156 protein-coding genes, 2 tRNA genes, 1 pseudogene and 2 riboswitches (1 of these 161 cut by a window edge) are annotated in these 192,002 nt (G+C 34.2%); of the genes and pseudogenes, 62 read left to right on the top strand and 97 right to left on the bottom strand.

What is annotated here, in order from left to right; translation table 11 throughout:
• Window positions 1-2,463: 2,463 nt before the first annotated feature.
• From ASD98_RS24615 to ASD98_RS20600, 13 genes are all read right to left on the bottom strand, one after another.
• Window positions 2,464-5,192, bottom strand: a 2,729-nt coding sequence (locus tag ASD98_RS24615; protein WP_369814794.1) for a hypothetical protein, incomplete at its 3' end; no start/stop codon positions are given.
• A gap of 1,939 nt (window positions 5,193-7,131) precedes the next feature.
• Entirely contained in the window at window positions 7,132-8,058 is a 927-nt protein-coding gene (gene queG / locus ASD98_RS20655; protein WP_056208212.1) for a tRNA epoxyqueuosine(34) reductase QueG, read from the bottom strand.
• Window positions 8,055-9,401 (bottom strand): cytochrome P450, encoded by a 1,347-nt coding sequence (locus tag ASD98_RS20650; protein WP_056208209.1) that lies wholly within the window; start codon window positions 9,399-9,401, stop codon window positions 8,055-8,057. The genes queG and ASD98_RS20650 overlap by 4 nt, the downstream gene beginning before the upstream one ends.
• A gap of 62 nt (window positions 9,402-9,463) precedes the next feature.
• Window positions 9,464-10,279 (bottom strand): alpha/beta hydrolase, encoded by an 816-nt coding sequence (locus ASD98_RS20645; protein WP_056208206.1) that lies wholly within the window; start codon window positions 10,277-10,279, stop codon window positions 9,464-9,466.
• Window positions 10,280-10,288: 9 nt separating this feature from the next.
• On the bottom strand, window positions 10,289-11,311 hold the full coding sequence (gene ruvB / locus ASD98_RS20640; protein ID WP_056208203.1) for a Holliday junction branch migration DNA helicase RuvB: 1,023 nt from the start codon (window positions 11,309-11,311) through the stop codon (window positions 10,289-10,291).
• 106 nt (window positions 11,312-11,417) lie between these two features.
• The gene (locus tag ASD98_RS20635; protein ID WP_056208200.1) at window positions 11,418-13,220 is read right to left on the bottom strand and encodes a cbb3-type cytochrome c oxidase subunit I; all 1,803 of its coding nucleotides are present in this window, start codon (window positions 13,218-13,220) and stop codon (window positions 11,418-11,420) included.
• Window positions 13,221-13,250: 30 nt separating this feature from the next.
• On the bottom strand, window positions 13,251-14,444 hold the full coding sequence (locus tag ASD98_RS20630; RefSeq protein ID WP_056208197.1) for a cytochrome c oxidase subunit II: 1,194 nt from the start codon (window positions 14,442-14,444) through the stop codon (window positions 13,251-13,253).
• 19 nt (window positions 14,445-14,463) lie between these two features.
• Window positions 14,464-15,861: a hypothetical protein gene (locus tag ASD98_RS20625; RefSeq protein WP_056208194.1), complete on the bottom strand. Its 1,398-nt coding sequence runs from the start codon at window positions 15,859-15,861 to the stop codon at window positions 14,464-14,466.
• Window positions 15,862-15,888: 27 nt separating this feature from the next.
• On the bottom strand, window positions 15,889-16,434 hold the full coding sequence (locus tag ASD98_RS20620) for a cytochrome c (RefSeq protein ID WP_056208192.1): 546 nt from the start codon (window positions 16,432-16,434) through the stop codon (window positions 15,889-15,891).
• An 8-nt stretch (window positions 16,435-16,442) separates the two neighbouring features.
• Window positions 16,443-16,967, bottom strand: coding sequence for a DUF3341 domain-containing protein (locus ASD98_RS20615; protein WP_017498155.1), 525 nt, complete (start codon window positions 16,965-16,967; stop codon window positions 16,443-16,445).
• Window positions 16,960-18,360 carry an NrfD/PsrC family molybdoenzyme membrane anchor subunit gene (gene nrfD / locus ASD98_RS20610; RefSeq protein ID WP_042566279.1) on the bottom strand — a complete coding sequence of 467 codons (1,401 nt, stop codon included), beginning with the start codon at window positions 18,358-18,360 and terminating at the stop codon, window positions 16,960-16,962. Before nrfD ends, ASD98_RS20615 begins: the two co-directional genes overlap by 8 nt.
• A 33-nt stretch (window positions 18,361-18,393) precedes the next feature.
• Window positions 18,394-21,453: a TAT-variant-translocated molybdopterin oxidoreductase gene (locus ASD98_RS20605; RefSeq protein WP_056208189.1), complete on the bottom strand. Its 3,060-nt coding sequence runs from the start codon at window positions 21,451-21,453 to the stop codon at window positions 18,394-18,396.
• 32 nt (window positions 21,454-21,485) lie between these two features.
• On the bottom strand, window positions 21,486-22,817 hold the full coding sequence (locus ASD98_RS20600; protein ID WP_056208187.1) for a c-type cytochrome: 1,332 nt from the start codon (window positions 22,815-22,817) through the stop codon (window positions 21,486-21,488).
• Between the two features lie 219 nt (window positions 22,818-23,036).
• Here ASD98_RS20600 and ASD98_RS20595 point away from each other — a divergent pair, with 219 nt between their 5' ends.
• A complete protein-coding gene (locus tag ASD98_RS20595; protein WP_056208184.1) occupies window positions 23,037-23,426 on the top strand; it encodes an SPOR domain-containing protein in 390 nt (129 codons plus the stop codon).
• A 144-nt stretch (window positions 23,427-23,570) separates the two neighbouring features.
• On the opposite strand, the gene ASD98_RS20590 is transcribed toward ASD98_RS20595, so the two are convergent.
• From ASD98_RS20590 to rimP, 4 genes are all read right to left on the bottom strand, one after another.
• Window positions 23,571-24,080 (bottom strand): DUF4920 domain-containing protein, encoded by a 510-nt coding sequence (locus ASD98_RS20590; protein WP_056208180.1) that lies wholly within the window; start codon window positions 24,078-24,080, stop codon window positions 23,571-23,573.
• A gap of 153 nt (window positions 24,081-24,233) precedes the next feature.
• The gene (gene infB / locus ASD98_RS20585; RefSeq protein ID WP_056208175.1) at window positions 24,234-27,116 is read right to left on the bottom strand and encodes a translation initiation factor IF-2; all 2,883 of its coding nucleotides are present in this window, start codon (window positions 27,114-27,116) and stop codon (window positions 24,234-24,236) included.
• Window positions 27,117-27,164: 48 nt separating this feature from the next.
• Window positions 27,165-28,418, bottom strand: coding sequence for a transcription termination factor NusA (nusA, locus tag ASD98_RS20580; protein WP_053474392.1), 1,254 nt, complete (start codon window positions 28,416-28,418; stop codon window positions 27,165-27,167).
• A gap of 13 nt (window positions 28,419-28,431) precedes the next feature.
• Complete coding sequence (rimP, locus tag ASD98_RS20575; RefSeq protein ID WP_056208246.1) at window positions 28,432-28,896, bottom strand: ribosome assembly cofactor RimP; 465 nt, start codon at window positions 28,894-28,896, stop codon at window positions 28,432-28,434.
• Between the two features lie 172 nt (window positions 28,897-29,068).
• Between rimP and ASD98_RS20570 the strand changes: the two genes are divergently transcribed.
• Window positions 29,069-29,893, top strand: a complete 825-nt coding sequence (locus ASD98_RS20570) for a universal stress protein (RefSeq protein WP_056208172.1) — start codon at window positions 29,069-29,071, stop codon at window positions 29,891-29,893.
• Window positions 29,894-30,152: 259 nt separating this feature from the next.
• Here the strand turns inward: ASD98_RS20570 and ASD98_RS20565 are convergent, their stop codons facing one another.
• The 4 genes from ASD98_RS20565 to ASD98_RS20550 form a co-directional block, all read right to left on the bottom strand.
• Window positions 30,153-30,395: a helix-turn-helix transcriptional regulator gene (locus ASD98_RS20565; protein WP_056208169.1), complete on the bottom strand. Its 243-nt coding sequence runs from the start codon at window positions 30,393-30,395 to the stop codon at window positions 30,153-30,155.
• 3 nt (window positions 30,396-30,398) lie between these two features.
• Entirely contained in the window at window positions 30,399-30,935 is a 537-nt protein-coding gene (locus ASD98_RS20560) for a DUF2975 domain-containing protein (RefSeq protein ID WP_242412145.1), read from the bottom strand.
• 231 nt (window positions 30,936-31,166) lie between these two features.
• Window positions 31,167-31,237: transfer RNA gene (locus ASD98_RS20555), tRNA-Gln, on the bottom strand.
• Between the two features lie 107 nt (window positions 31,238-31,344).
• Window positions 31,345-31,415 (bottom strand) — tRNA-Gln (locus ASD98_RS20550).
• Between the two features lie 248 nt (window positions 31,416-31,663).
• On the opposite strand from ASD98_RS20550, the gene ASD98_RS20545 reads away from it, so the two are divergent.
• Both ASD98_RS20545 and ASD98_RS20540 read left to right on the top strand, forming a co-directional pair.
• Window positions 31,664-35,296, top strand: a complete 3,633-nt coding sequence (locus ASD98_RS20545; RefSeq protein WP_056208163.1) for a protein O-mannosyl-transferase family — start codon at window positions 31,664-31,666, stop codon at window positions 35,294-35,296.
• Between the two features lie 95 nt (window positions 35,297-35,391).
• Entirely contained in the window at window positions 35,392-36,030 is a 639-nt protein-coding gene (locus ASD98_RS20540) for a polysaccharide deacetylase family protein (RefSeq protein ID WP_056208160.1), read from the top strand.
• Between the two features lie 33 nt (window positions 36,031-36,063).
• Here the strand turns inward: ASD98_RS20540 and ASD98_RS20535 are convergent, their stop codons facing one another.
• The 7 genes from ASD98_RS20535 to ASD98_RS20505 form a co-directional block, all read right to left on the bottom strand.
• A complete protein-coding gene (locus ASD98_RS20535; protein WP_053474396.1) occupies window positions 36,064-36,366 on the bottom strand; it encodes a co-chaperone YbbN in 303 nt (100 codons plus the stop codon).
• Between the two features lie 71 nt (window positions 36,367-36,437).
• On the bottom strand, window positions 36,438-37,673 hold the full coding sequence (locus ASD98_RS20530) for a metallophosphoesterase (RefSeq protein ID WP_056208156.1): 1,236 nt from the start codon (window positions 37,671-37,673) through the stop codon (window positions 36,438-36,440).
• A 173-nt stretch (window positions 37,674-37,846) separates the two neighbouring features.
• On the bottom strand, window positions 37,847-38,029 hold the full coding sequence (locus ASD98_RS20525; protein WP_056208152.1) for a hypothetical protein: 183 nt from the start codon (window positions 38,027-38,029) through the stop codon (window positions 37,847-37,849).
• Between the two features lie 96 nt (window positions 38,030-38,125).
• Entirely contained in the window at window positions 38,126-39,469 is a 1,344-nt protein-coding gene (locus ASD98_RS20520; RefSeq protein ID WP_242412144.1) for a cell wall metabolism sensor histidine kinase WalK, read from the bottom strand.
• 10 nt (window positions 39,470-39,479) lie between these two features.
• The gene (locus tag ASD98_RS20515; RefSeq protein ID WP_053474400.1) at window positions 39,480-40,154 is read right to left on the bottom strand and encodes a response regulator transcription factor; all 675 of its coding nucleotides are present in this window, start codon (window positions 40,152-40,154) and stop codon (window positions 39,480-39,482) included.
• A gap of 187 nt (window positions 40,155-40,341) precedes the next feature.
• On the bottom strand, window positions 40,342-40,524 hold the full coding sequence (locus ASD98_RS20510; protein WP_053474401.1) for a hypothetical protein: 183 nt from the start codon (window positions 40,522-40,524) through the stop codon (window positions 40,342-40,344).
• 51 nt (window positions 40,525-40,575) lie between these two features.
• Window positions 40,576-40,773: a hypothetical protein gene (locus ASD98_RS20505; RefSeq protein WP_056208149.1), complete on the bottom strand. Its 198-nt coding sequence runs from the start codon at window positions 40,771-40,773 to the stop codon at window positions 40,576-40,578.
• Window positions 40,774-41,106: 333 nt separating this feature from the next.
• Between ASD98_RS20505 and polA the strand changes: the two genes are divergently transcribed.
• A complete protein-coding gene (gene polA, locus ASD98_RS20500; RefSeq protein WP_056208145.1) occupies window positions 41,107-43,959 on the top strand; it encodes a DNA polymerase I in 2,853 nt (950 codons plus the stop codon).
• A 195-nt stretch (window positions 43,960-44,154) separates the two neighbouring features.
• On the opposite strand, the gene ASD98_RS20495 is transcribed toward polA, so the two are convergent.
• A complete protein-coding gene (locus ASD98_RS20495; RefSeq protein WP_053472630.1) occupies window positions 44,155-45,180 on the bottom strand; it encodes a LacI family DNA-binding transcriptional regulator in 1,026 nt (341 codons plus the stop codon).
• A gap of 194 nt (window positions 45,181-45,374) precedes the next feature.
• Between ASD98_RS20495 and ASD98_RS20490 the strand changes: the two genes are divergently transcribed.
• From ASD98_RS20490 to tsf, 6 genes are all read left to right on the top strand, one after another.
• Complete coding sequence (locus ASD98_RS20490) at window positions 45,375-46,121, top strand: ferritin-like domain-containing protein (RefSeq protein WP_056208142.1); 747 nt, start codon at window positions 45,375-45,377, stop codon at window positions 46,119-46,121.
• A 26-nt stretch (window positions 46,122-46,147) separates the two neighbouring features.
• A complete protein-coding gene (locus ASD98_RS20485; RefSeq protein WP_056208139.1) occupies window positions 46,148-46,960 on the top strand; it encodes a ferritin-like domain-containing protein in 813 nt (270 codons plus the stop codon).
• 193 nt (window positions 46,961-47,153) lie between these two features.
• Entirely contained in the window at window positions 47,154-47,609 is a 456-nt protein-coding gene (gene rplM, locus ASD98_RS20480) for a 50S ribosomal protein L13 (RefSeq protein ID WP_026983738.1), read from the top strand.
• Window positions 47,609-47,995, top strand: a complete 387-nt coding sequence (gene rpsI / locus ASD98_RS20475; RefSeq protein ID WP_017497947.1) for a 30S ribosomal protein S9 — start codon at window positions 47,609-47,611, stop codon at window positions 47,993-47,995. Before rplM ends, rpsI begins: the two co-directional genes overlap by 1 nt.
• Window positions 47,996-48,171: 176 nt before the next feature.
• Window positions 48,172-48,966, top strand: coding sequence for a 30S ribosomal protein S2 (gene rpsB, locus ASD98_RS20470; RefSeq protein WP_056208136.1), 795 nt, complete (start codon window positions 48,172-48,174; stop codon window positions 48,964-48,966).
• A gap of 139 nt (window positions 48,967-49,105) precedes the next feature.
• Complete coding sequence (tsf, locus tag ASD98_RS20465; protein ID WP_056208133.1) at window positions 49,106-50,068, top strand: translation elongation factor Ts; 963 nt, start codon at window positions 49,106-49,108, stop codon at window positions 50,066-50,068.
• Between the two features lie 63 nt (window positions 50,069-50,131).
• On the opposite strand, the gene ASD98_RS20460 is transcribed toward tsf, so the two are convergent.
• Complete coding sequence (locus ASD98_RS20460; RefSeq protein ID WP_056208242.1) at window positions 50,132-52,195, bottom strand: M3 family metallopeptidase; 2,064 nt, start codon at window positions 52,193-52,195, stop codon at window positions 50,132-50,134.
• 160 nt (window positions 52,196-52,355) lie between these two features.
• Here ASD98_RS20460 and ASD98_RS20455 point away from each other — a divergent pair, with 160 nt between their 5' ends.
• The 12 genes and pseudogenes from ASD98_RS20455 to ASD98_RS20400 all read left to right on the top strand — a co-directional run bounded on the left by ASD98_RS20455 (window position 52,356) and on the right by ASD98_RS20400 (window position 61,930).
• Window positions 52,356-53,027, top strand: coding sequence for a queuosine precursor transporter (locus tag ASD98_RS20455; RefSeq protein WP_056208130.1), 672 nt, complete (start codon window positions 52,356-52,358; stop codon window positions 53,025-53,027).
• Window positions 53,028-53,126: 99 nt separating this feature from the next.
• Window positions 53,127-53,576 carry a lipocalin family protein gene (locus ASD98_RS20450; protein ID WP_056208127.1) on the top strand — a complete coding sequence of 150 codons (450 nt, stop codon included), beginning with the start codon at window positions 53,127-53,129 and terminating at the stop codon, window positions 53,574-53,576.
• A gap of 67 nt (window positions 53,577-53,643) precedes the next feature.
• Entirely contained in the window at window positions 53,644-54,204 is a 561-nt protein-coding gene (locus tag ASD98_RS20445) for a DNA-3-methyladenine glycosylase I (protein ID WP_056208124.1), read from the top strand.
• Between the two features lie 89 nt (window positions 54,205-54,293).
• Window positions 54,294-54,390: riboswitch (TPP riboswitch) on the top strand.
• A 65-nt stretch (window positions 54,391-54,455) separates the two neighbouring features.
• Entirely contained in the window at window positions 54,456-54,662 is a 207-nt protein-coding gene (gene thiS / locus ASD98_RS20440; protein WP_056208122.1) for a sulfur carrier protein ThiS, read from the top strand.
• Between the two features lie 110 nt (window positions 54,663-54,772).
• Entirely contained in the window at window positions 54,773-56,596 is a 1,824-nt protein-coding gene (thiC, locus tag ASD98_RS20435) for a phosphomethylpyrimidine synthase ThiC (protein WP_056208119.1), read from the top strand.
• Between the two features lie 109 nt (window positions 56,597-56,705).
• The gene (locus ASD98_RS20430; RefSeq protein WP_056208117.1) at window positions 56,706-57,305 is read left to right on the top strand and encodes a thiamine phosphate synthase; all 600 of its coding nucleotides are present in this window, start codon (window positions 56,706-56,708) and stop codon (window positions 57,303-57,305) included.
• Window positions 57,278-58,030, top strand: coding sequence for a hydroxymethylpyrimidine/phosphomethylpyrimidine kinase (locus ASD98_RS20425; protein WP_056208115.1), 753 nt, complete (start codon window positions 57,278-57,280; stop codon window positions 58,028-58,030). The genes ASD98_RS20430 and ASD98_RS20425 overlap by 28 nt, the downstream gene beginning before the upstream one ends.
• Window positions 58,023-58,661, top strand: coding sequence for a thiamine phosphate synthase (locus tag ASD98_RS20420; RefSeq protein ID WP_056208112.1), 639 nt, complete (start codon window positions 58,023-58,025; stop codon window positions 58,659-58,661). The genes ASD98_RS20425 and ASD98_RS20420 overlap by 8 nt, the downstream gene beginning before the upstream one ends.
• A complete protein-coding gene (locus ASD98_RS20415; protein WP_056208109.1) occupies window positions 58,642-59,418 on the top strand; it encodes a thiazole synthase in 777 nt (258 codons plus the stop codon). Before ASD98_RS20420 ends, ASD98_RS20415 begins: the two co-directional genes overlap by 20 nt.
• Before the next feature lie 145 nt (window positions 59,419-59,563).
• Window positions 59,564-59,939: pseudogene (locus ASD98_RS20410) on the top strand (GxxExxY protein).
• Between the two features lie 80 nt (window positions 59,940-60,019).
• The gene (gene thiH / locus ASD98_RS20405) at window positions 60,020-61,156 is read left to right on the top strand and encodes a 2-iminoacetate synthase ThiH (protein WP_056208106.1); all 1,137 of its coding nucleotides are present in this window, start codon (window positions 60,020-60,022) and stop codon (window positions 61,154-61,156) included.
• Between the two features lie 63 nt (window positions 61,157-61,219).
• A complete protein-coding gene (locus ASD98_RS20400; protein ID WP_056208103.1) occupies window positions 61,220-61,930 on the top strand; it encodes a HesA/MoeB/ThiF family protein in 711 nt (236 codons plus the stop codon).
• On the opposite strand, the gene ASD98_RS20395 is transcribed toward ASD98_RS20400, so the two are convergent.
• From ASD98_RS20395 to ASD98_RS20380, 4 genes are all read right to left on the bottom strand, one after another.
• A complete protein-coding gene (locus ASD98_RS20395) occupies window positions 61,927-62,721 on the bottom strand; it encodes an MOSC domain-containing protein (protein WP_056208100.1) in 795 nt (264 codons plus the stop codon). The two genes, ASD98_RS20400 and ASD98_RS20395, sit on opposite strands and share 4 nt — an antisense overlap.
• Before the next feature lie 2 nt (window positions 62,722-62,723).
• Window positions 62,724-63,362 (bottom strand): leucyl/phenylalanyl-tRNA--protein transferase, encoded by a 639-nt coding sequence (aat, locus tag ASD98_RS20390; RefSeq protein WP_056208097.1) that lies wholly within the window; start codon window positions 63,360-63,362, stop codon window positions 62,724-62,726.
• A gap of 140 nt (window positions 63,363-63,502) precedes the next feature.
• Complete coding sequence (locus ASD98_RS20385) at window positions 63,503-63,874, bottom strand: DUF3127 domain-containing protein (RefSeq protein ID WP_012023670.1); 372 nt, start codon at window positions 63,872-63,874, stop codon at window positions 63,503-63,505.
• 31 nt (window positions 63,875-63,905) lie between these two features.
• Window positions 63,906-64,781 carry a flavin reductase family protein gene (locus ASD98_RS20380; RefSeq protein WP_056208093.1) on the bottom strand — a complete coding sequence of 292 codons (876 nt, stop codon included), beginning with the start codon at window positions 64,779-64,781 and terminating at the stop codon, window positions 63,906-63,908.
• 160 nt (window positions 64,782-64,941) lie between these two features.
• On the opposite strand from ASD98_RS20380, the gene ASD98_RS20375 reads away from it, so the two are divergent.
• Window positions 64,942-66,096 (top strand): PAS domain-containing sensor histidine kinase, encoded by a 1,155-nt coding sequence (locus tag ASD98_RS20375; RefSeq protein ID WP_056208089.1) that lies wholly within the window; start codon window positions 64,942-64,944, stop codon window positions 66,094-66,096.
• 80 nt (window positions 66,097-66,176) lie between these two features.
• Here the strand turns inward: ASD98_RS20375 and ASD98_RS20370 are convergent, their stop codons facing one another.
• Both ASD98_RS20370 and greA read right to left on the bottom strand, forming a co-directional pair.
• A complete protein-coding gene (locus ASD98_RS20370; protein WP_056208086.1) occupies window positions 66,177-66,566 on the bottom strand; it encodes an HIT family protein in 390 nt (129 codons plus the stop codon).
• A 52-nt stretch (window positions 66,567-66,618) separates the two neighbouring features.
• Window positions 66,619-67,095, bottom strand: coding sequence for a transcription elongation factor GreA (gene greA, locus ASD98_RS20365; protein WP_056208083.1), 477 nt, complete (start codon window positions 67,093-67,095; stop codon window positions 66,619-66,621).
• 155 nt (window positions 67,096-67,250) lie between these two features.
• Here greA and ASD98_RS20360 point away from each other — a divergent pair, with 155 nt between their 5' ends.
• Window positions 67,251-67,664, top strand: a complete 414-nt coding sequence (locus ASD98_RS20360; RefSeq protein WP_056208078.1) for a hypothetical protein — start codon at window positions 67,251-67,253, stop codon at window positions 67,662-67,664.
• 46 nt (window positions 67,665-67,710) lie between these two features.
• On the opposite strand, the gene ASD98_RS20355 is transcribed toward ASD98_RS20360, so the two are convergent.
• From ASD98_RS20355 to ASD98_RS20335, 5 genes are all read right to left on the bottom strand, one after another.
• Window positions 67,711-69,873: a TonB-dependent receptor gene (locus ASD98_RS20355; protein WP_056208074.1), complete on the bottom strand. Its 2,163-nt coding sequence runs from the start codon at window positions 69,871-69,873 to the stop codon at window positions 67,711-67,713.
• Window positions 69,874-70,151: 278 nt separating this feature from the next.
• Entirely contained in the window at window positions 70,152-70,556 is a 405-nt protein-coding gene (gene arfB, locus ASD98_RS20350; protein ID WP_056208071.1) for an alternative ribosome rescue aminoacyl-tRNA hydrolase ArfB, read from the bottom strand.
• Window positions 70,556-72,670, bottom strand: a complete 2,115-nt coding sequence (locus ASD98_RS20345) for a DUF4301 family protein (RefSeq protein WP_056208069.1) — start codon at window positions 72,668-72,670, stop codon at window positions 70,556-70,558. Before ASD98_RS20345 ends, arfB begins: the two co-directional genes overlap by 1 nt.
• A complete protein-coding gene (gene pnuC, locus ASD98_RS20340) occupies window positions 72,634-73,254 on the bottom strand; it encodes a nicotinamide riboside transporter PnuC (RefSeq protein WP_056208067.1) in 621 nt (206 codons plus the stop codon). The genes ASD98_RS20345 and pnuC overlap by 37 nt, the downstream gene beginning before the upstream one ends.
• 31 nt (window positions 73,255-73,285) lie before the next feature.
• The gene (locus tag ASD98_RS20335) at window positions 73,286-74,014 is read right to left on the bottom strand and encodes a geranylgeranylglyceryl/heptaprenylglyceryl phosphate synthase (protein WP_056208062.1); all 729 of its coding nucleotides are present in this window, start codon (window positions 74,012-74,014) and stop codon (window positions 73,286-73,288) included.
• Between the two features lie 94 nt (window positions 74,015-74,108).
• Between ASD98_RS20335 and ASD98_RS20330 the strand changes: the two genes are divergently transcribed.
• The 3 genes from ASD98_RS20330 (at window position 74,109) to ASD98_RS20320 (ending at window position 75,469) form a co-directional block, all read left to right on the top strand.
• Entirely contained in the window at window positions 74,109-74,705 is a 597-nt protein-coding gene (locus tag ASD98_RS20330; protein WP_056208060.1) for a Crp/Fnr family transcriptional regulator, read from the top strand.
• A gap of 81 nt (window positions 74,706-74,786) precedes the next feature.
• Window positions 74,787-75,074, top strand: coding sequence for a hypothetical protein (locus tag ASD98_RS20325; protein WP_056208058.1), 288 nt, complete (start codon window positions 74,787-74,789; stop codon window positions 75,072-75,074).
• A complete protein-coding gene (locus ASD98_RS20320; RefSeq protein ID WP_056208054.1) occupies window positions 75,071-75,469 on the top strand; it encodes a group III truncated hemoglobin in 399 nt (132 codons plus the stop codon). Before ASD98_RS20325 ends, ASD98_RS20320 begins: the two co-directional genes overlap by 4 nt.
• 37 nt (window positions 75,470-75,506) lie before the next feature.
• Here the strand turns inward: ASD98_RS20320 and ASD98_RS20315 are convergent, their stop codons facing one another.
• Window positions 75,507-76,157, bottom strand: coding sequence for a 4'-phosphopantetheinyl transferase superfamily protein (locus ASD98_RS20315; protein WP_056208051.1), 651 nt, complete (start codon window positions 76,155-76,157; stop codon window positions 75,507-75,509).
• Window positions 76,158-76,450: 293 nt separating this feature from the next.
• Here ASD98_RS20315 and ahcY point away from each other — a divergent pair, with 293 nt between their 5' ends.
• The 9 genes from ahcY to ASD98_RS20270 all read left to right on the top strand — a co-directional run bounded on the left by ahcY (window position 76,451) and on the right by ASD98_RS20270 (window position 83,169).
• A complete protein-coding gene (gene ahcY / locus ASD98_RS20310) occupies window positions 76,451-77,767 on the top strand; it encodes an adenosylhomocysteinase (protein ID WP_056208048.1) in 1,317 nt (438 codons plus the stop codon).
• A gap of 125 nt (window positions 77,768-77,892) precedes the next feature.
• The gene (locus ASD98_RS20305) at window positions 77,893-78,369 is read left to right on the top strand and encodes a hypothetical protein (protein ID WP_056208045.1); all 477 of its coding nucleotides are present in this window, start codon (window positions 77,893-77,895) and stop codon (window positions 78,367-78,369) included.
• A 129-nt stretch (window positions 78,370-78,498) separates the two neighbouring features.
• Window positions 78,499-78,783: a hypothetical protein gene (locus ASD98_RS20300; RefSeq protein ID WP_056208041.1), complete on the top strand. Its 285-nt coding sequence runs from the start codon at window positions 78,499-78,501 to the stop codon at window positions 78,781-78,783.
• Between the two features lie 9 nt (window positions 78,784-78,792).
• Window positions 78,793-79,875, top strand: coding sequence for a hypothetical protein (locus ASD98_RS20295; RefSeq protein ID WP_056208038.1), 1,083 nt, complete (start codon window positions 78,793-78,795; stop codon window positions 79,873-79,875).
• Between the two features lie 47 nt (window positions 79,876-79,922).
• Window positions 79,923-80,255, top strand: coding sequence for a multidrug efflux SMR transporter (locus ASD98_RS20290; protein ID WP_056208035.1), 333 nt, complete (start codon window positions 79,923-79,925; stop codon window positions 80,253-80,255).
• Between the two features lie 268 nt (window positions 80,256-80,523).
• Window positions 80,524-81,366 (top strand): methylated-DNA--[protein]-cysteine S-methyltransferase, encoded by an 843-nt coding sequence (locus ASD98_RS20285; protein WP_056208238.1) that lies wholly within the window; start codon window positions 80,524-80,526, stop codon window positions 81,364-81,366.
• Window positions 81,367-81,541: 175 nt separating this feature from the next.
• Complete coding sequence (locus ASD98_RS20280; RefSeq protein ID WP_056208032.1) at window positions 81,542-82,255, top strand: 2OG-Fe(II) oxygenase; 714 nt, start codon at window positions 81,542-81,544, stop codon at window positions 82,253-82,255.
• A 73-nt stretch (window positions 82,256-82,328) separates the two neighbouring features.
• Window positions 82,329-82,574: an Ada metal-binding domain-containing protein gene (locus tag ASD98_RS20275; RefSeq protein WP_056208235.1), complete on the top strand. Its 246-nt coding sequence runs from the start codon at window positions 82,329-82,331 to the stop codon at window positions 82,572-82,574.
• Entirely contained in the window at window positions 82,561-83,169 is a 609-nt protein-coding gene (locus ASD98_RS20270) for an alpha-ketoglutarate-dependent dioxygenase AlkB (protein WP_056208029.1), read from the top strand. Before ASD98_RS20275 ends, ASD98_RS20270 begins: the two co-directional genes overlap by 14 nt.
• 2 nt (window positions 83,170-83,171) lie before the next feature.
• On the opposite strand, the gene ASD98_RS20265 is transcribed toward ASD98_RS20270, so the two are convergent.
• Window positions 83,172-83,495, bottom strand: coding sequence for an MmcQ/YjbR family DNA-binding protein (locus ASD98_RS20265; RefSeq protein ID WP_056208026.1), 324 nt, complete (start codon window positions 83,493-83,495; stop codon window positions 83,172-83,174).
• A gap of 29 nt (window positions 83,496-83,524) precedes the next feature.
• The gene (locus ASD98_RS20260; protein WP_056208022.1) at window positions 83,525-84,280 is read right to left on the bottom strand and encodes an NUDIX domain-containing protein; all 756 of its coding nucleotides are present in this window, start codon (window positions 84,278-84,280) and stop codon (window positions 83,525-83,527) included.
• A gap of 287 nt (window positions 84,281-84,567) precedes the next feature.
• On the opposite strand from ASD98_RS20260, the gene ASD98_RS20255 reads away from it, so the two are divergent.
• Window positions 84,568-84,825, top strand: a complete 258-nt coding sequence (locus ASD98_RS20255; RefSeq protein ID WP_056208019.1) for a hypothetical protein — start codon at window positions 84,568-84,570, stop codon at window positions 84,823-84,825.
• 49 nt (window positions 84,826-84,874) lie between these two features.
• Here ASD98_RS20255 and ASD98_RS20250 read toward each other — a convergent pair whose 3' ends face one another.
• The 11 genes from ASD98_RS20250 to ASD98_RS20200 form a co-directional block, all read right to left on the bottom strand.
• Window positions 84,875-87,103 carry a glycoside hydrolase family 3 N-terminal domain-containing protein gene (locus ASD98_RS20250; protein ID WP_056208233.1) on the bottom strand — a complete coding sequence of 743 codons (2,229 nt, stop codon included), beginning with the start codon at window positions 87,101-87,103 and terminating at the stop codon, window positions 84,875-84,877.
• Between the two features lie 14 nt (window positions 87,104-87,117).
• The gene (locus tag ASD98_RS20245) at window positions 87,118-88,542 is read right to left on the bottom strand and encodes a glycoside hydrolase family 30 beta sandwich domain-containing protein (RefSeq protein ID WP_056208016.1); all 1,425 of its coding nucleotides are present in this window, start codon (window positions 88,540-88,542) and stop codon (window positions 87,118-87,120) included.
• A gap of 1 nt (window position 88,543) precedes the next feature.
• Window positions 88,544-89,383 (bottom strand): endonuclease/exonuclease/phosphatase family protein, encoded by an 840-nt coding sequence (locus tag ASD98_RS20240; protein ID WP_056208012.1) that lies wholly within the window; start codon window positions 89,381-89,383, stop codon window positions 88,544-88,546.
• A gap of 73 nt (window positions 89,384-89,456) precedes the next feature.
• Complete coding sequence (locus tag ASD98_RS20235) at window positions 89,457-90,539, bottom strand: glycoside hydrolase family 16 protein (protein WP_056208010.1); 1,083 nt, start codon at window positions 90,537-90,539, stop codon at window positions 89,457-89,459.
• 6 nt (window positions 90,540-90,545) lie between these two features.
• Window positions 90,546-92,303, bottom strand: a complete 1,758-nt coding sequence (locus ASD98_RS20230; protein WP_056208007.1) for a cellulase family glycosylhydrolase — start codon at window positions 92,301-92,303, stop codon at window positions 90,546-90,548.
• Window positions 92,304-92,332: 29 nt separating this feature from the next.
• Entirely contained in the window at window positions 92,333-93,805 is a 1,473-nt protein-coding gene (locus tag ASD98_RS20225) for a glycoside hydrolase family 30 beta sandwich domain-containing protein (protein WP_056208004.1), read from the bottom strand.
• 26 nt (window positions 93,806-93,831) lie between these two features.
• A complete protein-coding gene (locus tag ASD98_RS20220; RefSeq protein WP_056208231.1) occupies window positions 93,832-95,301 on the bottom strand; it encodes a glycoside hydrolase family 30 beta sandwich domain-containing protein in 1,470 nt (489 codons plus the stop codon).
• 91 nt (window positions 95,302-95,392) lie between these two features.
• Window positions 95,393-96,847, bottom strand: a complete 1,455-nt coding sequence (locus ASD98_RS20215; protein ID WP_053472577.1) for a glycoside hydrolase family 30 beta sandwich domain-containing protein — start codon at window positions 96,845-96,847, stop codon at window positions 95,393-95,395.
• A 133-nt stretch (window positions 96,848-96,980) separates the two neighbouring features.
• Window positions 96,981-97,856 carry a hypothetical protein gene (locus ASD98_RS20210; protein ID WP_128414864.1) on the bottom strand — a complete coding sequence of 292 codons (876 nt, stop codon included), beginning with the start codon at window positions 97,854-97,856 and terminating at the stop codon, window positions 96,981-96,983.
• Window positions 97,857-97,890: 34 nt separating this feature from the next.
• A complete protein-coding gene (locus ASD98_RS20205; protein ID WP_056207999.1) occupies window positions 97,891-99,405 on the bottom strand; it encodes a RagB/SusD family nutrient uptake outer membrane protein in 1,515 nt (504 codons plus the stop codon).
• Window positions 99,406-99,415: 10 nt separating this feature from the next.
• A complete protein-coding gene (locus tag ASD98_RS20200; RefSeq protein ID WP_056207997.1) occupies window positions 99,416-102,526 on the bottom strand; it encodes a TonB-dependent receptor in 3,111 nt (1,036 codons plus the stop codon).
• A 345-nt stretch (window positions 102,527-102,871) separates the two neighbouring features.
• Here ASD98_RS20200 and ASD98_RS20195 point away from each other — a divergent pair, with 345 nt between their 5' ends.
• Entirely contained in the window at window positions 102,872-105,742 is a 2,871-nt protein-coding gene (locus ASD98_RS20195) for a triple tyrosine motif-containing protein (RefSeq protein WP_056207993.1), read from the top strand.
• A 35-nt stretch (window positions 105,743-105,777) separates the two neighbouring features.
• Here ASD98_RS20195 and murF read toward each other — a convergent pair whose 3' ends face one another.
• Together murF and gldJ are read right to left on the bottom strand one after the other, a co-directional pair.
• Entirely contained in the window at window positions 105,778-107,064 is a 1,287-nt protein-coding gene (gene murF, locus ASD98_RS20190) for a UDP-N-acetylmuramoyl-tripeptide--D-alanyl-D-alanine ligase (RefSeq protein WP_056207990.1), read from the bottom strand.
• 99 nt (window positions 107,065-107,163) lie between these two features.
• Window positions 107,164-108,849, bottom strand: coding sequence for a gliding motility lipoprotein GldJ (gldJ, locus tag ASD98_RS20185; RefSeq protein ID WP_056207988.1), 1,686 nt, complete (start codon window positions 108,847-108,849; stop codon window positions 107,164-107,166).
• Window positions 108,850-109,062: 213 nt separating this feature from the next.
• Between gldJ and porU the strand changes: the two genes are divergently transcribed.
• The 8 genes from porU to ASD98_RS20145 all read left to right on the top strand — a co-directional run bounded on the left by porU (window position 109,063) and on the right by ASD98_RS20145 (window position 121,323).
• Window positions 109,063-112,899 (top strand): type IX secretion system sortase PorU, encoded by a 3,837-nt coding sequence (porU, locus tag ASD98_RS20180; RefSeq protein ID WP_056207985.1) that lies wholly within the window; start codon window positions 109,063-109,065, stop codon window positions 112,897-112,899.
• 41 nt (window positions 112,900-112,940) lie between these two features.
• Complete coding sequence (gene porV, locus ASD98_RS20175) at window positions 112,941-114,146, top strand: type IX secretion system outer membrane channel protein PorV (RefSeq protein ID WP_056207982.1); 1,206 nt, start codon at window positions 112,941-112,943, stop codon at window positions 114,144-114,146.
• A 76-nt stretch (window positions 114,147-114,222) separates the two neighbouring features.
• Complete coding sequence (gene cdd / locus ASD98_RS20170; protein WP_056207979.1) at window positions 114,223-114,705, top strand: cytidine deaminase; 483 nt, start codon at window positions 114,223-114,225, stop codon at window positions 114,703-114,705.
• 157 nt (window positions 114,706-114,862) lie between these two features.
• The gene (pdhA, locus tag ASD98_RS20165) at window positions 114,863-115,861 is read left to right on the top strand and encodes a pyruvate dehydrogenase (acetyl-transferring) E1 component subunit alpha (RefSeq protein ID WP_053472631.1); all 999 of its coding nucleotides are present in this window, start codon (window positions 114,863-114,865) and stop codon (window positions 115,859-115,861) included.
• Window positions 115,862-115,865: 4 nt separating this feature from the next.
• Entirely contained in the window at window positions 115,866-117,506 is a 1,641-nt protein-coding gene (locus ASD98_RS20160; protein ID WP_056207975.1) for a pyruvate dehydrogenase complex dihydrolipoamide acetyltransferase, read from the top strand.
• 95 nt (window positions 117,507-117,601) lie between these two features.
• Window positions 117,602-119,449: a hydrolase/aminopeptidase gene (locus ASD98_RS20155; protein ID WP_056207972.1), complete on the top strand. Its 1,848-nt coding sequence runs from the start codon at window positions 117,602-117,604 to the stop codon at window positions 119,447-119,449.
• A 367-nt stretch (window positions 119,450-119,816) separates the two neighbouring features.
• Window positions 119,817-120,356, top strand: coding sequence for a carboxymuconolactone decarboxylase family protein (locus ASD98_RS20150; RefSeq protein WP_056207970.1), 540 nt, complete (start codon window positions 119,817-119,819; stop codon window positions 120,354-120,356).
• Window positions 120,357-120,447: 91 nt separating this feature from the next.
• Window positions 120,448-121,323, top strand: coding sequence for a helix-turn-helix domain-containing protein (locus ASD98_RS20145; RefSeq protein WP_082577903.1), 876 nt, complete (start codon window positions 120,448-120,450; stop codon window positions 121,321-121,323).
• Here the strand turns inward: ASD98_RS20145 and ASD98_RS20140 are convergent.
• Complete coding sequence (locus tag ASD98_RS20140) at window positions 121,320-122,564, bottom strand: glycosyltransferase (RefSeq protein WP_056207963.1); 1,245 nt, start codon at window positions 122,562-122,564, stop codon at window positions 121,320-121,322. The genes ASD98_RS20145 and ASD98_RS20140 overlap by 4 nt on opposite strands.
• Before the next feature lie 114 nt (window positions 122,565-122,678).
• Here ASD98_RS20140 and ASD98_RS20135 point away from each other — a divergent pair, with 114 nt between their 5' ends.
• Together ASD98_RS20135 and ASD98_RS20130 are read left to right on the top strand one after the other, a co-directional pair.
• Window positions 122,679-123,260 (top strand): tRNA-(ms[2]io[6]A)-hydroxylase, encoded by a 582-nt coding sequence (locus ASD98_RS20135; RefSeq protein ID WP_053472563.1) that lies wholly within the window; start codon window positions 122,679-122,681, stop codon window positions 123,258-123,260.
• 51 nt (window positions 123,261-123,311) lie between these two features.
• A complete protein-coding gene (locus tag ASD98_RS20130; RefSeq protein ID WP_056207961.1) occupies window positions 123,312-126,068 on the top strand; it encodes an AsmA-like C-terminal region-containing protein in 2,757 nt (918 codons plus the stop codon).
• 331 nt (window positions 126,069-126,399) lie between these two features.
• Here ASD98_RS20130 and rpmA read toward each other — a convergent pair whose 3' ends face one another.
• A complete protein-coding gene (gene rpmA, locus ASD98_RS20125) occupies window positions 126,400-126,660 on the bottom strand; it encodes a 50S ribosomal protein L27 (protein WP_012023622.1) in 261 nt (86 codons plus the stop codon).
• A 24-nt stretch (window positions 126,661-126,684) separates the two neighbouring features.
• Entirely contained in the window at window positions 126,685-127,125 is a 441-nt protein-coding gene (gene rplU / locus ASD98_RS20120; protein WP_056207958.1) for a 50S ribosomal protein L21, read from the bottom strand.
• Between the two features lie 276 nt (window positions 127,126-127,401).
• Between rplU and ASD98_RS20115 the strand changes: the two genes are divergently transcribed.
• Window positions 127,402-128,724, top strand: a complete 1,323-nt coding sequence (locus tag ASD98_RS20115; RefSeq protein ID WP_056207955.1) for a pitrilysin family protein — start codon at window positions 127,402-127,404, stop codon at window positions 128,722-128,724.
• Between the two features lie 12 nt (window positions 128,725-128,736).
• Window positions 128,737-130,785: a pitrilysin family protein gene (locus ASD98_RS20110; RefSeq protein WP_056207952.1), complete on the top strand. Its 2,049-nt coding sequence runs from the start codon at window positions 128,737-128,739 to the stop codon at window positions 130,783-130,785.
• A 249-nt stretch (window positions 130,786-131,034) separates the two neighbouring features.
• On the opposite strand, the gene ASD98_RS20105 is transcribed toward ASD98_RS20110, so the two are convergent.
• Complete coding sequence (locus ASD98_RS20105) at window positions 131,035-131,901, bottom strand: DMT family transporter (protein ID WP_056207949.1); 867 nt, start codon at window positions 131,899-131,901, stop codon at window positions 131,035-131,037.
• A gap of 101 nt (window positions 131,902-132,002) precedes the next feature.
• On the opposite strand from ASD98_RS20105, the gene ASD98_RS20100 reads away from it, so the two are divergent.
• The gene (locus tag ASD98_RS20100; protein WP_056207946.1) at window positions 132,003-132,380 is read left to right on the top strand and encodes a heavy-metal-associated domain-containing protein; all 378 of its coding nucleotides are present in this window, start codon (window positions 132,003-132,005) and stop codon (window positions 132,378-132,380) included.
• A 53-nt stretch (window positions 132,381-132,433) separates the two neighbouring features.
• Here ASD98_RS20100 and gldD read toward each other — a convergent pair whose 3' ends face one another.
• Genes gldD through mutY form a run of 4 tightly spaced genes read right to left on the bottom strand, consistent with a single transcriptional unit; the run spans window position 132,434 to window position 135,837 of the window.
• On the bottom strand, window positions 132,434-132,994 hold the full coding sequence (gene gldD / locus ASD98_RS20095; protein WP_056207944.1) for a gliding motility lipoprotein GldD: 561 nt from the start codon (window positions 132,992-132,994) through the stop codon (window positions 132,434-132,436).
• Window positions 132,995-134,290 (bottom strand): gliding motility-associated protein GldE, encoded by a 1,296-nt coding sequence (locus ASD98_RS20090; protein WP_056207941.1) that lies wholly within the window; start codon window positions 134,288-134,290, stop codon window positions 132,995-132,997.
• 23 nt (window positions 134,291-134,313) lie between these two features.
• Window positions 134,314-134,754, bottom strand: a complete 441-nt coding sequence (locus ASD98_RS20085; RefSeq protein WP_056207939.1) for a single-stranded DNA-binding protein — start codon at window positions 134,752-134,754, stop codon at window positions 134,314-134,316.
• A gap of 36 nt (window positions 134,755-134,790) precedes the next feature.
• A complete protein-coding gene (gene mutY, locus ASD98_RS20080; protein WP_056207936.1) occupies window positions 134,791-135,837 on the bottom strand; it encodes an A/G-specific adenine glycosylase in 1,047 nt (348 codons plus the stop codon).
• Between the two features lie 139 nt (window positions 135,838-135,976).
• Here mutY and ASD98_RS20075 point away from each other — a divergent pair, with 139 nt between their 5' ends.
• Window positions 135,977-136,267, top strand: coding sequence for an HU family DNA-binding protein (locus tag ASD98_RS20075; protein WP_007805026.1), 291 nt, complete (start codon window positions 135,977-135,979; stop codon window positions 136,265-136,267).
• 389 nt (window positions 136,268-136,656) lie between these two features.
• Window positions 136,657-138,201, top strand: a complete 1,545-nt coding sequence (locus tag ASD98_RS20070) for a ribonuclease E/G (RefSeq protein ID WP_056207934.1) — start codon at window positions 136,657-136,659, stop codon at window positions 138,199-138,201.
• Between the two features lie 217 nt (window positions 138,202-138,418).
• Here ASD98_RS20070 and pbpC read toward each other — a convergent pair whose 3' ends face one another.
• The 3 genes from pbpC to ASD98_RS20055 all read right to left on the bottom strand — a co-directional run bounded on the left by pbpC (window position 138,419) and on the right by ASD98_RS20055 (window position 147,342).
• Entirely contained in the window at window positions 138,419-140,794 is a 2,376-nt protein-coding gene (gene pbpC, locus ASD98_RS20065; RefSeq protein WP_056207932.1) for a penicillin-binding protein 1C, read from the bottom strand.
• A gap of 155 nt (window positions 140,795-140,949) precedes the next feature.
• Window positions 140,950-146,628 carry an alpha-2-macroglobulin gene (locus ASD98_RS20060; protein ID WP_056207929.1) on the bottom strand — a complete coding sequence of 1,893 codons (5,679 nt, stop codon included), beginning with the start codon at window positions 146,626-146,628 and terminating at the stop codon, window positions 140,950-140,952.
• 270 nt (window positions 146,629-146,898) lie between these two features.
• The gene (locus tag ASD98_RS20055) at window positions 146,899-147,342 is read right to left on the bottom strand and encodes a nucleoside deaminase (RefSeq protein WP_056207927.1); all 444 of its coding nucleotides are present in this window, start codon (window positions 147,340-147,342) and stop codon (window positions 146,899-146,901) included.
• A gap of 61 nt (window positions 147,343-147,403) precedes the next feature.
• Between ASD98_RS20055 and ASD98_RS20050 the strand changes: the two genes are divergently transcribed.
• Genes ASD98_RS20050 through ASD98_RS20035 form a run of 4 tightly spaced genes read left to right on the top strand, consistent with a single transcriptional unit; the run spans window position 147,404 to window position 151,723 of the window.
• Window positions 147,404-148,240: an energy transducer TonB gene (locus ASD98_RS20050; RefSeq protein ID WP_056207924.1), complete on the top strand. Its 837-nt coding sequence runs from the start codon at window positions 147,404-147,406 to the stop codon at window positions 148,238-148,240.
• The gene (locus tag ASD98_RS20045) at window positions 148,240-148,845 is read left to right on the top strand and encodes a hypothetical protein (protein WP_056207921.1); all 606 of its coding nucleotides are present in this window, start codon (window positions 148,240-148,242) and stop codon (window positions 148,843-148,845) included. The genes ASD98_RS20050 and ASD98_RS20045 overlap by 1 nt, the downstream gene beginning before the upstream one ends.
• A 52-nt stretch (window positions 148,846-148,897) precedes the next feature.
• A complete protein-coding gene (locus ASD98_RS20040) occupies window positions 148,898-150,685 on the top strand; it encodes a 1-deoxy-D-xylulose-5-phosphate synthase (RefSeq protein ID WP_056207919.1) in 1,788 nt (595 codons plus the stop codon).
• Window positions 150,686-150,721: 36 nt separating this feature from the next.
• On the top strand, window positions 150,722-151,723 hold the full coding sequence (locus ASD98_RS20035; protein WP_056207917.1) for a DUF3078 domain-containing protein: 1,002 nt from the start codon (window positions 150,722-150,724) through the stop codon (window positions 151,721-151,723).
• 70 nt (window positions 151,724-151,793) lie between these two features.
• Here the strand turns inward: ASD98_RS20035 and ASD98_RS20030 are convergent, their stop codons facing one another.
• Together ASD98_RS20030 and ASD98_RS20025 are read right to left on the bottom strand one after the other, a co-directional pair.
• Window positions 151,794-153,140: a deoxyguanosinetriphosphate triphosphohydrolase gene (locus ASD98_RS20030; protein WP_056207913.1), complete on the bottom strand. Its 1,347-nt coding sequence runs from the start codon at window positions 153,138-153,140 to the stop codon at window positions 151,794-151,796.
• Between the two features lie 207 nt (window positions 153,141-153,347).
• Window positions 153,348-153,809, bottom strand: coding sequence for an Lrp/AsnC family transcriptional regulator (locus ASD98_RS20025; protein ID WP_056190279.1), 462 nt, complete (start codon window positions 153,807-153,809; stop codon window positions 153,348-153,350).
• 157 nt (window positions 153,810-153,966) lie between these two features.
• On the opposite strand from ASD98_RS20025, the gene metE reads away from it, so the two are divergent.
• On the top strand, window positions 153,967-156,288 hold the full coding sequence (metE, locus tag ASD98_RS20020) for a 5-methyltetrahydropteroyltriglutamate--homocysteine S-methyltransferase (RefSeq protein ID WP_056207909.1): 2,322 nt from the start codon (window positions 153,967-153,969) through the stop codon (window positions 156,286-156,288).
• 297 nt (window positions 156,289-156,585) lie between these two features.
• Here the strand turns inward: metE and ASD98_RS20015 are convergent, their stop codons facing one another.
• Window positions 156,586-157,167, bottom strand: a complete 582-nt coding sequence (locus ASD98_RS20015; protein WP_056207907.1) for an outer membrane beta-barrel protein — start codon at window positions 157,165-157,167, stop codon at window positions 156,586-156,588.
• Between the two features lie 148 nt (window positions 157,168-157,315).
• Between ASD98_RS20015 and gldA the strand changes: the two genes are divergently transcribed.
• Entirely contained in the window at window positions 157,316-158,212 is an 897-nt protein-coding gene (gene gldA / locus ASD98_RS20010) for a gliding motility-associated ABC transporter ATP-binding subunit GldA (RefSeq protein ID WP_056207904.1), read from the top strand.
• Between the two features lie 393 nt (window positions 158,213-158,605).
• Complete coding sequence (locus ASD98_RS20005; RefSeq protein WP_056207901.1) at window positions 158,606-160,723, top strand: TonB-dependent receptor domain-containing protein; 2,118 nt, start codon at window positions 158,606-158,608, stop codon at window positions 160,721-160,723.
• A gap of 100 nt (window positions 160,724-160,823) precedes the next feature.
• Here the strand turns inward: ASD98_RS20005 and ASD98_RS20000 are convergent, their stop codons facing one another.
• The 20 genes from ASD98_RS20000 to ASD98_RS19905 form a co-directional block, all read right to left on the bottom strand.
• Window positions 160,824-161,966 carry a PepSY domain-containing protein gene (locus ASD98_RS20000; RefSeq protein WP_056207897.1) on the bottom strand — a complete coding sequence of 381 codons (1,143 nt, stop codon included), beginning with the start codon at window positions 161,964-161,966 and terminating at the stop codon, window positions 160,824-160,826.
• 111 nt (window positions 161,967-162,077) lie between these two features.
• Window positions 162,078-163,307 (bottom strand): DUF4374 domain-containing protein, encoded by a 1,230-nt coding sequence (locus tag ASD98_RS19995; protein ID WP_056207894.1) that lies wholly within the window; start codon window positions 163,305-163,307, stop codon window positions 162,078-162,080.
• An 82-nt stretch (window positions 163,308-163,389) separates the two neighbouring features.
• Complete coding sequence (locus ASD98_RS19990; RefSeq protein ID WP_056207892.1) at window positions 163,390-165,744, bottom strand: TonB-dependent receptor; 2,355 nt, start codon at window positions 165,742-165,744, stop codon at window positions 163,390-163,392.
• A 292-nt stretch (window positions 165,745-166,036) separates the two neighbouring features.
• Window positions 166,037-167,431 (bottom strand): pyridoxal-dependent decarboxylase, encoded by a 1,395-nt coding sequence (locus ASD98_RS19985; protein WP_056207890.1) that lies wholly within the window; start codon window positions 167,429-167,431, stop codon window positions 166,037-166,039.
• A gap of 115 nt (window positions 167,432-167,546) precedes the next feature.
• Complete coding sequence (locus ASD98_RS19980) at window positions 167,547-168,770, bottom strand: dicarboxylate/amino acid:cation symporter (protein WP_056207888.1); 1,224 nt, start codon at window positions 168,768-168,770, stop codon at window positions 167,547-167,549.
• A gap of 142 nt (window positions 168,771-168,912) precedes the next feature.
• Complete coding sequence (locus ASD98_RS19975) at window positions 168,913-169,566, bottom strand: class I SAM-dependent methyltransferase (protein WP_056207885.1); 654 nt, start codon at window positions 169,564-169,566, stop codon at window positions 168,913-168,915.
• A 131-nt stretch (window positions 169,567-169,697) separates the two neighbouring features.
• Entirely contained in the window at window positions 169,698-170,654 is a 957-nt protein-coding gene (gene metF / locus ASD98_RS19970; RefSeq protein ID WP_056207881.1) for a methylenetetrahydrofolate reductase [NAD(P)H], read from the bottom strand.
• A gap of 163 nt (window positions 170,655-170,817) precedes the next feature.
• Window positions 170,818-173,493, bottom strand: a complete 2,676-nt coding sequence (metH, locus tag ASD98_RS19965; protein ID WP_082577901.1) for a methionine synthase — start codon at window positions 173,491-173,493, stop codon at window positions 170,818-170,820.
• Window positions 173,494-173,760: 267 nt separating this feature from the next.
• Window positions 173,761-174,264: a hypothetical protein gene (locus tag ASD98_RS19960; RefSeq protein WP_056207877.1), complete on the bottom strand. Its 504-nt coding sequence runs from the start codon at window positions 174,262-174,264 to the stop codon at window positions 173,761-173,763.
• A 60-nt stretch (window positions 174,265-174,324) separates the two neighbouring features.
• A complete protein-coding gene (locus ASD98_RS19955) occupies window positions 174,325-175,329 on the bottom strand; it encodes a homocysteine S-methyltransferase family protein (protein ID WP_056207875.1) in 1,005 nt (334 codons plus the stop codon).
• A gap of 330 nt (window positions 175,330-175,659) precedes the next feature.
• Window positions 175,660-175,774: riboswitch (SAM riboswitch) on the bottom strand.
• Between the two features lie 110 nt (window positions 175,775-175,884).
• Entirely contained in the window at window positions 175,885-176,178 is a 294-nt protein-coding gene (locus ASD98_RS19950; RefSeq protein ID WP_056207871.1) for a type II toxin-antitoxin system RelE/ParE family toxin, read from the bottom strand.
• Window positions 176,169-176,396 (bottom strand): hypothetical protein, encoded by a 228-nt coding sequence (locus ASD98_RS19945; RefSeq protein ID WP_056207868.1) that lies wholly within the window; start codon window positions 176,394-176,396, stop codon window positions 176,169-176,171. Before ASD98_RS19945 ends, ASD98_RS19950 begins: the two co-directional genes overlap by 10 nt.
• A gap of 158 nt (window positions 176,397-176,554) precedes the next feature.
• Complete coding sequence (locus tag ASD98_RS19940) at window positions 176,555-177,607, bottom strand: NAD(P)/FAD-dependent oxidoreductase (RefSeq protein ID WP_056207865.1); 1,053 nt, start codon at window positions 177,605-177,607, stop codon at window positions 176,555-176,557.
• 183 nt (window positions 177,608-177,790) lie between these two features.
• On the bottom strand, window positions 177,791-178,372 hold the full coding sequence (locus ASD98_RS19935; protein ID WP_056207863.1) for a bifunctional precorrin-2 dehydrogenase/sirohydrochlorin ferrochelatase: 582 nt from the start codon (window positions 178,370-178,372) through the stop codon (window positions 177,791-177,793).
• Window positions 178,373-178,551: 179 nt separating this feature from the next.
• On the bottom strand, window positions 178,552-179,325 hold the full coding sequence (cobA, locus tag ASD98_RS19930) for a uroporphyrinogen-III C-methyltransferase (RefSeq protein WP_056207860.1): 774 nt from the start codon (window positions 179,323-179,325) through the stop codon (window positions 178,552-178,554).
• Window positions 179,318-181,408: a HEPN domain-containing protein gene (locus ASD98_RS19925; RefSeq protein ID WP_056207858.1), complete on the bottom strand. Its 2,091-nt coding sequence runs from the start codon at window positions 181,406-181,408 to the stop codon at window positions 179,318-179,320. Before ASD98_RS19925 ends, cobA begins: the two co-directional genes overlap by 8 nt.
• Before the next feature lie 114 nt (window positions 181,409-181,522).
• Complete coding sequence (locus ASD98_RS19920; protein ID WP_056207855.1) at window positions 181,523-182,767, bottom strand: sulfate adenylyltransferase subunit 1; 1,245 nt, start codon at window positions 182,765-182,767, stop codon at window positions 181,523-181,525.
• A gap of 142 nt (window positions 182,768-182,909) precedes the next feature.
• Window positions 182,910-183,809, bottom strand: a complete 900-nt coding sequence (cysD, locus tag ASD98_RS19915; protein ID WP_056207852.1) for a sulfate adenylyltransferase subunit CysD — start codon at window positions 183,807-183,809, stop codon at window positions 182,910-182,912.
• 119 nt (window positions 183,810-183,928) lie between these two features.
• Window positions 183,929-184,639, bottom strand: coding sequence for a phosphoadenylyl-sulfate reductase (locus tag ASD98_RS19910; RefSeq protein ID WP_056207849.1), 711 nt, complete (start codon window positions 184,637-184,639; stop codon window positions 183,929-183,931).
• A gap of 28 nt (window positions 184,640-184,667) precedes the next feature.
• Window positions 184,668-185,555 carry a sulfite exporter TauE/SafE family protein gene (locus ASD98_RS19905; protein ID WP_056207846.1) on the bottom strand — a complete coding sequence of 296 codons (888 nt, stop codon included), beginning with the start codon at window positions 185,553-185,555 and terminating at the stop codon, window positions 184,668-184,670.
• A 299-nt stretch (window positions 185,556-185,854) separates the two neighbouring features.
• On the opposite strand from ASD98_RS19905, the gene ASD98_RS19900 reads away from it, so the two are divergent.
• Window positions 185,855-186,637 (top strand): sulfite exporter TauE/SafE family protein, encoded by a 783-nt coding sequence (locus ASD98_RS19900; RefSeq protein ID WP_056207843.1) that lies wholly within the window; start codon window positions 185,855-185,857, stop codon window positions 186,635-186,637.
• Window positions 186,638-186,723: 86 nt separating this feature from the next.
• On the opposite strand, the gene ASD98_RS19895 is transcribed toward ASD98_RS19900, so the two are convergent.
• The 6 genes from ASD98_RS19895 to thrA all read right to left on the bottom strand — a co-directional run.
• Window positions 186,724-187,134: an Rrf2 family transcriptional regulator gene (locus ASD98_RS19895; protein ID WP_012023576.1), complete on the bottom strand. Its 411-nt coding sequence runs from the start codon at window positions 187,132-187,134 to the stop codon at window positions 186,724-186,726.
• Window positions 187,135-187,268: 134 nt separating this feature from the next.
• On the bottom strand, window positions 187,269-187,784 hold the full coding sequence (locus ASD98_RS19890) for an RDD family protein (RefSeq protein WP_056207839.1): 516 nt from the start codon (window positions 187,782-187,784) through the stop codon (window positions 187,269-187,271).
• A gap of 38 nt (window positions 187,785-187,822) precedes the next feature.
• A complete protein-coding gene (locus tag ASD98_RS19885) occupies window positions 187,823-188,323 on the bottom strand; it encodes an RDD family protein (RefSeq protein WP_056207836.1) in 501 nt (166 codons plus the stop codon).
• A 186-nt stretch (window positions 188,324-188,509) separates the two neighbouring features.
• Window positions 188,510-189,682 (bottom strand): PLP-dependent aspartate aminotransferase family protein, encoded by a 1,173-nt coding sequence (locus ASD98_RS19880; protein ID WP_056207833.1) that lies wholly within the window; start codon window positions 189,680-189,682, stop codon window positions 188,510-188,512.
• A gap of 110 nt (window positions 189,683-189,792) precedes the next feature.
• A complete protein-coding gene (locus tag ASD98_RS19875; RefSeq protein WP_056207831.1) occupies window positions 189,793-190,224 on the bottom strand; it encodes an OsmC family protein in 432 nt (143 codons plus the stop codon).
• Between the two features lie 76 nt (window positions 190,225-190,300).
• Window positions 190,301-192,002, bottom strand: the 3' portion of a protein-coding gene (thrA, locus tag ASD98_RS19870; protein ID WP_056207828.1) for a bifunctional aspartate kinase/homoserine dehydrogenase I. 713 nt of this gene lie beyond the right edge of the window; 1,702 of the gene's 2,415 nt are visible here — the last part of the coding sequence; the start codon falls outside the window, past its right edge — the gene reads right to left on this strand; the stop codon is at window positions 190,301-190,303.

Below are 192,002 nucleotides of genomic sequence, written 5' to 3'. Positions count from 1 at the left end.
TGTAGTTTCTGTAACCGCATCAATTACTGCTGCTCCAACTACTATTTTTGAAATTACTGCATCACAATTTGCTGTGTTGGTAACTTCGCAGATACGGTATTCAACATCATAAGTTCCTGCCGCYGTGTTTGGTGCTACATTTACTGTTCCGTCTGCATTTAAAGTCAATCCTGTTGGAACACTGATTGGTGTTAATGTTACCTGTCCAGCTGAAGTTCCTATTACTACCGGGTTTCCGTTTAAGGTATCGTTAGYGGTTAAGSCTGCGGTTGTGCCTCCTGTGTTTCCGTTTACTGATGYTGTAGTTTCTGTAACCGCATCAATTACTGCTGCTCCAACTACTATTTTTGAAATTACTGCATCACAATTTGCCGTGTTGGTAACTTCGCAGATACGGTATTCAACATCATAAGTTCCTGCCGCCGTRTTTGGTGCTACAGTTACTGTTCCGTCTGCATTTAATGTTAAGCCTGTCGGAACACTGATTGGTGTTAATGTTACCTGTCCAGCTGAACTGCCGATTACTACCGGGTTTCCGTTTAAGGTATCGTTAGYGGTTAAGSCTGCGGTTGTGCCTCCTGTGTTTCCGTTTACTGATGTGTTAATGTTACCTGTCCAGCTGAACTGCCGATTACTACCGGGTTTCCGTTTAAGGTATCGTTAGTGGTTAAGGCTGCGGTTGTGCCTCCTGTGTTTCCGTTTACTGATGCCGTAGTTTCTGTAACCGCATCAATTACAGGAGCAGTTATTATTATAGTAACAATAGCCGAATCACAAATACTAGAATTTGTAGTTTCACAAATAGTATAAGTTATGTTGTGTGTTCCTGTTGCTGTATTTGGCGCTACATTAATAGTTCCATTAGAATTAAAAGTAATTCCTGTAGGAAGTGTAGCTGTTGTTAAAGTTACATCACCTGGTAAAAAAGAAACACCATTAATTTTATCATTTGCAAAAATAGTTGAAATCGATCCTCCAACTAAGCCATTAACCGATAAAGGTGTATCATCTTCAGCACAAATATAATCTGAAATTACCGAAGCTGATGAAGTAGCCGAAGTACATCCGTTAGCTGTTGCTGTTACCGTATAGCTTCCTGCCGGAGCTGTAATCGTGTTTCCGGACTGGGTAACCCCTGTTGACGGGCTTACCGCATAAGTGTTAGAAGCACTGTAGTTTGAAATGGTAAAACTTCCTGCTGCTGTTGAACAGGTCGGCTGGGTTACAGCGCTTAATGTCGGAACTGCAGGTGTTGCAGGCTGTGCGTTGATAACCGCAGCTGTTGAAGCAGCCGAAGTACATCCGTTAGCYGTYGCTGTTACCGTATAGCTTCCTGCCGGAGCTGTAATCGTGTTTCCGGACTGGGTAACCCCTGTTGACGGGCTTACCGCATAAGTGTTAGAAGCACTGTAGTTTGAAATGGTAAAACTTCCTGCTGCTGTTGAACAGGTCGGCTGGGTTACAGCGCTTAATGTCGGAACTGCAGGTGTTGCTGGCTGTGCGTTGATAACCGCAGCTGATGAAGCAGCCGAAATACATCCGTTAGCTGTCGCTGTTACCGTATAGCTTCCTGCCGGAGCTGTAATCGTGTTTCCGGACTGGGTAACCCCTGTTGAAGGGCTGATTGTATAAGTGTTAGAAGCACTGTAGTTTGATATTGTAAAACTTCCTGTTGCTGTTGAACAGGTCGGCTGGGTTACAGCACTTAATGTCGGAACTGCAGGTGTTGTAGGCTGNACAGTATAGCTTCCTGCCAGAGCTGTAATCGTGTTTCCTGACTGGGTAACACCTGTTGAAGGACTTACCGCATAAGTGTTAGAAGCACTGTAGTTTGATATTGTAAAACTTCCTGTTGCTGTTGAACAGGTCGGCTGGGTTACAGCACTTAATGTCGGAACTGCAGGTGTTGTAGGCTGAGCGTTGATAACCGCAGCTGATGAAGCAGCCGAAGTACATCCGTTTGCCGAAGCTGTAACTGTATAGCTTCCTGCAGGAGCTGTAATCGTGTTTCCTGACTGGGTAACACCTGTTGAAGGACTTACCGCATAAGTGTTAGAAGCACTGTAGTTTGATATTGTAAAACTTCCTGTTGCTGTTGAACAGGTCGGCTGNTTTCCTGACTGGGTAACACCTGTTGAAGGACTTACCGCATAAGTGTTAGAAGCACTGTAGTTTGATATTGTAAAACTTCCTGTTGCTGTTGAACAGGTCGGCTGGGTTACAGCATTTAATGTAGGAACTGCAGGTGTTGTAGGCTGAGCGTTGATAACCGCAGCTGATGAAGCAGCCGAAGTACATCCGTTTGCCGAAGCTGTTACAGTATAGCTTCCTGCCAGAGCTGTAATCGTGTTTCCKGACTGGGTAACACCTGTTGAAGGACTTACCGCATAAGTGTTAGAAGCACTGTAGTTTGATATTGTAAAACTTCCTGTTGCTGTTGAACAGGTCGGCTGGGTTACAGCNGACTGGGTAACACCTGTTGAAGGACTTACCGCATAAGTGTTAGAAGCACTGTAGTTTGATATTGTAAAACTTCCTGTTGCTGTTGAACAGGTCGGCTGGGTTACAGCACTTAATGTCGGAACTGCAGGTGTTGTATTTATTGTTACACTTACAGAAGTTCTTGTGCTTTCACATCCAGTTACAGTCTGACTTACATAGTAAGTTCCTGTTGCTAAAGTTTCTGTTCCCGTATATAATGTTCCTGCTGTTGAAGCGTTGTACCATTTTAAATTTGTTCCTGTCGCTGTAAGATCGCTTACCTTTTTAGCGTCAGCTGAACAGAAATTCTGTAATGAAGCTGTCGGGGCTGAAGGTATAGCATTTACTGTTACTATCGTAGCAGTTGAAGAAGGACTTTGACATCCTGAAGCATTCGCTATTCTTACGCTATAAGTTCCAGAAGCAGATACAGTAATCGACTGAGTAGTAGCTCCAGTTGACCATAAATAACTGTTTCCTCCAGTAGAAGTCAAAGTTACACTTCCACCAAAACAAAATGTCGTTGGGCCGTCTGCTGTAATACTTGGTGCAGCGGGTGTTGGATTTACTATAACTGACACCAATGTTCTCGCACTTTCACAACCGCTTATAGTCTGGCTTACATAATAGTTACCTGATGTTAATGTTTCTGTTCCCGCATAAAGTATCCCTCCTGTGTTTGCATTATACCATTTCAAATTGGTACCTGTTGCCACTAAATCACTTACTTTTTTAGCATCAATTTCACAAAATGTTTGTGACGATGCTGTTGGTGCAGCTGTATTATTTACTGTAACCACTACTAAAGTTCTTGTACTCTCACAACTGTTTAGAGTCTGACTTACATAATAATTACCTGATGTTAATGTTTCTGTACCTGTGTATGATGTTCCACCTGTTGAAGCACTATACCATTTTAAGCTAGTTCCGGTCGCTGCCAGATCACTTACTTTTTTAGCATCAATTGCACAAAATGTTTGTGAAGATGATGTTGGCGCAGCTGTATTATTTACTGTAACAGCCACTAACCTTCTTGCACTCTCTCCACAACTATTAGTAGTCTGACTTACATAATAATTCCCTGTCGTTAATGTTTCTGTTCCATTATAAAGTGTACCTCCGCTGCTTGCGCTATACCATTTTAAATTTGTTCCTGTTGCCACTAAATCACTAACTTTTTTAGCATCAGTTGCACAAAATGTTTGTGAAGATGCTGTTGGTGCAGAAGGCGCAGTATCTATTGTTATCACTACTAATGTTCTTGCACTTTCTCCACAAGTATTGGCAGTTTGGCTTACATAATAATTTCCTGACGTTAATGTTTCTGTTCCATTATAAAGTGTACCTCCGCTGCTTGCGCTATACCATTTTAAATTTGATCCTGTTGCTACTAAATTACTCACCTTTTTATTATCAGAAGCACAAAAAGTCTGAGAGGAAGCAACCGGAGCCGAAGAAACAGTATTAATAGTTACAGCTATTTGAGTTCTTGAACTTTCACATCCATTTACAGTCTGGCTTCCATAATAATTCCCTGTTGCCAAAGTTAAAGTCGATGAAAGAGCTGTTCCTCCATTTGCCCCACTATACCATTTTAAATTAGTTCCCGAGGCAACTAAATCACTAACTTTTTTATTTTCAGATGAACAAAATGTTTGAGCAGAAGCTGTAGGAGCAACTGGTGTAAAAGTTACTACTGTTGCCGCAGAACTATTACCAGGACAACCAGCAGCATTTATTCTTTTAACAGTATAACTTCCATTTGAAGTAACTGTAATGCTTTTTGTGGTTTCTCCTGTTGACCATAAAAAAGTACCCGAATTACCAGATGATGTTAACACAACACTTCCTGTTATACAAGTAGTTCCACCACTTGCTGAAATTGTAGGTGTATTTGCCTGCCCATTAATTGTTACCACAACCGGCTTTATAAACTGACATCCGTCGACAGAAACCGCTTTTATATAATAAGTTCCTGAAGCAATAACAGCACTTGGTGTCGTATAAGCAGTTGATGCATTTGAATCTGTCCAATATGAAAGTGTCATATTTGGAGTACTTCCTGCTGTAACTGCCGGAGCTGTTAAATCAACCGTAGCTGGTGCGCAAATTGCTGCAGGGTTAGTAACAACAAGAGTTGATGTCTTTGGTGTTACCGCAGCACTAGCTGAATTGTTTGCAGTATTAGTATCTATTGATGCTGGTAATGAAGCTGTATTTGTATAATTACCTGTTGCATTTATTGTTGCAGTTATTTTTAATGTCATAGATGTTTGAGCCTCTACATCACCAATACTCCAAATACCGGTCGCCGAATCATAAACACCTACTGATGGTGTTGAACTTACATAAGTGTAGCCTGATGGAAGCAAATCATTTACAGAAACTCCTGAAACATTATTCCCTCCTAAATTGCTTACTTTAACAGTAAATTCTACAGTAGATCCTAAACATGGTGCTGCATTATCAACTGTTTTTGTAATTCCTAAATCAGTACATAAAGTAACACTAACAGGTTTTGACTGTGTTTGAGCTCCACAAGTTAAAGTTGATGCTACTGAATATGCACCAGTTTTTGTAGCAGTATAAGTTGACGAATTAGCTCCTGTTATTGCTGTCCCGTTATAATACCATTGATAAGGCGCAAAACCAGCTGGTGTTGTTAATTCTGCTTTATTATTAGTACATCCGCCACCAGAAATATAAGTCATGGTTGGATCTTCTGGCTGAACCGCAAAATTAGAGAAAAATCCTGCCATTGAGAATCCCCCTCCTTGCTGTACAATTGAAACCGTTAGTTTAGCAGCACTCGAAATAGAAAGAACATTTGGACTACCTATTTGAGTGTCTTCAAAGTTTATCAAATACCAGCCTGTAGTGCCTAATTGATGACGGGCTGTAATACCACTTATAGTCTCAATATTAGTTCCATTTACAGTTACTACATCTGTAGCACTTCTTAAAAGTATATACCCAAAATATGGTAACGTTCCCGTACCATAATTTCTAAACTTTGCTGTCTCTATAAAATTAGATCCTCCACATTCTGATACTGGGGCAATTGTAGAAATATCTACCTCACAAGATTGTGCTGTACCAGAATAAACAACAATTTTCTTGTCTGCAGAAACACGTGATGCCGAAAAGCTTGTATTCGACACACCATTACGAAAAGTATAAAAACTTCCAGCTGTTGCTAAAGTCACACTGTTCGTAGCTGTTAATGCACCAGTTGTTGAGTAAGTATCTATTGTTATAACCGTATTGTCTTTTGTTGCAACTACAGTTGTTTGTTCTGCAGTATCATTTCCTTTTCCTCTTTCAATAAAGTACTCCGTTCCTAAAACTGATTCAGGCGGAACCTGATTAAAAGCTCCATCTCCACAGCCATCAGGCATATCTATCGCCGCTGAAGTATTCATTACAGAAGGATTTGAAGACTCTACCAATGTTCCTATAGCCGCTTTAAACAAATAACTTTGCCCTGCATTTAATGTAGCTGCAATAGCGTTGTTAATTTTTACTGTTGTATTATTAGCGGTTGCCATAATACTATAAATCGGACGTTGATCTCCTAAGCCACTAAAATTTCCTAAAGTGCCATCTCTATAATATCCTACTCTAAAACGTACCCCTACACCAGCATCACCAAAACTGGTCAATGCTGCATTCCCCTTCAGGTTTGCATCAACATTTTCCCCACCAGTATAGTCATCAGAAGCAACATTTCGCATGTTTACAGAGGTTGGTCCATCACTTGTCACTATTAATCCTGCCCCTGAGATTACCGTATTTAGGGCATTCATTGGAAGATCTTTCGCAAGAAGTTTAAATCTATAGACCGCTGGAGCTCCTTTTATAGCGGTTAAAGTTGTTTCTAAAGTACCATCACTCTTGGTTAGCGTAATATTTACAGTACTTGTTGAATTTGTTGCTATAACAATTTCATTTGCTTTACTAAAATATTGCCAGGGAGCCGGCGCGATATAATGTTTCGTATAAAACTGAGCTGAAGCACTATAGCCAATTAATAAAAAAAATAAAATAAGAAAATTTGGTTTGGAGAACTTAAACCAGTTAAAAGTAAAGTTACGCATAGACAAACTCGGTATTAATTTGAGTAATAGATAGTATAGAACCTGAATACCAAAAATTGATTTTCAGATTATTTAGCAGATACGAAAAATTGAAAGGGTTGGTTTTTTGATTTTTGAAAAAAGTTTTTTCAAAATCAAAAAAATAATTGGAAAGCGTTTGGACCATAATTATTTTAGGTTCAAGACACATAGTCGTCTTTGGATTAAATTAGTAGATTTGGTGCTGCGAAAGTATATAAACACCTCAATACTAGCTACATTACTCGACAAACTACCTAGAAAAACGTTGAAATACACATTTCGTCGTGATAGATTAACTTTAACAAGTCAATAAACATGGTAATTTAACAATTAAACAACAGAAATTTCTTAATTTTTTAATGAAAAATCAATATTTTATAATTTAATCGAAAAATACGCAACATTATCCTACAAATATAAAAAAATTAAATCGACTATAAACAACATAAACAACTCATTAACAATTAGTTAATTATTTATATAAAAAAAATTGAAAATTGAAAAAATGTATTAAAATATTCCCATTTAGACTTTACTCAAGAAATTTAATATTTCGTTTAAGTCCATCAAATTTTGTTCTTTTAATAGGTGAATTTTTAAAAACTTTTTGGAAAGTTTCTTCCGTAATTTCTGTCCAATCTTTTTTTGAGAAGGAAATTAAATCCGGATTTGGATTAAAAAGAGGTTCAGAATGCGGCTTTGAAAATCGATTCCATGGACAAACATCCTGACAGGTATCACAGCCAAACATCCAATCATCAAATTTGCCCTGCATTTCATTTGGTATATTTTCTTTTAGTTCTATGGTGTAATAAGAAATGCACTTACTTCCATCTACAATATATGGTGCAAGAATCGCCTGTGTTGGACAAGCATCTATACACGCAGTACAAGAACCACAATGATCTGTAACTGCATGGTCATATTCTAAATCAAGATCAAGAATTAGTTCTGCTATGAAGTAAAAAGAACCTACTTTTTGAGTTATTAAGTTGCTGTTTTTTCCAATCCATCCTAAACCGCTTTTTGCGGCCCAGGCTTTATCTAAAACCGGAGCAGAATCAACAAACGCACGACCGGAAACCTCACCTATATTTTCTTGAATTGAATGAAGAAGTTCTTTTAATTTTTCTTTTATAACGAAGTGATAATCCTGACCATAGGCATATTTAGAAATCTTAAAACTTTGATCATTTTGAGATTCTGATGGAAAATAATTCAGCAAAAGAGAAACCACACTTTTGCCATCTTCAACCAATAAAGTTGGATTTAAACGCTTATCAAAATGGTTCTCCATGTAAGCCATTTGCCCATTATGATTGTTATTCAGCCATTTCTCAAGTCGGGGGGCTTCTTGTTCCAGAAAACCAGCTTTAGATATACCACAAGAAATAAACCCTAACCTTTTGGCCTCCTCTTTTATAAATTTTGAATATGTTTCTTTTGAATTGATACTCATCGTTTAAAAAATGAAACTTGAACATTAACAGGTTTTAAAGTAATTAGCGGATTAAATTGAATGACATCATTATTTGATTGAATGACATATTTTTTTACAATTTGAGATATCGTTAAACACATTTCGTAAATAGCAAAGCCGGTTCCAATACACATTCTTGGCCCAGCACCAAAGGGATAAAAATATTGCATTGATTCCTTTTTTTGCTCACCAAGAAATCTTTCCGGAATAAATTCATCCGGATTATTCCAATATTTAGGATTTCGATGCAATTCATAAAAAGAAATTCCAATTAATGTACCCTTTTTAATTTTGAATTGAGCCAGGGAATCATCCTCTATATTCTGCCTGTCAGTAATCCAGGCTGGCGGGTATAATCGCATAGATTCATTCAAAACGGCATTAGTATATGTCATTTTTTGAAGCTGTTCAATAATGTTCTCTGTTTGCGACTCAATCTCGGTGATTTCATCAAATACTTTTTGCTGTACATCTGGGTTTCTGCCTAAAAGATGAAGTGTAAAAGTTAAAGCATTTGCAGTTGTTTCATGTCCTGCAATAAACAGAACTTTAATTTCATCAATCAATTGTTCAACAGACATACTTTCACCAGTATCTTCATATCTGGTTTCCAAAAGCATGTTCAATAAATCATTTATTTCTTCTTTTGAAGCTTTTCTTTCCTCAATGATTTCCTGAATAATTCTATTATTTTCTTCAGCCAGACTAAGATGTTTCTTTACCTGACCACTTAATGAAAACCACCATGCTTTATGCGGAAGTCTAATTTCTTTAATTAAAAAATTCTGAACCTCTTCAATGATAAATTTGATTCGATGAAATTTATTTTCGGCGGTTGAAAGCTGAAATAAGGATTTGGCTACGACATTAAATGCCAGATTACTCATTACAGGAAAAAGATCAATAGCTTTATCTTCAATTAAATTATGTAATTCTGCACTAATGGTTTTGTTCATATTATCTACCAGCTGATTCATCTTTTGCTTATGAAAAGCCGGTTGAATAAGGCGTCTTTGTTTCAGCCAAAAATCACCGTCACTGGTTAAAAGTCCTTTTCCTAAATATTTAGAAAGGTATACGGATTGAAATTTAGACTTATGATAATTCTTCTGGTTTTTAACTAAAATATACTGAGCAATTTCATTATCTCTGGACAAGATTATATACTTTGAAAAACCAATTCTAATAGAAAAAGAATCACCGAATCTCTCAAAATATCTTTTATGAAAAGGAATCGGATTTCTACGAACACCTTCGGCATCTTTAAAAAATCTGATTATCGATAATTTATTAGGGTAAGTATATTTTATATTTTCGGACATTTTGAATAGAATTAAAACAGTTCATCTTGAATATTTATGTTTATTCTTTCTTGATAATTAAATTACTTATTGTGCAGCATAATCCATGCAGTAATATCATCTATATTCTGAATCTCAGTTTCAAGTGTATTCATCCCCACATCATGTCCTTTGCCTTTCCTTATTATCAATTTTGTCTCTACATCTTTTCTTTTTAATTCATTATAGAGGTTTTGCGATTGACTGACATTAACCAAATTATCTGCATCACCATGAATCAGTAATGTTGGAATATTCGAAATATTATTAAACGGACTTATTTTAATTAATGCATCATTGGTTCCATTTACATCTATTTTGGCTCCAGCCAATTTTTCGATGATATCCAGATGTCCATTTTTTCTCATAAATTCTACCGCTTCAGAAGAATCTAATCTTGAAGGTGCACAAAGTGCTGTTATAGATATCATATTTTTTTTGGTGTAACCATATAATAATGCCAAATGCGCGCCTGCACTAATTCCAACAATATGATACTTTTCTTTTGCATAGCCATATTTATTAGAAGCTTCTGAAACGTAACCAACAGCTGCATCGATATCTGCTAATAAATCTTTAGCAGAAATATTGTCACTTACATAACGATAATCGACATTGGCAACAACAAATCCTTTATCAGCAATATCTTGAGCATGCTTACTTGTATATTCAAGTCCTCCCATTGACCAGGCTCCTCCATGAAGAAGTATAACAACAGGCAAATCTTTTAAATTTTCATTAGGAATATAAAGATCTAAAATCTGTTGGGGAGATTTTCCATAAGCAAGATTGGTAATATGCTTACTTTGTCCAAAAGAAATAGAATATGCAAATAGTAAAAATAAAACGAAATGTTTCATAGTATATATTTAAAATAATCCGCCTTGGATATTTATATTTATTTTTCCCAAATGCTTATAAGCTTTATCGGTAACTTCTCTACCTCTCGGAGTTCTCATAATAAATCCTTCCTGAATTAAAAAAGGTTCATAAACTTCTTCAATAGTTTCACTGCTTTCAGATACGGCTGTAGCCAAAGTAGAAAGTCCAACAGGGCCTCCCTTGAATTTATTGATAATGGTTAATAATATCTTATTATCCATTTCGTCAAGTCCATGAGCATCTACATTCAATGCCTTTAGTGCATATCTGGCAATTTCAATATCAATAGTTCCATTACCTTTTATCTGTGCGAAATCACGAACTCTTCGTAATAATGCATTTGCAATACGAGGTGTACCGCGGCTGCGTCCAGCTATTTCAATAGCAGCTTCGAGATCAATTGGCATTTTTAATATACCGGCACTTCTCTCCACAATAGTGGTTAAAAGTTCTGTAGAATAATATTGTAAACGAGATGAAATTCCAAAACGAGCTCTCATTGGAGCTGTTAATAATCCGGAACGGGTAGTCGCCCCAATTAAAGTGAAGGGATTTAAATTGATTTGGACTGTTCTTGCATTTGGACCAGATTCAATCATGATATCAATTTTGAAATCTTCCATTGCAGAATATAAATATTCTTCCACAATAGGACTCAAACGATGAATTTCATCTATAAACAAAACATCTCTCTCATCAAGATTAGTCAATAAACCGGCTAAATCTCCTGGTTTATCCAGAACAGGCCCCGAAGTAATTTTGATTCCAACTTCCAGCTCATTGGCCAGAATATTAGCCAAAGTTGTTTTACCAAGCCCAGGAGGTCCATGAAACAAAGCATGATCAAGCGCCTCACCACGCTGGTTTGCAGCTGCGACAAAAACTTTTAAGTTCTCTAAAACTTGGTCCTGACCGGCAAAATCATCAAATGACAGTGGACGCAATCTTTTTTCAAGATCTAATTCTTCTGGGTTATATCCTTTTGCAGTAGGATCTAGGTTTTCATTCATTCTACAAAGATATAGAAACTAATCAGTTTGTAAAACAGTAAACATGAACGATTAAAACTTTAACTAAACAAAAAAGACCGTCATTTCTGACGGTCTTTTGAAATTTTTAGTGGTGTAAAACTTCTTCACCTTCTTTCATTGGTACATTTTGAGGAACAAAATCTACATCGTGATTTGGGTTACTATAGTCATACGGCCAACGGTATACATGAGGAATTTCTCCTGGCCAGTTTCCGTGAATATGTTCAACCGGAGTTGTCCACTCTAAAGTTGTAGATTTCCATGGATTCTGAACCGCTTTTTTACCGTAGAAAATACTGCTAAAGAAGTTGTATAAAAATACCAATTGGAATGCACCTCCAACAAGAGCAAATGTTGTAATTAAAACATTCACATTTTGCAAATCGTCAAATAATGGGAAGTTTGTATTTGTATAATAACGTCTAGGTAAACCAGCTAATCCGATAAAGTGCATTGGGAAGAAAACTCCATAAGCACAAACTGCTGTAACCCAAAAGTGGATATAACCTAAGTTTTTGTTTAGCATTCTTCCGTACATTTTAGGGAACCAGTGGTAAATACCAGCAAACATTCCGTAAAGTGCAGAGATACCCATTACTAAGTGAAAGTGAGCAATTACAAAGTACGTATCGTGAACGTTAATATCTAAAGTACTATCTCCTAAAATGATTCCAGTTAAACCTCCAGTGATAAAAGTAGAAACCATTCCAATAGAGAATAACATTGCAGGGTTAAACTGTAAATTACCTTTCCATAAAGTTGTTATCCAGTTAAAAGCTTTTACAGCAGATGGGATTGCAATCAATAAAGTTGTAAAAGTAAATACAGATCCTAAGAAAGGATTCATACCAGAGATAAACATATGGTGACCCCATACAATAGTTGATAAGAATGCAATTGCAAGAACTGACATAATCATCGCTCTATATCCGAAGATTGGTTTACGAGAATTCGTAGCCATAATTTCAGAAACAAGACCCATTGCTGGTAAGATTACAATATAAACCTCAGGGTGACCTAAGAACCAAAATAAGTGCTCAAACAATACTGGAGAACCTCCTTGGTAGTGTAAAACCTCTCCTGCAATATAGATATCAGATAAGAAGAATGAAGTACCAAAACTTCTATCAAAAATTAATAATAAAGCAGCTGATAACAATACGGGGAATGAAATAACACCAATAATAGCTGTTACAAAAAATGTCCAGATTGTAAGTGGAAGTCTAGTCATAGACATTCCTTTAGTTCTCAAGTTAATAACAGTTACAATGTAATTTAATGATCCCATTAATGAAGATGCAATAAAGATAGCCATTGAAACTAACCATAAAGTCATACCTGCTCCTGATCCTGGGATCGCTTGTGGTAAAGCACTTAATGGAGGATAAATTGTCCAACCTGCAGAAGCTGGTCCAGCTTCAACAAATAAAGAACATAACATTACTACAGCAGATATAAAAAACAACCAGTATGAAATCATATTCATAAATCCAGAAGCCATATCTCGCGCTCCAATTTGAAGTGGAATAAGTAAATTACTAAAAGTTCCACTCAAACCAGCTGTCAGTACAAAGAATACCATGATGGTACCGTGAATTGTAACTAAAGCTAAATAAATATCATTTGCCATTACACCATCTGGTGCAAATTTATCTCCTAATAAAACATTGAATATTTTAAAAGACTCTTCTGGCCACGCTAATTGCATTCTGAAAAGCAAGGACATTGCAATACCAATTACTCCCATAACAATACCTGTAATCAAGTATTGCTTAGCAATCATTTTGTGATCAATACTAAAAATATATTTAGTAATGAACGTGTCTTTATGATGATGTTCGTGCTCGTGATCGTGTCCGTGATCGTGACCGTGCGCTTCTGCTGACATATATGTGTACTTTAAATTTTCTTAATAATATTATTTCATAGCTACTTTAGCTACTGCAGCTTTTACAGTATCTATAACCGCTTTTACAGTATCTTTTACTTTAGCAGCAGTATCTACAGCAGTTCCTTCAACTCCTTCAGCTGGTTTTTCAGCAGCTGCTGCCGCTTTAATATCCTGAGCTAAAGTTGTTTTTTCACTTAACCATTTTTTATAATCTTCCGGAGTATCAACAACAACTTTCATTTGCATGTTATAGTGTGAAGCTCCACAGATTTTATTACATAATAATAAATAATCAAAAGTATAAGGATCTAAAGCTGTTCCTCCTTTTCCAACTAACTCAACACTTTTTTCAGCTCTAAGTTTATTGATATTTGCCACTTTTTCAATCATGAATGGCAACTCTCTGTACTCTGCAGTAGTGTAAGTTGGAATGAAAGCAAATTCAGTAACCATTCCAGGTACACAGTTCATTTGCGCTCTAAAGTGAGGCATGTAAGCTGAGTGTAAAACGTCTTGAGAACGCATTTTAAAATGTACTTTTTTTCCTTTAGGAATATGTAATTCAGTAACTACAATATCATCTTGAGAATTAGGATCCGACATATCAACTCCTAATGTGTTTATGCCTTCAATTAAACGTACGTTAGCTTTTCCTAAAACATTATCATTTCCTGCGTATCTAGCTGTCCATTTAAATTGCTGCGCATATAGTTCAATTTCAACTACATCTTCATCTTTGTCAACAAACATAATGTTATTCCAAGCATACAATCCATAAAGAATTAAACAAGCCAAAACTACAGATGGAATAATACTCCAGATAGCTTCTAATTTATTGCTATCAGCAAAGAATAATGCTTTTTTATCTTTATGTCCTCTATTTTTAAAAGAAAACCAGTATAATAAACCTTGTGTAATAAATTGAACTACAAAAATTAAAACCCAAGTAATATTCATTAAATTATCTACTAAAAGTCCATGCTCTGAAGCAGGAGTATGAAGTGCTAAACCACCCCATTTTAGTAAACCGTAAATAGTAAATATATAGATGAAAGCCAAAAAGCCAAACATAATATATCCCTGAATATTATTATCATTATCTGATGCAACTTGAGAATCGTCCGAAGAAGATCCTACCTGAGTAAGATCAAATATCTTGGTCAATTGCCATAATGCAACTGCTAATAAAACTAAAACTATAATTACCAACAAACTTGTCATCTGTTTACTACTTTAAATATTAATAATGAAAATGTTTACTTTCTTCGATGAAAGGATTTCTTTTTGCTAACAGAGGAGATTTAGTTAATGCTGTAAATACAACGAAAATAAATAAACCTAAGAAGAAAAGAATAGACGAAATTTCAGGAACACCAATAAACCATTTGTCTCCAACTGTACCAGGCATAATCATATTAAAGAAATCAACATAGTGACCTAATAATATTACAACACCCGCCATAACAATAACCCAGCTAAGACGTTTAAAATCAGTATTGATTAATATTAATAATGGAAAAACAAAGTTCATAACAACCGCACCAAAGAAAGGCAGGTTATATAATTGAATTCTTGTTACAAAATAAGTTACCTCTTCTGGAATATTAGCATACCAGATCAACATGAATTGAGAAAACCATAAATAAGTCCAGAAAACACTAATACCAAACATGAATTTAGCTAAATCGTGAATGTGGCTGGTATTTACATATTCTAAATATCCTTTAGATTTTAAATATATTGTAACTAAAGCTATCGAAGTAATTCCACTTACAAAGAAAGAAGCAAAAACATACCATCCAAACAAAGTACTGAACCAATGAGGATCAAATGACATAATCCAGTCCCAAGACATAATTGACTCAGAAACAATAAAGAAAACTAAGAATCCAGCAGATAACTTAAAGTTCTTTTTGTAGTAAAGATCATCATTAGCTTCATCTTGAGCTAAACAGTTTTTTCTTGAAAAATGACGGTATAAGTTCCATCCTAGTAAAAAGATACCAGCTCTAACGATCCAGAAAGGAAAGTTTAAGTAACCAGCTTTACCAGCAATAATTTCATCATAGTTAGGGCTTTTTGGATCAGTAACTCCTTCTCCTAACCATACAAAAATATGATTGAAATGTAATCCGCATAAAACTAAAATTATAAAAAAGATGATAGAACCAGCAGGCAAATATGCTGTAATACCTTGCATAACTCTAAATAGAACCGGAGACCAACCTGCCTGAGCAACTTGTTGAATAGCGTAAAAAGCTAAAACCCCCATAGAAAGCAGCAAAAAGAAAATACAAGCAACATATAATGCAGACCAAGGCTTGTTTTGCAATTGGTGCAATACGTGATTTAAATGTTCTGTGTGTTCATCAGCAGCTCCAACTTTTGCATGCTCCCCACCTTTGTGTTCTTCGTGAGAAGCTTCAGCAGCCGCTTCATGATGTACCGCTTCTTTATGAGAAACTTCTGCAGATTCTGCATGAGCAGCGCCATGTTCTCCATGAGCCTCAGCAGCTAGTATTTTTTCAACTTCTTGAATATCTTTAGGTGCACTTAAAAAACCATACCCAATTCCTAATAGTCCTAGAACCATTAAGATGATAGAAAAAGTTTTTAATTTACTTGAAAATGTATACATATCTATTACGATCAGTTTGTTCAACAATTATAATTGGCTTTTTAGTTTTAGAACATAGTCAGCAACTAACCAACGTTCGTGGGCACTTAATTGATTTGCGTGTGAACCCATTGCATTTAAACCATAAGTTTCAACGTGAAATATACTTCCTTCAGTAATATCTCTGTCTTTATAGCTAGGTACTCCAAGAAATTTTTCTCTTTCAACCAATTTACCTTTACCGTTACCAGCAGCACCATGGCAGCTAATACAATAAATTTCGAAAAGTTCTTTACCTTTTCCTGAATTTTTTTCTTCTTCAGTCAAAGGAGATTTTAAATTAGCTTTTGCCAATTCATAACCTGCCGTTGAATTTTCATATTCATAAGGTTCAAAACCTCTATTAATAGTTCCTTCTACAGGAAGCTGTCCTTCTTTATCTCCTTTAAATATTTTTGCCTCTGTATATGGCTCATAAGCTACAGACTCATACATATTCGGGAAATACTGATAGTTTGGTGCCGAATTATTGTGGCAAGATGAAACTAAAATAGTTATACCAACTAAAAGTGTTATTTTATATATCCTTTTCATAGCTACAATTAATTCTTTTCAATTACTTTAACTTCAACAGCTCCTGTACCTTCGAAAAAAGAAACAAGTTCTGCTTCGTTATCGTTTACAGCAACTTCCATTAAAAAATGGTCATCTGTTGTTCTTACATCAGGATTCTCAGCTTGCTTAAATGGCCATAATCTACTTCTCATATAAAAAGTGATTACCATTAAATGCGCAGCGAAAAATACAGTCATCTCAAACATAATTGGCACAAAAGAAGGCATATTCTGAATGAAACTAAAACTTGGTTTTCCACCAATATCCTGCGGCCAGTCATGAATCATAATATAACTCATCATGAATGTTGCAACAGAAATACCAACACATCCATATAGGAAAGCACAAATTGCTAATCTTGTTGGTGCTAAGCCCATGGCCTTATCCAATCCGTGAACTGGGAATGGAGTAAAAACCTCTTCAATATGATGATGAGCAGCTCTGGTTTTCTTTACTGCATCCATCAAAATATCATCGTCATTATAAATGGCGTATATTACTTTATTACTCATGATGTGAATCTTTATTTGCTCTTTCTCTAATGTAATTATCTCCTGTTCCTTTCAAAATTGTTTTTACCTCTGCCTGAGCAATTACAGGGAATGTTCTAGAGTATAATAAAAACAATACGAAGAAGAAACCAATTGTTCCGATGAAAATTCCAATATCAACAAATGTTGGTGAGAACATTGTCCAAGAAGATGGAAGGTAATCTCTATGCAAAGAAGTAACAATAATTACAAATCTCTCAAACCACATTCCGATGTTAACAACGATCGAAATAATAAATGAAAACATGATACTTGTTCTTAATTTTTTGAACCACATAAATTGTGGAGAGAAAACGTTACAAGTCATCATTGACCAATATGCCCACCAGTAAGGTCCGGTAGCTCTGTTTAAGAACGCATATTGCTCATACTCTACACCTGAATACCAAGCTACGAATAACTCAGTGATGTAAGCTACACCTACGATAGAACCAGTAATCATGATAATGATATTCATTAACTCTATATGCTGTAATGTGATGTATGCTTCAAGGTTAGAAACTTTTCTCATAACGATCAACAATGTGTTTACCATCGCAAATCCTGAGAATACCGCTCCAGCAACGAAGTATGGAGGGAAAATTGTTGTATGCCATCCTGGAATAACAGAAGTAGCAAAGTCCATAGATACAATCGTGTGTACAGAAAGTACAAGAGGTGTAGCTAAACCAGCTAATACTAAAGATACTTCTTCAAAACGCTGCCAGTCTTTAGCTCTTCCACTCCATCCAAAACTTAGGATAGAATAAACTCTTTTATTAAATGGAGTTATAGCTCTGTCACGAAGCATTGCAAAGTCAGGTAATAAACCAGTCCACCAGAAAACTAATGATACTGAAAGATAAGTTGAGATTGCGAATACGTCCCAAAGCAATGGTGAGTTAAAGTTTACCCATAAAGATCCAAATTGATTTGGAATAGGTAAAACCCAGTATGCTAACCATGGACGTCCCATGTGAATAATTGGAAATAAACCTGCTTGAACTACTGAGAAGATAGTCATTGCTTCCGCAGAACGGTTAATAGCCATTCTCCAACGCTGACGGAAAAGTAATAGTACTGCAGAAATCAAAGTTCCAGCGTGACCAATACCAACCCACCAAACGAAGTTAGTAATATCCCAAGCCCAACCAACTGTTTTATTTAATCCCCATGTTCCAATTCCGGTAGATACGGTGTAAATAATACAGCCTAATCCCCAAAGGAAGGCTATTAATGCGATTGAAAATACAATCCACCATTGTTTATTTGCAGGTCCTTCAACAGGCGCTGCCACATCTACAGTTACATCGTGATATGATTTATCACCTATAACTAAAGGTTTTCTAATGGGTGCTTCGTAGTGAGACGACATAATCCTTTATATGTTTCTTAATTAATAATTTTACTAAGTGTTTCTAACTTTTACGTGGTAGAAAACATTTGGCTTTGTACCAACATGTTCTAATAAATGATACATTCTTTCGCTTTCTGCTAATTTAGCAACTTCGCTTTCTTTATCATTTACGTCTCCAAATACCATCGCACCAGAAGAACAAGCTGCAGAACATGCACAAGCATTGTTGAACTCGTCTTTAGCTACTACTCTACCTTGACGCTTAGCTTCAAGAATAACAGCTTGAGTGCTTTGGATACAGAATGAACATTTTTCCATAACTCCACGAGAACGAACGTTTACGTCTGGGTTTAATACCATACGACCTAAATCATCATTCATGTGATAATCGAATTCACTATTTTTGTTATACAAGAACCAGTTGAAACGACGAACTTTATATGGACAGTTATTAGCACAGTAACGAGTACCAACACATCTGTTATATGCCATGTGGTTTTGGCCTTGACGACCGTGAGAAGTTGCAGCAACCGGACAAACTGTTTCACATGGTGCGTGATTACAATGTTGACACATTACAGGCTGGAATGCTACTTGTGGGTTATCTCCAGGTTTTTCCATTTCATTAAATGTAGATAATGAACTAGATAAACCAGCAATACTTTCTTTTCTTTCGTTATCACCTTCAAAAGTACTTTCAGAAGAATAATACCTGTCAATACGCAGCCAGTGCATATCACGGCTTCTTCTTACCTCTGCTTTACCAACAACTGGTACGTTATTTTCAGCGTGACAAGCGATAACACATGCTCCACATCCTGTACAAGCATTCAAGTCGATCGAAAGATTGAAGTGATGTCCTGTAGAACGATCAAATGATTCCCATAAATCAACAGTAGTAGCTTCTACTTCTTGGTGATCTAAAGATACCATTGGCTGTTCGTTCCAATGTTTAGCATCTTGAGTATTGAAAATCTCTAAAGTAGTTTCTTTAATGATATCTCCTCTACCCATTAATGTTTTCTGTCCTTGAACACAAGCAAACTCATGCTCTCCATTTGCCTTAGCAATAGAAACAGATTGAACACTATTGAAATTTTTATATAAAGCGTAAGCGTTTAAACCTACTTGCATTTCTTCTTTTAAAGAAGCTTTACGACCATAACCAATAGCTAAACCAACTGTTCCAACAGCTTGTCCTGGTTGAACAATTACCGGAACGTTTTCTAACTTAGAACCATCAGCTATAGTAATAGTAGCATAACTACCATTCAAACCTCCATTTGCAACAATTTCATTTGATAATCCTAATTTCTTAGCATCTGCATTTGAAACTGTAACATAGTTATCCCAAGCAACTCTTGTAATTGGATCTGGAAACTCTTGCAACCAAGGGTTGTTTGCATGCTGTCCATCACCCATACCTGTTTTAGTATACAATACTAATTCAAAGTCTCCTGTTGATTTTGATTTTGAAAGTGCACTTGCAGCACCTGCGAAATCATAAGAACCAACAGCTAAAGCAGTAGAACCAACAACAAAAACACCATCATGTAAAACTTTATTCCAAGAAGAACCTGCAATAATTGCAGCTGAATTAACTTTCAAATAATCATAGAAAGTTCCACCAGTTCCATTTAAAGATAATAAAACGTCTTGAAATTGTTTTGTATTGAAAATTGGGCGAATAGTTGGTTGTGTCAAACTATAAGTTCCTTTTGTAATAACAACATCACCCCAAGATTCTAAGTAATGAGGAGCCGGAGCTGCAACTTTAACAATAGAAGTAGTTTCATCATCTCTTAAAGAAAAAGCAACTGATGTATCTACTTTTTTCAATCCAGAAACAAAAGAAGCTGAATCAGCTAAAGTGTAAACCGGATTAACACCACTCATAATTAAAGTATGAACACTTCCAGCATTCATATCTTTTATTAATTGAGCAATAACAGCATTAGATCCTTTTCTAATTTGTCTTGTTCCTGCAGTATTAAAAGCTTCACTAGCCAATACATGATTAATAGCTAAAACTAATAATTGTGCATTTTTATCTTCAATTCCTGATACTAAAATTCCTTTTGTACCAGATGCTTTTAATTGCTGCGCTGCTTTTACAACTTCTGCTTTAAATTTAGCATCTAAAGTAACAGGAACAGAAGCACCAACAACAATATTATAAATTTGAACCAGAGCTTGTTTTTGATCAGCCGTACTCATTGGCACACGCTTATCAGCAGCAGCTCCAGATAAAGTCATATTTGATTCAAACTGAAAATGACGAGACATTTTTCCGTTTTGAGGAATACGTCCTTTTGCATATCCAGCATCATATCCACCACCTTGCCAGTCTCCTAAGAAATCAGCACCAACAGATACAATTAATGAAGCTTTTGAAAAATCATAATCAACCAAAGCTCTTTCACCATATACAGTTTCGAATGCATCTAATGCATCAGAAGAAGAAACTGCATCATAAACAACATGTTTAGCATTTGGATTTTTAGCAATAAACTCTCCAATCAACTTTTCAGTTGACGGACTTGCTAATGTATTTGTTAACAATACAACCTGTCCGCCTTTAGTTTTTGCTTTTGCCAAAGCTGATTTAATTTCTAAATCAACAGTAGACCAGCTAATATTTTTACCATCTTTTTTTGGTTCTTTCAAACGTCCGCTATCATATAAAGATAATATAGACGCATGAATTCTAGCATTAGCTGAAAACTTAGCTCCAGAGACAGTATTGTTTTCAATTTTAATTGGACGACCCTCACGAGTTTTTACCAAAAGGTTAGCAAAATCAAAACCATCAAAAACAGTAGTTGCATAGTAATCTGCAACACCAGGAATGATTTGCTCTGGTTGTAATACATAAGGGATAGACTTGTGCACAGGACCTTCACAAGCAGCAAGTGTAACCGCTGCAGTACTAAATCCTACGTACTTTAAAAAGTCACGACGTGAAGTTCCAGATGAAGCTAAAGCATCTGCATTTCCTAAGAATTCATCCGTAGGAATTTCTTCAACAAATTCGTTATTTCTAAGCGCCTCAACAATAGAACTATTTTCTAGTTCTTCAACACTTTTCCAGTATTTTTTGTTTGATGACATTGTATATAAATATTAAAATCTTAATAATTCGATTAATAGTGGCATTTACCGCATTCTAAACCTCCCATTTGCGCTGCAGTTAATTTCTCTACACCGTATTTTTTAGAAAGTTCAGCATGAATTTTATCATAATATGCATTTCCTTCCATCTTAACATCAGTTTTTCTATGGCAGTCAATACACCATCCCATTGTTAATTTAGAGTATTGCTTCATGATTTCAAATTCCTGCACTGGACCGTGACAAGTTTGACATTCAACTCCTGCAACAGAAACGTGTTGTGAGTGATTGAAATAAACAAAATCAGGAAGATTATGAATACGAACCCATTTTACAGGCTGTGTTTTTCCAGTATAAACCTGTTTAGTCTTATCCCATCCAACAGCATCATATAATTTTTGAATTTGAGCATCGTAAAATGCTTTGCTGTACTCAGCAGTAGCAGTAGTTTCTGCAACTTCAGAAATATTTTTATGACAGTTCATACAAACATTTAAAGAAGGAATACCAGCAGTTTTACTCACACGAGCAGCAGAGTGACAATATTTACAATTGATCTCGTTATCTCCAGCGTGAATTTTGTGAGAATAGTGAATTGGCTGAATTGGCTCATAATTCTGATCAACACCAACCTGCATCAAGTATCCGTAAACAAAGTAACCACTAGCTAAAAGCAAGAATATAGAAGTAACTAATACCAAAAATTGATTTTTAGCAAATGCTTTCCAAATTGGAGTTCTAGCTTCTTTAGGCCCAACTACAATTCCATTATTACTTGCAACTTTAGTTAATACTTTGTTCACCATGAACAACATAACAACTAAAATAGCCATTACTAAAGCAAGAGCTCCTAAAATAATATTATTAGAAATCCCACCGCCATCAACTTTTTCTCCAGGAGGAACAGTTCCAGGAACTATAGCTGGCTCGGCTTTCACTTCAGAAGTATAAGCGATAATATTATCAATATCACCTTCAGATAATTGAGGAAACGAAGTCATTACTGACTTATTATTTTCTTCAAAAAGTTTAACTGCAACAGCGTCTCCTGATTTAATCATATCAGAACTGTTGTGTACCCATTTGTAAATCCATGCCATATCGTGCTTAGAGGCAACACCTCTTAAAGCAGGACCAGTTGATTTAGCATCTAATTTGTGACATGCAGCGCAATTTGCATTAAAAAGTTCTTTCCCTTTTACCGGATCACCACCAGATGCAGCAGCAGGAGCCGCAGCAGCTTCAGTCGCCGCAGGAGCTGCAGCCGGATCTTGAGCAAATGAAGTTAGGGAGAAAATTAACGTTAGCGATAAACTAAGTAATAATTTTCTTGAGATCGAATTATGGTTACCCACCTTTTTCATATAGTATAATAATTATCTACTAATTTTTGGTATGATTTTTTCTGTAATAAGTCAGACAAAAACGAATACCTTCTTTTAAAACTTGCACAAAAATACGACTTATGAACTATTCTCAAAACCTTAAAATAGTCTTAAATATCAATTTATATCAATTCTAAATAATATTAAAATTTTACATACAAACTTTAAATAGTATTTTTGCATAAAAACCATCACATTATGAGAATTTTAACCTCTTCAAAAAACGTTTTCTTAACATTCACAATGTTGACATTAGCATATAATATTCATGCTCAAAGCCAAAATTTAACACTAAATCAAGACCCTAAATTTGAGCAATTATTGAACGACAAACGTAAATTTAACACATCAATAAGTACAAACGATTCTTATCGAATCCAAATTTTTAGTGGCAAAAGCGAAGACGCAAAAAAGACGTTGTCTGACTTCAAAAGAGAATATACAAATATTGACGGCACCATAATTTTCAACACCCCAAATTACAAGGTTATTGTTGGGAATTTTAAATCAAGAATCGAAGCTGAAAGAAATTTAGCTGACATCAGAAAAAAATACAAAAGTGTCTTTTTAATGAAGCCGGGCAAATAATTAAAAACTAAATAAAAAGAAAAAGCGAGATAGTTATCTCGCTTTTTCTTTTTACAAATCTAATTCTGCTTCTTTTTAACATCTAAGCTCTTTAACTTTCTTAGATTCATCAGTAATATCAAATTCAACTTTGTGAATTTTGTTTTAGTTTACCACTTTTATTCCATCAGCCAAAAATCTAATTTCTTCTTTTGGCGTAGTAATAGCATCTATTTCAGCTTTTGTCTTTTTAGCATCTTTTGCATAATGCCTAAGCTCATCAACAGATGTCACTTTTCGCTCAGCATTACCTTCTAAAACCACTATTTTTCCTTTCAATGCTGTTGGAACAAAAAATGCATAATCTTTCATTTTTACGAAGAAAGACGAGCCGCCCTCTGTCTTAAGAGTTATCCAGCATCCTCTTTTTTCACAAACGTTCGTTACCTCACCTTTTACAGCAATTCCTTCTGCTTTTTTCACATCCTTCAATTTGCTTTCCAGCTTTTCAACAGAAACTGCTTTATCAATTGAAACATTAGAAATATCCGCACCATAGAAATCCCCAATTAGTGCATTACCCGCTGGCGGAGCAGGTTTTTCTACGGCTTCCTGACAAAAAGACAAAGTAGAAAAACATAAAAACAAAACGAATGAATATATTATTAGTTTCATATTGTATACTATTAAATTGATTCTCCCAAAAATAATACTAAATTTTGAGTTAGTTACATATATTTATAAACCACATCAAACAGAAAAATCTACACCAAGAGCGCATAAAAAAAGTCCCAATTTTCATTGGGACTTTACATATAAATTTGAATATTATTTCAATTTCTTTTTAATTGCTACTTCATGGTAAGCTTCAATAACATCGCTTATTTCGATATCATTAAATCCTTTAATTTGAATACCACAATCATAACCTTTACTTACTTCTTTAACATCATCTTTGAATCGTTTTAAAGCAACAAGGTCACCTGTATGAACTACAACCCCATCTCTAATAACTCTAATTTTAGAAGTTCTTAAGATTTTACCATCTGTTACCATACAACCAGCGATTGAACCTACTTTAGAAATTTTGAAAATCTCACGGATTTCTGCAGTTCCTAAAACTTCTTCTTTCATTTCAGGAGCTAACATTCCTTCCATCGCATCTTTCAAGTCATCGATTGCCGCGTAAATGATAGAATAGTAACGGATATCGATTTCTTCCTTATCAGCAAGTTGTCTTGCATTTCCAGCAGGACGAACGTTAAATCCGATAATAATCGCATCTGATGCAGAAGCCAGCATAACGTCAGTTTCTGTAATTGCACCAACTCCTTTATGTATGATATTAATTTGAATTTCTTCCGTAGAAAGTTTAGAGAACGAATCTGATAATGCTTCAACAGATCCGTCAACGTCTCCTTTAAGGATTACGTTCAATTCTTTAAACTGACCAAGAGCGATACGACGTCCAATTTCATCAAGTGTAATATGACGTTGAGTACGTACAGATTGTTCACGCATTAATTGAGAACGTTTAGATGCAATTTGTTTTGCTTCTTTTTCGTCTTCAAATACATTAAACTTATCACCTGCTGTAGCAGCTCCATCTAAACCTAAAACAGATACCGGAGTCGAAGGGCCAGCTTCTAAAACAATATGCCCTCTTTCATCATGCATCGCCTTAACTTTACCATGGTGTTTCCCAGCCAGCATATAATCTCCAACCTTAAGGGTTCCATGCTGAACTAAAATTGTTGACACATATCCTTTTCCTTTATCCAAGAAAGCCTCAACAACAGTTCCTTGAGCCGCTTTATTTGGATTGGATTTTAAATCTAAGATTTCAGCTTCTAATAAAACTTTCTCTAATAATTCTTTTACACCCGTTCCAACTTTTGCAGAAATATCATGTGACTGAATTTTTCCACCCCAATCTTCAACAAGTAAATTCATACTAGCCAGACGCTCTTTGATTTTCTCAACATTAGCATTTGGTTTATCAATTTTATTGATTGCAAATATAATTGGCACTCCCGCAGCTTGTGCGTGAGAAATTGCTTCTTTTGTTTGTGGCATGATATCATCATCCGCAGCTACTACGATAATAGCAATATCGGTAACCTGAGCTCCACGTGCACGCATTGCGGTAAACGCCTCGTGACCCGGTGTATCTAAGAATGCGATTTTTTGACCATTATCAAGAGTTACTCCGTAAGCTCCAATGTGCTGTGTAATACCTCCAGACTCACCAGCGATAACATTTTCTTTACGAATATAATCCAGTAAAGAGGTCTTACCGTGATCGACGTGACCCATTACAGTAACAATAGGCGCTCTTGTAACTAAATCTTCTTCTTTATCTTCAACTACCTCAATAGCTTCTTCGATATCGACAGTAATAAATTCAACTTCATAACCAAATTCATCCGCAACAATAGTTAATGTTTCAGCATCTAAACGCTGATTCATTGTCACCATGATTCCAAGAGACATACAAGTTCCAATTACTTTAGTAATCGGCACATCCATCATTATTGCGATTTCACCAACTGTAACGAATTCTGTAACTTTAATAGTTTTACTTCCTTCGTCAAGAGCTCTTTGCTCATCATCAGATTTCTGACGGTGCGTTTCTCTTTTATCTCTTCTGTATTTAGCAGCTTTAGATTTACCTCCTTTACCTTGAAGTTTTTCAAGAGTTTCTCTAATTTGGTTTTTTACTTCTTCTTCAGTAGGCTCTACTTTTGCCACAATTGCAGGACGGTTTCCTTTTACAAAACCAGGTCTTGCACTTCTGTTAGCATTAAAGCCTCCACCTCCAGTATTTGGAGTAATTTTATTAGGATTTGGTGTTCCCGGCGCATTTCCTGTCGCAGGCTTTGGCGCACCCGCCGCACCAGGTTTAGGAGCGATTCTTTTACGCTTATTTTTATTAGCGTTATTATTATTATTATTATTTCCGGCTCCCGGAGCTCCAGGTTTATTTGGAGTAATTTTCGGCTCTTCCTTCTTTTTCTTAGGCTTGTTAAATTGAGATAAGTCAATTGTCTGCCCAGTAAGAGTAGTTCCTGATAATTTTTGATATTGAGTAGTGATCGTTTCTTCAGCAGTTGCAGGATCAGTTGAAACAACTGGTTCTTGTGCTGTTTTAGAAACAACTTCAGCTTTTACTTCTTTTTTCTCTGTAATAATTGGTTTTTCCACCTTTTTCTCTTCAGATACTACAGGAGCAACAGGCTCTGACTGTGTAGTTTCTTTTTGAACAGGTTTTTCTGTTTGAGATGGAGTAACAGTTTTAGGCTCTTCAGCCTTAACTGGTTCTTCTGGAGAAACTGCAGGTTTTTTGGGATTTAAATCAATTTTACCAACCTGAACAGGTCCAGTAACAACAGCTCTCGCTTTAATGATTTCTTGTTGTTTCTGACGCTCTTCGTCTTGTCTGCGTTTGTCCTCAATTTCTTTCTCGCGCTCAACACGCAATGCTTCTTTTTCTTTTCTTTTCTCTTCTCCAACTTCTTTAGAAGCTTCCTTATTCCCCTTATCGCCCGCAAATTGGCTTTGCAGGATATTAAATTCGCTGTCAGAAATTTTAGCATTTGGATTTGCATCAATAGCAATTCCCTTATCTTTTAGATAATCAACAGCTCTTTCTAACGAGATATTTAATTCCCTTAAAACCTTGTTTATTCTTATTACTCTCTCTTCAGACATATAACCTTTTTATTATTACCTTTTTCGTTGTGTTGTTAGAGCAGATAATTAGTTATCAAACTCTTCTTTTAGTATTTTCATAACGTCAAGAATAGTTTCCTCTTCTAAATCCGTTCTTCTTACTAAATCTTCTACTTCTTGTTTTAAGATACTTTTCGCAGTATCTAAACCTATTTTAGCAAATTCTTCAATTACCCAGTCTTCGATTTCATCTGAGAACTCTGTTAATTCAACATCGTCTTCATCAGCAGTTGCCCCTGCAACATCTCCCTCACGAATAACATCTAATTCGTAACCTGTTAGCTGACCTGCTAATTTAATATTGTGACCCCCTCTACCAATTGCTTTCGAAACTTCTTCTAATTTCAAGAAAACTTCAGCTCTTTTGTTCTCTTCATCAATTTTGATAGAAGAAACCTTAGCAGGGCTTAATGCTCTTGTAATAAACAATTGAATATTATTTGTATAGTTGATTACGTCAATATTTTCATTTCCTAATTCACGAACAATTCCGTGAATACGAGACCCTTTCATACCAACACAAGCTCCAACAGGATCAATTCTGTCATCATAAGAATCTACCGCTACTTTTGCTTTTTCACCAGGAATACGCACTACATTTTTAACTGTAATCAATCCGTCGAATACTTCAGGAATTTCTTGTTCAAATAATTTCTCTAAGAACTTTTCAGAAGTTCTTGACATAATAATTTGAGGTTTATTTCCTTTTAATTCAACGCTTTCAATAATTCCACGAACGTTATCTCCTTTACGGAAAAAATCAGATGGAATTTGTTTTTCTTTTGGAAGCACAATTTCGTTTCCTTCATCATCAACTAAGATAACCACTCTAGGACGAACGTGGTGCACTTCGGCAGTATAAATATCACCGATAATATCTTTAAATTGCTTGTAAAGATTTGTATTATCGTGTTCGTGAATTTTAGATATTAAGTTTTGACGCAAAGCCAAAATAGCTCTTCTTCCTAAATCAATTAATTTTACCTCTTCAGAAACCTCTTCACCAATTTCAAAATCCGCTTCGATCATTCTTGCTTCAGTCAAAGTAATTTCTTCATTTTCAAAATCAAGATCTTCGTCAGCAACGATAACTCTTCTTCTCCAAATCTCCATATCTCCTTTGTCAGGATTTATAATGATGTCGAAATTATCATCAGAACCGTATTTTTTCTTCAATGCATTTCTAAACACGTCCTCTAAAATTGCCATAAGCGTTACACGATCAATAAGTTTATTATCTTTAAACTCCGAGAATGAATCGATTAATGCTAAATTTTCCATGCGAATTCTTTAATTAAAATGTTACTGTAACAACTGCCTCTTTAATTTCTGTATAAGGTATTTGTTGTTCTTTTTGAACTGTTTCTTTTCCTTTTCCTACTTTTTTCGGTTCTCTCGCCTCCCAAGACAAAATTATAAAAACATCGTTAGCTTCTACTAATTCTGCTTCAATTTTTTCATTATTTGTAGTAACAATCAACGCTCTACCAATATTTTTCTTGTATTGTCTTATCAATTTCAAGGGAGAACCTACTCCAACTGATGCCACTTCAAGTGAAAAATCCTGCTCTTCACGATCCAAATTATTCTCGATTGCACGACTAATGTCAATACAATCCTGAAGCGCCACTCCATTATCTCCGTCTAAACCAACACTAATTTTAAAAGAATCCGAAACTGCAAGATCAATCAAAAAGATCGATGGCTTTTCCAGAAGAGCTTCTGTAATTAATTCGTTTACTTTTTCCTTAAATGTCATAATTTTATAAAAAGAGGGGACAATTAGTCCCCTCATTATTTAGATTTTAATAAATAACGGTGCAAATATAGTGATTTTTTTATAAATCAAATAAATAGATTGCTCTAAAAATATTTCTTATCTTTATAGTAGCGTTCAAAACATATTATTCTAATAATTTAACCCGAAAATTATGAAACGAATTTTAGTACCTACTGATTTTTCAGAACATGCAGAACACGCCTTAAAAATCGCAGCTCAAATCGCCAAAAAAAACGATTCTGAAATCATTATTTTACATATGCTCGAATTCCCGCATCAAACAAACGATGCAATATTTGGAGGTGTAAGCATTCCCGAAACTATGCTTTTTATGCAAAAAGCAAACGAAACTCTTGACATAATCTCACAAAGTTCTTTTCTTGACGGAATTCAGGTCACAGAAGTTGTAAAAATGGATAAACCAATTCACGGCATTACTCAAGTAAGCAAAGATTACAATATTGATTTAATCATTATGGGCTCACATGGCTCTTCTGGGTTTGAAGGATTATTAATTGGCTCAAATACTGAAAAAGTCGTAAGAAATTCAGAAATTCCTATTTTAGTCATCAAAAAAGATATTTCAGATTTTAATGTTCAAAATATTGTTTTTGCTTCTGATTTCACAGAAGAAACAAAAAAACCCTTTGAAAAACTTTTAAACTTTAATAAATCATTTGACGCAAAACTACATCTAGTTACAATTTGCACACCCAACAGCTTTAAACCCACACATGTAATCGAAAAAGCAATTAATGATTTTACCAATCATTTCAATCTTACAAATTACGACACACATATTTACAACGACACCAATATTGAAAAAGGAATTATCAATTTCTCTAACAGCATAAATGCCGATATTATTGGAATGTGTACTCATGGAAGAACCGGCTTTGCACACTTTTTTAACGGAAGCATAAGCGAAGGCTTAGTAAATCACGCGATAAAACCCGTTATTACCTTAAAAATTTAAACCAAAATCCTAATGAAGAAATAATGGCTCAAATAATTTATCAAACGCACTCCATTATCTTTGTTTAAATTTTAGAGCACAAAGATGAGCAATGCGATAATGAGAAAAGCATCCTAATTGAGGGAAAAAGCAGCCAAAACAAAGAATAATAAAGCACTTAAACATCAACAGCTTCAGCTCATAGATTGCCTGAAGCTGAGGCATTCAAGGCAAATATTGATTAGAATTCTAAAGCTCAAATATCGCACTTCACCTTCCATTACACCAAACTTTTGTATCGGGTCGTTGTTTCTTGTTCATCATTAACGTACTCCAAAATGTCACCTGGCTGGCATTCTAATACATTACAAATTGTCTCCAAAGTGCTAAATCTAATTGCCTTTGCTTTTCCTGTCTTTAATATGGAAAGGTTCGATAAAGTCAATCCAACTTTATCAGAAAGTTCATTAAGTGACATTTTTCGTTTAGCCATTACAACGTCTAAATTTATTACAATTGCCATAGCTTAAACAGTTAAATCATTTTCGTTTTGAATATCTACTCCTTTTTTAAAAATAGTCGCAATAATATAGATTACAGCTCCCATTAAAATAAATGCTTGACTGTCTGCCCAAAATTGGTTTAGATTGTCGGTAACAAAATCGTGATGCATTAAATTTTTAGCGAACTGTCTGGCAATGTAACTTAATAGTCCGATTGAAAAGGTGTAATAACTAATTTGCAAAATTTGTCTCGCAACAAAAGTGCTGAACGGTTTTGACAAATCCATTGCGTGCATTAGCCTGATAACTATATAAAACAGGCAAGCTTTTAAAATTGAAATGGTTAGAATAAAGCTATAGGTACCAAAAAAAGCTAATCTACTGCCATACATTTCAGTTAAGTCCAACTTTTGATAAAGATTTTGGACAAATTCAGGATTATACAGACTGAAAAAGAAATTTACTATTAAGCCTCCTGCTTCAATGCTCAAGCCGACAAAAATAAGCCAGGCTACAATATATAAGCCCCAAAATACGAAGTTGTTTGTTTTTGACATCATTGCTCAAATTTAAGTTGATACACCAAAAATAATAAAATTTTATTGACAAACAATAAAAATGTATTTTTATTCAAAAAATATTCATCGAATTTAAAAAGGGCTTTGCAATAATTTGATGAATATTTACGTTTTGTCATTATATTTGAGAAGCAGTATCATTTATTTATTTCAATACTATAATCTTTAAATTTATTCCATAAAAAAAGCCTCTCGATTGAGAGGCTTTTTATGTTGGTCTACTAGGACTCGAACCTAGAAAGACTGCACCAAAAACAGTTGTGTTACCATTACACCATAGACCAGCAATGCTGTTAAGCGGGTGCAAAATTAAACCTTTATTTAAATTGTGCAAATTTTTAAGCCAATTTTTTTGCATAAAAAAAGCCTCTCGATTGAGAGGCTTTTTACGTTGGTCTACTAGGACTCGAACCTAGAAAGACTGCACCAAAAACAGTTGTGTTACCATTACACCATAGACCAGCAGTGCTGTTAAGCGAGTGCAAATTTAAGGTTTTATTTAGTTTGCGCAAACTTTTTTGTCAAAAAAAATATTTTTTTTTCATTCTTTTTCATTTTAAAGTCTCGCACTTTTTCCAAAGAGCCTTATACACAATACATTAATATTTACAAATAGTTATTATAGAATTTTTTGTTAATGCTCGTTTCTTTACACAAAAAAACATTTTCTTTGTAGGATAGAAAAACACACAAAATTTTAACACCTAAATATGGCACAATTCAATTTCAATAAATGGAATACAATTATTGGTTGGTTTGCATTTGCAATCGCTTTAATTACCTACACATTAACTGTCGAACCTACAATGAGCTTTTGGGATTGTGGCGAATATATTGCCACTGCAGCTAAACTAGAAGTTGGCCACCCGCCGGGAGCACCTTTATTCCAAATGATGGGAGCATTCTTTGCCATGTTTGCGATAGATGCCCAGCATGTAGCCGTAATGGTAAATATGATGTCTGTTTTTTCTAGTGCATTTACAATTTTATTTATGTTTTGGTCTTCTTCTATGATTTTAAAGAAAATCGTAGCACGTTTTGCCGAAATCGATCAAAATAATTCTATTGTTATTTTAGGAAGTTCTTTTGTTGGAGCTTTAGCCTATACTTTCTCTGACAGTTTTTGGTTTAATGCTGTCGAAGCAGAAGTTTACGCAATGGCTTCTTTATTGATTGCATTGCTTTTTTGGCTGGGATTACGCTGGGAACAAGATATGGAAAAACCAAAAGGTGACAAATGGTTATTAATGATTTCTTTGGTTGTCGGTCTTTCTTTTGGAGTTCACTTTATGGCGCTATTAACGATTCCGTCAATTGGATTTCTTTATTACTTTAAGCATTACGAAAAAGTTACGATTAAAAATTTCCTTATTGCCAACGTAGTTGTAATTGGAATTTTGTTGTTTATCTTTAAATTACTTTTGCCTTTAACGATGGCTTTCTTTGGTAAAACCGAAATTTTTATGGTAAACAATTTAGGGTTACCTTTTAACTCAGGTACTATCTTTGTTACCACACTTCTTATTGCATTCTTTTATTTTGGACTAAAATACACAAGAATTAATAACGAATTTCTACAAACTATTTTCAAAAAACCTTTTACTTATATTGGTAGAATATCTAGAACTGAATATATTTTTAGTTTAATAATATCTATATTATATACTCTCTTTGTTGAAATTAATTTTTCAGACTCTAGTTTCTTTTTGAGATTTTTAATTAGATTACCAGTAATCATCTTTTTTATACTTCAAACCACCAAAAGATTACACGATACTGAGAAAAGCGGAATCTCTCAATTCATCCCTGGTTATAATATATATTTGATTTTTGGAAGTCTAATCTTTGAAAAAGGAACTTACGGCAAAAATAAGTACGGGGAAGATCCTTTAAAAATTGAAGCAAATAAATCAAACTTTAAAATAAACTACAATACTATTGTCCTTTGTATCTTATTTATATTAATTGGTTTTTCTACCTGGATTATGCTTCCTGTTCGTGCAAATGCCAATACCGTAATCAACGAAAACAAACCATCTGATGCTGCCGAGGTTTTAGCCTATTACAATCGTGAACAATATGGTGTAAACCCATTATTTTATGGCCCTCAATATACTGAGGTTTTCTCTGGGCTTGATGCTGATGTCCCATATTTAGACAAAAAACCTAACTACGAGAGAGATTATAAAACCGGTAAATATGTTATTACCAACAATTATAAAAACGCAGAGCAAAACAGTGATGACAATCAAAAAACGATTCTGCCAAGAATGTGGAGTACAGAAACCGGGCACATTCAAAACTATATCAGTTTCACACATCCTCCTAAATTCAGAATCAATCCAGAATATAATTATGAGGAAGATTTAGGAAAATATGGAATTGATCCAAGTCAATTAACAGAAGAAGAATATAACAAAGCAACAAGTCAGCTTCGTAATGAAGTAGAAAAAACAATTTCTGAATTCAGAAATGCTTACGCTCAAAAGCAAATTGACAATGAAGGCTATGTTAAATTCTTAAATAGTTATAAAGATTATTTAATCATAGAAAAACCAACTACTGGTGACAATTTCAGTTTTATGTTCGAATACCAATTTGGATATATGTACTGGAGATATTTGATGTGGAATTTTGTTGGACGCCAAAGTGATGTTCAAGGGAAATATGACAACTTAGACGGAAACTGGATTAGTGGAATCAAGGCTCTTGATTCTGTTCATTTGGGTTCTCAGGATAAATTACCATCTGATGTTTTAAACAACAAAGGCCGTAATGTTTACTATTTCCTTCCTTTCATTTTAGGGGTAATTGGAATAATGTATCATGCTAATAAAGACCTTAAAAGTTTTTATGTTCTTTTAGCCTTATTCTTATTTACCGGAATTGCCTTAAAAATCTATTTGAATGAAAGACCTTTTGAACCTCGTGAAAGGGATTATGCACTGGTTGGATCTTTTTATGTCTTTGCCATCTGGATTGGCTTTGGAGTTTATTCTTTATATGAAAGTATTCAGAAATATATTGCTCCAAAAATTGCCGGGCCAATTATTATTGCAGGAAGTTTATTAGCAGCGCCGGTTTTAATGGCTTCTCAAAACTGGGACGATCACGACAGATCAAACAGATATACTGCGGTTGCAATGGCAAAAGCTTATCTGAGTTCGTGTGATAAGGATGCTATTTTATTTACTATTGGAGACAACGATACGTTCCCGCTTTGGTATGCACAGGAAATCGAACATTTTAGAACCGATGTTAAGATCGTAAATACAAGTCTTTTCATGACGGATTGGTATATTGATCAAATGAAAGCAAAATCATATGAATCTGATCCTTTACCGATATCATTTACACATGATCAATATGTTGGAGATAAATTAGATTATGTAGCTCATATTCCTAAGATAGAAACACGCTGGAACATCAAAGATTTCCTTGATTTTATCAAAAACCCAAAATCAACCGTAGGTTTACAAAACGGACAAACGATTCACTTTTATCCAACAAATAAAATTAGAGTGAATGTTGACAAAAACATCATTCTTAAAAATAAAGTTGTAAATCCTAAATATAATGACTCAATTGTTCCTTATATGGATATTGACATTAAAGGAAGTGCACTTTACAAAAACAGATTAATGATGCTGGATATCCTTGCTAATAACAACTGGAAACGTCCAATTTATTTTAGCGGAGGCGCTTTTGACGATGAAGATTATTTATGGCTAAAAGACTATCTGCAGTTAGACGGCATGGTTTATAAATTAGTTCCTGTTAGAAACGTACCTTCTAAAGACGGCGGGCCAATGGATATGGGACAGATTGATGCCGACAAAATGTATGATATTGTTATGAAATGGGATTGGGGCAACAGCGAAAGCGAAAAAATCTATCACGATCCTGAAACCAGAAGAAACAGTATTACATATCGTACTAATTTGTCTCGTTTAGTAGACGAACTTATTGCCGAAGGTAAAATAGACAAAGCTAAAAACATTATCAATTTAGCAATGACTAAAATGCCATTGGACAAATTTGGTTATTACTCTTTAGTGGAGCCATTTGCCAGTGGGTATTATAAAGTTGGAGAAACAGCTAAAGCGCATGATTTATTAGATAAACTGGTAAATAAATACAAAGAAAATCTAAACTATTACGCTACTCTTCCTCCAGGTGACCAAACTGATTTAGCAATGGATATTATTACAGACATTGAACGCTACAGAAGTTTGCTTCATGTTATGAGAGAAAATAAAGACAAAGCTTTCTACGAAAAGCACAAAACAGTATTTAATACGTATGTAAATGTCTTTGAACGTTTTGGACGTGAAAAAGAATAATAATATACGAAAAATATATTGATTAAAAAAATGCAGTGCTTCTTGATAAAAAGCGCTGCATTTTTTATTTTTACGTAGATATAAATAAAATCAAAATGGGCTTTTATTGGGTAAAAACTAATTCATTTATTAAAAAGGTGTTTTCTAAATATTGTTGGGATATTCCAAACAACGAAAAGAAAATATACTTAACGTTTGATGACGGCCCAACTCCAGAGATTACAGACTGGGTTTTATCTGAACTAAAAAAGTTTGATGCAAAAGCTACTTTCTTCTGTATTGGAAAAAACATTAAAGCCAATTTATCCTTATTCGAAAAATTAATCACAGATGGCCATTCCATTGGAAACCATACTATGAATCACGTAAACGGGTGGAAAATACACACGAATGATTATATCGAAAATGTAAACAACTGTGCTAAGATTTTAGAAGAAGAAATAAACCCTAACAATTTAATATTTCGTCCGCCTTACGGGAAAATTAAAAAAGCGCAATCTAAGATTTTACGAAAACTAGGCTATAAAATAATTATGTGGGATGTTTTAAGTGCCGATTTCGACCAAAGTATAACTCCTGAAAAATGCCTTGAAAATGTTACTAAAAATGTAAAATCAGGAAGTGTGATTGTGTTTCATGACAGCATAAAAGCGTCACCAAATTTAAAATTTGCCTTACCAAAAACGCTGCATTTTTTAAAAGAGAATGGATATAAGTTTGATATTATTCATTAGAAAATCTGAACAATATCTTATTTCGGAAGTTTTTTATACGTCGAATTGATCCTGAACAATTCCGATAAGTGTATTTGCATCAAGTTCTCCAGATTGTCTCCAGATCATTTGTCCTTCTTTGTAAATCATTAAAGTCGGAAGTCCTTTAATTCGTAATGCCTCGGCCAGTTCCTGATTTTTATCAACATCAATTTTAATTACCTTCGCTTTGTCTCCAAGCGCAGCCGCAACATCCTTTATTACCGGATGCATCAATACTGATGATTCGTTCCAATCTGTGTAGAAGTCAATTAACACCGGAACCTGAGCATTTATAAGTTCTCCAAATTTTGACATAAAACCAAAAATTTAATTCTTTTAATCTATTAAAAAGATATAATTAATACAAATGTAGCATTTTTAACGAATTAAGCCACATTCTTACCTTTTTTTAGTTCAATAACCGTGATTTCAGGCATAATTCCAACTCGTCCAGGATAAGCATGAAAACCAAATCCGCGGTTCACATAAACATATCTTCCGGCTTCTTCATAAAGACCGGCCCATTGTTTATAAATGTATTGCGCCAGACTCCATTTAAAATACCCGGGAATTTCAATTCCAAACTGCATTCCGTGCGTATGACCTGATAACGTTAGATGAAAGTTTCTAGGATCTTTTTTTACTTCATATTCCCAATGACTTGGATCGTGACTCATTAAAACTTTAAAATCAGTTTGCTGAAGTCCCTGTGAAGCTTTATTTAAATCTCCTGCTTTCTTAAAATTCTGTCCCCAGTTTTCAACGCCGACCAAGGCAATTTTATCTGCCCCCTTTTGAATATATCTATTTTCATTCAGCATCAAATCAAAACCTATTTTGCCATAAAGATTTTTGATTTCTGCAAAGTTCTCCTCTTTTTCTTTTTCAGAAGGCCACGTTACATATTCGCCGTAATCATGGTTTCCTAAAACTGCAAATTTTCCGTATTTATAATCTTTAATTCTATTAAAAGTTTCCAGCCACGGATGCATTTCTTTTGCATGTGTATTTACAATATCTCCTGTAAACAAAATCATGTCTGATTCCTGCTCATTAATTAAATCAACTGCGTAATTAATTTTCTCAGGATTATCAAAACTTCCACTGTGAACATCAGAAATCTGCGTTATTTTAAAACCATCAAATTCATCTGGAAGATCCGGAAAAAATATAGTCTGCTTGAATACTTTAAAATTATATTTTCCTTCGAAAATTCCATAAATCAAAGATAAAAATGGAACCGCTGCTAATCCTAAAGCTATTTGACTGATGAACTTTCGTCTATCCGGCATCATTTCTTTACGCGGCGTATTGTAAATAAAATAATTTAAGATACTCGCTCCAATTCTAATAATATCTTCTCCAAACATTATTAAGGTAAGAACAATTTTTGGTACATAAACCAAAAGCATCAGCCCTGTAGTAAACATAAACTGTTTAGTCTGCCCTACCGAACGATCAACTTGAGAAAATGAATAGATAATAAATAGCAGAATAAGTAAGCTTATAACTTGATAGCTAACCAAAACCCATCTAATTTTAATTAAAGTACGAAAGGCTTGATACGAATAGAACTCAATAAATAGAAAAAGAGCACATAGAATTACAAAACGAAGGATCATTTATTTACAGTTTTAAGCAAAGTAACAAAGAATGAATATTCTATCGCTTTTTATTATCAAAAATTTAACTCAAATAATAGCAAAAGCCGATAGATTTCTCTATCAGCTTTTGCAGCCAAATTATTTAAAACCTTTAGTCTACAACAAAGTTTATTCAATAAACTTATATCGTGTTATTTTTGAGCTTTTGATGCTTCCGGCTTAGCTTCTGCTTTTTTAGCTTTTTTATCAGCTTTTTTCTCTTTTTTAGCCGCTTTTGCTTCTTTTGCCGGAGTTTCTTTTACTGGAGTTGTTTGAGCATTTACCATTGCAGTTGTTCCTAAAACTGCTACCGCTAATAAAATTAATTTTTTCATGATTGTTGATTTTTGTGATTACTATTTCTTTATTTATACCTCAAAGATAGAATCAGTAAATGAAGACAAAATGAAGATTAAACCAATCTGAAAAAATTAACTTTTAATTGTGTTTTGCGTCTCCGGAAACAATAAAGTAAATGTTGTTCCTTCGCTTATAAGAGAATTAACTTTAATTTCTATATGATGAAAAACAGCAATACTCTTAGCAATTGCAAGGCCTAACCCCTGTCCTTCCTGATCAGAACTTACTCTGGCAAATCGGTTAAAGATATTTTCGATTTGAGATTCACTTAAACCAATACCCAAATCTGTAATTGAAATAAAATATTGATTTTGCAAAAAGCCATCAGAAACAATAATACTTCCGTCCGGTTTATTATATTTTATGGCATTCGTTACTAAATTATAAATCAAAATATGAATTAAAGTTTTGTTCCCTCTAAAAGCAAAATCATGTTCCATTTTATTAACAAAGACAATTCCTTTATCATCAATACGATCCTGAAGATCTTCCTGCAGATCGTTTATTATTTCCTGAAAACTAATGTTTTCGTTGGCTTCATATTGATTGTTTTCAATTCGTGAAATGAGCAGTAAATTATTAATGATCTTTTTCAGCATATCGAGCGTTTTCAATGAACCTGCGATTTTATCCACCGCATTATCATCTAAAGAATCATTTTGCAATAAATTTTCCAGTTTGTTTTTCAATAAAGCAATTGGAGTTAAAAGCTCATGAGAAACATTAGAAATAAACTGTTTTTCTTTTTTAAAAAGTTCTGCAATACGATTCATCATTTGGTTTAAAACCAAATCTAACTCTCTAAAATCTCTCGATTTTGCATTTATGGGCGTATGATCAAAAAACTCAGGTTCATTAACTCGCCTTATTTTAGTATCAATAATTTTATAAAAAGGTTTCAGTAAATATTCGATATAAAAAGTATCTGCCAAAAAAGTCACCAGAAGAATAACTACCAAAACAACAATTATAAAAAGCTTTATAATAAAAGTAAGATCTTTTACTTCGCTTAAACTACTCCCAATTTCGAGTTGATACTCTTCTTTTTGATAACTAAAATGATGCTGCAGAATTCGATATTCATTTTCTTCACCTTCAATAATTCGATATTCATTACTAAAAGTTGTTCTTTTTTGATGTGGTTTTATGGGAACTCTGGAAAGAACTAAAAATTCGCTGTGAAGTGTAGAAAACTGCGAATAGGTTTCGGTCGAATCATCTGAATTTTCGATAAAATCATTAATTTCCTGCTGATTTAAATGATCAATGAATTTCTTTTTCTTTTCAATTAACCCATTATTAATGTGTCTGTAAACCACATTTTCGACCAAAATAGGAAGCATAAGCCATAAAACCAAAATCACCAACAATCTTGTTAGTGCATTAAAAATGGCCAATTGATGTTTTATCTTCACAAAAATCTATTTATTCATTAATACGGTAACCCACATTTCGAACAGTTTCAAACCAATCAATCGAAGTATGTTTGTCTAATTTTTTTCGAAGATTACGAACGTGTACATCTATAAAGTTAGAATCGGAGTTTACCTCCAGAATATCGCCCCAAATATGTTCTGTTAATTGCAGTCTTGTAATTACCCTGTTTTTATTCAAAACCAAATATTGAAAAATATCAAATTCCTTTTTGGTCAAACTTAAAGGCACATCATTAAAACTCACTTTATAATCCTGAAGCTGCAGTAAAAATCCATGAATGCTTAAATTGTTTAAAGTAAAACCATGAATACGTCGGATTACAGCAAATAATCTGGCTGCCAATTCGGTCAACGCAAAAGGCTTCGTCAAATAATCATCGGCACCAAGATGAAGTCCGTTAATCCTGTCATCTAATTCTCCGCGCGCGGTTAACACAATTACTGCAATTTTTGATTTTGTTTTTCGAATCGTCTGCAAAACCTCAAAACCATCTCCGTCTGGCAAACCAAGATCAAGCAGCATCGCATCATAATCATTACTTGCAAATTCTTCAAGAGCATCGGCGCAGTTATTGGCTATTTTACAAATATAACCCGCATTGCACAAAAAGTCATAAACCTCTACCGCAAGCTCTTTATTATCTTCAACAATTAAAACATTCATAAAAAAGGCATTTAAGCGCAACTAAAATTAATCAATTATCAAAAGTCCAGTTACGTGTTATTAAAAAATTAACGAATAAAAAAAGCTGACAAATTTCTTCATCAGCTTTCTTCAATCGCATTCATCATAATCATTATTCCTGTTTTGCCTCCGTTACAATGCTTCGAAAACAAAACGAGAGTAATTCTTATTTTTTCACGGTTGCAGCCTCGTCTTTTGGAGCTTCAGCTTTTGCCTTTTTGTTTCCTTTATGATGGTGTTTTGTAGCTTTGACCTCTTTTGCAGGCGCTGCCTGAGCTGGAGTTGTTTGAGCATTTACCATTGCAGTTGTTCCTAAAACTGCTACCGCCAATAAAATTAATTTTTTCATAACTTTTAATTTTTAAATTAACCAACCTTTTATTCTAAATTATTTTTTTGTTTATTTTTTCGCTTTTACTGTTTCTGCTTTTGGAGCTTCACTTTTTACTGATTTTGCCTTTTTATCAGATTTGCTTTTTGGGTGTTTTGCTGCTTTTACTTCTTTTGCAGGAACTGTTTTTCCATCTTTTGCAGGAAACGCATGAACCATTGCACTTGTTCCTAAAACTGCTGCTAATAACATAAATAAATTTCTCATGATTTCTAAGATTTAAATTAAATACCTTATATTTTACAGATCAAAATTACCCTCGCAACATGAAGACAAAATGAAGAAATCCCTGAATAAAAAAAATTAACTTGACATTAACGCTTTGTCGGTTTTTGAAGCATAAGTTATATAAGTTCATTTAATATATAGGACGCAACTAATCGTTATATATTAAAATGCGGAGACGCACTGCAGTGCACCTCTACTAAAATGAACTTATATAACTTATATGGTGGAAAAAAATCTATGGTGGAAAAAAAATCTTGTTAGTCTAATTTTTGAGAACCCAATTGTTTATTTTTACAGACTAATATTTTTTATATGTCAACTCAAAAACGCCTTTTTCTTCTAGATGCTTATGCATTAATTTTTCGCGGCTATTATGCCTTTATAAAAAACCCGAGAATAAACTCAAAAGGAATGGACACATCTGCAATTATGGGTTTTATGAACTCACTTTTGGATGTTATTAAAAGAGAAAAACCAGATCATTTGGCCGTAGCTTTTGACAAAGGAGGAAGTCATGTAAGAACAGAAATGTTTGTAGAATATAAAGCCAATCGTGATGCAACGCCAGAAGCGATTAAAATTGCAGTTCCGTATATTCAGGAATTATTAAGAGCCATGCATATTCCGATTATTGAAATTGAAGGCTGTGAAGCCGATGATTTAATTGGGACTATTGCCAAACAAGCCGAAAAACAAAATTATAAGGTTTTTATGGTAACGCCCGATAAGGATTTTGCTCAATTGGTTTCTGAAAATATTTTCATGTACAAACCTGCCCGTATGGGTAACGGAATCGAAATTTGGGGAATCCCTGAGGTTTTGGCAAAATTTGAAATCGAAAGACCCGAACAAGTAATTGATTTTCTTGGAATGATGGGCGACGCCGTAGATAATATTCCGGGACTGCCTGGAGTTGGTGAAGTTACCGCTAAAAAGTTCCTGAAAGAATTTGGCACAATGGAAAACCTTTTAGATAATACTCATTTACTAAAAGGAAAAATGAAGGAAAATATCGAAGCGAATAAAGATAAAGGTATTTTGTCTAAAAAACTGGCAACGATTATCTGCGACTGCGATGTTGTTTTTAATGAAGACGACTACGAACTTTCACGTCCTGATATCGAAAAAACAGATGCTATTTTTCAGGAATTAGAATTTAGAAGAATGGCCGAACAGTTTGATAACTTGTTTAAAGTTGGAGGCGGAAATGAATTAGCAAATAATGCTCCTGCTACAGACGCTAAATTATACAAAAAGCCACAGCCAAAGAACGAAGACCAATTTGATCTTTTTGGCGGAGGCGGCACTACTCTTGATGAAAGTGCAGAAGCAGCAAGAAATTCATTTTATAATACTTTAGAAAATACTGAGCATTCTTATCAGACCGTTCAGGGTGACTTAGGAATTAAATTGCTTTTGCAGAATTTACAAAAGCAGACTTCGGTTTGTTTTGATACGGAAACAACGGGAATCGATGCTTTACATGCAGAACTTGTGGGAATGTCTTTCTCATATGAAAAAGGAAAAGCTTTTTATGTTCCGTTTCCGGAAAGTCAGGAAGAAGCAAAAGTTTTAGTTGACAAGTTTGTTCCTTTTTTTGAAAATGAAAACATCGAAAAAATTGGGCAGAATTTAAAATATGATTTAAAAATCCTTGCTAATTACGGCGTTACAGTAAAAGGAAAACTTTTTGACACCATGATTGCGCATTATTTGATTAATCCGGATATGCGTCACAATATGGATATTTTGGCCGAAACGTATTTGAAATATTCTCCAAAATCTATTGAAACTTTAATTGGTAAAAAAGGAAAAAATCAGCTTTCGATGCGCGATGTTCCTTTAGAAGATATTAAAGAATATGCTGCCGAAGATGCTGATGTTACTTTACAACTAAAAGAAATCTTTACTGCAGAATTAGATAAAACCGAGACTAAAAAGCTGTTTGATGAAATCGAGATTCCGTTGGTAAGCGTTTTGGCTGCAATGGAAACAGAAGGAATTCGTCTGGATGTTGATTTCTTAAAACAAATGTCTGGAGAGATGGAAATTGAAATCAAATCTTTAGAAGAGCAAATTTACGAAACAGCGGGCGAGAAATTCAACCTTGCCTCTCCAAAACAATTAGGAGATGTCTTATTTGATAAACTTAAAATTGGCGGAGCAAAGCAAAAGAAAACCAAAACCGGTCAATACGCAACAGGAGAAGAAGTTTTGACTTATTTGGCAAACGATAATCCTATTGTAAAACAAATTTTGGACTGGCGTCAAATGGTGAAATTACAAAGCACCTATATTTTGGCTTTACCGGAACAAGTTGACAAAACAACGTTGCGCGTTCATACCGATTATATGCAGACCGTTGCGGCAACTGGACGTTTGAGTTCTAATAATCCGAACTTGCAAAACATTCCGATTCGTACTGAAAGAGGCCGTCAGATTCGTAAAGCTTTCGTAGCGCGCGATGAAAATCACACTTTAATTTCTGCCGATTACTCGCAAATTGAATTACGAATTATTGCTGCCTTGAGTGGTGAAGAAAACATGATTGCAGCGTTCCAAAACGGAGAAGATATTCACAGAGCTACTGCAGCAAAAGTTTTTGATGTAGCGCTTGAAGAAGTTTCGCGCGAGCAAAGAAGCAACGCCAAAACCGTAAACTTCGGAATTATATATGGCGTTTCTGCTTTTGGATTAAGTAATCAGACTTCATTATCCCGCGGCGAAAGTGCTGCTTTGATTGATGCTTATTACAAAACGTATCCGAGATTAAAATCATACATGCAGGATCAGGTTGATTTTGCTCGTGAAAATGGATATGTACAAACTATTTTAGGTCGTCGTCGTTATTTAAAAGATATTAATTCTGCCAATGCCGTTGTAAGAAGTGCCGCCGAACGAAATGCCGTAAATGCACCAATTCAGGGAAGTGCTGCCGATGTAATTAAAATCGCGATGATTAACATTCATAAAAAATTACAAGACGAAAACTGGAAATCAAGAATGTTACTTCAGGTTCATGATGAGCTTGTGTTTGATGTGCACAACGACGAATTAGAAAAAATCCAGCCAATGATTAAACACGAAATGGAAAATGCTTTTAAAATGGCGGTTCCTTTAGAAGTTGAACTTGGTTTGGGTAAAGATTGGTTAGAAGCGCATTAATTATAATTTTAGATTTCTGAATCAAAAATCAACACAATCTTGTCCTTGCGAGGAACGAAGCACTCTCATTTGCTAGATCAAGTTTTGCGTCTTATTGTAGTGAGGTTGCTTCGTTCCTCGCAATGACCTTAAATTATGTATAAAAAAAGGACTGTTCATTCGAACAGCCCTTTTTTTATTGATTATATTTTTCATTTAAGCTTTTCTTGTCGATTCTCTTTCTTTCAGCTTAGTTTTGATGATGATCGTTTCGTAATCAGAAGTTTCCCCTTCTGGTTCTTCCAGTCTTTCAATTAGTTTTTTTGCAGCAACTTCACCAATTTCAATTCCGTGCTGGCTTACTGTTGTTAAACTTGGAGATAAACGTCTTGAAGCCAAAATTCCATCGGCAAAACCAATTATTGAAATATCTTCAGGAACTTTATATCCTTTTTTCAAACTTACTCTTAAAGCTGCAACCGAATCATTTTCATCTAAAGCAAAAATCGCATCAATTTTGTGATCAAAAATCGAATCGATTTTAGCTTTCATATCATCCTCAGAATCAGTACGAAGAATAATTTTTTCGTTTACCGGAATATTATTGTCTTTTAAAGCTTTTAAATATCCATCAGCTCTTAATTTTCCAACACTTAAATTATCTACAGAAGAAATTAAGGCAATATTTTTACAACCCAAATTAATTAAATGCTGCGTTGAGTTTAAAGCAGAATCAAAATCATCCACAACAACTTTGTCGCATTCTACTTCATCAGCAATTCTATCAAACATTACAATTGGTGTTCCATCGTTAATAATAGCCGAAAAGTGATTGTAATCTTGTAGTTTTTGTGCTTCTTCAGAAACCGAAAGAATAAATCCATCGATAGTTCCGTTGCTCAGCATTTCAAGCGTATGAACTTCTTTCTCTAAAGATTCGTTCGAAATACACGTAATTACATTATATCCTTTTTTATCGGCTACCTTTTCGATTCCGCTAAAAACCTTAGCAAAAAAGGAGTTTAATATATTAGGTATAATTACACCAATTGTTTTGGTTTTTCGATTCTTCAAGTTCAGACCAATAACATTCGGTTTATAATTTTTGAGTTTGGCATACTCTTTAATCTTCACCTTCGTCTGCTCACTTATTTCCGGGCTGTCATTTAATGCCTTAGACACTGTTGACACAGAAACACCTAGTTCCTTCGCAATTTGTTTTAGAGTTGCTTTAGCTTTCATCTAATAAAAGTTTATGTAATTAATACAAATATAGTAGAATTACCGAAAATAAAACAAAAAACCCCTACCACTATTTGAAATTATAAGATCTTTTCGAAATAATATCAAAAAAGAGGAATTTTCTGAAACCGCATGTCTAAAAATTTCGTTAATAAACTTAATACAATGTTATTAACTTAATAAAAGCCTAGATTATGAAAAACGAAGTTAAAATTCAGGAAGTCAACCCTTCCCTGGATAGCAGAAGGAGCTTTCTGAAGCTCAGTGGACTAACATTAGTTACCGCAGGTTTGGTTTTAGCTGGCTGCAGCGATAATGACAATGATGACAATATGGAGGATAATTCCTTACCCGGAGTCAAAAATGGTGTTTTTGACTTAGGTTCAGGAGACTTTGGCGTTCTGACTTATGCTTACGCTTTAGAGCAGTTAGAAGCCGATTTTTACACTAAAGTGGTAAACGCCTCAAACTTTAATACTGTATTTAATGATACAGAGCGTCAGGTTCTAACCGATCTTTACCATCACGAAGTAGTGCACAGAGATTTTTTTAAAGCCGCTTTAACCGGAGCGCTTCCAGATCCTGGTTCACAATTACTTCCTTCTTTAGCCTTTAGTTATGGTTCTTTAAATTTTAATAGTCGTACCGAAGTTTTAGCTACCGCAAAAGCACTTGAAGATACTGGTGTTGCTGCTTATAATGGAGCAGGCAGACTTATTAAAAGCCCTGATTATTTATTATTAGCCGGAAAAATTGTTTCTGTAGAGGCCAGACACGCTTCTGCCATTAGAAGTTTAATCAACCCGAATTCAAAAGATTTTGCTGGAGACGATATTATAAGCACTTCTACCGGATTAGATGTCGCCAAAGATCCGTCAAAAATCCTACCAGTTGCAGCAGGATTTATTACAACGAAATTCACGGCCAATTATTTACCTTAATCTTAACTAGCTAAAAATTAGAAATTATGAATATTTTAAAATTTATAGAATCCTTTACTGATGACAGCTTAATGAAAAGCACTGGTTCAAGAAGAGACAGTTTTACGCAGTTTGGGAATATCGGAAAAAACCTGGCAATGGCATCAATCCCTTTTGGATTAGCTGCTTTTACAAATAAAGCTTTTGCACAAGACATAACGGCAACTCCGGCGACACCAATTGGAGCTTTACAGTTTGCATTGACTTTAGAATATCTTGAAAACGAATTTTATGCCATGGCATTAGATTCTGGAGTTATTCCCGCTTCTGAAAATGGCGGACGCGATTTAAAAGTTTTTCAACAAATAGCTGCACACGAAGCAGATCACGTTTCGTTTTTAATTGCCGGACTTGGCGGAACAATGAGTGCTAATTTTGTTCCAAAGCCTACTTTTGACTTTACCGTAGGCGGAGCATTTGATCCTTTTAATGACTATCCTACCTTTCTGGCATTGGCACAAGCTTTTGAAGATACCGGCGTTAGAGCTTATAAAGGTCAGGCCGCTAACTTAATATCTACACCAGATTTGCTGACAGCAGCATTACAAATTCACTCCGTTGAAGCTCGACATGCTTCTGAAGTTAGAAGACTGCGAGGTTTAAAAGGCTGGATCTCTAATGCTGAAAGAGGTGCGGGAATGCCGACAGCAACACAGGCCGTTTACGATGGTGAAGGAGTAACGATGCAAGCAGGATTCAATACAGCTACAGCGTTTGGTGCCGCCGCAGGATCAGAAGCTTATGATGAACCGTTAACAACACAACAAGTAGTCGATATTGCCAATATCTTTATTGTTTAAGTTAAAAATAAACTTAATTTTGAACCGCCCTAGCGTTATTGTGAAGGCGGTTTTTTTATGGTTTTAAAAATAAAAACTGAAAGCCTGATTTTCAGGATATAAAATATTCTTTTCAGGTATTTGGTTTTAAAATAATTAATTGTACTTTTGCATCCCCTTTATTGGGGATGGAATGTTTAATTAAAATAATATTATGGACGCATTAAGCTACAAGACAATTTCAGCTAGCAAAGCCACTGTAACTAAAGAGTGGATTGTTGTTGATGCAGAAGGTCACAACTTAGGTCGTCTTGCTTCAAAGGTTGCGATGATCTTAAGAGGTAAGTACAAGCCAAGTTACACACCGCACGTTGACTGTGGAGATAACGTAATTGTTATCAACTCAGAAAAAATTAACCTTACAGGTACAAAAATGAATGACAAAATTTACATGCGTCATACAGGTTACCCAGGAGGACAAAGAACTTTAACTGCTAAAGTATTGCAATCTAAAAACCCTGCATTATTAGTAGAAAAAGCTGTAAAAGGAATGTTACCTAAAAATAAATTAGGTGCTGAACTTTTTAGAAATCTAAATGTTGTTGTAGGTGCTGAGCATACTCACGGAGCTCAAAAACCTAGAACTGTTAACCTAAACGATCTTAAGTAATGGGAGTTATTCACAAAATCGGTAGAAGAAAAACCGCTGTTGCACGTGTATATGTTTCTGAAGGAACAGGAAAAATCACTGTAAACAAAAAAGAATTCGCAACTTACTTTCCAACTGCAACTTTACAATACAAAGTTTTACAACCATTATCTATGACAGAAAATGCTAGTAACTTTGATGTAAAAGTAAACGTTTACGGAGGTGGTTCAACTGGTCAGGCAGAAGCTGTAAGAATGGCATTAGCACGTGTAATGTGTGAAGTGAACATCGAAAACAGAGCTATCTTAAAACCAGAAGGTTTATTAACAAGAGACCCTAGAATGGTTGAACGTAAGAAATTCGGTCAGAAGAAAGCTCGTAAGAGATTCCAATTCTCTAAACGTTAATATTACCTGTCTTGTTCAAATGGGACAAGACATTATCAATTATTTATTGAAATTAAAAAACACAGTTATTGTTGCTCTCCTATCGAGGTAGGACATAGTTTAGCATCTAAATGTATGAAGCCAGGGAAACCGCCATTCACACATTGCTAATCAACAGAACGTAAACTAGTACAAAAATGGCAAACAAAATAGAAGTAAAAGACTTACTAGAAGCAGGTGTTCACTTTGGACACATGACTAGAAAATGGGATCCAAACATGGCCCCTTACATTTATATGGAGCGTAATGGTATTCACATTATCAATCTATATAAAACTGCAGCTAAAATTGAAGAAGCTAACGAAGCTTTGAAAAAAATCGCTGCATCAGGTAGAAAAATCTTATTCGTAGCTACCAAAAAACAAGCAAAAGACATCGTTGCTGATAAAGCAAAGGCTGCAAACATGCCTTATATCACTGAAAGATGGCCAGGTGGAATGCTAACTAACTTCGTAACTATCAGAAAGGCAGTTAAAAAAATGTCTTCTATTGATAAAATGAAGAAAGATGGTACTTTCATGACGTTATCTAAAAAAGAGCGTTTGCAAGTTGATCGTCTACGTGCTAAATTAGAGAAAAACTTAGGTTCAATCGCTGATATGTCTAGACTACCTGCAGCATTGTTCGTAGTAGATATCAAAGCTGAACACATCGCAATAAAAGAAGCACAAAAATTAAACATTCCAGTTTTCGCAATGGTTGATACGAATTCTGACCCAAGAGAGGTTGATTACGTTATTCCTGCAAATGATGATGCTTCTAAATCAATTGACAAAATTTTATCTTTAGTTACTGCTGCTGTAATCGAAGGTCTTTCTGACAGAGGTTCTGAGAAAGAAACTGAAGTATTTACAGAAGAAGCTGCTGACGCTGCTCCTGCTGCAGAGGCTGCACCAGCTGTTGAAGCTGCTGCTCCTGCAACTGAAGAATAAATAAACTTTTAAATTCCAAATTTTAAATTCCAAAATCCAAACAGAAAAATTAAAAACGTTATGTTGATAATTTATTAAAATTGGAGTTTGGGATTTAAAAGATGGAATTTTTACTTTTAACATTAAAATTCAAAATATTATGGCAACAATTACTGCTGCAGACGTAAATAAATTAAGACAAACTACAGGTGCCGGTATGATGGACTGTAAAAAAGCTTTAGTTGAAGCTGATGGAGATTTCGATAAAGCTATACAAAACCTTAGAGAAAAAGGACAAAAAGTTGCTGCTAACCGTTCTGACCGTGAGTCTTCTGAAGGAGCTGCTGTTTCTTTTGTTAATGCTGACAAAACTAAAGGAGCTATCATCACTTTAAACTGCGAAACAGATTTCGTAGGTAAAAATGAGGCTTTCGTAACTTTGGCTAAAGAATTAGTAGAAAGAGCTATTAACTTCTCTTCTAAAGAAGAATTCTTAGCTTCAGATTTCAACGGAATTACTGTTGCTGAAAAATTAATCGAGCAAACTGGTGTTATCGGTGAAAAAATCGAAATCGGTGGTTTTGAAATTTTAGAAGGTGCTTTCGTTGGATCTTATGTTCACGTTAACAAAATTGCTGCATTAACTGCAATTTCTGCTGCAATTCCTAACGCTGACGTTTTAACTAAAGATGTTTCTATGCAAGTTGCTTCTATGGGAGCTGATACATTATCTTACAAAGATTTTGATCCTGCTTTCGTTGAATCTGAACTTGCTGCTCGTATTGCTGTAATCGAAAAGGATAATGAAGAAGCAAAACGTTTAGGAAAAACTTTAAAAAATGTTCCTAAATACATTTCTTTCTCTCAATTAACTGAAGAAGTTTTAAAACAAGCTGAAGAAGATGCTAAAGCTGAATTAAAAGCTGAAGGTAAACCAGAGCAAATTTGGGACAAAATTATCCCAGGAAAAGTGCAGCGTTTCATCTCTGACAACACTACTTTAGATCAAGAGAAAGCTCTATTAGATCAAAACTTCATCAAAGATGACAGTAAAAAAGTTGGTGATTATGTTAAAGGATACAACGTTGAAATTACAGGTTTCAAAAGAGTTACTTTAGGTTAATATATTATTTCAATATAAAAAGCCCGAATATTAATTTATTCGGGCTTTTTTTATTTTCAGTTTTTAATTTTCAATTGGAAAATTTCTCGCACGCATCAAAGCGTCAGATTTTGGAGCATGGCCTCTAAAATTCTCATACATATTTTCATTATCTACACTATTCCCAACACTTAAAACAATCTCGTAAAGACGTTCTGCCACTTTTTTATCATAAGGTCCCTCTCCTTCCAGAAAAGCTTCATAAGCGTCTGCATTTATTACATCTGCCCACAAATAGCTGTAATATCCGGCTGCGTAGCCATCACTTGAAAAGATATGAGCAAATTGCGGAATTCTATGGCGCATCACAATCTCTGACGGCATATTAATTTCCTCCAAAACATCTTTTTCAAATTGATGCGGATCAACCGTTTCAGTCGTTAAGTGTAGTTTCATATCCACAAAAGAACTCGAAATTGTTTCTACGGTTGCAAAACCTTCATTAAAATTCGCCGCTTTTTCTATTCTTTCTACCAGAGATTCTGACAATGGCAGATTTGTTTTATAATGAAGGGCAAACTTATTTAACACTTCCGGAGTTGCCAGCCAATGCTCTAGTAATTGCGAAGGAAATTCAACATAATCTCTCGCAACCGAAGTTCCCGATAAACTCGGATAAGTAACATTTGAACATAATCCGTGCAAAGCGTGTCCAAATTCATGAAATAAAGTTGTAGCATCATCCCACGAAATCAATACCGGATCATCACTATTTCCTTTTATAAAATTGCAGTTATTCGATACTATAGGCAGTACGTTTTGTTTTATTTTTTGTTGATCTCTATGGGAATTCATCCACGCTCCAGAACGTTTGCCAACACGTGCGTAAGGATCAAAATACCACAATCCGATTAATTTACCCGTATTTCTATGATTCACTTCCCAAACTCGAACATCAGGATGATAAACCGGAACATCAAATAATTGTTTAAATCCTAAATTAAATAATTCGCCTGCAACCCAAAACATCGCTTCACGCAAATTTTCTAACTGAAGATATTGCTTTATCTCGTTTTGGTCTAAATCATATTTTTCTTTACGGACTTTTTCTGCATAATAACGATAATCCCAAGGCTGGATTTTAAAATTCCCACCTTCGTTATTTACCATTTCCTGCATTGCCACTACATCATTTTTTACTTTTTCGACAGCTGGTTTCCAGACAGATTCCATTAAATCCAAAGTTTTCTTTGGATCTTTAGCCATTTTATTAGACAAACTCCACTCTGCAAAATTCTTAAAGCCTAATATTTTGGCTTTCTTCGCACGTAGCTGTAAAATTGAAACTAACGTTTCATTGGTATCATTTTGATTCCTGTTATCACCACGTTTAACAAAAATATCAAATGCTTTTTCTCTTAAATCTCTTCGATTCGAGAAAGTTAGAAATGGTTCTATCGAAGATCTTGTATTACCAATACTAGCCAAAATATTCAGATTTCTTTCTTTAGCTTCAGCAATTGCGGCGTTTTTAAACTCCTCAGGCAAACCATGCAAATCATTTTCAGATTCTAATTCTAAAAACTGATCGTTTTCTTCTGTCAATAGTTTTTGACTGAAAAGAGTAAAAAGTCCGGCAAGTTCCTGATTAATTTTGGCTACTTCCTTTTTATCTTCTTCATTTAATTCAGCTCCTTCTCGTACAAAATCAGTATAATAAAGCCATAGCAAACGTTGTTGTTCATCATTTAACTTTTTACTTTCGGCAGCATTATACAGTTTTTCAATTCTCAGGAACAATTTATCGTTTTGATACAGTTTATCACTAATTTCTGCCAGTTTTGGAGACATTTCTGTATCAACTACGTTAAATTCAGGACTGCTTAAATTTGATCTGTAAATTCCGTAAACGGCATGAATTCTATCTAGTTTTTCGCCAGAAAGCTCTAAAGCAACTATTGTATTATCAAAAGTAGGTTCTTCAGTGCTGTTTGCAATTGCTTCAATTTCATCTAATTTTTCCTGAATAGCAAACTCAATTGCAGGTTTAAAATCTGAGATTTTATATTTTGTAAAATCCGGAACTCCGCCATAAGCACCAGACCACTCCTGAAGCAAGGGATTATTTAAATCAATTTGTGTTTTCATAATAAAATGCATTAATAATTTTCTGTCTAAACTATTCCAAAAGAAAATATCGCAGAATCTCAAAATTAACCAATCAGAACCAAACTTCAAACGAACTTATTAATCCATTTTAAACATTTGAAGAAATAGTTTAAATTTGAATCATCATAACCAAAATAACATGTTTAAAACCCGAAAAGAAATTGTTTTTGTAATTCTTGCAGGAATATTTATAACGAATGCCGTTGTGGCTGAACTTATTGGAGGAAAATTAATTCAGATTGGCCCTTTTGTAATGAGTATAGGAATTTTGCCCTGGCCGATTGTTTTTTTAACTACCGATTTAATAAATGAATACTTTGGAGAAAAAGGAGTAAAAAAACTCTCTTTTATAACCGCTTGTCTAATTGCATATGCTTTTTTGATTTTATTTATGGCCATTGTAATCCCGGCAGCAAAAGGAATAAGCCCGGTGAATGATCAACAATTTGAAGCTGTTTTTGGGCAGAGTATGTGGATTATTTTCGGAAGCATAATTGCTTTTATGGTATCGCAATTAATTGATGTATGGATTTTTTGGTTTTTCAAAAACAGAACAGGAGAAAAGAAAATATGGTTAAGAGCAACCGGTTCTACCGTAATTTCTCAGTTATTTGATTCCTTTATTGTACTTGGAATTGCTTTCTGGCTTCCGGGAAAAATTGATTTTGACACCTTTATTTCGTCTGGGCTCATTGGCTATACATTTAAATTATCAATCGCTATTTTATTAACGCCTGCCATTTATTTAGGGCATCATTTGATTAAAAAATATTTAGACCAAGATCCTTCATATAAAGAAACAAACACGTAAAACATATTTTTTGTAAGAAAAATAATAAAACTATAACTTGTTTTTAAAGAAATAACTTATATTTGTTGCTTAATAAATTTTAAACTAAATTAAGTAACAATGAAAAAATTAGCAGTTTTATTAATGTCTATTGGACTTTTTGTATCATCATGCAGCAGTAATGATAATAATGACAATGATAACGGGGGTGGTAAGCAAGATGTTTCAATTATCGGTAAATGGGAGCTTACAAAAAGAGGAAACATTTTAAATGGTACTGAACTTCTACTACCAATCACACCGGAAGGCGGATGCAGCAATGATCAGATTGATTTTTTAGAAAATGGAAATTATAAAGAAATACAATATGAGTATGTTAATTCAAAATGTAAAGAATATAATAATGATGGAACATGGTCAAAATCAAATAACATCTTAAAAAACAAAGACGTCTTAAACAACGAATTTATTTATGAGATTTTACGATTAGATGAAACAACATTAAGATTAAAGATTACTAATGGTAATGACAATACTATATATGCTTTAACTGAATACACGAGAAAATAAAGTTCTTACAATTAAAAACCTCATTTCATTCTGAAATGAGGTTTTTTTATACTTTTGAAATAAAAAAATGGAACCAATAAGATGCGGCTGGTGCACTTCCAGCGATTTATATAAAAAATATCATGATGAAGAATGGGGCGTTCCGGTTTATGATGACCCTACTTTATTCGAATTTTTAATTTTAGAAACTTTTCAGGCTGGCTTAAGCTGGATTACTATTTTGAACAAAAGAGAGAATTTTAGAAATGCTTTCGATCATTTTGATTATAAAAAAATAGCCGTTTATTCAGAAGATAAAATCGAAGAATTAATGCAAAATTCAGGAATCATCCGCAATAAACTGAAAATAAAAGCGGCTGTTTCCAACGCTCATGCTTTTATGAAAATACAGGAAGAATTTGGCAGTTTCTCTGATTATATTTGGAAATTCACTAATGGAAAACCAATTATAAACAATCTCAAAACTTCAAAAGACGCCCCTGCCACTACTCCACTTTCTGACGAAATCAGTAAAGATTTAAAAAAAAGAGGTTTTAAATTTGTTGGTTCGACTGTTATTTATGCTCACATGCAGGCCACTGGAATGGTCAATGATCACGCTGAAGATTGCTGGAAAAGGAACCGGTAAGCAGTCTCAGTTTTCAGTTTCCAAAGATGACTTGAAACCTGAAACTTAAAACTTTTTCAAACAACCAAACAAAATTTTATTACATTTGCTTCACACTTTAGGGGTGTCTACAACTTGTAGGCTGAGATTTTACCCTCTGAACCTGATCTAGTTCATACTAGCGTAGGGAAAAGTAAGATGACTTCTGAACGCATTTATGTGCGCAATTGTAGCCATTCCTAAAGTATAACTCTATACTAATTCAAGAAGGAATGGAACTAAAAATCAATCAACAAACCAAACATTTCAATGCTGAATCGCTAAGCGTTCAATCATTGCTCGATCTCGAAATTCCGCACAAACAAAACGGAATCGCCGTTGCTATCAACAACACCGTTGTTCCAAAAATCAAATGGAACGAATTCCTCGTACAAGAAACTGACGAAATTTTGATTATTTCTGCCACACAAGGAGGCTAAAATCCCAATATAAAAATTCCAAATTCCAATTTCATATTGGACGTAGACGCACTGCTGTGCGTCTCTACAACTCATAATCCATAACTTATAACTCATAACTTCTTTTCCTTATGACTACAGAAGAACAAATATCCAGAACCCCTTTTCCTAATTCTAAAAAAGTTTACATTGATGGAGAAATTCATCCCATAAAAGTTGCGATGCGCGAGATTCATCTTAGCGATACCAAACTTTCAAATGGTGGAGTTGAAAAAAATCCGCCAGTAACCGTTTATGATACTTCTGGTTCATACACAGATCCAAATATTAAAATTGATATTAGAAAAGGATTACCACGCTTACGCGAAAGTTGGATTCTAGATCGAAATGATGTTGAAATTTTAAGCGAAATAACGTCAGATTACGGTCAAAGCCGACTGAAAGATGAAACTCTGAATCACCTTCGTTTTGAATATTTGCATCAGCCAAAAAGAGCTAAAAAAGGCGCAAACGTAACGCAATTGTATTATGCCAAACAAGGAATCATTACGCCGGAAATGGAGTATATAGCGATTCGAGAAAATCAGCGTATTGAACTTTTAAACGAACAAACCAAAGCTATGCAATGCCAGCACGGCGGTCATAGTTTTGGGGCAAATACACCAAAAAGCAAAATCACTCCGGAATTCGTTCGTTCTGAAGTTGCCTGCGGAAGAGCCATAATCCCAAACAACATCAACCATCCAGAAAGCGAACCTATGATTGTTGGGCGTAATTTCCTGGTAAAAATAAATGCCAATATTGGAAACAGTGCTGTGACTTCAACTATCGAAGAAGAAGTTGAAAAAGCCGTTTGGGCTTGTCGCTGGGGCGCTGACACCATTATGGATTTATCTACTGGAAAAAACATTCACGAAACCCGAGAATGGATTATTCGTAATTCCCCAGTTCCAATTGGGACCGTTCCCATTTATCAAGCATTAGAAAAAGTAAAAGGAATTGCTGAAGATTTAACTTGGGAAATTTTCCGCGATACTTTAATAGAGCAGGCAGAACAAGGCGTTTCTTATTTCACAATTCACGCCGGAGTTTTACTTCGATACATTCATTTAACTGCAAATCGTGTAACGGGAATCGTTTCACGTGGTGGTTCAATTATGGCTAAATGGTGTTTATTTCACCATAAAGAAAATTTCTTATATACCCATTTTGAAGAAATCTGCGAAATCATGAAACAATACGATGTTGCTTTTTCTTTGGGAGATGGTTTGCGTCCCGGTTCAATTGCTGATGCTAACGATGCTGCACAATTTGCAGAATTAGAAACTTTAGGCGAATTGACCAAAATTGCCTGGAAACATGATGTACAAGTTTTCATTGAAGGCCCGGGACACGTACCAATGCACATGATTAAAGAAAACATGGACAAACAATTAGAACATTGCCATGAAGCTCCATTTTACACTTTAGGTCCTTTAACTACAGATATTGCACCGGGTTACGATCATATTACGTCTGCAATTGGGGCTGCAATGATTGGCTGGTATGGCTGTGCTATGTTATGTTATGTAACACCAAAAGAGCATCTTGGTTTGCCGAATAAAAAAGATGTAAAAGATGGCGTGATTACTTATAAAATTTCGGCTCATGCCGCAGATTTAGCAAAAGGTCACCCGGGAGCGCAATATCGTGATAATGCTTTGAGTAAAGCTCGTTTTGAATTCCGCTGGGAAGATCAGTTTAATCTAGCTTTAGACCCTGATACTGCAAGAGAATTTCATGATGAAACGCTTCCTGCAGATGGAGCGAAAGTCGCTCATTTCTGTTCTATGTGTGGACCGAAATTCTGCTCTATGAAAATATCTCAGGAAATTAGAGATGTCGCTGCTGCAGAAAAAGGAATGCAGGAGAAATCAGAGGAGTTTATTGAGCAGGGGAAAGAGATTTATATTTAATCTAGAATCAAGGTTTTTGTATTAAGTATTAAGATTTTTTCTAATCAGAACTCAAATCGTCAAAACAACTGTCTTAATACTTAATACAAAAACCTTAATACTACCAAATATGATCGTATTCTCTAATCCTTTTCCTTTCGCAGATGAAATCAGGATAATTCATTCTTTATTTGAAGAAGGACTGCCCTTGTTTCATATTCGGAAACCTGATTTTTCTGAGTTGGAAATGGCGCAGTTTATTCATCAAATTAAATTAGAATTTAGAGATCAAATTGTTTTGCACAGTTATCATTTATTAGCAGAAGATTTTGGAATTAACAGAATTCATTTTTCAGAAAAAGAAAGAAAAGAGTCTTTTGGATTTCCGGCAAGGTTTCCAAAACCTTGTAGGTATAATTTTTCCACATCAACACATTCTATTGAAGAGTTTAATTCTCTGGGAAATAATTTTGATTATGCATTCTTGAGTCCTGTTTTTAAAAGTATTTCAAAAGAAAATTATCTCCCAAAAAATGATCTTTTTGAAGCATTAAAATCAAGAACAAATCACAAAACAAAAGCGATTGCTTTAGGTGGAATCGATTCAAAAAACATTCAAAAAACAATTGAAAATGGATTTGATGATATCGCACTTTTAGGAACAATTTGGAATAACGAAAACCCGATAAAACAATTTAAATTATGTCAGAAAATCGTCCTTTCGTACTAACAATAGCAGGTTTAGATCCTTCGGGCGGCGCTGGTATTTTAGCTGATATCAAAACATTTGAACAGCATAAAGTTTCTGGTTTTGCCATTTCAACAGCCAATACAATTCAGACCGAAAATACATTTTATGAAGTTCAATGGACAGATTTGAGTTTTGTTATTCGTTCTATTGAAACGTTCTTTTTAAATTATAAAATCAGTGCAGTTAAAATAGGAATTGTCTCTTCTTTACATGATTTAAGCCGAATTGTTTCAACTATAAAACTATTGTCTCCTTCAACTAAAATCGTCTGGGACCCTGTTTTAAAATCAACAACAAAATTTGAATTTACGGTTATTAAAGATTATTCTGATTTACATAAAATCCTGTCTAAAATTGATTTGATTACACCGAATTACAATGAAATTGAAGTTTTATTTCCGGGGTTTATTTCAAAGAATCTTCGGCCTCAAAATGAGATTTCAACCCATATTTTATTAAAAGGCGGACATAACAAATCAGCAATAGGAACTGATCTTTTATTTTTTAAAAATGAAATTTTTGATTTACTTCCAACCCATAAAAAATGCTTTGAAAAACACGGTTCAGGCTGTGTACTTTCGGCTGCAATAGCTTCCAATTTAGCTTTAAATCACAATATAACAGAAGCCTGCAAAAATGCTAAAACATATATCGAAAACTACCTTAGCTCAAGTTCAACATTAATTGGATATCACTATGTATAACAAATTGCAATACATTTCACAAGGCGAAACCGGCAAAGAGCAATTGTACAATATTCATCAGGCTCTTGATGCCGGATGTAAATGGGTACAAATGCGTTTTAAAAATCAAACCAGCAAAGAAACATTTGCTTTAGCGGAGAAGGTAAAACCTTTATGCGAAGAGTATTTGGCTAATTTTATTATAAATGATGATCTGCATCTCGCTGAGCAGATTGATGCAGATGGCGTTCATTTAGGATTAACCGATATGAAAATCGATGAGGCGAGAGCTATTTTAGGGCCAACAAAAATTATTGGAGGAACAGCCAATACTTTTGAAGACATTCAAAATCATGTCAAAAATGGCTGTGACTATATTGGTTTAGGGCCTTTTCGATTTACCATTACAAAAGAAAAACTAAGTCCGATTTTAGGGTTGTCAGGGTATTTCGAGATTCTTCAAAAAATGAAAAAAGATAAAATCGAAATTCCTGTTTATGCTATTGGCGGCATTACATTGAAAGATGTAAATCCGTTAATAGAAACCGGAATTCATGGCATTGCCGTTTCCGGAATTATCACAGAAAGTTCCGAAAAGAAAATACTAATTCAACAATTAAACGAAAAATTATATGCAAACGTCATTGTTTAATATTGGAGATAAAAGCTTCAAATCCCGTTTGTTTTTAGGAACAGGAAAATTTGGTTCAAACAAAGAAATGGAAGAAGCGATTTTAGCTTCGGAAAGCGAATTGGTTACTGTTGCTTTAAAACGTATCGATTTAGAAACTGAAACTGATGCTATTCTTTCGCATTTACAACATCCAAATATTAATTTATTACCAAATACTTCTGGAGCAAGAAATGCAAAAGAAGCTGTTTTTGCTGCTCAATTGGCTCGTGAAGCACTTGAAACAAACTGGGTAAAACTGGAAATTCACCCAGATCCAAAGTACTTAATGCCAGATCCAATTGAAACTTTAAAGGCAACTGAAGAATTAGCCAAACTCGGTTTTTTTGTCCTGCCTTACATACACGCTGATCCTGTTTTATGTAAATATTTAGAAAATGCCGGAACAACTGCCGTAATGCCTTTGGGATCTCCAATTGGAAGTAATAAAGGTTTAAAAACCATTGATTTTTTAGAGATAATAATCGAACAAAGTACTGTTCCCGTTATCGTCGATGCCGGGATTGGCGCTCCGTCTGACGCTGCAAAAGCGATGGAAATTGGTGCCGACGCTGTTTTGGTTAATACTGCAATTGCCGTTGCCGGAAATCCAAAATTAATGGCTGAGGCTTTTAGAGAAGCTGTTATAGCAGGAAGAAAAGCTTTTGAAGCTAAAGTTGCTAATCAACAAAATTATGCTGTGGCTTCAAGCCCTTTGACATCGTTTTTATATGACTAAAATTTTGTTTCACGCAGATTTTGCAGATTTAAGCAGATTTAATATTGATTAATTTATTTTTTATCAGTAAAATCTTCGCAGAAATGGCTTCTAAAAAAGAAAGAAAATTCTTTAATTTCGAATTAGTTTTAAAATTAAAGAATTAATGACTGAAAATGAAATGTCGTATCTAGTAAGAGGAGCAATTTTTAAAGTATATAATAATTTAAGACCCGGATTATTTGAGTCTGTCTACGAAAGTGCTTTGCTTTATGAATTAGAAAAATTAGATCTAAGTCAAAAAGCAAGTAGAAATTATTATTAATTATGAAGAAATAATATTAGATGCCGCTTTTAGACTCGATTTGCTAGTTGAAGACAAAGTAATAATTGAATTAAAATCTGTCGAAGAATTAGCCCCGATACATTACAAACAAATTGCAACCTATCTTAGACTTTCTAATAAAAAATTAGGCTTGCTCGTAAATTTTAATACTCTTAATATTTTAAATGATATTAAAAGAGTTGCCAATAAAATATAAAAAATAAGTATGCCAATAAATAAAAAATCACTTTTAATCTGTTTAAATCTGCAAAATCTGCGTGAAATAAAAACAATCCAATGAGTACATTCAAATCAATTTTTGAGCAATATAATTGGGATACTATTCAATCCAAGATATACCAAACTACATCAAAAGATGTTGAGCTAGCTTTGTCAAAAACAAAACGAAATCTTGATGATTTTTTGGTTTTGATTTCTCCTGTTGGCCAAAACTATTTGGAGGAAATGGCGCAGAAATGTCATGAACTAACCAAGAAACGTTTCGGAAAAACAATCCAAATGTACGCGCCGTTATATTTGAGCAACGAATGCCAAAATATCTGTACATATTGTGGATTTAGTTTAGACAATAAAATCAAACGAAAAACACTTTCAGATGCTGAAATTAAACTGGAAGTTGAAGCCTTAAAAAAAACAGGTTTTGATCACGTTTTATTGGTTACTGGTGAAGCAAATTACACTGTCAACATCAATTATTTTTTGAATGCCATTGCTTTAATTCGGGAAGAGTTTTCTATTATTTCTGTTGAAGTACAGCCGCTTTCTACCGAAGATTATGAGCGCTTACATGATGCTGGAGTATATTCAGTTTTAGTTTATCAGGAAACCTATCATCAGGAAGTTTACAAAAAGTATCATACAAAAGGGAAGAAATCAAATTTTGATTATAGGCTTGAAACTCCTGATAGAATTGGAACTGCCGGAATTCACAAAATTGGTTTAGGCGTTTTATTAGGCTTAGAAGACTGGAGAACAGACAGTTTTTTCAACGCTTTGCATTTAGATTATCTTCAAAAAAAATATTGGCAGACGAAATATTCTGTTTCCTTTCCCCGTCTCCGTCCTGCTGAAGGAATTATTGAACCCAACTTTATTATGGATGATAAAGATCTGACACAATTAATCTGCGCTTATCGTTTATGGAATGAAGATCTTGAAATTTCGATTTCTACACGAGAAAATGAAAAATTCAGAAACAATATAATTCCAATTGGCGTTACCAGTATGAGTGCAGGATCTAAGACGAATCCGGGTGGTTATGTTGTTGACCCGCAATCTTTAGAACAATTCGAAATCAGCGATGAACGCTCGGCTGATGAAATTTCAAAAATCATAAAAGATGCCGGATATGAAACGGTTTGGAAGGATTGGGACAAAGCTTACGGTCGAAAGTTTGAAAGTCTAAAATCATAAAGCCAAAAACTTAACTTAATCTTTCACTTACAACTTTCGACTTTCGACTTTAAAACTAAAATAATGAGCATTATCAAAGAATTCCTCCGTTACAACAGACAAACTATTCTTCCTGAAATTGGCGATGAAGGCCAGGAAAAATTAAAAAAAGCAAAAGTTTTAGTAATTGGTGCCGGCGGATTAGGCTGCCCAATTTTACAATATATTGCAACTGCCGGAGTTGGCTTTATCGGAATCATGGATTTTGATACAATCGAAATTCATAATCTGCACAGGCAGATTTTATACACCGAAAATGAAATTGGACAATTTAAAGCAATTGTGGCTAAAGATGTCGTTTCAACGCTAAATCCGTTAATTGAAGTCGAGGCAATTCAGGAAAAACTAACTTCTCAAAATGCATCAAAAATTATACAGCAATATGATATTATTGTGGATGGTTCAGATAATTTTGCAACGCGCTATTTGGTAAACGACACTTGTGTTGAATTTAATAAACCTTTAGTTTACGGAAGTATTTTAAAATTTGAAGGACAAATTGCTCTTTTCAATCATAACGGAAGTAAAAACCTGCGGGATTTATTTCCAGAAATGCCTGATCCAAAAGATGTTCCGAATTGTGATTTAAATGGTGTTTTGGGAACTTTACCCGGAATTATTGGAAATATGATGGCGCACGAAACACTTAAATTAATTTTAGAATTACCTACTTTAAAAAATGAATTAGTTCTTTTTAATACGCTAAACTGGAATTTTACAAAACTGAATTTCTAGAAAATAAGCGCATCTCCAACCTTAATATTTCCAGAATTTAAACTCACAATATTAGTTCCAAATAAAACGGAATTATTTACATTTCTATATTTACTTAAGGTTTTTAAAGGTTCTTTTTTTAAACGTCCGTTTTCCGGATCATTATTAACCATAATGCATCTTCCGCAAGGTTTTACATTTTTAAATTGAACTTCTCCAATCTTAAAAGTCTGAAAATCATCTTCTTCATGTTCGCTTTGACTGCTAATTACAATATTAGGGCGAAACCTTTTTATGGTAATTTTTTCATCGAGTTTATCATTCAAGAAATCCAGACTTTTTGATCCAATTAATAAATAAGGATAACCATCGGCCAAACTTACATTGAAAGTTTCTTTTAATCTGGAACTTTCATGTTTGCGATCTCCATTTTTTATGATTTTGACCAATTTACATTCAAAACCCAAATGCTGGCTGAACCATTTTGAAGTTGCATGATTTACCTCAACAACTTCACTTTTATCATCCCAAACATTCACTTTCATGCAGTTTTCCAAATTTTCGTTTATAGAAAATTCATGTTTTTGATCCTGAAAAGTAATACTGATTTTTCCATCTGAAATTTGTGGATAAAACTGACTCATAATGCGGTGTTCTCTTTGCGTTATCATTTGATTATCTGCATCAATTAACATCCATCTACGGTCATTTTCAAATCCCATTTCTTCGGCCAGAGCTGATTGAAGACTAATTCCTGCCAGGCTTTTTATCGGATAAATATAAATTTCTTTTACAACATGAACTGCACTCATTTTTATTTACTTTTTAAAATGGACATAAATTCGTCACGGTCAATTTCGCGACATCCTAAACTATCTAAATGCGGATTATAAACCTGACAATCTAATAATTTATAATTCTCTTTTTTTAAATGATTTACCAAATATATAAATCCAACTTTTGAGGCATTTGATACTTTAGAAAACATACTTTCGCCACAAAATACATGACCCAAATCTATTCCGTACAAACCGCCTACTAGAACCTCATCCTGCCAAACCTCAACCGATTTTGCAATTCCTTGTTTATGAAGTTCGCCATAAGCTTCGATCATTTCATCAGAAATCCATGTTCCGTCCTGACCGTCACGCAATATTTTTTGGCAATTCAAAATTACATCTTTAAAAGATGTATTAAAAGTAACAGTGAAAACATTTCTATTCAGAATGTTACGCATACTTTTGGAGACAATTAATTCATCCAAAAACAAAACCATACGTGGATCTGGAGCCCACCAAAGAATCGATTCACCTTCATTAAACCACGGAAAGATTCCGTTGCTGTAAGCAAGTTTTAATCGTTCCGGGCTCAAATCACCGCCAACGGCCAGAATGCCTTCTTCATCGGCTTCTGAAACGGGTGGAAAATATAAATTATCAAATAGAAAATACATCTTAAATTACAATGTTTTAAATTCCAATTTATTCACAATCTTGGCATTTTGACGAAATGAACTCAAAAATAAAATTCCAAATCCCAAATTCATGCGAATGAATTGGAATTTGGAATTTATGTTTTGAAATTTAAACTTTCTTAGAAAGGTAAATCGTCTGGTTCGTCTTCGTTTAAATTTGTAGCTGGTGCAAAAGCTTCTGCAGCAGGAACTGACGGAGTTTGTGCAGGACCTTCTGGCGCCATTCTTTCGATTCTCCAACCTTGAATACTATTGAAATATCTAGTTTCTCCTTGTGGATTAACCCATTCTCTTCCTCTTAAATTGATAGAAACTTTTACTGCCTCTCCTTGTTTATAGCTGCTCAATAAATCGCATTTATCTTGTGTAAATTCGATTAAAATGTGTTGTGGATACTGCTCATCTGTAGTAACTACTAATTCTCTTTTTTTGAATGAAGCACTAACTTGCTGTTCAGGATTAACCACTTTTACTTTTCCTATAACTTCCATCTTCGTCTATAATTAATTATTGTTTCTATTCTTATTTTTTAGCTAAAAGCACTTTCCACGCCGATTGTATATCATCATTATTCAGATATTTTTTGGCCTCTAAGTGTATTTTTTCCTGATCATCTGAGCTTAAAACTCCTTTTACAGAAAAATTTTCTTTCACAAATATACTAACTTCTTCCGTTGTAGGCAAGGCTTCTATATTTCCTAATTTTCCGAGGTCATTCCCATTAAAAACAGGGCTTTCTTTAATAAAATTAGGAATTACATCAACACCAACACCTAAAGTTGTCAGCGGTTTTGGTACTTCAAAAAGTCCCTGATTCGATCTTGAATACCAATTTCCCCCAAGTCTTGAAACCAAATCTATTTTATGCTGATCGATTGCTCCATTTTCATCTAAAATTGATTCGTGAATATGAATTTTTACTACTTCACACAAAATTAAGTTTCCTGCCCCTCCTTCTGTTCCTAACGGAATAATCTGCGTTATCTTGCATTCAAATTGAACTGGAGATTCTTTTACGCGATAGGGTTTTACTAAATCTGACGGAATTTGTGTTAAACCTGCTTTGATAAATTCGTTTACACCTTCTCCATATTCTGTACTTGCTAACGAAGTCTGCTGTACCAAATCATAATTAACAACATTTATAACAACTTCTTTTGTTGCTTCAGCATTAATTAAAGTATGTTTTATCGTATTGTCGCGCACACGTCTTGATGGCGAAAAAACCAGAATTGGCGGATTAGCACTAAATACATTAAAGAAACTAAATGGCGACAAATTTGGAATTCCTTTCTCGCTTATTGTACTTGCAAAAGCAATTGGTCTCGGCCCTACCGAACTTTGCAGATAAGCATGCAGCTGCGGCGTTGATATTTCTTTTGGATTGATGCTAATCATAATTTTCTAGTTTAACCGAACCTCATTTCGGTCATACAAAAGTAGAGAAATCGTTCAATTCAAAGAAATAGTTTTAGAAGATAAAACCAAAAAACTTTTAAAGCCCTGCAAAATATAAAATGTGTTAATTTCGTTATATTTATACCTCAAAAATTAATTTATGCGTTTTTCTGAAAGTAGAAATAAAACTCGCTGGGTCATAATTCTTATTTCCTTTTCAATCATTACTTTGATTCTCTGGAATACTTATACATTTTTTCAAATTTTTAAAAATGAAGAACGCCTGAAAATGAACCTTTTTGCGAATGCGCAAATTACAATTGTTAATGCGGACGAAAATACTGATGTAGATCTTCCGCTTCAAATTTTCAGTAACAACACTTCAATTCCTGCTGTAGTAATGCTTTATGGTAACGTTGTGAGTTCTAAAAACGTTCCTGATGATATTCTTAATGACAAGAAAAAATTAAAAAAATTCCTGACAAATTTAAAAAATGAAAATGAACCCATAACGTTTGAATATGCTCCGGGAAAATATCAACATTTGTATTATGGTAATTCAGAATTGCTGAATAAACTAAAATACTACCCCATTGCCTTACTGCTGATTATCTTTTTATTTGTTGCTTTAATTTATAATTTTTACAAAAGCACCAAAATGGCAACACAGAATAAATTGTGGGCAGGAATGGCAAAAGAAACAGCACATCAGATCGGGACGCCGCTTTCCTCATTAATTGGCTGGGTTGAGATTTTGAAAACCGAAGAAATTGATCAATCTATAACATTGGAAATAGAAAAAGATATTGATCGATTACAAACGATTACAGACCGTTTTTCTAAAATTGGTTCTATTCCTGTTTTGGAGCCATACGATATTGTCAGCGAAACTTTAAATACTTACGAATATTTACAATCTCGTTTTTCTAAACAAGTTTCATTCTCTTATCAGGCTCCTGAGAAACTTATTTTTACTTTAATTAATCCAACGCTTCACAGCTGGACGATTGAAAACCTGATCAAAAATGCGATTGACGCCATGAAAGGAAAAGGAAGCTTGGAACTGGCGATTGAACAGGATTCTCATCATGTAAAAATAAATGTGAAAGATTCGGGAAGCGGAATTTTAAAAAAACAATTCAAAACTATTTTTGAGCCTGGTTTTACAACAAAAAAACGCGGCTGGGGTTTGGGACTTTCTTTGACTAAAAGAATTGTCGAAGAATATCACAACGGAAATATTAAGGTTTTACATTCTGAAATTGGAAAAGGAACCACTTTTCAAATCAGTTATAAAATAGTTGATCCTCTTTAACAGAAATAAAAAAACACCAACTCATACTGAATTGGTGTTTTTTTATGTCAGGTTGCGCGAAGTCGAAACCTTCGTATGTTTTACAAGTTTGCCTGAATATCTTTTGCTAAAGCTTCAAATTCTTCTTTCGAAAGAGAAACTTTATTTTGAAAACGCATTTCGTCCATATGGTTTAACGGAATCAAATGCACGTGTGCATGAGGAACTTCTAAACCTACAACCGCAATTCCGATTCTTTTGCAAGGAACCGTTTTTTCAAGCGCCGCTGCAACTTTTTTAGAAAATTTCATCAAACCTAAATACAATTCTTCATCCATATCAAAAATCTTATCGATTTCTTGTTTCGGAATACAAAGTGTGTGTCCTTTAGCATTTGGATTTACATCTAAAAAAGCTAAAAAATTATCCTCTTCAGCAATTTTATATGCAGGAATTTCTCCGTTTACTATTTTAGTGAAAATGCTGCTCATTTTTTTATTTTTAAAATCTTAATAATGGGATTGCTTCGTTACTCGCAATGACTTAGTCTCTTGAGATTTCCAGAATTTCAAATTTCAAAACACCGTTTGGCACTGTAATTTCAGCTACTTCGCCAACAGATTTTCCTAGTAAACCTTTTCCAATAGGAGAAGTTACAGAAATTTTCCCTGTCTTTAAATCGGCTTCACTTTCTGCCACAAGTGTATATTTCATTTCCATTCCGTTGCCTTGGTTTTTAATTTTTACATTAGAAAGCACCAAAACTTTCGAAACATCTAATTGTGATTCGTCGATTAATCTTGCGTTAGAATATACTTCTTCTAATTTAGCAATTCTCATTTCTAATAAACCCTGCGCTTCTTTTGCAGCATCATATTCGGCGTTTTCAGATAAATCGCCTTTGTCTCTTGCCTCTGCTATATCTTGAGATGCCTTAGGACGCATTACACTTTTTAAATGCTCTAATTCATCTTTCAATTTTTTTAACCCCTCTGCGGTATAATAAGATACTTTACTCATAACTTCATCGTTTACATAAATAGAAAAAATCCCATCGGGACGGGATTTTGTATTACAAATATACTATTATTTTTAATAGTACATAATTATATGTTAATCATATAAAAATCAAATCTAAATAAATTATTTTTGTTTAACTAATTCTTATTAAAATAATGAAAAAAATCTGGCTCTTAATTCTTTTCGTTTCTGTGCTTTTCGCATGCAGCGACAATGATCGCAGTAATAAAAACCCTTACATACCTAATTACACCGTTAATTTGTCTGTAGACATGAACCTGCCTGCTTATTCAAATCTTAAATTTGTGAGTAACGGCGTTATAGTTCCTAATTACGGTGCAAAAGGAATTATTATTTTTAATGCAGGAAGCGGTTATAATGCATTTGATGCAGCATGCCCTAATCAGGAAATAACTTCTTGCGTTGCAATGACAATTGATGGTATAAATGCCGTGTGTTCGTGTGATAAAACTTCTTACAGTTTGTTTACCGGACTTGGAGGGAAAGAATATCCGCTAAAACAATATAAAGTTCAGGTCACCGGAACTGTGATTCACGTTTACAATTAAAAATAAAAAAAGCCTGAAAGTTTAAATTTTCAGGCTTTTTTATTTTTTAGAATTTCAGTGTTAATCCGGCTAAGAAATTAATTCCTGCCTGCGGATAGTAGTATGGATAAATATCCCACATTGCTCCGTTTGAAACATATTTTTTATCTAAAATATTGTTTACCAAGCCTGTAATTGTAATTGATTTAAAGACTGCTCTTGGTTTTATTTCATAAGAAACATTTAAATCATTTACAAAATAATCAGCCAATTTAGCTTCTGGCAATTCGATATTATTCATGTATTGTTCTCCAACATACTTTTGCAATAAAGAAATATGCAAACTTTTTATTGGGCTGTACACAATTATATTTCCGGCGATAACTTCTGGCGAATAGGCGATTTTTGTTGTTCCGTAATATTGTCCTTCGACCGCAAGATCAACATTTTTATTACTGCTAAGCGTAAAATTTGGTCTAAGAATAAATTTGTCCGAAAGCGAAATTGTTGCATCCAATTCAAATCCTAATCTATAACTTTTTTCAGTATTGGCACGAATTGGTGCTCCAACATCGTCTAATCTTCCGGTTAAAATCAACTGATCTTTGTAACCCATGTAGTAGAAATTTGAATTCAGCTGGAATTTCTCTGAATTAAATCTCCAGCCTAATTCAAAATCATTAAGTTTTTCTGGTTTTACATTGCCACCTTCGTAATCTGTTCTGTTTGGTTCACGATTCGCACGTGCGTATGAAAAATACAGTGTGTTTTTTTCATTGATTTCGTAGTTCAAACCAGCTTTCGGGTTAAAGAAATTGAAAGTATCATTAACTAAACCAGTTTCAGGACTATCTGCTTTATATTGTACTCTTCTATATTGTAAATCGCCATAAAAGCTTAATTTTTCTGTAAACTGGTAATTTGCTTTTGCAAAAATATTCCCATCTGTTTTTGTAGAAAAATCATCGTAATAATGATCTCCCAATTCTGATTGTGAAGCATTTCTTGCCCAAATTACTTTTCCATAATGATCTCCTTCGTATTTATTCCAGCCGCCGCCAAGAATAACATCCAGTTTTTCATCTTTATATTTTGCTGAAAAAGTAGTTCCGTAAAAATCATTATCTAACCATTTCTGACGAACTAGATCTGTTGTTGTAATTGCTCCAACAGGATTTAAATTATAATCAGCCATATCAGCGTCTTCTTTATAATTTTCATAGTAACCCTGCCCTTTTGTATAATGTAAAGCTAAATTAGTGCTCCATTTATCAGAGAAAGATTCGCTCCAGTGTAACTGATAATGATCTTGTTTATAATTGTCAGTTTCATTGTCATAAAAACGAACATTTCCTGCTTCATCAGTATACATTCCTGCAGAGTTAAATGTACGATCTGAATTTAAAGTTTCAGCATCGATTCCATTCCAGGATTGGTATGTTTTTTCTGTTCCGCCAAAAACCAAAGCTTTAATTAAAGTTGTTTTTCCAACATAAGTTCCCTGCAAAAAATAAGATTTCAAATCAGAACTAGCACGATCAACATAACCATCAGATTTAATTCTGGACAAACGTCCTGCCAATTCAAAATGATCATTTAGCAGACCAGTGCTGAATTTTACTGTCTCTTTTTGAGAATTAAAACTTCCAAATGAGCCAGAGATCTCTCCAGTTGGTTTAGATGCATAACTATCTGTCAGCATATTTAAACTTGCTCCAAAAGCTCCAGAACCATTTGTAGAAGTTCCTACTCCGCGCTGTAATTGTAAGCTTTCTACAGAAGAAGCAAAATCGGGCATATTTACCCAAAAAGTTCCCTGACTTTCGGCGTCGTTATATGGAATTCCGTTTATGGTTACGTTTACCCTTGTAGCATCGCTTCCGCGGACTCTGATTCCGGTATAACCAATTCCTCCTCCAGCATCCGAAGTTGTAACAACAGATGGAAGATAATTCATTAAAACGGGAATATCCTGTCCGAGATTTCTAAATTTAATTTCCTTTTTATCCATATTACTAAACGTAACCGGAGTTTTAGTCGTAACACGAACTGCAGAAACCAAAACGTTATCAAGCTGATTTACCTGAGTTGAGTCTTGTTCCTGTCCGTAAGAGAATAGAGTAAAGAAAATAGAGAATAGAATAAAAAAAATAGATTTGGTTCTGATTACATTTTGAATCTTAGAACCTTTGTACCTCTGTGCCTTAGCACCTAAAAAAAAAGTTTTCATTCGTAAAGAATTACGAATAAAAGGGGGAATTATTCTTTGGTTAAATTAATAAATGTGTTTCACGACAAAACAAAGTATTGACACTCGAAATTGTCGTTTTTTCCCTTAGCAACATTACTCGCTCAGGTTCTTTGGGTATGATCTCAGCTCGTTATTTAGAGCACCCCTTTGAGACAGTGCAAATGTAATGTGTTAAATCCCAAAAAACAAATTCCAAATTCCAAAACTCACTTTTCAAATTAGTGTCTTTGGAATTTGGAGTTTAAAAAATTGGCATTTTACTCCAAATTAGGTTTTCTCCTTGATTGTTTTATTTCAGAAATATTCTTTTTGTCTTTAATCCTTTTTTTGATTACGGATTTTGGAATTTTTGTAGCTTTTCGAATCTTCGGAACATACAATCCTTTTTTAATTATTTCCAGAAATCGTTTTGTAACAATATCTTTGTTTTTAAGCTGACTTCTGTCTTCGTCACAATTTAAAACAAGTATATTTTCGGTTGTTAAACGAGCTGCAATATTAGTTTGTAAAAGCAGTTTTTCATCTTCAGACAAAGCTTGCGATGCATTTAAATCAAAAGTTAAAACCACTTTTGATGAAACTTTATTTACATTTTGTCCGCCCGCTCCACTGCTTCTAACGGCTTTGAAACTTAATTCTGATATGATTTTCTCGCTATCCATTATTGTGGTTGATGTGCCGGTTTTAATAAATCGTTTACGGTTTTCACCGGATTAAAAGTAATTAAAGGAACTGCTACAAAAACGGTTAACCAATTTGCCATTGATCCATTCCATAATCCCGGAAGTTCGTAACTTTTTACTGGTTTTCCTTCAACGCTTTTTTCTACGATAAAACCAGATTTTTGATCTACAAATTGTTTCAGATCAAATTTTTCGCCTTTATAGTTTTTGATTCCGCAAACTAAATCAACTGGATTAAAATGTGTTGCTTCTTCTAAAATTTCAAGTTGTTTTTTATTCGCAAGATCAACTTGTGATGTCTCTACAATTTGCAGAGAAGTTTCTCCTTTTTCATTCATTACCCAAAACGGTCCGCCGCCTGGTTCTCCTTCATTACGAACCATTCCGCAAACTCTAATAGGTCTGTCTAATAGATCTTTAATTTTCGCAATTTTATTTTCAAAAGTGAATTTATTAAAATCTTTAGTCATTTTAACATTCAGTTTTTGAATTAAAAACTCCACAATTTCAGAAAGGTCATTTTCGCTTATTTGCTGTTTATCAATAGATTTCAAATAACCAAATACCTTTTGCTGTACAGCAATTAAAATACCTCCTAATGCTTTTTTGTATAATGTTATTTGATCAATATGATTTTGAATTACATTATCGATATTTTTAATGAAAATGATATCTGAATCAAGATTATTTAGATTTTCAATTAAAGCACCATGTCCGCCTGGTCTAAAAATTAGATTGCCATCTGCGTTTCTAACAATTTTGTTTTTAGCATCAACATTAATAGAATCTGTGCTTTTGTTTTGATAAGAATAGCCAATATTAATTTTTATATCAGAAGGTTTTTCTATTTTCTCTCTAACCTCATCAACTGCTTTTTCAAATAAATCCTGATGGATTTCTGAAACTGTAAAATGCAAATTTGAAACACTTTTTGATGTAGCATAATGCACACATTCATTCAAATGTTCTTCAATTGGGTTTGCAATATGTGTTTTATATAAATGGAAAGGTAAAACTGCTTTTGGCTTATTCGCAGAATTATAATAATCAGGGGACAACAGTAATTTTATAAAATAATAATTTTTATAATCTCTTTCTAAGGTTTCAAAATCAGGATAAATTTCTTTTAGCTTTTGATGAACTGTTTCAAAAAAAGGAAACTTATCCATCCCGATGATAAAAATAGCAAGTTCTTTATCTTTCTTTCTGTTGATATAAGCGTTTATTGTTTCTTTTTCAATATTAAAATCGTTCAGAAAAGCACTTAAAAATTTGAACATTCTTGTTGCTGCGCCAGATGCGGGAACAAATTTTTTAATTTTTAATTTTTCTTTCTGATGATCAAAAAAAGAAGCTTTTTCTGCAAAATCAGCTTCTGACAGACTTAAGATTCCGTTGTTTACAGTTGCGGGACTAATCAGGTTGCTTTTTGCTATTCCTTTCTTAAATATTTTTAATTGCTTTAAGATATTTTCGAAAGGAATTCCGTGATTATAAATTTCAACAAAATCTTGAGATGAAAGTCCTTTTTCCTTAAAAGCATTTAAAGCATCAACAATAGCAGTTGCTTTTACCAAACGGCTTTCTTTGTTTCCTGATAGTGTTATAAATGGCTTTTTGTTATCAACTAAGGTTTGCTTAAATACAGAAAACACTGTTTCTCTTCCTTCCGGAGTATCTCTTATATCATCTTTCTCCCAAGGAACATCAATATCCGTTAAGAAGAATAAATCGTAATCATGTTCCAGTGCCGCTTCATTTAAGAGTGGATCGCAAAAACCATAATATACTTCAGAAAAAACTTTGGTAACCATTAAATTGGTATCGCAAAACAAGTATTTATTTGCTAAAGAAAGTTTTTCGTTTTCTAATGCTGTTTGCCCATAAGCAATAGGCATCATGTCATCAGCGGTACAAATATGCTGATTTTCTTCCCATTTTTCCTGCAGGTAATCGCGTGCAAATTCCGGAACCCATTCGGTTTCATAATAATCTGCAAGTTGTTTTGCTAAAGTTGTCTTACCTGTGCTTTCAGGCCCAAATAAAGCAATTTTTATTATTGTTGTTTTTTGCTGTCTAAGATCTTTTTCCATTCTAAATAAGCTGAAATAGCCAAAATTGTAAAAATTAAATACTGAAGTGACAGCATCCCTAAGCCGCGATAAGCATAAAGAGGCACTACAATAATATCGCCGATAATCCAAAGTGTCCAGTTTTCGATTTTTTTCCTTGCCATATACCACATTCCGGCAAAAAAGATTCCAGACGATATCATATCAACATAATTGTCATTGTGTATTTCGTAATCGAAATATTTATAAATTCCGAAAACTACGAAAATGGTCACGAAAAACAATAAAACCCCGATTATTTTTTCATTAAAATTTGTTCTTGTAATTGGAAGATTATCTTCAACTGTTCCGCCTTTTGCCCAAACATACCAGCCATAAATACTCATAATCGAGAAATAGGCGTTGATAATCATGTCACCAATATAACCGGCAACATATAAAAGATATACTGAAATTACGGTGGCTATTAAACCTGTTGGATAAACCCAGATGTTTTCTTTTTTAGCAAACCACACACTTAAGATTCCAAAAACAAAGACCAAAAACTCCAAAGCAATATGCCATAAAGGAGCATTTTTATAACTATTAAGAAAAAAGTCAATCATTATTGTGGTATTTCTGGCTGTTAAATTTCATTTATGAATCAAAAAAATGACTGTCGTTTTCAAAAGCAGTTCCAATAACCACTAAATCTGCACCGGCATTATATGCCTTTTTAATTCCGTGCAAATCTACAATTCCTCCTCCAACAATTACAGGAATTTCTATGTTTTGAGCAATTAATGAAATCATTTCCAGCGGCACCGCTTTTTTTGCACCGCTCCCTGCTTCTAAATAAATTAATTTGTTTCCGAGCATTTCACCAGCTTGGGCTGTTGCTAAAGCTAAATCAAAATTTTCGCGGTTAAGCGGTTCTGTTTTACTAACGCGGGCAACTGCTGTTTCATTGCCGCTTTCAATTAAAATATATCCTGTTGAAATAACTTCAAGCTTTGTTTTCTTCAAAATTGGTGCAGCCTGAACTTGATATTCTATTAAATAATCCGGATTTCGGCCAGATAGAAGAGAAAGAAACAAAATAGCATCGGCTTGCGGGGAAATTTGCGACGGATCGCCCGGAAAAATTATAACAGGCAGATTTGTCTTTTGTTTTAACTTCGCAATTAAATCTTCTAAAATTGTACTTTGAACAATACTCCCGCCCACAAAAATATGTGTTGCAGGGGATTGGTTTATTTTAAGTAATAAATGATCTAATTTTTCCCAAACAATTTTATCAGGATCCAGAAGGATGGCCAATAGTTTTTGTCCATTTTTCTTAGCATCTAAAATTTGTTGGTGAATCGTGAGTATTTTTTGCTCCATAACGGCAGTAAAAGTAAAAAGTTTTTAACGTAGAAGAACTATTTTGAATGAATTATATTTGTAAAGTCTCTGTTAACATCCAAAGAAAACAAATATGATCGCGACTGAATTATTAGAAAAATATGGCGCTTTGAAAAAGTCTTTTGAAAAAAGTGAAATCATTTTTGAAGAAGGAAATCTGCCAACACATTATTATCAGATAATTTCAGGTGAAATTAAAATGAGTAATTACAATGATGACGGACGCGAATTTATTCAGGGCATCTTTTATAAAGATCAATCTTTTGGTGAGCCTCCATTATTTTTAAACCAAAAATATCCCGCCAATGCTATTGCGGTCGAAGACAGTGAAATTCTTCTTCTTCCCAAATCAATTTTTTTGAAACTACTCGAAGAAAATCCTTCTATAAGCATTAAAATAATTGAAAACCTCGCGCAGCGTTTGTATTATAAATCGGTTATGGCTGCCGAAATTTCTACTCATGAACCTGAACATCGCGTATTAAAGCTAATTGATCACGGAATCGCTTATTTCAATTTTAAAAAAGATGCAAACGGCTATTTAATTAATTTTACCAGACAGCAAATTGGCGACTTAACAGGTTTACGGGTTGAGACCGTTATTCGAGCTATTAAAGCTTTGGAAAAAAAAGGCGAATTGAAGATTATTAACCGAAAAGTATACCGATAAAATAATTCCTGTTTTATGATTTTAATCATAAAACGCAGCAGTAAAGTGCATGTACCTTTGTAGTGTAAAAATCTCAATATCATGACACTATATCAAACAACATTCGAAAATTTCAATAAAAACTACATGGGTTCTGCAGCAATGGCTGTAATTGCCCAAAGCTGTTTAGGCGGTGCTGCAGCAATGTACGTTTTAACAAACGGAACTTCTATTCCTCAAATGGTTCAGCTTGCCATTATTGTATTGGCTTGTATCTTTGTAAACACTTCAATTTTAGCACAAATGAAACATAGGGTTGTATTTAACCTTTTAATTCTTAGTACATTTTTAAGTGTGTTATTTATTTTTTTAAATACCTTTATTCTGTGAAAAAGCAAATAGAAAATAGAGCCGATATTTCTTTCTTAGTACATCAGTTCTATGCTAAAATAAGAGCCGACAAAGAAATCGGCTTTTATTTTAATATGATTATAGAAGATTGGGACGCCCATTTGGAAAAACTAACTGATTTTTGGGAAACTAATTTGTTTGCCGTAAAAAAATACAAAGGAAATCCACATGCTGTACACAATGAAGTTGATGCACATTTTGACAGTAAAATAACAGCTAATGAATTCGGAATCTGGCTTAATCATTGGGCTCAGACATTAGACGAGCATTTTGAAGGCGAAAATGTAGAAACACTAAAAAGACGCGCCCGTAAAATGAGCACTTTTTTATATGTTAGTATGTTTGAGCATCGAAAAAAAGAAAGTGAAGTTTAATCTTCTTTGCTTCTTTGTTCCTTACAAAACTTTGAAATTATTTTTCAAAAGCATATACCAAAGTAAAAATCCCTTCAAAATTATCCGATTTGATTTCTTCGTAATGCACACCGAAATCTTTTATTAAATCATCAAAATGGAGGCTTGCCTGGGCTTGAGATTCATTTAAAGAAAAATCTCCAACTTTGATGTGATCTTTAAAACTAATTCCTTTTTCATTTCTGATTTTAAAGATCGCTTCTTTAGCACCCCAGATTACAGTAAGTTTTTTAACGTATTCTCCTAAAACATTTGGATTTAAATATTCAAATTCAGTATCGACAAATTTATCGGCGATGCGAAGTATTTTTTCGCGTTGCAATTCCATGTCAATTCCTACGGTTTCATGACTTATAATTATGGCTGCAAAATGATACGAATGGGTAATTGAGATATAGTTATGACAATCAAAATATGGTTTTCCGAATTCATCATAATGTAAATCCTTATCTGTAAATCCCATTTCCTGAATCAGCATGCGAACACTTAAAAAAGCACGCTGGTGCATCTGCGATTTCATTCCGTCCAGTCTCTTTTGTGTTTTTTCTTTTAACACAACTTTGCTCAATAATTCCTCCAAGGATTCAGTTATTTCCCAAATTAAGATTTTAGTCGTTTCGTTAAACTGTATGGTCTGAAATAAAGGCATTGCTTTTTAATTGTAAATTATGAATGGTTAATTATAAAATATTTTTCTTTTGAAAATGAAACTTCTTTGAGAATGTCTGGTCTTTCTAGCCCTGATGGGAGCGGCATCCTTTTATGGCGGGGTTCGCCATAAAAGATATAGCGGACAGCAGGATTAGCTTCTAAAAACCTTTATAACTAACATTCTAGAGATTAAGAAATTAAAGATTTCACAAATCTGACAGAAAGTAGTAAAATTCAAAAGGTATTATGTAAATTTGCAAAAATTTTACAATATACAAATATACACTATAAATGAGTACTACAACTACGCCTTATGTGGCTTTCAAAGTAAAAGACATTTCTCTAGCGGCTTGGGGAAGAAAAGAAATTGAATTAGCTGAAGCTGAAATGCCAGGTTTAATGGCGCTTCGTGCTGAATATAAAGACGAACAACCTCTTAAAGGTGCTCGTATTGCTGGATGTTTACACATGACGATTCAAACTGCTGTTTTGATCGAAACTTTAATTGCTCTTGGCGCTGAAGTTACTTGGTCTTCTTGTAACATTTTCTCTACTCAGGATCAGGCTGCTGCGGCTATTGCTGCTGCGGGAATTCAGGTTTATGCCTGGAAAGGTCTTGACGAAGAATCATTTGACTGGTGTATTGAGCAAACTTTATTCTTTGGTGAAGACAGAAAACCATTGAACATGATTTTGGATGATGGTGGAGATTTAACTAATATGGTTATTGACCGTTTCCCAGAATTGGTTCCTGGAATTAAAGGTCTTTCTGAAGAAACTACAACTGGAGTTCACAGACTTTACGAAAGAGTAAAAGCCGGAACTTTACCAATGCCTGCAATTAACATTAATGACTCTGTTACTAAATCTAAATTTGATAACAAATACGGTTGTAAAGAATCTGCTGTAGATGCTGTACGTCGTGCAACTGACTTAATGTTAGCTGGAAAAAGAGTTATCGTTTGTGGATACGGTGATGTTGGAAAAGGAACTGCTGCTTCTTTCAGAGGTGCTGGATCTATTGTAACAGTTACTGAAATCGATCCAATTTGTGCTTTACAAGCTGCAATGGACGGTTATGAAGTTAAAAAATTAAACACTGTAATTGCTAATGCTGATATCATCATTACAACTACAGGAAATAAAGATATCGTTCTTGGAGAGCACTTCGAGCAAATGAAAGACAAAACTGTTGTTTGTAACATCGGACACTTTGATAACGAAATTGATATGGCTTGGTTAAACAAAAACCACGGTGCATCTAAAATCGAAATCAAACCTCAGGTTGACAAATATACAATCGCTGGAAAAGATATCATCATTCTTGCTGAAGGTCGTTTAGTAAACCTTGGTTGTGCTACAGGTCACCCAAGTTTTGTAATGAGTAACTCATTTACAAACCAAACTTTGGCACAAATCGAATTATGGAAAAACAGCGCTGCTTACAACAATGACGTTTATATGTTACCAAAACATTTAGATGAAAAAGTTGCTGCTTTACACTTAGCTAAATTAGGCGTTGAACTTGAAGTTTTACGTGACGATCAAGCTGCTTATATTGGTGTTCCAGTTGAAGGTCCATTCAAACCAGAATACTACAGATATTAATCTATTTTAGATTTCTGAGTTTAGATTTTAGATTATATAAACCCTTGCAGGAATGTGAGGGTTTTTTATTTTGGTATACTGTGGTTTCAAAATATAAGTATATTTTTGAAAACCAAAATCAAATTATGAGAACACTTCTAATTGCCTTAACAATCATACTATTGCCTCTTTTTACAGCCGCGCAAAATTTTGATCCTTCAAAATATGGACCTCAAACACAAAACTTATTATTTCCTGGAGCGAATCAGAATCCAAAACTCCCACAACTGGAAACCGTAAAACCTCTTTCAAGAAATGAGATAGAAAAAACAAAAGCCAAATTAGCAAGAGAAGAGCAAAAACTAATCAAGCTTGCAGAAAAAACATGGCAAATAGAACTTGACTTAAGGGCAAAACGGGAAAGTTTAAAAAATCTTGAAAATACTTCGAAAGATAATAATGATCCTGATTATCAAAAAAATATTGAAAAATTAAAAAAGGAAATCGCCGTATCTCAAAATAAACTAGATGATGCGAAAAGTAAGCAGGATTTTAGAGCTGAAAAAGTACTGGAATTAGAAATAATGCTGGAAGAATCCAAATTTACAAGAAAAGGTTCTTAAAAACATTTCAAACCCGACAAGGCTTTAAAAACCTCTCGGGTTTTTGTTTAAAACACAAATTTCAAAATCCGAAATTTTAAGTTTAAATTTGATACTCAAAGCCCATCAAAAAGAGAGGAAAAGAAAGATATGATCGAAAAAGTTTTATGTGAAATACATGGTTCAAAAGAAATGACTTTCAGCTGTATTCACATTGCAATGGCAATAGACTCAAAAGAAAAAGTTGGTTTCTTCTATTCAGAAGCCGAAGAAGATCTTCCGCAAATTGCATGGTGTGGAGAATGTGAACAATATCTTTTAGATAATGGTGAAGAATGGACCGATTTCTTTCAAACCAAAGCTGATTTTAAAATGTTGTGTATTGACTGCTTTGATGAAGCAAAAAATAATGAAACAGAAATTCATCTTCGATAAATAAATTTCATGAAAAAGAGTATTGTACTTTATATATTTCTCGTTCTAAATTTTACAGCATTCGCTCAAAATAACGATATCTGGGTTTCATTTTGGAACAAAGACACTACACTTATCGGATTTAAAGATAAAAACAGCATCATCAAAATAGAACCAAAGTTTACTACTGGTTTTACAACTGCCCGTAAATTTGAAAGTATTATTGCCGCTAGTGAAGAAAAAGATCAAAAATGGGAAAGTTATTATTTAACCAAACAAGGAAAAATAGTTGGTCGTGACAGTTTATATAGTTTTGATAATGGCCCCGATTGTGAAAATGAAGGTTTAATAAGATTTACAGATCGCAAAACTGATAAAATGGGAATGTTCAATGGCAACGGAAAAATTGTAATTCCTGCGGAATATAGCAATTTAACCAAAGCCATAAATGGAATGTTCATAGGATTAAAAGACGCTAAGAAAGTAATGGATGGCGAACATTTTTTCTGGAATGGCGGAAAAGAATTCTTAATAGATACAAGCAATAAAATCTTAATCGAAAATTTTGCTTACAATGATGATTTAAACTTTTATTCTGTAGAGAAATCAAAAGATCCAAGCAAAGACCCAATAAGAGAAAATTTCCTTGGAGTTGACGGACAATATTATTCGTTTGTAAATTTTGATAAGGAATTTAAATATTGGCTCCAGAACACATTACTTTCTGATTTATCCAAAAACAATTTAGAAAAACATTCTTTTGATAAAATCTCGTATTGGAAAGAACCAGATGGTTGGATAAACTCATCAAAAACTAAATTCATCAATCAAAATTATATCTATTTAAAATCTAAACTTCAGGAACTCAAAAATCCAAAAACAGATTACTTTGTTTCTACTGACGGATTAAATCAGTTTATTTTTGAATCAAGCGAATACGAAATGTACTTCAATAACTGTAATGAATCAAAAAAATGGATATATCCAGTTAAAAATATCGTAATCAATCCAAAAAACAAACTTGATCACGGACAAGATCACCTTGAATTCCTACGAACTGAAAACGGATATAAATTGATAAGTGTTTCTTCAAGAAAAGATAATCTCAAATAATTCTTTCTCGTTTCATACAAAGCTTAACTTTGTAAAAAACCGGAACTATGAAGAATTTTTTATTTTTATTCATTGCCATTATCTTCGAAATCATTGCAACTTCGGCATTAAAAAAGTCTGAGCAGTTTACACAACTTTTGCCAAGTATTATAACCATTATTGGCTATTTTGCTGCGTTTTATTTTTTAAGTTTTGCCATCAGAACAATTCCAGTTGGTTTTGCTTGTGCAATTTGGTCGGGAGTTGGAATAGTTTTAATTACAATTATTGGTGCTATTTTTTTCAAAGAAATTCCAGACTTACCTGCAATAATTGGATTGAGTTTAATTATAGTTGGCGTTGTAGTTATTAATGTTTTTTCGAAAACTACGGTGCATTAATACGTTCTTTACAATCTCGCAAAGACGCAGAGTCGCAAAGTTTTTGTTTTAAGTTTCAATCTTTGTAGAGTTTCTTTGCGGCCTTCGACTTCGCTCAGGATAACATACTTTGAGAAAATCTTTGCGACTCTGCGTCTTTGCGAGATTAAAAAAACTTAGTGTCCTTTGCGAAAACCTTAGCGCTCTTTGCGGTTAAAAAAACAAAGCAAGTTTCGGATTTTATATCTGCAAAAACCAATCGATATTTGCCTTATAAAATTGAATGAAAATGAACACACAGGAAAACATCAATTATAATCGTATTGCAGATGCCATCGATTATATTAAAGCAAATTTTAAGGAACAGCCCAATCTTGATGAGGTTGCAGAGAAAGTGCATTTGAGTCCGTTTCACTTTCAGAGGCTTTTTAGCGATTGGGCAGGAACAAGTCCGAAGAAGTTTTTGCAGTATACAAGTTTAGAGCACGCCAAAAAATTACTCAAAGAAAATCAGGCAACTATTTCTGAAACAGCTTACGAAACGGGGCTTTCTGGCACCAGCCGGCTTCACGATTTATTTGTAAATATTGAAGGAATGACCCCGGCCGAATACAAAAATGGCGGAAAAAATCTGGAAATAAACTACAGTTTCGCCGAAAGTCCGTTTGGGAATATTATTGTAGCTTCAACTCAAAAAGGTGTTTGTTTTATGGCTTTCGCCGAAGATGAAGCTAGCGGGTTTAATGATTTAAAAAATAAATTTCCAAATGCAGCTTTTACCAGAAAACTGGATTTAGCACAACAAAATGCACTTTTTATTTTTCAAAATGACTGGAGTAAATTATCTGAAATAAAACTGCACTTAAAAGGAACTGATTTTCAACTAAAAGTTTGGGAAGCTTTATTAAAAATTCCGATGGGGCAGCTTTCTACTTATGGAACTATTGCACATCAAATTCAAAAACCAAATGCTTCCCGCGCTGTTGGAACTGCAATTGGCAGTAATCCTGTCGCGTTTTTAATTCCGTGTCACCGCGTCATTCAATCTTCTGGAATCTTTGGCGGTTATATGTGGGGAAATACTAGAAAAACAGCAATCATTGGCTGGGAAGGCGCTCAAATAAATCCATAATTATAATTTACACCTAATATAATACACCCAATATATATGTACAGACGCACAGCAGTGTGTCTAACGTTATGTATTTCGTCCCGAATTAACGATGTCGACAATCTTTGTGTAGACGCACTGTTGTGCGTCTCTCCGGATACGCTTTGCCAAAAAATCAATCTTTATTTAAACATTTATGCAAAATATACAATCAAAAATTGCTTCTCAAAATTGGGAAAGCATCACCGAATCTATGCACGAAAATGGCTTTGCTATTATTCCGAATGTACTCAATGATGAACAATGTGAAGATTTAAAATTCGATTATGATAATCCAAATTTATACCGAAAAACGGTCGTTATGGAACGTTATCGGTTTGGTTTGGGCGAATATAAATATTTCAATTATCCCCTGCCCGATTTAATTCAAAACATACGTTCTTCGATTTATCCAAAATTAGCTCCTATTGCAAATTCGTGGATTAAAGCATTGAATATCAACACTGTTTTTCCTGATAAACACGATGAATTATTAAAACAATGTCATGATAACAACCAATTTAAAGCGACTGTTTTAATTTTAAAATACGGCAAGAGCGGCTTTAATACTTTACATCAGGATTTATATGGCGATATTTATTTTCCCATTCAAATTGTACTTTTTCTCTCTGAACCTGATGAAGATTTTACAGGAGGCGAATTTGTATTGACACAACTAACGCCCAGAGCGCAGTCAAAAGCTATTGTTTTGAAACCTAGAAAAGGTGATATTTTGGTTTTTACAACCAATTTTAGACCTGTAAAAGGGACAAAAGGATATTATCGGGTGAATATGAAACATGGGGTTAGCGAAGTTCATTCGGGCGAAAGATATACATTAGGAATTATTTTCCATGATGCTTTATCGTAAAATTTATAGACATGCAATATCTGTAGAGACGCACAGCAGTGCGTCTCTACAGAAAAAAAATCTTAAAAATAAAATGGTAAAACATTGTGAAATTTCAGATTCAGATCTTCGAAATAAAATTAAAAATGCGGAGATTTGCTTTGGTGGAAACCAGAAGTTAAAAATTTATGGAACGCTGAAATGTTCTTCCGGAAAAAGAATGAAACGTGAAAATCGGGTTTTCTTTTCTTCTGAAAATGAAGCAAAACAAAACGGTTTCAGACCTTGCGGACATTGTATGAAACCCGAATATTTAAATTGGAAAAATGGACTTATTTAATCCTGAAATAAACGAAACAACGAACTTACTTCCAAAAAATGGGACTGTAAATTATTACGGAAAATTATTTTCGAGGGAAGATTCTAATCGTTATTTAGATATTTTATTGAATACAATTGAATGGAAAAATGATGAAGCTGTAATCTTTGGAAAATTAATTTTGACTAAAAGAAAAGTGGCTTGGTACGGCAATCAGGAATTTGAATATACGTATTCGAATACCACCAAAAAAGCACTTCCGTGGACGAAAGAATTATTGCAATTAAAGAAAATAATTGAAACTGAAACTGGAGAAACCTTCAATTCCTGCCTATTAAACTTATATCATTCTGGCGACGAAGGAATGGCTTGGCACAGCGATGCTGAAAAAGATTTGAAAAAGAATGGCGCCATTGGTTCAGTAAGCTTTGGAGCTGAACGCAAATTTGCTTTCAAACATAAAGAGACGAAAGAAACGGTTTCTTTAATTTTAGAACATGGCAGTTTATTGGTTATGAAAGACGAAACTCAGACGTATTGGCTACATCGTCTGCCGCCAACCAAAACCACTCAAAAACCAAGAGTAAATTTGACTTTTAGAACTATTGTAAGGTAGATTTATTTCTTCTTTTTTAGAGCAACATTTTGGTAGGAAAGTTTTAATGCATCTTCAAACATTTCGGGCCGAACTTTCGAAAGTTCTACAATGGTCCAGCCTTGTTTTCCCCATTTATTTGGAATTGGATAAAAAATCATTTCGCTTGAAGCACAAAAAACAGATTGATCAATTTCGTTTAATTTCAAAACTGCTCGATTGTTTTTTTCATCAAAAGTGGCAAATATCTTTTTATTTACCCTAAAAGAGGTTTTCTCAAAATGTGGTTCTTCAACTGCATTTTCAAAGGATAAAGCTGCTTTTCTAAAATCTTCAAAAGAAACCATAATTGTAAATTTTAAAGTTAGACCTTTATTTACCAGCCTTGATTCAATCCATTTTTTAAAACTTCATCGTATTTCTCTTTATCAAAAGAATATAAGTTTGGCGCTTTATGTGCTACATTATTTTTCTTTTCATCCAATTTCGTCAGAATTCCTATGTTGGTTATTTTTCGCATAAAATTTCTTCTGTCTAGTTTTTTGTCCAGAATCGTTTCATACAATTTTTGCAGTTCGGGCATTGTAAATTTTTCCGGCAATAAATTATATCCAACAGGCATTAAATTTAATTCTGTTCTTAATGTATCAAGAGCTTTATCAAGGATTTCTTTGTGATCTAAAATGAGTTCAGGAACCTCTTTATGATCAATCCATTCAATTATTTCGTTAGAATTTATTCGGTTTGGGACAATTTTCAAAAAATCGACCAAAGCATAATAACCAATTGTTACAAAACGACGTGTTAGCCATTTACCTTTTTCGGGATCGATATCTAAATATTTTAGAACCTCTTTTCCAAAATGGTCATCATTTCGTTTAATTTTTCCAAATGCTGCAAACTGTCTTAAAAAAACACCTTCTACTCCGGTCCTTTCATTTAAAACAGTAACTGCTGCTGTATCAATATCCTGATCTACCGGAATAAACCCACCCGGTAAAGACCACTTTTCACTGTGCGGAACTTTAATCAGCAAAACTTTTAATTGATTATCATGAAACCCAAAAATAACGCAATCAATGGAAAGTCCCGGCTGGTAATTCTCGTTATTTTCTATAATAAATTTCAGCATTTGAGTTCTTATTAAACTTGCAATTTACTTTTATTTTTCAAAACTGTTACATTTTTATAAAAAGCACGTCTTTATAAAATAAATAAGTATTGAAAAAATCAAAAGTGTACAAATCACAATTTTAGTTAAAATTACGAAATGGATTGAAAAAATAAGTACATTGCGTCATAATAACACATTTGAACAACAAATTGTTAAAACAGAAATATTAAGAAAGAAAAAGATTACAAATTATTAACTTTGTATTCTGTAGATAAATAGAGAATTGAAATTTAATAAACGAGATTATGAGTGTCAATCCGCTAAAAAATATAAACAAAAAAATTAGATCGAAAATCTGGACTTCCTTCGGATTTGTTTCTAAGACTTATCTTTTAGAAGCTTCGCTAAAATACAGTGAAGAACAGGAAAGAATTTTTAACGAAATGATCGTTAAAACGGAAGCAAAGGATAAAAAAGCAAAACGCGAAGCTTTTGATAAAGCTTTGTATGCATCTTATAAAGGAATTGGCGCTATGGATTTTATACATACTGTTTTGAAATAATTCAAAACTTTATAAAATCCATAACGCCAATTTTAATTGACATTCTATATTACTGTACTAATTCAAAATCTGATTTTAGTTTAATATCTGCTGACGAAGCTCCAATCATTACTTCAAAATCTCCCGGCTCAGCAGTCCACTCTAATTTATCATTGTAGAAAGAAAGTTTTTCTTTGTCGATTGTAAATTCGATTGTTTTAGTTTCTCCTGCATTCAATTTCACTTTTTGGAAATCTCTTAGTTCTAAAACCGGACGAACTACTGATCCAAATTTATCTTTTAAATATAGCTGAACTACTTCTTCTCCAGCAACTTTTCCAACATTTGACAATTGAAATGAAACTTTAATTGTTTCGCTGCTTTTGATTTTTGTCGAAGAAAGTTTCAAACCAGAATAATCAAATTTTGTATAACTCAAACCGTATCCGAAAGGAAATTTAGGAGAGTTTTTTAAATCGATATAAGCTGAAACATAGTTTGTAGCATTTTCGTCTTTAGCTGGCCTTCCTGTACTAAAATGATTGTAATAAATTGGAATTTGACCAACTTCTCTTGGGAAAGTTATTGGCAGTTTTCCTGACGGATTGTAATCTCCAAATAAAACATTGGCAATTGCGTTTCCTGCTTCAGTTCCTAACCACCAAGTGTACACAATTGCAGGAACGTTATCTGCTGTCCAATTGAAAACAAGTGGTCTTCCTGCATTTATTAAAACTACAACTGGTTTTCCGGTTGCCTGAATTGCTTTTACCAAATCTTCCTGAACGCCTGGTAAATGAAGATCGCTTCGGCTTTTTGCTTCACCACTCATGTCACGTCTTTCACCAATACTCAAGATTACAACATCTGCTTGTTTAGCGGTTTCAACTGCTTCGGCAAAACCATCTTTATTATCGCCGTCAACTTCACAGCCTTTTGCATAAAGTAATTTTGTGTTTTTGCCCACTTTATTTTGTACCCCATCCCATTGTGAAACTACCCATTTATCATAATTTACATCTGGAAGTTCTACAGACCAGAATCCCATATTGGCTTTGTATTCTTTTACCATTGGGCCAATAAAAGCAATTGTTTTTACACTTTTAGAAATTGGCAAAGTCTGGTTTTCATTTTTCAATAAAACGATACTTTTTTCAGCTACTTCAAGTGCTGCTTTTCTATTTGCCGGATTAGCCAAAACTTTCTCTGCTCTTTTATCATCAGAATATCTGTAAGGATCATCAAATAAACCTAATTCGAATTTTTTGCGAAGAATACGTTTTACAGCATCGTCAACCAAATCGATAGAAACTCTGCCTTCTTTTACTAATTGTGCTAAATTATATCTGTATGCATTACTTTCCATATCCATGTCACTTCCTGCTGTAATTGCTGAATATGCGGCTTCTTTAAGGTCTTTTGAATAACCGTGAGCCACCATTTCTCCTATTGAACCCCAGTCTGAAACTACGAATCCCTGAAAGTTCCATTTTCCTTTTAAGATATCTCTTTGTAAATGTGCATTTCCAGTTGCAGGAATTCCATTTAAATCATTAAAAGAATTCATAAATGTTGCTGCTCCAGCGTCTAAAGCAGCTTTAAAAGGTGGTAAATAGGTTTCAAGAAGCATTCTTTCGCTCATATCAACTGAGTTATAATCCCTGCCTCCAACTCCAGCTCCATATGCTGCAAAGTGTTTTACGCAAGCCATAACAGAGTTTAAATCTCCTAATTTATTTCCCTGAAAACCTTTTACTCTTGCATAGGCAATTTTAGATCCTAAGTAAGTATCTTCTCCTGCACCTTCCATTACACGACCCCAGCGCGGGTCACGGCTAATGTCTACCATTGGTGCAAATGTCCAGTGAATTCCATTTGCAGCAGCTTCTTCAGCTGCAACTCTAGCCGCTAATTCAATCGCTTGTAAATCCCAGCTTGCTGCTTCGGCTAACGGAAGCGGGAATGTTGTTTTGTATCCGTGAATAACGTCCTGACCAAATAACAACGGAATTTTAAGTCTTGACTGCATTGCCAATTCCTGATATTGTCTGGTATATTTTGTTCCGATGATGTTTAGCATCGAACCTATTAAACCTTGTTTGATTTCGGCTTGTTTGTTAGGGTTTATTGTAATTGGCCCTGTTGCCTGATTATCTCCCGTGTATTGATTAAGCTGACCAATTTTTTCTTCAATTGTCATTTTCTTCAACAGATCATTTACTTTTTGATCTATTGTCTGCTGCTGGGCCGCCGCAAAAAACGAGACCATCAACAAGGCAAATGTGGTTATTTTTTTCATGTATTTAATTTTGGTTACCAAACGTAAGTTGCAACTGCACCAGCGTTTAAAGTAGTTGAAATTTGTTTTTGATTGTATTTGATATTGAATGTTTCTGCCGAAGTTCCGTCGTTTTCTACAATTAAAACGGTTTGTCCAGATGGCGTTTTGAAAGCTGCATTGTATAAGTTTCCAACAATATTACTTCCAATTCTTACTGAACCTTCGGGAACAAATTTAGAAGCATGTCCAATAATGTAATAACCGACTTCACGCTTAATGTTTTGATTTTGATCAATCATTAAAGCTCCTTTACAAGTCGAACATCCGCCTGGTGTAAATGGTTTGTAATATTCATCGTTTGCTAATCCCCACGAAAGTGCATTTTTACTCCAGTTACGCATTGAACCAATTACGACATTTTTTACAGTCCATTTTAAATCATTTTCAAAACTGCTTTTTGATCCTGTATATTGTTCTGTAAAATATAAATCTTTGTTTGGAAATGCATCATGAACTGTGGTCAAAGCACTAATATCTCCTTCATATAAGTGAAATGCTGAACCTGCAACAAATGGGTTTGCTTTTGCATCTTTTAAAATAGTTAAAGGATATTCTGGTTTATTACAATTGTGATCGTAAACTATAATTTTGGTTTTAATTCCTGCTGCTTTGAAAGCTGGCCCTAAATGATTTCCAATAAAATCTGCCTGTTGTTCTGCAAGCATTAATAAACTTGGATTATTTCCAGGATGCAGCGGCTCATTTTGCGGTGTAATGGCATCAATAACAATTCCGTGAGATTTCATTGCCTGAATATATTTTACAAAATACTGGGCATAAACCTGATAATATTTTGGCTGAAGGCTTCCTCCTTTTGAGCTTCCGTTGTCTTTCATCCAAACTGGAGGAGACCAAGGTGAACCCATAATTTTTATTTTTGGATTTATTGCTAAAATTTCTTTTAGCACTGGTACCACATCATTTAAATCCGGACCAAGATTAAAGTGCTCCAGTTTTAAATCTGTTTGTCCTTCTGGCATATCATCATACGAAAAAACTTTCTCATTCAAATCTGAAGCTCCAATACTAATACGCAGGTAACTTATACCAATGGCATCATTTTTTCTGGAAAACAATTCCTGAAGCAATGCTTCTCTTTTTGCTTTATCCAGTTTTAAAATGGTCTGAGCGCTTCCTCCGGTTAACGAAAATCCAAAACCTTCGATAGTTTGAAATTTTTCAGAAGGATTTACTTCAATGGTTTGGTTTGGATTAGTTTCGGTACTAAAAACTAAATCATCCTGTTTTTTAAGTTTAGAAGATTCATCGGTAGTTGTAATCCATGATTCTGCTTTTCCAGAATTGGCAACTACACTTTTTGAAGATCCGCATTTTATCTGCATCGCAATAAGCGGCAGTAAAAGTAAGATTTGAAGTTTTTTGTTAATGTTTTTCATTTTAATCTATTTCTATTAAAACAGGTAAATGATCTGACGGATATTTTAAATCTTTAGAATCACTTAAAACTGCATGTTTTTGAATTTTTAATCCGCTATTTTTTGAAATAAAAATATAGTCTATCAATAATGTAACTGGTTCGTTATGTTTGAAATCATTAAACGTTCCTGATGGTCCAAAAGGTTTTTCTATTGAAACATCTTTCGTATCATCCATTACTTTTTTTATTTCTGCAATTTGCGGCGTGTTTGGTTCTGAGTTGAAATCTCCCATTAAAAATGCCGGGTATTTCTTTGTGTTTAACTCACTTATTTTTTTCAAAACAAGCTGAACTCCTTTTACTCTTGCTTCTTCGCCCATGTGATCCAGATGCAGGTTAAAAACCCAGAACGTCTTTTTTGTTTTTAAATCTGTAAAAAGTGCATACGTACAAACTCTGTTACAAGCTGCGTCCCAGCCTCTTGAAACTACGTTTGGTGTTTCTGAAAGCCAAAACGTGTTGGAATTCTGCACCTTAAAACGATCTTTTTTGTAATAAATAGTACAAGCTTCTCCCGTTCCGTTTTCTTCTCTTCCTATTCCAAATCTGTTATAATTTGGAAAAGCTCCTGCGATATCTATTACCTGATTTGGGGTTGCTTCCTGAACTCCAAAAATTTCCGGACCATAAAATTGTATTTGAGAAGTAAAATAATCTTTTCGTTTTGGCCATGCATTTTCTCCGTCTGATGCTACATCTAAACGAATGTTATAGGTCATAATTTTTAAATTTTGACCATAAAATGAAACACTTACAAAAAGTAAGAATACTACTAAAATAAATTTACTTGTCTTTTTCATAATTTTTAAAATTTTAATCCGTAAAGCTAGTGTTTCTCTATCCTTAAAGAAAAAAACTTATTTAAAACTTATGTTAATTATATACTCTCACATAATCAACTTCGAAAGTTGCATTAGTGAAATTTGGATCAACCGTTCCTCCAAAATTTCCTCCCATTGCTAAATTTAAAATCAGGAAGAAATTAGCATTAAATGGTGTTGAAGCAGAATTTGCATAGGTATAAAACAAATTATCATCTACATAAAACTTAATGCTTTCAGCACTCCATTCTGCAGCGTAAATATGAAATTCTGTCGCTGAATTTGGAACTGTTGTCGTTTTAGTATCAGGCGTGTTTCCTGAACGTCCAGGCGAATGCAATGAAGAGTGGTTCACGTTTGGATTATTTCCAACTGATTCCAGAATATCAACTTCACCACAAGCAGGCCAAGGCGCAGTATCGATATTATCTCCTAACATCCAGAATGCCGGCCATGTTCCGCCGCCCACTGGTAATTTTGCACGAACTTCTGCCCTTCCGTATTTAAATGAAAATTTACCTTTTGTAAGCATTCTTGTCGATGTATAATGGCTTCCCATATACTCTTCTTTAATGGCTTTAATTTTTAGGGTTCCATTTGAAATAATTACGTTTTCTGGACGAGTTGTGTAATATTCTAATTCGTTATTTCCCCATCCGTCTCCTGTTCCTGTGTTGTAACCCCATTTCGAAGTGTTTGGCGCACCATCTACATCAAATTCATCTGCCCAAAGTATTTTTCTGGCAACATATACATTTACTGAAGAAGTTGAACTGATAAATTGCCCAGAACCATTGTAAGCCGAAACAATTATAGAATATGTTTTTGTCCCTGAACCTGTAAATGTGTATGTAAGTTCTCCGTTTGTAATTTCTTTAAGCTGATTGTCTATTAAAACTTTATACGAAACTGCATTTGCAGCATTAATTTTTAAGTTCACTTTACCGCTTCCGTCCCCATCAGGATTTGCTGCATTTTTACCCACAACTTCAACCTGAATAGTTAAGTTTGAAGGGGCTGGATTATCTGAACCTCCGTCTGAGCTATCGTTACTGCTGCTGCAAGATTGAAATATCAGCAATAAAATAGCGGTTAGAAAACCTGCTTTGTCCATTATATTTTTAAATTTTTTCATTTGCTTTTATTTTTTAGAAACACTTTTTTTACCGTCCAAAAAATCCAGATAATTCAAATTGAATCCTCCTTTTTCAAAAACTACTTTTATTTTATTTTCACCTGCGTTTAATTCTACATCAGATAAAATAATGGTTTTCCATTTTTCATTTCCACCAGTTACAGGCAATGTTATGGTTTTTGATTTTGCGCCATTTGCTGTTTCTAAATGAAGCTGTCCTTCCATATTTTCGCTTGAATAACGTATGGCAACATTGTATTTATTTTGTTTTTTAACCTGTGCAGTAAATTGTAACCACTCTCCATCTTCAATAAATGAAACCTGATAACCGTTTGATCCAGCATCTTTACAGGGCAAAATATCAACGCCATCGTTACGCATTGTGTTTCCTTTATTCCACATATCAAAATTTCCTGTTGCCACTCTGTAATTGATAAAATCTTTATCAGAATAAGCAAATCCATTTGTTCCTAAATCATATTGCGTTGCAATGATTTTTCCAGGAATTGTATTCTTTTTATAAGGCTTTGTATCATTGGTCTGCACTTGTCTGAACATTGCATCGATTACATCTGGTTTAACCGTTACGTTTTCCATTTTGTAGTTATCGGCCATTTTCATCAATGCTTTTTTCGAAAATTCTGCTGATGGTTTTTGACCGCCATCTCGCCAGTATTTTAGTAAAACATCGTATTCCGGAATTTTGGTTACCGAAGTTACTCCTGCAATGTTTTCGATTTTTTTCATTGGCCAAAAAGCCCATCCAATATTATTGGTTTCCACCAATGTCAAAGCGTCTTTAAACCAAACATTTGAGTTTTCACCACTTTCTCCTAACCAGATAGGAACATTATATTGGGTTCTGTAATCCAGCATTTTCTGGATCGATTCCTTGTCATTGTAGTTCCAGTATTTGTGGAAACTCAACGCCATGTTATCATCCCATAAAGGGAAAACTCCGTTGTAATTATTCCCCCAGCAATTTCCTTCGATAATTACTAAGTGGTTTGTGTCGACTTCGCGAATTGCTTTTGTAACGGCAACCATTAAATCTCTTAAAGGTCCGTTTGAGTTCTCGTCGCAGCCATTTTTATTTGATCCGGTAAAATTCCAGTTTGGTTCGTTGATAATATCATAAGCTCCAAGCCACTGACTGTCTCTGTAGCGAGAGGCCAGTTTTTTCCATAAAGCAATCATTTTTTTCTGATTAGCTTCACTTTGCCATAATGATTGTTTTGTGGTGTCGTAATCAGAAATTGCAGCATCATTCCCTTGCCCGCCTGGTGCCGCGTGTAAATCTAAAATCAAATGGATTTTGTTTGCTTCGCACCATTTCAATAAATTATCTGTCATGGTGAAGCCTTCTTCTATCCAGGTGATTTCTCCATTTTTTTCCTGCTCAATGGGCAGCGTATATAAGTTATAATGCATTGGAAGACGGATCGAATTGAAACCCCAAGCTGCCAGCGAATCGATATCACGTTTTGTGATTCCGTTTGCTTTGTAGGCTGCGTAAAATTCCTTTGTTCCCTGTTCTCCAATAACTTCTTCAATTTTTTGTTTGATTTGGTATTGCGGACTTGCAAAAGGCTGTGTTTGTAACATATAACCTTCCTGAACCATCCATCCACCAAGGCCTAAGCCTCTTAGAATGATGTTCTTTCCGTTTCCGTCAACAATTTTTTGTCCGTCTCTGTGCAGAAAACCTTGTCCAAAAACTGTAATAGAAAACAAAAGCTGTAATGTTATTATTGTTTTTTTCATTTGAAAACCAATTTTACTTTGCCTTTAATTTACTTCCAAGTGTATGTTCCAACAGCTCCTGCCTCAAGAGAAGTTGTAATCCATTTATCATTGAACTTAACATTGAAAATTTCACTTACTGACGAATCATTTACTACTACTAAAACTTTTGATCCAGATGGTGTTATAAAAGCAACGTTTTGTAAACTTCCGCTTGAGTTACTTGCAATTCTGATAGATCCTGCAGGAACAAATTTTGATGCGTGAGCAATAATATAATAGGCAACGTTACGTTGAAAACTTTCTGATGAAGTTACTGTCAACGCACCTTTACACATAGAACAGCCGCCGTTTGTATGAGGTTGGAAAGATCCATCATTAGCTAAGTTCCATTCTAATGCGTTTTTACTGTAATTTCTCATCGAGCCAATAACCACGTTTCGAACATGCCATTTTAAATCTCCGGCAAAATCCCCTGCTGAAGATGTCCATTGTTCTGTGAAATACACATTTTTTGTTGGATAAGAATTGTAAACATTACTTAATGCACTAATATCTCCGGCATATAAATGGAATGCTGATCCGTCTACAAAAGGAAATGCATCTGCATCTGCCAAAATTGATTTTGGATAATTTGGATTATCACAATTATGATCGTAAGCAATAATTTTTACACTAAGGTTTGCCGCTTTTAAAGCCGGTCCTAAATTGTTTTTTATGAAATTACCTTGTTCTACTGCAGACATATACATACTCGGATTATTTCCGTCATGTAAAGGTTCGTTTTGCGGAGTTATTGCATCAATTGTAATTCCTTCCGCTTTCATTTGCTGAATGTATTTTACAAAGTATTTTGCATAAACATCATAATATTGTGTTTGCAATTTTCCTCCAATAAAACTGTCTTTGTCTTTCATCCAAAGCGGAGCTGACCAAGGTGTTGCTAAAATTAAAATCTTTGGATTAATTACCAGAATTTCTTTTAAAAGTGCAATTACTCCCGCTTTGTCTTTGTCTAAACTAAATTTTGCCAAAGTCAAATCAGTTTCTCCTGCTGCAAGGTCGTCATATGTAAATGGCGCAGCATTTAAATCTGATGCTCCAATACTGATTCTTAAATAACTAATTCCAATTGAATTAGCTCCGGTACCAAATAATTCTTGTAAAAGTGCGCTTTTTTTAGCTGCCGTTAACTGATTAATTACATCAGCACTTCCACCAGTTAATGTATAACCAAAACCATCAACAGTTTGATATTTTTGCGCTGCGTTAACTTCAATATTTGTATATGAATTTGGTACTGTACCAAATCCTAATGTTCCGTTTTGTTTTGCTAACAATACGCTTTGGTCTCCTTTTGTTAACCAGAAATCAACATCGTTTGTTACCACAACTGGCGGGTTTACAACAGGTGGATTTACTACAGGATCAACTGCATCGTTTGATGTAGAACATTTTACCTGAGAAAATACTGCCATTGAGAAGAACAGTATTTTTATAGTGTTTTTAAAATTTAGTTTCATTTTTGATCGTTTTTTAGTGCAGCAGCTTAGTATACAATAGTTTGTATTGCGTGTGCCGGGATAGTTATAGTATTTTGTGAATTGTGGTTTATTAGGGTGTAAATAATCTCATTATCTGATTGATTCATGACAATGGTTACTATTTTATCATCAGAATTTTTAAAAGATGTGCTTATTAATTTTTTATCGCTTATTGTCTGTATTATTCTTTTCGCATTTGGGCGAATAAATTTTGAAAGATGCCCTATGTAATAATACATCGGCGTATAGATTAATTCATCTTTTGTAATATCAGCATGAATTGGTGCAAAACAGAAATTCCCAACATGATTTGGACCTCCGTTTTGATCCAGAAGAATATTCCAGTCTGTCCATCCAACGGTTCCATTATTAAAATCGTTGATCATATTAAGTCCGTATCGTTCTGCATTTCCCCAAAACTGAAATCTTGAAGCGTCAAATTTTTCGATACAACCTTCTGTAAAAAGTAAATTTTTATTTGGAAAAGCTTCGTGTACTTCACCTACTGATTCAAATTTAGGTGTACCGCCGTTCCATGTTTCGTACCAATGAAATCCAATTCCCCATGCATATTTTGAAACTGCAGGATCTGAGAAAACAAGATTGGCTCTTTTGGTTAACATATCTCCACGATTGTGATCCCAGATTATTACGTTTTTAGAATTTAATCCTTCTTTCTCTAAAGTTGGTCCCAGAAAGTTTTTCAGGAAATCTCTTTCTGCTTCTGGAGTATAGATACAAGATTCCCATCTTTGTTTTGCCATTGGCTCATTTTGAATGGTTAATCCCCAAACAGGAATTCCTTCTTTTTCGTAAGCTCTTATAAATTTAACATAATAATTTGCCCATGATTGTGCAAACTCTGGCAACAAAACGCCGCCGTGCAAAATATCATTATTGTCTTTCATGAAAGCTGGGGGACTCCATGGACTAACAAATAACGTTAATTTCCCGCCGGCAGTTTCGATTGCACTTTTTATTAATGGAATTCTATATTTTCGATCGTGATCAATGTTGAAGGTTTTTAAATCTTTATCACCCTCTGCAACATATGTATAACTGTCACTGCTAAAATCGCAGCTATGAATATTTGTTCTGGCTAAAGTATATCCTATTCCTTTATTTTTATCGTAATAAGCGGTTAGGAATTCTTGTTGTTTTTTTGGAGATAGTTTGGCAAAGACTTCAGCACTTGCGTCTGTAATGGCACCGCCAATTCCTAGGAAAGTCTGATCTGTCTTATCGGCATCTAAAGAAATTGACACCGTTGATTTTGTTTGTTGTGCAGTAGATTTTGAAATTAAATTATCTGATAATGATAATCTCAAATTGGTGTTTTCGGCTGTAGTGTAAACCGTAATTTTTTTATTTGTTTTGGATGCAGAAACAGCTGATCCGTTTGCAGTTTTTGATGTTGAACAACTTACTTGCAAAATTATTATTAAAACTAATAAGATTCTATTGATGGTTTTCATTGTTACTTCAAAAAACATTTTATTTCAAGTTAAAAATTGAGGGCTGAATTGGATGATTCAAATCAGCCCTCTTCTGTTAACTCAAAAAATATTAATAAACAAGCGTTTGTATAGCGTGGGCAGGAATTTTAACTACTGATTTTTCTGCTGCTATTATCAAATTATATGTAATTTCTTTATCTGTTTTGTTCATTACAATTGTTGCCATTGTACCATCTGTATTTAAAAATGATGTACTTAACAAACCGCTTCTGCTAACTGCAGAACTAACTCTTTTTGCATTTAGTCGAATGAATTTTGAAAAATGCCCTATGTAATAATAAGAAGGTGTGTAAATTAACTCACCTGTTGTTGTGTCTGCATGAATTGGTGCAAAACAGAAATTTCCAACATGATTAGGCCCTCCGTTTTGATCTAAAAGAATGTTCCAGTCTGTCCATCCAACGGTTCCGTTATTGAAATCGTTAATCATAGAGATTCCGTAACGTTCTCCATTACCCCAAAACTGATATTTTGCAGCATCGAATTTTTCTACACATCCTTCTGTAAATAATAGTTTTTTATCTGGATAAGCTTCGTTTACTTTTGCAACATTGTCAAACATAGAGTCTCCTCCTGACCAGTTTTCATACCAGTGAAAACCCATTCCCCAAACATATTTTGCTGCTTCAGGATCAGAGTAAATTACGTTTGCTCTGTAATTCATCAGGTCACGATTGTGATCCCAAACGATGATTTTTTTATCTCCAAGTTTTTCTTTTTTCAAAGTTGGCCCTAGGAAGTTTTTAATGAAATCTCTTTCGGCTTCAGCTGTGTAAATGCAAGATTCCCAAGTTTGAACGGCCATTGGCTCATTTTGAGTTGAAGTTCCCCAAATTGGAATTCCTTCTTTTTCATATTCTTTTATAAACTTGACATAAAAGTTTGCCCAGGTTTGATAATATTCTGGTAATAATGTTCCTCCTTTTAATACGTTTCCGTTGCTTTTCATGAAAGCGTTTGGAGACCAAGGGGCAACATAAGTCAATAATTTTCCTCCTGCAGTCTGGATTGCCTGTTTGATTAAAGGAATACGAAATTGTCTATCGTGTTCAATAGTAAACGTTTTTAAATCTTTATCTCCTTCTGTGATATAAGAGTAGCTTCCACTGCTAAAATCAGAACTTTGGATCGTGGTTCTTAGCAAAGAATAGCCAATTCCTTTTTGTTTATCGTAATAGGCATTTAAGAATTCTGTTTGTTTCTCTTTTGAAAGTTTAGCAAAAATTTCGGCACTTGCGTCAGTAATGGCACCTCCAATTCCCATAAATGTTTGAAACTTTTTAGACGGTTCTACAAAAACAGAGATCTCCGTTTCAAGAGGCTGTTTTGATGCTGAAAAAGTCAAATTATCTGTTGATGTTAATCTCAGTTTTGAATTTTCGGCAGTAGTGTAAACCGTTATCTTTTTCCCGTTGGTTGTAAATTCTTTCTTTGCTTTTGTCTGCTGTGCAAGAGCGGTGACTGTAAACAAAAAGCACAGAAACTTTAAAGTATTTTTTTTCATTCTTTTCTTTGATTTTTTAATTCTAAAAGAAGTTTTCAGAAACTCGTTCTCTGATTGCTGAGGATTTAAAAATAGCCCATACTCATAATGATTATGGGCTATTTACAACCAAACTTAAACTTAACTTAAACTTTTATTTTCCTCTCATTTCGATTCTACTCACAGTAATTCCATCTTTTGTGAAAGTATTACCACCAGAACGAATTAGTAGATAGATTTTACCTGTAGTACCAAATTTTACAACATTTGAAACAGAAGCTGTTCCGTCATTTTTAACACAGCCAACTGAAGAAAGCCTTCCTGTAAAAGCTCCTTTTGCGCAGCCATCCCAAGTGCTCAGACCCATTACTTTGTTGTCTTTATATTCGACACCATCTTTAGGTACAGATTTCCCGGCATATACTTCAAACCATGTTTCATCAGATCCACTTGGACAAGAAACAAGCATATCAATTGTATATTCTTTATCTTTTACAACATCAATTGCTTGATAAATTCCTTCTTGCGCCCATCCTCCTGGAGAATGAATTGTTGCAGTTCCCGAATTAAATGACCAAAATGCAGCACCAGTAGCGCTTAATTTTGCTGATGACCATTGAGCTATATCAGCTGCGTTATTAAAGAATCCTCCTCTAACTAAATTAGGTTTAGCAGGATCTGAAGCTGCAACTACAATATCATGAGAAACTTTAGATGTAGCACCTCCAGCAGCAATAGCTGTATGAGTTACAGTATAAGTACCGGCATCTGGTAAAACAACTTCTTCTTCCATTTTACCCATATAAGGTCCATATCCAATATCCCATTTTGATGAAATTACTCCATTTTCCTGAGCAGTTAAAAGATAAGTATTTACTTTTCCCGCAACAGGAGCAATTGTAAAAGCAGCATCAACATTTGTAGCTGTTAAACCGTTATTAGCCGGATCATCATCACAGCCTGTAAGCGAACCTAATGCTATCGCAAGCATTAGGTAAGCACTTCTTTTTAAAATTATACTTAGGTTCATTTTCTTTTTGGTTTTTGGTTAGATAGTTTTTTTGTTATTCGTAGTTAGGGTTTTGTTTTAATTTAGTCCCTGTTAATTCTACGTAAGGAATTGGGAAAATTTCATCTGTCCCAGCATTGAATCCTCTGTCAGATAAAGCAGTAGCAGCATCACCCCATCTTACTAAGTCGAAGAATCTGTGTCCTTCACCTGCAAGCTCCATTCTTCTTTCATTTTTGATAGCAGCTAATGTTACCGGAATTGAAGCAAGGCCAACTCTCGCTCTTACTGCATCAAGTAAAGCTTGTGCTCTAGCACCTGTAGCACCTAATGCTTCAGCTTCTAATAAATAAGTATCTGCTAATCTGATAACATAAGAGTTTTGTTTGTAGTTCAACTCAGCAGCTCCACCACCCGTACGAACGTCAGTTTTTCTTGGTAAAAATTTGTTCAAGAAATAACCTGTGTCTTGGTAACCTGGAATATAATCCGCTTTACCAGCAGCTTTTAATGCTTTTAAGTCAAAAATAGTTGCGTCAAATCTAGGATCAGTTTTCATTGCATCGTATAGTTTTTGTGTTGGAACACTAAAACTCCATCCAGAAGGAAGGTCTGCTGCATTAGAATTTGCTGGTCTAGAATAACCTCTAGGTCCAACCATTACGTTTAATGAGTTTCCTTCGTCTCTTCCAGACCCCCAGAATCCCCAATCAGAGTTTCCAGCACTAGTATGAGATACTTCAAGAAGTGATTCTGAATTAAATTTGTTAGCTACAACCCATAAATCACTAAACTTAGCAAGTAATTTATTTCCATATTGGTTAGCTTGTCCTGGTGTACCATTTACTTGAGCAAGAATTGCAGCAGCTTCTGCATTTTTCCCATCATATAAATAAACTTTTCCAAGTAATGCCTGAGCAGCTCCTCTTGTTAAACGACCTGATCCTGTAGCAGCATCTACACTAGTAGGTAAAGCTGGAATAGCTTCCACTAAATCTTTTTCAATTTGAGCATAAACAGCAGTTGGAGCTGATTGCTCAACATTTAACATAGTTGATGTTGTAAGCGGTTCCAAGATTAATGGAATATTCTTAAACATTCTAACTAAATTGAAATAGTATAATGCTCTTAAAGCTTTAGCTTCACCTGTGAATCTAACTTTTAATGCATCTGACATATTAACTCCAGACATTTTTGATAACAAAACGTTTGCTCTGTAAACACCTTGATAATGATCATTCCAGAAACTTCCAGGAATAATTAATGAAGTTAATGAGTGAGTTGAAAAATTTTGAATTCCCTGACCATCTGAAGCTCCACCACCACCAGCATAGAAATCATCTGAACCGGCATTTAGCATAGCAACCAAGTTTTCAAAACCTCCAGTATTTTTTCTTAATGGATCGTAAACCCCAACAAGAGCAGCAGTAGCTTGCTGTTCGTCTTTGTAGTAACTAGTTGATAGGAAAGATCCCTTTGGGTCAACGCTCACGAAATCTTCTGAACAAGATCCTGCTAAAGCTGCCAAAGCTACAACAGCGTATATATATTTAAATTTATTTTTCATCATTCTTTAATTATTAAAATTGTACGTTCGCTCCAAGCATAAAAGTTCTTGCTTGTGGATAAACACCTCTATCTACACCAAATACCTGACCTCCAATTTCTGGATCATATCCTGTATATTTTGTAATAGTGTATAAGTTCTCACCTGTTAAATAGAAACGAATTCTGTCTGCTCCAATTTTAGAAGAAAGATCAACTGGAAGAGTATATCCTACCTGAACTATTTTCAAACGAGCATAATCACCGCTTTCTAAATAAAAATCAGACATTTTGCTGAAGTTACCATTACCATCATTATTAGCAAGTCTTGGGTAATCATTTGAAGTTCCTTCTCCTGTCCAACGACCTAATGCTTCTGTTTGATAGTTAGCATTCAAGATATCTAATCTGCGTAATCCTTGGAAGATTTTGCTTCCAGCAGCACCTTGAACGAATGTCATAAAATCAAATCCTTTGTAATCTAAGTTTAATGTTAAACCGAAAGTGTATTTAGGAATACTTGTTCCTAAGAATTGTTTATCTGCATCAGAAATAGATCCGTCACCATTGTTATCAACCCAACGGAAATCCCCTGGTTTTGCATTTGGCTGGATTAAACCACCCGCACCATTTTTATAAGCGTTAATCTCTGCTTGGTTTTGGAAAATACCTGCAGTTTTGTATCCATAGAATTCATTGTATGAATGACCAACTTGAGTTCTTGTAACAGGTCCCATAGATTGGAAAGAAGCATCTCCAATAATAAAGTCATTATCTTTTCCTACGTAAGTAATTTCATTTTTCAAGTAAGCCACGTTTCCGTTAACACCTAAATTAAAATCACCAAGTTTTTTCTTCCAACCTAATTCAAATTCAATACCGCTGTTGTTCATATCAGCAACGTTAGCCCATGGCTGCTCAGCAACTCCAACATATCCAGGAATTACAACTGGTCTTAAGATACCTGTTGTTTTCTTTTTGTAGAAATCTAATGTTACTGTGAAATCATTAAATACTCTTGCATCAAGACCAATACTTGCCTGAGAAGTCTCTTCCCATTTCAAATCAGGGTTATCAAGAGTTACGTTAGCATAACCTGTTGTGATTGAACCAGCATTTCCAAAAGAATAGTTATAACCTCCAGATACTAATGAAATATATCTAAAATCAGCAACCTGGTCATTACCTACAATTCCATAACCTCCTCTAAGTTTTAATGAATTTACAGCATTATTTTCTTTCCAGAAACCTTCTTTTGAAACAACCCATCCTAAAGAGAATGATGGGAAAACTCCAAATTTATGATTTTCTCCAAAACGAGTAGATCCATCACGACGAATAACTCCGGTAAAAAGATATTTCTCCATATAATCGTAGTTTATACGACCAAATAAAGAGGTTACTTTGTGTTGAATAAAATCATCTGTAGCACTGTTTCTGTCAGCTTGTGGGATATCAAATTTGAAAGATGCATCTTTATAGCTTGTAACAGGTAAACCAAACATTGTAGCTCCAACATATCCACCAATATTATCAACATAAGATCCTTGTCCAGCTAAAACGCTTAAGTTATGATCTCCAAATTTGTTAGAGTAAGTAAGAACGTTTTCAATATTCCAGTTGAATGATTTATTGTTATTTTGATAATAACTGTTTTTAAGAACATTCACGTTTGAACTTAAGAAGTATACAGGAGTAAATCCTTGGTCTCCCCAATAAGAAAGTTTACCACCAAGTGTAGATCTAACTTTTAAATGTGGAGTAATAGCAGCTTCTAAATAAGCATTTCCAACGAAATCATCAGACCATCCATATCTTCCTAATCTTGTTTGGATGTATCCAAGTGGGTTTGTCATCTCTTGACCAACTACACTTGAAATTCCATAAGGATTTCCGTTAGCATCACGAACTACAGGGTTTGTAGAATATGGAGCTGAATTTGCAACAGTTGGATCAGTAACTACAAGTGGAGTTAATGGATCTAAGTTGATAGCAGAGCTTAAAGGCCCCCCAAACTCACTGTTTGTATTTCCAATTCCAACAGTCTTTTGTCTTGTATAACCAAAAGTTTGTCCAAATGTGAAATATTTAGAAATCTTGTGAGTAGAGTTTAAACGGAAATTCTTTTTAGTATAATTAGAAATTTCTGTAGCAACAATACCTTCTTGATCCTGAATACCAAATGAAGCATAGAAAGTAGAAAATTCTCCACCACCACTAATACTTAATTCGTGTGTGTATCTGAAAGCACTGTCATTAAAAATAGCATCTTGCCAGTTTGTTCCTTTTCCAAATGCAGCTGGATTAGAGTAAAGAATCCCTCCGCCATCAGCAACTGATTTTTCGTTCATTATTGTAGCATACTCTGTAGCATTCAATAAATCTAATTTTTTTGCTGGAGAAGATACACCAGCAAAACCATTATAGTTTACTGTAATTTTACCTGCCTTACCTTTTTTAGTAGTAACTAAAATAACCCCTGTTGCAGCACGTGTACCATAGATTGCAGCAGAAGCAGCATCTTTAAGCACCTCGATAGACTCGATGTCTGATTGATTTAGGTAACCAATTCCACCAGCATCAACAACGTTACCGTCAACAACCCAAAGTGGGTTATTTCCACCGTCTCCAAACGTTGTAATACCACGTACACGGATTGTAGATCCTGAACCCGGCTGACCTGAACTGGAAGCGATTGTTACACCCGCAACACGACCTTGTAAAGCCTGTTCAACTCTACCATTTGGTACTTTCTCTAAATCTGCAGCTTTTACACTTGAAATTGCACCTGTAACTACTGCTTTCTTTTGAGTACCGTAACCAACTACCACAACCTCATTTAATGTTTGTGATTCTGGTTTTAATTGAATTGTAATTTTTGTTCTTCCGTTTACAGCTTCAGTTACTGTAGTGTATCCTATAAAAGTAACTGTCAAAACTCCGTTTGAAGGTACTTGTATTTGGAATTTCCCATCAAAATCTGATGCGGTCGACTTTGTTGTACCTTTTAGGACAACTGTTGCGCCCGGAACCGGCATTCCACTTTCATCGTTTATCATTCCATTTACTGTGACATCCTGAGCCACAGCTATAACCGAGAATAATAAAGACGAAACACAAAAAATAAGTAATTTTGTTAATTTCATTTTTCTAAAAATTTTGGTTAATTAATTAGTAATTTGATGCAATAATAATGTTATTTTTTTACTATCAACATTTAAATTTCATTACAAAAACACATCAAACTAAAATTTTATACATTACAAAAACACATCATTTTTTTTATAAATATCTAATATAGTGATATTTAAAAACAAAAAATAAGATGTTATGAAAATGTTAATTGAAAAAATAAACACTACAATTATATAAGATTGCTTATTTTTATGAAAGAAATGCTTTTCTACAACGTGATAGTAAAGAAAAAACATTTATAAATACCTTAAAACAAACAACTTAGCACCTTAAAAACAAATTAAATCGAATAATTAATGAAATTAACGATATCATATTTTTATATTACTTTTTTTACATTATTCACAATTGCCTTTTTTGGGCAGGTTAAAAACATCGGATTGCCGGATGTAAGAAATTACAAGCGTAATGAATATAAAGGAGGAACCCAAAACTGGAATATTGATCAGGATAAGAATGGAAATTTATATTTTGCCAATAATAATGGCCTTTTACAATTTGACGGCTCTTCATGGAAAAAATATCCACTGCCAAATCTAACTTCTGTACGATGCTTGAAGATTGATAACTCAGGAAAAATATATGTAGGTGGTTATAATGAATTTGGATATTTTCAGCCAGATAATAAAGGAAAACTTCAATACACCTCACTTTCGAAAAAGGTTGACAATACTAAAATTAAAATCATTGATTTTATATGGAAAATTCATTCCATAGATAATCAAACTGTTTTTCAATCTTTTGCCAGGGCATATATTTTTAAAAATGGAAAATTATCAATATTAAAAGCTCCAAAACGCTTTCAATTCTCATTTGTAGTAAACAACAAGCTTTATTTCCAAGATGAAGAAAAAGGAATTTTAGAATATAAAAATGGGAAGCTCTATGCTCTGCCAAACACCACCAGCTTAAATAATACTGAGGTTTGGGCTATGTATTCAATAGGTAAAAACAAAATCTTAATTATTACATTAGAAAAAGGATTGTTTATTTACGAGAATAACACCTTAACCCAATGGAATACTGAAGCTAATAATTTTGTAAAAAGAAATAATTCACTGGGAGGCGTTATCATAAACAATAAATTTATTGTTTTGAATTCTGTTTTGGACGGAATTGCTATTTGTGATTTTGATGGCAAAATCATTCAGCATATTAATAGAAAAAAAGGACTGCAAAACAACACGGTTTTAACTTCGTTTATTGATAATAAAAATAACCTTTGGCTTGGACTAGATAACGGTATCACTTTCGTTAACGAAAGTTCTCCTTTTACTTATTTTGGATTTAGTTATGACATTAGTACTGTTTATGCATCTGTAGTTCATCAGGGCAATTTATATGTAGCAACCAATCAGGGTGTGTTTTATCATGCATGGAATAACAATTTTAAGGAAGACGTTTTTAAACTTGTTGAAGGAACAACTGCCCAATCATGGAACGTTCAAGTTGTCGACAATGAACTAATTTGTGCCAACAACAGAGGAGCTTTAATAATTAAAGGAGGAAGAGTTACTAATATTATAGATTCGAAAGGGTATTTTGGGTTTAAGAAAATTCCAAATCACCCCGGCTTTTTCATTGGATCAAATTATGACGGATTTGCCGTTTTTCAAAAAACAGCAAACGGGCTTTCATTTAAAAATCAAGTTGCAGGATTTGATAAATCATCAAATAGTTTTGAACTTGATCAGTCTTATTTATGGCTTAAAAAAGATGAGTCTATATATAAGATGTCTTTAAGCAATGATCTGACAAGGTTCTCGAGTATTAAAAAAATTGACCGGTTAACTTCTCAGTTTAAAAACATAGGCAGCCTTCAAAAAATTGACGGTAAAATATATTTTCAAACGAATAATCATTTTTATAAATATTCTTCGGAACAGGAAATATTTTATGAAGACAAAAAACTAACCAGTCTTTTTAAAAATATTCCGGTTATAAATGCATTAAGTGAAGATTCACAATCAAATCTTTGGTATGCCTATGATGAGTCTTTAGGGGTTTTAATGAAACAAAACAATGGTTATAAAAATATCGTTGCACCATTTTCTAACCTAACGGGTAACTTGGTTACTAATTATCTTTCGGTAAATACGATTGATTCTAAAAATATTTTTATCGGATTAACAGATGGTTTAGCACATTACGATTCTGAACTTTTAAACAATTTTGTAACAAAGCCAAAAGCATTCGTTCGCAGTTTTTCATTTCCTGGCGACACAATAATCCTTGGAAACAATCAAAATAAAAGCGAAAACATACGAATTCCTTATTCGTCTAATCATGTTCGTTTTACTTTTTCATCTCCAACCTATGAAAACCTCGAAAACGTACAGTTTTCTTATCAATTAGAGCCTTTTGACGAAAAATGGAGTAACTGGTCAACAATTTCAATTAAAGAGTACACAAACCTTCGTGAAGGTGATTATGTAATGAATGTAAAAGTGCGAAATAGCTATGGGGTTCAATCTGAACCATCCACAATTTCATTTACCGTTTCTCCTCCTTGGTACAGACACTTTCTGGCTTTTATGCTTTATTTTATAGTTTTAATCATTGCTATTTATGTAATTTCTAGTCGAATTAAAATGAAAATTAGAAAGAATAAATATTATGAAACGATCGAGCAGCGAAGACTTTATCTTGAAAAGGAATCAAGAATTAGACAAGAACAATATGATCTTGAAAAAGAAATCGAAAAATTAAAAAACGACAAACTGCAAATTAAAATTTTAGCAAAGGATAAAGAACTCGTTAATAATTCATTGCAGGTCGTAAAGAAGAATAAAATCCTAAACGGAATTATTCATAAATTGAAAGAAATTGATGTCGAAGCACTGGACGATTCCACTAAGTTTCAAGTCAGTAAACTAAACAAAAGTATTGTAAAAGAGGTAAATACAGATAAAAGCTGGAAAGATTTAGAAAAACACATTAAGAATGTTCATTTTGAATTTTTAAAACGTTTAAAGGAAAAATATCCAACAATCTCTCCTCGCGAACTCGATTTATCTACTTATTTATTAATGAATATGTCTACCAAAGAAATTGCCGAAATTATGAATATTTCAACCGGAGGAGTAGAATTAGCCCGCTATCGTTTGAGAAAAAAACTCGGATTAAATAAAAAGGAAAACCTTATTGGTTTTTTAATGAGTATATAAAAAAATGCCTTCTGTTGCAGAAGGCATTTTTTTATTTACGAAATATATTCTAAAGTTCTCTCGAGAGCCATTCCTCTCGACCCTTTTATTAAAATAGTATTGTCTTTAAATTGAATAGTTTTTAAATAATCAGCGAAAGCATCAAAAGTTTCGAAAAATTTAATCGTATCACTCGAAATTTTATTTTCATAAAATGATTTTCCAATCAAGTAACACAATGATTCTTTTTGACTTACTAAAGAATCTACAATTAGCTTATGTTCCTGCGGACTTTCATCTCCTAACTCAAACATATCTCCCAGAATCATGATTTTATTTTGATTCTCCAATTGCAGAAAATTTGCGATTGCAACTGCCATACTGCTCGGGTTTGCATTATAAGCATCCAAAATAATTTGATTAGAACCTTTATTCAGTAATTGAGATCTGTTATTTTCCGGAATATAATTTTCTATGCCATGTTTTATCGCAGCATCATCTACTTTAAAATATCTTCCAATTGCCGCTGCCGCATTAATATTATTAGCATTGTAAAGTCCAATTAAATGCGATTCAACCGTAAAATTATTATAGTCAATAACCACGAAAGGATTTGCCTTTATGTCTTTAATTTTTAGATCTGCGTTTTCCTTATTTATTCCAAAAGTGAAAGATTTTATGCCATTTGATTTTTCAATTTGAATAGCATCTTCAAGATTAACAAAAGCAGTTTTATTGTTTTTTGCCAGGTATTGATACATTTCGCTTTTTCCTTCAATAACCCCCTGAACACCACCAAAACCTTCTAAATGTGCTTTTCCAAAATTGGTTATATAACCAAAATCAGGCTGCGCGATTTCACACAAAAATTCAATTTCCTTTTTGTGATTTGCTCCCATCTCGACAATTCCAATTTCTGTTTCTTTTGTAAAAGAAAGCAGTGTTAAAGGAACTCCAATATGATTATTTAAATTCCCAATAGTAGCTTTGGTTTTAAACTTTTGAGACAAAACAACATTTATTAACTCTTTTGTCGTCGTTTTTCCATTGCTTCCTGTAAGTGCAATAATAGGGAGTTTCAAATAGGTACGATGGAATTTTGCAAGTTCCTGAAGCGTTTCTAAACTATTATTTACCAAGATCGTTCTCTCATCAATAAAATAAGATTCGTTATCAATAACAACATATAAAGCTCCTAAATCAAGGGCTTCTTTAGCAAAGGTATTTGCATCAAAATTCTCGCCTTTTATAGCAAAAAACATAGAACCTTTTTCAATTTTACGAGTATCAATTGAAAGAGATTTACATTGTAAAAACAAGTTATGAATTTCCTGAATATTCATTTATAACACTTTAAAATTATAAAAATAAAAAAATTCCAAATTCCAAAATCTGAATATTTCAGTATGGAATTTGGAATTTTTTTATTGAGTTTTTTAACTTTAGTTTCTTGGTGATTTTCTTCTTTCAGTTTTAGCACCTACTCTAGACATTGCACATCTAAATCCAATGTAGTCAGTTGCCATATCCTGAGGAAAATATCTTCTTTGAGCTGGATCTAACCAATAAGCTCTATCTCTCCAAGAACCTCCTTTGTAAACTCTTACTTTATCATCGATTAAAGTAGTACGTTTACTAGAGTTATCATATTTTCTAATCATTTTACCTAAACTATCAACTGTAACGTTATGCTTAGGAGAATTGTACATTGCCTGATCAGCTTTAGGTCCAGACTCAGAATCTCCAAAGTCAAAGAATCTTGAAGATTGTTTATCTCCGTCTCTATAGTTGATGTTATCGCTTGTACTGAAATTTTGTCTTAAGTAAGTTTCTTGCTCATCAACCGGTACCTGAGCAATTTCTCCAGGAAGGTTTCTTGCAATAACTTTACCATTACTTAAAGTATCGTATTTAATTGAAGTAGTCGAAACGATTTCAATTTTACCATCTTTACCAATTTTGTTTTTAGCATATTGATTTCCTCTGTAGTAGTTAAAATCATTTGCTTCATTATCAATAATAGGTCTGTAAACATCGGCAACCCATTCTGCTACGTTTCCAGCCATGTCGTATAATCCGAAATCGTTTGGAGCATAGCTTTTTACAGAGTTTGTAATATCTGCACCATCATCTGACCAACCAGCAATTCCACCGTAATCACCGTTTCCTTGTTTAAAGTTAGCCAATTGATCACCTTTATTTTTACGTTTAGCCGAACGTGTATAATCACCAGACCAAGGATATTTCTTTTGTCCTTTGTAGATATTATATTCTCTTTGTCCAACATCAGCAGCAGCAGCATATTCCCATTCTGCCTCAGTAGGAAGTCTGTATTCTGGCAAAATTACACCAGAAGAACGTTGTGCGTAAACATTATGCTCTTCAGGCACAACACCATCTTTTCCAGCTTTTGGTCTTTTTCCAGCTGGATTTTTCTTTAAAACTAACTCTTCGTTTCCACCATAAGTAGTAGTTGGAGAAGCTAAGTAAGTTTCTGTATTAAATAAGCTTTCTGCACTAACCTCTTGTGTTTTAGCTCCTTTTTTAAGATATCCGTTTTTTTCCAAAACAGCTTCGTTTACACGGTCTGTTCTCCATTTACTAAATTCAACAGCCTGAATCCAGTTAACACCAACTACAGGATAGTTAGCATAAGAAGGATGTCTTAAATAGTTATTAGTCATCGTTTCGTTGTAACCTAAACGATTTCTCCAAACTAAAGTATCTGGCGATGCCCCTTCGTAAATATTTTTGTAATTTTCTTCTGTTGGAGGAAAAACTTTCTTCAACCACTCAAGGTATTCTAAGTACATACCATTCGTAACTTCAGTTTCATCCATGTAGAATGATTGAACGTGTTGTTGAGTTGGCGTGTTATTCCAATCGTGCATAACATCATCCTGTACTTTACCCATAGTAAACGTACCTCCTTCAACAAAAACTAAACCAGGTCCAGCTTGTTGTTTTTTTCCAGCATTTCTAGCAGCTGTTCCATTCTGACTATCTACATCCCAGCCAGTTGCTCTAGAAGCGTGACTCGAACTCGATTTTTTGCTACAACTAGCCGTGCCCAACATCAATACCATTGACATCATTAATTGCAAGACTACAATTTTGTTTACTTTCATACTCATTCTTAGGTGATAAATTTAGGTGCTGCAATATAATAATTAACATTTAATTAGCAACATCTGTTCTAATAATTTTATTTAGCTGTTTTTTACCAGAAAATAACCTATAGTTACGAACGCAAAAATATACTTTTTATTATTTACTGTAACATGAAATACTATATTTTTACTTACTAATTTTATTTTAATTAAATTTCGGTTTTTAAGCTAATGAAACAAGCCATAATCCTATACATTTTTCTACTACCTATCTTATCATTTTCCCAGATAAATGGGAGCTTAACGCTCGATTGGCAAAGTAAAAAAGAGATGAATTACGGCGATAACAAAGTTATTATCCCCTACTTTTCCGGAAACGCTTTTCGCTTCGACATTACAAAAAAAAGCATAACACTGCTGCTTAATCTCAATCAGTCAAACGTCGCAAACAATAGTTCTGTAGAAATTACAAATATAAATTTTGAATCAATTTCGAGAACTGATTTAGGAGATTTAGCTATAGAAAATATTCCAAATAAGATAACTGAAACAATAAAAATTACTTATTCAAGAGATACAAAACAAGCTTTTTTATCTCTCTATCCTATTATAAAAGAAGGAAATAGCTACAAAAGAATCAGGTCATTTTCTTACATTATAAATAATTCTTCATCAAAAAGCAGCAATTCATCGGTATTTCAAAAAGCGGCAGTCATTTCAAATTCTGTTTTAGCTTCTGGAGACTGGTATCGATTTTATGTAGAAAAGTCGGGAGTTTATAAAATTACACGGGCATTTTTGCAAAGCTTAGGTTTTGATCCGAGCAAGACTGACCCTAGGAGAATTAAAATTTATGGAAATGGCGGAAGAATGATTCCATTAGCCAACAACACATATTATCCGGAAGATTTAACCGAAAATGCCATTCAAATTATTGGCGAAGGCGACGGTACTTTTAACAATGAAGATTATATCTTATTTTATGCCGAAGGTGTAGAAAACTGGAACGATGAAAGTCAGACTAATTTAAATCTTTACAGCAATAGGGCTTATTATTACGTTACCGCATCAGGAAATGACGGAAAAAGAATCGCAAACCTGACCCAGCCAACAGCAAACAGCACATTAGAGCTGAATACGTTTGATGACTATCAATATCACGAAATCGACCAAACCAACATTGTTCATCTGGGACGTCAATGGCTGGGAGAATCGTTCGATATCAATCAGGAACAGGAATTTACTTTTAATTTCCCTAATCTTGATACGACTACGCCTGTAAAAATTGAATTAAACGCAGCTTCGGCCGCATTTACCCCAACTTCATTTGTTGTTGCTGCAAACGAACAAAATATTGCAACACTAAATTTTGCAAGTTTAACCGCTAGTTCAGAAATTAAGTATTTAACCAACAAAACTCCCACAAATACTACATTTACAGGTGCCGAAACTATAAAAATCAAACTTACTTATAATAATAATGGTGTACCGGGCTCAAAAGGCTATTTAGATTACATTAATCTAATTGCAAAAAGAAAACTTTTAGGAATAGGCAAACAATTTAAGTTTCAATACAATTTAGCTGGTTCAACCGCAGGAATTGTAAATTATACTATTGGAAGCGCTTCGGGAATTTCTCAAATTTGGGATATTACAGACCTATATAATGTATCAAAAGTTGAAAATGCAAATCAAGCCTCTTTTAGTTTTAAAGCTAATTTAGGCGAAATTAGAAATTACATCGCCATTGATCCTGCCGATTATTATACTCCTTTAAAAGAAAGCCAGTCAAAAATTGCAAATCAAAATTTAAAAGGAACGCTTTTAAAAAACAATCAAAACAGTTTTCAGGATATTGATTACGTCATTATGACACCGAAATCTTTAGCTTCGCAAGCCGAGAAACTGGCCAATTTTCATCGAAACAATTCAAATCTAGTTGTAAAAGTTATTTCATTAGAAGATATCTATCAAGAATTTTCATCGGGAAAACAAGATATTGCTGCTATTAGAAATTGTGTACGATATATTTACGACAATGCATCTTCTCCAGAAAAAAGAATAAAATTTTTGAACTTATTTGGTGACGCATCTTATGATTATAAAGATCGTATTTCTAACAACACTAATATTGTACCTATATATCAATCCTTAAGCAGCAACACAACCGGTGAAGCCTCTTTTGCCTCTGATGACTTTTTTGGACTTATGGATTCTAATGAAGGGATTGTTGCTTATCCTTTTGGTGGAATTGACATTGCCGTTGGCAGAATGTTAGTATCAGACAATGCGCAAGCTCAGGAAATGGTTAATAAAGTTCTGGAATACCACGACACGAAATCATACGGGAATTGGAGAAATAATTTTGTTTTAATCAGCGATGATGCCGATCAAAGTTCTGACGCTTCATTACAATCGCGTCAAAATAGTCTTGCCGATTTGATTGCAACTGAAAAACCATTTTTAAATATCGACAAGATACTTTTAGATTCTTATACACAAGAAGCTTCTGCCGGCGGATCAAGATACCCAAAAGCAAGAACTGATATTTTTAATGCTTTTGAAAAAGGCGCTTTAGTCTTTAATTATTTAGGCCACGGAGGTGAAGACGGATTAGCAGGTGAAAGAATCTGGGAAAAGTCAGATGGACAAAATCTGAACAATCAATATAAATATCCATTGTTTATAACAATTACCTGCGAATTTTCACGATTTGACGACCCTACCCGACCTACTGCAGGCGAATATACTTTTTGGAATCCAAAGGGGGGAGCAATTTCTATGCTGACAACAATTCGAACTATTGGACAGTTTAATGCTGAAAATTTCAATGATAGTTTAAGCAAAAACCTGCTTTCATATGGCTCAAATCAATACAATAGTATTGCAGAATCGCTGCGAATTTCAAAGAATGAGAACCCAAGTTCTTCGAGTAATGTTGTGGTATATATAGGAGATCCGGCTTTAATGTTAGCCATTCCTAAACCACGCATTAATTTAACGAAAGTAAACGATATTGTGATTTCGCAGCCAATCCCCGATTTTAAATCCTTATCAAAAATTAAAATTTCGGGCGAAATTACAGATGAAAACAATATTCTTTTAAGCAATTATAACGGAGAACTAGCCACAGCTATTTTTGACAAAATGATTACTTCTTCGACCTTAAATAATGATGGATATAGCCCTGCAATGTCATTTAAAACTCTTGGAGAAACCATATTTAGAGGAAATGCCTCTGTAACCAACGGCCAGTTTGAGTTTAGCTTTGTTGTACCAAGAGATATTCGTATTCCTGTTGATAATGGCCGAATCAGTTTTTATTCTAAAAGAAATCAAGCACTTGAGAATCAATCAGGCTATAACAATATGATAAAAATTGGAGGAATAAATGAAAATGCACCTCAGGACAATATAAGTCCAAAAGTTAAGTTATATATGAACGACGAAACTTTTGTATCTGGCGGAATTACAAATGCATCACCTTTTCTTTTAGCGTTTTTAGAAGATGAAAATGGTATAAATACAGCTAGCGGAATTGGTCATGACATCATAGCGGTTCTGGATGGAGACGTAAGTAATCCGTATATTTTGAACGATTATTATCAAACAAAATTAGACGATTATACAAATGGAAATTTACGTTTTCCATTAAGAGATTTATCGGCAGGATTACATACAATTAGTTTTACAGCATGGGATGTTTATAATAATCCCGTAACAAGCGAAATACAATTTGTTGTGGTTGGTGATGAAGAATTAAAATTGACACACGTGCTCAATTATCCTAATCCTTTTTCAACTTACACACAATTTTGGTTTTCACATAACAGACCATATGAACCTTTAGATGTACAGGTTCAGGTCATGACAATTACAGGTAAAGTGGTTTGGACAAAAAATCAAATCATTACAACTGAAGGCTTTTTATCAAGGGAAATAACATGGGACGGAAAAGATGATTTTGGCGACCGAATCGGAAAAGGAGTTTACATTTACAAACTGACTGTAAAATCGAACTTAACAAATAAAAAAGCAGAAAAATACGAAAAACTTGTCATTCTATAATATTATATATATTTGTAACATAAATACCATTATTCCCAAAAATGAGAAAAATATCACTTTTATTAATTTGTTTATTAGTAATTTCTTTCGCCAAAGCCCAAAACATTGAACCCATTACAACCGGAGTTCCCTTTTTATTAGTCGCAGCCGATGCAAGAGCAGCCGGTTTAGCAGATCAGGGAGTTGCCACTTCTTCAGATGTTTTTTCCCAACAATGGAATCCTGCAAAATATGCTTTCGCAGAAGATGCACAGGGACTTTCAATAAGTTACACTCCGTATTTAACAGATCTTGCCAACGATATTTCGCTTGGCCAATTGACGTATTACAACAAAATCAACGAAAAAAGTGCTTTTGGAGCAAGTTTTCGTTATTTTGGATTTGGAGGAATTGAACTAAGAGAAACCGGAGATCCAAATGAAGCTACCCGAGAAGTAAGTCCTAATGAGTTTGCATTAGACGGGTCATACTCTCTTAAATTAAGTGAAACTTTCTCGATGGCAGTTGCCGGTAGATTTATCAGCTCAAATTTAAAAATCCCTTCTGGCGAAGTTGATGCTTCGGCTGCAAGCTCATTTGCTGTCGATGTTGCTGGTTTTTATCAATCAGAAGAAATTGCATACAGCGATTTTAACGGAAGATGGAGAGCAGGTTTCAACGTTCAAAACTTAGGACCAAAAATTAGTTACGATAATGATGATTTAAGCTCAAACTTTTTACCAGCTAACTTAAGATTAGGTGGAGGATTTGATTTTATTTTAGATGATTATAATAAAGTTAGTGTTAGTGCTGAATTTACTAAACTATTAGTTCCGACTCCACCGGGACCAGGAACACCTTTTGACGCAAACGGAGACGGCGATTTTACAGATCCTGACGACATTTCACAATCAGAAGCAAACGCAATTAGCTATAACAAATACAAAGACACTGGCTGGGTAGAAGGAATTTTCAAATCATTTGGAGATGCTCCGGGAGGCTTCAGCGAAGAAGTTAAAGAAATAACATATAGTGCAGCAGCAGAATACATGTATCAGGATTCGTTTGCAATGAGATTAGGTTATTATCATGAAAGCCCTGAAAAAGGCGCTAGACAATTTTTCTCTTTAGGAGCAGGTTTTAAATATAATATTATAAAAGTTGATGTTTCGTATTTATTTTCGGCATCAAAAGTTAAAAATCCTTTAGAAAACACACTTCGTTTTTCTTTAACGTTTAACTTTGGCGACAAATACGAAGTTTATTAAACAACCAATATAAAAAACAATTACAATCCAAATTTCTATATTTTTAGAAATTTGGATTTTTTTTCCCATAAAAGCAATGAAAGAAATTAGCATTACATCGTTATTCACTATTTACGATAACATCAATGAGCTTTCTCAAGACATACAAGATTTAATGAATCAGGCCATCGAAATTCGTAAAAAAGCTTATGCTCCTTATTCACAATTTAGAGTAGGAGCTGCCCTTCTTCTTGATAATGGAAAAGTAATTTTAGGATCTAATCAGGAAAACGCCGCATATCCGTCAGGATTATGTGCAGAAAGAACAGCTATTTTTTATGCCGGAAGCGCATATCCCGAAGCCAAAATTTTAAAAATGGCAATTACTGCCGCTTCAGATACAAATCAAACTCAGGCTCCAATTCCACCGTGCGGTTCTTGCCGTCAGTCGATTGCAGAATATGAAATCAAACAAGACACCCCTATTGAAATTTATTTTATGGGCGAAATTGGCGAAGTTTACAAATCAGCATCCCTAAAAAATCTACTCCCTTTTATGTTTGATAAAAAGTTCTTGTAAAAAAAAGCCAAAAAAGACCTTTTAAATTTTAGTTCTTAAACGGAATGTCTTATTTTTGCATCCCGACCTTTCGGGCGCAAATTTGTGGGAGGAAACTATTTTGCGTTACAGGCAACAATTGATAACACAAACAACTTTAGCAAAAGAAAGAATTCAGATGAAAGAAGTTACAAAAGAGGTATATTTAAAGTGGTACGAAGACATGCTGCTTTGGAGAAAGTTTGAAGACAAACTTGCAGCATTATACATTCAACAAAAAGTTAGAGGTTTTTTACACCTATATAATGGTCAGGAAGCTGTATTAGCGGGCGCTCTGCACGCTATGGACCTGACTAAAGACAAAATGATTACTGCATACAGAAATCACGTTCAGCCAATTGGTATGGGAGTTGATCCTAGAAACGTAATGGCAGAACTTTTAGGAAAAGTTACAGGAACTTCTAAAGGCATGGGAGGTTCAATGCACATTTTTTCTAAAGAACACCGTTTTTACGGAGGTCACGGAATCGTTGGTGGACAAATTCCGGTGGGAGCTGGTTTAGCTTTCGCTGATAAATATTTCAACACTGGCGGTGTAACTATGACTTACTTTGGTGACGGTGCCGCTAGACAAGGTTCTCTTCACGAAGCTTTTAACATGGCTATGTTATGGAAATTACCAGTTGTATTTATCGTTGAGAACAACGGTTATGCAATGGGAACTTCTGTAGAAAGAACTGCAAACCACACTGATATCTGGAAATTAGGTTTAGGCTACGAAATGCCTTGCGGACCTGTTGACGGAATGAACCCTGTAAAAGTTGCCGAAGCAATGCACGAAGCTATCGAAAGAGCGCGTCGCGGAGACGGACCAACTTTCCTTGAAATGAAAACGTACCGTTACAGAGGACACTCTATGTCTGATGCACAATTATACCGTTCTAAAGAAGAGGTTGAAGAGTACAAAAAAATTGACCCAATTACACAAGTTCTTGATGTAATTTTGGATCAAAAATATGCTACAGAAGAAGAAATTGAAGTTATTGACCAAAGAGTTAAAGACTTAGTTGAAGAATGTCAGAAATTCGCTGAAGAATCTCCATATCCAGACTTACAACAATTATACGATGTAGTATACGCACAAGAAGACTATCCATTTACACCTCATAAACTATAACATCATGGCGATTAAAGTAACAATGCCTCGTTTGAGCGATACTATGACGGAAGGAACGGTAGCGACTTGGTTAAAAAAAGTAGGCGACAAAATTAGCGAAGGTGATATCCTTGCTGAAATTGAAACAGACAAAGCAACAATGGAGTTCGAATCTTTTAACGAAGGAACTCTTTTACATATCGGAATTCAGGCTGGAGAAACTGCTCCGGTTGATTCATTATTAGCCATCATTGGTAACGAAGGAGAAGATATTTCTGCTCTTTTAGCCGGTGGTGATGCTCCTGCTGCTGAAGCTCCAAAAGCGGATGCTCCTGCTGCTGAAGCAAAAACTGAAACTGCTGCTCCCGCAAAAGCTGCAGCTGAATTGCCAAAAGGTGTTATAGTAGTAACTATGCCACGTTTGAGCGATACCATGACGGAAGGTACAGTAGCAACCTGGTTGAAAAAAGTTGGTGATACTGTAGCTGAAGGTGATATTTTAGCAGAAATTGAAACAGACAAAGCTACAATGGAGTTTGAGTCTTTCAATGCTGGAACATTATTATACATCGGAATTCAAGAAGGAAACACTGCGCCAGTTGACAGCTTATTAGCTATTATTGGCCCTGCCGGAACTGATATTTCTGGAATTGCTGACAATTATACTGCCGGAGGCGCTGCAAGTGCTCCTGCTGCAGAAGAAACAAAAGCTGCTCCTGCTGCTGAAAAAGCACCGGAAGCCGTAGCTGACAACTCTAACGGAGGAAGAATTTTAGCTTCACCTTTAGCTAAGAAAATCGCTTCTGACAAAGGAATCCAATTAACTCAGGTTAAAGGTTCTGGAGAAAACGGACGTATCGTAAAAAGTGATATCGAAAACTTTACTCCATCCGCACAAGGACAAACTGCTTCAGCACCTGCTGTTAAGCAAGAAGCTTCTGCTTCTGCTCCTGCTGCACCAAAAGTATTTGTTCCTGCCGGAGAAGTTTTCACAGAAGAGATTAAAAACTCTCAAATGCGTAAAATTATCGCAAAACGTCTTGCAGAATCTTTATTTACTGCACCTCACTATAACTTAGTGATCGAAGTAAGCATGGACGAAGCGATGGGAGCAAGAGCAACAATCAATACTGTTCCTGATACAAAAGTATCTTTCAACGATATGGTAATTAAAGCTTGTGCTTTAGCATTGAAAAAACATCCAAAAATCAACTCTCAATGGAAAGAAGATGCTATCATCATCAACCACCACGTAAATATTGGTGTTGCTGTAGCAGTTGAAGACGGATTAGTAGTTCCTGTATTGAAATTTACAGACGCTATGAGTTTATCTCAAATTGGTGCTTCTGTTAGAGATCTTGCAGGAAGAGCTAAAAACAAAAAACTTGGACCACAAGAAATGGAAGGAAGTACTTTTACAGTATCTAACCTTGGAATGTTTGGTATTACTGAATTTAATTCAATTATCAACCAGCCAAACTCTGCAATCCTTTCTGTAGGTGCAATTGTTGAGAAACCAGTAGTTAAAAACGGTCAAATCGTAGTTGGAAACACAATGATGTTATCATTAGCTTGCGACCACAGAACAATTGACGGTGCAACTGGCGCTCAGTTCTTACAAACATTAAAACAATACATCGAAAGCCCAGTTACAATGCTGGCGTAATTAGTTGTTAATTTTATAATTAAATCCCGTCCCGAAGTTTTTCGGGACGGGATTTTTTGTTTAATTTTCATCCTCAAAATTCAATACTTCATAAAATGAAAAAACTAACCTTTTTAATCTTGTTTCTTACAGCAATTGCCTGCCAGAAAAAAGACCAAACAGAAAAACCAACCAGCGTTGTAGATGAACACAGTTATTCTAAACCAGAACTTGCTGTAGTTAAGCACCTTGATCTTGACATTAAAGTTGATTTTGATACGCAGACTATTTCAGGAAAAGCTTCGTGGACAATTGACAACATCAGTAAAGGAAATGAAATTATTTTCGACGAAAACACACTAAACATTACTAAAGTAACTTTAGGCGACGACGAAAAAGAAACCAAATTTGAACTTGGTGAAGACACTGAATTTCACGGAAAACCTCTTCATATTACTATTGAACCGAATACAACTAAAGTAAACATCTATTACAATACAACCAAAGATGCTGTTGCACTTCAATGGTTAAAACCAGAGCAGACCGCTGATAAAAAGAAACCGTTCTTGTTCTCTCAAGGAGAAAGCGTATGGTCAAGAACTTGGATTCCTTGTCAGGATTCACCGGGAATTCGTTTTACTTATAATGCAAAAGTTACAGTTCCTAAAGATTTATTAGCCGTTATGAGCGCAGTAAATCCGCAGAAGAAAAACGATACCGGAGTTTATACTTTCAAACAAGACAAAGCAATTCCGTCTTATTTAATGGCAATTGCTGTTGGAGACATTGAATTTCAGTCTATCGACAAAAGAACCGGAGTTTACGCAGAACCATCAATGCTGAAAAAATCAGCATGGGAATTTGCAGAACTTGGAAAAATGGTTGTTGCTGCCGAAAAATTGTACGGCCCATACCGCTGGGGACGCTACGATGTTTTGGTTTTACCTCCAAGTTTCCCTTACGGCGGAATGGAAAATCCAAACCTTACTTTCTTAACTCCGGGCGTCATCGCCGGCGACCGTTCGTTAACTAGTTTATTAGCACACGAATTAGGCCACAGCTGGAGCGGAAATCTAGTTACAAATGCAACTTGGGATGACATTTGGTTAAACGAAGGTTTTACAACTTATGTGGAGCACCGCATTGGAGAAGCTATTTTCGGAAAGAAAGAATTTGAAATGCAAAATGTTATCACAAACAAAGAATTAGTTGATAATGTAGCAGAATATGGAGATACTAGTCCAGATACTAGACTTAAAGTTTCGCTGACAGGAAGAAATCCTGATGACGGAATCAGCCAAATTCCTTACGTAAAAGGATATTCATTTTTAAGAGTAATCGAAAATGCTGTTGGACGTGACAAATTCGATCCGTTCATTAAAAATTATTTTGATTCACATGCTTTCAAATCAATTACGACAGAAGATTTCGTGAAATATTTAAACGAAAACCTAATCAAAGACGACAAAGCATTAGCTGATAAAATCAAATTAGAAGACTGGATTTACAAACCAGGAATTCCATCAAATATTCTTCCGGTAAGTTCAGTCGATTTTGATGCTATCGATAAAATTCAAAAAAGCTGGAGGGAAACTGGTGTTGCAGGTTTAAGCAAAAAAATCACAACTACAGCAGAAAAACAGCACTTTATAGATCATCTTCCAGCTGATATTAATATAAAAGAAATGGAAGCGATTGACAATGAATTCAATTTTACAAAAGGCGGTAATTTCATCATTAAACGCCAATGGTTTGTTCAGGCATTAATTCATCAATACAAACCAGCTTATCCGGCAATTGAACAATTTTTAATCGGAATCAGCAGAACAGGATCTGTAATGATGCTTTATAAAGAAATGGTTAAAACACCTGAAGGAAAAGTTTGGGCAAATCAAATTTTTGAAAAAGCAAAATCTGGTTATCATGCAACAACTATTCAGGCTGTTAAAGGTATTTTAAAATAAAAAACAACCACGAATTCCGTGTAAATTTATATCCCGAAGGGATTACATATCGGTAGAAAAAAAATATCACCGTTTCTATTGTCCCATCAGGGACTACACATTACAACGAATTGGTTTAGTCCCTAACGGGACAAATGATCATAATGCATAATATTTTTTCTACCGATATGTAATCCCTTCGGGATAAATCATAATTATTTAAATCCTCAATTACGAATGTAATTGGGGATTTTTTATTCAAAAAAACCACTCAGGGAAAATTGTCCACCACATAGCGTAAATTCTCCATGTTCTAAAATCTGCAATCGTCGCACCTTTGTAATGTCAAAAGACAACAACTAATGAATAACATAAAAAATTAAATAAAATGACACGATTAACAGCATTAAACCCAGACGAAGTAACAGGAAAAACTAAAGATTTATTCAACGCAGTACAATCAAAATTAGGCGTAGTTCCAAACATGATGAGAACAATGGGAAATTCACCAGCGGTTCTTGAAGGATATTTAAATTTTAGCGGTGCATTAAGCCACGGGAAATTAAGTGCAAAAACAGGAGAATTAATTGCCTTGGCAGTTTCAGAAAGCAATTCATGTGATTACTGTGTAGCAGCTCATACTTTTATTGGCGGAAAACTATTAAAAACAGATGCACAAGTTTTACAAGATGCAAGAAAAGGAAATTCTGCAGATGCTAAAACAGAAGCTATTTTACAATTAGCAAAAACCTTAATCAGCAAAAACGGATTAGTAAATAATGAAGATGTAAATAAAGCTAAAAACGCAGGAGTTTCTGATGCTGAAATTGCAGAAACTGTAGCACATGTAGCATTGAATGTTTTAACAAACTATTTCAACAATACAGCTAACACAGAAATTGATTTCCCAGAAGTTTCAAGCTTATAATTTCAAAAGATTCAAACAAAAAACAATTTATAAAGATAGTTGTGAATTCAATTCATGACTATCTTTATATTTCCAAAAACCACAACAAATTATGAGTCAGAATGTTTTCACTTTAATTAATCCGCAAAATGGAAATTTAGCTTTTAAACTGCTGCCATTTGATGACAACAGCCATTTTGATCATTTACAGCGAAATAATTATTTCTCACTAATTTGGGTTACCAAAGGAAAAGGCAAAGTAAAAGCCGATTTTGCAGAAAATCAATTTGAAGAAAACTCACTCCTCGCTTTTTCTCCTTATCAGCCTTTTATGCTTTGTGTAAACGAACCAATTGAAGGAATTGCGATTCATTTCCATCCTGATTTTTACTGCATTCATATGCATCAAAAAGAAGTTTCCTGCAACGGCGTTTTATTCAACAATGTTTACCAGCCACCTTACACGAAAATCACAGAACAAGCAGCGCAGACTTTTGCAATGGTTTTAGACCAAATGAAAACTGAAATCCAAAATGCAGAATTGGCACAATATGAATTGCTTATTTCCTATTTAAAAATCTTTTTGATAACAGCTTCCCGATTAAAAACAGAACAATTAGAAGAAATGAAATCCGTTCCGGATTCAAAAGAACCTGTGATTCTTCAAAATCTAAAAGATGCTATTGAACTCAACTTCAAAACCAAACATTCGGCGGGAAATTATGCTGATTTATTGAACATTTCGCCAAAAGCATTGGCAAAATTATCCAAGAATTATTTCAACAAAACCTTAACTGATTTAATTGCCGAAAGAATCATCATTGAAGCCAAAAGAGAATTGTACATGACAAATAAAACTGTAAAAGAAATCGCTTATGAATTGGGTTACGATGATGAACATTATTTCAGTCGATTTTTTAAAACAAATGCCGATGTTTCTCCACAAATTTATCGTGAAACTGTAGGTTTTGGAAAAATGGAAGCTTAATTCTTATTCTTCGCTTCAATCCATTTTGACATATACATTGTGCTTTTATAAGCGTGATGCTGCAACAAATTTCCCATAAAATTATGAAGGCGATGACTTTTGGAATCCATCAATAATGAATTAATTAAAGCCACTAATTTATCTGAATATATATCTTTCTGATAACATTCATTAATAATGGCAACGCCGTTTTTTTGAGCTTGTTTCCAAACATTTTCATCCTGATAAAGTGCAATTGCTTTTATAGCAAATTTGGATGCTTCATTTTCAACAAAACCGTTCCATGGTAAATTGCCATGCATCGCTTCTGAGCCAATTGAAGTTGTTACACTTGGCGTTCCACATTGCATTGCTTCTAATAATTTACCTTTTAAACCAGCTCCAAAACGAATTGGTGCCAGAACAACTTTGGCATTTTTCACCACTTCATTTGCATCATCTGCCCTTCCCATAATAAAAAATCCATTTTTGGGCTGATGCAATTGCAATACTTTTTGCGACGGATAAGCGCCATAAACTGCTAAAACAGCTTCTGGAAAATCTTTTTTTATAGAAGGCCAAATCGCCTCTTTTAAATACTGAACCGTATTCCAATTGGGTTCATGAAGAAAATTTCCAATAAAAACAAAATTCTTGCGATCTTCAAATGACGGTAATTTTGAAAGATCATCTTCAGACATTGAATTCACTAAAAAAGGAAGATAGAAGAGTAAATCGCTACTTATCCTGAAAACATCTTGGAGGATATTCATCTCAAATTCAGAAATAATCAGAGACAAATCACATCTTAAAATACTGGCAATTTCTCGTTTAGCCACTTCTTCAGAAAATAAATCTGTGATCTCAAAATTTCGATTTTCTTTAAAAGCTTTCTGCCTTGCAGTTCGCAGACAGTGTAAATCTTCAGTATCTAAAATTCGAATTGCTTTTGGGCAGTTTTCGGTCACACGCCAGCCAAATTGTTCTTCGATCATAAAACGATCAAATAAAACAACATCCGGACTTAATTCAATTATAAAATCATCAAAACTGGCAGAATTGAGTTCAATACTTTTTTTGATAACTCCAAATTCAGATAAATCCACCATAAAGTCGCTGTCAAGTGCTGCACTTACAAACGTAATTTCAAATCCATTTTGTTTGAAAATAGAAATTAACTGCATCATCCTTCCGCCTGCTGCAGAAGAATTTGGCTCAGGCCAGACAAACCCAATTATGAGAAGTTTTTTTATCTGATTCATTGTAATTTATTTCAACTTACAAAATAATGCTTTTTTCAGCGCAATCCCACGACATTTCCTGATTTTTAGTAATAAAAAACACTAATTTTGCAAGAACTAAAATGCCGGGAAATTATGTTGGGATTAAAATTAGCTACAGACCCGAGATGGGTAAATATCGTTGAGTCAAATATCGAAGAAATTTTAACTGATCATGCATGGTGCGAACAAAAAGCAGCCTCAAACGCAATCAGTATTGTGACTTACAACTCTGAATTAGAAGAATTAGTCACCGAAATGCTTGTAATTGCCCGCGAAGAACTGGAGCATTTACAAATGGTTCATGATGTTATAAAAAAGCGCGGTCTAACTTTAGGACGCGAACGAAAAGACCATTATGTAAATGAGCTTTTTAAATTCATGAAAAAAGACGGCAGCCGACGTGATGCTCTTTGCGACCGTTTATTATTTTCTGCCATGATCGAAGCCCGCAGCTGTGAACGTTTTAAAGTGCTTTCAGAAAATATTAAAGACGAAGAATTAGCTAAATTCTATCGTGATTTAATGATTTCTGAAGCCGGACATTATACTACTTTTCTAGGGTTCGCCAGAAAATATCAGGACAATATCGACATCGATAAACGATGGAAAGAATGGATTGAATATGAAGGTTCTATCATTACCAATTATGGTAAATCAGAAACTGTTCACGGATAAATTACACTCCTTTTTTTACTCTATTTTTTTATTTAAACACCACAAATTGCTATGCAAAAAAGTAAATCCAGATCAATCGTATTCAAAATTGCGAAGTATTTAGGGATAACTTTCGCTGTTATTTTAGCACTATTATTTTTAACGCCTATCGTTTTTGAGGATCAAATTAAAGAACAAATCAAAAAAACAGCCAACGAAAGGCTAAGCGCAGAATTGAATTATTCTGATGTTTCAGTTTCGTTTTTTCGTCATTTTCCTTCACTGACTTTAACCTTAGACAATTTAAGCCTTAATGGTTCAGCACCGTACAAAAACGAAAAATTCATTACAGCAAAAGAGGTTTCTTTTGGAATAAATGTAGCCAGTTTGATTTTTAGTAAATCGGTAAAAATTGACCAGATATATTTATCAGATTCCTTTATCAATGTAAAAGTTAATCCAAACGGAGAAGCCAATTACAACATTTATAAATCGCAGGCCAAAGCCACAGAAACAAAAGACAGCACAGATACTGCTTTAAAATTAGAACGAATCGAAATTTTAAACAGCAAAATCATCTATGATGACAAATCAACGAAAGTTCACTTTGATGCACTTGGCTTTAACTATTTAGGGAAAGGTGATTTAAACAAGGCCGTTTTCGATTTATCTTCAAAAGCAAAAATTGAAAAATTAAATATCATCTATGAAGATGAACCGTATTTAATGAATAAAAAAATTGATGCCGATTTAATTACCAAAGTAAACATCAACTCATTATCCTTTTTCTTCCAGCAGAACAACTTAAAAATCAATCAGCTGTTGGTCGATTTTAAAGGAAAATTCGACATTTTAAAAGATGGCTACAATATGGATTTTGTAATTAAATCTGACAATAGCGACTTATATGATGTATTTACGGCTTTTCCTCCCAAATACATTACATGGCTTTCTAAAACGGAATTAAAAGGAAATACTACTTTACTTTTTACTTTAAAAGGAGATTACATCACTTCACAAAATATTGCTCCAGATTTAAACCTTGACATTAAAATCGACAACGGATTTGTAAATTATGACAAAAGCGCATTTCCGGTTTCTAATTTAAATTTTGAAGTTAAAACAAAAGTTCCGTCTTTAAATCCGGATCTTTTAACGGTTGATGCTAAAAACTTATCCCTAAACATTAATAAGGATTATATAAAATCTAAATTCTTTGTAAAAGGCGCAAACGCACCAGAAATTAATGCTGATTTTAAAGCTAAAATTGATCTGAGCAAATTAACAAAAGCACTCGGAATTCCAGATGTTGAATTAAAAGGTTCTTTAGCCGGAGATATTCAGGCGAATGGAAAATTTGATCAAAAAAATAAGCTTTTCCCTGTTACAAAAGGCGTTTTTGATTTAGAAAATGGATATGTAAAAACAAAATATTATCCAAATCCAATTACCAATATTACTATAAAATCAAAAATCGACAATCAAAAGGGAACTTTTGACGATTTGAAAATAAAGCTAAAACCTGCTCAATTTACTTTTGAAGGAAAACCTGTTTTTGTAGAAGCTGATTTAAGTGATTTTAATGATTTGGCTTACGACATTAAAGCAAAAGGAGAACTGGATGTAAACAGAATCTATAAAGTTTTCTCTCAAAAAGGATTAGATTTGGATGGTTTCGTAAAAGCAGATTTGGTTTTGAAAGGAAAACAAAGTGATGCCGAAAAAGGGAATTACAGCAAATTGTACAATAAAGGAACTCTAGAATTAAGAAATATCGGGATTGCATCAGAATATCTGCCTAAAAAATTCATTATTAAAGAAGGAATCTTCAAAATCAATCAGGATAAAATGTCGTTCAATAATTTCTTAGCTGCATACGGACAATCTGATTTTAAAATGAATGGCTACCTGCAGAATGTTTTCAACTATGTAACAACAAATACAGGTGTTTTAAAAGGTTCATTTAATGTTTCGGCAAGATATATCAATGTAGACGAATTTATGTCGAATACATCTGCAGACGCTTCTGTAACAAAAAATTCAGCTCCAAAACCAGAAACAAAAACCGAAACTGCACAAACCGGCGTTATTATTATTCCAACAAACCTGAATTTACAATTATTGGCAAATGCCCAAAAAGTAAATTTCGATAAGTTAAACCTTCAAAACGCAACGGGTCATTTAACCATGAACAAAGGTAAATTAACCATGCAAAATACTGGTTTTGATTTAATTGGCTGTAAGGTTGCTATGAATGCCAATTATCAAGCCGTAACGCCGCAAAAAGCAAATTTTGATTACGCCATAAAAGCATCTGACTTTGATATTAAAAGGGCATACAACGAAATTGAAGTTTTTAGAAAAATGGCAAGCGCAGCCGAAAAAGCACAAGGAATTGTTTCTTTAGATTATCAGTTGAAAGGACGCTTAAACGGAAATATGGAACCGGTTTATCCATCGCTTGTAGGCGGGGGAACGCTTTCTGTAAAAGATGTAAAAGTACGAGGATTAAAAATGTTTAATGCGGTAAGCAAACAAACAAGTTCTGAATCGATGAAAAATCCAGATGTTTCAAAAGTAGACATCAAAAGTACGATCAAGAATAATATCATGACCGTAGAGCGCTTTAAATTTAAGTTTGCCGGCTTTAGACCAAGAATTGAAGGAACAACAAGCCTAGACGGAAAATTGAATTTAAAAATGCGTTTGGGTTTACCTCCATTGGGAATATTTGGAATTCCGTTAACTGTTACCGGAACTCAGGATAATCCTAAAGTAAAAGTGGGACGTAAAACTGAGGATTTGGAGGAGACTAAGGATACTGAATAAGATAAATTCCAAATTTAGAAATTCCAAATTCCAATTCTTATCAGCTTAGAATAAATCTTATAGACCTTTGTCAAAATTTAAAACTTTGACAAAGGTTTTTTTTTGCAATTTGTCATTGCGAGGAAAGAAACAACCTCACTAACAATGATCAGAATTGATTTAGCACGTGAGATTGCTTCGTTCCTCGCAAAGACCAATCTTTGTAGAGCTGCTTGTGAGATCCCTCGTTCCTCGGGATGACAAGATTGTGATTACTTTATCTTAAAAAAAACAAAAACAAAAAACCCGATCTTTTCAGAACGGGTTTTTTATAAAAAGTAAATCTTGTTAATTATGCCTCGAAAGGAATAATAGAAACATAAGATTTGTTATCTCTTTTCTTTTGGAACTTAACAACTCCAGCTACTCTTGCGTGTAGTGTGTGATCTTTACTGATGTAAACATTTTCACCTGGATTGTGTTTTGAACCTCTTTGTCTAACGATGATGTTTCCAGCAATAGCAGCTTGACCACCATAAATCTTAACGCCTAAACGTTTTGATTCTGATTCTCTACCATTCTTCGAACTACCGACACCTTTCTTGTGAGCCATGACGTATGAGTTTAAATATTGTTATTATTCTTTAGTAGCTTCTTTTTTTGCTTTTGGAGCTGCTGCTTTTTTTACTTTAGGAGCTTCTACTTCTTCAGTAGCTGCATCTTCTGCTACAACTGCTTTTTTAGCTGCTGCTTTTTTAGTTCCACCTGCTGCAGTAATACCTTCAATTACAATTTGTGTAAGATATTGTCTGTGACCATTTCTCTTTTTGTATCCTTTTCTTCTTTTCTTTTTGAAAACGATAACTTTATCACCTTTTAAGTGTTGTAACACTTTAGCTTCTACTGAAGCACCTTCTATAGCTGGGGCGCCTAAAGTTACATTTCCATTATCATCTAATAAAAGAACTTTGTCAAAAGAAACTTTTGAACCTTCTTCATTAGCTAAACGGTGAACATAAACCTTTAAGTCTTTGCTTACTTTAAATTGTTGCCCTGCTATCTCTACGATTGCATACATACCAAATTGATTTATTGATTTTTAAGGTTGCAAATATACAACTAATAATTTACTGTGCAATCTCTTATACTAAAAATATTTCAAGTAGTTTAGCCCCTGTTTTTCAAGGCTTTTTAAAGGAATTCCAGCTTTAATTAGAGGTAAAAGATTGTTAAATTGCAATCAAAACAAAGATAAACCTCAAAATGATAATTAAAAAAAGTTATTTTTGATGTAACTATAATTAATTCTTGACTACCTACTATTTTACAGGTAATATAAATTTTATTAATCTTTATGAAAAATTCAATAATGATGTTAAGTGCAGCACTAATGCTTGGCGGAGTAGCTCATGCTCAAAAGGTGGTTTTTGAAGAATACAATTTAGATAACGGCATGCATGTTATTCTGCATAACGACCCTTCGGCACCGGTAGTTATTACTTCTGTAATGTATCATGTCGGCTCAAAAGACGAACGTCCGGACCGAACCGGTTTTGCGCATTTCTTTGAACATTTATTATTTGAAGGAACTCAAAATATAAAACGCGGTGAATGGATGAAAATCGTTACCGCAAATGGCGGAGTTAATAACGCTAATACTTCTGATGACAGAACCTACTACTATGAAGTTTTTCCATCAAACAATTTAGAATTGGGTTTATGGATGGAATCTGAAAGATTAATGCACCCAATTATCAATAAAATTGGAGTTGATACGCAAAATGAAGTGGTAAAAGAAGAAAAAAGAATGCGTTACGACAATCAGCCTTACGGAAATATTCTTCCGGAGGTTAAAAAAAATATGTTCAAAAACCATCCGTATCGCTGGACCACAATTGGTTCTATGAAAGATTTGGATGCGGCAACGCTTGAAGAATTTCAGGCATTCAATAAAAAATTCTACACCCCAAATAATGCAGTTTTAGTAATTGCAGGAGATTTTGATAAAACGAAAGCCAAAGAATGGGTTCAGAAATATTTCGGACCAATTCCGAAAGGTGAAGAAGTTAAAAAACAAACTTACACCGAAGAGCCAATTACGCAGACCATTAAAGCAACTTATGAAGATCCGAATATTCAGATTCCGATGGTTGTAGCTTCGTACAGAACACCGTCTATGAAAACAAGAGACGCAAGAGTTTTAGATTTGATCTCATCTTATTTAAGCGATGGAAAAAGTTCTAAATTGTACAAAAAAATTGTCGACGATAAAAAAATGGCGCTTCAAATTGGTGCCGTTGGTTTTAGTCAGGAAGATTACGGAACTTATATATTGTATGGACTGCCAATGGCACCAAATACTACAGCCGATATTTTAAAAGAAATGGACGAAGAAATCGTAAAGCTTCAAACCGATTTGATTTCTGAGAAAGATTACGAAAAATTACAAAACAAATTCGATAACAATTTTGTGAATGCAAATGCAAGCGTAGAAGGAATTGCAGAAAACCTGGCTTCGTATTATTTACTTTACGGAGATGTAAATTTAATTAATACCGAAATTGATATTTACCATTCTATTACGAGAGAAGAAATTAGAGAAGTAGCCAAGAAATATCTAAACCCTAATCAGCGCTTAATTTTAGATTATATTCCTACCCCAAAATCTCAGAACTAAGAATATCGAATCATGAAAAATCTACATACATTTTTAATCATTTTATTCCTAACTGGAATTATGCAAGCACAAGATCGTCCACAGCCAAAACCAGGAAACCCGCCTGTAGTAAACATTAAAAAACCTCAAACCTTTGTTTTGGCAAATGGTATGAAAGTTCTGGTTGTCGAAAACCATAAATTACCAAGAGTAAGTTTTAACTTAACGCTCGACAACGCTCCTTTTACAGAAGGAAACAAAAAAGGTGTTGACGAATTGACCAGCAGCTTAATTGGTAACGGAACTAAAAAAACTTTGAAAGAGGCTTTTAATGAAGAAATTGATTTCTATGGCGCAAACATCAATTTTACATCGCAAGGTGCTTTTGCAAGTTCACTATCAAAATATTCAGGACGCGTTTTAGAGCTTTTAGCCGAAGGTGCTTTACAGCCAAATTTCACACAGACTGAATTTGACAAAGAAAAAGCAAAATTATTGGAAGGGCTTAAAGCCGATGAAAAAAGTGTTCCGGCAATTGCAAATCGTGTCGTTGATGTTTTGGCTTTTGGAAGAAACCATCCTTCTGGAGAATATCTTTCTGAAGAAACCGTAAAAAATGTAACACTTGAAGATGTTCAAAAAAATTATGCTACTTATTTCGTGCCGGAAAATGCTTATTTAGTTATTATTGGAGATGTTAAGTTCAAAGAAACTAAAACTGCTGTAGAAAAACTTTTCGGCGGATGGAAAAAACAAGCTGCTCCAAAAAACACCTATCCAAATCCGGAAAATGCCTCTAAACTTCAAATTGATTTTGTTGATGTTCCAAATGCGGTTCAATCAGAGATTTCGTTGGTAAATACTATAAATTTAAAAATGAGTGATCCTGATTTTTTCCCTGCTGTAATTGCCAATCAAATTTTAGGAGGTGATTTCAACAGCTATTTAAACATGAATTTACGCGAACAGCATGCGTGGACTTATGGCGCAAATTCAAGCATTGGAAGCGGAAAATATGTAACCAAATTCAAAGCTTCGTCTGCGGTTCGTAATGCCGTAACAGACAGCGCTGTTGTTCAGTTTATAAAAGAAATAAAAAGGGTGCGTACCGAAAGAGTAGATCCAGAAGTTCTGAGAAATGTAAAAGCAGGATATATTGGCCGTTTTGTAATGCAGGTAGAAAAACCGCAGGCTGTGGCACGTTATGCTTTAAATATTGAAACAGAAAAACTTCCGGCTGATTTTTACGAAAAATATATCCAAACAATTACCAATGTAACTGCCGATGATATTTATCGTGTGGCAAACAAATACTTTTTACTCGACAATATGCGAATTGTTGTTGTCGGGAAAGGTTCTGACGTAATTTCTGGTTTAGAAAAACTTCAAATCCCGATTTACTATTTTGATAAATACGGAAATCCAATTGAAAAACCAGCTGTTAAAAAAGAAGCTCCTGCAGGTATTACAGCAAAAACTGTTTTCGAAAATTACATCAAAGCTATTGGCGGAGAAAAAGCCGTAACTGCCGTAAAAACACTTTATATGGACGGAACAACAAAAGTTCCGCAAGCTCCGGCTCCACTGACTTTTACTTCAAAATTGGATTCTAAAGGAAAAATGATGGTTTCTCTTTCTATGGGAACTATGAATTTGATGAAACAGGTTGTAAATGATAAAGGCGCCTATATCGAGCAGCAAGGAAAACGTAAAAATCTTGAAGGCGATGATCTTAAAGAAATGAAAGCAAATGCCGCTCCTTTTGAAGAGTTACAATTAGTAAAAAGAACAGACCTTAAAGTAGATAGCATTGAACCAATTAACGGAAGCGACGCATACGCAATTAAAGACGGCAACACAACTCATTATTATGATGTAAAATCTGGATTGAAAGTTGCAAAATCGAAAATTCGCGAACAAGACGGAAAATCGGTTACGCAAATAACAAACTTCAACGATTACAGAGAAGTAAAAGGCGTAAAAGTTCCTTTTAACTTAGTTCAAAATGTAGGTTTTGAATTAGATATCAAAATGACAGATATCAAGATTAATGAAGGGGTTTCGGATGCAGATTTTCTTTAGAAAGGTTCAAAGTTGCAAAGGGACAAAGGTTCTGAGTTACTGAGATACTATTCCGATAGCTATCGGGACTAAGATTTTTTTTCTCATAGGCTTTGTCAAAGTTTTAAACTTTGACAAAGCTTTTTTTATGCTCTGTTCTGTCAGGCTGAGCGAAGTCGACGCTCTTTGCGCCCTTCGACTTTGCTCAGGGTGACATTCGTATTAGATCAAATTTACATCTAACCTTTTACAAATAACATAAACTAAAAGCTACTTCTTAGCCGATAAATAAACCCCAATCAAAATAATAAAAGCACCAAAAAACTGAATTGGTGTAAGCATTTCATTGTCTAATAATCCCCAGAAAAAAGCAACAATTGGAATTAAATATGTCACCGATGTTGCAAAAACCGGAGACGAAATCTGAATTAATTTAAAGAACAAAACATTGGCAATTCCGGTTCCTAAAATTCCTAAAATCATGACGAAGAAAACAGAATGCTGTGTTGCTTCAAGATTTATTCTTTGAGGAAAATCTGTCGTACTTAAAATAAGTAACGCTGGAATAAGCAAAACAGCAAAGTTTCCTGTTGTAATGCTCACCGAATTTAAATCAGATAAATATTTTTTAATTAAATTGACATTTATCGCATAACAAAGTGTTGCGATAACTACCAAAACTACATAATAATAATTTTGTCCCGGATGTGATGCTGCGCCGCTTAAAACCAGCAACAAACATCCAATTAAACCAACAAAAACACCTAAAACCTGTCGTTTTTGAAATTGAATCCCGAAAATTAATATTCCCAAAACCAACGTATTTAAAGGCGTAAGCGAATTTAAAATGGCTACAATTGAGCTGTCAACTTCGGTTTCGGCAATCGCAAAAAGAAAAGCCGGAGTAAAAGTCCCAAAAAAAGAAGTTATAGCGACAAATTTCCATTGACGGCGAGAAATCTTTTTTAAACTTTTAAAACCAACAATCAATAAAAAAAGGGCTGCAAAAATAATTCGGAAAGATCCAACCTGAATCGCAGTTAAACCAACTAATCCTCTTTTTATTAAAATAAAAGAACTTCCCCAAATTAGCGACAATACTAACAAGTAAGCCCACTTTAATTGTTTTGCATCCATAAAAAGTATTTTACTGCAAATTTGTACTATTTTTACGAATTAGCCTCTTCCTTTTTATTAATTTTGCAAAGAAAATTATTAGTAAATTAAATTCTCATAATATGAAATTCACAAAGATCATAGCTTCATTAGCAATTGCTGGTTTAGTATTCGTAAGCTGTAAAAAAGAAGAAGATAAAAGTTTAGCAGTAATTAATGCTGAAAAAACTACTCCAAAAGAACACAAACCAATTGCTGCAGAAAACGTACAAACAGCAAGTTTCAATATCGAAGGAATGACTTGTGCAGTTGGATGTGCCAAAACTATCGAACAGGAATTATCTAATTTAGAAGGTGTAGAAAAAGCAACTGTTGATTTTGATAAAAAATCAGCAACTGTTACATTCGACAAAACAGTTCAAAATTCTGAATCTCTAACTAAAGTTGTTCAGGAAACCGGAGACGGAAAAACATATAAAGTTTCAAACTTTAAATCTTAAGTTTAAAGTTTCTCAATAAAAAAAGGCGTTCAATTGAACGCCTTTTTTATTTCTTATTTCCATTTTAATGTTTCCATTAATCGCTGCATATCATTTTTGATATAACTCGCAGCCGGCATTACGGAGTCAAAATTTGGTTTTGCATAAAAATATACTGATCCTGTTATAAAATGTTTTGTACTGTCTGTAACGTAAAATTGAGAGTTTGTAGCGGCGTTTCCATCAACCTGATAAAACATTCCGTATACTTTCTTTTCTGCGTTTAAATACGGCTGTTCTAAAATATCATCGGCTTTAATAACGTGCTCGTAAGTCAATTTTTGAGCATCTTTTAAAAGCTTTTCAATATCGCCGTGCACAGGTTTATAGGTCAAATAAATCGTAGCTTTCATTTTTGGATATGTAATCGCAAATCCGCAGTCTTTTTCTCCTTTAATAACGGCATCTTCATTCATTTCAAAAGCAAACGGACAATTGTTTTCAAAATTGACATATTTGGCTTCTGGATAATCTAACCTAAGGAAACTGGCCGGTTTGGGCAAAACGTCATCTTTACAGCTTACAACTGTTAATGTGAACAAAATTACCGCGACCGAAATTATTCTTTTAAACATTTATTCTATTGTTACTTTTATTTGTTTTATACGCTTTTTATCAACCGTTTCTATTGTAAAAACACAGTTCTCAAAAGCTATTTTTTGATCTTTTTTAGGGAAATTCCCCAGAATTTCTAAAATAAATCCGGCAAGGGTTTCGGCTTCACCTTTATGAGATTCAAATATATCTTCGTCAACATCGACAATCCTATAGAAATCTTTAAGATTTATTTTTCCTTCAAAAAGAAAATTCTTTTCATCTATTTGAGAGAAATTTAAATTTTCATCATCAAATTCATCGCTGATATCCCCTACTATTTCCTCGATTATATCTTCTAAAGAAACTAATCCGGATGTTCCCCCGTATTCATCAACTACAATTGCCAGGTGACTTTTAAGACTTTGAAAATCCTTTAATAAATTATCCAGTTTTTTATTTTCGGGAACAAAAAATGCTTCTCTTATTAATGATGCCCAGTCAAAATTGTCTTTGTCAATATGTGGCAATAAATCCTTCACAAACAAAACGCCTTCTATCTGGTCAATATTATCTCTATAAACCGGAATTCTCGAAAATCCTTTCTCAATTATTTTAGGACAAATAGCTGAAAATGATTCTGTTATTTCTAACGCAAATATATCAATCCTCGGGCTCATAACCTGCTTTGTATCTGTATTTCCAAAAGAAACAATTCCTTCTAATATTTTTTGTTCTTCTGATGATGTTCCTTCAGAATCTGTTAATTCTAAAGCCTGAGAAAGCTGATTTATCGAAAAGCTGTTTTTTTGTTTTCCTAGTTTATTATGCAAATATAAAGTAACGCTGCGCATAGGCAAGCTTATTGGCGACAGTAATTTATCTAAAATTGAAATGGAATAAGCGAAACGTTTGGCAAATTTTATATTGTTTCGGCTTGCGTAAACTTTTGGTAAAACTTCGGCAAACAATAAAATTAGAAAAGTAACCAGAATTACTTCTAAAATAAATTTTAAAACAGGCGATTCGACTCCTGCAAAAATGTTTCTGCCAATGAATGAGAACAAGATAACGACTCCAATATTTAAAAAATTATTGGCTACTAACAAGGTCGCTAAAAGTTTTTTAGGTTTATCTAAAAGATCAGAAATAATTTTTCCCTTTGAAAGGTTTTCCTGGAGCGTATCGTCAATATCTTTTTGAGACAAAGAAAAAAGTGCAACTTCGGCACCTGAAATAATTGCTGATAAAAACAGCAAAATAAATATTCCGACAAAACCAATTATTAAATTGGTGTCTAAAATTGTAGTAAATAATAAACTGGGCTCCGGGTCCAAATTACATAAGATTAGTTAAACAATCAAAAAGGCAGATCATTAATTGGCAAGCCTTCGTTTGGCGCATCAAAGTTAGTGTTTTTTGCGGATTCCTGATCGTGGCTCGGCCTATGATTTCCAGTTTCTTTTTTGGTAGTCAGAAAAGTAAATTCTGTAACCTGAATTTCTGTTGTATATTTTGTCGTACCGTCTTCAGCCTGCCATTGCCTTGACTTAATACGGCCTTCAACATATATTTTATCACCTTTAGAAAGGTATTTTTCGCAAATTTCGGCAGCTTTATTACGCACAACCAAATTATGCCATTCTGTAGATGTTATTTTTTCATTGGTCGTTTTATTAATATAAACTTCATTTGTAGCCAGCTGAAAGCGTCCAATACAGTTCCCTCCATCAAAATAATGCATCTTTACATCATCGCCTAAATGACCAATAAGCATAACCTTATTTAATGTTCCATTCATAATTAATAGTGGTATTTCTACCAAAGATACATTTTTTTAGCAATTTATTTCCTGCTTTTCTATAAAATTATACAATACAATTGGAAAAGGAAAACTTTTTAAAGTTTTCAAATCAATTCCGTTTTCAAGTACTTTGTTAATTTTTATTTTCCAAAATTGAATATGAAGATGCTGGTGCGAAAGCTTATGAATTACGGTCGCTTCGCTGCATTCTTCTATACCTAATATAGTATAGGAAGAAAACATATCGTTTTGTACTATTTCTGAAATACTATTAAAATCTATAATTTCGCTGCTTTCAAAAAGAGGAAACTCATACAAATTATGCCAGATTCCTTTTGCGGTTCTTTTTTGAACAATAGTGTTTCCTAAAATATCTTCTAAAACCAGATAATTAAAGAAACGGTTTGTCACTTTTACTTTTTTAGATTTTACAGGTAAAGAATCGACTTTCTTTTTCTGCAACGCTAAACAGCTGTCGTTAAAAACACAGGCAGGGCAATTAGGACTTTTAGGAACGCACTGCAGCGCACCAAACTCCATTATTGCCTGATTGAAGATCGCAGGATTATCTTTTGGCATTAATTCATAAGCCAGTTTTGTAAATTCTTTTTTTGTTACAGGAATCGCAATATCCGATTCAATATCAAAATAGCGGGAAAGTACGCGAAATACATTTCCATCTACAACGGGAACGGCTTCATTATAGGAGAAAGAAGCAATTGCCGCGGCAGTATATTCGCCTACACCTTTTAAATTTAAAAGTTCTTTATAAGAAGGAGGAAAACTTCCGTTTAGATCCTCTGCGACGTATTTTGCCGTTTTATGAAGATTTCGGGCACGCGAATAATATCCGAGTCCCTGCCAAAGTTTTAAAACTTGTTCCTCAGATGCATTTGCAAGATCAAAAACTGTAGGAAATTCCTCTGTAAAAGCAAAAAAGTAAGGCATTCCTTGCGCAACTCTTGTTTGCTGCAGCATAATTTCTGAGAGCCAAATTTGGTACGGATCGGCCGTTTTTCGCCATGGAAGATCACGTTTGTTTTGTAAGTACCATTTTATCAGCGTGTTATGAAAATTCATCGTCAAATCCTTAAAATGCAAAAGTAAATGTTTATGTAATTAAAATTTAACGAATTAGCTTGATTAATTATTTTTTTAATTCCTATATTTGCAAACTCAAAAAAATAGTACACCATTTATAAATAAAATAGGAAAGAAAATGACGAAAGCAGATATCGTAGCGAAAATTTCAGAGAAATTAGGTCTTGAAAAAGGAGATGTTCAAGCAACAGTAGAAACTTTTATGGAAGAAGTAAAAACTTCTTTAGAAACAGGAGACAATGTTTACCTAAGAGGTTTTGGTAGTTTTATTGTAAAAACCAGAGCTGAAAAAACTGGTAGAAACATCTCAAAAAACACTACAATCAAAATTCCAGCACACAACATCCCTGCGTTTAAACCTGCAAAAGTATTTGTAGAAGGAGTTAAAACTAACAACGAAGCAAAATAATATTAATTAACATAAATCTGACACGATATGCCAAGTGGTAAAAAAAGAAAGAGACATAAGGTAGCTACTCACAAACGTAAGAAAAGAGCGAGAGCTAACCGTCATAAAAAGAAAAAGTAGTTTTAAACTACTTTTTTCTTTTTAAACGTTCATTGAAATTGAAAAAAGATGAAAGAGTAAAGAAAATAGAAGATAGACGTAAGAATCTATGCTCCTTGTTCTATTCTCTACTAATCTTCTTTTCCCCGGGTTCAATACCTGTTAAAATATTGTTTAATCCATCTGTAGATAAGATTTTAGACTTTAGATTTAAGACTTTAGATTTTTACTAAGTCTATATTCTTTACTCTTTACTCTATTTTCTGAAAAAACAGATAAAAATTTACAGTGTGAATAAAGAATTAATCATTAGATCTAGTTCTGAAGCCGTAGATTTTGCCTTATTAAAAGATGGAAAACTAATTGAATTACACAAAGAAGAAGAGAAAAGCAACTTTCAGGTTGGTGATATTTTTATTGCCAAAATCAGAAAACCAGTTGCCGGACTTAATGCTGCTTTTGTAAATGTAGGCTTCGAAAAAGATGCCTTTTTACATTATCACGATTTAGGACCTAACCTAGCTTCCCAACTGAAATTCATAAAACTTGTAAGCGCAGGTAAATTAAAAGATTTCTCCCTAAAAACCTTTCAGTTTGAAAAAGAGATTGACAAAGATGGCATCATTACTGATATTTTAAGTGCCAATCAATCTGTTTTAGTTCAAGTAGTTAAAGAACCTATATCGACCAAAGGCCCAAGAATAAGTGCTGAGCTTTCTCTTGCCGGACGATTTATTGTTCTAGTTCCTTTTTCTGATCGTGTTTCTATTTCTCAAAAAATAGAAGACAAAAAAGAAAAGGATCGTCTAAAAAAACTTGTTCTATCGATCAAACCTAAAGGATTTGGTGTTATTGTTCGCACAGTAGCCGAAGGCAAAAACGTAGCCGAATTAGAAAAAGATTTGCAGAACCTGCTTGGCAGATGGTCTGCAATGTGTAAAAAATTACCAACTGCTCATCATCCATCAAAAGTATTAGGAGAGCTTAACAGAGCTTCTTCAATATTAAGAGATGTATTTAATGATACCTTCAGCGGTATTCAAATAGATGATGAAGAGTTGTTCCACCAAACGAAGGAATATCTGCAAGAAATTGCACCTTCGAAACAATCGATTGTTAAGTTTTATCAATCAAATGACACTCCAATTTTTGAGAAATACAATATAGAGAGACAAATCAAAACTTCTTTTGGCAGAACCGTTTCTATGAGTAAAGGGGCTTACCTTATCATCGAACACACTGAAGCTCTTCACGTTATAGACGTAAACAGCGGAAATCGTTCGAATAAAGCAACCAACCAGGAAGACACCGCCATGGAAGTAAATATGATTGCCGCTGCAGAAATCGCCAGACAACTTCGTCTGAGAGATATGGGCGGAATAATCGTAGTTGATTTTATCGATATGTCTAATCCAGAAAACAGGAAAGTTTTGTTCGACTTCTTGCGAGAAGAAATGAGCGACGATAAAGCAAAGCATAAAATATTACCGCCGAGTAAATTTGGTTTAGTCCAGATTACAAGACAGCGCGTAAGACCAGAAGTTAATATAAAAACTAGAGAAGAAGATCCAAACAATGAAAATGGCGAAATTGAAGCGCCAATATTAATCATTGATAAAATCACCTCCGATTTAGACAGACTTTTAAAAACCCACAATAAAGTTGTGCTTAATGTACATCCGTTTGTGGCTGCATACCTCAGCAAAGGTTTTCCATCATTACGTTCAAAATGGTTTTTTGAACATAAGAAATGGGTGAAAATCATACCTCGTGACGCTTACACGTACTTAGAATACCATTTCTATGATAAAAAAGGAAATGTTATTTCAGAATAAAAAAACAAAACCGCCCCGATGAATCGGGGCGGTTTTTTTGTGCGTCATTGCGAGGGACGAAGCAATTTCATACAGCATTTCAAACATAATGTCACCTTGAGCGAAGTCGAAGGCTTCCCTGCTCAAAAGGGCTTCGACTTCGCTCAGCCTGACAAACAGGCTTTATAATGAAACATTGGGATTTGGAATTTTAAAAATTGAAATTTATTTTCACCATTTACTCTCTAACAATTTCTATTTTTCTTCGAATTTCATTTCCAGAAGCATCAACAACCGTAATATAGTGTATTCCTGTTGTTGGTGTAATAGGCAGTTCGTGAAAGGTTTTTGTTGTTGCTTTATAAACATTATCGATATACCAAAACAATTCTTTATCTCTTTCAGAATAAGCTACTTTTAAAATTACGGGCTGTACTTTACTATTGAAATCCTTAGTCAGGTAAATTTTACTGTTTGCTTTCGGGTAAATAAAATCCATTGTTTTGCTTTGCGTTCCTTCGCATCCTTCTTTAAATGGTGGCAAAGGCAGATATTCAATATGCTGGCTTTTATAATACCAAGCCATAACCGGAGGCAGTATAAACCAGTTTTTAGTCACAATATTTTCGATACTTTCACAGCTGCTGTTTACCTGAAATTGTTCTGTTTTATCTAAATGAATTGTTTTATGATAAGGACAAACTGCAGTAGATTTCCCTTTTTTAGAAACCCATTGTTTAATTTTCGGACAGTTTTCTTTTGCCAAATAGCCACTTAAGCGACAAACCTCAACTTCTTCTAAATCTTTATACGGAATATCAAACCATCTTTGTCTTGGCAGTAAATTAAAAACGTCGAATAAAATTGGAGCAGCACTTGTAACTCCGGTTAAAGTTGGTCTTCCTTCCCCGGTTGCATTTCCAACCCAGATTCCTACTACATATCTTGAATTTGTACCAATTGCCCACGCATCACGGTTTCCGAAACTTGTTCCCGTTTTCCATGCAATTTTTAAAGAACTGTCATAAAATTTCCATGCTTCATCTCCTTCCGGCCTGTTAACTTCTTCCATTGCATTATAGGTTAACCAAATTGATCCGGCTCCTAAAATATTCTTCTGGTTCGTTTCTGAGCCAAAATCAGGCTTAAAATCGCTTTTATAATTCAGCTCCGTGAATTCATTTGTTCGGTATTTTCCGTTATTTTTAGTATAATAATTAACCGTAGAAGAAAGATTTGCATACGTTCGGCATAAATCCCACAGATTACTTTCGGCTCCACCTAAAATAAGCGACAAACCATAATGATCAGGGGTTTTGTTTATGTTTTTTAATCTAAACTTTTGCAGTTCTTCATAAAACTTGTTTACCCCAAAATCCTGCAGCATCAAGACTGCAGGAATATTTAACGAACGTGACAAAGCTCTGTGAGCCGGCACAGCACCATCAAAAGTGAGATTAAAATTCTGCGGTGTATAACCAGAAATCTGAGTTGGAACATCAGCCACTAAAGTATTGGGAAGTAATTCGCCATCATCGAGCATTGCGCCGTACAAAAGCGGTTTTAAAATACTTCCGGTACTTCTTGGAGCATCAATAATATCAACATCTTTTTGATGATCGATATCGGCTGGAGAATTTCCAACATAACTCATTACATTTCTGTTTTGAACATCAATTACCAAAATAGCGAGATTATGAACCTCATTCTGTTTATATTGATTGTAATAATATCTTGCAATTTGATTTACCCTATTTTGCAAGGCATAATCAATCGTAGTTTTTACTCGGGTCCCTTCTTCACTTTTTGCTGCTCTTTGCAGTAAATGCGGTGCAATTTGAGGCAGATCATATGGTTTTTGAGGTAAAGGTTCTTCTATCGAAAGTTCATACGTCTGCTGATCAATTATTCCTTCCTGATGCAATTTGCGTAAAAGCCTGTTTCGTTTGTTCAGTAATTTTATCTGATTTTTTCCCGGGTAAATCAAACTTGGAGCATTGGGTAAAACAGCCAAAACAGCGTTTTCTGCCCAAGATAATTGATTCGACTGCACGCCAAAGTAACGCCAGGAAGCCATTTCTAACCCCACTACATTTCCTCCAAATGGCGCATGGGCAGCGTACATTTCGAGAATTTCATTTTTAGAATATCCTAATTCTAATCTGGTTGCGAGAATAATTTCAAGAAACTTTTCAAAATAGGTTCTGTTTTTTCCTTTTCGGGATAATCGGATAACTTGCTGTGTTAAGGTACTTCCTCCTCTTACCACTTTTCCCGCTTTTCTGTTTTGCTTAAAAGCATTTACCATTGCCCCCGGATTAAATCCCGGATGTTTGTAGAAATACTCATCTTCAAAATAAACAATACATTTTTTGAATTTATCAGGAACACTGTCCTGTTCAGGAAAACGCCATTGTCCATCTCGGGCGATTTTGGCACCGAGTAATTCTCCTTCCTTACTTTCAATAACGGTTGAATACGGTTCTTTGAATAAAGTTCGGGGAAGGGAAAAATAGTAAATCAGCAAGAGCACAAATGCAATTGCTGATTTTATTTTGTTTCTTTTTATCCAGTTTAGAATGCGTTGGAAAAACGCTAAAAGTTTATTTTTCAAGACTGATTTTATTTAACCGCAAAGACGCTAAGTTATCGCAAAGTTCGCAAAGTTTTTTTTGCCCACAGATTTTACAGGTAAAACAGGTTTTCGCAGAGTAATTTAAAAAAATCTGTATTAATCCGTTTTATCCGTCAAATCCGCGGGCTATAAATTTACTTCACAACCTCAACCCAGAATCCTTTTGTTCTTGCCAGAAATGTATTGTCGTACATGGCTTCACATTGTAATCCTGGTAAATAGTAATTCCCTAAATAGGATGCGTTTAGCAGAATTCTGAAAACTTTAGTTTCTCTGGATTTCATTCCGAAGTAGAAATTAGTTCTATCATCGCGAATATCTATATAATCGGCAATATTATTTACTGCATCTCCGTAATCTGTGAAACGTGTGTTTACAATTTCGAACCCTGAAGGCAGGATTTGTGATAACGCTACATTTTGAACACTTTCATTTCTTTCGTTTTTAATCGTAACCTCAGCTATAAATTCTGTTCCCTGACTTATTCTTGAAACATCGATAGTACTTCCTTTCCTATTTTTGAAAACAATACTTGCCGAAACATCACTTTGAACAGCATTTTCATGTCCGATTGGTAAAATTCCAGTATTCAGTACACGAACATAAACCGTATTATTTTTAAGATTCTTTAATGTGATACTATTTGTTCCGCTTGCAACAGATAAACTACGATCTGCAATTGTTTTTTGGGTGTTTATTGTTTCTCCTTTGCCATTTTTATTAAACTGGATATTAATCCCTTTTGGTCCGTTGCTAATTGCAAATTTCGACATCGAATACAAACAGTAAGCCGTAGTCTGTGTACTCATCCATTGATTTGCTGACATTTCTTTGGCTAATTTAGCCGCCATTGTAAATGCTTTTTGTTTTTGATCTAAAAGAAGCAGTGTTTCTAAAGCCATTGCTCTGTTTCTTTCGTCTGAACCATAATAGTAATAATTATAACCGTCTGAATCTCCATCAATACTTGTTTTTAGGAACAAATTCTGTCCGGCTGATTTTTGTCCGGCTAAAACATAAGCAGCAGCTAAACGAAGCTTACTTTCGTTCGAAATTGATTTTGTTTCTCGAAGTCTGTTCATTGACGATAAATCGGCATTTCCTGCTAAAGCCAGAGTATATAATCTATAAGCCTGAGCCAGATCGTTTCCGTATTTTGGTTCAAAACGCCATTGTTTCGCTTCTTTTTGCTGATATGAAAGCCATTTTGATTTGAAATTAATCGGCAACACATATCCTTTTTTCTCTGCTTCAATCAAGAAATGTCCAGCGTATGAAGTTCCCCAATCGTCTGCAATTGCATTTCCCTGCCAGTAAGGCAATCCACCGTTTGATAACTGGAAGTTTCCTAATCTTGCAATTCCGGCTGCGATATTTTTTTGGATAATATCTTTGCGTTTGGTATCAATATCGGCAACATCACTTAGGAATAATTGAGGAAAAACTGAAGATGTTGTCTGCTCTACACAGCCATGCGGATACTGAATCAAGTATTGCATTCTTCCGTTCAAATTCATCGAAGGCATAGACGAAACTTCTAGTCTTGCTTTATTACTTCCGGCAACGCCAAAGGTTTTCCATGAAATTGTTTTTGTACTATTTGGTGTTAAAATAACATCTGTAAAAGTACTCGTAACCGGATTTGGGTTCGTCATATCAATTTCAACATCGTAACTTGATTTTTCATTTCCTGATGTTGCAATAACCTGAACTTTTGCAATTCCGGTTGCTGAGCCTACAACTAAATTGAAATACGCCATTTTTTCGTCTGGCTGTGCAAAACTTAGTTTTTGAACTGCACTTCCCATTACTTTTAATCCGTTGCTTGTTTTGATCTGAATTGAAACATTTTTAATCTTGTTTTCAGTTGCAAAAACGGTCACCGGAATTGTAACTTTTTCTGAAGGCGAAATTTTTCTTGGCAACGAAGCCAAAACCATTAACGGACTTCTAACCGGAGTTGCTTTTTCTACACTTCCGTAAGCACTTGTAGCTGCATCTCCTGCTACAACCATTGTTCTAACAGAACCAATATATTTTGGAAGTTTTAACTGATGTGATTTTGTTTCTCCTTTTTCTAATTTAAAAGGTCCATAATACAATACAACCGGTTTAAAACGGTTTGCTTTTTTAGCTTTTCCACCGCCTAAATCCTGATCTCCACCAATACTGAAAATCTGGTTTATTTTTCCGCCGTAAGCCCCAATTACGTCATCGTAAACATCCCATGTTTTTACACCTAATGCTTCACGAACATAGAAACTATCCCATGCATTTGGCGTTTTAAAACGAGTTAAATCCAGCAATCCTTCATCAACAACGGCGATCGTATAGGTCATTTCTTTTCCTGATTTTTCACCCACTTTAACCGTAAATGGCTGTTCAGGTTTTAATACATCAGGCATATTAATTGTTGGTGCCAAAATCGTGTTTTTATCCACCACTTCAATCGGAACAATTCCGTACATACGAATTGGCGAATCATTTTTAGTTGTCGCGTGCGGCTGTAATAAAGTGATATTAAAATACACATTTGGTGCCATTGCTCCCGTAATTGGAATTTCAACTTTTGTTTCTCCGTTTTTAGTTTCTGCCCAAAGTGTCTGTACTACTCGAGAGCCATTTTCTATTGAAATTAAAGCACGTCCGCCTTCGCTTGAAGGAAAAGAAATTTGTGCTTTTTCTCCAACTGCATAATTCTTTTTATCTGTAGAAAAAACTAACATATTGGCTGTCGAAGCATCTCTGTTTCTTGTTTTTCCAGACCAAATTGGCCAGTCAATATTTACGGTTAAAGCTGTAGCATGTCCGTCGTTTGGATCTTCAACACGAATTAAATAACGTCCCCATTCTTCATCGGTTAAAGCAAATTGAAAACTTCCTTTTCCGCTTGAATCGGTGTTAATTATAGTAGATTTATAAGCTGTTGTCGAGTTTGATGAATTATAATTTGATAAATTATCACTCGAAGAATCCCACCACCATCTCCAGTCCACTTTGTAGATTCTCACTTCAAGATTTCGAACTGCTTTTGGTCTTCCGTTTTCATCAACCGTTACCACTTCAAAACGATTATTCGTTCTGGTTTCAAGCATGTTATACTTGTTTAATTCAGGCGATTTTACCCCAACATAGGTTTTATATGGCGAATAGGTTGTCGAGATAACATCGGTACTAAAATCCCCGCCTTCTTCATACACTTTTGTAATAAATGAAGCGCGAAGCATCCCCGGTGCCTGACCTTGTAATCTTGGCTGAATATTTACTGATGCTTTTCCGCTTTCATTTAATTTTCCTGAAAAAACATTGATTTCTTCTGTACTAAACTGACGAACCATATCATCAAAACTATATTTTTCATAGCTTTTAAAGGTTGTGGTTTGCTGCGAAAATTTAGCCTGCATTTCTACATTTAAATTTTTAGCAATTGCACCGTGAAGCCAAGTCACTTCTAGATTATCTGTATTTGGATAAGATGATGAAAGTGTTTTTCTGGTAAAAGTATTTTTGATTTTTAAACGATTTGGTTTGATCGTTTCTATTTTAATACTCTTATAAAATTTAGCTCCGCCAACGCTTACCATTGCTTCCCAATTTCCAGTTGGTGCATCCTGATTTGTCGGTACTATAAAGGCATAATGATTTAAATCATTCGTTTTTTGAACGGTTTGATAAACTGTTTTTCCATTCGGATCGTTTAGTCTGAATTTTATTGGATGTGATTTTGGAAGTTTATTTGCTGCATCATTTAAAATAAAAGACAAATACAAATTATCTCCCGGACGCCACACGCCTCTTTCTCCGTAAATAAATCCTTTTAAACCTTTTTGTAAAGTCTCTCCGGCAACATCAAAATTACTTAAAGATAATGAAAGTCCGTCGTCAAGCTTTACATATGTCGATTGATCGCCTAAAGTAACAATCGCAAAATAGGCAAATTTATCCAGCTGAAAAGAAGCAATTCCTTCGCTGCTTGTTGCTTGTGTTGCGATTTTTTGCTGTTGAAAATTGTACAAATCAACTCTTGCGTTCGAAACCGGTTCTGTCGTAACAATATTATTTACAGCAAATAAATACGATTTATTTTCTCCTCTTTTAGCAATAACACCTAAATCTGAAGCCAGAATATTAGTCGCGATTTTAGCATTATAATAATACGATCCAGAGCAAGGATCCTGACTTTCTCTCCACTCATAATCATCATAGTAATAATCGTCATATGAGTTTCCACTGTAGTTTACATCATTTTCATCAACTTCTTCTTCCTCTGTTTCATCCTGATTTCCGTCTGATGTTTCACATTTATACAGCGCGTATTTCTTTTTATATTCAAACTCAACTCTGTAAATCGCTCCCGGTTCCGGTTTTATAATTTTAGATAAATCTAAAGCATATGTATTCCATTTCGTTAGATTTACAAGTGTGCTTTCCCTTAAACTAAGCGTTGTTTTTGCAATAGGCTGCGCTACTTTTTTGAGGTTTTGCGCACCGTTCAATTCGTTATATTGAAGAAACTGCAAAATATTATTTTTATAAATTTTATACACTTTTACATCAACAGCACTTAAATTTACGGCTTCAAAATTCAGTTTTAAATTATTTGAACTTGGCAGAATTGTTCCATTTTTAATAAAACGAACACTTGGTTTTATCTGATCAAAAGAGATTTTTTCAGAATAGTTTGCTTCCATTTTTTTACCGTACTGGCTTTCAATTCCCTGAAAAACTTCCAAAAGCAATTCTCCTGTAATCACTTGTTCAGGCTCTTCATCGGGAACAACTTCCACTATATCTTCTACCGGAGCTTCAACAACTGCAGCGGCAGAATCGACAGCAACTGCTGCAGAATCAACCGTAACTTCGGCCGTTTCTTCCTGAACTACAACTGGAGCTGGTTCTTCTTTTTTAGGAGCGGTTTCGTTTGTAAAATATACTTTTAATAAATTTCCTTGCGTAGAAAATTTTAAATTATTGGTATTCTGAATCGAAACTAATCCTTTAAAATCCTGTCCTTTTTCTAAAGGTTCAGAAAAATTAATTAAAACCGATTGATTGCTTCCATCTGGAACTTCAACTTTTATAATTTTAAATTCATTAATACTTGTAATCGGAAAATCGATTTGTCCTTTTTGATCAATATCAAAATCATTTCCATCATATAAAATCTCCAAATTTGAAGCTTCTGAAAAACGTTGAATACTATCAATTATAAAACGAAATTCTTTAGCAGAACCAGTCGTTTTTTCAAATTTAATTTTAAGATTGTTTCCTTTTTGTTTGGCTTCAACCAGTTTTTGAGCGGTTTCAAGATCAATATTATCCGCTGTTTTTAAAACGCAGTTTAAATATTGATATTCTTTACTGTACGATTGAATATCGCCGGTATTTATAGTAAAATCCTGCTTAACTGTTTTAACTGTAAAGTTGAATTTAGAAAGTGCCGCCTCTTTCTCTTTTGGAATTGCAGTCAGCTTATCTAAGTTTAAAGTAACCTGATATTCTGTTCCCGGATTTAATTTTTTCTCGGGAATAAAAGCAATGGTATTGGTAGAAAGCGCAATGACTTTTCCGTGAACATTTGGTGAAATATCAAACAAATCGTCGTCTAATTCCTGATTGGGTTTCCAATCGTTTTTATCGAAAGCCAGAACAACCCGAATATCAGAATCGGAGGAAACGATTCCGCTTGTAAAGCTGGTTATATACTCTTTGAATAATGAAAAATCGGAATTGAAATCTGCAGCCGATTTTCTGCCGCAGGATTGAAAAATAAAAAACACAAAAAATACGAGAACTAAACCTTTTGCTTTCACTTTTATTTAGAGTTAATGGTTAACAAATTAGCAATTTAATATGATCTGCTGTTTAAAGTCTTAACAGCAAAACACAAATTAAATTACAATAAAAGTACAGTATTTTTTGTTTCTTTAAGAAGAAAATTCCTTAACAATGATTATTTAACTTTTGTTGAAGTTCACAAGTTATTGTAGGATTGATTAAGAGCTATTTCCTGCTGTCCGCTAGCTTTTTATTATTGAAAAATCAGTCATAAATTATCATTTATAAAAATATTCAAAAGGATTTTATTTACGTCTTTCCAAGAAAAAACGTTTCATTAAATCTGCCGCTTCATTAGCCATAACACCAGAAACAACAGTGGTTTTGGGATGCAGTTTTGTTCCCATAGTTATGAAGCCTCGTTGTTCGTCGCGCGCACCAAAAACGATTTTCGAAATCTGGCTCCAATACAAAGCGCCTGCACACATTTGGCAAGGTTCAAGAGTTACGTAAAGCGTGCAGTCTTTCAAGTATTTTCCACCAAGAAAATTGGCCGCAGCGGTTATCGACTGCATTTCGGCATGAGCTGTAACGTCATTAAGTAATTCTGTCAAATTATGGCTTCTTGCAATTACTTTATCGGCCACAACAATAATTGCTCCAACAGGAATTTCGCCTTTAGCAAAAGCTTCTTCGGCTTCCTGCAAAGCTTTTTTCATGAAATATTCGTCGGTGAAAGGGTTTTCCATAATTGCAAAAATAGGATTTTAGAACTTATTTTTTATTACATTTATTTTTTGATATTTGAATATGGAAGAAAAATATAAAATAACAATCCCAAAACCTTGCGGTGAAAACTGGAACAAAATGACGCCAAACGAAAATGGTCGATTTTGTTTGAGTTGTTCTAAAACGGTTGTTGATTTTACTTCCATGCTTCCTGATGAAATTCAGCATTTTTTCATTCAAAATCAAAATGAGAGAATTTGCGGAAGATTTAAAAATTCGCAATTAGAAACCATTACAATTCAAATTCCAAGTCGAATTTTATACACACAAACAAAGTATCATAAAATGTTTTTGCTGGCTTTGTTTATTGCAATGGGAACTACTTTGTTTAGTTGTGCAGATAAAGATGGTAACAAAAACAGAATTGATAAAATCGAGATTGTTGACAATGCAACACAAAATCAAGATGAAAGTGAAGATGTTTCTTCCTCCTGTTATGGGCATGAAATCGAAGCTAAAAAAGCAAAACCAAAAAAAGCCAGAGAGAGAATTATAATGGGAGATCTGATTCCTCCTAATTCTATTCAAACAGGAAGTTTTCATTATCATAGTATATATAATTCGACCGATTTAGATGTTTCACCTGTTCCAGAAAACGGGATGAAAAAATTCCATGCCTTTTTTGCCAAAAATTATGTCGCCCCAAACAAAACAGAAAAGTTTAAGGGAAAAATATCTATCTTATTTGTTATTGAAGAAGATGGCAGTTTGAGTAATTTCAACATGGTTAATAATACTCCGAAAGAAATTGGAGAAGAAGCTATTAGAGTTTTAAAAACAGCTCCAAATTGGATACCCGGAAAACTCAATAATGCCATTGTTCGTTCTTCTTACACTTTACCAATTACAATTAAATAATGGAAAGAAAACATAAAATATTTTTACTCACTTTATTCGTTGTTATAGGAACAACTTTATTTAGCTGTCAGGATAAAAACGAAAGAGCAAAAAAAATTGACAACACAACAATTGTCGCTGATACATCTAAAACCGAAAGTACTATTGATAAAGCGTCAATTAGCAAAAATAATTCTGACCAGGTTGTTTCATCTCCGCCAAAAGTTGATCAGGTTAAATTTGTAAAACCCAAAGGAGATGATAATCTAAAATCTGAGAAAACAAACAATAGCTCTACAAAAGCAGCAATTAAAGCTACTGCTTCCGGTGAAGTTATATCTGAAACTAATGCGGAATTTCCAGGCGGAATCGAACAATTCTATAATTATTTTGGAAAGGAATTTAAAAAACCTGAGAATATAAATACCAAAAACCTCAAACTCAATCTCTCTTTTGCAATAGAAAAAAACGGATCTGTATCTTATCTACAATGTGTTCCTGCAATTGATAACGCAATAGAACAAGAAATTATTAGAGTTTTAAGCGCATGTCCTAAATGGCAGCCGGGAGAATCGAATGGCAAAAAAGTGAAGAGACAATATTCTTTACCAATTGTATTGCAGTAGATCTCACTTATAAAATTAAATTTAAAACCGTAAATTTGCTTTTTACCTTACAATGAAAAGCAATTTACTTTCGAACATATACAATCCTGCCGATTTACGTCTTTTAAAAGAAGAGCAGCTTACTGAGGTTGCTCAGGAATTACGCCAGTTTATTATTGATGTTGTTTCTGTAAAAGAAGGGCATTTGGGTGCCAGTTTAGGTGTAATTGAACTGACAATTGCTTTGCATTATGTTTTTAATACGCCCGAAGATTTATTGGTTTGGGATGTTGGACATCAGGCTTACGGGCATAAAATCTTAACCGAAAGAAGAGAAATTTTTCATACAAACAGACAAATTGAAGGGATTTCGGGTTTTCCAAAAAGAACCGAAAGTATTTATGATACTTTTGGAGTTGGACATTCTTCCACTTCTATTTCTGCAGCATTGGGAATGGCGATTGCTTCTAAACTAAAAGGCGATATCTACAAACAGCATATTGCCGTTATCGGAGATGCTTCTATCGCAAGTGGAATGGCTTTTGAAGGTCTAAATCATGCCGGAGTTACCGATGCTAATATTCTCGTAATTTTAAACGACAATGCGATTGGAATTGATCCAAGCGTTGGTGCTTTAAAAAAATACCTGACTGCTGTTAAAAACGGGAAAAATCCAAAACAGAATAATATTATAAAATCGCTGAATTTTGATTATTCCGGTCCAATTGACGGTCATGATTTTCCAACTTTAATCAAAGAATTAAACCGATTAAAAAAGATAAAAGGACCAAAGTTTCTTCATATTGTAACCACCAAAGGAAAAGGTTTGCAGCAAGCTGAGGAAAATCAGGTAAAATATCATGCGCCCGGAAAATTTGATGCTTCGACCGGAGAGATTCATTTAAAATCGGAAGAAAATCTTCCGCCAAAATATCAGGATGTTTTTGGTTTGACTATTTTAGATTTAGCCAAAAAGAACGAAAAAATAATTGGCATCACACCCGCAATGCCATCAGGAAGTTCTTTAAAATTTATGATGGATGAACTGCCGGAACGTGCTTTTGATGTTGGAATTGCAGAACAGCATGCCGTAACTCTTGCTGCCGGAATGGCAACTCAGGGAATGATGGTGTATTGCAATATTTATTCGACTTTTTTACAACGCGCTTACGATCAGGTTATTCATGATGTGGCACTGCAAGATTTACCCGTTATTTTTTGTTTGGACAGAGCCGGTTTAGTTGGTGAAGACGGCGCAACGCATCACGGTGTTTTCGACATTGCTTATCTGCGTTCTATCCCAAACATAATTATTTATGCGCCAATTAATGAAATTGCGCTTCAAAACATTTTATATACGGCTCAATTAGGCTTAAATCATCCTATTGCCATTCGATACCCAAGAGGACGCGGCGTCTTACAAAACTGGGAAGTAGAAAATTTCGGACATTACGAAAAAATTAATATTGGTGAAGGCAGCTGCTTAAAAAACGGCACAAAAACAGCCGTTCTATCTACCGGAGCAATTGGAAATAATGTAATTGAAGCTTTAAATGAATGTTCTAATTCAGACGAAATAGCACATTATGACTTTTCATTCATTAAACCATTGGATATCAATATGTTAAATAATATTTTATCAACTTTTGAAAACATAATTACAATAGAAGACGGAGTAAAAAAAGGCGGTTTTGGAAGTGCCATTTTGGAGTTTGCCGCAACAAATAATTTTAAAAATGATATCAAAATCCTGGGTATTCCTGACGAGTTTATTGAGCACGGAAGCGTGCTGCAACTACAACAATTGTGTGAAATTGACGTTAAATCTTTAATAAATCTTTTTTCAAACGGTGTAAAATAATTATTTTGCAACACCTAAAATACAAAAATAAGCCTAATGAAATTATTACGTTCTACCCTTTTGCTTCTGTTGCTTCTCTGTACTTCAAAAAACTTTGCGCAACTTATACAAACGACTTTAGATCCAAATCAAGTTCCAAAACTGCCTTCAAACTGGACTCAAAAAAATCAGTTAGGTTTTGATATTTCAGAGATTGCTTTTGTGAATTGGAGTGCAGGGGGAACAAGTTCAATTTCGGGTTTATTTAAGGGTGAATTTGGACGAACTTTTGTAAAAGGAAATCATAAATGGGTTAATGAGCTTATTGTTAAATATGGTTTGAATAAACAAGACGGAACTGAACTTAGAAAAACAGATGATGCTGTTTTATTAAACTCAACATACGGATTTAGAAAAGATACCGTTTCGAACTGGTATTATTCTGCTAAATTTAACTTCAATACACAATTTACAAACGGTTATAATTATCCAAACCGGGATATTGCAATCTCTAAACCTTTTGCCCCAGCTTATATATTTCTGGGAGCGGGAGCTGAGAATTCAAACAAAAAGAAAAACAGAACATTTTACTTCTCTCCTATTACGTTAAAAACAACTTTGGTATTAGATCAATATCTGGCAAATCAAGGTTCTTTTGGTGTTAAAAAAGCGGTTTATATGACAGATCCTTTAGATCCTGATAGCCAAATTTTAGTTGAGGAAGGTCAAAAAGTAAAGGCGGAGTTTGGTATTCTTTTTACGGGATACATGAAAAGTGAAATCTTTAAAAACATTTTTTACGAAAACAGATTAAGTTTATATACCGATTATTTAAATAGATTTGGAAATGTCGACGTTGATTACGACACTCGTTTAGATCTTGTTGTAAACGCTTATGTAAAAGCAAATATTGGTGTTCATTTAGTTTATGATGATGATATTAAAACTAAAAAAGATGTTGTTGATCCCACAACCGGAAGCACTTCTCAGGTTAACGACGGACCAAGAGCGCAGTTACGCCAAGTTCTTGGTGTTGGTCTGGTTTATGCTTTTCAATAATAAATTTATTCTATAAAAAAGTGCCTGTAAATATTATGTTTACAGGCACTTTTTTTATAATAACCAGATCTTAATTCTTTTTTCGTCCCTGAATCATTTCATATAATTCTAAGGCATTCCCATCTGTTAAAAGAGAAACATAATGACAAATATGAAGCAGACGTTCATATAAATTACCTTTGTCTAAATTATGTTTTTCCGGCAGCATTTTCAGGATTAATTTATCGTAATTTGATGCTGTTCCTTCATATTTGTTATTAAATGCTGTAATGAACTTATCGAGTAAGGTTTGAATAATTTGATACCCTACAATTTCTTTTTCTATAACTTCGCGGCTTTGATAGATTTTTTCAACACTTAAGTTGATAATATCATTCATCTGCGCTTTGTATTTACTTTTGTCCGTTAAAGCAAAAGGGAAATTTCCGGCCAGAATCGCTTCTTCATTTTCTACAAAAACGTCAACGGCATCGTTAATTAAAGCTCCAATTGCCAAAGCACGCAAATAACTAATTCTGTCTTCTTTAGTTTCCAACAATTTATATTTGGCAACACCAATATTATCTTTTACAAGTTTTATCAAATATTCTAAAGCATAATCTTCAGAAACTAAACCAAGATTTATTCCGTCTTCAAAATCGATAATCGTATAACAAATATCATCTGCAGCTTCAACTAAATAAGCTAAAGGATGTCTTTCAAAACCAATATCTCCATCTTCTTTATTTGGGATCATTCCCATATCTTGGGCAACTTCTTCAAAAAATAATTTATCCGTTTGAAAGAAACCGTATTTTTTGTCCGAAATATTATTGGTTGGTTTTTTAGGAAGACTTTCTTTCGGATATTTCATAAAAGCACCTAATGTTGCGTATGAAATTCTAAGTCCGCCTTCAATTCCCGGGCGGCTTGCCGTTAGTACCGAAAATCCATTGGCATTTCCTTCAAAATCAATTAAGTCCTGCCATTGTTTTGCTGTTAATTTATCTTTGTATTTTAATCCTTTTCCGGTAGAAAAATACTCGCCAATTGCTTTTTCTCCCGAATGTCCAAAAGGCGGATTCCCAATATCATGCGCTAATGAAGCTGCGGCCACAATTGCCCCAAAATCATTCATATGATAACCATGAATTTCTTTTAAATAAGGATATTTTTCGATGATTTTTTTACCTACCAAACGCCCTAAAGATCTTCCTACAACAGAAACTTCTAAACTGTGCGTTAATCTGGTATGCACAAAATCTGTTTTAGAAAGTGGAATTACCTGGGTTTTATCCTGCAGAGAACGAAATGCAGCCGAAAAAATAATTCGGTCATAATCGACTTCAAAACCTAATCGAGTATCATCTTGTTCTACACGTAATCTTTTGCTTGTATCGCCCTGACGTTTTAATGATAAAAGTTGTTCCCAGTTCATTTTTCTATTTTAAATTGTAGATTATTGATTTTTAGATTGAGGATCTAAAGGTCAAAAATACATTTTATTTTAGGATAATATTGAATAATATTTTGCCACAGATTTAAAAGATTATTTTTTTTGTTCGCCACGAATTTCGCCAATTTTTACCAATTATTTTAAGTGCAATGATTCGTGAAAATTGGTGAAATTCGTGGCAAAACAGTATTAAAACTCCAATGCTGTACTGTGCTTTATTTCTCCCATTACAAAAATACTGTTTGTATTTCCGATGTTTTCTATCGTCGACAATTTATTCATTACAAAATCCTGATAACTAGCCATATCTTTGACTAAAATTTTCAGCATAAAATCATAGTCACCGGCAATATTATAGCACTCTATAATTTCAGGAAGCGCCACAATATCTTTCACAAAATTACTTCCCACATTTTTTGCGTGTTCTTTTAAACGAACATTACAAAAAACAGTCATGCCGCGATTCATTTTATTTTTATCTAGCAGCGCCACATATTTAGTAATATATCCATCTCTTTCCAATCTTTTGATTCGCTCATAAACAGGCGTTACAGTAAGAAATAATTTACTGGCGAGGTCTTTTGTGTTGATATTTGAGTTTTCCTGAAGGTGTTTCAGGATAAGTAAATCGGTTTTATCGAGGTTTTCCATAGTTTTTTTTACGGCTAAAGGTTCGTTTAAAAGAAATTTACAGTAATTAAATCCACAAAAATACATTTTTAAAACACATTTTACTGAAATAAAGCCTAAATTAAAGTTACAAAATCTAATACAATAAATTTGTTCAGTAAAAAATACTGAAATCAAAATGAAAACAAATAATTTAGGTTATCCAAGAATTGGAAGTAACAGAGAATTAAAAAAAGCCAGTGAACTTTATTGGGCAGGAAAAATTTCGGCTGATGAACTAATCGATGCGGGAAAAGAAATTCGTATCAAAAACTGGTATTTACAATCACAAGCCGGAGTTGATTTAATTCCGTCTAACGATTTTTCTTTTTATGATCAGGTTTTGGATTTGACTTTGACGGTTGGTGCAATTCCGCAGCGTTACCATGAATTGGCAAGAACAAATTCATCTCTTGACTTGTATTTTGCCATGGCAAGAGGCGCGCAAAAAGAAGGTCAGGATGTTGTAGCAATGGAAATGACAAAATGGTTCGACACCAACTATCATTACATCGTTCCTGAATTTACAAAGAACCAAAAATTTGAATTGTTTTCAGAAAAAATAATCAATGAATTTAAAGAAGCGAATACTTTAGGAATTGCAACAAAACCTGTTTTAATTGGGCCAATTTCGTATTTACTTTTAGGAAAAGAAAAAGAAGAAGGTTTTAACCGAATTGATCTTATTGACGCTTTATTGCCTGTTTACTTCGAAATTTTCGAAAAATTACAAGCAGAAAACGCAGAGTACATCCAACTTGACGAGCCTTTCTTAGCTTTAAATTTAACTGATAAAGAAAGAAATACTTTTACGCAGGTTTATAACGAAATCAATATTCGTTTCCCAAAACTTAAAATCATTTTAGCGAATTATTTTGATTGTTTCGGAGAAAATTTGGAAACGGCTTTGGCTTTACCAGTTGATACTTTCCATTTAGATTTAGTTCGCTGCCCGCTACAATTAGATGATATTTTACAATCAGGAAAACTGGCTTCAAACGTAAATCTTTCATTGGGAGTTGTTGACGGTAGAAATATCTGGAAAAATGATTTCAAAAAATCTTTAGAATTAATCAAAAAAGCAACTGATGCTTTAGGCGAAAACAGAATTTTGGTTGCGCCATCTTGTTCTTTAATTCACAGTCCGTGTGATTTAGAATTAGAAACAAACGATCAGACTCTTACATCGGAAATTAAACAATGGCTTGCTTTTGCTAAACAGAAAATTAACGAAATTGTACTTTTAAAACAATTCGCTTCTGGTGAAGTTGATGTTAAGAATTCAGTTGATTATGAAAGAAACGTAATCGCAAACGACAATCGTAAAACTTCAAAATTAATTCATAATAACGAAGTTAAAGCTCGTGTTGCCGGAATTACCGCTGCTGATGACAAACGTAAAAGTACTTTTGCGACAAGAAGAAAAAGCCAGATTGAAGCTTTAAATCTTCCCTTATTTCCAACAACAACAATTGGATCTTTCCCTCAAACAGCTGAAGTAAGAAGCTGGAGAGCAAAATTCAAAAAAGGCGAATTAACTACACAACAATACAATGATTTGATCGAAAAAGAAACCGAAGCTACGATTCGTTTTCAGGAAGAAACCGGAATTGATGTTTTGGTTCACGGAGAATTTGAACGTAACGATATGGTGGAATATTTCGGAGAACAATTGGCTGGATTTACTTTTACAAAAAACGGCTGGGTTCAAAGTTACGGAAGCCGCTGCGTGAAACCTCCGGTTATTTACGGTGACGTTTCGAGACCAAACCCAATGACGGTAAAATGGTCAAAATATGCGCAGTCTCTAACTCCAAAATGGGTAAAAGGAATGCTTACGGGGCCTGTTACAATTTTACAATGGTCGTTTGTACGTAACGATCAGCCTCGTTCTGAAACTTGTACGCAAATCGCTTTGGCAATTCGTGATGAAGTTGTGGATTTAGAAAAAGCCGGAATTAAAATTATTCAAATTGATGAACCTGCAATTCGTGAAGGTTTGCCATTGCGAAAAGAAGAATGGGCGAATTATTTAGATTGGGCTGTAAAAGCTTTCCGTATTTCGGCATCTGGCGTTCAGGATGATACGCAAATTCATACACATATGTGTTACAGCGAATTCAACGACATTATTCAAAATATTGCCGATATGGATGCCGATGTAATCACAATTGAATGTTCTCGTTCGCAAATGGAACTTTTAGATGCGTTTGCCAACTTTAAATATCCAAACGAAATTGGCCCTGGAGTTTATGATATTCACTCACCTCGTGTGCCTTCGAGCAATGAAATGGTTCGTTTATTAGAAAAAGCTTCGGCTGTAATTCCTGTAGATCAATTATGGGTAAATCCTGATTGTGGTTTAAAAACACGTCATTGGGATGAAACCAAAAAAGCTTTAATCGAAATGGTTGCAGCAGCTCAGGAAATGCGCGCAGCTGTTGAAAGTCCTGTGAATTAATAGTTTCCTTTAGATATATTTTTGTTTTTTTATGTCAGCTTAGTGGAGTCGAGAATTAGTTATGATTTAGTTTTGACTTCACTTTTGCTGGCATTATTTTTTAGAAGCAGAAGGTTTTTGTTTTCAAAAGACCTTTAGTCCCGCTATCCGCTATATCTTTTATGGCGAACTCCGCCACAAAAGGATATCGCTTCTATCGGGGCTAAACAACAAAATTTAGTTTTTCATAAGATCTTAATAAACAAAAAAAGCACCCCAATTGGAGTGCTTTCTGAAATTGAATATAATAACTTAAGATTAGAAGTTTTTAGAAACTCCAATGTTAAATGTTTGTCCAAAGTTGAAGTAGAATTTGCTAACATCAGCACCATTATTATCGTAGCTTAATGTTTCGTATCCTAAACCACCAATACTAAAGTTAAGACCAAATCCTTTTTTCATGTTAATGAAAAGGGCCGGAGTTACACCAACGTACATCCCATCTGCTTTAGATTTTGAATCAAGTAATCCGTTCTCATAATTTTTAACTTTTTGATTTTGGAAACCAGCTCCCATATCAGCAAAAACAGCAAAAGTCTGGTTCAATGGAACTGAGTAACGAACGAAAGCTCCAGCTCTAAAAGCATTTACTTTTTGTTCCTCACCAATAAAACCATTTTTTGAAGAAGAAACTGTAAATTCACCTCCAACAGTCCAGTTGTCGTGAAATTGGTAACCTACTTTAGGAGAAAAGCTGAACTCATTTGATTTTGATTCAGTAAATCTGTATTCCGCTTTTTCAGAAGAATATCCAATGTTTCCACCTACTAAAACTGTTCCTTTTTGAGCGTTTGCAAAACTGCAGATAGCCAATGCAGCCATCACTAGAATTTTTTTCATAATTTGGGGTATATTTTAATTTTAGCATTCCTTTAACAATAACAATGCCGTGAATACTGGGCTCATTGATTTTTTTTATAATTACTTTAAAAGAGAATTTTTAGCAATCGAGACTATTTCTGTTTACTTTTGTAGCAAATAAAAAGTCATGTCGATAGAAGTAAACAGTATATCAAAAAGTTACGGAGAGCAAAAAGCTTTAAATGAAATTTCGTTTAAAATTGAGAAAGGAGAAATCGTAGGATTTCTTGGTCCCAACGGAGCCGGAAAATCTACTTTAATGAAAATCTTGACCACTTATTTACTTGCCGACAGTGGCTCAGCCCTTGTAAATAGTCACGATGTCATGACAAACGCAAAAGCAGTACAGCAGTCGATAGGATATTTACCAGAGCATAATCCGTTATATTTGGATTTGTATGTTCGTGAGTATTTGGCTTTTAATGCCGATGTTTATAAAGTGCCAAAGTCAAGAATTGAAGAAGTAATTCAACTGACAGGACTGACATCGGAAAGTCATAAAAAAATAAGCCAGCTTTCTAAAGGATACCGTCAGCGCGTTGGGCTTGCGAATGCTTTATTGCATAATCCTGATGTTTTGATTTTGGATGAACCAACTACAGGTCTGGACCCTAATCAGTTAATGGAAATTAGAAATGTAATCAAAAATATCGGTAAGGATAAAACCATTTTTTTATCGACACATATTATGCAGGAAGTCGAAGCAATTTGCGATCGTGTCATAATTATTGACAAAGGACAAATTGTAGCCGATAATAAATTAGACCATTTGGTTGCTGCAAATAAAGAGCAAGTTATTGAGGTAGAGTTTGATTATAAAGTCGAAGAACAGCTTTTAGCCAGATTAGAAAACATTTCTTCATACAAAAACACGCATGACATGACCTGGGAACTAACTTTTGTTACAGAAAAAGATATGCGCCCTGCAATTTTCGACTTTGCTACTGAAAATGGTTTAAAAACATTACAGTTAAATCAGAAAAATAAAAACCTGGAAGCTGTTTTTAGAGAAATTACTAAGTAAGTTTTCAGTCACAGTCACGGTTTTCAGTCGCAGATTATAAAAAAACCGATTTATTCTTAAGAATAAATCGGTTTTTCTATTCTAAGAATCTTTGTTTCTCTTCATAATTTCCTTCTCTTTCAAACATTATTTACTCGTTATCAAACGTTTGGCATTTTATTATGCAATTTTTAATTATTTTTATTTAGACTTGTTATAAATAGTATTATATTTGCCAATATAAAAATTATAATATCAGCACTAATGTCAACTTTATACTTCTATATAAAAAGTTTCTTCATTTCAATTTTAGGTCAAACCGAAAGCTTTTTGGAAAAACTTTCTCATAAAATTGAACAAATTGTTTTACAATAAAAATATAAGCCACTTCAAAAATTAAATGCCCAAAACAACATGAAGAATATTATTACCTCAATTATGCTGGCATTTTCAGTGTACTCGTATTCACAAACGGAGCAGGAAAATGACAGCATAGTTGAAACATCAATTAATGTTTTAGATGAAATTGTAATTACAAAAAAGAAAGTTTTATATACTCAAAAATCGGATCGATTGGTTTTTAATGTTGAAAATAGTATTGTTTCTGAAGGCGGGACTGCATTGGATGTTTTATCACGTGCACCGGGCGTTGTGGTTTCGCAGGATGGGGATTTATCTATTCGCGGACAGCAGGGCGTTGCGGTGATGATTAATGGCAAACTGACTCAGCTTTCTCAAAAAGAATTGGCCAATTATTTAAAATCGACTACTTCTTCAAACATCAAACAAATAGAAGTTATTACCAATCCTTCATCTAAATATGATGCTGCAGGAAAAGCCGGAATTATCAATATCATTCTCAAAAAGCCAAGTACTTCAGGATTAAAAGGAACCGCTTTTACCAGTTTTGGAAGAGGCCGAAAAAACAGAACTAATTCTGGAGTTAATTTAAGTTATAACAAAAACAAATTGGGTGTTTACGGCAATTACAGTTATACTTTTAGAGGTGAGGAAGAACGCAAAGAATTTAACCAGACACAATATACAGATCAAAACCGCCAGCAGGTTTCGACCACAAATCATCAAACTTCAGTTACGGACGAGCCTTTAACTTCAAACAATTTTAAAATTGGTTCTCAATATGAAATTTCATCGAAAACCAATGTTGAAGCGTATGTTGATGCAAAAATTGGGCGCTATGAAAATATTGCAGATGGTACAAATACAATATTTAATGCAATGAACCAGCCTCATTTTGATGCTGTGACTTATAATGACAGTAAAGAGAAATGGTTTGATTATACATATGCTTTTTCGGGAGTTCACAAGTTCAATACAGAAGGAAAGAATATGTCATTTGATTTTGAATATGAAACTTCAAGATTTAGATCGAATCAGTTTCAAAGTGCAGACGATCTTTCAAACACAACTAATATAAACGATCGAAGAGGTTATATTCCATCCCAATTAAGAGTTTTTACAGGAAAGATAGATTTTACAAATCCATTAAAAGAAAAAAACTCTGTTGAATGGGGGTTTAAAGCCAGTTTAAAAAATAATGACAATCCATCTATTTATGAATATTTAAATAATGATGAATGGGTAATAGATGCCAATTCTACCAATCATTTTGAATATAAGGAACAGATTTATGCTGCTTATGCCAACTATAAATACCAAATTGATAATTTGAATATCCAGGGTGGTTTACGAACTGAATATACTGCAATTGATATTCTCCAAAAAACATTAAATGAAGAGCATAAGGATGATTATTTAAAATGGTTTCCGACTCTTTCTTTAAAGTATGAATTTACGAGCAGTCATTCTGTTCATGCTTCATACAGCAAAAGAATTAACAGACCGAGTCAATTCGATTTGAATCCGTTTCGTTTTTATGATGATTCATTCAATTATTCGCAGGGAAATCCAAACTTAGTTCCAGAAATTACACACGCGGCCGAAATTGGTTATGCATGGAAAAATGCTTTTATGGCTTCTTTATATTTCAACACCACAAAAGATGTTTTTACAGAAGTATATGTCTATAATCCGGATAATAACACGACCGTAACTTCTCAGATCAACGTTTCGAAGTCCTATAATTATGGTACAAACATTACACATACAGCCGAACTTGCTAAATATTGGTCAGTAAATACGCTTTTTAATGTTTTCGAAAATAGATTTATGGGAAATGTGCTTAATTCTTCTACAATTAACCCTATTGTAACATTGAATTTAAGCGTTCAAAATTCGTTTACAATTACAGAGAGTTTAAAAGCCGAAGCGAATGTACAATACCAATCGAAGTCAAATTTAGGTGTTTATGAAAGAGATGGATTTTTTGATTTAAGCATTGGGATTTCAAAACAGGTTTTGGCCGGAAAAGGAAACTTTAAATTAAACGTCACAGATGTTTTTAATACAAATAATTTTTACATCAACTCAGTTGTTGGACAAACGGCAATTAATAAACGATACGATTTGGATAATCGCATTGCTACATTAGCCTTTACATATAGAATTTAATTTCATTCCTTGAAACTTGTTTTTTTGTTTTTTATTTTTTTTTGAAAGAAAAGAGCCTGCTAATTTTTAGACAGGCTCTTTTTATTTTTGATGTAAAAGTTTAGCGTTTTTTTGTTTTCTTTCTTCCCCACCAAATATAAAAACCTGTTATGGGCAAAGTAGCACAGATTAGACTTGCCATAAAATAGAAAATTTTTGTTGAGATACCGCCGATAGCACCAACATGAAGACTATAATTGGTGCGCATTAACCAGTCTGAAAAAGGTTCATTACTGATATATTTTTGCGATTTCGGAATTAATTCTAATGTTGCCGAATCGAAATACAAATCTCTCCAAACTCCATTATGCATATCGGTACAAGCATAAAAATCATCCTTAGGCGCATCTGGAAAATTAATAATAATTGCTTCTTTATTTTCGACAGCAATTTCGGTACGCACTTTTTTCCAAATAAAATCTGCTGCGGTCAATTTATCTAACTGCTGTTTAGACAAAACATTTTCTTTGACAATTTGCTCTGTTTTGTTTTTATCTTTTTCTTCGCCGCCGGTAATCCAATAGATACTTTCACGAAGCCAGTGAAAACTCATCAATAAACCGGAAAAAGATATAACTACTGCGAGTGTTAAGGCATAAAAACCCATAACATTATGAAGATCATAATTTAAACGCTTAAATTTTGCTTTCCATTTTATTTTTAAACTGTTGTTTAAAGTGGTCTTGTTCCATTTTTTTGGAAACCAAAGAATGAGTCCGCTTATTAGCAAAAAGAAAAATATTAGTGTCGCCCAAACCGTTATTTGTGTACCAATTTCCTCATCTAACCACAAATGACGATGTCCTTCATCAATAATATGAAAAAAATCTTCATGATCTACCATTCCGGTAATTTGACCGTTATACGGATTCACATAAATCAATGAATCTGATTCAATATCAACTTTTACTGTTTTATCTAAGCCATTATACCATAAGCCGTGAATATCTTTTTCCGGTAAAGTTTTTTTAACCAAAGCATAAATCTTAGAAGGAGGTAAAATCTTATCAGCACTTTGCGCTTCGACATTTAACCAAGGCGAAGTCATTGCTTTTATTTCATGTTCAAAAACCAAAATACTGCCTGTAACTGCCATTATGAGAACAACAATTCCAGAAGCTAATCCAAGCCACAAATGCAGCCAGGCGTTTACTTTACTGAAGCGCGATTTCGGTTTTGTTTTTTTGGGATTGGTAACAGACATTTTTATTTTTATTGTATTTCACAGTTGTGAAATCGTTATTATAAAAAAACCATATAACCAATACTTGTAAGCATTGGCTATATGGCTATGTAGTAAAAAAGTTTTTTAGTATTATCTTGGAGACAGTTTTGTAATAGCCGAGATGTCGGTTCCACCTCCAGTTACTTTTGCTCCAGCAGTTGCAGCACCAGTTGCAATGTTGATTTTGTAAACACGAACTTCATCGTTAGTTACAAAAGCTTTATAAGCATTTCCATCTTCAACAAATAAACTTCCAACTCCAAAATAACTATCACCAGCATGTAGAGGTAATCCAGTAACAGGAGTTATAGTTTTAGATGGTAAATCTATAATTGCAGATTTAAACTTGTATGAAGAATGATTTAAGAACCCCCAAGATACAGTATCGTCAGTTGTAGGAATATAAACAACATATGCTTTTTCTCCTCCAAGAGGATAAGCAGCAACTACTTTTCCATTAAGAGAACTTGCTTGAATATCAAAGAAATAATTAGCATCAAACTCAGTTTGTCCTTTATTGATACGTAGAATTCCTGAATGTGCATCTGCTACAACATTATATCCAGAAGCTAAAGCGTTTGATGAAAAAGTATAAATATTTCCTGAATCTGTACGGATAATTCCAGTATTTGTATAATACATACCTACTGCAGTAGTACGAGGATCAGCAATTCTTTTTACAAAAGTCAATGATGGGTAATCGTAAATTCTTATGTAGGCTTTTTTCTGATCGATATCCCAGTCGTCACTTGCATCTCTGTCAAAAACAGAAACAAATACTTTATCTCCTACAACAGTTACACCTGTTGGAAAATCAAAACGTCCTGTTGTTGTAGCAAAACTATTAAATTTACGGCCTGTGATAGCTTGTTTTACCGGATCGTAGATAATTAATTCGTTATCTGTAGAACTTCCTTCCCAAGAAGCACCAACGATTAATAATTTATCGTCATCTGTTACACCATAAGCAAATTGCGACTCAATAAACACACGGTTTCCAGCAACTAATTGGCTTGCAGAATTTAAATAAAAAGGAGCTGCTCCTTCTACTTCAGTATCACAAGCAAACATAGTATTTGCGATTGGAATATAAGAACCACCTTGCTCAATTCCTTTTCCTGTCATATCAATAGTTCCAGACATTAACTGATCTAAAGAGTCAAAACTCCACATGTAGTTACTGTTCCATGTTGCAGTTTGATATCCTAAAACATATTTGCTTCCTTCTGTTGTATTTTCATCTGATGAATCATCACTGCTGCAAGAAAAAAGAGCAGCAGACATTAGCGTAACAGCTAATAAATTTTTAATTGTTTTCATTGTATTTGAGTTTTAATTAATTTTCTCTGTCTTAAAACAGAATTAAATATTGAGTTTATTACTAATTTTTATTTATAAAATATTACATGAAGAAGTATCTCAACTTAACTGTAAATGATCTTCCCGGCTTTTGTACATTATAATAATCATATAATTTAACGTCTGTAAGATCATGGCATTCTAAAGCAATATTATAACGTCCGTTTTTAAGGGTATAGGCTAAAGATGCCGAATAATAAAGCTGTTCTGGAATTTCTTTCTTATTCTGACTTCCTAATGACGGAGGATTTAAATAATAACTAGCAGAATAAGTTGTTCCTAAATTAAACGTTAGGAAATCGTCAGTAAATTTTAACTTTTTGAAATGGAAACCCAAATTACCATTACCATATAAAATTGGCTCATTTGGAACTTGTGTTTTATACAAATAATTAATCTGGTTTGTTCCCGGCAAAAGAGTATCATCCATGTTTAACTTTTTTTGATACGTTGCATTAGCATCAAAAGTGAACCATTCTTTATAACCGTAGTGAACAACACCGTCTACGCCTGTAACCTGAATATTCTTAAAGTTTCTGCTTTTACTTTTTGTAGCATCAGCAGGGTCAATTCCTGCTTGTATGAAATTATTTCCCTGACGATAGATAAAGCTTGTTTCTAACCCTAAAGAGTGTACGCCAAATGTCTTTTTGTAAGCAAAACCAAGATTGATATTGTCACTCACTTCTCTTTGTAAATCGGGATTTGCATTTACTCTATATCCTCCGTCTCCTAATAATTCAAGAGCCGATGGAAGTCTGTAAGCATGTTCGTAAGACAATTTTATTTGTAATTCTTCCGGGATGATAAAATAAGCTGCTGCAGTACCATATCCTATATCATTAAACATTGGTTTTGTGATACTTCCGTCTTGTTCTGTTATTTCACCTTTCATATCAAACATTTTAGTGAAAGCTGTAAAAGACAGCCTCTTTTCTAAAGCAGATAAATTATAAGAAAGACCTAAAACATTTTTATTTATAAATGGTTCGCTTGGAGTGTCTTTAGTACTATATTCATTATCTTCTCTACGCTTATAGTTTAAAAGAGTATAGTTAAAGGCCAAAGAGCTGTTCTCATTTAATTCATATCTAAGATTAGCATTACTTTGAAGCGATTTTATATCATACACCATTAAAGTTTTAACCGTATTAATTTCTCCACCGCTTTCATAACTTTTTATTGTGTAATTCCCTGACCAGTCATATCGTGCAGATGATGTATCTACAACTCTATCTTGAGAAATATTGTAAGATGCTGCTAAACTTGCTGTTAAACCTTTAGTAAATAAACCTGTCTTTTTATATTTTAAAGAGGGAACAAAATTCTGACTGTCTGTAAAAGCATCTCCAACAACTCTTAACATTGTCGTTCCTTGCTGAATTTCTTTTTTATTAGCACTTACAGTTGCTCCAAATAATAAATAATCTGCATATTTTTTATCTTTCACACCAACTTCTGCCATAATTGCAGCTTGTTTATATCCGTCATGAAAATGCTTAAGTTTTTGTTCCGGTCCGTATACTCCTGAAAAAGCATCTGGAATACGAGCATCAACTTTAAAACTGTTATCTGAATAATTACCGAAAGCTAAAATATTAGCCACTACACCTTTTTTACTTGTCAGCCTTGTATTGATTGATAATTTATGAGTATTAAAAGAACCATAACTGTAAGATGCATCAAGGAACCTATCAATACTTCTATTAGAAACAATATTAACAGCACCTCCTAATGCGTCTCCGCCAAGCTCAATTGGCACAACTCCTTTATATACATCAATTCTCTCAGCCATTGTTACTGGAATATTGTTTAATGTAAATGATGAACCATAATTATCCATCGGTATACCATCAAGAAAAAATTTGATCTGCTCTCCTGCAAAACCATTTACAGAAAACTTAAACTCAGATCCCATTCCGCCAGATTCACGTACACGTACTCCAGTAGTGGTATTTAATACCTGATTTAAATCAGCCGAAGTATTGTATAGCTGTTTCAAGTCAACCGTTGAAATATTAAAAGGTTGTTCTTTTACTCGTTGCACTTTAGACTTCCCTGTTACCTGAACTTCCTCTAAAGCCGCCATATCCTCTTCGATAGTAATCGTTGGAATTGTTTTAGACTGATCCAGATTTATTTTGGTTTGTTTTGATTTGTAACCAACGTAAGTAATTGATAAAGTATAATTACCTGGTGCGGCACTAATTTCAAATTCTCCTTTTTCGTTTGTTAGAGTTGAATAGGATGTTCCTTTTAATGCTACCGAAACACCTTCAGCAGGTTTTCCATTATCACCTAAAACGACACCACTTAAGTTTACTTTGCTATTTTGTGAAAAACCATGAAGTGAAGTGAAGAACATTAAAATCAGAATTAACAGTCTATTTATTTGCATTAGATAAATTGGTTTGAATTAAATTTGGCACAAAATTAACATCCAAAACGAGTCAAAACAAATTTATTTTTAATTATTCTAAATAAAAATAAAATTAACCATTAAAATAAAATATCAACAAAAAAATCCATTGATTCTTAAGATTTGATTAAGATTGAATTAGTTTTTTGTTAAATAAAGTTGAAAATAAGTTAAAATAACAATGTCTAAATACATTAAAAACCTTACAAAGTCTATAAAAAAAAGTCCTGCTTACCATAGTTAGCAGGACTTTGTAAAAAAAAATTTTTTTTTAGATAAGCAGTTTCATTTCTTCTAAAACTATATTAATATCTTCTTCTTTAGTTCGCCAATTTACAAATGAAGCCCGGATTCCTTTTTTGTTTTGATAAACAGTGGGCGTCATAAAAACAGTTCCTGTATCATTTAGTTTTGTTAAAAACTCTCCCACTTTATCTTGATTTTCATCTCCCTTTAAAGTAAAACAAACATTATTTAATCGAATTGGAGCCAGAAGTTCAAAGCTGCCATCTTCAATAAGAGCATTCCCAAAATGAAGCGCCAATGAAGTGCTTTTTTCGATAATATCACAAAAGCCTTCTTTTCCGTATGCTACTAAAGAAAACCAAACCGGCAGCGCTCTTAAACGGCGTGAATTTTCAGGAAGAACATTTAAATAATTAAAATTCTCCAGTGGGTCTCCTAAATATGGAGCGTTCGAATTCTGAAACGTTTCGATCTGCAGGTTTACATGTGCCTTTTTAATTAAATAAAAAGCACTTTCATAAGGCACATTGAGCCATTTATGACAATCAATTGTAATGCTGTCTGCATTTTCCCAGCCTTGAACATAACCTTTGTATTTCTCTGAAACGGCGGCAAAACCTCCAAAAGCAGCATCGATATGCCACCAGAAATTGTATTTTTCTTTTAGATTTGAAATCGCTTCAAAATCATCAAAATCTGCAGTATTTACGGTTCCTGCACTTGAAATCAATATAAAAGGTTTTCCATTTAATTCTTTTATTTTCAATTCTAAATCAGCAAGATCAATGGCTTCACGATTACCTTCGATTGTTTTAACCACTGTGTAATTCTGACTCCCGATTCCTAACATCGATAATGATTTTATGGAAGAAGAATGCGGCGTTGCAGTTAAAATATTTATGGTTTCTGAAATTCCGTTTTTAGCAAAATCTTTTCCAAATTGTTTTCCAAACCATTGTCTGGCAACTGCCAAAGAGGTAAAATTTGACATTGTTGCACCCGTTACAAATCCACCTAAAAAAGAGTCTGGAAGTTCTAATAATTGCAATAATAGATTGATGGTTTCAAATTCTATTAAGGCCGAATTCCCGCCCTGCGACGTTACCGATTGTGTGTTTTGATCGTAAACCGTTGCCAGCCAGTCACCAACAATAGAAGCCGGAGTAGATCCTCCGGTTACAAATCCCCAATAACGCGGTCCCGGAGACGAAACTAATAAAGGCGCTAATCTTTCCTTAAATTCTTTTAAAGCTTTTTCAGAACCTAAACCTAAATTGTTTAAATCTCGTTTGGGGTCAATTTTATTATTATTGGATGTTGGGATATTTTCAAGATTATTAAGAAAATCAATGCCTTGTCGTTTTGCTTTTTCTAAGATATTTTCTAAATCGTTTAGATCGTGTTGTAATATTGAATTCATATTTATATAGTATTTAACCTCAACTGTCAGGCTGAGCGAAGTCAAAGCCCTAACACAAGGTGAATGAAAGTAAATTTTAGAATTATTTTTAAGAATGGAAAACTTTATAATGAATCTACCACTTCGTTTTTTCTGAAAATCTCGAAACCATCATCGAACAAATTACATCCCCATTTGCATTTAGTAAAGTTGCAATTGGATCAACCAAAGTTCCCAAAATCATGGCAACCGGAAGTGCTTGTTCCATCGGAAAACCATAAACGGTAATAGCTAAGATTTCGCCAATATAACCTCCGTTTGGGATTCCGCCTTCTACAATTGACACAATAACAGTAATTCCCAAAGCCAAAAGAATGGTCATAGGATCTGTAAAATCTTTACCAAACATGGCAAAAAGAAAAGTAATTTTTAAGATGGAAGACATGCTGGAACCATCTTTATGCAAAGGCGCTCCAAGCGGAATTACCAAATTGCGAACATGAGACGGAATTCTCATTTTTTGTGCGGCATCCAGATTTGCCGGAATGGTTGCAATACTGCTGCAAGTTCCAACCGCTGTTAATGACGGCGTAATATTATTGCTCCAAAAAACTTTAAAGGCTCTTTTTCCGCCAGCGACAAGTGCGTATAAACTAAAAAACACAAAGAAATAGAAAACACAGGCTGCATAATAAACTGCCATAGGTTTCGCATAAACTCCAAACAACTGTGGTCCGAAAATACCAACCTGATAGGCAAAATACGCTCCCAAACCAATTGGTGCAAATTTCATTATGATGTTTAAAAGCTGTTTCATTACTTCGTTTCCTGAATCTAAAAAACTCTTGAAAGCATTTCCTTTTTCTCCAGATTGTAATGTTGCAAATCCTATTAAAAAAGAAAAAATAATCAACGCCAACATGCTTTTTCGAGACAATAATTCGAAGAAATCATTTGCAGTAAGCAGTTTGGCGATTTGATCTCCGGCTGATCCTGAGTCTACATTTTCAAACGGGATTTTTGTAATAGCAATATCCTGATGAATTGGAAAAAGATAAACGGCAAAAATCATAACAATGGCAGAAATAAGAATCGTAGCCAAGAAAACCAGAATCATAATGATAAAGAGTTTTCCTAGTTTTTCTGTTCTTTCCAAATTGGCAATTGAAGAACCAATTGTAAAAAATATAAGTGGTATAATAGCTGTAAAAAGCAAGTTCAGAAAAATATCACCAAGTGGTTTTATGATCAAAACATCTTCTCCAAACACTAATCCGAAAATACTTCCGATTATTATACCGCCAAGAAGCCATAAAATACTGCTGTAACTCTGCAAAAAATTGATTTTCTTAACTTCCATAATTAACGGATTATAATTCAGAAAGATTAATAATAAAGAATGAAAGTACTAAAAAAACTACGAGAATTAATTATTTTTTGCCACAGATTGGGATTAACGCAGATTAAAAAACCTTTAAATTTTTTAATCTGTGGCAAAAAAATTATTTTTCCAGAATAAAACTTGTAAAAGCCCTGTCGACCAATTCGCCTGTTTTGCTTTTTACTTTTTCTGTCTGCGATTCTGTGTAAATAATTTTAAAAGGCGTTTTCTTAATTAAATTTTGCGCCTTTTCAGTGCTGTATAGTTCAAACTCAAATTGCGTAAATGGAAGTTGCTTCATGAAATCTTCCTCAGCAAATGTTAAGCAGAAATTTCCATTTGGTTTTAGAACTCTGTAAATTTCTAAAAGTAATTTTTCTGGTTCCTGCCAGAAGTAAATAGTATTTACAGTAAATATTTTATCAAAATATTCGTCTTCAAACGGAAATTTATTTCCATCATAAAGTGAAAAGAAAGCCTGTTTTTGAGAGACAAAATTCCTGTTGATCTGGCGCGCTTCCTGAAACATCAGTTCCGACATTTCTAATCCGTAATATTTTAGGTTTTCTGCTTGTTCAAATAAAAACGCTACATGTCCCGCATTTCCGTGACCCAATTCTAAAATAGAATTTCCGGCTTTTATATTTAGATTTTGAATCGAATGGCGTGTCATATTGATGTTGGTTTCATGCATCATATTAGCCATTTCTATGCCTTTTTCTCCTGTTGGATGTTTTAGCTGAGAGGCGATTGCTTGTAATTCTTCCTTTTTCATAATACAAAAATTAAATTCCAATTAAAAAATTTCAAATTCCAAGCTTATTGTCATTGCGAGGAACGAAGCAACCGCACTAACAAAAGCACAAAAGATAAGCACCGTGAGATTGCTTCATTCCTCGCAAAGACCTAAAAAACCTGACTAGCAATCTGGCGAATATTCTCAGATTTCCCCATTGAATAATAATGTAAAAACGGAACTCCGGCAGCTTTTAATTCTAATGATTGCTGAATCGCCCATTCGATTCCGACTTGCTTGATTTCTGCATTGTTTTTGCATTTATCAACAGCATCGATTAAATCTTCCGGTAAATCTATTCTGAAAATCTGCGGCAGAACTTGTAAATGTCTTTGAACAGCAATGGGTTTAATTCCAGGGATAATTGGAATTGTAATACCCATTTCTCTTGCTTTAGCTACAAAGTTAAAATATTTCGAGTTGTCAAAAAACATTTGTGTTACCACATAATCTGCACCGGCATCTACTTTTTCTTTTAACCTTTTTAAATCTGATTGTAAAGATGGTGATTCTAAATGTTTTTCAGGATATCCCGCAACACCAATACAAAAGTCAGCCTTGTTGTCGATATCCATCACTTCATGCAGATACTTTCCACAGTTTAGGTCGTTAATTTGTCGTACTAAATCAATAGCATAATGATTTCCGCCAGCTTTAGGCACGAAAGACTGTTCGTCTTTCATGGCATCGCCACGCAGCGCCATAACGTTGTTGATTCCTAAATACTGACAATCGACCAGCATATATTCTGTTTCTTCTTGTGTAAATCCACCGCAAAGCAAATGCGGTACGGTATCAACATTGTATTTATGTTTTATAGAAGCGCAAATTCCTAGCGTTCCCGGACGCATACGAGTCAGTTTTTTATCTAAAAGGCCGTTGCCTTTGTCAATATAAATATACTCTTCGCGAGAAGTTGTTACGTCAATAAACGGCGGTTTAAACTCCATTAGCGGATCAATATTATCGTATAATTCATTAATACTTTTCCCTTTTTGAGGTGGAATAATTTCAAATGAGAATAATGTTTTTCCTTTGGCGTTTTCTATATGCTCTGTTACTTTCATTATTAGAGTTATGGGTTATGAGTTATGAATTTTGAGTTTTAGCTTGGTGTAAAAAATCTGAAATCAAAAAACGTAAATCAATCTTTTAGTTTAAAGTCTGAATGTCAAAAGTCGAAAGTCACATTCTTTGAGACTTTATGACTTTCAACTTTAAGACTAATTTTTAATCTGCTATATTAGGGTTTAACCATTTCATGGCGTAATCTGTTGGTACGTTGCGTCGTTTGGCATAATCTACTACCTGATCTTCTTTTATTTTTCCGAGTCCGAAATACCTGCTTTTTGGGTTTCCAAAATAATAACCGGAAACTGATGAAGCCGGCCACATCGCCATACTTTCTGTCAAAGTCACTCCAATTTCTTCGGCAACATTTAAAAGTTTCCAAATCGTTGGTTTCTCCAGGTGATCGGGACATGCCGGATATCCTGGCGCCGGACGAATTCCTTTATAATTTTCTTTAATCAATTCTTCGTTGGTTAAAGATTCTTCTTTATCATAACCCCAGAAATCTTTACGAACTCTTTCGTGAAGATATTCGGCGAAAGCCTCAGCAAAACGATCCGCAAGCGCTTTCACCATAATCGAATTATAATCGTCTAAATTCTTTTCATATTCCGCTGCCCATTCATCTACACCAAAACCAGTTGTTACACAAAATGCGCCCATATAATCCGTTACGCCACTTTCTTTTGGAAGAATAAAATCAGCTAAAGCGATATTTGGAGCACCTTTTGTTTTTTGTGACTGCTGACGAAGTGTTAAGAATTTCTCCAGAACTTTTCCGTTTTCATCACGCAATTCGATATCGTCATCATCGACCTGATTTGCAGGGAAAATTCCATAAATACCTTTTGCTTTTAGTTTTTTCTCGGCCAAAATTACTTTAAGCATTGCCTGAGCATCAGCAAAAAGAGAAGTTGCTTCTTTACCCACAACCTCATCCGTTAAAATCGCAGGATATTTTCCGTGCAATTCCCAGGTTTGAAAAAATGGCGTCCAGTCGATATACGGAACTAAAACATCTAAATCAACCTCAACGATTTGTTTGCCAATAAACTTTGGTTTAGTTGGAGTATATTCAGACCAATCCAACGGTAATTTGTTTTTACGGGCATCTTCAATCGTCAGGAAGTTTTTATCTCGTGAACGATTTAAAAACGTTTCTCTAAACGAATCGTATTCTGCACGAATATCGCTTGCATATATTTTTCGGTTATGATCTAATAGATTTCCTGCAACGGTAACGGCGCGCGAAGCATCGTTTACGTGAATAACAGTTTCTCTATATTGAGGTGCAATTTTCACGGCAGTATGCGCGCGCGAAGTCGTTGCTCCACCAATCATAATTGGGATTTTAATTCCTTGTTTGTCTAGTTCTTTTGCCAAATACACCATTTCGTCAAGTGAAGGTGTGATCAGTCCGCTTAAACCGATAATGTCTACATTGTGTTCAATGGCCGCCGCAATAATTTTTTCCGGAGGCACCATAACACCAAGATCTACAATCTCGTAATTGTTACACGCCAAAACCACCGAAACGATGTTTTTACCAATATCATGAACGTCGCCTTTTACGGTTGCCATCAATATTTTTCCGTTTCCTTGTTTGTCTCCGGCTTGTTTGCTGGCTTCAATATAAGGCAATAAATAAGCAACTGCTTTTTTCATTACACGTGCCGATTTTACTACCTGAGGCAGGAACATTTTTCCGCTTCCGAATAAATCTCCAACGACATTCATTCCTGTCATCAAATTGATTTCGATAACTTCGATTGGTTTTGTTGCCGCCAAACGTGCTTCTTCAACATCTTCTTCAATAAAAGCATCAACTCCTTTTACTAACGAATGCGTAATACGCTCCTGAACCGTTCCTAAACGCCATTCCTGAATCGCTTTTTCGTCACTTTTTACTTCGCCTTTTACGTTTTCAGCAAAATCCAAAAGTCGCTCTGTCGCATCGTCGCGTCTATTTAAAATTACGTCTTCAACGTGTTCTAATAAGTCTTTCGGAATATCATCGTAAATCGAAAGCATCTCCGGATTCACAATTCCCATCGTCATTCCGTTCTGAATCGCGTGATATAAAAACACCGAGTGCATCGCTTCACGAACCGTATCATTTCCTCTAAAAGAAAACGAAACGTTACTCACTCCACCGCTGATATGCGCATGAGGCAGGTTTTCGCGAACCCATTTTGTACCTCTGAAAAAGTCCAAAGCATTCAAGCGATGTTCTTCCATTCCCGTTGCAACGGGAAAAATATTTAAATCGAAAATAATATCCTGCGGAGGAAAACCAACTTTATTAACCAAAATATCATACGAACGCTGGCAAATCTCTACTCGTCGGTCAAAATTATCCGCCTGACCTACTTCGTCAAAAGCCATGATAATGGCCGCCGCCCCGTAACGTTTAATTAATCTAGCATGATGAATAAAAGCTTCTTCTCCTTCTTTCAACGAAATCGAGTTTACAACACTTTTTCCTTGTACTACTTTAAGACCTGCTTCGATGATTTCCCATTTCGAACTATCGATCATAATCGGCACTCTCGAAATATCCGGTTCTGATGCAATTAAATTCAGGAATTTTGTCATTGCCTGAACACCATCAAGCATTCCTTCATCCATATTTATATCGATGATCTGTGCTCCACCTTCTACCTGCTGTCTTGCAATATCAAGCGCCTCGTCATATTTCTCTTCCTTGATCAAGCGAAGGAATTTTCGTGAACCTGTTACATTCGTACGTTCCCCAACGTTTACAAAAACACTTTCGGGCGTAATAATCAATGGTTCTAATCCTGCTAATACAAGGTCTCTTCTTTTTTCTGCCATTTTCTTTTTAAGTTACTAAGATTCTAAGATGATTAGATTCTAAGTTTTTTTATTCTCTATTTCTATTCCTGCAAGGTTTTCAAAACCTTGTAGGTATTCTTGTTTATTATTTTGGGCGTGTCCCTCCGGGTCGGGCTATCCGTTCCTAGTCCTCGCTCTTCCTTCGTCAGGCTGTGGGCTATCCACTTCTATCCCTCACGCGAACTCGGTTTCAAAAGACGATTTATAAAACTTTAGATCATATTATCTAAAAAATCAGATAATATTTCATTTTTTCAATTCATTATCTGCTCCCACTTTTCCCACAAAAGCTTTATCTCGGTCTTTATCGAATTCTGTATTACCGAACTCTAATTCCATACGAACAGCATTTCTTAAATCAACGATTATATCAGGACTAACTGAATCAAACATAATTTTTTTAAGCAAATCAATTACTATAGTATCTTTACAGGAACATGCCAAATCATTAAAACACTTTCTTACTTCTTCTGTAGTTATTTTTCCTGGTTTAATATCTCCTTCTTTGATATTTGGATATTTATAATTACTTAATAAAGCATCCGCAATATTTAAAGCATTAAAGCAAGCATCTCTTTTGTGCTTCCATTGTTCTTGATTAATTAAATCTTTTTGCTTTAAATCAAATTCAAACTTTTTGAAAGTTCTATTAACTTTTGGAAGAAAAATATATTGATAAAGAATACCATTTATAATACCTGCCAATGTTATTGACAATCCCGTAACAGTTAAAATATCTTTTAATTCCATTTATTTTCTTTTATACTTGTGAATTGCACAATTAATTAAACCTTACTGGAAATGTAACCTTTACGCAAAAACCGGCGCCACTCTCGGCTTATAATCCTTCGCAACCTCAGCAATTAATCGAATATGATCCGGAGTTGTTCCGCAGCAACCACCAATAATGTTGATCAAATTATCGTCTAGATATTCTTTGATTAAGGCCTGAGTCTGCTCTGGCGTTTCATCATATTGTCCGAATGCGTTTGGCAAACCTGCATTTGGATGTGCCGAAACGTTGAACTGTGTATGCTGTGATAATGTTTTTAAATACGGTTTCAACAAATCGGCTCCAAGAGCGCAATTGAAACCTACACTTAATAATGGAATATGTGATACTGAAATCAAAAACGCTTCAACCGTTTGCCCTGAAAGTGTTCTTCCTGAAGCATCTGTAATCGTTCCTGAAACCATGATTGGAATATCAAGATTACGTTCGTCTTTTACTTCTTCGATTGCAAAAAGTGCTGCTTTGGCATTTAATGTATCGAAAATGGTTTCTACCAATAGTAAGTCACAACCGCCATCCATTAAAGCTTCGACTTGTTGTTTGTAGGCAATTCGTAAATCATCAAACGTTACGGCTCTGTAACCCGGATCATTTACGTCTGGAGACATACTTGCTGTACGGTTTGTTGGTCCGATTGAACCGGCTACGAAACGTGGTTTTTCTGGATTTTTAGCGGTAAACTCGTCGGCTACTTGTTTTGCAATTTTTGCCGATTCGTAGTTTAACTCGTAAACCAAATCTTCCATATGATAATCGGCCATACCGATTGTCGTTCCTGAAAAAGTATTGGTTTCTACAATGTCAGCACCAGCTTCATAATAAGCGGCATGAACATCGCGGATTGCTTGTGGTTGTGTTAGGGATAGTAAATCGTTGTTTCCTTTTAACGGATGTGGGAAATCTTTGAAACGCTCTCCTCTGAAATCTTCTTCGGAGAAGTTATAGCGTTGCAACATGGTTCCCATTGCTCCATCAAGGATTAGGATATTTTTTTTTATTGCTTCCTGAATTGTTATTGCCATGACTGCTTGCCTTTTGCCACGAAGACGCTAAGACACTAAGCTTTTTTATTCTATTATTAAAACATACCTAACAGTCCCGAAGCCTCGGGATGAAAACCTTTTAGGATACGCGTTTTGATTCACATTGATTCCAAGAATTCACTATTGCCGGCTAATTAGCCCCGATTGAAGTGGAAATCCTTTTGTCCGCCGCGGCGGACAAAAGATTGCAACGAAAAGCGGGAACGATGTTGGCATAAATGCGCCAATGATTCGCTCATTAAACTGTAAATTCAGTAAAATAATATTGTAAGGTTGTCAGGAAAAGTTGAGGAAATACTTTATGTATTTGTGTTATCTATCTTTAATACTATGAATTAGTGTAAAGTAGAATTTAGCACCTTCTTTATGATAAAGGGTTGCTAAGGTTTCATCGGGTCTATCCCTCCGCCTTTCGTGATAACTTTCAATAAATTTAGGAACGGTGCAAAGGTATGAAATAGCCTTGCGATTTGCAAATGTTTTTTTATAAGGTTCTGAGGGGCTAAGATTCTGAGGTTCTAAGGTTGAATAAAGCTAATGTTTAGGTCTCTGCTTTGTTCCTCGAAAGTTAATAATTTCAACAATATTAGATTCTTTATTTAATTTATAAACTAAATAATTGTTTTTATCTACTATTGCTTTGTATAAAGATTCGCTTTTTTTAGATTTTGGAAATTGTTCTGGATTAAGATTAATTTGATTGATAACTTGTTGAATTTTATTTTCTAAGTTTAAAATTTCTTTTGCTGTCCATTTCGCTTCTAAATAATCAATAACCTTATTAAAACCTTTTACAGCTTGTGAAGTCCAAATAAATCTTAATGCCATTTTGAAAATCTTTTCATAACATCTTCATGACTTGTAAATTCGCCTTTTTCAGCCTGATCTAATCCAATTTGAATTTCAGTTTGTTCTGATTCTGATAATTCATCAAACCAATCACTTTGATTTGCTTTCAAAACTAGTTCCAATTTTTCTAAAACGCTCTCATCCTCGACCTTAACCAATTCTTGAATAAATTGATATTTTCTCGCTTCTAAATTCATGATAATCAAAATTTATATATCACAAAGATACGTTTTTTTTAGGTTCTGAGATGCTAAGGTTCTAAGCGACTAAGCTAAAAAAAAACCCAAACCATAAGTTTGAGCTTTCAATATAAAAACCTTAGCGTCTCAGTACCTTAGAACCTTAGCCCCTCAAACTAAACAATCGCTTTCACAACTGCCTTAGGTGCTTCTTTACGAGTTCCGTCGAAACCGTCTACTCCAGAAACTGTTGTATATTTTAATACGTATTTTTTACCTGGATTGATGATTTGATACGCGGCCTGGCACATTAAAGTTGCTTCGTGGAAACCACAAAGAATCAATTTTAATTTTCCTGGGTAGGTGTTTACATCTCCAATGGCAAAGATTCCCGGAATGTTTGTCTGGTAATCTAACGCATTGTTTACTTTGATTGCATTTTTCTCGATTTCTAATCCCCAGTCTGCAATTGGGCCTAATTTTGGCGTCAATCCGAAAAGTGGGATGAAATAATCTGTTTCGATTTTACGGTGTGCTCCGTTTTCTTCGATATCTAACGATTCAACATGCTCAGCACCGTTGATTCCGATTACTTCTGCTGGTGTAATTAATTTAATTTTTCCGGCAGTTTTTAATTCCTGTACTTTTTCTACAGAATCAAGAGCTCCTCTAAATTCGTTTCTTCTATGAATTAAAGTTACTTCTGAAGCTACATTGGCCAGGAAAATTGACCAGTCTAATGCTGAATCTCCTCCTCCGGCAATTACAACTCTTTTATCTCTGAATTTCTCCGGATTTTTGATGAAGTATTTTACTCCTTTATCTTCATAAAACTCGATATCTTCTATAAGTGGTTTACGAGGCTCAAAACTTCCTAAACCTCCAGCGATGGCGATAACCGGCGCGTGAAATTTAGTTCCTTTATTTGAGGTTACGATAAAACTTCCGTCTTCTTGTTTTTCGATGGTTTCAGCTCTTTCTCCTAATGTATAACCTGGTTCAAACTGCTTAATTTGTTCTTGTAAGTTATCAATTAAATCTCCTGCTAAAACTTCCGGAAAACCAGGAATATCGTAAATAGGCTTTTTTGGATACAATTCTGAAAGTTGCCCTCCTGCTTGTGGCAAAGCATCTAAAATGTGGCATTTTAATTTCAATAATCCTGCCTCGAAAACGGCAAATAAACCTGTTGGTCCTGCTCCAATTATAAGTATATCTGTTTTAATCATTATGTTTGTTGTTTATAATCATTCTTAATAATACAAAGAAACGAATAAATTATTCTACTGCCAATGATTTTTGTCATTGATTTCTTTGTGTAATTTTTCATCGGGTTAATCCCGAAGCCTCGGGACGACGCTACAATATAATTCGTCCCTACGGGACTTTTGTTATTCTTTATTCTTTGCTCTTTATTCTTTATTCTTTAATGAATTGGTTATTTCATTCATTCTTTTAACCTTTTCTTCAAAATCGCCTTTTAATGTCTTGCGGTATTCATTCAGATTTTCTACCATTTGATTGATATCTTCCGGAATTACTTCTTCGAAAAATTCTCTTAACCTTTTGGCGGTTGTTGGGGATTTTCCGTTGGTCGAAATGGCGATTTTTACATTTCCTTTTGTTACGATTCCGCCTAAATAATAATCACATAAATCTGGCGTATCGGCAATATTGCAAATCAAATAACGCTTTCGGGATAAATCGTATATCTTTTTGTTGACTTTTAAATCATCGGTACAAGCGATTACCATATGGCGCTTTTTGAGCATTTTCTTTTTGAACTTCGCTTCCGTCAATTTAATTGAAGGATGATTTTCGGCTAAAACTTTAATTTCTAAATGAAAATCGGGCGCTACCACCTCAACATTGGCATTTGGACTTGACTTTAGCAAAAAAGAAAGCTTTTCTAATCCCACATTTCCTCCACCTACAATCAACACATTTAGATTGTGAAGCTTTAAGAATATTGGATATAATTCATTCTGTTCCATTTTAATTTATTTTCATCTAAATCAAAATTAGATGATTTATTTTTTATCGAATTAAATTCGGAGGTTTTTCACCTAATAAATTTAATACTTTGCGTCATTAGATTGAAATCCAAAATCATAATTTCGCATTCCCTGAGTTGAAACCCAGCGCTACAATATAAATCGTTCCTCCGGAACTTTTATCGAATGATTTCCTTCGATAGAAACTCTTCGTAAAAGCCTTTTAATTTATTGCTTTGTCTTACCACTTCTCCAAGAACAATAATGGCTGGTGAACTTAGTTTCTTATCTTTTACAATTTCCAAAATTGAATTTACTGTTCCAACTCCCAATTTTTCATCTTTGGTTGTTCCGTTTTGAATGATCGCTACGGGCAAATCTCCTTTGTTTTCTTTTTGAAACAAATCGATAATTTGAAGCAATTTGTGCATTCCCATCAAAATAACCACTGTTGCTGATGATTTTGCAGACAAGGCAATATCGGCAGATAATTTTCTGTCAGAAGTTGTGCCTGTAATTGCCCAGAAACTTTCTGAAACGCCTCTTTTTGTAATTGAAATTCCCTGACTTGCGGGAACTGCTACTACTGAAGATATTCCAGGAACGACAATCGTCTCGATTCCGAAACTTTCAATAAATTCTATTTCTTCGCTTCCACGCCCAAAAATAAACGGATCACCGCCTTTTAAACGAACCACATTTCCGTAAGTCAAAGCATTATCAACAATTAATTGATTGATTTGATCTTGCGTATAAGCGTGATTCCCAATTTTCTTCCCAACAAAAATTCTAATTGCATTTTTGGGTGCGTAAGCTAGTATTTCTTCATTGGCCAATGCATCGTACAAAACCACATTCGCTTCAGCCAATGCTTTTGCGCCTTTCAGCGTAAGCAAATCCGGATCGCCGGGACCTGCACCGACTAAAGTTACTTTTGGTTTGATATTATGCATTTGCTAATTCTTGAGCTCTATATTTTTCAATGATATCAAAAAATGCAATTCCTTGTTGAATGTATTCTTTTGCGAATGCTTCTGAAGGCTCATTTTGATTGATTTGATATACTAATTCTCTGAATGATGTTGCCAATTCTATTTTACCTGTTACGATGAAAACGTTATCAAACAAATCAACAATTCCTGCGTGATTGTTTGTTTTTTCGTTTTCTGAAAGTAATAAAGCTTTAGCTCCATTTACAAATCCTGCGTAAGCGTGGTAAATCGCATCTGACCATTTTCCTTCGTCGAATGATTCTTGTGCGAAAGTCAATTTGTCTTTAGCTTCTAACAATAAAGTTGCTACTAAATCGATCACAACACCGGCACATTCTCCAACTCCAACAGCTTTTACGTAATTGTCTGCGTTACCCCAGTCAATAAAATCAGCTTCTGTTAAATTGGTTACATCTGCGAAAGGTTTCAAAATTTCATAGAAATATTTTTCTCCTTTTTGATCGTAATAGTTTAGAAATTTTTCTCCGTTTGCATTTTTGTCGAAATCATTTAAGATCGTACGCAAAGCATCTGGTCCTCTTCTACTTGGAATTTTGATTACTTTATCAGCAAAACGTCCTTCGCCGTTTCCTAATCTTCCTCCACCCAATAATACTTGTAAAGCCGGAGCTACTAATTTTCCCGAATTGATAGACATTCCCTGAAAACCAATTGCTGACATATTGTGCTGACCACATGCATTCATACAACCAGAAATTTTAATTTCGATTTCGCGGTTGTTTAAGTACTGCGGATATTCTGCACTGATCACTTTTTCTAATTCTTCTGCAATACCGGTACTACTTGCAATCCCCAAATTACAAGTATCAGTACCCGGACATGCCGTAATATCTACAGTAGAATTATAACCTAAATGAACAAAGTCTAATTTGGCTAATTCCTGATAAAAGAAAGGAAGATTCTCTTCTTTTATATGACGTATTACAATATTTTGACGCAATGAAAAACGTAATTCATTTGCTCCGTAATTTTTAATTAAATCGGCTAATAATCTGGCTTTATCTGTATAAAAATCTCCTAATAAAACTTTGATTCCAATAGCGTAATAACCTGCTTGTTTTTGAGCAATTACATTTGAATTTTTCCAGGCTTCATAAGCTTTAGTATCTTCGATTGTAACTGATGGAGCTTGCAATAATGGCTCAGCAATTGGTCCGTCAAAAGCGGTGGTATCAATTTCGTAGGTTTCAAAAGCGATTGCTTTTTTCTCTTTTTCAACCAAATCAAGGAAAACATCTCTTCCCATTTCTTTGATTAAGAATTTCATACGGGCTTTCATTCTTTTTGCACGCTCGCCGTATCGGTCAAAAATACGGATGATTCCTTCTGCTGTCGGGATGATTTCGTTTGCCGGTACAAATTCTGAAAGTAATTCAGCATGAGCTGGCTGAGATCCTAAACCTCCACCAAACATGATTTTGAAACCTCTTTGTCCGTCTACAATTTTTGGAATAAATCCTAAATCGTGTAAATAACTCAAGGCGGTATCTTCATCAGATGATGAGAACGAAATTTTGAATTTACGCCCCATTTCCTGACAAATAGGGTTTCTTAATAAATATTGAAATAAAGCATGAGCGTAAGGCGAAACATCAAATGGTTCGTTTACGTCTACACCTGCTAATTCACTTCCTGTAATATTACGAACAGTGTTTCCACAAGCTTCACGCAATGTAACATCGTCTTTAGCCAAATTTGCCCAAAGTTCCGGCGTTCTGTCCAAACTCACATAGTGAATTTGAATATCCTGACGCGTTGTAATGTGCAAACGTCCTGTAGAATATTCGTCAGAAACTTTAGTGATTCGCAACAATTGCTCGCTGGTCACTTTACCATAAGGCAGTTTAATACGAATCATTTGTACGCCTTCTTGACGTTGCCCGTAAATTCCGCGTGCTAAACGAAGACTACGAAAACGTTCATCATCAATTTTTCCTCCACGGAATAAATGAATCTTTTTTTCTAAATCGATAATCTCTTTTTGAACTATCGGATTTTCTATTTCTGTTCTAAAACTTTCCATTTCTTTTTAATGCTTTAGGCTTTAAGCAATAAGCTGTAGGCTTTCTTGCGTACCGTGTTATACATTTTTTGCTAAAAGCTTACAGCCTAAAGCTTATTGCTTACAGCAGTGAAACTAGCGAATGAATCCTACTCCTGCTGTTGTGTTTGTTGCTGTATCAATTAAGATAAAAGCTCCGTTTGATTTATTTTCGTTGTAAGCATCAAAATATAAAGGTTTGCTTAATTTGATGGTTACTTCTCCAATTTCGTTAATCGCCAATTGCGATGCTTCTTTTGTTCCGGAATAATCTGTTGAGATTGTATTTTTGATACTTTCTACTTTTGCCAAAACCGAGTTAGTGTTATGCTGTACAATATATTTTGTTCCCGCAACCAATTTTTTGCTGTCCATCCAGCAAACTGTTGTGGTGATTTCTTTTTCAATTTTTGGAAGTTCAGATGATTTTACGATCATATCACCTCTTGTCACATTGATATCATTTTCTAATTCGATTGTGATCGAAGAACCTGCAACGGCTTCATCAAATGTTTTATCGAAAAAGTGAATTTTTGAAACTTTTGATTCGGTTAAAGAAGGAAGAACCGTAACGGCATCTCCAACTTTAATTGAATTTCCATATAATTTTCCGGCGTAACCTCTAAAATCATGGTATTCTTCTGTTTTTGGACGAATAACCGTTTGAACCGGAAAACGTGCTTTTCCTGCTTCAAAAACATCTGAAGAATGTAATCCTTCTAAATGTTCCAAAACCGTTTGACCTGTATACCAAGGCATATCTTTCGATTGATCCACTACGTTTCCGCCATTGATCGCGCTTAACGGAATATAACTTACGTTTTGTTCTTTGAAGGTACTTTTAGCATTTAATGCCTGAAAATCAGCTTTGATTTTGTTGTAAACTTCTTCAGAATAATCAACTAAATCCATTTTATTAATTGCCACAATTACCTCTTTTACTCGCAACAAATTATTGATAAAGAAGTGACGGTATGTTTGCTCAATTACCCCTTTTCTGGCATCAATTAAAATAATAGAAACCTGAGAAGTCGAAGCTCCTGTAACCATGTTTCTGGTATATTCTACGTGACCCGGAGTATCGGCAATAATGTAACTTTTCTTCGCCGTCGAAAAATAAATATGCGCAACGTCAATGGTGATTCCTTGTTCTCTTTCGGCTACTAATCCGTCAGTTGCCAAAGAAAAATCAAGATAATCGTAACCTTTTTGTTTACTGCTTTTTTCGATTGCTTCTATTTTATCTGTAGTCAATGATTTTGTATCGTACAATAATCTTCCTATTAAAGTACTTTTTCCGTCATCTACACTTCCTGCTGTTGCTATTTTTAAAACTTCCATCTTAATATTTGTTTCAGGTTTATTTTTTTGTTTCAGGTTACAAGTTTCACGTTGCTTGCCTTTGAACTAAAATTTAAACCTGTATGTTTTTGTTTTCTTGATTCTAATTTTTAATTATCAATTGTCAATTATTAACTATCAATTAAAAATAACCCTGTTGTTTTCTCTTTTCCATTGCGGCTTCAGAACGTTTGTCGTCGATTCTGGCTCCTCTTTCAGAAATAGTTGATTCTCTGATTTCTCCAACAACTTCCTGGATTGTTGCTGCGTAGGATTCAACTGCGGCTGTACAACTCATATCTCCAACGGTTCTGAAGCGAACAATTCTTTCTTCGATTTGTTCGTCTTCTTCTTGGTACACAAAAGGAGAATGCGACCAGATTAAACCGTCTCTCAAAAAAACTTTTCTTTTATGTGAAAAATAGATTGATGGAATTTCGATGTGTTCTTTTTCGATATAACTCCAAACATCTAATTCTGTCCAGTTTGAAATTGGGAAAACACGAACGTTTTGACCATTTTCTATTTTTCCGTTTAAAATATCAAACAATTCCGGACGTTGATTTTTTTCATCCCATTGACCAAAATCGTCACGAACAGAAAAAATACGTTCTTTAGCTCTTGCTTTTTCTTCATCACGACGCGCTCCACCAATACAAGCATCAAATTTGAATTCTTCGATTGCATCTAAAAGTGTGATCGTTTGTAAGCTGTTTCTACTAGAATATTTTCCAGTTTCTTCAACCACTTTTCCTTCATCAATAGCATCCTGAACATTACGAACAATTAATTCCAACCCTAATTCTTCTACCAATTTATCTCTGAAAGCAATAGTTTCAGGGAAATTGTGCCCCGTATCAACATGCAATAGAGGAAACGGAATCTTAGCAGGGAAAAAGGCTTTCTGCGCCAAACGCACTAATGTTATAGAATCTTTTCCTCCAGAGAAAAGCAAAACCGGTTTGTCAAACTGTGAAATTACTTCTCTGAAAATGTATATTGCTTCACTCTCTAAAGCGTTTGTTTTTAATACTGAACTCATTTTTGTTTTTTGTTTCAAGTTTTAAGTTTCAGGTTTATTTTTATTGTGAGTTACCCTAAATCTTTCAACTTTGTTATTCTCTTAATACTTAATTCTTTTCTCTTAATTCTAAAAAGGCTTTATTCTTTTTTAGCACTATGCAAACCACATTCTTTATGGCTTGATTCCCACCACCATCTTCCGGCTCTGATATCTTCACCAGGGAAAATTGCTCTTGTACATGGTGCGCATCCGATACTTACGAAACCTTGTTTGTGTAAAGCATTTTGCGGAACATTATTTTCTGATAAATACGTTTCAACTTCTTCTAAACTCCATTTTAATAATGGATTGAATTTGATGATTTCGAAACCTCCGTCGTATTCAAATAAGTTCAAATCTTGTCTGTTCTCAGATTGCTCAGCTCTTAAACCGGTGATCCAAACTGAATTTCCTGCTAAAGCTTTCCTTAAAGGAACTACTTTTCGGATAAAACAACATTCTTTTCTGTTTTCTACCGAATCATAAAAACTGTTTGGTCCTTTTGCTTTTAGTAAATTTTCTACTGCTGTTGCTTCTGGAAAATACACTTCGATTGGTCTTTTATATTTTTTCAATGTTTTATGAAAAACGTCGTAAGTTTCCTGAAACAATCTTCCTGTGTCTAAAGTAAAAACAGTAATATTAGTATTGCTTTTTGCAATAAAATCTGTAATTACCTGATCTTCCTGACCAAAAGAAGTGGAAAAAATCACTTTCCCCGGATATTCTTTAGCTAAAAAAACTAAAGTTTCGTCAAGCGAAAAATCTTTTGTTTTATCTAATAATTCTTGTACAATAATCGCACTCATAATCTTTCTTCCTTTCTAAAACTATCTTTTACAATAATTTAGATAATGTTTTTAAACTCAATAATATAATCAGAATCCCAACCGCAACCATCATTGGTTTTCTTTTGATTTTATTTACCAGATAAGCTGCTAATGGCGCTGCAATAACTCCTCCTAAAATCAATCCGATGATTACCTGCCAGCCGTGAATTCCTCCAAAAAGCATAAAAGTAATACCACTTGCAAATGAAATTGCAAACTCGGCTGCATTTACTGAACCAATTGTATATCTCGGATTTCTTCCTCTTCCTAATAAAGTTGAAGTCACAATTGGGCCCCAGCCTCCGCCACCGACAGAATCCATAAAACCTCCAAAAACGGCCAAAGCACCTAATCTTTTCGTTTTTTTCTTAACAATTGTTTTTTTCAATGCTTTTCTTATAATAATAACTGCCAAAACAATCATGTAAACCGCAATAAAAGGCTTGATAATATCTCCATTAATAACATCCGACAACAAATAAGCTCCTGTAATCGAACCTAAAACACCCGGAATTAATAAATGTCTTACCAATTTTTTATTGATGTTCCCAAATCGGTGATGAGAAAGTGCCGATGCTCCTGTTGTAAACATTTCAGAAACGTGAACTGCGGTACTGCTTACAACTGGCGGTATCCCATAAGCCAATAAAAATGAAGTTGATGTTGCTCCATACCCCATTCCTAATGTTCCGTCAACCAATTGAGCAAAAACTCCAATGGCAAAAAACACCAAAAATTCTTCATTAAATCCATTCACAAATCCATTCCAAGAAAATTCAGCGTAATGATTATAAATTAATACAGATAATAAACCTACTAGTAAAATAACAGGAATTCCAATCCAAAGCTTTTCTTTAAAAGAATCGGCGGTATTTATTTTCAGTTCTCTTTCCATATTAAAATGATTGAATTTGTTTTGAAAAACTATTACCCTATCGGGTTAATAGATTACTTTGCAAAAATACTATTTATTTCTAAAAATCAAAACAAATAGTATCGTTTTTTTAAACCTTTAACTTCCTCTGGATCACGTTGAAACAAATAACCGAATTAATTTCACAAATAATACCAAAGAACATCATATTCAAACAATATAAATGCCCAAAATATTTGGTTATTAAATACGTTATCTAATCTCTACAACATCTATAGGATAATTATAAAATTATTGTATTTTAGCAACAAATTTTTTCTATGGATTTTCAGATTGGTCTTGTAATTGCAGGTTTAATAGTAGGTTTTATTGTTGGATTAACCGGTGTTGGAGGTGGTTCTTTAATGACTCCAATTTTGCTGTATTTTAATATTCCGCCTACAACCGCAGTAGGAACAGATCTACTTTATGCTGCTTTCACAAAAGCAGGGGGAATATTTGTTCATAATAAAAAAGGAAACATAAACTGGAAAATTACCGGATGGCTGACATTAGGGAGTGTTCCGGCTGCTTTACTTACTTTATGGATTCTAAACAGCATCAGAACTGATATTGAAACTATAAACCGAGTTATTAAATACAGTTTGGGATGGGCATTATTATTTACTTCGGTTGCGATTATCTTCAAAAATAAAATTTTAAAATTCTCTCAAAAACATGCAGGAGATAAATTCCATAGTGAAAGCCATACTCAAAATATGCTGACTATAGGAATTGGAGTCTTATTGGGTACAACCGTAACTTTAACTTCTATTGGAGCCGGAGCTCTCGGAACAGTAACTTTGTTTTTCCTTTATCCGCTTTTACCAACTCCACGTTTGGTAGGAACTGAAATTGCTCATGCTGTTCCTTTGACTTTAGTTGCAGGAATTGGTCACGCTTCTATGGGAAATTTAGATTTAGCGCTATTGGGACAATTACTATTAGGTTCTCTTCCCGGAATTTACATTGGAAGCAGTTTGAGCGGAAAAGTACCCGATCTGTTTCTTAGAAATGCCATCGCTGTAATGCTTTTTCTGGCGGGATATAAATTGATTTTTTAGATAAAAATAAAATTAGATAATAAAAAAGACCATTTCAAAATCATGAAATGGTCTTTGTTTTTATATTTTATTGCAGCAAATTTACTTTAAAATGCAATATCTGCCAGCGAATTACTTTCTAATATTTTAAGCGTATTATCTCTTACTTCTGTCATTAAACGCCGTGCAGCACAAGTAGATTCATCATCGCAGTCATCGCATTTTTCATAAAAATTATGACTTGCACACGGAAGCAATGCGATTGGTCCTTCAAGAATTCGGTATACTTTGGCCATACTGATATCTTTTGGATCTTTTATCAAATAATAACCGCCGCCTTTTCCTTTTTTTGCACCAAGAAAGCCTGAGTTTCTCAATAATAATAAAATACTTTCCAGAAATTTTATCGAAATATGTTCACTTTTTGCAATTTCAGCTATTTGTACAGGTTCATTATTTTCTCGTCTGGCTAAATAGGTTAAAGCTTTAATTCCGTATTTTGTTTTCTTTGAAAGCATCTTTAAATTTTAGATTTCAGACTGTCTATTTTTAGATTATTTCTAAAACAAACAAGCTTCATATTATTCTGCAACAAAAATAGGCTTTTTAAATGAGAAAAATAACAGAACAAAATTATATTCTACTTATTCTATCAATTTAGTTCGGTGTTTCCTATTAAATTGAATTCATGAAATAGTTTTACTTCTTTCTCCAGATCTTTTTTATTGACAACGTACGTATTAGAAATTGAATCGTGCCAGCCTCTGGATGGACTGCCGAAAAAAGAGAGTACGTCGAAAGGAATCAACCTGCATAAACTTCTTTTCAGAATAATTCCCCAATCAGGTTTATTTCCATTTTCATCAACCACAACAGTTCCTGTAATAAATTTTCCCACAGTACTTCCAAATACTCCTTCCGCCACAATATAATAAGCTGTGGTCATCAAAACACTTAAAAATATTATCATCCAACTTCCTACATTAAAAACCCAAAATCCAAATCCTGTTAACCCAACAGAATCTAAAACTTTTACGAGTTCTGGTATGATAAGGCCTAATACCGTTGAGACGGCATATGTAAAAACGTAATCTATAAAATAATTTAAAAATCTTATTTTACCAGAAGAGAGCAGGTCTTCTTCTAAAACATAAACAGATTCACTCATGGAATGTTATTTCTTTGGTTTCTTTAAATTCTGTTATATTAAGCTACTTCAGTGTTTCCTATTAAATTGAATTCGTGAAATAGTTTTACTTCTTTCTCCAGATCTTTTTTATTGACTACATAGGTATCAGAAATAGAATCATGCCAGCCTCTGCTTCCCAAAAAAGAAAATCCGTCAAAAGGAATTAATCGGCATAATGTTCTTTTAAAGATAGTTCCAAAAGAAGGTTTTTCGCCATTTTCATCTACCACAACAGTTCCTGTTACGAATTTCCCAATTGATCTTCCAAAAAGACCTTCTGACAATGAATAATAAAAAATAGAGATCACAACAAAAACCAGCTGTCCTTCTAAATCACTTAAATTACCAAGCCAGTACAGAAGATCATTCCAACCCATAAAATTTGCTAAAAAAGCAATCATTAAAGAAATAAAAAAAATTAATACAAGGATTATAACTATATCTAAAATATAGTTTATGAATCGACTTCCGTTGGATGCCAATAATTTTTCATCAAGAATATAAGTAGAGTTACTCATGGTTTGGTCAGTTTATTAAATTGATTATTACAGATTTAAATTTATAACGAAAACAAAAATATATTTTTTGTTCAAATAACCATCAAAAAGAATGACGATTTTTAACAGTAATAAATTTACAGTCAAAAATCGTCATTATTATACAGTTTAGAAATCGAATATCTAAAGTCCGAAATCTAAAATCATTTAATCCAGCGCTTGTTTTAAATCAGCAATTACATCTGCTACCGTTTCTAAACCTACGGAAACACGAACTAAACCTTGCGTTATTCCAACTGCCAATTGATCTTCTTCAGATAATTTGCTGTGTGTTGTTGACGCTGGATGTGTTACAATCGTTTTTACATCACCAATATTTGCCGAAAGAGAACATAATTTAATTTTGTCTAAAAATTTTCTTCCTGCCTCAAGACCGCCTTTAATTTCGATCGCAATAATATTACCGCCTAAAAGCATTTGTTTTTTGGCTATTTCATATTTTGGATGTGATTTCAAGAATGGATATTTCACACTGTTTACATTGGGATGGCTTTCTAAAAATTCAGCCACTTTTAAAGCATTTTCACAATGTCTGTCCACACGAACAGCCAAAGTCTCTAAACTTTTTGACAAAACCCATGCATTAAATGGCGACATTGCCGGCCCCGTATTTCTTGAAAATAAGTATATTTTGCGAATTAACTCTGCTTCTCCAACTGCAACTCCTCCCAAAACTCGACCTTGTCCGTCTATTAATTTTGTTGCTGAATGAATTACTATATGTGCGCCGTATTTAATAGGCTGTTGAATATATGGCGTCGCGAAACAGTTGTCTATTATTAAAATCAAATTGTGCTTTTTTGCGATTTGGCCCAGCAATTCTAAGTCTACTACATCCACACCAGGATTTGTTGGTGTTTCTGCATATAGAATTTTAGTATTTGGTTTAATAAAACTTTCAATTGTTTCCGGTTTATTGATATCAAAATAAGAAGTTTCAATTTTCCATTTTGGAAAATACGTCATAAACAACGCATGAGTTGATCCAAAAACACTTCCTGCAGAAACAATATGATCTCCAGAATCTAACAATGCAGCAAACGTAGAGTATATTGCTGCCATTCCGGTTGCAAAAGCATAACCAGCTTCGGCACCTTCCATTGCACAAACTTTATCTACAAATTCTGTTGTATTTGGATTGCTGAAACGTGAATAAATATTGCGAACTTTTTCTTCAGTAAAAGAAGCTCTCATATCCTCTGCATCTTCAAATATAAAACTTGATGATAAATACAAAGGGGTTGAATGTTCCTGGAATTGTGTTTTTTCTAAATGTGTACGTATGGCTTGAGTTTCAAAACCAAATTCTTCTTTATTCATTGTGTTGTGTGTTTAAAAGAGTTATTTCGCAGAGTTTCACAAAGTGATCACAGAGTTTCGCGAAATATCTTTCATTATTTAATAGCTAGCCCAAAGAATTTTCTAATTGACTAATTTTCTAATTGAATGTTGTTTAAAACAACTTTGTAATTGATGGTTGCAGTTGGCTCTACAGTTTTGGCAACTGAGCAGTATTTCTCGAAAGAAAGCTGTGCGGCACGCTGTGCTTTTTCCGGATTGATATCGCCTTCTAAATAAAAAACCACATCGATTTCTTTAAAAGGTTTTGCTTCTTCAATCTGTACACGTGTTCCCTCAACCTCAGCGTTAAAAGAAGTAATTTCCTGACGCTGCTTTTTCAAAATCGAAATCATATCAATTGCACTGCATCCTGCAACACCCATTAATACAAGCTCCATCGGACTTGCGCCTAAATCACTTCCGCCAAATTCAGCTCTGCTGTCAACATCAACTACATGACCTCTTTCATTTTTTAATTTGAAATGAAACGCGTCGTTTACTCTGTTTAAGGTTACTTTCATTTTTTTGTTTTTTTTTATTTTTGTTTGAGTTCAAATCATAAATCTAAACTCTAAAATCTGCAATCTAAAATCAATATTATCCTTTATCTGATAATCTCAAAATATCTCCAAAAACTCCTCTTGCCGTTACCGCAGAGCCTGCACCAGCTCCCTGAATAACAATTGGGCGATCTCCGTAAGATTCAGTATAAATTTCGAAGAAAGAATCAGAACCTTTTAAACCGCCTAAAGCAGTATCTGAAGGAACAGAAACTAATTTTACTTCCAGATTTCCTTTGTCATTTTGTAAATCACCAGACAATTCACCAATGTATCTTAATACGTGATTTGGTTTTTGGTCTGCTTTTATTTTCTCGTAAATAGGATCGAATTCTTTTAATTTAGTTAAGAAATCAGCAACGTTTCCTTCGCGTAGATGGTCCGGAATTAGGTTTTGAATTGAGATTTCTTCGAACTCATTTTGCAAATCTAATTCTCTTGCCAAAATCAATAATTTTCTTCCCACATCATTTCCGCATAAATCCTCACGCGGGTCCGGTTCTGTATATCCGTTATCAATTGCTTCTTTCAGAATTTCGCTGAACGGAGCCTCTTTTGCAGAGAAATTATTGAATAAATAACTCAATGTTCCAGAGAAAACCCCTTTTATTTTTGTGATGTTTTCACCAGAAAGATGCAGTAATTTAATCGTATCAATTAACGGTAATCCTGCCCCAACGTTAGTTTCGTATAAATAATTCTTTTGATTCTCTGCTAACGCTTTTCTTAATTCTTTATAAAAACCATACGTCAATGTATTGGCCACTTTGTTTGAAGAAATCAAATCGAAACTGCTTTCTACAAGCGGAACATAATTTTCTACAAATGATGCACTTGCGGTATTATCAATCGCAATTAAGTTTTCTAGGTGATACTCATTTGCATAAGCGATAATGTCTTTAATTGTGTATGGTTCGCCTTTAGTTTCAATGTCGTTTTTCCAGCTTGAAGTTACACCATTTTTATTTAAAAGAAGCTTTTTAGAATTGGCAATTGCAAAAACATTAAGCTTAATATCTTTACGTTTTTCAATTGAAGAAGCCGATTCTAAAATTTGATTAATCAAAGTTCCGCCCACTAATCCGTGACCAAAAATAGCGATATTGATTTTTTTAGAAACTCCAAAAATCTCTCCGTGAATTACGTTTAAAGCTTTGTTTAATTCTTCTTTTTTAACAACCAAGCTCACGTTTTTACCTGTAACGGTATTGTTGAATAATATCGGAACTATTTTATTTTTAATTAAAGCGGTATACGGCTTATGGAACGTACTTAGATCCTGCCCGATAATTGAAATTACCGAAACATTATCGGTTACTGTGATCTGGTTTACATCTTTAGAATAAAAGTCATTTTCAAATTCTTTTTCTAATTCGACCATTGCCAATGTCGCTTTTTCTTTGGCCACAACCAATCCGATTCCTCTTTCTGAAGAACCTTGCGAAATAATGCTTACGCTGATGTTGTGATCGCCCATTACCTTAAAAATACGGGCATCGACTCCAGATTTTCCTAGTAAACCGCGTCCTTCCAAATTTACTAATGAAACGTTTTCTAAAACAGAAAGTGTTTTAATTCCTTCTTTTTGAGAATTTGAAGTGATTAAAGTTCCGTGGTTTTCGTGATTGAATGTGTTTAAAATACGAAGCGGAATATTTTTTTCTAATAATGGAATTATCGTTTTGGCATGCAGAATTGTTGCTCCAAAATTGGCTAATTCGTTTGCTTCATTAAACGAT

Origin of the sequence: Flavobacterium sp. Root186 (assembly GCF_001428525.1) — a bacterium.
GTDB lineage: Bacteria > Bacteroidota > Bacteroidia > Flavobacteriales > Flavobacteriaceae > Flavobacterium.
This window is presented reverse-complemented; position numbering and strand designations above follow the sequence as displayed.

Bases quoted from the DNA above. Each gene is read 5' to 3' on its own strand.
- ASD98_RS19940 (WP_056207865.1), bottom strand. From the start codon at position 177,607: ATGATTAAAACAGATATACTTATAATTGGAGCAGGACCAACAGGTTTA.
- ASD98_RS20235 (WP_056208010.1), bottom strand. From the start codon at position 90,539: ATGAAAAAATTTAAAAATATAATGGACAAAGCAGGTTTTCTAACCGCT.
- ASD98_RS19985 (WP_056207890.1), bottom strand. From the start codon at position 167,431: ATGAATTCAATATTACAACACGATCTAAACGATTTAGAAAATATCTTA.
- arfB (WP_056208071.1), bottom strand. From the start codon at position 70,556: ATGGATAGCGAGAAAATCATATCAGAATTAAGTTTCAAAGCCGTTAGA.
- ASD98_RS20040 (WP_056207919.1), top strand. From the start codon at position 148,898: ATGAAAAGCAATTTACTTTCGAACATATACAATCCTGCCGATTTACGT.
- ASD98_RS20150 (WP_056207970.1), top strand. From the start codon at position 119,817: ATGACACGATTAACAGCATTAAACCCAGACGAAGTAACAGGAAAAACT.
- rimP (WP_056208246.1), bottom strand. From the start codon at position 28,896: ATGACATTTAAGGAAAAAGTAAACGAATTAATTACAGAAGCTCTTCTG.
- ruvB (WP_056208203.1), bottom strand. From the start codon at position 11,311: ATGAATGAAAACCTAGATCCTACTGCAAAAGGATATAACCCAGAAGAA.
- ASD98_RS20570 (WP_056208172.1), top strand. From the start codon at position 29,069: ATGAAACGAATTTTAGTACCTACTGATTTTTCAGAACATGCAGAACAC.
- ASD98_RS20145 (WP_082577903.1), top strand. From the start codon at position 120,448: ATGAGTCAGAATGTTTTCACTTTAATTAATCCGCAAAATGGAAATTTA.
- ASD98_RS20220 (WP_056208231.1), bottom strand. From the start codon at position 95,301: ATGAAAACCATCAATAGAATCTTATTAGTTTTAATAATAATTTTGCAA.
- rpmA (WP_012023622.1), bottom strand. From the start codon at position 126,660: ATGGCTCACAAGAAAGGTGTCGGTAGTTCGAAGAATGGTAGAGAATCA.
- ASD98_RS19900 (WP_056207843.1), top strand. From the start codon at position 185,855: ATGGATTTTCAGATTGGTCTTGTAATTGCAGGTTTAATAGTAGGTTTT.
- ASD98_RS20245 (WP_056208016.1), bottom strand. From the start codon at position 88,542: ATGAAAAACATTAACAAAAAACTTCAAATCTTACTTTTACTGCCGCTT.
- ASD98_RS20525 (WP_056208152.1), bottom strand. From the start codon at position 38,029: ATGAAAAAATTAATTTTATTAGCGGTAGCAGTTTTAGGAACAACTGCA.
- ASD98_RS20035 (WP_056207917.1), top strand. From the start codon at position 150,722: ATGAAATTATTACGTTCTACCCTTTTGCTTCTGTTGCTTCTCTGTACT.
- ASD98_RS20595 (WP_056208184.1), top strand. From the start codon at position 23,037: ATGAGAATTTTAACCTCTTCAAAAAACGTTTTCTTAACATTCACAATG.
- ASD98_RS20155 (WP_056207972.1), top strand. From the start codon at position 117,602: ATGAAAAAACTAACCTTTTTAATCTTGTTTCTTACAGCAATTGCCTGC.
- porU (WP_056207985.1), top strand. From the start codon at position 109,063: ATGAAACAAGCCATAATCCTATACATTTTTCTACTACCTATCTTATCA.
- ASD98_RS20600 (WP_056208187.1), bottom strand. From the start codon at position 22,817: ATGAAAAAGGTGGGTAACCATAATTCGATCTCAAGAAAATTATTACTT.
- queG (WP_056208212.1), bottom strand. From the start codon at position 8,058: ATGAGTATCAATTCAAAAGAAACATATTCAAAATTTATAAAAGAGGAG.
- ASD98_RS19945 (WP_056207868.1), bottom strand. From the start codon at position 176,396: ATGAATTTAGAAGCGAGAAAATATCAATTTATTCAAGAATTGGTTAAG.
- ASD98_RS20545 (WP_056208163.1), top strand. From the start codon at position 31,664: ATGGCACAATTCAATTTCAATAAATGGAATACAATTATTGGTTGGTTT.
- ASD98_RS19950 (WP_056207871.1), bottom strand. From the start codon at position 176,178: ATGGCATTAAGATTTATTTGGACTTCACAAGCTGTAAAAGGTTTTAAT.
- polA (WP_056208145.1), top strand. From the start codon at position 41,107: ATGTCAACTCAAAAACGCCTTTTTCTTCTAGATGCTTATGCATTAATT.
- ASD98_RS20270 (WP_056208029.1), top strand. From the start codon at position 82,561: ATGGACTTATTTAATCCTGAAATAAACGAAACAACGAACTTACTTCCA.
- rplU (WP_056207958.1), bottom strand. From the start codon at position 127,125: ATGTATGCAATCGTAGAGATAGCAGGGCAACAATTTAAAGTAAGCAAA.
- ASD98_RS20100 (WP_056207946.1), top strand. From the start codon at position 132,003: ATGAAATTCACAAAGATCATAGCTTCATTAGCAATTGCTGGTTTAGTA.
- ASD98_RS19920 (WP_056207855.1), bottom strand. From the start codon at position 182,767: ATGGAAGTTTTAAAAATAGCAACAGCAGGAAGTGTAGATGACGGAAAA.
- tsf (WP_056208133.1), top strand. From the start codon at position 49,106: ATGGCAACAATTACTGCTGCAGACGTAAATAAATTAAGACAAACTACA.
- ASD98_RS20430 (WP_056208117.1), top strand. From the start codon at position 56,706: ATGATCGTATTCTCTAATCCTTTTCCTTTCGCAGATGAAATCAGGATA.
- ASD98_RS20030 (WP_056207913.1), bottom strand. From the start codon at position 153,140: ATGAACTGGGAACAACTTTTATCATTAAAACGTCAGGGCGATACAAGC.
- ASD98_RS20360 (WP_056208078.1), top strand. From the start codon at position 67,251: ATGAAAAAAATCTGGCTCTTAATTCTTTTCGTTTCTGTGCTTTTCGCA.
- ASD98_RS20510 (WP_053474401.1), bottom strand. From the start codon at position 40,524: ATGAAAAAATTAATTTTATTGGCGGTAGCAGTTTTAGGAACAACTGCA.
- ASD98_RS20565 (WP_056208169.1), bottom strand. From the start codon at position 30,395: ATGGCAATTGTAATAAATTTAGACGTTGTAATGGCTAAACGAAAAATG.
- ASD98_RS20630 (WP_056208197.1), bottom strand. From the start codon at position 14,444: ATGACAAGTTTGTTGGTAATTATAGTTTTAGTTTTATTAGCAGTTGCA.
- ASD98_RS20345 (WP_056208069.1), bottom strand. From the start codon at position 72,670: ATGGAAAAAGATCTTAGACAGCAAAAAACAACAATAATAAAAATTGCT.
- porV (WP_056207982.1), top strand. From the start codon at position 112,941: ATGAGAAAAATATCACTTTTATTAATTTGTTTATTAGTAATTTCTTTC.
- ASD98_RS20300 (WP_056208041.1), top strand. From the start codon at position 78,499: ATGATCGAAAAAGTTTTATGTGAAATACATGGTTCAAAAGAAATGACT.
- gldJ (WP_056207988.1), bottom strand. From the start codon at position 108,849: ATGAAAGTAAACAAAATTGTAGTCTTGCAATTAATGATGTCAATGGTA.
- ASD98_RS20535 (WP_053474396.1), bottom strand. From the start codon at position 36,366: ATGTCAAAATTTGGAGAACTTATAAATGCTCAGGTTCCGGTGTTAATT.
- ASD98_RS20230 (WP_056208007.1), bottom strand. From the start codon at position 92,303: ATGAAAAAAACAATAATAACATTACAGCTTTTGTTTTCTATTACAGTT.
- ASD98_RS20140 (WP_056207963.1), bottom strand. From the start codon at position 122,564: ATGAATCAGATAAAAAAACTTCTCATAATTGGGTTTGTCTGGCCTGAG.
- ASD98_RS19990 (WP_056207892.1), bottom strand. From the start codon at position 165,744: ATGCAAATAAATAGACTGTTAATTCTGATTTTAATGTTCTTCACTTCA.
- ASD98_RS20325 (WP_056208058.1), top strand. From the start codon at position 74,787: ATGACACTATATCAAACAACATTCGAAAATTTCAATAAAAACTACATG.
- ASD98_RS20105 (WP_056207949.1), bottom strand. From the start codon at position 131,901: ATGGATGCAAAACAATTAAAGTGGGCTTACTTGTTAGTATTGTCGCTA.
- ASD98_RS20425 (WP_056208115.1), top strand. From the start codon at position 57,278: ATGTCAGAAAATCGTCCTTTCGTACTAACAATAGCAGGTTTAGATCCT.
- ASD98_RS20560 (WP_242412145.1), bottom strand. From the start codon at position 30,935: ATGATGTCAAAAACAAACAACTTCGTATTTTGGGGCTTATATATTGTA.
- ASD98_RS20110 (WP_056207952.1), top strand. From the start codon at position 128,737: ATGAAAAATCTACATACATTTTTAATCATTTTATTCCTAACTGGAATT.
- ASD98_RS20485 (WP_056208139.1), top strand. From the start codon at position 46,148: ATGAATATTTTAAAATTTATAGAATCCTTTACTGATGACAGCTTAATG.
- ASD98_RS20265 (WP_056208026.1), bottom strand. From the start codon at position 83,495: ATGGTTTCTTTTGAAGATTTTAGAAAAGCAGCTTTATCCTTTGAAAAT.
- ASD98_RS20375 (WP_056208089.1), top strand. From the start codon at position 64,942: ATGCGTTTTTCTGAAAGTAGAAATAAAACTCGCTGGGTCATAATTCTT.
- ASD98_RS20075 (WP_007805026.1), top strand. From the start codon at position 135,977: ATGACGAAAGCAGATATCGTAGCGAAAATTTCAGAGAAATTAGGTCTT.
- rpsI (WP_017497947.1), top strand. From the start codon at position 47,609: ATGGGAGTTATTCACAAAATCGGTAGAAGAAAAACCGCTGTTGCACGT.
- ASD98_RS19955 (WP_056207875.1), bottom strand. From the start codon at position 175,329: ATGGCAATAACAATTCAGGAAGCAATAAAAAAAAATATCCTAATCCTT.
- ASD98_RS20645 (WP_056208206.1), bottom strand. From the start codon at position 10,279: ATGAAACATTTCGTTTTATTTTTACTATTTGCATATTCTATTTCTTTT.
- ASD98_RS20005 (WP_056207901.1), top strand. From the start codon at position 158,606: ATGAAGAATATTATTACCTCAATTATGCTGGCATTTTCAGTGTACTCG.
- ASD98_RS20590 (WP_056208180.1), bottom strand. From the start codon at position 24,080: ATGAAACTAATAATATATTCATTCGTTTTGTTTTTATGTTTTTCTACT.
- ASD98_RS20385 (WP_012023670.1), bottom strand. From the start codon at position 63,874: ATGGAAGTTATAGGAAAAGTAAAAGTGGTTAATCCTGAACAGCAAGTT.
- ASD98_RS19890 (WP_056207839.1), bottom strand. From the start codon at position 187,784: ATGAGTGAATCTGTTTATGTTTTAGAAGAAGACCTGCTCTCTTCTGGT.
- ASD98_RS20025 (WP_056190279.1), bottom strand. From the start codon at position 153,809: ATGGAAAACCTCGATAAAACCGATTTACTTATCCTGAAACACCTTCAG.
- ASD98_RS20200 (WP_056207997.1), bottom strand. From the start codon at position 102,526: ATGAAATTAACAAAATTACTTATTTTTTGTGTTTCGTCTTTATTATTC.
- ASD98_RS20330 (WP_056208060.1), top strand. From the start codon at position 74,109: ATGATCGCGACTGAATTATTAGAAAAATATGGCGCTTTGAAAAAGTCT.
- thiS (WP_056208122.1), top strand. From the start codon at position 54,456: ATGGAACTAAAAATCAATCAACAAACCAAACATTTCAATGCTGAATCG.
- rplM (WP_026983738.1), top strand. From the start codon at position 47,154: ATGGACGCATTAAGCTACAAGACAATTTCAGCTAGCAAAGCCACTGTA.
- ASD98_RS19885 (WP_056207836.1), bottom strand. From the start codon at position 188,323: ATGAGTAACTCTACTTATATTCTTGATGAAAAATTATTGGCATCCAAC.
- rpsB (WP_056208136.1), top strand. From the start codon at position 48,172: ATGGCAAACAAAATAGAAGTAAAAGACTTACTAGAAGCAGGTGTTCAC.
- pdhA (WP_053472631.1), top strand. From the start codon at position 114,863: ATGAAAGAAGTTACAAAAGAGGTATATTTAAAGTGGTACGAAGACATG.
- murF (WP_056207990.1), bottom strand. From the start codon at position 107,064: ATGAATATTCAGGAAATTCATAACTTGTTTTTACAATGTAAATCTCTT.
- metE (WP_056207909.1), top strand. From the start codon at position 153,967: ATGAAAACAAATAATTTAGGTTATCCAAGAATTGGAAGTAACAGAGAA.
- ASD98_RS20195 (WP_056207993.1), top strand. From the start codon at position 102,872: ATGAAATTAACGATATCATATTTTTATATTACTTTTTTTACATTATTC.
- ASD98_RS20445 (WP_056208124.1), top strand. From the start codon at position 53,644: ATGGAACCAATAAGATGCGGCTGGTGCACTTCCAGCGATTTATATAAA.
- ASD98_RS19910 (WP_056207849.1), bottom strand. From the start codon at position 184,639: ATGAGTGCGATTATTGTACAAGAATTATTAGATAAAACAAAAGATTTT.
- ASD98_RS20505 (WP_056208149.1), bottom strand. From the start codon at position 40,773: ATGAGAAATTTATTTATGTTATTAGCAGCAGTTTTAGGAACAAGTGCA.
- ASD98_RS20260 (WP_056208022.1), bottom strand. From the start codon at position 84,280: ATGCTGAAATTTATTATAGAAAATAACGAGAATTACCAGCCGGGACTT.
- ASD98_RS20255 (WP_056208019.1), top strand. From the start codon at position 84,568: ATGAGTGTCAATCCGCTAAAAAATATAAACAAAAAAATTAGATCGAAA.
- ahcY (WP_056208048.1), top strand. From the start codon at position 76,451: ATGAGTACTACAACTACGCCTTATGTGGCTTTCAAAGTAAAAGACATT.
- thiH (WP_056208106.1), top strand. From the start codon at position 60,020: ATGAGTACATTCAAATCAATTTTTGAGCAATATAATTGGGATACTATT.
- ASD98_RS20400 (WP_056208103.1), top strand. From the start codon at position 61,220: ATGAGCATTATCAAAGAATTCCTCCGTTACAACAGACAAACTATTCTT.
- ASD98_RS19875 (WP_056207831.1), bottom strand. From the start codon at position 190,224: ATGAAAGTAACCTTAAACAGAGTAAACGACGCGTTTCATTTCAAATTA.
- ASD98_RS20000 (WP_056207897.1), bottom strand. From the start codon at position 161,966: ATGTCTGTTACCAATCCCAAAAAAACAAAACCGAAATCGCGCTTCAGT.
- ASD98_RS20250 (WP_056208233.1), bottom strand. From the start codon at position 87,103: ATGAAAAAAATAACCACATTTGCCTTGTTGATGGTCTCGTTTTTTGCG.
- ASD98_RS19905 (WP_056207846.1), bottom strand. From the start codon at position 185,555: ATGGAAAGAGAACTGAAAATAAATACCGCCGATTCTTTTAAAGAAAAG.
- ASD98_RS20280 (WP_056208032.1), top strand. From the start codon at position 81,542: ATGCAAAATATACAATCAAAAATTGCTTCTCAAAATTGGGAAAGCATC.
- ASD98_RS20085 (WP_056207939.1), bottom strand. From the start codon at position 134,754: ATGAATGGAACATTAAATAAGGTTATGCTTATTGGTCATTTAGGCGAT.
- ASD98_RS20045 (WP_056207921.1), top strand. From the start codon at position 148,240: ATGGAAAGAAAACATAAAATATTTTTACTCACTTTATTCGTTGTTATA.
- ASD98_RS20295 (WP_056208038.1), top strand. From the start codon at position 78,793: ATGAAAAAGAGTATTGTACTTTATATATTTCTCGTTCTAAATTTTACA.
- gldD (WP_056207944.1), bottom strand. From the start codon at position 132,994: ATGTTTAAAAGAATAATTTCGGTCGCGGTAATTTTGTTCACATTAACA.
- ASD98_RS20205 (WP_056207999.1), bottom strand. From the start codon at position 99,405: ATGATGAAAAATAAATTTAAATATATATACGCTGTTGTAGCTTTGGCA.
- ASD98_RS20290 (WP_056208035.1), top strand. From the start codon at position 79,923: ATGAAGAATTTTTTATTTTTATTCATTGCCATTATCTTCGAAATCATT.
- ASD98_RS19975 (WP_056207885.1), bottom strand. From the start codon at position 169,566: ATGAAAAAGGAAGAATTACAAGCAATCGCCTCTCAGCTAAAACATCCA.
- ASD98_RS20380 (WP_056208093.1), bottom strand. From the start codon at position 64,781: ATGATTAGCATCAATCCAAAAGAAATATCAACGCCGCAGCTGCATGCT.
- ASD98_RS19925 (WP_056207858.1), bottom strand. From the start codon at position 181,408: ATGGAAAGTTTTAGAACAGAAATAGAAAATCCGATAGTTCAAAAAGAG.
- ASD98_RS20215 (WP_053472577.1), bottom strand. From the start codon at position 96,847: ATGAAAAAAAATACTTTAAAGTTTCTGTGCTTTTTGTTTACAGTCACC.
- ASD98_RS19895 (WP_012023576.1), bottom strand. From the start codon at position 187,134: ATGCTTTCAAAGAAAACAAAATACGGAATTAAAGCTTTAACCTATTTA.
- ASD98_RS20370 (WP_056208086.1), bottom strand. From the start codon at position 66,566: ATGAGCAGCATTTTCACTAAAATAGTAAACGGAGAAATTCCTGCATAT.
- ASD98_RS20415 (WP_056208109.1), top strand. From the start codon at position 58,642: ATGCAAACGTCATTGTTTAATATTGGAGATAAAAGCTTCAAATCCCGT.
- ASD98_RS19880 (WP_056207833.1), bottom strand. From the start codon at position 189,682: ATGAATAAAGAAGAATTTGGTTTTGAAACTCAAGCCATACGTACACAT.
- ASD98_RS20275 (WP_056208235.1), top strand. From the start codon at position 82,329: ATGGTAAAACATTGTGAAATTTCAGATTCAGATCTTCGAAATAAAATT.
- greA (WP_056208083.1), bottom strand. From the start codon at position 67,095: ATGAGTAAAGTATCTTATTATACCGCAGAGGGGTTAAAAAAATTGAAA.
- nrfD (WP_042566279.1), bottom strand. From the start codon at position 18,360: ATGTCGTCTCACTACGAAGCACCCATTAGAAAACCTTTAGTTATAGGT.
- ASD98_RS20530 (WP_056208156.1), bottom strand. From the start codon at position 37,673: ATGATCCTTCGTTTTGTAATTCTATGTGCTCTTTTTCTATTTATTGAG.
- ASD98_RS20335 (WP_056208062.1), bottom strand. From the start codon at position 74,014: ATGGAGCAAAAAATACTCACGATTCACCAACAAATTTTAGATGCTAAG.
- ASD98_RS20130 (WP_056207961.1), top strand. From the start codon at position 123,312: ATGCAAAAAAGTAAATCCAGATCAATCGTATTCAAAATTGCGAAGTAT.
- thiC (WP_056208119.1), top strand. From the start codon at position 54,773: ATGACTACAGAAGAACAAATATCCAGAACCCCTTTTCCTAATTCTAAA.
- cobA (WP_056207860.1), bottom strand. From the start codon at position 179,325: ATGCATAATATCAAACCAAAAGTAACTTTAGTCGGTGCAGGTCCCGGC.
- nusA (WP_053474392.1), bottom strand. From the start codon at position 28,418: ATGGAAAATTTAGCATTAATCGATTCATTCTCGGAGTTTAAAGATAAT.
- ASD98_RS20055 (WP_056207927.1), bottom strand. From the start codon at position 147,342: ATGGAAAACCCTTTCACCGACGAATATTTCATGAAAAAAGCTTTGCAG.
- ASD98_RS19935 (WP_056207863.1), bottom strand. From the start codon at position 178,372: ATGGAACAGAATGAATTATATCCAATATTCTTAAAGCTTCACAATCTA.
- ASD98_RS20135 (WP_053472563.1), top strand. From the start codon at position 122,679: ATGTTGGGATTAAAATTAGCTACAGACCCGAGATGGGTAAATATCGTT.
- pnuC (WP_056208067.1), bottom strand. From the start codon at position 73,254: ATGATTGACTTTTTTCTTAATAGTTATAAAAATGCTCCTTTATGGCAT.
- ASD98_RS20635 (WP_056208200.1), bottom strand. From the start codon at position 13,220: ATGTCAGCAGAAGCGCACGGTCACGATCACGGACACGATCACGAGCAC.
- ASD98_RS20490 (WP_056208142.1), top strand. From the start codon at position 45,375: ATGAAAAACGAAGTTAAAATTCAGGAAGTCAACCCTTCCCTGGATAGC.
- ASD98_RS20240 (WP_056208012.1), bottom strand. From the start codon at position 89,383: ATGAAAAAGACAAGTAAATTTATTTTAGTAGTATTCTTACTTTTTGTA.
- ASD98_RS20515 (WP_053474400.1), bottom strand. From the start codon at position 40,154: ATGAATGTTTTAATTGTTGAAGATAATAAAGAGCTTGCGGTAGAGGTT.
- ASD98_RS20115 (WP_056207955.1), top strand. From the start codon at position 127,402: ATGAAAAATTCAATAATGATGTTAAGTGCAGCACTAATGCTTGGCGGA.
- ASD98_RS20050 (WP_056207924.1), top strand. From the start codon at position 147,404: ATGGAAGAAAAATATAAAATAACAATCCCAAAACCTTGCGGTGAAAAC.
- cysD (WP_056207852.1), bottom strand. From the start codon at position 183,809: ATGAGTTCAGTATTAAAAACAAACGCTTTAGAGAGTGAAGCAATATAC.
- ASD98_RS20315 (WP_056208051.1), bottom strand. From the start codon at position 76,157: ATGCCTTTATTTCAGACCATACAGTTTAACGAAACGACTAAAATCTTA.
- ASD98_RS20455 (WP_056208130.1), top strand. From the start codon at position 52,356: ATGTTTAAAACCCGAAAAGAAATTGTTTTTGTAATTCTTGCAGGAATA.
- ASD98_RS20650 (WP_056208209.1), bottom strand. From the start codon at position 9,401: ATGTCCGAAAATATAAAATATACTTACCCTAATAAATTATCGATAATC.
- ASD98_RS20615 (WP_017498155.1), bottom strand. From the start codon at position 16,967: ATGAGTAATAAAGTAATATACGCCATTTATAATGACGATGATATTTTG.
- ASD98_RS20355 (WP_056208074.1), bottom strand. From the start codon at position 69,873: ATGAAAACTTTTTTTTTAGGTGCTAAGGCACAGAGGTACAAAGGTTCT.
- ASD98_RS19995 (WP_056207894.1), bottom strand. From the start codon at position 163,307: ATGAAAACAATTAAAAATTTATTAGCTGTTACGCTAATGTCTGCTGCT.
- ASD98_RS20225 (WP_056208004.1), bottom strand. From the start codon at position 93,805: ATGAAACTAAATTTTAAAAACACTATAAAAATACTGTTCTTCTCAATG.
- ASD98_RS20540 (WP_056208160.1), top strand. From the start codon at position 35,392: ATGGGCTTTTATTGGGTAAAAACTAATTCATTTATTAAAAAGGTGTTT.
- metF (WP_056207881.1), bottom strand. From the start codon at position 170,654: ATGAAAGTAACAGAGCATATAGAAAACGCCAAAGGAAAAACATTATTC.
- ASD98_RS19980 (WP_056207888.1), bottom strand. From the start codon at position 168,770: ATGGAAGTTAAGAAAATCAATTTTTTGCAGAGTTACAGCAGTATTTTA.
- ASD98_RS20450 (WP_056208127.1), top strand. From the start codon at position 53,127: ATGAAAAAATTAGCAGTTTTATTAATGTCTATTGGACTTTTTGTATCA.
- mutY (WP_056207936.1), bottom strand. From the start codon at position 135,837: ATGAATTTTCATAACACGCTGATAAAATGGTACTTACAAAACAAACGT.
- ASD98_RS20420 (WP_056208112.1), top strand. From the start codon at position 58,023: ATGTATAACAAATTGCAATACATTTCACAAGGCGAAACCGGCAAAGAG.
- metH (WP_082577901.1), bottom strand. From the start codon at position 173,493: ATGGCAGAAAAAAGAAGAGACCTTGTATTAGCAGGATTAGAACCATTG.
- ASD98_RS20620 (WP_056208192.1), bottom strand. From the start codon at position 16,434: ATGAAAAGGATATATAAAATAACACTTTTAGTTGGTATAACTATTTTA.
- ASD98_RS20625 (WP_056208194.1), bottom strand. From the start codon at position 15,861: ATGTATACATTTTCAAGTAAATTAAAAACTTTTTCTATCATCTTAATG.
- ASD98_RS20285 (WP_056208238.1), top strand. From the start codon at position 80,524: ATGAACACACAGGAAAACATCAATTATAATCGTATTGCAGATGCCATC.
- ASD98_RS20395 (WP_056208100.1), bottom strand. From the start codon at position 62,721: ATGAGTGCAGTTCATGTTGTAAAAGAAATTTATATTTATCCGATAAAA.
- ASD98_RS20015 (WP_056207907.1), bottom strand. From the start codon at position 157,167: ATGAAAAAAATTCTAGTGATGGCTGCATTGGCTATCTGCAGTTTTGCA.
- ASD98_RS20160 (WP_056207975.1), top strand. From the start codon at position 115,866: ATGGCGATTAAAGTAACAATGCCTCGTTTGAGCGATACTATGACGGAA.
- ASD98_RS20305 (WP_056208045.1), top strand. From the start codon at position 77,893: ATGAGAACACTTCTAATTGCCTTAACAATCATACTATTGCCTCTTTTT.
- ASD98_RS19960 (WP_056207877.1), bottom strand. From the start codon at position 174,264: ATGGAATTAAAAGATATTTTAACTGTTACGGGATTGTCAATAACATTG.
- cdd (WP_056207979.1), top strand. From the start codon at position 114,223: ATGAAAGAAATTAGCATTACATCGTTATTCACTATTTACGATAACATC.
- ASD98_RS20605 (WP_056208189.1), bottom strand. From the start codon at position 21,453: ATGTCATCAAACAAAAAATACTGGAAAAGTGTTGAAGAACTAGAAAAT.
- ASD98_RS20460 (WP_056208242.1), bottom strand. From the start codon at position 52,195: ATGAAAACACAAATTGATTTAAATAATCCCTTGCTTCAGGAGTGGTCT.
- aat (WP_056208097.1), bottom strand. From the start codon at position 63,362: ATGTATTTTCTATTTGATAATTTATATTTTCCACCCGTTTCAGAAGCC.
- ASD98_RS20495 (WP_053472630.1), bottom strand. From the start codon at position 45,180: ATGAAAGCTAAAGCAACTCTAAAACAAATTGCGAAGGAACTAGGTGTT.
- ASD98_RS20210 (WP_128414864.1), bottom strand. From the start codon at position 97,856: ATGAACCTAAGTATAATTTTAAAAAGAAGTGCTTACCTAATGCTTGCG.
- infB (WP_056208175.1), bottom strand. From the start codon at position 27,116: ATGTCTGAAGAGAGAGTAATAAGAATAAACAAGGTTTTAAGGGAATTA.
- gldA (WP_056207904.1), top strand. From the start codon at position 157,316: ATGTCGATAGAAGTAAACAGTATATCAAAAAGTTACGGAGAGCAAAAA.